A 229,709-nucleotide genomic window follows, 5' to 3' on the forward strand; every position below is an offset into this window, starting at 1 on the left:
GCAGCGATCAGCAACAGGTAGCGCAAGGTGCCGTCCGACAGCTCCGCCGCCGACAACGGCCGCAGTAACCCTTCCTGGTAAAACTCAATCGCAAAGCGCCCGCCTTGCAACGGCTCAACACTCAAGCGCGCCCCTGGGAATGCATCGCTCACCGCCCGCTCCAGCGCTTCACGGTCACCGATCTCGCGAATCGTCTGCAATGCTGCCGCCAGATCCCGACCATCGTGATGCAACACCGGGGTGCGTGTGCCCAGTTGTGGTTGGCGTACCGGTGCATCGACATCGCTGCGAAAGTGATCATAAAAGCGCCAGCCACGAATGCTCTCCCGCAGCAGCAACACCTCAGGCGAGCCACGCAGGCTGCCGACTTGATCGAACAGGCTGTGGTAATTGGGCGTGTGATGCGCCAGTACATCCCAGTTGCGCCCATCGCGGGCACGCACCATCGGTCCGGAACGCTGCACCAGCAGGCTGGCCGGACGGTAGACCGGACCTGCCCAAATGCACTCCTTCTTTACTTCCGGGTCCAGTGCGAACGATGACAGTGACAGCTCCGGCAACCCGAGGGAGATCGCATAGCTGAAATCCTCTGCGGCAAACCCCAGGCGCAGGCGCTTGACGCTTTGGCGTGTAGTGGCCTGGATCGGCACTTCACCGTTGCGCATCCGCCGGCTGAGCGTCTCTGGCCCGGCCCAGAAGGTGGAATCGAGCCCGCCCTCACGGGCCAGCGCATTGATCACGCCACCCTGGGCGGTTTCCGCCAGCAGGCGCAGGGCCCGGTACAAGTTGGACTTGCCGCTGCCGTTGGGTCCGGTGATCAGGTTCAGCCGGTCCAGGGGCACTACCAATTGGTTGATCGAGCGGTAATTGGACACCGCGAGTGTCTTGAGCATGGGCATTCATTCGGCTTGGGAACCATTGGAGTATGGGAGTCTCCATGCAGATAAGGAACCCTGAACTAAGCTCACAGTCGCATGCACACTGGCAAGTCGGCATCACGCAAAAGGAGCCTGCATGGGCGGTCGTATTTCCACCTGTATTTTTGGTCTTGGCCTACTGACGCTGCTGAGCGGCTGTGGCGAGGAAAAGGCTGAACCCAAGGCGCATTCGCGGGTGTTTGTGCAGACCGTGCAGCCGGCGGATTTCGCCGCGGCGGTGACCCTGACGGGCGATATCCAGGCGCGGGTGCAAACCGACTTGTCCTTTCGTGTCGGCGGCAAGATCATCCAGCGCATGGTGGATGTCGGCGATCGCGTGAGCGCCAGGCAAGTCCTGGCCAAGCTCGATCCCAAGGACCTGCAGACCAACGTCGACTCCGCCCAGGCCCAGGTCGTGGCTGAACAGGCACGGGTCAAACAGACCGCCGCCGCCTTCGTGCGCCAGGAAAAGCTCCTGCCCAAAGGCTACACCAGCCGTAGCGAATACGATTCCGCCCAGGCCGCCCTGCGCAGCAGCCAGAGCGCCCTTGCTGCGGCACAGGCCCAACTGGCCAACGCCCGTGAACAACTCGGCTACACCGCGCTGGTCGCCGATGCGCCTGGCGTGATTACCGCGCGCCAGGCCGAAGTCGGCCAGGTGGTGCAGGCCACGGTGCCGATCTTCAGCCTGGCGCGCGATGGCGAGCGCGATGCCGTGTTCAACGTGTATGAATCGCTGCTGGTGGAGCCGGCGCCTGATGCGCCCATCACCATCAGCTTGTTGGACAACCCCAGCATCAAGGCCGTGGGCAAGGTCCGTGAAGTCACCCCGGCCGTGGCCGCCAATACGGGCACCGTGCAGGTGAAAATCGCCCTGCAGGCGCTGCCCAAGGGCATGGAACTGGGCTCGGTGGTGAGCGCCACCGCCAATGGCCCGGCCAAGGCGAGCATCGAACTGCCGTGGGCCGCATTGACCAAAGACCTCAGCGAACCCGCGGTATGGCTGGTCGACGGCGAAGGCAAGGCGCAACTGCATAAGGTCAGCGTGGCGCGTTACCTCACCGGCAAAGTCATCATTGGCGACGGCCTCAAAGGCGGCGAGAAGGTCGTAGTGGCCGGCGGGCAATTGCTGCACCCCGGCATGACCGTCGAGATCGCCCAGCCAGGAGCCCAGCCATGAAGCATCTGACGCTGCTGCTCGGCGCCTGCCTGTTGCTGGTCGCCTGCTCGAAGGAAGAACCGCCACCCGAGCCCGTGCGCCCGGTGCTGTCCATGGAAGTGAAGGCCGAAGACCAGCAAAGCCTCGGTCGTTTCGCCGGTACCATCCAGGCGCGCTATGAAAGCAACCTGGGCTTTCGCGTGCCTGGCCGTATCGCTCGCCGCGCGGTGGACGTGGGCGCCGAGGTGGACAAAGGCGCCTTGCTCGCCGTCCTTGACCCCACCGATCAGCAGAACCAACTGCGTGCGGCCCAAGGCGACCTCGCGCGGGTACAGGCCCAGTTCATCAATGCCCAGGCCAATGCCCGGCGCCAGCAGGAGCTGTTCAACCGTGGCGTTGGCGCCCAGGCCCAGTTGGACGTGGCCCAGACCGACCTGAAGACTACCCAGGCGACCCTCGACCAGGCCCGCGCGTCGGTCGATCAAGCCAAGGACCAGCTCAACTACGCCGAACTGCGCACCGACCACCCTGGCATTGTCACCGCCTGGAACGCCGAAGCCGGCCAGGTCGTCACGGCCGGCCAGCAAGTGGTGACCCTGGCGCGCCCGGACATCAAGGAAGCGGTGATCGACCTGCCCGCCGGCCTGGCCGAGCGCCTGCCGCCGGATGTGGTGTTTTTGGTCGCCGCGCAACTCGACCCGAGCGTGCAGACCACCGCCATCGTGCGCGAGATCGAACCCCAGGCCCAAAGCGCCACGCGCACCCGTCGCGCCCGCCTGAGCCTCACCGAAACACCGCCTGCATTTCGCCTCGGCACGGCGATCAGCGTGACCTTGAGCACCGCCATCGCGCCACGCATCGAGCTGCCTTTGAGCGCCCTGCAGGAGGTCGACGGCAAGACCCGCATCTGGCTGCTCGATACCCAGAACCAGACCGTACAACCGCGCGATATCACCGTGCTCAGCCGTGACGCCGACAGCGCCTTGATCAATGGCGGCGTCACACCCGGCGAGCGCATCGTCACCGCCGGCGTGAACAGCCTGAAACCAGGGCAAAAAGTCAAAATCGACGAGGACAGCCCGCGATGAAAGGGAGCTTCAACTTATCCGACTGGGCGCTCAAGCATCAGTCCTTCGTCTGGTACCTGATGTTCGTCGCGCTATTGATGGGCGTATTTTCCTACATGAACCTGGGGCGCGAGGAAGACCCTTCGTTCACCATCAAGACCATGGTGATCCAGACCCGCTGGCCGGGTGCGACCCAGGAAGAAACCCTCAAGCAGGTCACTGACCGCATCGAGAAAAAACTCGAAGAACTCGACTCCCTCGACTACGTGAAAAGCTACACCCGGCCGGGCGAGTCCACGATATTAGTGTTCCTCAAGGACACCACCAGCGCCAAGGCCATCCCGGAGATCTGGTACCAGGTGCGCAAGAAGATCGACGATATCCGCGGCAGCTTCCCCCAGGGGTTGCAGGGGCCGTCGTTCAACGATGAGTTCGGTGATGTGTTCGGCTCGGTGTATGCGTTTACCGGCGACGGCCTGTCGATGCGCCAGTTGCGCGACTACGTTGAGCAGGTGCGCGCCGAGATCCGTTCGGTGCCGGGGCTGGGCAAGGTCGAGATGATCGGCCAGCAGGACGAAGTGATTTACCTGAATTTCTCCACGCGCAAACTGGCGGCGCTGGGGGTTGACCAGCGCCAGGTGGTGCAAAGCCTGCAATCGCAGAACGCGGTGACGCCGGCCGGGGTGATCGAGGCCGGGCCGGAGCGGATTTCGGTGCGCACCTCCGGGCAGTTCGCCTCGGAAAAGGACCTGGCCAACGTCAACCTGCGGCTCAACGACCGTTTCTATCGCCTGGCGGATATCGCTGAAATCACGCGCGGCTACGTCGACCCGGCGCGGCCGATGTTCCGTTTCAACGGCAAACCGGCGATCGGCTTGGCCATCGCCATGCAGAAGGGCGGCAATATCCAGTCGTTCGGCAAGGCGCTGCACGGACGCATGGACGAGCTGACCGCCGACCTGCCGGTGGGCGTCGGCGTGCACAAAGTCTCCGACCAGGCCGAAGTGGTGGAGGAAGCCGTCGGCGGCTTTACCAGTGCGCTGTTCGAAGCGGTGATCATCGTGCTGGTGGTGAGCTTTATCAGCCTTGGCATGCGCGCGGGGCTGGTGGTGGCGTGCTCGATTCCGCTGGTGCTGGCGCTGGTGTTCGTGTTCATGGAATACAGCGGCATCACCATGCAGCGCGTCTCGTTGGGCGCGTTGATTATCGCGCTCGGCCTGCTGGTGGACGACGCGATGATCACCGTCGAGATGATGATCACGCGCCTGGAAAAAGGCGAAACCAAGGAGCAGGCGGCGACCTACGCCTACACCTCCACGGCATTCCCGATGCTTACCGGTACGTTGGTGACGGTCGCAGGTTTTGTCCCGATTGGCCTCAACGCCAGTTCGGCGGGCGAGTACACCTTCACGCTGTTCGCGGTGATTGCCGTGGCGATGCTGGTGTCGTGGGTGGTGGCGGTGCTGTTTGCGCCGGTGATTGGCGTGCATATCCTCAGCGCCAACGTGAAACCCCACAATGCCGAGCCAGGGCGGATCGGCCGCGCGTTCAACGGCGGCATGCTCTGGGCCATGCGCAACCGCTGGTGGGCAATCGGCATCACCTTGGCGCTGTTCGTCGCCTCGGTGTTTTCCATGCAGTTCGTGCAGAACCAGTTCTTCCCGTCGTCGGACCGCCCGGAAATCCTGGTCGACCTGAATCTGCCGCAAAACGCTTCGATCAACGAAACGCGCAAGGCCGTCGACCGTCTGGAAGCGATCATCAAGGACGACCCGGATATTGCGCGCTGGAGCACTTATATCGGCCAGGGCGCGATCCGTTTCTACCTGCCTCTCGACCAGCAACTGGAAAACCCCTATTACGCGCAGTTGGTGATCGTGAGCAAAGGCCTGGAAGAGCGCGGCGAGTTGATCACACGCCTGCAAAAGCGTTTGCGCGATGACTTCGTGGGCATCGGCAGCTTCGTGCAGCCGCTGGAAATGGGGCCACCGGTGGGCAGGCCGATTCAGTATCGCGTGTCGGGCAAAGACACCGACCAGGTGCGCAAACACGCCATTGAACTGGCGACCCTGCTGGATGAAAACACCCACCTGGGCGAGATCATCTACGACTGGAACGAGCCGGGCAAAGTGCTGCGCATCGACATCGCCCAGGATAAGGCGCGGCAACTGGGGTTGTCCTCGGAAGACGTGGCGCAGCTGCTCAACAGCGTGGTCAGCGGCGCCTCGGTGACTCAGGTGAACGACGATATCTACCTGATCAACGTGGTCGGCCGTGCCGAAGACGCCGAACGCGGCACGCCGGAAACCTTGCAGAACTTGCAGATCGTCACCCCCAACGGCACCTCGATTCCGCTGCTGGCCTTCGCCACCGTGCGCTACGAGTTGGAACAGCCGCTGGTATGGCGCCGCGACCGCAAGCCGACCATCACCATCAAGGCGGCGGTGCGCGATGAGATGCAGCCCACGGACCTGGTAAAGCAACTCAAGCCGGAAATTGACAAGTTCAGCGCCGGCTTGCCGGTGGGCTACAAGGTTGCCACCGGCGGCACCGTGGAAGAAAGCGGCAAGGCCCAGGGCCCGATTGCCAGCGTGGTGCCGTTGATGCTGTTTCTGATGGCGACCTTCCTGATGATCCAGCTGCACAGCGTGCAGAAGATGTTCCTGGTCGCCAGTGTCGCGCCGCTGGGCCTGATCGGCGTGGTGCTGGCGCTGATCCCCACGGGCACGCCCATGGGCTTTGTGGCGATCCTCGGGATCCTGGCGCTGATCGGCATCATCATCCGCAACTCGGTGATCCTGGTGACGCAGATTCACGAATATGAGCTGGCCGGCTATACGCCGTGGGACGCGGTGGTGGAGGCCACCGAGCATCGGCGCCGGCCGATCCTGCTGACGGCGGCGGCGGCGAGCCTGGGCATGATCCCGATTGCGCGGGAAGTGTTCTGGGGGCCGATGGCGTACGCCATGATCGGCGGGATCATCATCGCCACGTTGCTGACGCTGCTGTTTTTGCCGGCGCTGTATGTGGCTTGGTACAAGATCCGCGAGCCGGAACCGGAGCATCAGCAAGAACGCGGTTAAAAAATGTGGGAGCGGGCTTGCTCGCGAATGCGGTGTGTCAGTATCAGATGTCCTGACTGACACACCGCTTTCGCGAGCAAGCCCGCTCCCACATTTGGATCTCTATAGGACTTTTGAACTGTGGGAAGCTTCTGTAAATGACGGGCGTTGCCCCGGCGAACCATTGAGTGTTTTACCCTCCGGCTTCCACCTCTCAATGGTCGCCCACCATGCGCTATCTGCGTCATACCTTGCTGATCTGCTGCTTTTTCATGTCGCCTCTGGCCCTTGCCTACACCGTGCTGGAAAACCCCCTGTGGCGAGTCGAAATCGACCCCGCCACACTGGCGCTACGCGTCACTCCGGCAGGCGAAGCCTCGGTGCAGGCGTCCAGCGGGGTTCCCGTGCACACCGTCAGCAATGTGCAGGGCGATGCCGAGCAAGCCTCCTGGCAATGGGACAACGGCGCCTACAGCCTGAAGGCGCGTCTCCAGCAACGTGACCTGACCCTCACCATCACCGCCCGCGCAGCCAGCGAGCTGGCGCTGCTGAACCAACCCGCCGAAGCCATCGGCCAGGGCTTGATCTGGCCGCTGGCCGAAGGGCATTACGTCCCCGCCGGCAATGCCGTATGGAAAGCGTTTCTGCTGGAACAAGGCGACATCAACACCACCCAGGATCTGAGCCTGCCTTTGTGGGGTGTCGATCACGGCGCGTTTACCCTCACCTGGTTACTGACCAACCCCTACAACAACCGCCTGCGCTGGCAGGCGGACCAGGCCCTGTCCCTGGCCCATGAATTCACCGCGCTCGATCCTGGCGCGCCCATGACCCTGCTGCTGCATCTGGGCGATGCCGACCCGTTGGCCGGTGCCAAGCGCTATCGCCAATGGCGGGTGGAGCAGGGCCTCTATGAACCCTTGGCCGACAAGCTGCGCCAGACCCCCGAGGCGGAGAAACTGCTGGGTGCCAGTCACGTCTACCTGTGGGGCAATGACCTGCTGGCGCCGAAGGATGTGCGGGACTGGCCGCTGTTGCTCAAACGCTTGCGCGGCCATGAAATCCAAAGCCTGTTGGACACGGAGGCCAGCAAGATCCTGGCGCAGCGCTCCCCCTTGAATCGCTATGAGCAGACGATGTTGCTGCGCGGCCTTAACGCGGCGATCAACACCAGGGCTCGACAGAGCTGGCAACGTCAAGAACCGGATATGACCCGGCTCGCGGCGCGCTACGGCGAGTTGCGCAGCGAGTTGGCCGTGGACTTTGCCGGTGCCTTGAGCGATTCCCCGGCGACCTGGGGCAGCCAGACGATCCAATCGTTGCGCGACTCAGGCCTGCCGCGCCTGCTGCTGACCCTGGGCGAGGGCTGGGAAGGCGGCCTCTGGCATCCCGAGGCGATTCGCGCCGGTGTCGAGGCGGGTTACCTGATGGCGCCCTACGACTCCTATGAAACCGCGTTGTCCGCCACGGAAAACCCTGACTGGACCACCGCCCACCTCGGCGCCAAGGCCTACCGCGACTGCGCGATTGTATTGAAGGGCGGCACGCTCAAAACCGGTTTCCAGCAGTCGGGCCACTACACCGACCCACGCTGCGTGCGGCCCTTGCTGGAGGCACGGGTGAAGGCTGTGCAGGCCAAGGCCGGTTTCAACGCCTGGTTCCTCGACGCCTACGCCACCAGCATGGTGTTCGACAGCTACCGCGACGGCGCCCGCATGACCCAGTCGCAGAACGCCGAGGGCAACATCGATGCCTGCCGCTGGCTGAATACCGTGCGCAAGTTGCCCACCGGTTCCGAAGACGGCAACGCCGTCACCGCCCAGGGCATCCTGTTCGCCCATGGCATGCAGACGCCCGTGATCGGCTGGGGTGATCAAGCGATGACCAAGGACAAGCAATCGCCCTACTACGTCGGTAACTGGTACCCACCCGAGCAACCCGCAGTGTTTTTCAAGCCGGTGCCGTTGAAGGAGCCGTTTCGCACGGTGCATGTCGAGCCGAGCATGCGCCTGCCGCTGTATCAGGCGGTGTTTCATGGCTCGGTGATCACTACCCATCATTGGCTGTTCGACAGCCTCAAATTGAGCAATGTGCAGACTGAAAATGAGCTGATGCAGTTGCTCTATAACGTGCCGCCGCTGTATCACTTGAGTGCTGCGACCTTGAAGCAACGACTCCCGTTGATCCAGCGCCAGGACGCCTTTTTCCGCCCGCTTCACCAACGTCTGGCCACGCAGGAAATGACCGGGTTTCGGTGGCTGACAGCGGATCGGTTGGTACAGGAAACCACGTTTGCCGATGGGACACGGTTGGTGGCGAATTTCACTGATCGGGAGAAAGAAGGGTATGCCGGGCGTAGCGTGACAGCGTTGGTGGTGGGTGAGGAGCCCTTGGTGTATCAGGTGCAGCAGCGGAGCCCTTGAGTCCGTCATCGCGGGCAAGCCCGGCTCCCACAGGGGAATGCACTTTCCTGTGGGAGCTGGCTTGCCTGCGATAAGGTCGGCCCAGGCGATGAAGCTTTAAAGCTTGCGCCACACGCTGGCCAACCAAGGCTGCTGCTCCCGAGGCAACCCAGCCGGCCGATAGTAATGCTCCAGCTCCACAAACCACGCCTCCGTCAACAACGCCTGCCACGCCGCGAGGTCGTGATACGAGCCATACCTCGGCCCGTTCCAGCCTTCCTGGTTGTCCCCGCGCGGATTGGAGCTGAACAGCACGCCTCCAGGCTTCAACGCTTCATTGAGCTGCTTGAGCACGCGCGGCAGTTCCTGCCTCGGAATATGAAACAGCACCGCATTGGCAAAGATTCCGTCAAAGCGTTCGGCGGGCAGATCGAGCTTGAGGAAGTCCTGCTGCAACACCTCACAACCACTGTCTTCGCGCGCCATCTGCGCAAACCGCTCCGAACCGTCCAGGCCCACGGCGATATGCCCCATGCGCGTGAATGTCTGTAAATCGCGGCCCGGCCCGCAACCGAAATCCAACACCGTAAACGGCGCCTTGCCCTGGATATGCCGCAGCAGCGCGTCGATGTTCTGGCTCACATCGTGATCGCGAGTGCCTTCACGGAAGTCCTCGGCCACTTTGTTGTAGTGGCCGAGGGTGGTGGATGTGATCTGGTCGAGATCGTCGGGCTTGAGGGGCATGGTGATGAATACCTGGATGCTTCGATGGCCCGACTATACCTCACCTCTTGTTGAGCACCCGCGCCAACCGATCGCCTCCCAACTGAATCACCGCCACCAGCACCACCAGCAGCACGATCACCGTGAGCATGATCTGCGTATCAAAGCGCTGGTAGCCGTAGCGGTAGGCGATGTCGCCCAAGCCGCCCGCGCCAATCGCCCCGGCCATGGCGGACGAATTGATCATGGTCACCAAGGTGATGGTGAATCCGCCGACGATCCCCGGCAGCGCTTCGGGCAACAGCACATGCCAGACGATGTGCCAGCGCCGGCAGCCCATGGCCTGCGCGGCTTCGATCAGGCCGTGGTCGACTTCGCGCAGGCTCACTTCGGCGATGCGCGCAAAAAACGGCGTGGCGGCAATGGTCAGCGGGACCACGGCGGCCCACACGCCATAGGTCGTGCCGACGATCAGCCGGGTAAAGGGGATCAACGCCACCATCAGGATCAGGAACGGAATCGAGCGGAACAGATTGACGAACGCGCCCAGCACCCGGTTCAACGCCGGTGCCTGGTAAATGCCGCCCTTGTCGCTGGTGACCAGGAACACCGCCAGTGGAATTCCCACCAGCAACGCGATCAGCGACGACACGCCGACCATCAGCAAGGTGTCGATGGCGCCCTGCACTAAACGATCAAACCACATAGCCCATTACCTCCGCCTGTTGCGCCCAGTTGCCGGCACGGCTGCGCAGTTCTTCGGCACCGTGGGGCGAGCCACTCACCGCCAGCAGCAGTTGTCCCAGGGCATGGCCCTGGATGCGTTCCACGCCGCCTTGCAGCAAGCGCACGCGGCCGCCGAGCGCACCGAACAGTGCCGCCAGGTCCGGCTCTTCGGTATCGCTGCCGGTAAATTGCAGGCGCAACACCACTGCCGCCTCGGGCAACGACGGTGTGGCCTGCAACCGGCTTTGCAGCTCATCGGGCAGCCCATGTTGCAACGGTGCCAGCAGGGTTTTGCTGACCTCGTGCCGGGGGTTGCCGAACACCTGCCACACCGGGCCTTGTTCGACGATGCGCCCGTGTTCCAGCACCACCACGCGGTCGCAGATTTCGCGGATCACCGCCATCTCATGGGTGATCAGCACGATGGTCAGGCCCAGGCGTTTGTTGATCTCGCGCAGCAGGCCGAGGATCGACTGCGTGGTTTCCGGGTCCAGCGCCGAAGTGGCCTCGTCGCACAGCAGAATCTGTGGGTCGTGCACCAGCGAACGCGCGATACCCACGCGTTGTTTCTGGCCGCCGGAAAGCTGCGCCGGGTAGGCCTTGTGCTTGTCCTGCAGCCCGACCAGTTCCAGCAGTTCACGCACCTTTTGCTCACGCTGCGGCTTGGGCACGCCGGCGACCTTGAGCGGCAACTCAACGTTCTGCCACACGGTCTTGGCCGACATCAGGTTGAAGTGCTGGAAGATCATACCGATGCGCCGTCGTAGCGCCACCAAGTGGTCCTCGTCGTACTCGCCGATGTCCACCTGATCGATCAGCACCCGGCCGCTGCTGGGCTGTTCCAGGCGGTTGATGGTGCGGATCAGCGACGACTTGCCGGCGCCGCTGCGGCCAATGATGCCGAACACTTCGCCGCGCTGGATCGCCAGGTCGATACCTTGCAGGGCGTGCACGCGGCCGTCGTAGGTCTTGCCCAGGTTGATAAAGCGCACATGGGCGCGGTTCAAGTCAGGGTGCAGTTCGGTCTGGTCGGCGTCCCTGGGCGGTGAGCCCACGTCGCGCGATAGGGCATTGGCGGCGCTCATTGTTTAGCTTCCCAGCCGACTTGGTAGAGCTTGCCGAGGGATTTATCCAGCGCGGCGCGCACCACGGGCGAGTGCTGGTAGATATCGACGAACTTGATCACCCGTGGGTCGGTTTTGCTTTTCGGCTGGATCACGAATTGGATCACGTATTCCGGGTGATCGAGGCCGTCGAACAGCAGCGCGGACTCGGCGTCGAAGGTCTTGGACAGGCGGATATACGCCGGGTAGCCCTGCACCAGGTCGGCATCGTCATAGGCGCGCACCAACTGCACGGCCTCCACTTGCAGGATCTTGATCTTCTTCGGGTTGCTGACGATGTCTTCTTCGGTGGCCTTGTAGCCCACGCCCGGCTTGAGCGTGATCAGCCCGGCCTTGGCCAGCAACTGCAGGCCGCGACCGCTGTTGATCGGGTCATTGGCGATTGCCACGCTGGCGCCCTGGGGCAGATCGTCAATGCGCTTGTACCGTTTGGAATACAGGCCGACGTTGTTGATGATGCCTGGCGCGTACGGCACCAGGTCAAAGCCTGCGGCGGCCTTGGCGTTTTCCAGGAACGGGATGTGCTGGAAGTAGTTCACGTCGATATCACCGGCGGCCAGGCTGACGTTGGGCGCGATCCAGTCGGAGAACTCCACCAGCTCGACCTTCAGGCCTTGTTTGCCGGCTTCTTCCACGGCGGCTTCCAAAGGAATGGCGAAGGCGGCGGTGGTGCCGATTTTGAGCGGCGCATCGGCGGCGAATAGCGCCGAGCTGAACAATCCGAAGGCCAGGGCCAGGGCCTTGACTGGGTGGGAGAGCAGTGTTTTTTTCATAAGAGATTTCCAGTCATAAGGTGTCGGTAGGTAGAGCCGGTGTGTTGTTCGGGCAGGCGAGCGGAGCCATGAAAGACTTTTTCGCGCAGCGTTCCCTGTGCATATTCAGTCTTGTAGGAACCCCGTCGCTGCAGCTCCGGCACCACCAGCTCAATGAAATCCACATAACTCTCCGGCGTGACGATCCGCGTCAGATTGAAACCATCCAGCCCCGTTTCGCTGATCCACGCTTCCAGCTCATCGGCCACCTGCTCGGGCGAGCCAACCAGCGTGATGTAGCGCCCGCCCAAAGCGTGTTGCTCAAGCAATTTGCGCCGGGTCCAATCGTTGTTCTGCAGGTTCCTGGTGGCCGACTGGATGGCGTTGCTTTTCACGTACTGGATCGGTTCGTCCAGTTCGTACTGGGCAAAATCGATCGCCGTGGACGCCGAAAAATGTGCCACGCCGGCTTCCGCGCTGGCGTAACTCAGATACTCGGCATGCTTGGCCCAGGCCAGTGCTTCGGTGGCGCCAACGATCACGTTGAGGCCCATGAACACCTTGATGTCATCCGGATTGCGCCCGGCCTCGACCGCACTGGCGCGCACCTTGTCCACTTGCACCTTGGTCGCGGCCTTGTTTTGCCCGCTGATAAACACACATTCGGCGTGGCGTCCGGCAAACAGCAGGCCACGGTCTGAACTGCCGGCCTGGAACAGCACCGGCGTACGCTGCGGCGACGGCTCGCACAGGTGATAACCCTCCACCTGATAGAACTCGCCACGGTGCTCGACCTTGTGCACCTTGCCCGGCTGTGCATAGACCCGCGCCTGCGGATCGTTGAGCACCGCGTCGTCTTCCCAGCTGCCTTCCCAGAGTTTGTAGAGCACCTCCAGGTATTCGTCGGCCTGGTCGTAGCGGCGGTCATGCTCGACCTGTTCGGTGAGGCCCATGGCCTTGGCGGCGCTGTCGAGGTAGCCGGTGACGATGTTCCAACCCACCCGGCCACGGCTAAGATGGTCCAACGTGGACATGCGCCGGGCAAACAGATACGGCGGCTCATAGGTGAGGTTTGCGGTGAGGCCGAAGCCGAGGTGCCGGGTAACGGCGGCCATGGCCGAGACCAGCAGCAACGGGTCGTTGACCGGCAGTTGGATCGATTCTTTGAGCGGCACGTCGATGGAGTGTTGATAGACGTCATACACGCCGACGATATCGGCGATGAATAGCCCATCGAACAGCCCGCGTTCAAGGGTTTGCGCCAAGTCGGTCCAGTACTCCAAAGTCTTGTACTGGGTGGACGTGTCCCGTGGATGGGTCCACAGGCCATGGTTGATATGCCCAATGCAATTCATGTTGAAAGCGTTAAGCAGGATTTTCTTCTTGCCCATCAGATCGTCCCCCGCAGCGGCGGGTTTGCCTCGTTGAGGTAGTAATTGCCCACCGCGTGGTACTTCCAGCGCACCGGGTCATGCAGCGTATGCACGCGGGCGTTGCGCCAGTGGCGGTCCAGGCCATGCTCGGCCAGGGTCGCCTGGCTGCCGGCGAGTTCAAACAGGGTGCTGCTGGCGGCCAGGGAAATCTCGGTGCTCAGGGCGCGCACTTCTGCCACGGCGATTGAGGCGGCGGCGACGGTTTCAGCGTTGCTGTCGGCCTGGGCACGGTCGAGGAAGACGCCGGCGCGCTCAAGCAAGGCTTCGGCGGCGTGCAGGCGGATGCTCAGGTGGCCGAAGCTTTTCAGGGAGAGCGGGTCCTCGGTGGCCTTGTCGCTGCCGGCATCGATCCACGGGCGGGTTCTTGTGCGCACGAAATGCAGCGCATCTTCGAAGGCGGCGCGGGCGATACCGGTGTCGATGGCGGCGTGAAGGATCTGCGCCAGCGGGCCGACGGTGGTCGGGCGTTCGAAGGCGCTCTGGAACGGGATCACGTCCTGCGCGGCGACCCAGACGTTGTCGAATACCACCGAGCCGCTGCCGGTGGTGCGCTGGCCGAAGCCGCTCCAATCATCAATGACCTTCAGGCCTTGGCTGTCGCGCGGGACGAAGGCCAACTGCTGTACGCCGTATTCATCCACCACTGAAGTGGGGATGCGCTGGGCGTAGAGCGCGCCGGTCGAGTAGAACTTGCGGCCATTGATACGCAAGCCGTCACCGTCGCGGGTGAGGGACGTCACGCGGTCATGGGCGGTCTTGGTGCCCAGTTCAGCCAGGGCGTTACCGAAGCGTTGGCCGGCCAGGACTTCGGCGTAGAGGCGCTCTTGCTGCGCCGGGTTGCCGTTCACGCGCAGCATTTCAAGGGCGTAGAAATGGTTCTGCGGAATCTGTCCCAGGGACGCGTCGGCCTGGGCGATCAGCGCGATGACCTTGGCCAGGGTGACGTTGGACACGCCAGCGCCACCGTAGGCCTTCGGCACGCTGATGCCCCACAGGCCGGAGCGCGAGAACGCGTCCAGCTCGGGCAGGGGCAGGCGGCGCTCGCGGTCGCGCTGGGCGCTGTCGCGGCGAAAGTCTTCGGCCAGGTCGCTGGCGACAATCAGGGCTTGTTCGTCGCTGGTGATAACCGCGACGGGGTGAGAAAGGGGCATGCGTGTATCTCCAAAAGCGCTTGGGCGTGTGCAGGTCGGTCAGATCCAGGAATGGCGAGCCGGCAACGTGCCGTTCAAGCGATAGGCGCCCACGGCGTGATATTTCCAGCGCACCGGGTCGTGCAGGGTGTGTACCCGCGCGTTGCGCCAATGCCGGTCGAGGTTGAACTCGGCAAGGGTCGCGCGGCTGCCGGCCAGTTCCAGCAGCTTTTCGCTGGCCAGCAGCGCCACTTCGGTGGTCAACGCCTTGGCCTCGGCCACCGCGATCGATGCGCGGGCCGCGGACTGCGCAGTGATCGGCGCGGCGCTGACCTGGTCCAGCACGTGGCCGGCTTTGCGCAGCAGGGCTTCGGCGGCGTGCAGTTCGATCTTGAGTTTGCCGATGTCGGCGATCACATACAGGTCATCACTGGCCCGCTCGACCTTGGCGTCGATCCAAGGGCGCGAGCGTTCACGCACGAAGGCGATGGTGTCCTCAAGTGCACCGCGCGCAATACCGGCGTCGATAGCCGCCTGGATCAGTTGCGAGACAGCGCCCTGGAGGGTCGGGCTTTCGCCGATGCGCCAGTTGTCGACGACCAGCTCGGCGTCCACCGCCACCTGGTCCAGCAGCACCGTGCCGCTGGCGGTGGTGCGTTGGCCAAAGCCCGACCAATCATCCACGATGCGCAGCCCTTCGGTGCCACGGCGCACGAACGCCATGACTTGCTTGCCGTCGTCGTTCAGTGCCTTGATTGCCACCCAATGGGCAAACAGCGCGCCGGTGGAGTAGAACTTCTGGCCGCTGATGACGTAGCCGTCGCCCTGGGCGGTGATGCGCGCCTTGAGTTCCAGCGTGTTGCGCGTGCCGCGCTCCGGGCCGCCATTGCCGATGCGCCAGCCGTCGAGCACGCTCTGGAACAGTTGCTTTTTCTGACGCTCGGTGGCCGCGCCCTGCAGCAGGTGCAGGATGCCGAAGTGGTTCTGCGGGATCTGCCCGAGGGCCGGGTCTGCCGCGCTGATGATTGCGAACACGTCGGCCAGGGTCACGAAAGACACCTGCGGACCGCCGTACTCGCGGGGGATGGAAATGCTGCCCAGTCCACTGCGGGTGAACTGCTCGATCTGCGCCCACGGCAACTCGCGATCCCTGTCGCGCCTGGCGGCTTGCAGGCGCGCGGCTTGGGCCAGCTCATGGGCAGCGTTAAGCGCCTGCGCATCGTTGCGCAGCACAGCGGCCGGCAACAGCAGGGGGGCTACGTCCTGTTCACGCTGGGGGGGTGTTAGAGCCAAGTTAGACATCAGCGCCGCTCCTTGGCTGCACGTAATGCCCTGGCGTTGTGCACCGGGGTAATCCTGACCATACCGACCTCGCATTCAATGAAATAAAAACAGAAGATTCAAAGATGTCCGGTGGTCCGGTGCATATACCCTAAGCGTGTTAAATATTTAAATAAACTAACTTTTGGGAATATGCATAGAAGGGCTGTCACCCTGGTTCGCACGGTGATCCCGATGGGCGCGGCTGGTAGATCAGTGCAGCCGCCGCCGCGCGGCACTGGGCTTGGGCGGCGATGCGCAAGGTACGGGTGGGCGCCCAGCGGGAATTGTTGCCGACGCGGTCGAGAATGCAGTAGGTCACCTCCAGTCGGCAGTCGTCGCCGGCTTCGATGATCACCGTCGAAGGCACCCACAGGTGCATCGCTCGGCCGACGTTCTGGGCCTGGACCTCCGGCAGATCCAGGCGCACATCGCCCCAGCGCACGGTAATTGCATCGCCGCGGGTCATGTTCAGGTAGGGCTCGATGGTCAGGGGAATACCACGCCGTACCTGGCGGGCGTTAACGCCGTAGCGGCGGATAGTCTCGGGCAGGCTCACGGGAGCAAGATTCTGGTTTTCGTCGCAGTACAGGGGCGAGGGCTCGCCGCCCGGGTAGAGGGTTTTTACCTGTACTCGCGTCACAGCTGAGCGGGCAGGGGCGTGACCGACTTGCATGACTTGGTAATGCACCTGGGTCGAGCCATCCAGCACGAAACTTTCCGGCACGCGCAGGTGGGTAAACGCGCCGACCTTGCACGCGGTTACCCGTCGGGAAGCGGCAAAACAGTTGTTCCAGAACAGCTCGATCAGGTCGCCTTCATCCATGCCGGGATACGGCGCGATGTCGACCTGCAAATGGGTGGCGGCCAGGGCGTTGATGCCATTGCCAATGGCCTGGGGCAGCGTCGGGGCGGTGAGCAGGGGGCGCGTCATAAATAATCTCCTTGATGCAGCCAGCAGCAATCGTTCCGGACCTTTGGGCGCGGGTGCGCGGGGGACCGAAATGAACGATTCAATGAGTAGCCGGGATAGGATCCAATCCTCTGGACGCTAGATAAGAGGGTTGGCCGAGGGGCGTCAATGGAGGCAAAGGGCTAAACGGCGGGTTTGGAGATATTCAGAAGGGTCTGACTGACGCGGGGATTTTCAGGCGCATGCGCAGGGATGTTTTACAGACTGGAGCGAGGACTTCCTGTAGGAACGCGTTTGTGTGGGGGTTTGGTTGCTTGCGCCGCAGTGTTGCCAGCGCAGCATCCATGTCTACACAACTTCCGAAGGCTGACAAATCTCTCTGTAGTGAGCGGGCTTGTCCCGCGCTGGGCTGCGAAGCGGCCCCAAACCAGGCGGCCGGGTTCTATCTGGAACTCGGCGGTGTCTTTATTGGGGCGGCTTCGCCACCCAGCGCGGGACAAGCCCGCTCACTACAAGGATGTGTGGAAGCTCCCACACAGGGCCTCAGTGAGCGAGGAATTTGCTCAGGAACTGCCTTGTGCGTTCTTCCTTGGGGTTGGCGAACAGCGCCTTGGCTTCGCCTTGTTCGACGATCACGCCCTTGTCGAAGAAGATCACCCGGTTGGCAACATCGCGCGCAAAGCTCATTTCGTGAGTGACGATGACCATGGTGCGGTTTTCTTCAGCCAGGCTGCGGATGGTCGCCAGCACTTCACCCACCAGTTCCGGGTCCAGCGCCGAGGTGGGTTCGTCGAACAGGATCACTTCCGGCTCCATGGCCAACGCACGGGCAATCGCCACGCGCTGTTGCTGGCCGCCGGACAGGCGCCGTGGGTAGGCGTCTTCCTTGCCTTCCAGGCCCACCCTGGCGAGCAACTTGCGCCCCAGGGCAACAGCGGCGTCGCGCGGCATCTTCTTGACCACGGTGGGGCCTTCGATGACGTTTTCCAGCGCGGTGCGGTGGGGGAACAGGTTGAAGCTCTGGAACACGAACCCCACGTGCTGTCGCAAGCGCCGTACCAGGTTTTGCTGCTGGTTGGCGGGCTTGCTGGTGTCGATCTCGATATCGCCTACCTTGATGCGGCCGCTGGTGGGCTGTTCGAGGAAATTCAGGCAGCGCAGAAAGGTGGTCTTGCCGGAACCGCTGGGGCCGATGATGGCGATGACTTCGCCCGCCTTGACCTCAAGGTCGATGCCGTTGAGCACCACCTGATCCTTGAATTGCTTGGTCAGTTTTTCAACCACGATCATGCTTCAAGACTCCAGGTCATGCCGGTTGACCCGGTCTTCCAGACGATTTTGCAAATGCGCCAGGATGCTCGCCAGGATCCAGTAGATCAGGGCGGCGGACAGGTACATGGTGAAGATTTCGAAGGTCCGCGCAGACACCAATTGCGCCTGGCGGAACAGTTCGGGCACCTGGATGGTGGCGGCCAGCGCCGTGTCCTTGACCAGCGAGATAAAGCTGTTGCCCAGCGGCGGCAGGGCCGTGCGCATGGCCTGCGGCAGGATGGCCCGGCGCAGGGTTTGCGCACGGGTCATGCCGATGCTGGCTGCCGCTTCCCATTGGCCGCGCTCGATCGAAGCGATGGCGGCGCGCAGGATTTCACAGGCGTAGGCGGCCATGTTCAGCGAAAAGCCGATCATGGCCGCCGGAATCGGATCCAGCTCGATGCCCACCTGCGGCAAGCCGTAATAGATCAGAAACAGCTGTACCAGCAAGGGCGTGCCGCGAAAGAACGACACGTAGACCCTGGCGAGCCAACTCACCAGCTTGAAGCGCGACAAGCGCATCAAGGCCAGGCCGAAGCCCAGCAGCAAGCCGAAAAACATCCCGCCCAGGCTGAGGATCACCGTGTAGTACGCGCCCTTGAGCAGAAAGGGCGCGGAGTCCAGCGCGAGTTGGAAACCTGCTTCCATTATTGAGTGACGTCAGCGTTGAAGTACTTTTCGGACAGCTTCTTCAGGGTGCCGTCGGCGCGCAGTTTGTCCAGGGCCTTGTTCACCGCATCGAGCAGTTCAGGCTCACCTTTGCGCAGGGCGATACCGGATTCCTGGCGGGAGAACGCATCGCCCGCAGCGGCGGTGTCAGGCGCTTTCTTGGCGTATTCCAGCGCGGCCAGACGGTCGATCAGGATGGCGTCGATGCGGCCGATGCGCAGGTCCTGGAACTTGGTCGGGTCGTCGTTGTAAGTCTTGATGATGGCTTTAGGCTGGTTGTCCTTGAGCCACTGTTCGTAGTTGGTGCCAAGGCCCACCCCGACTTTCTTGCCGGCCAGGTCGTTGGCGGTCTTGATGCTCTCGACATTCTTCTTCAGCACCAGCGCTTGAATACCGGAGACGGTGTAAGGCTTGGAGAAATCGTATTTCTTCTTGCGCTCGTCGGAGATGGTCACCTGGTTGACCACGGCGTCCAGGCGCTTGGATTCCAGCGCGGCGAGGATGCCGTCCCATGGCGTGGCTTGCAGCTTGACCTTGACCCCCAGCTCCTTGGCCAGCGCTTCGGACAGCTCCACTTCGAAGCCTGTGAGCTTGCCGCTTTCATCGACGAAACTGAACGGCGGGTAGGTGCCTTCCAGGCCGATCTTGATCTCGCCCGCTTTCTTGATGTTGCCCAATTGCTCGCCGGCGATTGCCTGGCCCACAAGGCCAGCCCCGAGTGCCAGGCCCAAAGTGCCAACCAGCAACGTACGACGCAATACGGAAATAGTCATGAAGAGCCCCTGTGTTTTTATGTTGAGCGAAGCAGGTGACGCGATAGTCGTATCCTGCCTTAAAGCGCGTAGCGCGTCTTCGCCTACGGCGCGACTATAAAGCCGGTTTTTAAGACTTGAAAATAATATAAATCTAATTTCATATTCGTTTTATGAATATCACACGAGTCTAATGTGGGAGCGGGCTTGCTCGCGAAGGCAGTCTGTCAGTGGATAAATAGGCTGACTGACCCACCGCTTTCGCGAGCAAGCCCGCTCCCACATGTTCAATCCGTGTTTATTCAGTTGAACATTGAGTCATAGGCAAACAAAGCCGGGGCACCACCGGTATGCAGGAAAATGATTGGCCCGTCTTCAAACCGGTTACGCCCGATACCGTCCAGCAAGCCGGCCATGGCCTTGCCGGTGTAGACCGGGTCCAGCAGCAGTCCTTCCTGGCTCGCCAATAACTTGACCGCCGACAGGGTGCCGGCGTTCGGTTCGCCGTAGCGCGGGCCGAAATATTCGTCCCACAGGGTCACTTTGAAGGCTTCGGGAATCTGCACACCCAGCAACTCGGCGGTGCGCTCGGCCAGGCCCTGTACTTTCGGGCGCTGGGCTTCGTCGGTGCGGGAGACAGTCACGCCGATCACGGGCAGGTCCGGCAGCGCTTCGCTCAAGGCCAGGGCGAGGCCGCTGTGGGTCCCCGCGCTGCCGGACGCCAGCACCACGGCGGCAAACTCAAGGCCGCTGGCTTCGATCTGCCCCGCCAGTTCCAGCCCGGCGCGTACGTAGCCCAGGGCGCCAAGGGCGTTGGAGCCGCCGATAGGCACAAGGTAGGGCTTCTTGCCGTTGCTGCGCAGGCGATCGGCAAGGGCCTTGAGTTGGTCGTCGGCGTTGTCGAGGTTTTCGACCAATTCCACCTTGGCGTCAAACAGGTCCAGCAGCAGGCGGTTGCCGTTGCCCAGGTAGTTGGGGTCTTCGGTGCCGGTGGGGTTTTCCAGCAGGGCGACGCAGCCCAGGCCGAGTTTGGCGGCCAGTGCGGCGGTCTGGCGCACATGGTTGGACTGCAGGGCGCCGGCGGTCACCAGGGTGTCCGCGCCCTGGGCGATGGCGTCGGCGGCGAGGTATTCGAGTTTGCGCAGCTTGTTGCCGCCCATCGCCAGCGGCGTGGTGTCGTCGCGCTTGACGTAGACGTCCCTGCCCAACCAGGCCGACAGCCGCTCGAGTTTTTCCAGGGCAGTGGCGCCGCCCAGCAGATCCAGGCGGTTAAAACGGTCGAGCTGTTGTTTGATCATGGCTGCGCACGGTTAATGAATACAGGGCGACTATAGGCAGGCACTTTTCATCGGGCAACCGTCAATCGCTTATTCCGGCGGGTTCTTGCGCTCACACCATTGGTTCTTAAGGGCGGCCGGGGTGCATGCCGTAAAGTGATTGGCATTTCATCAGGAGTGAATACCGTGAGTGAACGTTCCAGCCATTGGCAATTGCAGACCATCGTCAGCCAGCTGCGCGGCGCCCGGGACCAGTGGCGAACACGCAATGGCCGCTTGAGTGGCGAGCATGGCGGCCGCGAGTTGCCGTCCCGCGAGGCCGTGGCGCAGATTCTCGAGGCGCTGTGCGGTGCGCTGTTCCCCATGCGCCTGGGGCCGGTGGACTTGCGTGAGGAAAGCGAAGATTTCTACGTGGGCCACACCCTTGACGTCGCCTTGAATGCCTTGCTGGCCCAGGCCCGCCTGGAGCTGCGCTACGCCGCGCGCCAGGGCGCCCAGGATGACAGCGAAGTCGACGCGCTGGCCATCCGGCTGATCCAGGATTTCGCCCTGGCCCTGCCGTCCCTGCGCACGGTGTTGGACACCGACGTACTCGCCGCCTACCACGGCGACCCGGCGGCGCGCAGCGTGGACGAAGTGCTGCTGTGCTACCCGGGCATCCTGGCGGTGATTCACCACCGCCTGGCCCATCACCTGTATCGCGCGGGCTTGCCGCTGCTGGCGCGGATCAGCGCCGAAATCGCTCACTCCGCCACTGGCATCGACATCCACCCCGGCGCGCAGATCGGCCCGAGCTTTTTCATCGACCACGGGACCGGCGTGGTGATCGGCGAAACCGCGATCATCGGCGAGCGCGTGCGCATCTACCAGGCTGTGACGCTGGGCGCCAAGCGGTTCCCGGCGGATGAAGACGGGCAACTGCAAAAGGGCCATCCACGCCATCCGATTGTCGAGGATGATGTGGTGATCTATGCCGGCGCTACGATCCTGGGGCGCATCACCATCGGCAAAGGGTCAACCATCGGCGGTAACGTCTGGCTGACCCGCAGCGTGCCGGCGGGGGCGAATATCACCCAGGCGAACGTGCAGCTTGAGGATGGGGCGCAAAATAGCTAAAGGTGGCGCAGATCCCCCTGTGGGAGCGAGCACGCCCGCTCCCGCATTTTGAATGCATTCCAGATTCATGCCGGATTTGTGCCAGTAATCGCGAACGATTTCCTCTCCTCATCCGTCATACCAATCCTTGAGCTAGTGTAGGAATTGTCTACCACTCAGCCCTGCGATTAGTCCCCAAGCGCCTGTCCATGTTTAAATTGAATGCTCGTTCAAGTTAAACCCGGTGGTTCGCTGCCCGCTCACAACAGGAGGCTTACCTTTGCTGAGTCCGTTATTTACAGCCACATCCCATACTCCCGGGGTGCATCGTTCATGAGTGCATCGTCCACCCCATCCAGCGGCCTGGTGCGCATGAATGCGCCGGTGTTCTACTTTGCCGCCACCTTCATCCTGCTCTTCGGCATCACGGTCATCGCTATCCCGCAACAGGCCGGCGCCTGGCTGCTGGCCGCGCAAAACTGGGCGGCCAATACGGTCGGCTGGTACTACATGCTGGCGATGACGCTGTATCTGGTCTTCGTGGTGGTCACCGCGCTATCGGGCTACGGCAAGATAAAACTCGGTGCCGACCACGACGAGCCCGAATTCAGCTACCTGTCCTGGGCGGGCATGTTGTTCGCTGCGGGCATCAGCATCACGCTGTTCTTCTTCTGCGTGTCTGAGCCGCTGACGCATCTGGTGCAACCGCCCCAGGGCGCCTCGATGAACGCCGATGCCGCGCGCCAGGCCATGCAGATCCTGTTTCTGCACTGGGGCCTGCACGGCTGGGGGGTGTTTGCGTTTGTGGGCATGGCCCTGGCGTACTTCGCCTACCGGCATAACCTGCCGCTGGCGCTGCGTTCGGCTTTGTACCCGCTGATCGGCAAGCGCATCAACGGCCCCATCGGTTACGCGGTGGATGGCTTCGGCATCATTGCCACGGTGTTCGGCCTCGGCGCCGACATGGGCTTTGGCGTACTGCACCTCAATGCCGGTCTGGACTACCTGTTTGGCATTGCCCATACCCAGTGGATCCAGGTCGGCTTGATCACCCTGATGATGGGCGCGGCGATCCTGGTCGCCGTGGCCGGCGTCGACAAAGGCGTGCGGGTGATGTCCGACATCAACATGCTGCTGGCCTGTGCGCTGCTGCTCTTCGTCTTGTTCGCCGGGCCCACCCAGCACTTGCTCAACACCTTGATCCAGAACATCGGCGACTACCTGGGCGCCTTGCCGACCAAGAGTTTCGACGTGTACGCCTACGACAAGCCCAGCGACTGGCTGGGCGGTTGGACGGTGTTCTACTGGGCCTGGTGGATTGCATGGTCGCCGTTCGTGGGCCTGTTCATCGCGCGTATTTCCCGTGGCCGTACCATCCGCGAATTCGTGTTCGGCGTGCTGCTGATCCCGCTGGGTTTCACCCTGGCGTGGATGTCGATCTTCGGCAACAGCGCCATCGACCAGGTGCTCAACCACGGCATGACCGCGCTCGGTCAGTCGGCGATCGATGATCCGTCGATGAGCCTCTACCTGCTGCTGGAAACCTACCCGTGGAGCAAAACCGTGATCGCGGTCACGGTATTTATCAGCTTTGTGTTCTTCGTCACCTCGGCCGACTCCGGCACGGTGGTGCTGTCGACCTTGTCGTCCAAAGGCGGCAACGCCGACGAAGACGGGCCGAAATGGCTGCGGGTGTTCTGGGGCGCGATGACGGCGCTGGTCACCAGCGCCTTGCTGTTCGCCGGCAGTATCGATTCGCTCAAATCGGCGGTGGTGCTGACGTCGTTGCCGTTCTCGATGATTCTGCTGCTGATGATGTGGGGGCTGCACAAGGCTTTCTACCTTGAGTCGCAGAAGCAGATCGCCCAACTGCACTCGCTGGCGCCGATCTCGGCCTCACGCAAGGGGCGCGGCGGTTGGCGTCAGCGCTTGAGCCAGGCGGTGCATTTTCCGTCGCGCGATGAGGTGTATCGCTTCCTTGAGTCGACGGTGCGCCCGGCGATCGAAGAAGTGACGGCGGTGTTCGTCGAGAAGGGCTTGAGCGTGGTCACCCAGCCCGACCCGTCCAACGACAGCGTCAGCCTGGAAATCGGCCACGGCGAAGAGCATCCCTTCATCTACCAGGTGCAGATGCGCGGTTACTTCACGCCGTCGTTCGCACGGGGTGGCATGGGCTCCAAGGAAATCAACAACCGTCGCTACTACCGGGCGGAAGTGCACTTGAGCGAAGGCAGCCAGGACTACGACCTGGTGGGCTACACCAAGGAGCAGATCATCAATGACATCCTCGACCAGTACGAGCGGCATCTGCAATTTCTGCACTTGGTTCGCTGAAGCTTGACGCCCATGCCATTCCACTCCGGCAGCAATTTGCTGTAAAACGCAAAGGGCAGACTTAAGCGATTCAGCTGGTTAAAGGCTGGGGAATAACCTTGTTCCCCGGCTTTATTGCCTACGTCCAAGAGAGGATTCGAATGACTTACATCGCTGCCGAAAACCGCTATGAATCTATCCCGTATCGCCGCGTAGGCCGCAGTGGGCTGGTGCTGCCGGCACTGTCCCTGGGCCTGTGGCACAACTTTGGCGACAGCACCCCGATCGACACCCAGCGCGCGCTGTTGCGCACCGCGTTTGACCTTGGGATCAACCACTTCGACCTGGCCAACAACTACGGGCCGCCCTACGGCAGCGCCGAAATCAATTTTGGCCGTTTGCTGCGCGAAGACTTCAAGCAGTACCGCGACGAACTGATCATCTCCAGCAAGGCCGGTTGGGACATGTGGCCCGGTCCGTATGGCCAGGGCGGCGGCTCGCGCAAATATGTACTGGCGAGCCTCGACCAGAGCCTGCAACGCCTGGGCGTCGACTATGTGGATATCTTCTACTCCCACCGTTTCGACGCCGACACCCCACTGGAAGAAACCGCCAGCGCCCTGGCCACGGCCGTGCAACAGGGCAAGGCCTTGTACATCGGCATCTCGTCCTACTCCGGCGTGAAAACCCGTGAAATGGCGGCGCTGCTCAAAGAGTGGAAAGTGCCGTTGTTGATCCACCAGCCGGCCTACAACCTGCTCAACCGCTGGGTGGAAAAAGACCTGCTCGACACCACTGAAGAACTCGGCGCCGGGGTGATTGCTTTCACACCGCTGGCCCAAGGGCTGCTGACCGACAAATACCTCAATGGCGTGCCGGCTGATGCGCGCGTGAACCGCCCAGGTGGTGGTTCGTTGCAGGCCAAGCACCTGTCCGAAGCCAACATCGCCCACGTGCGTGCCCTGAATGAAATCGCCCAGCGCCGTGGCCAGAGCCTCGCACAGCTCGCCCTGGCGTGGACGCTGCGTGATCCCCGGGTGACCAGCGCGCTGATCGGCGCGAGCCGGCCGGAGCAGATTATCGAGAACGTCGGCGCGTTGAAGAACTTGAGCTTCAGCATGGAAGAACTGGCGGAGATCGATCGGTTTGCGCAGGAAGGCGGGATTAACTTGTGGGAAAAGCCCTCCACCGCCGAATAACCTGACACCCGTTGATTAAATTGTGGGAGCGGCGGTGCGACGATTCGACTTGCTTGCGAAAGCGGAGTGTCAGTCACTGATGTGTTTCTGATACAACGCTTTCGCGAGCAAGCCCGCTCCCACATTGGATTTCCACTGTGCTCTAGAAAGGCACATCCCCCAAAATCGTAGCCCGATGCATCACCCGCCGCTGCGGCCGGTAGTCATCAACTGCGTAATGCTGGGTCACGCGGTTATCCCAGAACGCCACATCATTTTCCTGCCAGCGCCAGCGAATGGTGAACTCCGGGCGCGTCGCGTGGGCGAACAGCAGTTTGAGAATCGCCTCGCTTTCCGCCGGTTCCAGTTCGTTGATCCGAGTGGTGAAGCCATCACTGACAAACAGCGATTTACGCCCGCTTACAGGATGTGTGCGCACCACCGGGTGTGACAGCGGTGGGTTCTTCTTGCGCGCCTCTTCCCAGCGCGCCAGGTCTTCGGTGCTGGTGCCGAAGCGCTCGAGCGGGAAGGATTTGGTGAAGTCATGGGTAGCGGTCAGTCCGTCGAGCAACCGCTTCAACGGCTCGGACAACGCTTCATACGCCGCAATCCCGCTGGCCCACAGCGTATCGCCACCAAACGCCGGCAGCAGCTTGGCACTGAGTACCGCACCGAGCGCCGGGGTGGGCAGGAAGGTCACGTCGGTGTGCCACACGGCGTTGTCACGCACGTCGGTGACGGCCGTATCGAGGATCAGCACTTCGGGCTGTTCCGGCACGTTGGGGTAGATCGGGTGAATGTGCAGGTCGCCGAAGTTCGCAGCAAACCGCGCCTGTTGCCGCGGGTTGATCGGCTGGTCGCGGAAGAACAGCACCGAGTGTTCGAGCAATGCCTGTTCGATGGCGTCGCGCTGTTCGGGGGCCAGCGGCTGGGTGATGTCGATGCCGCTGATCTGGGCGCCCAAGGCAATGCTTAATGGCGTAACGGTCAGGCTGTTCATGCGGTTCTCACTTAATGTGCCTGGCCATGCCATGGCACCAGTTTGCGCTGCAGGGCACGCAGGCCCATTTCCATGGCGAAGGCGATCAGGGCGATGACCAGGATCCCCAGCACCACCACATCGGTGACCAGGAACTGAGCTGCCGACTGCACCATGAAGCCCAGGCCACTGGTGGCCGCAATCAATTCAGCGGCGACCAGGGTGGACCAACCCACGCCCAGCCCGATGCGCACACCGGTAAGGATGTCGGGCAAGGCGCTTGGCAGGATCACATGGCGAATCAGCTGCGCGCGGGTGGCGCCCAGCGACTGCGCCGCGCGCACTTTGGCTGGGTCGACCGTGCGCACGCCGGTTGCGGTGGCGATGGCAATGGGGGCGAAGATTGCCAGGTAAATCAGCAACACCTTGGACAGCTCACCGATGCCGCACCAGATCACGATCAACGGCAGATAGGCCAGCGGCGGGATCGGCCGATAGAACTCGATCAGCGGGTCGAGAATGCCCCGCGCGATACGGTTGGAGCCGATGGCAATGCCCACCGGCACGGCGGTCACTACCGCAAAGCCCAGGCCCAGACCGATACGGCTGAGGCTCGCGCCCAAGTGCTGCCACAAGGTGGAGTCCATGTAACCGCTGGTCGCCAGCAGCCAGCCTTTTTGCAGCACGGCCGCGGGTGGCGGCAGGAACAACGGTTCGATCAGGCCGGTAGCGGTCACGGCCCACCATATCGCCAGCAGTGCAACCAGCGTCAACAGGCTGATCCAGCGTGTGCTCAGCTTGCGACGTAGCGGGATGACCGCATGCGCCACCGGCTGGGTGTCGGTGGCGGGGAGTTCGTAGCTGCTCATGCGGACACCTGACGTTGGGAGAACACTTTGCCCAGTACGTGTTCGCGGGTTTCGATAAAGCGCGGGTCGGACTTGATCGCCCGCGCCGATTCACCGGCGGCGTAGCGTTGACCAAAGTCCAGGCTCAGGCGCTCGACGATCTGGCCGGGGTTGGGTGCCAGCAGGATCAAGTCGGTGGCGAGGAACACGGCTTCTTCAATGTCGTGGGTAATCAGGAACACCGGTTTGGCCGTGCGCCGCCAGACTTGCAGCAGCAGTTCCTGCATCTGCTCGCGAGTGAAAGCGTCGAGGGCGCCGAAGGGCTCATCCATCAGCAATACGCGAGGGTCGGCAGCCAGGGCGCGGGCCAGGCCGATGCGTTGCTTCTGGCCTCCGGAGAGCTGCCAGACGCGGCGGCTGTCGAAACCTGCCAGGTCCACCAGGGCGAGCATTTCACGGGCGCGCGCTTCACGTTGCGCCTTGGGCACGCCGGCCAACGCCAGGCCGAAGCCGACGTTGGCCAGCACATCCTGCCAGGGCAGCAGGGCGTCGTCCTGGAACACCACACCGCGTTCGGCGCTCGGACCCTTTACCGACACGCCGTCGAGGGTAATACGCCCGCCGGAGGGTTCGACAAACCCGGCAATCAAGTTCAGCAGCGACGTCTTGCCACTGCCGGACGGGCCGAGGGCCACCAGCAATTGCCGGGGGCCCAGCTCCAGTGAAATGTCCGACAGTACCGGTGCTGTGGCGCCTGGGTACTGTGCGCTGATGCGCTCCAGCTGTAGCAAGGCCATCGCCATGAACTCCTGATCAGTGGGTTATGAATTGGGCGCTGACGTAAGGGGCGTAGTCCGGCAGCACGGCGTCGACCTTGCCTTGCTCCTTGAGGAACGCAGCGGTGTCGGTCACGGCCTTGGTGGTGGGCGCGCCCAGCAGGGTGACCTGGTCAGCGGCCAGCGGGTAGACGTTGCCTTGCAGCAGCAAGGGGATGTCGCTGGCCTTGGCGCCGGAGAGTTTCACCAGCTTGTCGACGTTGGTTTTGTCGGCAAGCCAGGCTTGTGGGTCTTTGCGGTAGGCGGCGTAGGCATCCAGGGTGACTTTGGCGAAAGCCGTGACGATTTCCGGGTGCTTCTGGGCAAAATCCTTACGCACAATCCACGCATCGAAGGTTGGCGCGCCGAACTTGGCCAGCTCGCCGGAGGTGATCAGCACCTTGCCGTTTTCCTTGGCCACGCCCAGGGCAGGGTCCCACACGTAAGTGGCATCGATATCACCGCGCTTCCAGGCGGCGATGATCGCCGGTGGCGTGAGGTTGAGGATGGTCACTTTGGACGGGTCGATGTTCCAGTGCTTCAGCGCGGCGAGCAGGCTGTAGTGCCCCGTGGACACGAACGGCACAGCGATCTTTTTACCGATCAGGTCCTGGGGACCGTTGATCCCGGACCCATCGCGCGCTACCAGGGCTTCGGCGCCGCCGATCTGGGTGGCGACGAGGAACGTTTCCACCGGCACTTTGCGCGTGATCGCAGCGGTCAACGGGCTGGAACCGAGATAGCCGATCTGCACGTCGCCGGACGCGATGGCCGCAATGATGTCGGCGCCATTATCGAACTTGCGCCAGTCGATTTTGGCGTTGGTGGCTTTTTCATACGCACCGTCGGCCTGGGCGACTTTGGCCGGGTCCACGGTGGTCTGGTAAGCGATGGTCACATCCGCCGCCTGGGCAAACAGGCTGGCACCGGCCAGGGACAATGCGGCCAAAAGGCGCAGAGGGGTCAGCAGTTTCAAGGGAAAGCTCCTCAATCAGGCGGCCGAGGGTCGGCGTGTGAGGAGACTAAATGATCTAAGAATCCGAAAATAAATAACTTTTTCGAATTAGCTTAGTAGGAGAAGTGAGCGCGAGTCTCTGAATGTTCACAGGACAAATGTGGGAGCGGGCTTGCTCGCGAAAGCGGAGTGTCAGCCGATACATCTGGGACTGATCAACCGCTTTCGCGAGCAAGCGCACCGCCGCTCCCACAAGGTTTTGTGTAAGGCTTTTAATTACTGATCGCCAGGATGCTCGCCTGGTACGACCCGACAAACACATCGAAATCGCCCACTTCGTTCTGCTCCAGCTCTGCCTGCTGCGCCAGCGACGAACGCGCCAGTTCTTCAAAGCGTGCCTGCTCTTCGGCCGGCAATGGTTCCTTGCGGAAGTACTCGGCGTGCACCTCACTCTGGTGCAGGGAGAACTGCGCAAAACTCTCTTTACGCTCGGCCATTGCCGCCAGCACCTGGGCCGACGGCGTCAGGGACGGGTCCTGGACCTTGGCCAGTTGAGCATCGAGCGCCAGGCTGTGCTCGGTGATGCCATGGCTCTCATCGAGCAAGGCGGCCAAGGGTGCGATCTTCTCCAACAGCTCGGCAGCCCACTCCTTCATGTCCACGGCTTGGCCGTTGCGCTGCAATTGCAGGCCCGGACGGCGACCTTCCTTGACCACGCTGAGGAAGTTGGAAGTGGCGTTGCCACATTCGTTATTGGCGAACAACGGGCTGTCGTTCAGCGCGCAATACAGCAGGAACGCATCGAGAAAGCGCGATTCCTGAAGGTCGATACCCAGCGGCAGGAACGGATTGATGTCCAGGCAGCGCACTTCGATGTACTGGATGCCACGGGCCATCAGCGCCTGGATCGGCCGCTCGCCGGTGTAGGTCACGCGCTTGGGACGAATGTTGGAGTAGTACTCGTTTTCGATCTGCAGGATGTTGGTGTTGAGCTGTACCCACTCACCGTCCTTGTGCGTGCCGATTTCGACGTACGGCGCGTAGGGCGTTGCTACCGCTTCGCGCAGGCTGTCGGTGTAGCTGACCAGGTCGTTGTAGCACGGCGTGAGGCCGGCCTGGGCGTTGCTCTGGTAACCCAGGTCGCTCATGCGCAGGCTCGTGGCATACGGCAGGTACAGGGTATCGGCGTCGAGCACTTCCAACTGGTGCGAACGACCGCGCAGGAAGCCGGCGTCCAGGGCCGGGGACGCACCGAACAGGTACATCAACAGCCAGCTGTAGCGACGGAAATTGCGGATCAGCGCGATATAGGCGTTGGACTGGTAGTCGCGGTCGGTGCCGACGAACCCTTCAGTCTCCTTGAGCAGCGGCCACAACTGTTCCGGCAGCGAAAAGTTGTAGTGGATGCCGGCGATGCACTGCATGGTCTTGCCGTAACGCAGGGCCAGGCCCTTGCGGTACACGTACTTGAGCTGGCCGATATTGGAGGTGCCGTAGTAGGCAATCGGAATATCTTCCTCGGCCGGCAACGGGCACGGCATCGAGGGGCTCCACAGGTATTCGCTGCCGAGCTTGGTGTAGGCAAAGCGGTGGATCTTGTCCAGGCTGCTCAGGGTATCGGCCGGGTTGGGCAGTGCCGGGGTGATGAACTCCAGCAGCGATTCCGAGTAGTCGGTGGTGATCAATTCGTTGGTCAACGCGGCGCCCAGTGCTTCGGGGTGCGGCGTTTGCGCCAGGCGACCCTCTCTGGTGACACGCAGGCATTCACGCTCGATGCCGTGCAAGCACTGCTCTAGCAGGGAGAGGTGTTCGCGCTTGCCGAGCAGGGCCAGGCGGCGGTTGAGAAGTTCGCTCAAGTTGGATTCCTTCACGCGTCAGTCGCCCCAATATGGGGGTGGGCAGGACGGTCTACAAGGGTGAAGTTAAAACTGGCGTGATCGCCTGGTTTAGAGTCGATGAGACCCGTTCTGAAAATGCCGGCTTCACTCCATGAATTTGGCTACAGCGCAGCGAGAAAATTCCGACGCTACTATCGCAGCGCCGAAATTACCTCAAATCGGGGGTGGGGAGCTATAGGACAGCGAAGGTGCCCTGTGCTTTTGCGACAAGTCTTTCGCCCTGATACACATCCGCCTCGACCACCAATGTGCGTCGACCGGCATGGACCACCCGGCTGGTGCACAGCACGTCGCCGTCTTCCACCGCGCGGATATAGTTGATCTTGCATTCGATGGTCGCGCTCTGCTGGTCGAAACCGTGGGTGCTGGAACACGCCAGCCCCATCGTAATGTCCACCAGGCTGAAAATCGCCCCGCCATGGAGCTTGCCCGCGCGGTTGCGCAGGTGCGGCTCCAGGGTCAGGGCCACCTCGGCAACGCCTTCCTCAAGGCGTTGCAGGCGGCAGCCGAGCAGTTCGCTGAACGCGCTCTGGGTCAAGCCGGCCGGGATTTGCATCAACGCTTCTTCAACTGTTTGGCGTTGGCGAACAGCGAAGCCATGGCGTTATTGCTCGGCGCTGCCGTGGCGGTCTCCTTGCGCGGTGCAGCGTTTTCGGAGCGGTTCTGCGACGAACGAGGTGCGGAGCCAGGACGCGCGCCACGGGCACCGTCGATTTTCTCGCCGGGCGTGTCGCTCATGCGCATCGACAAACCGACGCGTTTGCGCGGGATATCGACTTCCATGACCTTGACCTTGACCACGTCACCGGCTTTCACCGCTTCGCGCGGATCCTTGATGAATTTCTCCGACAGCGCGGAGATATGCACCAAGCCGTCCTGATGCACGCCGATGTCCACGAAGGCACCGAAATTGGTCACGTTGGTCACCACACCTTCCAGGATCATGCCCAGTTGCAGGTCCTTGAGGTCTTCGACGCCGTCCTGGAACTCGGCGGTCTTGAACTCCGGGCGCGGGTCGCGGCCAGGTTTTTCCAGCTCTTGCAGGATGTCGGTGATGGTTGGCACACCGAAGGTTTCATCGGTGTACTTCTTTGGGTCCAGGCGCTTGAGGAACGCGGCGTCACCGATCAGCGAGCGGATATCGCGGTCGGTTTCGGCGGCGATGCGTTGCACCAGCGGGTAGGCTTCCGGGTGCACCGCAGAGGAATCCAGCGGGTTGTCGCCATTCATTACGCGTAGGAAACCAGCAGCCTGTTCAAAGGTTTTTTCACCCAGGCGCGCGACTTTTTTCAGCGCGGCGCGGGTTTTGAAGGCGCCGTTTTCGTCACGGTGAGTCACGATATTCTGCGCCAGCGTGGCGTTGAGGCCCGAAATACGCGCCAGCAGCGCCACGGAAGCGGTGTTCACATCCACGCCCACGGCGTTTACGCAGTCTTCCACCACCGCGTCCAGGCCGCGCGCCAGTTTCAACTGCGACACGTCGTGCTGGTACTGGCCGACACCGATGGATTTAGGGTCGATCTTCACCAGCTCGGCCAGCGGGTCCTGCAGGCGGCGGGCAATGGAGACGGCGCCACGGATCGACACGTCGAGGTCCGGGAACTCCTTGGAGGCCAGCTCCGATGCCGAGTACACCGAAGCGCCGGCCTCGGAAACCATCACCTTGGTCATCTTCATGGCGGGGTATTTCTTGATCAGCTCGGCAGCCAGCTTGTCGGTCTCGCGGCTGGCGGTACCGTTGCCGATGGCGATCAGGTCCACCGAGTGCTTGGCGCACAGGGCGGCCAGGATCGCGAGGGTCTGGTCCCATTTGTTGTGTGGCACGTGCGGATACACCGTGGCGTGGTCGAGCAGCTTGCCGGTGGCGTCGACCACGGCGACCTTGCAGCCGGTGCGCAGGCCCGGGTCGAGGCCCAGGGTTGCGCGCGGGCCGGCCGGCGCGGCCAGCAGCAGGTCGTGCAGGTTATGGGCGAAGACGTTGATCGCCTCGGTTTCGGCGCTGTCGCGCAACTCGCCGAGCAGGTCGGTTTCGAGGTGGGTGTAGAGCTTGACCTTCCAGGTCCAGCGCACGACTTCACCGAGCCACTTGTCTGCGGGACGGTTCTGATTCTGGATGCCGAATTGTTGACCGATCATGCCTTCGCACGGGTGCATGGTGCCCGGCAACTCATCGCCAACCTTCAGCGCAGAACTGAGGATGCCTTCGTTGCGGCCCCGGAAAATGGCGAGTGCACGGTGAGACGGCATGCTCTTGAGCGGTTCGTCGTGTTCGAAGTAATCGCGGAACTTGGCGCCTTCTTCCTCTTTACCGGCGATGACGCGGGCACTGAGGATGGCTTCCTGCTTGAGGTAAGTGCGCAGTTTTTCCAACAGGCTGGCGTCTTCGGCGAAGCGCTCCATGAGGATGTACTTGGCCCCGTCGAGGGCGGCCTTGACGTCGGCGACACCTTTTTCGCTGTCGATGAAACGTGCGGCTTCGGCCTCCGGGTTCAGCGTCGGGTCATTGAACAGGCCGTCGGCCAGTTCGCCCAGGCCGGCTTCCAGGGCGATCTGGCCCTTGGTGCGACGCTTCTGCTTGTACGGCAGGTAGAGGTCTTCGAGGCGGGTCTTGGTATCGGCGAGCTTGATGTCGCGCTCCAGCTGAGGGGTCAGCTTGCCTTGTTCCTCGATGCTGGCGAGGATGCTGATACGCCGTTCGTCGAGTTCTCGCAGGTAGCGCAGGCGCTCTTCCAGGTGACGCAGTTGGATATCGTCGAGGCTGCCGGTCACTTCTTTACGGTAACGGGCGATGAAGGGCACCGTGGAGCCTTCATCCAGTAGAGCGACGGCCGCTTCGACCTGTTGTGGGCGTACGCCGAGTTCCTCGGCGATGCGGCTGTTGATGCTGTCCATAAAACCACCTGAAATTCTGAAAAGCAGCTCGCAGGCCCGGAAAAAAAGGCCTTGGAAGACTGGTTGAGCGGCCCTACCGGCGCCGCTGCCTGGGTCAAGAGGCAGCCTATTGACCCTCGAAATTGAAAAAATCACGACACGTGGGTGAAAAAAGCCGAGGCATTAAACGGTAACGATCTGACGTTGCCCAGCACGACGGCGCCGCATTATAACCAGCGTTCCGCGCTTGGGGGGTGATTGCACCAACGGTTGTGGGACGCGGGTTCGCTGGCAGTAGAGGAAAAATCTGCTAACAATGCACACGGTGCGTATAACGGCAGCTAGGCCATAATGCGCGCCGAGATAAGAGGAGCATCCAATGAGCAGCACTGCACAAACTGCTGAAGGCGAAAAAATTCTCATCGTTGACGACGATCCGGGGCTGAGCAGCCTGCTGGAGCGTTTCTTCAACTCCAAGGGCTACCGTGCCCGTGCGGTGCCGAACACCGAGCAGATGGACCGCCTGCTGGGGCGTGAAGTCTTCAACCTGGTCGTCCTCGACCTGATGTTGCCCGGCGAAGACGGCCTCACCGCCTGCAAGCGCCTGCGCGGCGCAAATAACCAGATCCCAATCATCATGCTGACCGCTAAGGGCGATGAGCTGAGCCGCATCAAGGGCCTTGAACTGGGCGCTGACGACTACCTGGCCAAGCCATTCAACCCTGACGAGCTGATGGCGCGGGTCAAGGCGGTGTTGCGACGCCAGGCCGCACCGGTGCCGGGCGCACCGGGCAGCGAAGACGAAAGCGTCACCTTTGGCGACTACGAACTGTCGCTGGCGACCCGTGAGCTCAAGCGTGGCGATGAAGTGCACATGTTGACCACCGGCGAATTCGCCGTGCTCAAGGCCCTGGTGATGAACGCGCGCCAGCCGCTGACGCGCGACAAGCTGATGAACCTGGCCCGTGGCCGGGAGTGGGACGCCCTGGAGCGCTCCATCGACGTGCAGATCTCCCGTCTGCGCCGGATGATCGAGCCTGATCCGTCCAAGCCACGGTACATCCAGACGGTATGGGGTGTGGGTTATGTGTTCGTGCCGGATGGCAATAAAACCAGTTGACCGGTGATTTGCACGGCGGGCATCCCGGCGTCTGACTCTATAAGGGTCGACGGGATGCCCGGCGTCTGCAATTCTGCGAGCGCCGCTCGTTTCTCAAGGTATCTAGCTGTCCTCATGAAAACCCCGCTGTGGTTCCCGCAAAGTTTCTTCTCCCGCACCCTTTGGCTGGTGCTGATCGTCGTTCTGTTTTCCAAGGCACTCACGCTGGTTTATCTGTTAATGAACGAAGATGTGCTGGTGGATCGACAGTACAGCCACGGTGTTGCCCTGACACTGCGTGCCTACTGGGCCGTTGACGAGGAAAATCGCGAGAAGGTGGCGAAGGCCTCCACCCTGATTCGGGTCGACGGAGCCGGAGTGCCCGAGGGCGAGCAGCACTGGCCCTACAGCGAGATCTACCAGCGCCAGATGCAGGCAGAGCTCGGAGAGGACACCGAAGTCCGCTTGCGCATGCATGTTTCGCCTGCGTTGTGGGTGAGGGCACCGAGCCTGGGCGATGCCTGGATCAAGGTGCCGCTGTATCCCCATCCATTGCGTGGGCAGAAGATCTGGAACGTGCTGGGCTGGTTCCTGGCCATCGGCTTGCTTTCCACCGCTTCCGCCTGGATTTTCGTGCGTCAACTCAACCAGCCGCTCAAACGTCTGGTCTTTGCCGCCCGCCAGTTAGGCCAGGGCCGCAGCGTGCGCCTGCCGGTCAGTGATACACCCAGCGAGATGACCGAGGTGTACGGTGCGTTCAACCAGATGGCGGAGGATGTCGAACAGGCCGGTCGCGAACGCGAGCTGATGCTGGCGGGGGTCTCCCACGACTTGCGCACACCCTTGACGCGACTGCGTCTGTCACTGGAGTTGATGGGCAACCATACCGACCTCACCGATGACATGGTCCGCGACATCGAGGACATGGACGCTATCCTCGACCAGTTCCTGGCGTTCATCCGCGATGGCCGTGATGAAGTGGTGGAAGAGGTCGACCTGACGGACCTGGTGCGTGAAGTGGTGGCACCCTACAACCAGAACGGTGAACAGGTGCGCATGCGCCTGGAGCCGATCCAACCGTTTGCGTTGCGTCGGGTGTCGATGAAGCGCCTGTTGAACAACCTGATTGGTAACGCCCTGCATCACGCGGGGTCCGATGTGGAAGTGGCGGCGTATGTGTCCGGCGACAGTGCCGCGCCCTATGTGGTGCTGAGCGTGATGGACCGGGGCGCGGGTATCGACCCGGACGAGCTGGAAGGCATCTTCAACCCCTTTACCCGCGGCGACCGTGCCCGGGGCGGCAAGGGCACTGGCCTGGGCCTGGCCATCGTGCGGCGGATTGCTTCGATGCATGGCGGCAATGTCGAGCTGCGCAACCGCGAGGAAGGTGGCCTGGAGGCGCGGGTGAGGTTGCCGCTGGGCTTGATGTTGCCTAGAGACGCGGTCTAATCAACAACAGATATCAAATGTGGGAGCGGGCTTGCTCGCGAATACTGAGTGTCAGTCACTAGAAATATCGACTGACCCACCGCTTTCGCGAGCAAGCCCGCTCCCACATTGGTTTTGCAGTGTGCCAAAGCTTGCCGCGTATCAGCCCTTGCCCTTGGTCCGCGTCATATTCGGCCCGCCATTCTTTTCCAGATGCTGAATGATGATCCCCGCGACATCCTTGCCTGTGGTGGTCTCGATCCCTTCCAGACCCGGCGACGAATTCACTTCCATCACCAGCGGCCCATGATTGGAGCGCAGGATATCCACACCCGCCACGGCCAGCCCCATCACCTTGGCCGCCCGCAGCGCGGTCATGCGTTCTTCCGGGGTGATCTTGATCAGGCTGGCGCTGCCGCCGCGGTGCAGGTTGGAGCGGAACTCCCCTGGCTTGGCCTGGCGCTTCATCGCTGCGATCACCTTGTCCCCCACCACGAAGCAGCGGATATCCGCACCGCCGGCTTCCTTGATGTATTCCTGCACCATGATGTTCTGCTTGAGGCCCATGAACGCCTCGATCACGGATTCCGCGGCCGTCGCGGTTTCACACAGCACCACGCCGATGCCCTGGGTGCCTTCCAGCACCTTGATCACCAGCGGCGCGCCGTTGACCATCTCGATCAGGTCGGGGATATCATCGGGGGAGTGGGCGAAGCCGGTCACTGGCAGGCCGATACCCCGACGCGACAGCAACTGCAGCGAGCGCAGCTTGTCCCGTGAGCGGGCAATCGCCACCGACTCATTGAGGGGGAATACCCCCATCATTTCAAACTGGCGCAACACCGCGCAGCCATAAAATGTCACCGAAGCGCCGATGCGCGGGATCACGGCATCAAACCCCTCCAGCGGCTTGCCCCGGTAGTGGATCTGCGGCTTGTGGCTGGCGATGTTCATATAGGCACGCAACGTGTCGATCACCACCATTTCGTGGCCACGTTCAGTGCCGGCCTCAACCAGGCGGCGGGTGGAATACAGACGCGGGTTTCGCGACAGCACAGCAATCTTCATGCAGCACCTGGGGCAGAAATGGTAGAGACCGGGAACACCGGTTTGTCTTGAACGTACTTGATGCCGGGATTGACCACCAATTGGCCATCAATCAACGCCTTGGAGCCCAGCAACAGGCGGTAACGCATGGCCTTGCGGCAGGCGAGGGTGAATTCCACCCGCCATACCCGGTCGCCCAAGGCCAGCGTAGTGCTGATGACATAGCGCACCTGCGCATGGCCGTTGGAGCTCTTGATGGTTTTCATCGTCACCAGGGGCGCTTCGCAGCGGCGGTGGCGCAACTGCACGACGCTGCCCAGGTGCGCGGTGAAGCGCACCCACTTTTCGCCATCGCGCTCAAAGGGCTCGATGTCGGTCGCGTGCAGGCTTGAGGTGCTGGCACCCGTGTCGATCTTTGCGCGCAGGCCTGCGACTCCCAAGTCGGGAAGTGCCACCCACTCACGCAGACCCACGACGGTCAAATGGTCAAATGTCTTCAATATGGTTAACCGGTCAGTTCGCCCAAGCTGTTGGTGTCACGTCGGCCAGGGCTTTGAATGCAGGCTTGGCGAACCAGTAGCCCTGCATCAGAAATATTCCACAGTCGGAGAGGAAGTCGCGCTCGCCGGCACTTTCGATGCCTTCGGCGATGACAGTAACCTCCAACTGCTCACAGATTGTGACAATCCCCCGAACGATGACCTGGCGGACGCGATCCTGATCGACATCGCGTATCAGCGCCATGTCGAGCTTGATCAAGTCAGGCTGGAAATCGGCCAGCAGGTTCAGCCCCGAATAGCCCGCGCCGAAATCGTCGATGGCGGTCTTGAAGCCGAATTCGCGGTATTCACGCAGAATATTCGTTAAATGGCGATGGTTATCTACGTGCTCGCTTTCGAGCGTCTCGAAAATCAGGCGGTCCAGCGGGAAATTGTGCTTGCGTGCAGCCTCCAAGGTGCTGCGGATACACAGTTCCGGACGGTACACGGCATTGGGCATGAAATTGATCGACAGATGGGTTTGCATCCCAAGCGCCACGGCGCCGGCTATCGCCTGGGTCCGGCAGCGTTGGTCGAAGCGGTAGCGATTGCTGTCGCTGACTTGCTGCAATACCGATATTGCGCCTTCGCCGCCGACGCCGCGCACCAAGGCTTCATTGGCAAAGATCGACCGGTCCCGAAGGTCTACGATAGGCTGGTACGCGAAGGCAAAATCGAACCCCAGGGGCTCGCTTTGCTGGCAACCCACGCAACGCTGTTCAGGCGAGGTGAGTGAAACGGGAAAGTCGGTCACAGCGTATCCTCGCGAAAATCAGGGTGCTACCTGGCGTATCTTAGGTGAGCCTTGGGGTTTATGCGTCGAAGGGGTTCAACGGTAAAGTTGCGACATTTTTCAGAGCGAGGAATTCAAGTGGCTCAAAAGCAGCAAGAGGAAGAAAAGGTCCGTCTGGACAAGTGGCTGTGGGCGGCGCGTTTCTATAAAACCCGTGCCCTGGCGAAGGCCGCGATCGAGAGTGGCAAGGTGCATCATCGTGGCGAGCGCTGCAAGCCGGGCAAAGAGCCACGTGTCGGCGATGAGTTTCAGATTCGTATAGGTTTTGACGAAAAGACCATTGTGGTCCAGGCACTTTCCATTGTTCGTCGCGGCGCGCCCGAAGCGCAGGCGCTTTATACGGAGACCGAGGCCAGCGTTGCCAAGCGCGAAAACGCGGCCGCCATGCGCAAGGCGGGCGCCACGGGCATGACCACCGATGGCAAGCCGAGCAAGAAGCAACGCCGCGATTTGTTCAAGTTTCGCGGCAGTGGCACTGATGAATGAGTGCCACCAATCTCCAGCCAAAAGCAGATCAAATGTGGGAACGGGCTTGCTCGCGAAGGCGGTGTATCAGTCAACACATGTGCTGACTGACACACCGCCTTCGCGAGCAAGTCGAATCGTCGCACCGCCGCTCCCACATTGAACCTTCGGCGTTAGGTGCTAATGCGCACGACACTCAATCGCCCAACCACCGGCAACTTCCCCAGCAACCCAAACACCGGCGCCGTCACTCGCAATAATCCCTGCGACACCCTCGCCGCAAACGGCGTGTAATACCCCCACCCCAGCGCCAACAGCGCCAGCAACACACCGCCGATATAATCGTCCTGCCCCCAGTGAGCCCCAGCCACCAGGCGCGGCCTCATGAACAACAGTGCCAGCCCCCAGATCACCAGCACCTGGCCGATGCGCGTGGCGAACACCGACATGAACATACCCCAGATCAGCAATACCGAAGCGTGATCGCCAGGAAAGCTCTGACTCGAACGGTCCTTCAATTCCCAGGTTTTCTCCAGCCCGGGGAAGTAGTCGCTCATCTGGACCGCGCCACTGATCATCATCGACGGGCTACTGTGTTGCCAGCCCATGTGCGCCGCGAGTTTGGAAAACAGCATGCGGATAAACAGCAACAGCAACAGAATGCCGACAAAACCTAACAGCGCCTGGCGCACTTGAACGGCCTGGAATACCCAGTCGCCGCGGGATCAATAGCGTCAGCAGAATTACACCGACCACCGCGTCAAACGGTCGCAAACTGGCCACAGCCCAAACATGCAGCCATGTGGAGTTGCTCGCCAGCGGGTCGTTTAGCAGGTGGAACAGCCACTCGTCGAAAATCACGCAGAGCATCTGGCCCGTGGGCCGCAGCCAAAAACACAGCAGCCCTATAGCGAGTAGATTGCAAAAGGCCCACCCCCCGAGGTTCCACTTGGCTTGGAACAAACCCGGATTGTTCATAAACTGTCTCCACTGCTTTGGAAAACCGCACCAAAAAGGTGCTAAAGCGTTTAATTCTATAAACCTTGTAATCATTTTGTCATCAATTCAGATACCCAGACCTATGACTGATCTACCGGACACCGACTTCACCCAACGCTTCATCTTTGACGAGAACGACGCCCGCGGCGAACTCGTCTCCCTGGAGCGCAGCTACGCCGAAGTCCTCGCCAAGCACGCCTATCCGGAACCGGTCGCGCAACTGCTCGGCGAGTTGATGGCGGCGGCTGCGTTGTTGGTAGGCACGATGAAATTCGACGGTTTGCTGATCCTGCAGGCACGGTCCGAAGGCCCGGTGCCGATGCTGATGATCGAGTGCTCCAGCGAGCGTGAAATCCGTGGCCTGGCCCGTTACGACGCCGAGCGGATCGCACCTGACGCTACTCTGGCCGACCTGATGGCCGACGGTGTGCTGGCAATCACGGTCGACCCGACGGAAGGCCAGCGCTACCAGGGCATCGTCGATCTCGACGGCGAGACCCTGTCGGACTGCTTCACCAACTATTTCGTGATGTCCCAGCAAGTCGGCACCAAGTTCTGGCTCAACGCCGACGGCAAGCGCGCTCGCGGCCTGCTGTTGCAGCAATTGCCAGCCGACCGCATCAAGGACGACGATGAGCGCACCGACAGCTGGCGCAAGCTGACCGCACTGGCCGGTACCCTGACCGCCGAAGAACTGCTGGGCCTGGACAACGAAACTATCCTGCATCGCCTGTACCACGAAGAAGCCGTGCGCCTGTTTGACGAACAGGGCCTGCGCTTCAATTGCAGCTGCTCGCGCGAGCGTTCCGCCAACGCCCTGGTCAGCCTGGGCCTGGAAGATGCGCAGGAATTGGTAGTGGAGCACGGTGGGCATATCGAGATCGACTGCCAGTTCTGCAACCAGCGCTACCTGTTCGATGCGGCCGATGTAGCCCAATTGTTCGCCGGCGCGGGCATCGACACCCCTTCCGACACCCGCCACTAAAACGTTTAAGCACAGGTAAATTACCTGCCGAATGCCGGATTAGAGGCGTTCTGACGGGAGGGCCCTACTCTTTTTGGGCTTTTCTGGCATAATCCGGCCCACTTTTTTCGCGGTAGTAGTGCGCAACTTTCTACTACAAAACGTTTGGAGCAACTCGGCCACAGGCCGACGGGGAACCTCATGACGCAAGCCAATAACGCCGTATACACCGATCTGAGTGTTGACGATCTGGTCAAAGAAGCCCTGCAGCGCGGTGAAGGCGTGCTTGCCGATACTGGCGCGCTGGTCGTAGAAACCGGTCACCGCACCGGCCGTTCGCCGGTCGACCGCTTCATCGTCGAAGAGCCGACTACCCAGGACGCAATCGCCTGGGGCCCGATCAACCGCAAGTTCCCGGCCGACAAGTTCGATGCCCTGTGGAACCGCGTAGAAGCCTTCAACAACGCGCAAGAACACTTCGTTTCCCATGTTCACGTAGGGGCTTCCGAAGACCACTACCTGGCCGTGAAAATGACCACCCAGACCGCCTGGCAGAACCTGTTCGGTCGCTGCCTGTTCATCAACCCGGCCCAGTACAACCCGGCCGGTCGTGAAGAGTGGCAAGTGCTCAACGTGGCCAACTTCGAATGCGTGCCAGAGCGTGACGGTACCAATTCCGACGGTTGCGTGATCCTCAACTTCGCTCAGAAAAAAGTCCTGATCGCCGGTATGCGTTACGCCGGTGAGATGAAGAAAGCCATGTTCTCGGTGCAGAACTTCCTGCTGCCGGCCTCCGACGTACTGCCGATGCACTGCGCCGCCAACATCGGCGAAGCCGGCGACGTGACCCTGTTCTTCGGCCTGTCGGGCACCGGTAAAACCACCCTGTCCGCTGACGAAAGCCGTTACCTGATCGGTGACGACGAACACGGCTGGGGCGAAGGCGTGGTGTTCAACATCGAAGGCGGTTGCTATGCCAAGTGCATCGACCTGTCCGAGAAGAACGAACCGGTCATCTGGAAGGCCATCAAGCACGGCGCCGTGCTGGAGAACGTCGTCATCGACGAGGCCGGGCACGCCGACTACACCAATGTCAGCCTGACCCAGAACAGCCGCGCCGCCTACCCGCTGGAACACGTTGCCAAGCGTTCCGAGAAGAACCTGGGCGGCGAGCCAAACGCGGTGATCTTCCTGACCTGCGACCTGACTGGCGTACTGCCGCCTGTGTCGATCCTCAGCGAAGAACAAGCGGCCTACCACTTCCTGTCCGGCTACACCGCACTGGTGGGCTCGACCGAAATGGGTTCCGGCGGCGGCATCAAGTCGACCTTTTCCACCTGCTTCGGCGCACCGTTTTTCCCACGCCCGGCCGGCGAATACGCTGAGCTGCTGATCAAGCGCATCCGCGGCTTCGGCTCCAAGGTCTACCTGGTCAACACCGGCTGGACCGGCGGCGGCTACGGCGTCGGCAAACGCTTTAACATCCCGACCACCCGCGGCGTGATCGCAGCGATCCAGAGCGGCGCGTTGATCGGTGCTGAAACCGAACACCTCGACACCATCAACCTCGACGTGCCATTGGCTGTGCCGGGTGTTGAGACGGGCCTGTTGAACCCACGTAACACCTGGGCCGACAAGGCTGCCTACGATGAAGCGGCGAAGGCGCTGGCTGGGTTGTTCATCGAGAACTTCAAGAAGTTTGAAGTGAGTGAGGCGATCAAGGCTGCTGGGCCTAAGTTGTAAGGTTCGAACGTTGTAAAAAAGCCGCCTCTTGCAGGCGGCTTTTTTCTGCGCGACGGCTTAATGGGCGACGTGTAAGACCACGGCGCCGATCAGCACCAGCGCGACTCCCAGCACTTGCACCGCCGACAAGCGCTCCTTGAAAAACACAAACCCCAGAATCGCCGCAATCCCACCTGACAGCGTACTGATCACCGTCACCACCGCCACCGACCCTGTCATCGCCCCCCACGAAAACGCCGAAAACCCGCCCAGGTTCATCAAGCTCGCCCCGGTCAACGTCGTGCAGTTTTTCAGCGGCGGGATCTTCAGGCCGTCCTTGATCTTCAACACCATTACCACCAGCACGCACAGGCCCACCAGGTAACCCAACCACAGCATGGTGATCGGCCCCAGCGCCGGCAGGGTGTAGCGCCCTTGCAGCCAGAAGCTGGTGCCATAAAGCAGCGAGGCGAGCATGGCGTAGGCGATGGAAAGGCGTGGGTTATTGTGGGGGGCGCCGTTGTCCTTGTGGAGGCTGGACAGGATCACGCCGATCACGCACAGGGCGATGCAGCCCAGTTGGGTCAAACTGATGTGTTCTCCGCTGGCCCAGGACAGCAATGTGGTGACCACACCATAGGACGTCACCAGCGGCGCGACGATGGCGGCTTTGCCGAGGGCGAAGGCCTTGGACAGGGCGAGGGCGCCGGAGACGGTGAGCAGGGCGGCAGCGATGCCCAGCAGCCATACGCTCAGCGGCGCGTCGAGGGATTTGAACAGGAAGCTGGGAAGAATGACCAACAACAAAGTCATGATCAGGAAGCCGAGCGCCTGTCCGAAATAAACCGCTCGTTTAACGCCCACGGCGCGGGCGTTGAGGCCCACTAGAAAGTCCGTGCCGCCCCAGAGCAGGGCGGCCAGCAGGCCCATTGTTACATCCATGTCAGTCCTTATTGTGTACGCGGCTGGCCAGGTTAGCGCAGCTTCAAAATGTGGGAGCGGGCTTGCTCGCGAAGGCGGAGTGTCAGTCGCCGAAAAGGTTGGCTGATGCACCGCATTCGCGAGCAAGCCCGCTCCCACATTTGGTCTTCCGTGAGTTCGAAATCTGTATTCGCTCAGCTCAGGTTTTCCAGCGTCTGCGTATCCCAGCTGTGCGTCTTGATCGCCAGGTAAAGCATTCCAATGGTCAGCGGCACTTTTTCGCCGCGCCCCTTGGCCCGACGTTTGAGAAACACATCAAATACCGGAGGGTTGAAGTAACGATAAGTGTCGAAGTCGCCCAGGTCGAGCGCGAATTCCTGCTCCAGCGCTTCCATCAGTTGCTTGGCCTCAGCGCCATCGCACCCGAGGTCGAAGTTCAGCGAGGTCTGCAGGCGAAGGGTCTTGTGTTTCGGCAGGCCGATTTCTTCGTGCAGCAGTTGCAGGAGTTGCTGCATGACGGGGTCTTCGGGGAAGTTGGGGGCGAGGTTCATGGTGGGGGCACGCAGGAGTGGGCGAATGGGGGCGTCACGGTATTTCTGCCGAGACGGTTGAGAGAGCGCTATTTTCATTCAGCTACGCGTTACTACTGTAGAGGGTTGAGGGTGTATTTGAAGCAATTTGGGAAGAGGATGTCGCAGCGTTTGGAGATTTCTTACAGTGATCTCCGGCATTTATGGATTGGCAGCGACTCAACAGTAATATCGGTCAAATGTGGGAGCCGGGCTTGCCCGCGATGACGGTGGATCAGGTATGAAGATGTCGCCTGACGCTCCGCTATCGCAGGCAAGCCAGCTCCCACAGGGTTAGCTGTATGTCTGGTTAGTTTGTGTTGGACTGTCGGCCGCCGGTTGCAGCTAAACCTGTTGCGTGGCTTCCAGCAAATCACAGCCGTCCTGAACCAGCAGGTACAAGGCGTTGATGATGTGGGAAATGTCTTTGAGGTCGGCGTGTTCGAAGGTCAGGCAGGAGAAAGTTTCGAGCAAGTCCGTGGCTGCGCGGATGCGTTGATGGGCAGCGGACTGGATGTCTTCGGCTTTGGCTTCAGTGTCGATGACAAGTGGGTGGGTGTCGGTGAAGTTGGTGCGCAGTAGGCGGTAGCGGTCCATCGTTTCAGGTATTTGCATGTGAAGGTACTCGGTTTGCTGTTAGGTAACCGACATCACCGTGGCCAAACGGTGGGTGGCGGACTGTGCGCGGGTTGGCCAGCCGGAAACAGCACTCCGACACGTCCGAAGACGTCCCCCACACAGCCGCCATAGCACTGCGATACGAGACGATAGACGTTCGCGGAACAAATAATGGCACTTATGTGTGCTGTTTTTCGGGTGACCAAACCCGGTCGCTGATTTGGCAGCGACGGAACGAACCTTAGAAGTGAGTTTCTTCTCGGACAATAAACAGATGGTTTAACTGCGATCAGTGCTACCTAATAACCACGTCACATTCCTTATAAAAAATCCGCCAGCGCGCTGAATTCAAGGTATGTTTCACCGCAAAATCTTGTAGGGCGATTCCGCCCAATACTTAAAGGGAGTTGAGCATGGGTTTGCTGCGTATCGCTTCGGCGATGTCATTGTGTGCAGTGGCGTTTTCGGTCCAGGCCGAACAATTGCCGATCGAGGTGCTCAGCGCGGTGGTCAAGGACCAGAAAATCGCCGACGCCGAAGTGCTGTTGCAACGTAACGGCGCACAGAACGTAGTGGGCCGCACCAATGCCCAGGGCCAGGTGACCCTCACCAGCGAAGCCGCGGATGATGCCAGCAGCCTGCTGATCATCAAAAAGCCCGGCTACTCCAACCTGGTGGTGAAGTGCCCGTGCAAAGGCATGACCTACGCCATCAGCCCGGTGATGGAAAACCTCGACGGCCTGCGCGTGGTGCTGAGCTGGGGCAAAACCCCGGCAGACCTCGACTCCCATATGATTTTCCCCGGTAACAACATCTACTTCGATAGTCAAAAGGGCGACGACGCCGAGCTGGACGTGGATGACACCGACAGCTACGGCCCGGAAACCATTACCCTGCAGAAGAAGCACTACGGCGAAAGCTACGTCTACGCCGTGCATGACTACAGCAACAGTGATAATCCAGGTTCGCGCCAACTGTCCAACAGCGAAGCCAAGGTGTTCGTGTACATGGGCCAGTCCCTGGTGCGCACCTACTACGTGCCGAAAAACCGCAGCGGTAACCTGTGGACCGTGTTCCGCATGACAGGCAGTGGCGACTTCCAGGACATCAACACCTTCAACGGCGTGACGGTGGATGCCGCGAATGTGCTCAATGAAGTCAAACCGTTACTGGATGACAGTGTTGCGGTGACGGCTGTCGCGGTCAGCTCTTCGGCCCAAACCGATGCGAAACGTCTGAACGTTCAAGGCGAAGCGGCCTACCAGGCGGGGAACCTTGACCAGGCCATCGACCTGTTCCGCCAGGCCATCGAGCTGGACAATGGCTTCGGCAAGGCCTACGGCAACCTGGGCCTGGCGTATCAGAAGGCAGGCAATACCGCCGAGTCGATCTGGGCCAACCGCAAGGCCATCGCCTTGGCGACCGGCGCGAATGCCGCGACCGTACGGGCCGGCGCCTACTACAACATCGCGCGCATCTACGAAGCGGCCGGGCAGTTCGCCGATGCGTTGCGTCACTACCAGTTGGCCAAGGAGCAGAAGGCCAATCCGGTGTATGACACGGCAATTGAGCGGGTACGGAACCGCTGATAGACAGTGGCAAACGTCCTACCGACAACGCGCCCCAGTGGCGCGTTGTCTGTTTGGTGGATGGCTACCGGCGCGAAGCCGCGTCCAGGTCCATCAAGCCTCGCCCATAGGCTTCGCTGTTAGCATAGATCCCCGTTCGATTAGCCGTGCTGAGCAGGCGTTCACGCACTTGTTGCGGCGTCATTTCGGGAAAGCGACTCTGTAACGCAGCCAGGGCGCCACTGACCAACGCGGCGGCTGGCGAGGTGCCGGCTGTGGGCCCGTAGCTGCCGTCCTTGTTGGTCGTCAACAGCCCCGCCCCACCGTCGCCGCCGGGTACCGCGATGCACCAGCGTGCCGCGAGGCCGCAATAATTGGATTTGAGATTGATGGCGGTACCGTCGTTCTTGAGCGCCATGACGGCTATCCAGCCTTTCTCCAGTTCGGGCACCAACGCCGGAAGGCCAGGTTCGGCAAGGGGTTCACGCTTGACTTCATTGCCAGTGGAAAAGACGAATACGGAACCTTCGGCCACCAGTTTTTTGGCCACCTCCAATGAGTCGCCCATCAAGCGTTCATAAATGGAAACTTCGTTGGTATTGGCTTCAATGGGGTTGGCCCATGAATTGCTGAAGATGCGTGCACCTTTGGCGTATGCAAGGTTCCATGCCTGGGCGATTTCACTGTCGAAGTAAAAGGGCTCCTTATCGTCTCCGAAACGCATGGGAATGAGTTGGGCATTGAAGGCAATGCCGTGGATGCCCTGATCGTTTTTGTTCGCGGCGAGGATACCGGCCATCTGGGTGCCATGACCTTTGATATCAACGGTGCACTGCATTTGTCTCACGAAGTCGTAGCCCGGATCGGCCACACGCCCGTAGAACTCCGGCAGGCTGTGGTTGAGACCCGAGTCGATGAGCGCCACGCTCACGCCCTGGCCCGTGCCTCCCCGTGCGTATACAGAGGAAGCTTTGACGATGGGCAGGGCTTTTTGCGCGAGGTATTCAGGGGTTTCAAACCGGCGTGTGTCTGGTTCGGTAGAGGTAGGGACCGGGGCGGTGGCACAGCCCAGTAATAACCACGGCAATAAGAAAACCATGAGGCGTTGCAGTGAAAACAGCGGGCATCGAGGCATGCACGACTCCTTGTCGGGGTAAGTGATCAAGCGTGCTACTGTCTCCGTTTTTGCGCGGGCATGCTGGTTTTCTCTGTATCAGTTTGTAGCGTTTATCCACGACCTTTTCTTGATCGCTGATCTATGGTTTTCATTCCTTCAGCGGTCAACGGAGTGACAGCCTATGCACGACACCCTCCAGCAGGTCTTTGGTTATCCACAGTTTCGTTTGGGCCAGGAACAAACGGTCAGCGCCGTGCTGGCCGGTCGTTCGGCGGCGGCCATTTTTCCGACCGGGTCGGGTAAGTCCCTGTGTTATCAACTTTCCGCCGTGTTGTTGCCGCACCTGACGCTGGTGGTGTCGCCGCTGTTGGCGTTGATGCAGGACCAGCTTGGCTTTTTGCAGCGTCACGGTATTTGCGCAGGCAGTATCGATTCGGCCCAGAGCCGCGAGGACGCCAATGACGTGATGGCGCGCGCGCGTTCCGGTGAGCTGAAAATCCTGATGATTTCGGTGGAGCGCTTGAAGAACGAGCGCTTTCGAAACTTCCTGCAAAGCGTGCAGATCTCGTTGCTGGTGGTGGACGAGGCGCACTGTATTTCCGAGTGGGGCCACAACTTCCGCCCGGACTACCTGAAGCTGCCGGACTACCAACGCCAGTTCAATATCCCGCAGGCGTTGCTGTTGACGGCTACGGCGACACCGAAGGTAATTGCCGACATGCAGGCGAAGTTCGCCATTGCGCCGGACGATGTGGTCACCACGGGCTTTTACCGGCCCAACCTGAACCTGTTGGTCGAGCCGGTCAGCGGTGTGGACAAGCGCCGACGCCTGGTGCAATGGATGAACGAGCGGGCCAACCAGCCCAGCATCGTCTACGTCACCCTGCAGAAAACCGCCGAGCAGATTGCCGAGCACTTGAACCGCAATGGTATCCAGGCCGAGGCCTATCACGCAGGGCTGCCCCATGACAAACGCGAGGGTATCCAGCAACGTTTCATGAGTGGGCGCTCCAATTGCATCGTGGCCACCATCGCTTTTGGCATGGGCATCGATAAAAGTGACATCCGCAATGTGGTGCACTTCGACCTGCCCAAATCCATCGAAAACTACAGCCAGGAAATCGGTCGTGCGGGACGGGATGGGCAGCCGTCTGACTGTCTGGTGCTGGCCAACCGCGACAGCCTCAATGTGCTGGAAAACTTCGTCTACGGCGATACGCCGGAACAGGAGGGCATCCGTCGGGTGCTGGAAGAGCTGCAGGCCGCGCGGGGCGAAGGCCAGTGGGAGTTTTTGCTCAGGTCTTTGTCGGACCACAGCAATATTCGCGAACTGCCGTTGAAGACGCTGTTGGTGCAGTTGGAGCTCAAGGGCGTGATCGCGCCGCGCTACGCGTTTTACGCTGAGTACCGCTTCAAGTACCTGATCGAACCCGAGGCCTTGCTCGCCCGTTTCTCCGGCGAGCGGCAGCAATTTGTCGCGGCGATCATCCAGGTGTGCAAGCGCGCAAAAACCTGGGCAACGGTGGATTTCGACGCGCTGTATCAGCAGCACAATGCCGAGCGCAACCGAGTGGTAAAAGCGCTGGATTATTTCCAGGAACATGGCCTGATCGAACTGGAAAGCAAGCAAATGACCGAGGTCTACAGCCTGCTGAATACCGACTTCGATGCGCAGGTGCTGAGCACCGAGTTATACACAGGCTTCAAGCAACATGAGGTGACCGAGGTGGCGCGCATTCACGCCATGCTCGATCTGTTCGCCACCGAGCATTGCCTGGGGCATCGCCTTGCGCAGTATTTTGGCGATGAAAACGCCCCCCAGCGTTGCGGACATTGCTCGGTGTGCCATGGGCAAGTGGCGCGCTTGCCGGCGCCGCCGAGCTTGCCGCCGCTTGTGGATAAAAACTTCATGGGGCTGTGCGGTGATTTTATCCACAGGCATCATGAGCATAATGGCGAGCTGCCCGGCGCCGAACGCTTGACGCGGTTTCTGGGCGGTATCAGCGTGCCGTTGTTCACCAAGTTGAAGGCGCGGGGCATTCCCGGTTTCGCTGCGCTGGAAGACTACCCCTACGCCGAGGTGCGCGAGTGGGCCGAGGCCCATTTGAATGATCTGTAAACCCACTTTCACCCGAGGTGCCCATGCCTGATTCAGTGCCACAACGTGCCGATTACCCTCACTTCCAGCCGATCATCACGCGCTGGCACGATAACGACGTGTATGGCCACGTGAACAACGTGACCTACTACAGCTTCTTTGATACGGCGGTGAATACCTACCTGATCGAACAAGGCGGGTTGGATATTCATGACGGTGAAGTGGTGGGGTTTGTGGTGAGTTCGGCGTGCGATTACTTTGCCTCGATCGCGTTTCCCGAGCGCATCGAAATCGGCCTGCGGGTGGGCAAATTGGGCAACAGTTCAGTGCAGTATGAATTGGCGGTGTTCAAGGCCGGCGAGGAAGAGGCCTGCGCGGCGGGACGTTTTGTGCATGTGTTTGTGGATCGAGGGTCGAACCGGCCGGTGGCGATTGCGGGGCAGTTGCGCGAGGCGTTGCAGCGGTTGGCAGTTTGACCCGACACCCACGAACACCTCGGACCGAATGTGGGAGCGGGCTTGCTCGCGAAGGCGGTGGGCCAGTCAGCATATCCAGCGCCTGACACTCCGCTTTCGCGAGCAAGCCCGCTCCCAGAGGGGTTATGCAGTGTTCGTTAAGTCGTAAGCTTACCGGTGACGATAGTGATGCTTGTTCTTGCGATGCCCATAGGCATGCCCGCGCCCACGGTGATCATCGCGGTCATACCGACGGTTATCACGGCCACGATAACGGCGATCATCGTCATCGCTCTTGTTGCCCATGTAGTTGCCCAGCGCGCCACCCGCACCACCGCCGGCGGCTGCGCCGATCAGGCTGCCGGTGTTGCCGCCCATGCTTCGGCCTACCACGTTGCCGCCCGCCGCGCCCAATGCGCCGCCAATGGCGGCTTCGCCACGGCTACGCTTGTCGGCGCCCACCGCACTGCCGCCCGCGCCGCCCAAGGCTGCGCCGATGGCCGAGCCGGTGTTGCCGCCGATCTGCTGGCCGACAACCGAGCCAAGTACCCCGCCCAATGCGCCGCCTACACCGGCTTCGGTGGTGCCACCGGCCATGGCTGCGCCACTGACCAGGCCAAGGGACAACAAGAGAATCGAGGAGAACTTCATTAAGGGAAACCTCAAGGGGATGACGGCGCGATCCTGAGGCTGTGTCGAGATTGTGACAATAGAAATCCGACCAGTAGCACGACTTGTACACAATTCGCTAACTTACTGTTTTGGCTAAGGAACTTAAGTCAATTTCGCCAGTCTTTAGCTACTTCGGAACGGCCGCTTTTATGCAAAAGCGGCCTTTTTTGTGCCCGGATTTCCGTCAGGCTGAACGGGCCATGATCAAGCCATTGTCACTCGCGGCTTCCAGGCGAATCGCCACGAACTTCGACGTCGGCGTATGGCTGCCATCCCCGGTGCTTTCCAGCGGAACCAGCGGGTTCACTTCCGGGTAATAAGCCGCCGCCTGCCCGGCCGGAATATCGAATGCCAGCAAGGTAAAGCCCTTCACCCGGCGCTCACGACCGTCTTCCCACAGCGACACGATGTCGGCCTTTTGCCCCGGCTTGAAGCCCAGGCGAATAATGTCGGCTTCGTTGACGAACAGCACGTCACGCTGGCCCTTGACCCCACGGTAGCGGTCGTCCAGGCCATAAATGGTGGTGTTGTACTGATCGTGGGAGCGCATCGATTGCATGATCAGGTCCGGCACGCGGCCTGTGGCGTGGGTGCGTTCGTGGATCAAGTCCTTGGGCAGGATATTGGGGCGGAAGTTGGCGCGGCCCGACGGCGTATTCCAACGGCGCGCACCTGCGGAGTTGCCCAGGTAGAAGCCGCCCGGATTTTTGATTTTTTCGTTGAAGTCCTTGAAGCCCGGGATGGTATCGGCGATCAGGTCGCGAATGCGCCCGTAGTCGGCCACCAGCCAGTTCCAATCCACCGGTTTGCTGCCCAAGGTCGCGGCGGCGATGCCGGCCAGGATCGCAGGTTCGGATTTCATCAGCTTCGACAGCGGCTGCAATTGGCCGTTGGAGCCGTGGACCATGCTGAACGAGTCTTCCACCGTCACCGCTTGCGGGCCGTCGGCCTGGATATCGATGTCGGTACGGCCCAGGCACGGCAGAATCAGCGCGTCTTTGCCGTGCATCAGGTGGCTGCGGTTGAGCTTGGTGCTGATCTGCACGGTCAGGTCGCAGTTGCGCAGTGCTTCGAAGGTGCGCGTGCTGTCCGGCGTGGCTTGGGCGAAGTTGCCGCCCAAGCCGATAAACACCTTGGAGCGGCCCTCGAGCATGGCGTGAATCGCTTCGACCACGTTGTGGCCGTTGGTGCGCGGTACCTGGAACTGGAAGCGGCGCTCCAGGGAATCAAGGAAGGCCACCGGTGGGCGTTCGTTGATGCCCATGGTGCGGTCGCCCTGCACGTTACTGTGGCCACGCACCGGGCAAAGGCCGGCGCCTGGGCGGCCGATGTTGCCGCGCAGCAGCATCAGGTTGGCGATTTCCTGGATGGTCGGCACCGAGTGACGATGCTGGGTGATGCCCATCGCCCAGCACATGATTACGTTCTTGCCTTTGGCGTACATGCGCGCCGCTTGCTCGATCTCGACCAGGGTCAGGCCGGACTGCGCGACGATTTCATCCCACGAGGTGTCGTCGATCTGGCCCAGGTAGTCGAGGACGTTGACGGTGTGTTCGTTGAGGAAATCGTGGTCGAACACGGCCTCTTTGCCTTCGGCCTGGGCCTGGCGTTCCCACAGCAGCAGGAACTTGGCCATGCCGCGCAGGATGGCCATGTCGCCACCCAATGCCGGACGGAAGTACGCAGTGTTGGTCGGTTTGTCACCGTTGGTGAGCATTTCCAGCGGGTGCTGCGGATGCTGGAAGCGTTCCAGGCCGCGCTCCTTCAGCGGGTTGATGCACACCACCTGGGCGCCACGTTTAACTGCTTCGCGCAGCGGTTCGAGCATGCGCGGGTGGTTGGTGCCGGGGTTCTGGCCCCAGACGAAAATCGCGTCGGCGTGTTCGAAGTCATCAAAGGTCACGGTGCCTTTGCCGACGCCCACGCTTTGCGCCAGGGCGACGCCGCTGGCCTCGTGGCACATGTTCGAGCAGTCCGGGAAATTGTTGGTGCCATAGGCGCGCACGAACAGCTGATACAGGTACGCCGCTTCGTTGCTGGCGCGGCCCGAGGTGTAGAACTCGGCCATGTCCGGGCTGGGCAGGGCATTGAGGTGCTTGCCGATCAGGTCGAAGGCCGCTTCCCAGCTGATGGGCGTGTAGTGGTCGGTTTCGGCGTTGTAGCGCATCGGCTCGGTCAGGCGGCCCTGGTATTCGAGCCAGTAGTCGCTCTGTGCAATCAGGGCGGTGACGCTGTGTTTGGCGAAGAACGCCGCATCCACGCGGCGCTTGGTGGCTTCCCAGTTCACCGCCTTCGCGCCGTTTTCGCAGAACTTGACCATGCCGCTTTCCGGCGAGTCGCCCCAGGCGCAGCCCGGGCAGTCGAAGCCGCCGTTCTGGTTGGTCTTGAGCATCATGCGCAGGTTCTTCAGCGCGTTGTCACTGGTCAGCCAGGCTTGCGCCACGCTGATCAGCGCGCCCCAGCCGCCAGCCGGGCCTTTGTAGGGCTTGTAGCGCGGGGTCGGGGTTTGGTCGGCTTGATGATGATTGCTCACGGCTGGTTCTCCATCGCAGGGCTGTAGACCCGCGGCGCACTTTTCTGCGGCAGGTGGATGAGATTGAGGTTATGCCGGCGTGCCCATTGCAGGGCCAGGCCGGTGGGCGACGACAGGCTGACCAGGGTCTGGATGCCCGCACGCAGGACTTTCTGGATCAATTCGAGGCTGCAACGGCTGGTGACAATCGCCAGGCCGCCTTTGGTCGGAATCTGTTGGCGGATCAATGCGCCGATCAATTTATCCAAGGCGTTGTGCCGACCGATGTCTTCGCGGCCCAGTAATAATTCCCCCTGACCGTTCATAAAGACGGCCGCATGCACGGCGCCGCTGTGCTGGCCCAGGGGTTGGAACGCGCTGATGCGCTGGCGCAGGCCGTCCAGCCACTGCGCCGGAGGCAACGGAGCGCCGGGCAATACCTCAAGGTCTGGCAATGCTTGCTCCACCGCTTCCACGCCGCACAGGCCGCAGCCACTGGTGCCGGCCAGTTGGCGGCGCTGCTGCTTGAGGTTCCAGAATGCACGGCTGGAAATCTGCACGTGTGCGTACTGGGCAGAGCCCGCGCCACTGAGTTGGAGATCATAGATGTCGCTGACGTCGGCAATAATCCCGCTGCCGAGGCTGAAACCGACAATAAAATCTTCAAGGTCCGTCGGCGTCACCAACATCACCGCCTGGCTGATGTCGTTATAGGCAATCGCCAACGCCACTTCTTCCGCCAGGGCTGTGCTGGCGGATTCTGAGTGATCGAGACTGCAATATTGGTAACTCTGGCTGGCGGCAGGCGCAGGCGTTTCAACAGCGGGCGCCGCGCAGGTTGGGCGCTTGGCGTTCATGGGGCAATACCACCGACGGATTGATCAGTGTTTAGACTAGGCGCGACAAAGCGTCGCGTCTAATTGCCAGTACTGATCTACCGATAGATGACGTCGATCAAGGCGTGCTTTGCAATTTCTGGTACAGCGCAAAACAGGCTTCCGCCAGTGCCGAGCGCGGAGCGCTGCGACGCATGATCAGCCCCAGGCGGGCAAGGGTCTGGGCGTTTTCAATCGGCTGCAGGCGCAAGTGCTCGGTGAGCGCATCCAGGCCTCCATCCAGCGGCATCACCGCGCAGCAAAGCCCGCCATGCACGGCTTGTAATAACTGATGGACGGCATCGGTCTGCAGCAGCGGCTGCGGGTTGAGCCCGCGGCTGTGGAAGTTATGGTCGATGGATTGGCGAAAGTGCATGCCGCTGGTGAGCATGCCCAGAGGCAATTCGATCAAAGCTTCCCAGCTCAGCGGCTTGTCACCGAAGCTGAAGAAACGCTGGTCGTAGAGCAGACCCATGCGCGTTTCGCCCAGGGCCAGCGAGTCGAAGCGCTCGCTGTCCAGGCGTTCCAGATAGGACACGCCCAGGTCCAGGCGATTGCTCGCCAGCTGCTCCAGAATCTGCTCGGAACTGAGGGCCGACAGTTCGAAACGCAGGCTGGGGTGCTCTTTATGCAGCTGCTGCATCAGCGCCAAAGGATCGAAACTCGACAGCGGCACCACGCCCAGGCGCAACGTACCTACCAGATTGCCACGACACGCCGCCGCCTCGGCCTGCAGGCCGTCATAGGCCGCCAGCACCGTACGTGCCCACGCCAGTACCCGTTCGCCGGGTGCGGTAAAGCCTTCAAAGCGCTGGCCGCGATTGACCAGCGGCAAATCCAACTCTTCTTCAAGGCTGCGCAAGCGCATGGATAACGTGGGCTGGGTGATATGGCAACGCGCCGCCGCCTGGCCGAAGTGACGGGTTTCGTCGAGGGCGATGAGGAATTTCAGCTGTTTGATGTCCATCTTCGCTCCAGGGCTTATTCCAATGGCGGGGGGATTCTAGCGCGTTTGGGTCTTTGGCCGATCCGGAACCCACGTTGACAAGACTGGTCTAGTCTTGGGCAACTGGAAATCAACTACTAAGGAGAGCGCACCATGAGTCTTTTAAGCTTTGTTAAGGAAGCCGGCGAGAAATTGATCGACCTGCTGACGCCGGGCAATGCGAACGCCAGTGAGCAGTTGAAGGAACACGTGGCCAAAGTGGGTCTGGGTAATCCGAATGTGCAGACCACGGTAGAGGGCGACAAGGTGACCGTGACCGGTGAAGTCGCCACCCAGGAAGAAAAAGAGAAGATCCTGCTGGCGTTGGGCAATATTGCCGGTGTGGCCAGTGTGGATGACCAGATCACTGTAACGGGCCCGGCTGTGGAGGCTGCGACTTTTGTAGTAGTGAAAAAGGGCGATACGCTGAGTGCTATTTCTCTCTCGGTGTACGGTAACGCCAATCTGTATAACAAGATTTTCGAGGCGAACAAGCCGCTGTTGTCCCATCCGGACAAGATCTATCCAGGCCAGACGCTGCGTATTCCCAAGTAATACGAAGGCCTGAATGTGGGAGCGGGCTTGCTCGCGAAAGCGGTGGATAAGTCACCCAATATATTGACTGACACAGTGCTTTCGCGAGCAAGCCCGCTCCCACATTGGGTTAGAGTCCGACAACGAGATCTCGATAATCACCAACCGCTGCGAATTCAGCTGTGTCCTTGGGCCCTTTGCGACTATCCGGCTCTTTCACCGCCAACAAATGCCCCACGCCAAAATCCCGCGCACTGCGCAGGATCGGCAGGGTGTCATCGATAAACAGGCTGCGCGCCGGGTCAAAGCCGATGTCGGCTTGCAGGGCATCCCAGAACTGCGGGCTTTCCTTGGCAAAACCGTAATCGTGGGAGCTGATCAATCGTTCGAAATACGGCGCCAGTTCAATGCGTTCCAGCTTCAATGACAGCGAATCACGATGAGCGTTGGTGATCAGGATCACGCGCTTGCCGGCGCGTTTGATCGCCGCCAGAAACGTATCGGCGTCCGGGCGCAGGGCGATCAGATGGGCGGTCTCCAGTTTGAGTTCGCGCACCGGGATGTCCAGTTCCGTGCTCCAGAAATCCAGGCAATACCATTGCAACTGTCCGGCGTTACGCTCGAACAGCGGTTGCAACTCCAGCTCGGCCATGGCGCGGCTGACCCCGTGCAACTCGGCGTAACGCTGGGGCAGGTGTTCCATCCAGAAATGGTTGTCGTAATGCAGGTCGAGCAGGGTGCCGTCCATGTCCAGCAGGACGGTATCGATGGCGTGCCAGGGCAAAGAGGGCATGGGGTGTTCTCATGTAAGTAAAGATATCCGACACAGACAATCGGAAAAGCCACGGTATAGTAACCCGATCATGCCAAGGAGCCGCTTATGCGCCAGAAACCCACCGTCCTCGCCCGCGAAATAGTCGCCAGTAGCCGTTTGTTCCGCGTGGAGCAAGTGCAACTGCGCTTTTCCAATGGCGTTGAACGGACCTACGAGCGCCTGGTGGGCCGCGGTGCCGGCTACGGCGCGGTGATGATCGTGGCGATGATCGATGCGGACCATGCATTGCTGGTGGAAGAATACTGCGGCGGTACCGACGAATATGAAGTGTCCTTGCCCAAGGGCCTGATCGAACCTGGCGAGGACGTGCTGGCGGCGGCAAACCGCGAACTCAAGGAAGAAGCCGGCTACGGCGCGCGGCAGTTGGAGCACCTCACTGAGCTTTCGCTGTCGCCTGGCTACATGAGCCAGAAAATCCAGGTGGTACTGGCCACCGACCTTTACGAAGAGCGCCTTGAAGGCGATGAGCCTGAGCCGATGCGTGTGGAGCGGGTGAACCTGCGCGAGCTGTCGATGCTCGCGCAAAACGCGCAATTCAGCGAAGGCCGCGCCCTGGCCGCGCTGTACCTGGTACGAGACCTGTTGATCCAGCGAGGAGCGTTTAGCGCATGAGCGTACTGTTTCTGGGCCACCCGTTTATAGCCCCCGTGATCGAACTGGCACGCCAGGCCGGCGAAGCAATATTGCCGTACTGGCGCGCCGACGTGGCCGTGACCTCCAAGGCGGACGATTCGCCGGTGACGGCGGCCGACCTGGCCGCGCATCACCTGATCCTGGCGGGCCTGACCGCGCTGGACCCGAGCATTCCGGTGCTGTCCGAGGAAGACGCCGACATTGACCAGAGCGTGCGCGCCGGCTGGCAACGCTGGTGGCTGGTGGACCCGTTGGACGGCACCAAGGAATTTATCGCCGGCAGTGAAGAATTTACCGTCAATATCGCCCTGATCGAGCAGGGCCGCGTGGTGTTCGGCGTGGTCTCGATGCCCACCAGTGGCCGCTGCTATTTCGGTGGCGCGGGCCTGGGTGCCTGGCGCTCCGATGTGAATGAAGCGCCCAAGCAGATTCAAGTGCGCGAAGCGCCCGCCGCTGGCGAGTCGTTTACCGTGGTGGCCAGTCGTCGGCATACCAGCCCTGAGCAGGAACGTTTGCTCGATGGCCTGAGCGAGGGCCTGGGCGAGCTGAAGCTGGCCAATATCGGCAGCTCCTTGAAGTTCTGCCTGTTGGCCGAGGGCAGTGCGGATTGTTATCCGCGTCTGGCGCCGACGTCACAATGGGACACGGCAGCCGCCCAGGGCGTGCTGGAAGGGGCGGGCGGCGAAGTGCTGGAGTTGAGCGGCGAGCCGTTCAGCTACCCGGCACGGGCGTCGTTGTTGAATCCGTTCTTTTTGGCGCTGCCGGCGAAAGCGGTGTGGCGTGAAAGGTTGCTGAGCCTGGCCAGATCTTAAGGTCACACCTGATCAAATGTGGGAGCGGGCTTGCTCGCGAATGCAGTCTGTCAGTTGATGAAAATATCGACTGATCCATCGCATTCGCGAGCAAGCCCGCTCCCACAGGGTTTTGTAGTTTGGCAGCTAGCGGTGCAGGACGTACTGGCCGGTAAACGTCACCGCTCGTTCCTCACTGTCCTCATTCACAACCCACGTCTCCAGCATCAATCGCGCACGGCCATAGCGTTTGTAGGTCGCCACGAACCGCTTCCACACCTTTTCTTCCGGCGCCTGGCATACCACCGTGGCATCCCGCGTCACTGGCAGCGGATAACTGATCTGCCCCTCCTGAATCACGATATGCCCGTCTTCAATCCCCTCTTCGCGCAACTGCAAATGCAGCCAGCCCCAGCCCGCCAGCACCGCGCCGCAATACAGGCTGCCGCCGAACATGGTGCTCTTGTGGTTGATGTTGGCCTGCAACGGCAGGTGCAACTGCAATTGGCCGTGGTGCCAGCCAAGCACCTTGAGGCCCATTTCCCGGGTGAGGGGGATGTCGTGGTGCAGGATGGATTCCAGGTAGCGGCTGTCGCGGCTCATGGTGGCCTCTTGGCGGGTGGGAGCGGTCATTCGTCGTCACCGCTTTGGTTGGCGAAGTTCAGGCCGTGCTTGCGCAGTTTGTCGTGCAGCGTCTTGCGCGGTACGCCCAAGGCTTCGGCCAGGCTGCGCATGGAACTGTGGGGGCGGGTCAGCTCGGCGGCGATCAGGCTCTTTTCGAACTGCTCGACCTGTTCGCTCAGACCGCCCGGCGTGGACGTCAGCACACCCGCCGACGGATTATCCGGCGTAGCATCCAAGGCCAGTTCCAGGCCCAGGGCGAAGCGTTCGGCGGCGTTCTGCAATTCGCGGACATTGCCCGGCCAGCTGTGGCGCAGCAGCAGCGCGCGCTGGCCCGGTTGCAGTTCATGCAGCGGCAGGCCGTGGCGACTGCTGGCCTCATCGGCGAAGTGCTGGAACAGCATCAATGCATCTTCGCCGCGCTCGCGCAGCGGTGGAATGCGCAACGGTGCGACGTTGAGGCGGTAATACAAGTCGGCGCGGAAGCGGCCCTGGTCGGCGGCCTGGCGCAAGTCTTCCTTGGTCGCGGCGATGATGCGGATATCCAGCGGGATCAACTGATTGCCGCCCAGGCGCTCCACCACGCGCTCCTGCAACAGACGTAACAGCTTGACCTGTACATCCAGGCTCATGCTTTCGATTTCATCCAGGAACAGCGTGCCACCGTTGGCGAACTCGAACTTGCCGATACGGCGTTTCTGCGCGCCGGTAAACGCGCCCGGCTCGTGGCCGAACAGCTCGCTTTCGACCACGGATTCGGCCAACGCCCCGGCGTTGATCGCCACGAAAGGCCCGCTGCGCCGGCTCGACAAATCATGCAGAGCACGGGCGACAACCTCTTTGCCGGCGCCAGTTTCGCCGAGGATCAGCACATCGGCGCGAGTCGCGGCCAGGGCTCCGATCTGTTCGCGCAGGCGCAGCATCTGTGGCGAGTGGCCCACCAGCCGTGTGCTCAATTGCTGGCGGTCGCTGAGTGCCAGGCGCAGGCTGCGGTTGTCCAGCACCAGGCGGCGCAGGGCCAGGGCGCGGCGCACGCTGTCGAGCAGGGCGTCGCTGGCGAACGGTTTTTCCAGGAAGTCATAGGCCCCGGCGCGCATGGCCTGCACCGCCAGTGGCACGTCGCCGTGGCCGGTGATCAGCAGCACCGGCAGGTCCGGGTCCTGGCCGTGCAGTTCGGCCAGCAGCTCCAGGCCGTCCATACCGGGCATGCGGATGTCGCTGACCACCACGCCCGGCCAATCCCGCGACAGGCGCGCGGTCAGGCCGCTGGCTTCGCCCAGGGTGAGGACTTTCAGCCCGGCCAGGTCCAGGGTCTGGCACAGGGCCTGACGCAAGTGCGGATCGTCGTCGATCAACACCACCTGAATCTGGTTATCGATACTCATACACTGCGGTCCTCGGACGGTTGCAGACTGACGCCCGGCGAGCCGGCACGCAATTTCAAGGTTAACAGCGCGCCACCTTCCTTGTGGTTGGCAAACAGCAATTCACCGCCAAACGCGCGCATCAGGGTCTCACAGATCGCCAGCCCCAGCCCCAGGCCCTGGGTGCGGGTCTTGGTGGTGTAGAACGGCTCGCTGGCGCGACCCAGGGCTTCCATGCAAAAGCCCGGGCCGTTATCGCGAATGTACAGGTTGACGCCCTGTTCGGTGGTTTGGGCACTCAGCCAGAGTTTACGCGGCGGGCCTTTTTCGGTAAGCGCGTCGAGGGCGTTGGCCAGCAGGTTGCCGAGTACCTGGCGCAAGCGGGTTTCGCCGGCCTGTACCCACAGGGTCGCCTCGGGCAAGTCGCGGATCAGCTCCACCTCCATTGACCGGCGTCGCTTGGCCAGCAACGCCAGCGCATCGTCCAGCGCCGGTTGCAGGGCCACGCTCTCCGGCGCATGCCGATCACGGCGGGCAAAGGCACGCAGGTGAGCGATGATCGAGGCCATGCGCCCGGTCAGTTCGCTGATCAGCTTGAGGTTGCCCCGGGCATCCGTGGTGCGCTCGTGGTCGAGCAGGATCTCGGCGTTTTCCGCATAGCTGCGAATCGCCGCCAGCGGCTGGTTGAGTTCGTGGCTGATACTCGCCGACATGGTGCCCAGCGCCGACAATTTGCCCGCCTGCACCAGGTCGTCCTGGGCGCGTACCAGTTCCTGCTGGGCGTGTTCGCGCTCCAGCACTTCCTGTTTCAGGCGCCGGTTGAGGCCTTCCAAGTCACTGGTCCGCTCGATCACCCGCGCTTCCAGCTCGCGGCGCGCCTTGGCTTCGAAGGCGATACGGTCAAGGTAATGGCGGCGGCGTTGCATCATCAAGCCCAGCAACAGCATCAACACCAACAGGGTGGCGCCGCCCACGGCCACCACCGTGCGCACCGGGCGGTTGATCAGCGAGCGCGGCGCGAGGATCTCCACATTCCAGCCGGTCTCGGCGATGGCCGTGGATTGGCGCAGCCAGGCGCTGCTGCTCAGGCTCAGGGGTTGCGGGTCGCGGGTCGGGTAGGGCTGGATGGCAATGATGGCGCGGCGTTCTTCGGCGGTCAGCGGCCGGGTGGCGCGGAAGCGCCATTGCGGGCGCGAGGTGAGAATCACCACGCCGTTATGGTCGGTGACCAGCAGTTGTTCCGGGGTGTTGCCCCACAGGCTTTCGGTGTGGTCCAGGTCGACCTTGACCACCAGCACGCCGATGATCGTATCGCCATCGCGCACGGCGGCGGCGAAGAAGTAGCCGCGCTTGGCCGAGGTGGTGCCCAACCCGAAAAACCGCCCCAGGCGCCCGGCCATGGCTTCGCTGAAATAAGGCCGGAACGAGAAATTGCGCCCGACGAAGCTGTCTTGTTTATCCCAATTGGACGCGGCGAGAGTCTTGCCATGGGTGTCCATCAGGTACATCACCTCAACCCCGGCCTGGGCAGCGACGTCCTTGAGCAGCAGGTTGGCGTTGACCAGGTTGGTACTGACCTGAGGCGCATCCAGTGCGGTGCGCAGGGCCGGCAAGTCGCCGAGAATTTGCGGCAACACTTCATAGCGGTGCAGGGTACCGAGCAGGTTGGCGACGTACAGGTCGAGGGTCTGGCGGTTCTGGCCGGCCAGTTCACTGCGGTAATAGCGCTCGGCCAGGTGCTCCAGCGGCCACAGCAGCGGTGCCAGGCACAACGCCAACAGGGCGAGGCTGCGCCAGCGGGGTCTACGTGGGAGGGGTGGAGTCATGGGAATCGGGCGCCTGTGGGTACAGGCGCATTATGCCTAGTGCTGCCCGGCAAGACACTCGCGCAATGCGTCTTGCCACTGCGGTTGGCTGACGTGCCATTGCTGCTGCAGGCGACTGCAATCGAGGCGCGAGTTCAATGGGCGCTTGGCGGGCGTCGGGTAGGCGCTGGAGGGGATCGGCTCCAACTCGGCGCAGGCTTTGCCCTGCTGGCGCAGATGCTCGCCGATGGCCGTGGCAAACCCGAACCACGAGGTTTCGCCTTGGGCGGTCAGGTGATAGACACCCCATGGCCCCGGTTCGCCGGCGCGCCAGCGCTCGATCAACCCACGCGTGCTGTCAGCGATGCTGCCGGCCCAGGTCGGCGCGCCGATCTGGTCGGCGACGATGCGCATCTGCGGCTTCTCCTGCAGCAGACGTTGCATGGTCAGCAGGAAGTTCTTGCCGTGGCTGGCGTAGACCCAACTGGTGCGCAGGATCAAGTACTCGCCGCCCACGGCCGCAATCGCCTGCTCGCCCGCCAGTTTGCTCTGGCCATAGACGCCCAGCGGGTTCGGCGCGTCGGCTTCGGTGTAGGGCGCAGGCTTGCTGCCGTCGAACACGTAGTCGGTGGAGTAGTGAATCAGCGGAGCGCCCAAGGCCTTGGCTTCTTGTGCGAGAACACCGGGGCCAATGGCGTTGATCGCAAACGCCAGGTCCGGCTCGTTTTCGGCTTGATCGACAGCGGTATGGGCGGCGGCGTTGATGATCAGGTCGGGGCGCTGGGCGCGAACGTGCTGGCGGATCTGGTCGGGGTCGGCCAGGTCGAGTCGGTCACGGCCCAGCACGATGAGTTCACCCAGGCCTTGGAGGCGTTGTTGCAGCTCGCGGGAGAGTTGGCCGTGGTGGCCGGTGATGAGGATTTTCAAGTGTGCGGTCATGGAAACAAATCCGCGTCTTTAAGGTTTCTACCTTGTTGGTCCTTGGCGGATAAGGTGGGAGTACCTTTGAGCTGCCAATTGATATCGAGCTCCGGATCGTCCCAGCGGATACAGCGTTCGGCGGCGGGAGTGTAGTAGTCGGTCGTTTTGTAGAGAAACTCGGCATACTCGCTGAGCACTACAAAACCATGGGCGAACCCAGGAGGGATCCACAGCTGGCGACTATTGTCCGCCGACAGCCGCACTCCGGCCCATTTGCCAAATGCCGGTGAGCTGCGACGGATATCGACGGCCACATCCAGCACTTCACCAGCGGTAACACGCACCAGCTTGCCCTGGGCGTGTTCGACTTGATAATGCAGGCCTCTCAACACACCTTGTTGCGAGCGTGAGTGATTGTCCTGCACAAATTCTTGTTGCAGCCCGGTGGCTTTGGCAAAGTCCCGAGCATTGAAACTCTCATAGAAAAAACCGCGCTCATCGCCAAAAACCTTCGGCTCGATGATCAATACACCGGGCAACTCAGTGGCGGATACATTCATATGGATTATCCCCTGCAAGGGCGAACAAGTATTGACCATAGCCGGTTTTGCCAAAGTATTTGGCTCGCTCCAGCAAATGCTCACGGGCAATCCAGCGATTCTGGTAGGCAATTTCCTCGAGGCACGCCACTTTCAGGCCTTGGCGATGTTCGATGGTTTGCACATAAAGCGAGGCTTCCAGCAAGCTATCGTGGGTGCCTGTATCGAGCCAGGCGAAGCCCCGGCCGAACCGCTCCACATGGAGATCGCCGCGCTTGAGGTAGGCATTGTTAACGTCTGTAATCTCCAGCTCGCCTCGGTGCGAAGGTTCGACTGCTTTGGCGATTTCGATCACATCGTTGTCGTAGAAGTAAAGACCGGTCACGGCATACGGTGACTTCGGATTGAGAGGTTTTTCTTCGATGGAGAGGGCTCTGCCATCCTTGTCGAAGTCGATCACGCCAAAACGCTCCGGGTCCTTGACCCAGTAACCGAACACCGTCGCGCCGGACGGGCGTTTCGCAGCTGCACGCAACTGCTCGCCAAAGTACTGACCGTGAAAAATGTTATCACCCAGGATCAGACACACCGGATCCTTGCCGATAAATTCCTCACCAATTATGAACGCTTGGGCCAAGCCATCCGGAGACGGCTGCTCCGCATAGCTGAATCGGACGCCAAACTGGCTCCCATCCCCGAGCAAGTTGCGGTACTGCGGCAAATCCAGCGGGGTGGAAATGACCAGAATGTCCTTGATCCCCGCCAGCATCAGCACCGAAATCGGGTAGTAAATCATCGGCTTGTCATACACCGGCAGCAATTGCTTGGACACGCCCAGGGTAATAGGGTGCAAGCGCGTGCCTGAGCCGCCCGCCAATACGATTCCTTTCATGCAATTAGATCCTTCATGTCGGTGTTGCCCAATCTTTCACCCTGATAACTGCCATCTTGGACCCTGCGGCACCATTCCAGATTATCGAGGTACCACTGCACAGTCTTGCGCAGCCCGGTTTCGAAAGTTTCCTCAGGAACCCAGCCTAGCTCACGTTCAATCTTGCTGGCGTCGATCGCGTAACGCTGATCATGCCCCGGCCGATCCTTAACGAAGGTGATCAGGTCGGTAAATTTTTCGACACTGGACGGACCTTGTGGTGCCAATTCTTCCAGCAAGCTACAGATGCCACGTACGACGTCGATGTTTTTCTGCTCATTGTGGCCGCCGATATTATAGGTTTCGCCGACGACACCTTCGGTTACCACTTTCAGCAACGCGCGGGCATGGTCCTCTACGAACAGCCAGTCACGTACCTGCAAACCATCACCATAGATCGGTAACGGCTTTCCCGCGAGAGCGTTCAGGATCACCAGCGGAATCAGCTTTTCGGGGAAGTGGAACGGCCCGTAGTTGTTTGAGCAGTTGGTCAGCAGCACCGGCAAGCCATAAGTGCGCTGCCATGCACGCACCAAGTGGTCGGAAGCAGCTTTGCTGGCTGAATAGGGTGAGCTTGGCGCGTATGGCGTGGTTTCAGTGAACAGGTCGTCCACGCCATGCAAGTCGCCATACACTTCGTCAGTCGATATGTGATGAAAGCGGAAGGCGCTCTTTGCGGGTTCTGCCAGCTTATGCCAATAAGCCCGGGCTGCTTCCAACAGGCTGTAGGTGCCGACGATGTTGGTCTGGATAAAGTCTGATGGACCGTCAATCGAGCGGTCGACATGAGACTCTGCCGCCAGGTGCATGATCGCTTGAGGCTCGAAGCGCGCCAGTACGGCGCTGACGGTAGCCTGGTCAATGATGTCGGCCTGGACGAACTCATAACGGCTGTTGGACGCGATGCTGGCCAGTGATTCCAGGTTGCCCGCGTAAGTGAGTTTGTCCAGATTGAGCACTTCGTGCTCGGTGTGTTGAATCAGGTGACGGATCAGGGCGGAGCCGATAAAACCGGCGCCACCGGTGATGAGAATGCGCATGTCGGAGGGCCTTTTCCATAGACTGACATCAAGCGAGTGAAGCATAGCTTGAGTTGTGCGACGGGGCGGCGCAAGCGCGGTATACGTAAAGGGTTGCATAACCCCCCAGAACAATGGCGATATACACCCCTAAAAAAACCGAGGCCACCTTCCATGTTGCTCGCCACCCTGATCCATCGCGCCAGTCTACCCTGCCCGCAATTAGGTCCCGATCAGGCGGCTCAGTTGCTTGAGCAGCATTACGGCCTCACTGGCCCCTTGCAATCGTTGGGCAGCCAGCAAGACCTCAATTACAAAGTCGACAATTCGCGCGGCAGCTTTGTCCTGAAAATCTGCCGGGGCGACTACGCGGCTGTCGAATTGCAGGCCCAGCATGCGGCGCTCAATGCCTTGCAGGCCCACGCCGGGGTGCGCGTGCCACGGGTGATCAAGGCCTTGAGCGGTGAGGAGTTGTTGACCCTGACCGTCGGAGGTCAAACCCTGCACGTGCGGCTGCTGGACTATATCGACGGTCAGCCGTTGACCCATTTGCCTCACTTGAGCCGCGAGGTGATCGCAGGGTTTGGCGACCTGTGCGGGCGGATGAGCCAGGCGCTGGCGCGGTTCGAGCATCCGGGGCTTGCGCGCACCCTGCAATGGGACCCGCGCCATGCGCGCGAGCTGATTACCCATCTGCTGGCAAACCTGGAAAACCTGCCCCATCGCGAGGCGCTGGAGCACGCGGCCGAGCAGGTCGACAAGCGTATTCGCCCCCTGGCCGAACGCCTGCCGTGGCAGGCGGTGCACATGGACATCACCGATGACAACGTTGTGTGGCAGCGCGATGCGCAGCGTCACTGGCAAATTCAGGGCGTGATCGATTTTGGCGATCTGGTGCACACCTGGCGCATTGCCGACCTCTCGGTGACCTGCGCCGCGTTGCTGCACCATGCCGAGGGCGATCCGTTTGCCATCTTGCCCGCGATCCGGGCGTGTCACGCGGTGACACCGTTGCAACACGAAGAACTGCTGGCGCTGTGGCCACTGATCGTCGCCCGTGCAGTGGTGCTGGTGTTGAGCAGCGAACAGCAGCAACGCCTGGACCCGGATAACAGCTACCTGCTGAAAAACGCCAAGCATGAGTGGGAAATTTTCCATGTAGCGACGTCAGTGCCGTTCGAGTTGATGGAGGCGGCGATTCTAGGCAGCGTCGGACAAGCGCTGGCAGCAGTGACCGGTCAAGACTTCGCGCCGTTGATGCCGGGGCTGGTGGGCCGTGAGTTCGCGCTGATCGACCTGGGTGTGCTCAGCCCGCATTTCGAGGCCGGTAACTGGGAGCAGCCGGGTATCGACCAGCGTTTGTTGCAGGAGGCCGCTGCGGTGCATGGCCTGGCGGCCAGTCGCTATGGACAGTACCGGTTGTCGCGGACCCAGCCTGACAGCTTCGATGAACCTGAAACTTTCCCGTTGCATGTCGAGCTGCATGTGCCACAAGGCACCAGCATCCAATCTCCGTTTGCGGGCATCGTACGCCCCGGCGTCAATGGCGAGTTGCATGTGCACAGCAGCGATGCCGACGTGCGGTTGTGGGGCGTCAAGGCGCTGCTGCAGCCAGGCGCCGCCGTGCTCAAGCACCAGGTGATCGCTACGGTCGAAGGCCCGCTGACGGTGCAACTGTGCCGAACCGACCTGCCGGCCCCCCTGTTCTGCACGCCTTCCCGAGCCCAGGCATGGCAGGCGCTGTGCCCCTCACCGGCGGCGCTGCTGGGGCTGGCCTGCGATGCCGAACCGGAGCTGGACCCCAAGGTGCTGCTGGCCCGCCGCGACGCCAGTTTCGCGCGTTCGCAAAAGCACTATTACGTCGACCCGCCGCGCATCGAACGTGGCTGGCGCAACCATCTGATCGACATGCAGGGTCGCTCCTACCTGGACATGCTCAACAACGTGGCGGTGCTGGGGCATGGTCACCCGCGCATGGCGTTCGAGGCGGCGAGGCAGTGGTCGCTGCTCAATACCAACTCGCGCTTTCACTACGCCGCGATTGCCGAATTTTCCGAGCGTCTGCTGGCGCTGGCGCCGGAAGGCATGGACCGGGTGTTCCTGGTCAACAGCGGCACCGAAGCCAATGACTTGGCGATCCGCCTGGCCTGGGCCTACAGCGGCGGGCGCGACATGCTCAGTGTGCTGGAGGCCTACCACGGCTGGTCGGTGGCGGCGGATGCGGTGTCCACGTCGATCGCCGACAACCCCCAGGCATTGAGCAGCCGCCCGGACTGGGTGCACCCGGTAACGGCGCCCAATACCTATCGAGGCGAATTCCGTGGGCAGGACAGTGCGCCTGACTACGTACGAAGCGTTGAACACAACCTGGCGAAAATTGCCGCGAGCAAACGCCAGCTGGCAGGCTTCATTTGCGAGCCGGTGTACGGCAACGCCGGTGGGATCTCGTTGCCGCCGGGCTATTTGCAGCAGGTGTATGCGCTTGTGCGCGCCCGGGGCGGCGTGTGCATCGCCGACGAAGTGCAGGTGGGATACGGCCGTATGGGGCATTTCTTCTGGGGCTTCGAAGAGCAGGGCGTGGTGCCCGATATCATCACCATGGCCAAGGGCATGGGCAACGGGCAGCCGCTGGGCGCGGTGATCACCCGACGTGAAATCGCCGAAGCGCTGGAGGCTGAGGGGTATTTCTTCTCATCGTCGGGAGGCAGTCCGGTGAGTTGCCGGATCGGCATGGCGGTGCTGGATGTCATGGAAGAAGAAAAACTGTGGGAAAACGCCCAGGTGGTTGGCGGGCATTTCAAGGCCAGGTTGCAAGCCCTGATCGACCGTCATCCGCTGGTGGGTGCCGTGCATGGTTCCGGTTTTTACCTGGGCCTGGAGTTGGTTCGCAACCGGCAAACCCTGGAGCCGGCCACCGAAGAAACTGCCTTGCTGTGTGATCGCTTGCGGGAGTTGGGGATTTTCATGCAGCCCACGGGTGATTATTTGAACATCCTCAAGATCAAGCCGCCGATGGTCACCTCCAGACGCAGCGTGGATTTCTTCGTCGACATGCTGTCGAAGGTGCTGGATGAACAACTGTAGCTGACCGATTATTATCGGTTATTCACTGTGATATTCGTCGGTTAAGATATTTTTACGCTGTTAAAGCCGATTTTTATCCGTTATAAAGTCGGCCATACCCTCATCGGAGCCTTGATCGCCATGACCACCCTGCACAGCACCCCTCGCGCCGATGGCTTCCACATGCCCGCCGAGTGGGCGCCACAGACTCAAACCTGGATGATCTGGCCCGAGCGCCCCGACAACTGGCGCCTGGGCGGCAAGCCGGCACAGGCTGCCCATGTGGCAGTGGCCAAGGCCATTGCACGTTTCGAACCGGTGACCGTGGCGGTATCCGCCGGACAATACGAAAATGCCCGCGCGCGCCTGGATGTGCCGAACATCCGCGTGGTGGAAATGTCCAGCGACGACGCCTGGGTGCGGGACACCGGCCCGACTTTCGTGATCAACAACAGCGGCGAAGTGCGCGGCGTGAACTGGGACTTCAACGCCTGGGGCGGTTTTGACGGCGGCCTGTATTCGCCGTGGAACCGCGACGCGCAAGTGGGCGGCAAGATCCTCGAAATCGAACGCGCCCAGCGGTATCGCACCGAAGGCTTCGTGCTGGAAGGCGGTTCGATTCACGTCGATGGCGAGGGCACCCTGATCACCACCGAAGAGTGCCTGCTCAACCGCAATCGCAACCCGCATCTGGATCGCGCCGCGATTGAGGCCGTGCTGAGTGCCAACCTGGCGGTGGATAAGATCATCTGGTTGCCGGATGGCCTGTTCAACGATGAGACCGACGGCCATGTGGATAATTTCTGTTGCTACGTGCGCCCTGGCGAAGTCCTGCTGGCCTGGACCGACGACCCACAAGACCCTAACTACGCGCGCTGCCACGCGGCCATGGACGTGCTGCAAAGCAGCACCGACGCCCAGGGCCGCTCGTTCATAGTGCATAAAATGCCGATTCCGGGGCCGCTGTATGCCACCGAAGAGGAGTGCGCCGGTGTCGACCCGGTTGACGGCACTCAGGAACGTAATCCTGCCGCGCGGTTGGCGGGTTCCTACGTCAACTTTCTGATCGTCAACGGCGGCATCATCGCGCCGAGCTTCGACGATCCGCTGGACAGCCAGGCCAAGGCGATCCTGCAGGACCTGTTCCCGCAGCACGAAGTGGTCATGGTGCCAGGCCGCGAACTGTTACTGGGTGGCGGTAACATCCACTGTCTGACCCAACAGCAGCCAGCACCGCACAAAAACTGAGTGCAGTTGTAACAGCGTCGTGACGGTAGCCGGGTGTCACCTGGTTTCACCTGCGGCGATAAGCCAGCAGCCAGCCCGCAGCCCAGCAAGGCCGCGGGCTTTTTTGTGCGCGCAGGCCTATAAAGGCAAGACATTGGCATAGCTCTTGTATCGGTGTTGGCACAGTGGCCCAGGGGTGATGACTGCGCGGTTCTGTCATAAACCTTGAGTAAGTTAGCCGCTCACGCAGTAGGAGAGAGCGCTGAAATGAACGCCGATATCAACCCGATGTACACACGCACGTGCCACCCTTTGCGGGTCAACGGCGACGAGATCCATGCGCTGGCGCTCTGGTTGAAGGAAAACGGCTCGCGACAAATCCGGCGGCAGCCGGACCTGCGCAGCGTGATGACCGAACGTTACCCGGTGGGGTTGTTCAGTGAGGACGAAGTGCACGCGTTGTGCGACCTGTTGAAGAACTAAAAAGAACAACATAGCTATCTACACAACTGTAGTGAGCGGGCTTGCCCCGCGCCGGGGGGCAAGCCCGCTCACTACAGCTATCGCAGGTAGCCGGTTAGAAGCTGTACGTGCCTGTCACCACCAGGCTACGCGGGTCTCCCGGCTGTATCTGCGCCACACTGGTCGCCGAGGCGTAGTAGGTTTTATCCGCGATATTGTTCAACGCCGCGCTGACGTTCCATTCCTGCTGACGGAACCCGGCCAGTGCGTCCCAACGGCCATAGCCCGGCAGCACCACGGTGTTGAGGCTGTCGGCATAACGATCGCCCACCAGGGTCAAACCGGTTTCAGCGTACCAGCCCATCTCCGGTTTCCAGGTGATGAACAGGCTGGCATTGCGCTTGGCTACGTCGCTGACGCGCTTGCCTTCGAAGCCGTTGTTGTCCTTCTCTACCTTGGCATCCTGCAGGCCGACGCCGCCGCGTACATACCAGTTGCCGACGATCTTGCCGGTGGCGGTCAGCTCTATGCCGCGTGAGCGCTGCAGGCCGCTGAGCAGGGTGATGGTGCGGTTCAGCGGGTCGGCGGTGCGGCGGTTATAGAGCTCAAGTTCGTACACCGCCAGGGTGGTGCTCAGGCGGTCGTCGAACCAGTCGCTCTTGACCCCGAATTCTTTCTGTTTGGTCAACTCGGGGCTCAGGTCGTTGACGCTGCCGGCAGCGTTCGGGGTGATGCCGATCAAGCCGCCGCCTGCCGGGGAGAAGGTCTTGCTCCACGATGCATAAAACGAATGATGCTCAAGCGGCGTCCACACCAGGCCCAAGCGCGGGCTGGTGCTGTGGCTTTTGACGGCCTGGCGGGTGTCGAGCAGCTTGTTCGTGGTGTCGACCTCGAAGCGGTCGTAACGCAGGCCGGCGAGCACTTGCCACTGATCATTCAGGCGCAATTGGTCCTGCACATAAAGCGCACGGCTTTCGACTTCGGTGTGGTTATCGCTCGATACACTCATCCGCCCTGTGTGGCTCAGGTGGCGGTTGGGTTGGTTGAGGTCCAGGCTCGGCACGGCCTGGCCGCCGCGGTTGACGGCAGTGGCGGTGTACAGCTTCGGATCGCGGCGCTGGCTGCCCAGTTCAAGGCCGGTGAGCAGACGGTGTTCCAGGCCGAAGGTGCTGAAGCCACCTTCCAGCTCGACATTATTGAAGATATTGAGCGTGTTCAGGTCTTGCTGCCAGCGTTGACGCGTGACGCGGTTGGTGGCCGGGGTGTAGCCGGTGAGGTAGGTGTTGTCGAAGTCGCTGTCCAGCTTGAACACGCCCAGGGTTTGGCGCAGTTGCCAGTTGTCGTTGAGCTCGTAGGCCAGCTTGGAGCGCAGCGACTGGGTTTTGTCGTCGATGTAATCGCGGCTGTCGCCGTAGGTGGTGCTGCGGCTCACATCGGCCGGGCGGCCGTTGACTCCAGGAATGCCACGGTCCGGCTTGCGGTTGTAGCGGCTGTATTCGTATTGCACCAGCCAGTTCAGGTCGGGCGTGAGCTGCCAGCTCATGGACGGTGCGAACAGCTGGCGATTGCCGCTGACGCCATCACGAAAGCTGTTGTTGTCCTGGTTGCCCAGGTTCAAGCGCAGGCTGATGTCATCGCTGGGGTCGGTGCTGAGGTCGGCATACAGGCTGCGCAAATCGTTGCTGCCGCCCTGGGCTTCGATGCTGGACTTGCGACCGGCGGCCGGCAGTTTGCTTACGCGGTTGACGATCCCTCCCTGGCCGCCTCGTCCGTAAAGTACGGCTGCCGGCCCTTTGAGCACTTCAATGCGCTCAATGTTATGCAGGTCGCGAATGTACTGGCTGTCATCGCGAATGCCGTCGAGGTAAAAGTCGTTGCTCGCGTCGAAACCACGGATGCGCAAACTGTCGAAGCGCGTGTCGGCGCCGCTGCTTACGTTCGGAATGCCGCTTAACGCCTGGCCCAGGTCATTGGTGCCGTAGGCGCGCAGGCTTTCGGTCTTCACTGAGTCGATGGCCTGCGGCACATAACGCACGGGTGTAGCGGTGCGGGTGGCCGTGTTGGTTTCCTTGACGCGCGGGTCGTCTTCGTCAGCTTCGGCGCTGATCGACGTTTCGGGCAGCGTCGTGGCGCCATAGGCAAAACCGGCAGACAGCAGAACGCAAAGCCCAAGGTTGATGGGCGTCAGGCGAAGGGCAGGCATGGATAAATGTGTCCGAATTGATAGGGAGGGAAAATGCGCGCGAATAGTAATGCTTTGCATTTGCGTGCGTTATCTATTCCCAAACGTATCCAGACGTAAATATGTTACCGAATGTGTTTTTGGTAATTTTACCTGCGGTTTATTGTCGCTTTCAGAACAGCCATAAGCCGTTCCTTAGAATTATTTCGCCTAAATACAGACGATTCACGAAATTGACACATAGTTCAACGCGCGACTAGGATTGCCCCAACGCCTGTGGCTAACCGCCATGACTCATCCAATAAAAAGAAGGCCCGCGGCCTGTTAAGTCGTCCGCGGGCCTTCTTTTGTCCGGAACCAGTCGACACCAGAAACGACATGGAGCCTGGTGTCACAGCGCGTACTCAACCAGAAATAAGGAATACAAAAAAATGTTGAAGCAACGGATGAGTCTGATCGCTCTGGGGATTTTGAGCGCATCGACAGCCATGGCAAACGACCAGGATCAATCCAAGGGTTTTGTCGAAGACAGCCACCTGAACATCGCCGCACGCAACGCCTATATCAGCCGTGACTACAAGAACGGCCAGCGAGACAAAGCCGAATGGGGCCAGGGCTTCATCGGCAAGCTGGAGTCCGGTTTCACCCAAGGCACCGTCGGTGTGGGTGTGGACGTGATCGGCCAGTACGCTATCCGTCTGGACGGTGGTAAAGGTCGCGCCGGCGCCGGCGGTATCGACTTCTTCAAGCAGGGCAACGGCACGCCTAACAACCCTGGCTCGGCGCCACACGACCTGGCCAAAGGCGGCGCAGCCGTGAAATTGCGCGTGTCCAACACGGTGCTCAAGTACGGCGATCAGTTCCCGGCCGTGCCTGTGTTGCAGTACGACAACTCCCGTCTGTTGTCGGAAACCTACACCGGTACGTCGATCGTCTCCAAAGAGATTGCCGGCCTGCAACTGGACGCGGGTCACTTCACCAAAGAAGCGCGCAAGAGCATGGAAGGCACCGACAGCGGTGGCCTGAAAAGCATCGACTACATCGGCGGCAGCTACAAATTCACCGAGAGCCTGTCGGCAGCCCTGTACGCCTCCGACATGGAAGACGTGCTGAAGAAGCAATACGTCAACGTCAACTACGTGCTGGCCCTGCCCGAGAAGCAGTCGCTGACGTTTGACTTCAACGGCTACAAAACCAAGTTGGATAAGCGCTTCGCCCTGGAAAACCAGAAGGACGAAGACGCCCGTGACAATAAAATCTGGAGCCTGGGCGCCACGTGGGCCGTCGGCCCGCACAGCTTCACCGTCGCTCACCAGCGCAGCACCGGTGACACCGGCTACCTGTACGGCGGCTACCGCAACGCCGGCGGCATTGGCGACGGTGGCAACACCATCCTGCTGGCCAACTCCTACTGGTCCGACTTCAACGGCAAGGACGAGCGTTCGTGGCAGCTTGGCTATGGCATCGATTTCGCCACCTTCGGCGTGCCGGGCCTGACCTACAACGTGGCCTACGTGCGCGGTACCAACATCGACGACGGTACCAACCGCGGCGATGGCACCGAGCGTGAAATCTGGAACCAATTCAAGTACGTGGTGCAGAGCGGCCCGGCCAAAGACCTGAGCCTGCGTGCACGTGCCTCGTGGCTGCGCGTTTCCAGCAATGCTGACCAGTACAACGTCGGCGGTAACGAAATCCGGCTGTTCGCCGACTACCCGATCAATGTTTTCTGATTGATCGCAGGTCGCGTCTGATGCCAGGCGATAAAAAACCCCGACTGGTTCGGGGTTTTTCTTTGGACGTTAACAAGGTGCGTCGTGCACCGGCTTCAGGCCTTGGTCGGCGCAAGCTTCTTGCAGTTTTCCTTGCGCGCCGGGTATTGCTCGCATTTGCGCAGCACGCTTTGCACCTGCTGAGCATTCTGCAATTGCTGGTTGGCCAACAACTTCTCGGTGATGAACAGTTCTTCGGAACCGAGGTTTCGCTCAGCCTTGTCGATCATCGTCAGCGCCGACTGCCCGTCGCCGCGCTTGAGGTGGTAACTGATCATCAGGTCGTAGGTCGAGGGCCCCGCCAGGCTCCAGTCCCTGATCGCTTGCAGCTCCTTCAAGGCTTCGCCGCTCCTGCCCTGGGCCAGGCGTACGGTATAAGCCGTGCGACGGATACCGGGCTGATCCTTGACGGGTGAAGCCAGGGCCTTGCGGATAAACCCATCGGCTTCGGGCACCTTATTTTTTTCCAGGGCATCGTTGGCGAAGTAGGCATCCTTGTAACCCTGTATGGCTTTGGCCACTTGCGGCGTGTTTTTCATCTTCGACCAGCTTTCGGTGCTGATGCGCGCACGGCGTTCCTGGCGATATTCACGCTGCAGGTACTGGCGCAACTCGGTGTCGCGGTCGGTCGCCGACATATGGGAGCGGGTAAAATACTGGGCGGTCGCGGTGAGGCTGGTGGTCAGGCCGTCCTTGACCAGCACATCCAGTTCCTGGGTAAAGCGCTGCAGATTGAACTGTTGCAGCGAGTCCTGCATGGCGTTTTTACGCGCGGTGAGAAAGCCCGTGAGCAACGGTTTTTGTTTGCCCTGGAAGTCGTTGAGGCGCTCAAGGCTATGGGTGGCGGCGCGGGGCGCGTAACCTGCGCGGATCATCAAGTCGGTGCCGAGCAGGTCGGCCTGATCTTCCTGGCTGCGGCCCCACGCGGTGCTCCACACATGATCGGAAAACGTGTTGGCCAGCGCGGTGTACAGCACGGTGTTGCCGATGGTTTTCTGGGTGCCGGCCGGGTCCTTGCTGAACAGCTTCATCGTCCCCGAACTGCGGTCCACACCAGTGTCGGCCGCCATTGTGGCCAATGCGACGGTGGAGGCGACCGTGGTGAACATTTCCTTTTGCTGCTGGAACGCCGCCATCCGGTCATGATGATGCAGCAACACGTGGCTCATTTCGTGACCCAGCATGGCGGCGATTTCGTCTTCGCTGCCGACGTTGTCCAGCATGCCCAGCGGCACGAACAGATTGCCGTAGGGATCCGCCGAGGGGCCGAAGCTGTAGCTGTCGGTGATCTTCACCTGCAAAGTTGGCAGCTCCCCCGGCCAACCTTTGGACAGACGCGTGACGATCCCTTGCAAGTACACCTGCAGCACCGGGATATCCACCAGGTTCTGCTGGCGCGCCTCGGCAGCGGGTACAGCGCGCCCATCGTAGCTCAAGCGCTGCTTGCTCTGGCGTTGCGGGTCAAGCTTGTAATACTGACGCACGTCAGTGTTATCCACGTAGTGACCCTGGACCCGCGATTGGGTCGACGGTCCCACCAGGTTCAGGAACGCCTGGTCGGCGCCCTTCAACGTTGCACAACCACTGAGCAGCGTGCTTGCCAGCACGCTGGCCGCCAACAGAAATCCTTTCACCGCAACGCTCCTTTTATTGATTGCAGCCCGCACCAAAACCAATGGTGGAGTTATTGCGGCTGTCTTTGGCCTGGCTTTTGGTCAGGCCCTGGCAAGGAAGATCCACCACGTTCAGCGGCGGTTCGATGCGCAGGTCCATGGGGTCCAGCCAGACCTTCTGACCGCCCAGTTCCACCTGCACCAGGTCCAGCGCCTTGTTGTACTGCAATACTGGCACCGGTTGCGTAGGCGCTTGTTTTTGCGGCAGTTCGCGTTGTTGCTTACCCTGCTCATCCAGCACCGCCACCGGGTCGGCGAGGAACGCCTTGATACTGTAGGTTTGCGCCCAGGCACTCTGGGTAAAGAGGGCGGCGATCAATACAACCAGACTTCTGTTCATCCTTGGGTTCCTTGAGTCAAACGACAAAGCAGTGCATTCACCGATCACGGTCGAAGAAGGCTTCGACCCGTTCGCTGAACAGCACCAACGACAGCAATACAATGCCCAACACGTTCACCGGCGTAATGTGAGCGAGGCCCAGCAGCACACTGAGCGCCAGCAGCACGGTCATTGCCAGCAGCCACGAAGGGTAAGGCGAAGAAAAAAACCAGATTTCCTGGCGCCGCCAACGGCTCCAAGTGCGATGCCCCGCACGCCTGCGCGCATGCAGCGCCTTGAGTACAGCAATCAACGCGAGCAGCCCGAGCTCCAGAAGATCCAGCCAGTTGAAAGGCAAACCGGGAAAATTGGCGGGCTCATGCTCGTAGTCCATGCCGGCGTTGATCAGATTGTCCAGGGCCATGGCATGCAAATAAACGCCGGGCAATTGACCGTGTACCGCAGACTCGACCAGGTCACCCGTGGCGGTAATATTGGCCCCTACCAATACAAGCCGGTCGCGCAGCAACTCGGCGATCAGGGCTTGATCATCCGGGGCGCTGACCTCCAGATCACTGGCCGTCAACGTCAACGAATACGGGAAGCGCGCCTGTGCCGAGTCGTCGAGTTTCCAGAACACCGCCTGGAACAGCTGCGCGATCCCTTCCAGCAAAAAGTGCCGCGTCGGGGTGTCGTCGCCGACATCGGCGATACGCGCCTGATCCGGCGCCAGCTTCAACCCCCATTGCACCGAAATCGGCTGCCGGTGCACCGCGGCTTCGGCGTCAACCGGGAGTTGTTTACACGCGTGCGTGGTGCAGAACCTGCGATACAGCGCCATGGCCGGCGTCTCCATCGGACCCAGCGGCGTATTCATCGCCAGAGGGTACTGATCGCTCATCCCCTCCCATGCCACCAGTGCCGCGCGGCTGACCTCGACAAAAGGGGCCAGTGTGTTGGCCTGGCCAGCTTCGCCTCGAGCCACGCCGGTATTGGCCAACCACAACGGTATGCCCTGGCGTTGGTAGCGTTCGAACACATTCGCCAGTAACTGACTGCCGCGAGCCGGGTCGCCGAAGGAGTGATCGTGGCTGTAAAGCAAATCCACAAACACAGCTTTGGGCTTGAACGCCAGCAGACGCTTGAACAGTTTGCTTTGCTCGCCATAGGGCATCGGCCATGACGTGGCGTTGCGCATCAGGTATGCATCATCGATCACGATCACGGCCACCTGCTGCTGCCCCGCGTTGGAGTAGTGGCTGGCGAACATACGGTTGAGCCACTGCGCCGACGCCTTGTCGCTGGAACTGGCCAGGCCGAAAGGATCAAGAATCGCCAGCAGCACGATGAGGGCTGCCAGCCAATAGCGGCGGTAGTTAAAAAGCGGGGGGCTCGACAACATCCGTGTCTCGATAAAAGCAAAAGCAGACAGGGTTTTTAACGGAGCGGGGGAGGCATGTCAATTGAATAGTGGCTAAAAGCCACTTTGCTTCGCGAGCCAGCTATTCCAAGGAGCTGCGAGATTAATACGGCGCCAATAAAATGACTGTATTTTGCTGTTATTAACCGTCCGGCGGTATAAAAGACAATACGTTGACAGTTTCTCACGGATCTAACATTATCGGCCGCGTTTTGATGGCTTCAAGCCATTAAACTGACATCATCGACCGCACGGATCCGGGAGTTTTCCAGTCTGTGCAGGGCCTTAATCGTGCCACCGTTAGCGGACTGACCACATGAAACCTCCGCTTGAGTCGTCAGGAAGAAACTGCATGGATGTTAAGCGAGTTTTGGTTACCGGTGGTGCAGGCTTTATCGGCTCGCATCTGGTAGATGCCTTGCTGGCCGAGGGATACAGCATTCGTGTGCTGGACAACCTGTCGACCGGCAAGATGGCCAATTTGCCGATCGGCAACCCGAATCTGGATGTCGTCGTGGGTGATGTCGCCGACAAAGCGGTGGTCGAGCAGGCCATGCTGGGTTGTGACGCGGTGGTCCACCTGGCGGCAGTGGCATCGGTGCAAGCGTCGGTGGATGACCCTGTCGCGACCCATCAAAGCAATTTCGTCGGCACGCTCAATGTTTGCCAAGCCATGCTCAAGGCCGGTGTGAAGCGCGTGGTATTCGCCTCCAGTGCTGCCGTCTACGGCAACAACGGCGAAGGCACGGCCATCGAAGAAGACACCCCCAAGTCGCCCCTGACGCCTTATGCGTGCGACAAGCTGGCCAGTGAGTACTACCTGGACTTCTACCGTCGCGAACACGGCCTGGAGCCGGTGATCTTTCGCTTCTTCAATATCTTTGGCCCCCGCCAGGACCCTTCCTCTCCGTACTCGGGTGTGATCAGCATCTTCAGCCAGCGGGCAATCGCCAAGCAGCCGATCACGGTATTCGGTGACGGTGGGCAGACCCGCGATTTCGTCTACGTGCAGGATCTGGTGCGTATTCTCGTGCAGGCCGTGCAAGCCCCCGAGGCCACCCCAGGTGCGGTCAATGTCGGGTTCAGCCGCGCGACCAGCTTGAACGACCTGATCGGCGAACTGGGCGGCGCCACCGGCACTGCGCTGACGGTGACGCATCAGGCGCAGCGCCAGGGCGATATTCGCCATTCCCGCGCTGACAACACGCGTTTGCTGCAACGCTTTGAACTCTCGACGCCGACATCCGTGGGCCAGGGGCTGGCGCAGCTACTTCGCAGTTTGTAACCCGTCGGTCGCCCGGTTCGACCTTAGCGCCGTCTCAGTTTCAGTCATTTCAAGAGTGCATTATGGAAATCGTTTTTCGCGGGACGCGTGTCCGTGCAATAGCCGAGCGGCTGCTGGCCGCTTTTGCGTTGTTCGTTGGCGGGTCTACGGTGCAGGCCGCGACGTTGCCGCAGCCGGCCAGCGTGGCCTTTTGGTACGCCGACCAACCACCCCTGGCGGAGTTGGCGCAGTTCGACTGGGCGGTGGTCGAGCCGGGTCACATGACGCCTGCCAACGTCAAAACCCTGCGTACGCTGGGCAGCGAACCCTTTGCCTATCTGTCGGTGGGCGAATTTGACGGTAATAAAGCTGAACTCGCCAAAGCCGGCTTGAGCAAAGCGGTGTCCCCGGTGCGTAACGACGCCTGGAACAGCCAGGTCATGGACCTCACCACACAAGCCTGGCGCGAGCACTTGTTCGCACGCGCCAAAGACTTGGAAGCCCAAGGTTATGGCGGCGTGTTTCTCGATACCCTCGACAGTTTCCAGTTGCTGCCTCAAGCCCAGCGTGAGGCGCAGCGCGTAGGCCTGGCCAACTTGCTGCGCGACCTGCACAAGCGCCAGCCAAAATTGAAGCTGTTCTTCAATCGCGGTTTCGAAGTACTGCCCGAGCTGGACGGCGTCGCCGCCGCCGTGGCGGTCGAGTCGATCCACGCGGGTTGGGACGCCTCCGCCAAGCGTTATCGCCCGGTTTCGGAGTCCGATCGCCAGTGGCTTGAAACCCATCTGCAACCGCTGCGTGCCAAAGGCATTCCGCTGGTAGCGATCGATTACTTGCCGCCCGAGCGCCGCGAAGAAGCGCGCAAGCTGGCCAAGCGTCTGCGCGACGAAGGCTTCATCCCTTACATCAGCACGCCTGATCTGAACACCATGGGCATCAGCAGCATCGAAGTCCAGCCACGCCGTATCGCGCTGCTTTTTGACCCGCGCGAAGGCGCGCTGGAAGATGCCGCTGGCCATACCGAACTTGGCGGCTTGCTGGAATACCTGGGCTATCGCGTCGACTATTTCCCGGCTGACAGCAACCTTCCGCGCTACAGCTTCGGCGGCCTGTACGCCGGCGTCGTGACCTGGATGACCAGCGGCCCGCCGCAGGACCCTGCCGCATTCAATCGCTTCATCAATGCGCGCCTGGACGAACAAGTGCCTGTAGCGTTTTTCAGCGGTTTGCCGGTTGAAGACAAGCTGCTGCTCAAACGCCTGGGCCTCAAGCGCGATGCGCCGCCAGCCACGCAAACAGTGACTATTACTCATCAGGACAAGGCCCTTGTGGGCGCATTCGAAGCGCCGGTGGTGCCGCGTTCGCGTGACCTCACCGCTGTGTCGGTCATGCCCAACGGCCCGACTGTCGCGCTGTCGCTGACCGGCGCCGGCGGTGACGTGTTCACCCCGGTGGTCGTAGGCAAGTGGGGCGGCCTGGCGCTCGCCCCTTATCTGCTGGAAAGCAACAACGAACGCAGCCGCTGGATCCTCGATCCCTTCGCGTTCCTGCAGGCCAGCCTGCATCTGCCAAGCCAGCCGCGCCCGGACAGCACCACCGAAAACGGCCGACGCATCGCCACTGTGCACATCGACGGCGACGGTTTCCCTTCCCGCGCTGAAGTGCGCGGCACGCCTTACGCCGGGCGTCACACGCTGGAAGACTACATCAAGCCCAACCCGTTCCTGACCTCGGTATCGATCATCGAAGCCGAGATTTCGCCGCGCGGCGCGTTCCCCTTCCTTGCCCGTGAGCTGGAGCCGATTGCGCGCGAAATATTCGCCAACCCGAAGGTTGAAGTCGCCACGCACACCTTCAGCCACCCGTTTTTCATGCAGCCGGACAAAGCCAAGAAGCGCGAAAACTTCAGCCCGGAATACGGCATGAACATGAAGGTGCCGGGCTACGACAAAATCGATTTTCGCCGCGAAATTTTCGGTTCGCGCGACTACATCAACCAGAACCTGACCACCCCGCAAAAGCCGGTGAAGCTGGTGTTCTGGCCCGGTGATGCGCTGCCTTCGTCCGACACCATCAAGTTGGCCTACGACGCCGGCCTGAAAAACGTCAACGGTGCCGAAACCATCATGACCAAGGCCAATCCGTCGCTGACCGGCCTCAACCCACTGCTGCGCCCAACCCCGGGCGGCTTGCAGTACTACGCGCCGATCATCAACGAGAACCTCTACACCAACCTGTGGAAGGGCCCGTATTACGGTTTCCGCGAGTTGATCGAGACCTTCGAGCTTACCGACAGCCCGCGCCGTCTGCGCGGCGTGCACCTGTATTACCACTTCTATTCCAGCACCAAGCAGGCATCGATCAAGGCCATGCACGAGATCTACGGGTACATGCGCGAGCAGCAGCCGATGTCGTTGTGGATGAGCGACTACCTCGACCGTCTGCATGGCCTGTACCAGGCGAGCCTGGCCCGCACCGCCGATGGCGCCTGGCAGATCCGCGGCATGGACGCGCTGCGTACCGTGCGCCTGGACGCGCAGATGGGCTGGCCGGACCTGCTGCAATCGCAGGGCATCGCCGGTGTACGCGATTTACCGCAAGGGCGCTACGTGGCCCTGAGCAGCGACAAAGCCTTGCTGGTGCTGCGCCCGGATCGAGACCCCAGACCTGCGCTGGAAGAAGCCAATGTGCCTTTGCTGGACTGGCGTTACCTGGATGAGCGGCGCGTGAGTTTTGCCTTTGCCGGTCAGTTCGACCTGACCTTTTCCGTGCGCTCGGCCAGTGCCTGCCGCGTGGAAGTGGATGGACAACGCTTTGCAGGCAAGGCTTCGGCCGGCCTGTGGACTTTTCAATTACCTATGAAGCAGGTGAGTAATGGTCAGCTCCTCTGCAACTAAGAACAGCCGCCTGCTCAATCCCTGGGCATTGGCGGTGGTGGCGGTGGCGGTGGGTGGCCTGTTGTGGGCGACCTTCCAGCGTGAAGAAGTGTTCCAGCCCGATGGTCGCCAGCCTGATGCGGTATCGGCCAACTATGCCGAGCTGCTGCTGACGGCGCACCCGGACGACGATCACTTGCGCCTGCAACTGGTCGACCTGTTGATTCGCCTGGGCGACTACACCAAGGCGCGTCAGCACCTGGAGGCCTGGCCCAAGCCACAGCCTGAAACCCAGGCTTACTACCGCCTGGAACTGGACGCCCTGGTCGCCGACAGCAGCAACGACCTGATCGCGCAACGGGCCCTGGCCGAGCGCCTGGGCAGCTTCGACTACCGCAAGTTGCCGATGCCGCAGTTGCAAAACCTGGCCAAGCGCGCGTTGACGTTGCAGGCGCCTGAGTTCGCAGCCAACGTGTATGAAGAGATCGCCGCGCGCGATCCGGCGCAACGTGCCGAAGCGCTCAAGTCAGCCGCGCAGTGGTACATGGCCAGCGGCCAACCGCAGCATGCCGCGGACATCTACCTGCAACTGCGCCGCGACGCCCAGCTACCGGCCGAGCGCCGTGATTACGCGCTGTTGGCGTTCAACAGCTTGCTGTCGGCGGGCCACGACGAACAGGCCGCACAGGTGCTGGCCGACGAATTGCCCCAGCTCACTAATACACCCGCCGATGTGGCGTGGCTGGAGCAGGGCGTCGACGTGGCTGTGGCGACCAAGCGTTTCGATCTGGCGCAGCGCGTGCTCAAGCAGTGGCGCGAGGTGCAGCCGGACAACCCGAAAATTGCCCTGAAAGAATTCCACGTGCGCCTGGCCATCAACGACCTGGCGGGCGCCTGGGAAACCGGTCAGCAATTGACGGTCGACTATCCGGACGACCCCGTGTTGCTCGAGCAAATGGCGCTCCTGGGCGAATGGCGCGGCGATAACGCAGCGGCAGTCGGTTACTGGATTCGCTTGCTCAAACTCAAGGAAGACCCGAAGACCCGCGAACACGCCTGGCGCCTGGCCAGCCAACTGTTCGATTTCGACCGTTCGATCCCGTTGCTCGCCGAAATCATGCAGCAGCGCGCGCTCACCGATATCGAGCTGGACGCCTTGGTCTACGGCCACGAATCGCGCGGCACGCCCGCCGAGGCCGAAGCCTGGTTGCGCACCTATCTGCGCAAATACCCAGGGCACCGCCTGGCGTGGACACGCTTGCTGCAAAACCTGGACAACACCGGGCAGTTCGCCGCCCGCAGCAAGGTCTACAACGACTACGCCAAACGTTTCACGCTGACCCCGGCCGAGCGGGTGGACTGGGTTGGCACCGAGATGAAGCTGTTTGACGAACAGGCTGCCTGGGACGTGGTGAAAGAGGATGATCCCTCGATCCAGGATGCCGAGTACTGGCATGCCCGCGCCGGCCTGGCCTGGGACCTGGAGCGTGACGAAGACCTGCGTGTGTCGCTGGAACGACTGTTGGCCATCAACGGCAAGCTGGTCAGCGGCGATGAAAGCCAGTTGATTACCCTGTACCGCACCCGCGACCCGGAACGGGCGTTGGCCTTGATGGTCGCCAGCTGGCGCCGCGCCCAAGACCCGCAACGCTTGGTCGAGGCGCTGCAGCTCGCCCAGGAATTGCAGAATTGGGACCTGGTGGCCGACTTGCTGGAAGACGCCAAACAGTACCCGGATGCCTACGAGCAAGCCCAGGTCCTGGCGGTACGTGGCGCACTGGCAATCGAGCAGGGCGACAGCGCCGAAGCCGAGCGTTTGTACTTGCTGGGCCTGTCGCGCTTTCCCGATGACAACCTGTTTCGCGAACGCATGATCTGGATGTATGTCGACCAGGGCAACACCGAGAAACTCAAGCCACTGCTGGCCCAATGGCGCGCCAATGCGCGTGAAGACCGCCTGCTGTGGCTGCCGTTTGCCAGCGCCAGTCAGTTGTTGAACCGCGATACCGAGGCGTTGGCCTGGTACCGCATGTACCTCAAGCTCACCCCGAACGACTGGCTGGTGCAGGCCGCCTACGCCGATGCACTGGACACCGCCGGTTACCAGGACGCCGCGCAACGCCTGCGCCTGAAGCTGCTGCGCAATCCTGAGGCCGACGGCTTGCAGCCTTCGTCGCAGCGTTACGGGATCTGGTTGCGCTTGATGTCCAGCAGCTACTCGCCACGCAAGGCGCAGCAGGAACTGTCGAAGTGGAAGGACGGTTCGCCGTCGATGAAACAGATGTGGTTCGAACGCTTGCTGGCGCGGCTGGATGCGACCAACCAGGAATCGCAGAAAGACCAATGGCTGGAATGGGCGCGTGGCCAAGGCCTCAAGGTCGACCGCTACGAGCAGATCCAGGAAGCCCTGCGCAGCCGTAACAAGGCCCAGGTCGAAACCCTGCTGGCCAGCAGCGACCTGAACCCGGCGCAACGTGCGCAGGCCCTCAGCCGCCTGGGGCGCGACAACGAAGCACTGGAAACCAGCCTGAGTGCATTGGGTGACGACCAGCCGGAATCGGTGCGCGAACAACTGCGCCGCCAGGCCGTGGAAATCCACGAAAGCACCCCGCAAGGCGCGCTGCTGTCGTACCAGAAGCAGGACTTCGGTGGCCTCTCGTTTGATGCGCCGCGCCTGGAAATCGCGCATAACATCGGTGACAAGTGGTACGCCGACCTTGAGGTGGAACACGGTAAATACCAGGGCGATGACGTTATCTCATCGCGAATCGGTGACGAGAGCAACGCCGCCCTGACCCTGGTTCGCGCGGTGGAAAACGGCAGCTGGAAGCTGTTCGCCGACACCAGCCAGCGCAAGGACGACGACCGCAACGGCCTGGGCCTGTCGCGCATGTGGCAGTTGGGCAACAGCCATCAGCTGGAAACCGGTCTGGACTGGCATCGCAAGAGCGACGACAGCGGCTTGATGCGCGCGTTCGGTCAGCAGGACCGGGCCTGGGTCGGCGGGCGTCACGGCCTGACCGCCCGGGACCAGTTGAGCTGGGAAGTGGCGCAGCGTTCGTTCTCGACCCGTGCCGGCGACTCGCTGGGCACCGGGCACGCGTTGAAGATGGAGCTTAACCACACGCTGGAATTCGCCGGGCCCAACTGGACGGTGCGCAGCGGTGTGGATTACCAGAAGAACAGCGTGAAGGATCGGGAACTGGACTATCTGTCGAGCCGCAACGGCGGTGCCATCAAGGTGACGCCGCAGTCGATAGATTCCGATACCGGCCTGCCTGACCCGCTCGATGTGGACCCAGTCACCAGCGACAACCTGCTGCAAAGCCGCTACGGCCAACTCTACGTCGGCACCACCTGGCGTCGCGGCATCCCTGGGGCGCTGGTGCGCACCAAGCCGCAATACACCTGGCTGGTCGACATGACAGCCGGCTGGCAGTGGACAGACCAGACTTTCAACTACGGCATGAACACCGGCATCGGCTTCGAAGTGCTGGGTGACGACGAACTGGCCCTGACCGTCGGTTACCAATCCGCGCCACAAGGCGGGGATGGCAAATCCGGCGGAACACTGGGTATGAGCTACGGCGTGCGTTTCGGGCGCTGATTACAGAATCTCTACGGGAGAAAACCTATGCAAGTAATTCGTAACCTGAGCCTGGCGCTGACAGTACTGTTCGTTGCCGGCTGCTCGAGCTTCACCAGTGAAACCAGCCCGAACCTGCCGCGCACTGCGCAGTGGGGCATCGTGCCGATGGTCAACTATTCCCAGACCCCGCAAGCCGGTGAGCGCAGCGAGCAGATCCTGCTCAGTGTGCTCAGCAGCCACGGCCTGCAACCACGGGTTTACCCGGTCAGCACCCAGGGCGAACAAGCCTTGATGGATGACAATGAGCGTCTGGCCGGTGCCCTCGATTGGGCACGCGAGCAGAAGCTCGATTACGTGGTCGCCGGCAGCGTCGAAGAGTGGCAGTACAAGAACGGCCTGGACGGTGAACCGGCGGTGGGCATCAGCCTGCGCGTGCTGGAAGCCAACAGCGGTCGCGTACTGTGGAGCAAAAGTGGCGCTCGCGCCGGCTGGTCCCGTGAAAGCCTGGCGGGTAACGCTCAAAAGGTGATCGACAACCTTGTTGGCGCCCTTCGGTTCGAGTGATCGCAATGAATTCTCCACACATGGATTACAGCCTGGCGCCTCGCGCCAGCGGCCCGGTGTCTTGGCTGGAAACGTTATTGGTGACGGGCCTGGCAGTCGGCCTCGGCTTCTGGCTGACGCCTGAAGACCCGATGCAGATGCACGCGGGTTTCCCGTGGCCGATCCTGGCGCCGCTGCTGTTGGGTGTGCGGTACGGGTTTGTCCGCGGCCTGCTCAGTGCGGTGGTGCTGGTGGCGGTGCTGTTTGCCCTGCGCAGCAGCGGGCATGAGGGTTACAGCCAGATCGAGCCGTCGTTTATCGTCGGTGTGCTGGTGTGCGGGATGCTGGTCGGTGAGGTGCGTGACCTGTGGGTGCGTCGCCTGGAACGGCTGCAGATGGCCAACGAATACCGTCAGTATCGTCTCGATGAGTTCACCCGCGCCCATCAAATCCTGCGGGTTTCACATGACCTGCTCGAACAGCGCGTGGCCGGCAGCGACCAAAGCCTGCGCAGCTCCTTGCTGGGCCTGCGAGAAAAACTGCGCGGCATGCCGGTCGAAGGCGATGCGCTGAGCGCGCTGGCTGAACCGATTGTGGCGATGCTCGGCCAGTACGGCGCATTGCGCGTGGCCGGGCTGTACCGCGTCGACGACAGCGAAAAACATGTGGTGCCGCAAGCCCTGGCGATGATTGGCGTGATGGGCCCGCTGGACCCTGAAGATGACCTGATCAAGCTCTGCCTTGAGCGCGGCGAACTGGTCAGCGTGCGCCAGGAACTGATTGACTCCGGCAACTCGGCGCAGTTTTCCTCGTTGCAGGCATGCATTCCGCTGATCGACGCCGAAGGCCGTCTGTTGGCGATCCTGGCGGTTCGGCAGATGCCGTTCTTCGCGTTCCAGGATCGCACCTTGAGCCTGCTGTCGCTGCTCGCCGGCCACATCGCCGACCTGCTGCGCCGCGACCCGCACGTGCTGCAACTGGCCGATGCCGACGCGCAGCAGTTCACCCTGCAACTCAAGCGCTCGCTGGTGGATGTCGAACAGCACACCTTACCGGCCGGGCTGTTCGCGTTCGAAATGACGCGCACCAACGACGAGCTGACGCGCCTGATGGAGCGCAGCCAGCGCGGCCTGGACCTGCACTTGCCGGTGCGCAACAGCCGCGACCACCACGTGCTGCTGGTGCTGTTGCCGTTGACCGGCCCGCAAGGCACCGAAGGTTACCTGGCACGCATCAGCCTGTTGTTGCATGAGCATTTCGGCCACGACAGCGACTTTGACAGCCTGGGCGTTCGGGTCATGCCTTTCAACCTGGAGCCTGGCTGTGACCGCAACGGGCTGCGTAACTTCCTTTACAACGAGTGTGGCTTGAATGATCAGCAAGTGGCTGTTTAGCGGAGCCTTGTTGTTAGAGGCGGGCAGTTGGGCCAGTTTGTGGCTCGATGCGCCTCAAGTGCACCAATTGCTGGTCTTCTCCTTCAGCCACGGGTTCGCCTGCCTGATGCTGTGCGCGGCGGTGTGGCTGTTGCTGCCGGCGCGTTACCGCAAGCCGTTGCCGTGGAGCCCGCTGTTCATCTTCAGCCTGGCGTTTTTCGTGCCGGTCATTGGCACCCTGGGCGTGGTGATGGCGATTTTCCCGGCGCTGTACTTGCCGCGCAAACGCGATAAACAGGCCTGGCAGGCCGTGGGCATTCCAGGCTTGCCGTACCGCGCGCAACTGCAACTGCACAAGCCGATCTTCGCCGACGGCGGCCTGCAGGATGTGTTGCGTCACGCGCCGGACCCGGATCAGCGCCTGGCCGCCTTGCTGGCCACGCGGCGCATGCCGGGCAAGGAAGCGGTGCCGATCCTCAAGTTGGCGCTCGCAGACCCCAGCGACGACGTACGCCTGCTCGCCTATTCAATGCTCGATAAGCAGGAAAGCGACATCAACCTGCATATCCAGATGGCCCTCGAGCAACTGGTGAATGTCAGTACGCGCACCGCCGGCCCGGTCCACAGCATGCTCGCGCGCTGGTACTGGGAGCTGGCTTACCTGGGCCTGGCGCAAGGCAGCGTGCTGGACCACGTACTCGATCAAGCCAGCGAGCACGCCGAGCAAGGCCTGGCGGCGGGCGAGGGCGGTGAACTGTTCCTGCTGGCCGGCCGCATCGCACTGGAGCGCGGCGAGAACGAGCGCGCCGAAGAGCTGCTGCGCCTGGCCGAAGAAAACGGCATGGGCTCGGCCCAGGTCTTGCCGTTTCGCGCGGAACTGGCGTTCGAAGCCGGTCGTTATCAAGAAATCCCCGGGTTGCTCGCCAGCCTTCCCGAGAAAACCCGCCAGCGGCCACCGTTCGCTGAGCTGGTGAGGAGCTGGGAATGATTCAGAAGCAAGAGGCACCCATTGCAGACATCTGCCTGCTGCTCGAAGGCACTTGGCCTTACGTGCGCGGCGGCGTGTCGAGCTGGATCCATCAGATGATCCTCGGTTTGCCAGAGCTGACCTTTTCGGTGATGTTCATCGGCGGCCAGCGCTCGGCGTATACCACGCGCCGCTACGACGTGCCGGCCAACGTGCTGCACATCGAAGAGGTGTTCCTGGAGGATGCGACGCATCCCACGAACCTGCGCGGTACACCGCGCGAAGCCAACCCGCAGCAGTTGGCTGACCTCTATCGTTTCCTGCATCATCCCGACCTGCCTGAGCGTGAGCTGGGCGAGAAGCTGCTCGACTGCATCGCCAATGGCGACATGACCCTCGACGATGTACTGCGCAGCCGCGCCAGTTGGGAGACCCTCAGCGAAGGCTATCGCCAGCATTGCGCCGACCCGTCCTTCGTCAATTATTTCTGGACCCTGCGCTCGCTGCAGTCGCCCTTGCTGATGCTGGCCGAGACCTCGCGCAAGATGCCGCGGGCGCGGGTGCTGCATTCGATCTCCACCGGTTACGCCGGGCTCCTGGGCTGCATTCTCAAGCAACGCTGGAACTGCGCCTACCTGCTCAGCGAACACGGTATCTACACCAAGGAACGCAAGATCGACCTCGCGCAGGCCTCGTGGATCGCCGAAAGCTCCGGCCAGGCGCTGAACCGCAGCCTCGACGGCGGCTCGGGTTACATCCGGACCTTGTGGGTGCGCTACTTCGAGCGCATCGGCCAGTTGGCCTACAACAGCGCCGATAACATCATCGCCTTGTATGACGGCAACCGTCAGCGCCAGATCAAGGACGGCGCCGATCCTGCGCGCACGCAGCTGATTGCCAACGGCATCGACCTGACGCAGTGGAACCGCGTTTTCGAAAACCGCGAGCCCGGCATTGCCCCGCGCGTGGGCCTGATTGGGCGTGTGGTGCCGATCAAGGACGTGAAAACCTTCCTGCGGGCCATGCGCGGCGTGATCAGCGCCATGCCTGAGGTCGAAGGCTGGATCGTCGGGCCTGAAGAAGAAGACCCGGAGTACGTCAGCGAATGCCGCAGCCTGATGGCCAGCCTCGGCCTGGAAGGCAAAGTGCATTTCCTCGGCTTCCAGCGCATCCAGGACATCCTGCCGCAGCTCGGCCTGATGGTGCTGACCTCGATCAGCGAGGCGCAACCGCTGGTAATCCTCGAAGCCTGGGCCGCCGGCACGCCGGTGGTCAGCAGCGACGTCGGCTCGTGCCGCGAGCTGATCGAGGGCGGCAGCGCCGAAGACCGTGACCTGGGCATCGCCGGCAAAGTCGTCGCGATTGCCGACCCACAGGCCACCTCCACCGCCATCCTCGAACTGCTGCGCAGCCCGCAACGCTGGCAGGCCGCACAAGCCAGTGGCCTGGCGCGGGTCAACCGTTATTACACCGAAGCCTTGATGCTGCAGCGCTACCGCGACCTGTACCAGGCAGCCATGGAGAACAGCTAAATGGCCGGTATTGGCTTTGAACTGCGCAAGATCCTGTCGCGCGACTCGTACACCGCCACCCTGCATGCCTACGTCTATGCCGGCTTGATCAGCTCCGGGCCGTGGGTGCTGTCGATCATCAGCGTGATGCTGGTGGGTATCATCAGCCTCGGCTTGATGCTGCCCAACTCACTGGTCGGGCAGTTTCTGGTGACGGTGACGTACCTGATGGCCAGCTCGTTGATCCTGACGGGCGGCCTGCAATTGTTCTTCACCCGGTTTGTGTCCGACCAGCTGTTCCAGCGCAACTACGAGCAAATCCTGCCCAACCTGCTGGGCATATTGCTGCTGGTCACCATCGGCGCCGGGGTCCTGGGGATCATCCTGCTCGCGGTGCTGTTCGATCAGCCACTGATCTACCGCGTGCTGGTGCTCTCCAACTTCGTGGTGCTGTGCAACCTCTGGCTGGTGATCATCTTCCTGTCGGGGATGAAAAAATATAACCGCATCCTCCTGGTGATGCTGGTGGGCTACTCGCTGATGGTCGCCAGCGCCTACCTGCTGAGCTTCCTGCAGATGCCCGGCCTGCTGCTGGCGCTGCTGATCGGGCACAGCACGCTGCTGTTCCTGTACCTCTACGACATCCTTCGCGAATACCGCGCCGAAAAGCTCATCGCGTTTGACTTCCTCGACCGTCGCAACGTGTTCCTGAGCCTGCTGGTCACCGGGTTCTTCTACAACTTCGGCATCTGGGTCGACAAAATCCTGTTCTGGTTCAACCCCGCCACCTCCAACAGCGTCATCGGCCCGTTGCGCGCATCGATCCTGTACGACATGCCGATCTTCATCGCCTACCTCGCGATCATCCCCGGCATGGCTGTGTTCCTTGTGCGCATCGAAACCGACTTCGCCGAATGGTATGACCGCCTCTTCCGCGCCATCCGCGACGGCGAAACCCTGCAGCACATCGGCTCGCTGAAAACCGAAATGACCCTGTCCATCCGCCAGGGCCTGCTCGAAATCTGCAAAGTCCAGGGCCTCACCGTGGTGCTGCTGTTCCTCTTCGCACCGCGCCTGCTCGACTGGCTGGGCATCTCCAGCTACTACCTGCCGCTGTTCTATATCGACCTGATCGGCGTGAGCATTCAGGTGGTGTTTATGGCGCTGCTCAACGTGTTTTTCTACCTCGACAAACGCCGGGTTGTGCTGGAGTTGTGTGTGTTGTTTGCCGTGCTCAACGCCGGGCTGACGTTGCTCAGCATGCATTTGGGGCCTAGCTTCTTTGGGTATGGGTTTACCTTGTCGCTGCTGGTGTGCGTATTGCTGGGGCTGGCGCGGTTGTCGACGGCGCTGGAGAATCTGGAGTACGAGACGTTTATGTTGTCGCGTTGATTGCGGGTTTGGGCGTTTGAAAAAGGCACTTGTCGGTTGGCGGCAAGTGCCTTTTTTTTGGCTGTTATTGCTGGGTGTTGCAGGGGGATTCCAACACCTTCACTACATCGTCGATTACGGCTTTGCTCATTTCCTGCAGATAGTGCGAGGCCCAGGCGTAAAGGTCGGTCTGTTTGGTCATCGCCGCGTCTTCTGCGAGGAGCTTGGCGACGTGGAGAAGATCGGACACGTGGTGCAGGGCTTCGTGCAGGGAAACGCCACTGTTGACGCGGAAAAGGGGTTGGTCGGAGTGGAAGGAGAAGGGGGTGACGCCGAGGGTGGTTAGGGTGGACGGGGTTGGAGCGGTCATAGATAAAACTCCCATATTTAGTGAGAGCTACCACATTCGTTATGAGGCGAATGGGCGGCGCTGTGCGCCTGCATCTTGCCGGGTTCTCAGGCCCGATCGCTGAGTTGGCAGCGATGGGGGGAGAGTAGCGTGGTGGGGGGGGCGGGAGCAATCGGGAAAGTTGATGGGTGGGTTTTGCAGGGCCCTGAGCGGCAACGATCACCAATCCTCACGACGCTCCGAATGCTGGTGAAGAATCCGGAAGACCATCACGCGGTCACCCTGCAAGCTATAGGTCGCTCGATACGGATACGTGGTGATAATCAGCTCTCGGCAATCGGGCACTGGAGACGCTCTTCCTGCATTAGGAAAACGCTCCAGCATTTCCAGACAGTTGAGGATGTGGAAGACGGCTGCCTCCCCCAATTCCGCGCCGACTGAACCTTCGTAATGCTCGTAAATTCCATCCAAGTCACTTTCCGCTTTGCTGCTTAACGCGATCTTCGGCACGTTTTACCCACTTAGCCTTTACGGCATCCAAATCAGTGACGTTGCCGGCATCAGCATCTGCAATGCCTTCCTGCACTGCTTTGAAATGCCAGGATTCATCGGCCACGTAGCGGCTCAAAGCCCGCTGCAGGTGGTATTGACGGTCTCGGTCGGTCGCCTGTGCCAGTTGATCCAACTCGCTGGCAAGTTCGGGCTTTACTCGGAAAGACAGAACGGGAGAGGCTGCCATACGTTGCTCCATACATTTTCTGTATACGCTGTGTACACGGTATGCAAACGTTAAGCTTCGGCTGGTTGTCGGTCAATAGCGGTTTGTCGGTCTGGGGAAGGGAAAGGATTTACAGGCGAGCGGCTGGTTGTATTAATCCAGAAACAACAAAGCCCTCACATTTCTGCGAGGGCTTCGTTTTGTATGGTGCGGCACCAGACGAACGGTTTCTTGCTGTGAGGGCAGGGGATTCGCGGGGCTGGAATTCGGTGGATTTTTTGGTGTACCTCAAAGGGGTACTATAAAAAATCAGCTAGTTATGGAATTTAGTGGAGTCAAATTGGAGAGTTATTAATCGTCATCCACGATGAGAGTTATGAATGCATGACGCCGGGCGCTCCCCCTGACTAGTCATAGGCCATAGTCCTTGTGAAGGGAGATATCGCTGACTTACTCCAACCTGCCTATCGGCTTTCGCCTGCAAGTTGGTTTGTCGTAACGGGGCTCGTCGCTTCAAAACATCTCGTTATCTTCTGGGCGAGAGTATATCTGCTCCGTATCTGTGGCGGTCTTTGTACCATGTGGATCAGCGTCTCCTTCCTCGCTCTCTTCATCATCGCTCTCGTACCAACGACTAGTGTCAACAATGAGGCTGCCCTGCACCATTTTGAGTGTTTCCTCGCTGGGGTTTTCAGCAGGGCAAATCATTTTGCAGATGAACGGGAAGGAAATATCGATCTTCGCACCGTCTCCACTGCGCCAGTCAGAGCTGGATCCGTATTGCAATTCGACTCCGACCATGCCTGCAACGTCGAAATGAACGGTGTCATACGTGATTCGGATTATCGTCTCGTCTACGTAAATCTCATCGATGAAATGATGAGTCGCCAGCTCGTCTATGGCCTGGATGGTATCGCGCAGAACCTCCTCCACCGCAGCATCATCAATCGCCTCGTGAAGCCTGTAGACAATGTCGTCATGGCAGCGTTTGATCGCATCGAACAGACCGGCAAAGGAATCGGTTGTCTCTTGCGCTAGTGCTTCTACCTGCTCAACAGGTAAATCAAAGACGTCTTCCTGGATATGCGTGTATCTGCTGAGACCGTCGATTGCGACCTTCAGGCGCTTGTTCATCTCACTGAGATCGAGGCCCAAGGTCTCGTCCACGTACTCTTCGGAAAGACCACCGTGGACGGCGTAGGCAGCCCGTTCTGACCTAGCGATTTTTTCTTCTTCCTTGGTAATGTTCTTATACCAAGGGCACTTCACAACTTCAGCGTCAGGAGCAAGCCGATGCAGGAAATGCCTGCTAAGCTCACGCATCGCATAGGCAAAATTGTTGAATCGAAGCTGGTTACCTGTATCGGACAGGTTTCGCAGTGCGGCCGAATACAGGCTGTGTTCGAAGCTGCTGCCAGCGACAAGATTAACTATCCGTTGATCCATTTTCTGAATAGCTCCTAGCTTCGTAGATGTCTTTAAGCCTTAGAGATGGCTTGCTAAACGGATTATAAACTCGACCGCTTACGGATACGCGGCGTGACGGGTGAGCGCCTTGGATCTGCAAGTGCCTCCTAGGCTTTTTTGCGTTAGTCATTACTCCAACTGTGGATAAAAAAAGCCCCGCGTAAAGCGGGGCTTCTTCTTATCGCTTATGTTTGGTTCTGTCGACCAGAGTATAGGTCTGCCCTTTACCTGGCGTCGGGGGAAGCGGGGATCCCTTAGTGGCAGTTATTTCCGTCTTTGTCGTATCGTTGCGATACTGCCCTGAGACAGGAGTGGTGGTGCCCGGGTGAAGCTCTTTAGTGGATGCCATTATAGCGTTCCTCTGCGATGGTAGAACTGACGCCCTTAAGGGCGCCAGTATGCGGTCAGCGTTTCCGGCGGATCACGATTCGAAACGGCTGGCCATTGGCCCGCCGAATCACCTTTCCAGACTTGGTGCGGATCGTCATCCTGTAGATAACTTCGCATTCATCATCCGGCTGGCCGAACATGTCGAGCTGAGACATGGTCATACCCCTAATGGTGTGTTGGGCTCGAACACGAAACTCGCAACCTTGCATCGGCAATCAAACCGCATTACCATTACAAAGCTTTTCCCAAAAGCTAGCGAGAGACCTCTGGAGCCCTTTCAGATGTCTTTTACCCACCGGCCAAGTTGGCGCTTGGCCGGTATCCTCCTTGAAATTCCCTCTTCACTTATGCTTTCGAATCCAATCGAAGGCGTACCCGTGGGCTGGTCCTTCGTACTGGTTCCTCCAGTCTTGTCGCAAGTCTACCTTTCTATTTTTGCTCGTCAAGAGAAAAGTGTTTATTTGGAGACTTGGCAGTCTTCCAAGTCTTGTTTGGTTCTTTGGTGTGTTGTAGTGTTGTCATGTCAGAAACCTTTTGGAGTCACATCATGGCCGTAAAGCAGCGTAGTCCGTCCTATCCCGGTATCACACTAGAAGCTGCGGTGGCGCGTGCCAAGGCCTTCCATAAGGCTGAGGGCAAGCATGAGGCGCTCGTTACTACCGCGGTAGCGCATTGGAAATATGGCCCCAAAAGCAGCGGTGGGCTGGTCACGGTCTCGTCCCTCAAGGCTTATGGTCTTATGGAAGATAAGGGAAGCGGACCTGATCGAAAGGTTTATCTGACTGCTTTAGGGCTGTCGATCGTTCAGGACGAGCGCATAGTCTCCCCAGAGCGTGATGCCGCCATCAAAACTGCAGCGCTTTCGCCCCAGATTCTCGCGGATTTATGGAATAGGTACGGTCTCGATCGGCCATCGGATGACACCGTGGCTCACTACTTGAGGGTAGAAAGGGAATACACAGCAACGGCCTCGACCGAGATCATCAAGGTCTACGAGGCGGCGATTAGCTTCGCGAAGCTGGACCGCGAGCCGCCAGGGTTAGTGGAGCCTGATAATTTTGATGATGAGTTGTTTGAGCAGGAGGCCGATGCAGAGCCTACCGCTATTAGAGATCATGCCCAGAAGAAGTCATCACCTGCGTTACAAGAGCTGACTCTGAGACCGGCCGTTTCACACGATGGCGAGGAGATCGCCAATGTGCGCGTATCCCGCAGTACTACGATTCGCTTGATCGCCAACGGTCCTTACTCCCGCCAAAGCATCGAGGCCTTGGTGGCACAGCTAAAGCTTGGCCTTGAACTCGGCTCGTATGATGATCTTGAGGAGGGCACAGACAGTTAGGTCGTAGTTCAAGCTCGTAGGTGACGAGTGATGCGCCTTATAGCTATGGCAGCGGAAAAGGGGACGGATTTATTTTCATCAAAAAGAGAGTGTTCTCCCTTACTAGTGCTAGGTTTGAATGCAGTATTCCTAACCCTGCAAAGCTGCAGTATCAGGCCAGCACTCCCTCAAGGAAACCTGTAATGGACCTACACAACGAGTTCGAGAGCAGCAAATTTTTCCATCGTGCCCGCATTGATCGACGTGCCGCTGATGCATTGGTGGGGTTGGCCGCAGGGATTATTGCGGACGGTGTTGTGAATATCGCAGAAGCGGTTTTTCTGAAGCAATGGCTAGAGAGCAATCTCGCGCATCTGAACGATCCGGTGATCAATCTGCTGTATTCGCGGTTGGCGTGCATGCTTCAGGACGAGGCTCTGGATAAGGACGAGTGCCTGGAACTGCTTGATATTCTGCGTGGCTTTTCTGGGATGAGCATTGAAAAACCGAAAGAGGGTGGTGCTGTTGCGGTCGCTCCTACGGACCTCCCCTTCAATCTTCCGGTCCCTGATCTGGTGTGGGATGGCCGGATGTTTGTGTTTACGGGGGTCATGGCCTTTGGGCCTCGCAAGAATTGTCAGGCGTTGGTCGAGGAGCGTGGTGGCTTGATTGGTGGTGGTGTGAGTAAAAAGGTGCATTACTTAGTGGTTGGCAGCGTGGGTAATGAGCAGTGGCGACACAGTACCTATGGAACGAAAATCATGAAGGCGGTGGAGCTACGTGAGGCGGGGGCTTCGATTGCCATTGTGGGTGAGGATCATTGGCAAAGGATGCTGTTTGGTTGAGGTTGCTTTGTTCTTGGTGGTTTAGGAGAGGCGCCCTTGTTGTCTTGACCGGCAGACCGTCGTTGGGTTTGGTGACAGAAGATAGAGTAATTGTAGCGGGTGCCCGCCAGTAGCCTGAAACGCGTAACCGTCTACAAATCAGGCAGTACGCAAACTCATTACGTAGAAACGAAAAAACCGGCACGGGACCGGTTTTTTCACCCCAACGGCCAGAGAACTGAATCGCTGCGTACGGGGCTGAGCAGTTGGCAAATAATGACATAGCTATCATCTTCGTCAACTGTCTATCAGCCGCTAAGCTCTGGTCGCTAACGTCAGCCATCGATAGCTTGGTTTCAGTGGGCAGAGCATTCGTCTGGCGCGCATCTAGGATGCCGCCAGGATTGGTTTTGTCCAATTGGGCGCAGGTAGAGTACGCATCCACTCCGTCGCTGTGATCGTGTGAACCGCCGGAGGAGAATCGCACGTTGGGATCCGCCCTAACTCCCCTCAATCAACGCCCGCTCCTCCAGCCAAATCTCTTGAACAAACTGATCCGTAATCGCATAAATCCCATGCCCGCGGCGCATGATGATGTTCTCTGCGACCAGCGCGATCACCACCGGTTGAATCTCCTCAACCCGCACCTCTCTCCCTACTGATTTCGAATACTCCGCCGCTGCGTCGGTGGAGAAAATTCCGCGAGCATCGCCTTCGGTAGACGCAATTTTGTTGAAAATCGCTTGTGCCAGGCTGCCCATCTGTTCGACTTTTTCAAGTTCAATGCTCGCCGCTGCCGAGCGTAAGGTGCTGGCGATGACGGGGAGGAATAGATCGGGATCGCCTTCCTGCTGAAGGAGTTGGCGCAACGCTTTCAACATTTCCTCGGGTCTGTTTCCCAGGGTATTGAAAGCGTCAATGGCCGCTTCGAGGGAGGGGAGTTTTTCCTTTTTCACCGTCATCGCAAGCCGGTTAAGCAGGAACTTGACGTAGTCACCGTTCAGCAACGGATAGGCTGCCGATGTGGCGCCAGAAAATGCCTGGTTGCGTTTAGCGGTCAGTTCGCTGACTTGCGCCCTGTGAGAGCCGGTTCCAATAAACAAAAAGTGGCCCGGTGTATCTGGACGGGGATTGATGGCATCACGGGCGGCTTTCAGGGCCAGGAGCAATTGGTTGCCATCGTCGGAGGAAATGGCATGTTGCACTTCGTCGATGATCAGTACGAGGTCGGTCTTGGCTTGGTCCACGACTTCGGTCAGCGCTTGCGCCAAGGTCGGGCCGTTGGTGGTGCCAATACTGTCGAGTTTGAAGCCGAACTTGAATCCTGCTGCGCCGACGTCGACGTTGCTGACTCGCTTCAGTACTTCCAGCACCGAGGAGCCCGGTGTCTGGAGGTCTTTCAATGTTTTGTGTATGGCGTTGTGCACGAGCGTCGCCGGGTTGGCCAGCGTGTCGCTCCAGAGGTCGACGTAGATCACCAGTGCACCTGCTGCTTCCAGGGCTGGGATAAGGTCGTTTCTCAGAAATGTTGTTTTACCTGTACGGCGCAGGCCAGACAGAAAAAGGCCTGAGCGCAGACCTTCATCGAGCACGCCTGGATTGAGGAGCTGGTTCGCCATTGTTTCAGCCAATTCAGGGCGCTGAAATATGCTGCTCATGCAATTACCCCTTTTTATGGATACGCCATAATTATTGCCAGTTCATAATTTAGCATAAAGCTTAAAAATTGAATCTCTGACACAGAAGTCGGCAACTGCTCAGGTTTTGCAAGTGCATACAGGTTGCGGGAATCAGCCAGGAGGTTGGAAATATGAATATCCCAGAAACAACAAAGCCCTCGTATTTCTACGAGGGCTTTGTTTTATATGGTGCCGGCACCAGGAGTCGAACCCGGGACCTACTGATTACAAGTCAGTTGCTCTACCAACTGAGCTATACCGGCGTGTTAGGGCGACGATTATAGCGATTGGCAAGCTTCTGTAAACCCCTGAATTCTGACTATTTTTGCAGAAGCCGAGGTTTTTTCGCATTGATCCGTTTTTCCTCGCCACGCGGTAGGATTTACACTCTGTCAGCCCGCCGTCCACACGGCGTGTTCAAGGCATTCTCATCCCGCCACTGCAACCAAAGGAAGCTTCCTATGAAACGGACTCTGTCCCTCTCCCTCATCCTTCTGGTCACCGCCCTCAGCGCGTGTTCCACCCATAAGCCCGCCAACGACCCGGCTCTGGTCGGTATCTGGAAGGGCTTGCGCACGGAGACCGGCAAGTGTCAGTTCCTGTCGTGGACCAATAACCTGAAGCCGGACGGCCGCTTCACCATCACGTTCTTCCGCGATGCGCAGCAGACTCAGGTGATCCAGACTGAGCAGGGCACGTGGGCGGCGGCCAATGGCAAGAATGAATTGCGCACCGATGGTGTGGCGTCGCCGGATATCTACACCTACAAACTGGTGGACCCGGACACGGTGCACTATGTGAGTGTAGCGGCCGATCCGACCAGCGATTGCCAGGGTGATTATGAGTTCACCGAGTACCGCATTCGCGGTTAGGCCGTTTCCGGGGCTGGAATCTGGCGCTCAAGTGCCCGATTTACAGGCTTAAAACGCCATCATTATGGCATTAGGCAAAGTCATTAATTTGACTGTATTCCGCCGGTCTAAAAATGCTGCGGTAACTCCATCAAATTAATGACACTTTGTTTTCGCTGTCACAAAATGCGGACACAGAGACGCCAGAAAACCAAAAGACCTGCGGCAAGCCTTTCCCTTGCCGACCCTTCACGTCTTTACGCTGCGTCGTGTTGGAGTCTGGATCATGAGCCTTACTGACGAACTGCTTGCGTTGTTCGGCAAGCGTGTCACTCGAGATGCCCGTGGGCTGGATGCGCGGCTGCATTTCTTTGGCAGTGTTCCAGTAAATGATGGCGCTGTGTTTCCCCCGCCAAGCGCCAGCACTGATGAGCAATCCCAGCCATTAGAAGGCGCTGTGGTGCGGGCTAAAGTCGTGGCGCTGGTATCGGTCAATGGCGGAGTGGGGCGCAGTTCCCTGGTCACGGCCTTGAGCAGCGGTATGCAGCGCCAAGGAGAGTCGGTGCTGGCCCTGGATCTGGACCCGCAGAACGCTTTGTGTCACCACCTCGGCCTTGACTCGAGTGTGCCCGGCATTGGCCGTGCGAGCTTGCAGAATACGCAGTGGGCGCAGTGTCGGCAGACGGGTTTTGCCGGGGCCCAAGTGATCCCGTTCGGCGATACCGATACCCAGCAGCAGGAAACCCTGCAGGGCTGGCTCAAGCGCGAGCCGGATTGGCTGGCGCAACAATTGGCAGGGCTGCGCCTGGGTGAGCATCAAACGGTGCTCATCGATACACCTGCCGGTAATAACGCCTACTTCCATCAGGCGTTGAACCTGGCCGACGGTGTGCTGGTTATTGCGCGGGCCGATGCCGCGTCACTGGCCACGCTGGATCAACTGGACGGACTGCTGGCGCCCTACCTTGAGCGCGAGCGCGCACCTGCTGTACATTTTGTGATCAATCATTTGGATGAAGGCAATGCCATCCAGTTGGATATGCTCGAAGCGTTCAAGCAGCGCTTGGGAACCGTCCCGCTTGAAGTGCACCATGATATGACCATCAGTGAAGCCCAGGCTCGCGGCGCAGACCCGCTAGATATTTGCGGGATCAGCCTGGTGGTGGACGATATCAACGACTTGAGCCGCGTAGTCAAAGCGTTGGGAAAACGCTGCTGAGGCGCGGTTTAAACGCACACCGCCAAATGCTTATGCACAATCGGTTGGATGAGATGTCACGAAACAACCATTTTGTGGAGCTGTTCTCATCCCGGCGCAACTGCCTGTTTTACGTGCCTTTTATTTTATGAACAAAAAATGACCAGCCTGGCTTTCGGCCTGAAATGCACGTGGCTTCAGGTTCCGTAGAGATTCCATCAACAGAGTTATCCACAGGCTGCGGTGCGACAATTTCGCCCTTTAATCGCGCTCGGCAAGCACCATCAAGTTGCGCGGCGTCAATGCGCAATCGCAGAAGCTGCCTACTTCAACCCTGTAGCCGTTTTCGCCAAGAAACAACGCCCGATCCAGTACCAGCCACACCTCCAGCGGGCGCCGAAACAGCCCACGCACCAATTCCAGATTCCTGACCTCGGCCAGGCGCTGCCAGCCGTATGCTTCCAGCGCTGACCAATCCTGCTCACCTGTGGATAAGCCTTTGAGGTTCGCCAGTTCATGGCAGTAGTCGGCGAAGGGCATGCTAAGCCAACTCGCGTGCAGGGACGGCGTGGGCAGGTACTCGTCGAGGCCGCGCAGTTCGCGTTGCAGTTGGTCGAAGCCGAGGCGCCTGGCCATGGAGATGTCCCGTTGCAGGCGCACCCGCTTGCCGGCGGTGACGGTTTCGCTCAGCGGCAGGCCCAGGTCATCGATCGACAGGTGCAGGTGCGATGCGCGGCCGGCGTTGGACAGGGGTTGGTAAGTGTCGGCGTTGATGCGGTTATAGCAGCACGGTGCCAGTGCCAGTTGCTTGCAGCCCACTGCGCTGGCCAGTTGCAGCAGGCGCACGTGCAGGTCGCCGCAGGCATGCAGCGCTACGGGCGTGTGTTCGGCGGTTATAGCCACGTCGGCCATCACGTCTTGCAGGCGATGGGTGGCGGGCAGGCCGTGGTGTTCGCTCAAGGCTTGGCCTGTGGCGATCAGCGCGGGGTCATATTCCAGGCAGGTCAGCGCTTGGCCGGCTTGCAGCAGACGGCGACCCAGGTGGCCCTTGCCCGCGCACCAGTCCAGCCAATGCGTGGGTGTTTGCGCAAACCGTAGCGCGGCACCGAAGGCTTCGATCTGCTGCCATTTGCGGCCGGGCACATCGACGTTCAGGCGATGGCGCGCGGGTGCCAGCGGTTGCGTCGGCAATTTATCCACAGCGCTGAGTTGTCTGGCTTGGGCGGCAAGTTGTGGAAAAGGAGCGGGTGCCGGCAGGTCATGGGGTTGGTTGTGACTGGTTTCTGCATCGGCCAACGAACGTTGGCGCAGCCAGGCGGCGAGGTCGGGATGTTCGGTTTCCCAGGGTAGATGTCGATGAGTAAAGGGCCGTGGTTTCCACAGCCCCTGATGCTCGGTCAGGAAAGCATCCAGCGCCTGGAAGCGTGCCTCAACGTCCCTGGCATTCATCGACGCGCAGCCAGCGTTCCAGCAGTTTGAAGCCGCGTACCAAAATGTAGGCCATCAACAGGTAGAACAGGCCGGCGGCGAAAAAAATCTCCACCGGCAAGTAAGTGCGCGCGATGATCGTGCGCGCCATGCCGGTCAGTTCCAGCAGGGTGACGGTACTGGCCAGGGCGCTGGCCTTGAGCATCAGGATTACTTCGTTGCTGTACGCCGGCAGGCCGATGCGCGAGGCGCGCGGCAGAATGATGTAGAACAGCGTCTTGGGCTTGGACATGCCCAGGGCACGCGCCGCTTCGATCTCGCCGGGCGGAATGGCCTGGATCGCGCCGCGCAGGATCTCGGCGATGTAGGCGGCGGTGTGCAGGGTCATGGTGGCGGTCGCGCACCAGAACGGATTGCGCAGGTACGGCCACAGGAAGCTCTCGCGTACCGCATCGAATTGCGCCAGCCCGTAATACACCAGGAACAGCTGCACCAGCAGCGGCGTACCACGGAAGAAGAAAATGTAGGCGTAGGGCAAGGCGCTGATGTACCAGCGGCGCGAGGAGCGGGCGATGCCCAGGGGAATCGCCAGCAGCAGACCGGCGATCACTGCGATGGCCACCAGCTCCAGGGTCAACGTCGCGCCCTGGGCCAGCTTGGGCAACCATTTGATGATCACGGCCCAGTTCAAGCCTAGGTCGAAATGCGCCAGCCAGCTGTAGTCGCCGCTCATTGGGTGCTCCTTGCAAAGCCGCGGGCGGCGCGTTTTTCCAGAAAGTGCATGCCGGTCATGGCCAATACCGTGAGGCCCAGATACATGAACGCGGCGACCATGAAGAAGGTGAAGGGCTGCTTGGTCACGGTCACGCCGATTTGCGCGTGGCGCATGATTTCTTCCAGGCCGATCACCGACACCAGCGCGGTGTCCTTCATCAGGATCATGAACAGGTTGCCCAGGCCGGGCAGGGCGATGCGCCACATCTGCGGCATGATCAAGCGGGTAAAAATCCGCACCTTCGACAGCCCCAGCGCCACACCGGCTTCGCGGTGGCCCTTGGGAATTGCGAGGATGGCACCACGAAACACTTCCGTGGCGTAGGCGCCAAAGCACAGGCCCAGGGCGATCACCCCGGCGGCGAAGGCGCTGAGGGAAAGGTCGGGGTAGCCGAAGAACTCACCGAGGGCGCGCATCAGGTTGACCGTGCCGAAGTAAATCAGCAGCACCCACAGCAATTCGGGAATGCCGCGAACAAGGGTCGAGTAAGCACCGCCCAACCATTGCAACGGCTTGTAAGGCGACGTCTTGGCCAAGGCCCCGGCCAGGCCGAGCACCAGCCCCAGGCACAACGCCGTGAGCGCCAGTTTGACGGTCATCAGCGCACCAGCGGCAAGCGCCGGGCCGAATCCGTAGAGATCGAAATTCATGGTGGTTTCATATCGCGGCAGGCAGTGCAAAAAGCCGGCGCGCCCCAGGGAGCGCGCCGGGCATGCCGTTCAGATCATTCGATGCTGAACGGGAAGTACTTGTCGTTGATCTTCTTGTAGGTGCCGTCTGCCTTGATCTCTGCCAGGGCTTTGTTCAGGCGCTCGCGCAGTGGGTCGCCCTTGCGCACGGCGATACCGATCTTGTCGCTTTCTACCACCGGGTCGCCCTTGAACTCGTAGGCCGAACCGTCTTTGCTCTTGAGCCATTCGTACTGCACGTACTTGTCGGCCAGGATGCCGTCGAGGCGACCGGAGGTCAGGTCGAGGTAGGCGTTTTCCTGGGTGTCGTACAGCTTGGCTTCGGTGTCGGGCAGTTTGTCTTCCAGGTAGCTACCGGCCAGGGTCGCACGTTGTGCGCCGATGACTTTGCCCTTCAGGTAATCCGCGTCGGGTTTGAAGTCAGCGGTGGCCTTGGGCGCGATGAACTGCAGCTTGTTGGAGTAGTACGGGTCGGTGAAGTCGACGGCCTGCTTGCGCTCATCGGTGATCGACAGCGAGGAAATCAGGAAGTCGAACTTCTTGGCATTCAGGGCCGGGATGATGCCGTCCCAGTCGGACACGTACACTTCGCACTTCTCGACTTTCATCTTGGCGCACAGGGCGTCGCCGATGTCTTTGTCGAAGCCGACCACGTTGCCGCTGGCGTCTTTGTTGTTGAAGGGCGGGTAGGCCGCTTCAATCCCCATTTTCAAGGTTTCTGCCATGGCCGTGGCGCTGAACGCCATCGAGACGGCCGCGGCCAGAAGGAATTTTTTATAGTTCTGCATGCATGTTGCTCCGTTAGCGGTTGCTGGACATGAATTGTTTGCAGCGCGCCGAAAGCGGGTTTTCAAACACCTGCTGTGGCGATCCTTGCTCTTCGACCAGGCCCTGGTGCAGGAACACCACTTCGCTGGACACCTGACGGGCGAAGCCCATTTCGTGGGTGACCAGCAGCATGGTGCGGCCTTCTTCGGCCAGCGCGCGGATCACATTAAGTACTTCCTGGACCATTTCCGGGTCAAGCGCCGAAGTGGGTTCGTCGAACAGGATGACCTTGGGCTGCATCGCCAGGGTGCGCGCGATGGCCGCCCGTTGTTGCTGGCCGCCGGAGAGCTGCGCAGGGTAGGCGTGGCGCTTGTCGCCGATGCCGACCTTGGCCAGCAGGGCTTCGGCCACTTCGATGGCTTCGGCTTTACTCTGGCCGAGCACGCGGCGCGGGGCCTCGATGATGTTGTCGAGGATGCTCATGTGCGGCCACAGGTTAAAGTTTTGAAACACAAAACCGATTTCGCTGCGCAGGCGGTTGATCTGCTTGCCGTCGGCGGCCATCAGCTCGCCGTTTTTCGCGGCCTTGAGCTTGAGTTCTTCGCCGGCCACCAGGATCTGGCCCTGGTGCGGGTTTTCCAGCAGGTTGATGCAGCGCAAAAAGGTGGACTTGCCGGAACCGGAGGAACCCAGGATCGAGATCACGTCGCCGTCGCGAGCGGTCAGCGAGATACCTTTGAGTACCTCCAGCTCACCGTAGCGTTTGTGCAAGTTGCGGATTTCAAGCGCGGGCGTGGCCTGGGCCATGTGCGGTCCTCATTGTGTTCGTTGCGATCGTCGCTGTTGGTCCGCCTTCCTGGCGAGGCGCCAAGCTAGCATAGCGTCCGGATGGCAGCCAACAGCGCGGCCGGCGGTAAACAGGTGGTGTGCGGCGGGGTGTCGCATCGGCACAGCAGCGTGTCGCGCCATCAACAACCGAACAACCGTTTGAACCTGGAAAACCGCCGGCTTCGCGTAAAAAAGGGCGCGATGGTGCCAGCTTTGGCCGGGTGTTGGAAGGGTTAACCGGGCAAACGGTGCGTATCAGCCCTTTTATGGAGCGTCACGTACTTTTTGTGTGTGTTTATGGTGCGTTGATCCGGCCTAAAAGTGGGGAGCACGGTAACGCTATAGCGGAATGCCATTATTATCAACGAGTTGCGAGGAGTGCCGAAACGTCCTACAGCCCGCATCCATCGCGGCTTTGTAACATTTTGGCGCAAATCTTGCGTAAAAAATAAAGAACGCCCTGTTGGTTTCTTTTCACGAGAAAGCTCCCAAGCCGGGCGAACCGTTTTCGCAAATCCTCGTAAAGGTGTGTCAATGAGTAGTACGCAAAGCTCCAATGACCTCGAACAGGGGCTCAAACCGCGTCACGTCACCATGCTCTCGATTGCCGGCGTTATCGGTGCCGGTTTGTTCGTCGGCTCCGGCCACGCGATTGCTGCCGCTGGCCCGGCCGTGTTGCTGGCGTATGCCGCTGCGGGCACGCTGGTGGTATTGGTGATGCGCATGCTGGCCGAAATGGCGGTGGCATCGCCGGACACCGGTTCGTTCTCCACCTACGCCGACCGTGCGATCGGTCACTGGGCCGGTTTCACCATCGGCTGGTTGTACTGGTGGTTCTGGGTTCTGGTGATCCCGTTGGAAGCCAACGCCGCCGCGACCATCCTGCATGCCTGGTTCCCGGATGTGGCCATCTGGGCCTTTACCCTGATCATCACGTTGCTGCTGACGGCGACCAACCTGTTCAGCGTGAAGAACTACGGCGAGTTCGAGTTCTGGTTCGCGCTGATCAAGGTCGTGGCGATCGTAGGGTTCGTGATCCTCGGCCTGGCCGCGATTTTCGGCTTCCTGCCGACCAGCCAGGTCAGCGGTGTTTCGCACCTGTTCGACACCCAAGGCTTCATGCCGAATGGCATGGGCGCGGTACTGGCTGCGATCCTGACCACCATGTTCTCTTTCATGGGCACCGAGATCGTCACCATCGCCGCCGCCGAATCGAAGAACCCCGGCCAGCAGATCACCAAGGCCACCAACTCGGTGATCTGGCGGATTGGTTTGTTCTACCTGCTGTCGATCTTCATCGTGGTGTCCCTGGTGCCTTGGAACGATCCGACGCTGGCGGCCGTAGGTTCCTACCAGACCGTGCTGGAACGCATGGGCATTCCGAACGCCAAGCTGATCGTCGACCTGGTGGTGTTGGTTGCCGTGACCAGTTGCCTGAACTCGGCGCTGTACACCGCTTCGCGCATGCTGTTCTCCCTGGGCCGTCGCGGTGATGCACCGTCCGTGGCCAAGCGCACCAACAAGAGCGGCACGCCTTACTGGGCGGTGTTGCTGTCTACCGGCGCGGCATTCCTGGCGGTGTTTGCCAACTACGTGGCGCCGGCGGCGGTGTTCGAATTCCTGCTGGCCAGCTCCGGCGCTATCGCGTTGCTCGTGTACCTGGTCATCGCGGTTTCGCAACTGCGCATGCGCCAGAAGCGTGTGGCGGCGGGCGAGAAGATCGTCTTCAAGATGTGGCTGTTCCCCGGCCTGACCTATGCGGTGATGGTGTTCATCGTGGGGACGTTGACGATCATGCTGTTCCAGGAAGCGCACCGGGTCGAGATTATCGCGACTGGGGTACTGAGCTTGCTGGTGGTGCTGGCGGGGTTGTTTGTATCCAGTCGGCGCAAGGCTCAGAGGGTGGGCGCTGCAGTACTGAACTGATGTAATGAAATGCGGTGCTTGATGCGCCGCAGTTCAAATGTGGGAGCGGGCTTGCTCGCGAAGGCGGTGTATCAGTCAGTATGTCTGGCGACTGACACTCCGTATTCGCGAGCAAGCCCGCTCCCACATTTGGTTTCGCGTCAATCTTGAACGCTTGCCAACGCCTGGGACGCCGCCACGTAGTCCGCCTGAAACTCCGGCGATTCAATCCACGCCAGCGCCGCCGCTTCGTCCTCGGTATCCGTGGCCCACTGCCGATACTCAATCAACGCTGCCAGGATAAAGTCGGTAGCTTCCTCTTCGCCTTCCTGCTCCAGCACCAGCGCCAGCAACGGGTGGGCCAGGAACACGGCGCACAGGGCCTGCTGGCTGATCTCGCCTGCGCTGCGCATCTGTACGAACAGCTCGGTCAAATCCACTGACTCAAGGTCAATGCGGCTGTCATCGCCTGCAAACGCATCCGGTTTGGCCGCCACGGCGCGCTGGGTACGGTTCTGCTTGGCCTTGGCCTTTGCCCGGTGGGCGCGTTTTTGCTGCTTGTTCGGCGAAGCCATGGGCTTGAGGTCCTGGGTTCTGGATCTGGGTGGGGTATTGAAGCGCAGGTTGGGGGAAATCCCAAGGGGGGCGAGTGTGTTTCGTAGTGCAGCCTCTGTGGGTTATTACTCGACCATGGGGCGCCAGATCCATAAGATTCTATTTTTGCGACATTCAGAGCCTCGCTCATGACCCGCGACACCCTCGAGCACAACCAGATTCCCATCTACTTCTGCGCCGTCATCCTGGCTGCCGCCTTGGGCCTGCTCGCGCCTTTCTCTGCGCACAACCTCAGCATACTGATCACGCCCGCCATCGCGGTGCTGATGTATGCCATGTTCCTGCAAATTCCGTTTCTGCACTTGCGCCAGGGCTTGAGCAACAAGCGCTTTGTATCAGCATTGCTACTGGCCAATTTCATCCTGGTGCCGTTGCTGGTGTGGGTGTTGACCCGTGGCCTGGCGGAGCGGCCCGCGTTGCTGGTGGGTGCCTTGCTGGTATTGCTGACGCCGTGCATCGACTACGTGGTGGTGTTTACCCATATCGGCAAGGGTGATTCGCGCTTGATGTTGGCGGCGACGCCCGTGCTATTGCTGCTGCAGTTGGCGCTGTTGCCGGTCTATCTGAGCGTTATGCTCGGTGCGCAATCCGAGGTGGTGGTGGCGGCTGGGCCTTTTGTCGAGGCGTTCCTTTTGTTGATCGTGATACCGATGATCCTGGCAATGGTCACGACTGCCATGGCGCGGCGGTCATCGCTCGTCAGTGTTTGGAATGACGCTTGGGCGTGGCTGCCGGTGCCAGCGATGGCGCTGGTGTTGTTCGTGGTAATCGGCTCGCAAATTACTTCGGTGGTACGGGATATCAACTTGCTGCTGCCGGTGATCCCGGTGTACGTCGGCTTTCTCTTGCTGGCGCCGTTGATGGGGGCGCTGGCCTCGCGGTTGTTTGCGCTCCCGGCGGCAGCGGCGCGAGCGGTAACGTTCAGCGCGGCCACTCGCAATTCACTGGTGGTGCTGCCGCTGGCATTGGCGCTGCCTGAGGATGTGCGAGGGTTGGCGGCCACGGCGGTGATCCTGCAAACCCTGGTCGAGTTGGTGGGCGAGTTGATTTACGTTCGGTTGATCCCGCGGTGGATATGGTCCGCAGGTCGCTGAACCCGGGAGTCTTCAGTTCCGTTCAGGCGCCATACAGGAGGGTGGTCGGCACCATAGGCCGGCGTCCCCTACCTGGCAGGCCAACCGATGGATCACCGCAACCGTTTTCGCCTGGAATCCCTAGGGATTTTCCTGTTTGCCCTGTTGCTGTTCACATTGGGAATCTGGAATCAGCAGCCCGAAGGCTTTGACGGGCGCTGGGCGCTGTTCCTGCAAGAAATGTTTCGCCATGGCGCGAGCTTTTTTCCTACCACTTACGGCCAACCCTACGCCGACTACCCAGGCACGGCGACGTTTCTCAGCTATGTATTTGCCCGGCTGTTCGGCGCCCCCAATCACCTGGCGAATGTGCTGCCCACCGCCCTGGCGTCCGCGGGGGTGGTTGCCCTGATCTATCGCTTGCTGGTTTCCGCAAATCGCCAGTGGGCGTTGCTCTCCGTGCTGCTGACCTTGCTCACCACCCAGTTGTTGGAAAAATCCCGCTCGGTGTGCCTGGACCAGATGGTGGCGTTGCTCTGCGTGGGCAGTTTTTACCTGCTGCACAGCGGCGGGCGCTTGAGGCAGCTTGCGGTGTTCCCGTTGTTCGTCCTGGGCTTTGCGATACGTGGGCCATTAGGGTTGATCGAGGTCTGCGGCGTGGTGTGCGTGTATTGGGCACTGGGCAAGCCTGGAGAGCGGGTCAAGCAAGTGTTGACTCACGGCATCATCGGTCTGGTGTTACTGGCGGCCTGCTGGTGGCTGCTGGTGAAACTGGCGCGTATCAGTGGGGGTGACGCATTTGCCGATGAAGTGTTCAAGATGCAGGTGGGCGGGCGCCTCGATGAAACCGGCGAACCGTTCTATTTCTATTTTCAGTTGAGCTTGTACCGCTACTTTCCCGTGGTGCCCTTGGCCCTGGCTACGATGGTTGCGCTACGTCATCGCTGGTCCCAGCGGTTCGAGGGCGATGTGCAATTGGTGGCGCGCCTCGGTGCCTGCGGCTTGATGATTTTGCTCGGGCTGTCGGTGCCGCACTTCAAACGAGCCTATTACATCCTGCCGATGGTGCCGATGTTTGCGGCTGTCGCGGCCTATGGGTTGCTTCAGGCGCAAGGCTGGTTCGCGGGCGTGCGTCGCTGCTACGAAATGCTTGTCGCTGCGCTGCCGGCGTTGTGTGCGGTTGCACTGCTGGTCTGTCGGCACGGTTGGCAGAAGCACGGTTACTGGCCTGACGTTTCGCTGCCGCTGCTGATGGGCGTGCTGCTGGCGCTGCAAATGGCGGCGCTGATCGCCTGGCGTCAGGCGGCGCGGTTGGTATGGCTCAGCCTGATCGCCTTGTTGGCGCAATGGTTACTGCTGGTGACGGTTGTGGAGCCGGCCAAGGATCTGCAATTTGATACCCGACAGTTTGTTGGTCAATTAGAGGCCCTGCGTGCCGCCACGCCCGGGCCGTTGGTGTTTGTCGATCTGGGTCGGGATACCTGGGCGGTGCGCTACATGATGAACCTGGATCACGATGAGCAACCGGTGTTTATCGGGGGCAATGCGCTTGAGCGGTTGAAGACACTGCCACGACCGTCATGGGTGATTGTGGCGAGCAAGCAAGCCGCACTTTTGAAGGGTACGCCGTTGGAGCATCTGACGCCCACGTTCAAAGGGCGATTGAATGACAACCCTTTGTGGGTGTTTCTGCTTGAGTAAATGAGGGGGGATGCCGGGCTTCTCTAACCGAGCAAAGTGTTATCTCGAAAAGCCTGCGCTGCAGCCCTTGCGCAATAAGCCTCAAGGGTTTGGGAGGCGGAGCGATTATCTCGAAATCACCACACGGATAAGTCAAATTTCGGGCAACAAAAAACCCGCACCAGGCGGGTTTCTTGTTTGGTTCAGGCGGCATTCGCACCACCTGAAACTAATTAGTGGTGCCCAGAGACGGAATCGAACCGCCGACACGGGGATTTTCAATCCCCTGCTCTACCGACTGAGCTATCTGGGCAACGGGGCGCATTAAACGGGTTTTTCAGGGGGTCGTCAAGCAAGTTTTCAAAAAATATTTAATTATTACCGTCGCTTACGTGCCGACCCTGGTTTTTGATCAATTATTGAGCAGGCGGCACGTAGCCGTCGGCCTTGGCGTAATCTTCGCCGGAAAAGAACTTGTCCATCTCGCCCTGCAGGTATTTGCGATCTTCGGCATTCATCATGTTCAGGCGTTTCTCGTTGATCAGCAGGGTCTGGTGTTTTTGCCAGTCGCCCCACGCCTTGGCGGAAACATTGTCGTAAATGTCCTGGCCCTTAGCACCCGGAAACGGCGCTTTTTCCAATCCGGACAGTTCTTCTTTGTACTTGCGGCACATTACGGTGCGGGTCATGACGACACTCCTGCATTCAATACGTCGGCCGCGCGCTTGAGCAGTTTCTTGACCGGGGCGGCAAGGCCCAGGCGCGGCGGGGTGGCGAGGTTATACCAGAGCCAGTCGGCCTCGGCCACGTGATGGGCCGATTCCTCGACCTGGACCAGCCAGGGTTCGATGGCCAACTGAAAGTGGCTGAAAGTGTGAATCAGCCCCGGCAGTTCCTGTTGCTTGCCCAGTGCCAGCGCGTGTTGGTGGGCCAAGTGTTCGAGGTCTGTCAGGTCGTCCAGTTCCGGCAAGCTCCACAGGCCGCCCCACAGGCCCGTCGAGGGGCGGCGATAAAGCAGAATCGCGCCTTCGGCATTGGCCAGCAGCGGCATCAGCGTACGCTTCTGTGGGATGGTCTTGCGCGGCTTGGGGATCGGGTAGCGCGTCTCCAGGCCGAGCATGTGGGCTTCGCAGCCTTTTTCCAGCGGGCACAGCAGGCAGCTGGGTTTGCTGCGGGTGCAGAGGGTGGCGCCCATGTCCATCATTGCCTGGGTGTAGGCGTTGACCCGATCGTGCGGCGTGAAGCGTTCCGCGGTGGCCCACAGCTGCTTGGCCACCTTGGGTTCGCCCGGGTAGCCCTCCTGCGCGGTGAAGCGTGCCAGCACGCGCTTGACGTTGCCGTCGAGGATCGGCGCGCGCAGGCCCATGCTCAGGCTGGCGATCGCACCGGCGGTGGACAGGCCTATGCCGGGCAGCTCGGTGAGCTTCTCGACATCCTTGGGAAACTCGCCGCCGTACTCGGCCACGACAATCCTGGCGGTCTTTTGCAGGTTGCGCGCCCGGGTGTAGTAACCCAGGCCGGTCCACAAGTGCAGCACTTCATCTTCCGGCGCGGCTGCCAGGGCTTCGACCGTCGGCAGCGAGGCCATGAACCGGTCGAAGTAATTGAGCACGGTACTCACCTGGGTCTGTTGCAACATGATTTCCGAGACCCACACCCGGTAAGGCGTGATGCCCTGTTGCCAGGGCAGGTCATGGCGGCCGTGGCGGTCGTACCAGGTGAGCACCGCCTCTGAAAATTGCTCGTTTCTCATCGGTTGAACAGGCCTTTGAGTGCGTCTTTGAGCTTCGGATTGACCTTGTCGAGTTTCTCTTCCAGCTTCTCGTTGAGGCGGTTGCCCGCCGCCTTGATCGCGACCTGGCCCAGGCCGTCCTTGTCCAGGCGGCACGCCTTGGCGCCCAGTTCCAGCGGGCCACGGCAGCGCAGCGGCACTTCGATGCCCTGGAAATTGGAGCCTACTTCACAGGCCGGATCCGGCACTTCGCGCTGATCGCCTTCGACGATGATGCCGACGCGATAATCCATGCCCAGTACACGCAAGTCGATGTCGCCGTTGCCGTTGACCGCCAGGCCCGGAATGCGCACTTTCAGATCCGGGTTGTTGGCCACGCCGTTACGGAAGGTCAGGTTGCCTCGGAGTTCCTGGAAGGGGGTGTCCTTGCCCCGTGGCTCGCTGGCCAGGGTCTTGCGGTTGAGCAGGGCGATGCCGGTGCACAGTTGCTGTTCAAGGTTGGCGTTGAGCAGCACACCGTTATTGATCACGAAACTGGCGGTGCCGTTGAGGCTGTCGATCAGGGCTTTCTGGCTATTGCCGCGGCCGGTGAGGTTGCTGTCCAGGGTGACCTGGCCTTTCACCGGAGGGTTCTGCCCCTGGGCTTGCAGGATGCGTTCGACCGGCACTTGCTTGATCCGGCTTTGCAGCGCCAGCAGCGGAATATCCTGGCGCACGTCAAGGCTGCCGTTGGCCTGGAACGTGCCGTTGTAGAGCCCGCCACTCAGGGTTTCGAGCTTGAGCTGGCCGTCGATGCCGGAAGCCTTGAGCGCGGCATTCTGGATCGGCAGTTGGCTCAGGGTCAGTTGGCCGAACGCAAGGTCGGCGTCCACATCCAGCGTGCGCAGGCGGGTCAATGGCAACAGTTTGTCGGTGCTCCAGGCGCCTTTGGTCGGCGTCTCCGGCAGCGGTGTGGTGCCGCCGGCAGCCATGGCCCCGGCTTCGCTGTTCTGCACTTCAGCCTGGCGCGCGGCGGTCGCGCCTTTGGCGGATTCAGACTTGGCCGGCAGATAATTGTCGGCGTTGAAGGTATCGCCCTTGAGCTGAACGCGCAGCGATTGCTTGGCGAAATCGTCGACGGCCACGCGGCCGGTGAAGGTGCTGCCGTCGAGTTTCAGGTTCAGGTCTTCCAGCGCCACGCTGCTCGGTGTGCCCTTGAGACGGCTGACCAGTTCGACCTTGCTCAGGCTGCCCTCGGCCATAGGCGGCAACGGGTGGCCGACACTGTCGAGGAACTTGGCCAGGTCAAACTGGGCGATGGACAGGGCGCCGCTCAGTTGCGGGGTCTTGTCCAGGTCGTTGACCTTCAGTTCGCCCAAGGCACGCAGCTGGTTGGCCGACAGCTTCATGTTGGTCCATTCGGCGATGTTGGCCGCCTGGTCGACCAGCAATTGGCCCTGGGTCGAAAAGCTCACGGTCTTGCCTTGCAGCGGCTCGCCTGTGGCTTCGCCGGTGACTTTGAGGTCTTCAAGCTGGTAGCGCTTGAGCGCACGCTGGATGCGCAGGTTGCCGTTGAGCTCGGTCTTGACCCGCATCACCGGCTGGTTGCTGCCGAAGAACGCGGTGAGTTTCACCGGAATGCTGGCGCCTTCGTGCACCGCGCCGGTGCTGAGCTGGATGCTCTCGGCGCTGAATTGCTTGCCGGTCTGCTCATCGTTGTATTCGATGCGGGCGTTGTTGACCGTCAGGCTGTCGATGTCCAGGCGGATCGGCTGGGTCGGCTTCTCCGGTTTGGCTTCGGGCGCAGGTGTAGACGGCGCAGGGGTGTCAGCGCCGGCCACCGGGGCATTCTTGCCGATGTCTTCCCAGTTGCCATGGCCTTGCTTGTCGCGGTTGAGGCGCAGGTTCAGGCCCTCGACACGCACATCGCTCATCTGCACTTCGCGACGCAGCAGCGGCAGTACGCGCACCGACAGGCCGAGCATCTGCAAGTCAGCAAAAGGTTGAGTCGGGTTGGTCAGGGTTGCCACGCTGGCTTCGTGCAGTTCAAGGCCGAGCCAGGGGAACAGGCTCCAGCCGATATCGCCATTGAGCGTCAGCTCGATGTGGGCCTTGTCGCGGGCAATCTGGCGAATCTCGTCTTTATAGTCGTTGGGATCGAAGAGATGGGTCAGGGCAAAGCCTAGAGCCACAATGATCAGCAACAGCCCGAGGAGTACCAGACCCAGGATTTTGCCGAACGCTTTCATGGGCGAGTCCTTGTATGTCGATTTGAAAATTCAGCCGCAGAGTATAACGCCCGACGGCCTGCGTCAGTTCACCGATCGTTACATTGTATCCGCGGGCAGCGGAACGGGATTCTGGCGCCAGAAAAACAAAAATCGCAAAAAGATGATGTCATTTTGGTTTTTCTGGCACTCACTGATGCTAATCTTCGCCCCGTTCGTTCGCCTTCTGCGACGTATCGTCGCGCGTAAATGGAGCTTCACTCAACAAAAACGGCCACGCTTTGCGTGCAAGGCCGAGGGAGAGAGCGCCTGACGGACACATACTAACAACTGGGGGAAACACCAATGAACACTAGCACTGCGGCAGCTTCAACTGCCGCGAAGCCTGCGTTCCTGTCCAAGGAACGCATTATCGCCAAGCCCGGCTTCAACCGCTGGCTGGTTCCACCGGCCGCCCTGGCGATCCATCTGTGCATCGGCATGGCCTACGGGTTCTCGGTGTTCTGGCTGCCGTTGTCCAAGGCGCTGGGTATCACCAAACCGGTTGCCTGCGCACCGGACATGAGCTTTATCGCCCAAGTCTTCTCGTCCCAATGTGACTGGCCCATCTCCATGCTGGGCTGGATCTACACCCTGTTCTTCATCTTCCTGGGCTGCTCGGCAGCGATCTGGGGCGGCTGGCTGGAACATGCCGGGCCACGCAAGGCCGGCGTTGTATCGGCCCTGTGCTGGTGTGGCGGCCTGCTGATCTCATCGCTGGGTATCTATACCCACCAGATCTGGCTGATGTGGATCGGCTCCGGGGTCATCGGCGGTATCGGCCTGGGCCTGGGTTATATCTCGCCCGTGTCGACCCTGATCAAATGGTTCCCGGACAAGCGCGGCATGGCCACCGGCATGGCGATCATGGGCTTCGGCGGCGGCGCGATGGTAGGTGCACCCCTTGCCGCGGCACTGATGGGCCACTTTGCGTCGCCGACCAGTGTTGGCGTCTGGCAGAGCTTCCTGGTGATGGCCGCGATCTACTTCGTGTTCATGATCGGCGGCGCGCTGTCCTATCGCGTTCCGCCGACCGGCTGGAAACCTGAGGGCTGGACTGCGCCAGCGAAAAAAGCCAGCAATGCGATGATCACCCACCGTCACGTGCATGTGAACGTGGCGTGGAAAACCCCGCAATTCCGCCTGGTGTGGCTGGTGCTGTGCCTGAACGTATCCGCCGGCATCGGCATCCTCGGCATGGCTTCGCCACTGCTGCAGGAAGTGTTCGGCGGCAAGCTGTTGGGCGTGGACGTGCCGTTCGGCCAACTGGACGCGGGGCAATTGGCGTCCATTGCGGCCATTGCGGCAGGTTTCACCGGTCTGTTGAGTTTGTTCAACATCGGTGGCCGGTTCTTCTGGGCGTCGTTTTCCGACTATCTGGGCCGTAAAAACACTTACTTCGTGTTCTTCGCCCTGGGTTTTGCCCTGTACGCACTGATCCCGAACCTGGGCCACCTGGGTAACGTAGCGCTGTTCGTGGCGGCGTTCTGCATCATCCTGTCGATGTACGGCGGCGGGTTTGCGACCGTTCCGGCCTACCTGGCGGATCTGTTCGGTACACAGATGGTCGGCGCGATCCACGGCCGCCTGCTGACGGCCTGGGCTGCCGCAGGCGTATTGGGCCCGGTGCTGGTGAACTACCTGCGTGAGTATCAGCTGAGCATTGGCGTTGAACGCGCTGCGGCCTACGACATCACGTTGTATATCCTCGCCGGTTTGCTGGTGCTGGGTTTCATCTGCAACCTGCTGGTTCGCCCAGTGGCCGACAAGTACTTCATGACCGACGCGGAACTTGCCGCCGAACAGGCGCTGGGCCATGACAAAGGTGCGGATGCCACCACTTCCCTGGAGTGGAAAGCAGCCTCCGGCACCGTGCCGTTGGCGATCGCAGCCTGGCTGGTGGTGGGTATTCCGCTGGCGTGGGGTGTGTGGGTAACCCTGCAGAAGACGGCGGTGCTGTTCCACTAAACACCGCAAGACGCTTGTGGGCCCGCTTCCTGTGGGAGCTGGCTTGCCTGCGATGCGCATAGGCATCTACACAATTTTCAGGGGCTGACAAATCTCCCTGTAGTGAGCGGGCTTGTCCCGCGCTGGGTGGCGAAGCCGCCCCAAACCAGGCGACTCGGTTTTTCTGTAAACCGGTGGTGACTGTCATTAGGGTGGCTTCGCCACCCAGCGCGGGACAAGCCCGCTCACTACAAAAGTGTGTAGATACCTATGCTGCGATGCAGGCACCTCGGTCATTCAGACACACCGAGGTGATGCCATCGCGGGCAAGCCCGGCTCCCATGCCCTGTAAGCTGGCTTTGGCTTGTATGCACATGTCTATCCCCGACACTCCATCAGTCTTATCCCCTCCGATGTTTCTGTTTAGCGCCCGCGCCCCTATAATGGCTGCCTTTTTCGCCCAATGATTTGCGGAGCTGGTGATGGTCGAACGTATGGCGTCCGTCGAGCGCGACACTCTGGAAACCCAGATCAAAGCCTCGATCAACCTGGATGGCACCGGAAAGGCCCGATTCGATATCGGTGTACCTTTTCTTGAGCACATGCTGGACCAGATCGCCCGTCACGGGCTGATCGACCTGGATATCGTCAGCAAGGGCGACCTGCATATCGACGACCACCACACGGTGGAAGACGTAGGCATCACCCTCGGCCAGGCCTTTGCCAAGGCCATCGGCGACAAAAAAGGCATCCGTCGCTACGGCCACGCCTATGTCCCGCTGGACGAAGCGCTGTCGCGCGTAGTCATCGACTTCTCCGGCCGCCCTGGCCTGCAGATGCACGTGCCCTACACCCGCGCTACCGTGGGCGGCTTCGATGTCGACCTGTTCCAGGAATTCTTCCAGGGTTTCGTCAACCACGCCCTGGTCAGCCTGCACATCGACAACCTGCGCGGCACCAACACCCACCACCAGATCGAAACCGTGTTCAAGGCATTCGGCCGCGCGCTGCGCATGGCCGTCGAGCTGGATGACCGCATGGCCGGGCAAATGCCGTCGACCAAGGGCGTTCTGTAATGCAGACGGTCGCGGTTATCGATTACGGCATGGGTAACCTGCACTCGGTGGCCAAGGCCCTCGAGCACGTAGGTGCCGGCAAGGTGCTGATCACCAGCGATGCCAACGTGATTCGCGAAGCCGACCGGGTCGTGTTTCCCGGCGTGGGCGCGATTCGCGATTGCATGGCCGAGATCCGCCGCCTGGGCTTTGACAGCCTGGTGCGCGAAGTCAGCCAGGACCGCCCGTTCCTCGGCATCTGCGTGGGCATGCAAGCCTTGCTCGACAGCAGTGAAGAGAACGACGGCGTTGACTGCATCGGCCTGTTCCCGGGCCAGGTGAAGTTCTTCGGCAAGGACCTGCATGAAGACGGCGCTCACTTGAAGGTCCCGCATATGGGTTGGAACGAAGTGAGCCAGCGCGTGGATCACCCGCTGTGGCACGAAGTGCCGGACATGGCGCGTTTCTATTTTGTGCACAGCTACTACATCGCCGCAGGTTTACCGGAGCAGGTGGTGGGGGGCGGTCACTACGGCGTCGACTTCGCCGCGGCATTGGCCGACGGTTCGCGGTTTGCGGTGCAGTTCCACCCGGAGAAGAGCCATACCCACGGCCTGCAATTGTTGCAGAACTTCGCCGCGTGGGATGGTCGTTGGTAATGGCCAAGAAGCCGAAGCCGCCGATCTTGAACCTCACGCCCGACCAGGAGCGTGAGGCCACCCACAAGATCAAGCTGTTCATGGAAGACCGCTTCGAGCTCAAGTTGGGCTCGTTCGAGGTCGCCGAGATTCTTGAGCTGTTCACCACCGAAGTGGCGCCGCACTATTACAACAGGGCGATTTTCGATACGCAGACGCTCCTCAAAGAAAGGTTCGAAAGCATCGAAAGCGACCTGTGGTCGCTTGAGAAACCCTGATTTCCCAAGCATTGCTGAATATCGAATAAGGTTTGCCAGATGCTGATTATCCCCGCTATCGATCTCAAGGACGGCGCCTGCGTCCGTCTGCGCCAAGGCCGCATGGAAGATTCCACCGTGTTCTCCGACGACCCGGTGAGCATGGCTGCCAAATGGGTGGAAGGGGGCTGCCGTCGTCTGCATCTGGTGGACTTGAACGGCGCCTTCGAAGGCCAGCCGGTCAACGGCGAAGTGGTCACCGCCATCGCCAGGCGCTACCCGAACCTGCCGATCCAGATCGGTGGCGGTATCCGTTCCCTGGAAACCATCGAGCACTACGTCAAAGCGGGTGTGAGCTACGTGATCATCGGCACCAAGGCCGTGAAAGACCCGGCCTTCGTTGCCGAAGCCTGCCGCGCCTTCCCAGGCAAAGTGATCGTCGGCCTGGATGCCAAAGACGGCTTCGTCGCCACCGACGGCTGGGCCGAGATCAGCACCGTGCAAGTGATCGACCTGGCCAAGCAGTTCGAAGCCGACGGCGTGTCCGCCATCGTTTATACCGACATCGCCAAAGACGGCATGATGCAGGGCTGCAACGTACCGTTCACCGCCGCGCTGGCCGCTGCGACGAAGATTCCGGTGATCGCTTCCGGCGGCATTCACAACCTGGGCGACATCAAGTCGCTGCTGGACGCCAAGGCCCCCGGCATCATCGGCGCCATCACCGGCCGCGCGATCTACGAAGGTACCCTGGACGTCGCCGAAGCCCAGGCTTACTGCGATGCCTACAACGGCTGAGGACTGACCATGGCGCTGGCCAAACGCATCATCCCTTGCCTGGACGTCGACAACGGTCGCGTGGTCAAGGGCGTCAAGTTCGAGAACATCCGTGACGCCGGCGACCCGGTGGAAATTGCCCGTCGCTACGATGAGCAAGGTGCCGACGAGATTACCTTTCTCGACATCACCGCCAGCGTCGACGGCCGCGACACCACCTTGCATACCGTCGAACGCATGGCCAGCCAGGTGTTCATCCCGCTGACCGTGGGCGGTGGCGTGCGCACCGTGCAAGACATACGCAACCTGCTCAACGCCGGCGCGGACAAGGTCTCGATCAACACGGCGGCGGTGTTCAATCCGGAGTTCGTCGGCGAAGCCGCGCAGCACTTCGGCTCGCAATGCATCGTGGTCGCCATCGACGCCAAGAAAGTCTCCGGCCCCGGCGAAACCCCGCGCTGGGAGATCTTCACCCACGGCGGTCGCAAGCCGACGGGCCTGGACGCGGTGGAGTGGGCGATGAAGATGGAAGGCCTGGGCGCCGGTGAAATCCTGCTGACCAGCATGGACCAGGACGGCATGAAAAACGGCTTCGACCTGGGCGTAACCCGTGCCATCAGCGATGCGCTGGGCATTCCGGTGATTGCATCCGGCGGTGTCGGCAACCTGCAGCACTTGGCCGACGGCGTGATCGAAGGCCACGCCAGTGCGGTGCTGGCGGCGAGTATTTTTCACTTCGGCGAATACACCGTTCCCGAGGCCAAGGCGTACATGGCGGCGCGCGGTATCGTTGTGCGCTGAAGGGGCTGGACAGCATGGCAAGTGCGCGGCACTCTCTGCGCTTGCCATGGATTCCGGTAACTTTCATGTTCAAGCACCTGCTGCTCGCCCTCGCCAGTACGTCCGTCCTTCTGGCTGGCCCAAGTCACGCCGATGAGCCATCCGGTGGCTCCCTGGTGCTGCTGACCGAGAATTTCCCGCCCTACAACATGGCGAAAAACGGCAAGAACTTCGCCAAGGACGAGAACATCGAAGGCATTGCCGCAGACATCGTGCGCGAAACCTTCAAGCGTGCGGGTATTTCCTACAACCTGACCCTGCGTTTCCCTTGGGAGCGAATCTACAAACTCGCCTTGGAAAAGCCTGGCTACGGTGTGTTCGTGATGGCCCGCCTGCCGGATCGCGAAGCGCTGTTCAAATGGGTCGGCCCCCTGGGCCCGGATGACTGGGTGCTGCTGGCCAAGGCCGACAGCAAGATCCAACTGGCCGACCTTGAGCACGCCCGCCGCTACAGAGTCGGCGCCTACAAAGGCGATGCCATTGCCGAGACCCTGGAGAAACAGGGGCTCAACCCGATCGTTGCGCTGCGCGACCAGGACAACGCGCAAAAGCTGGTGGATGGCCAGATAGACCTGTGGGCCACTGGTGATCCGGCGGGCCGTTACCTGGCCCGCCAGGTCGGGGTGACCCAACTCAAGACTGTGTTGCGCTTTAACAGCGCCCAGCTTTATCTCGCGCTGAACAAAGAAGTGCCGGATGACGTGGTGGCCAGGCTGCAAGCGGCCCTCGATCAGTTACGGAGTGAGGGTGTCGTCGATCAAATCATGGCCCGTTACCTCTAGATCCGGCTGCGCTTGCGGGGTTTCTACCGTTGGAATTGCCTCATCCGGCAGCGGCTCGATGTCGGGTGACTCGCTCATATACACGTGGTCGCCATTGGTGTAGCTGACGGTCGTTGAAACCTGGCTGCCATCCTGACGCAGCAGGCAGTATTCACTGTGCAACAGGTAAGCCGCGACGGCCTTCCTCGGCGGCACATACGTGATGATTTCCAACGGCGAGGAATGGCTCCAGCCTTTCGCGGAGCGTTGGGTATGCGTGAAGTCACGATCCAGCTGCGCCGAAAAACTCAATTCAAACGCCTGTGGATGCGCAGACCACTCTTTGCTCAAGTCGACGCTGGTGTTGAACGCCAACGCCCTGGCATTCCCGCCAAGCTCGCCCTTGGCGGCCGTCCACATGAACGGCTGCGGGGTTGCCCCGGTGTTGTGCCCGAAGCCGCCAAGGCGATGACGGTCCGTGCGTTCGAGTCGATAGGTGGGCGACGACTGAAGCTGTTCGACGGCGTTCAGTTCCGGGTCTTTTACACAAAACCACGGCAGCTCGCAGACTTGCAGCGTGGCGCTGCTTTCATCAGCGGGTGGGCTTTCATACCCGCTGAGCGCGGGAGGTGGCGGCAAGTCGTTCAACTGCGCGGTCAACGCCAGGCGCAGCGAGTAGGTCTCGATACCTGGCTTGGCATAACTGTCATGGCCGAGGAAGGTACCGGGCGCCAGGTAAGCTTCACCGGCGGGCGCATCGGGAGGCGTGACCGACCAGAGGCTTAAATCGTTGGCGCAGCCGCTGCCTTTATCGTTCCAGATCAGCTCGCCCACTTGCGCCGTCACGACCAGGTCTTCTCGCACACAGCGCACGGCATGGCGCGAGGGTTTGTCGTAGCCGACGCCACACACCAGCCCCATCGTGACGTAGCCCTGCGGGGCAAGCGGGCGCCAGATGGAAAAGTTGGCGTGCGCCCCAGTCCCTTCATCGTGCCACACCAGGTGATAGTCAACGGGCGGACGCAGCGCCGTGCCGTGCGCTTTATTCGCGTCGCTCACGACTGCGACGATTTTGCCTTGATTGATATTGCGATAGTGGCCGACGGCAATATCGCCCAAGGCGTAAAACGGGCTCAGTACATCCGACGTTGTGCTCGGCCGCCAGAGGCCCACGGCCTTTTGCGCGTTGGATCCCTTATCGTTCCACAGCGGCAGGAACTCGCTGGTAAAGCTGATGAGCAGGTCGTTGAATTGCAGAGGTTTCATGGAAATCGCTCCAGTTGATTGGAGCATCAACTGTCGAGCAGTGAGCGCGTGGGCGGGCTGTATCTATCTATGCGCAGGAAGGTAGGTGCCGTTTTTGCCGTGACCCGCCATCGCCTGGTTGCTGCGCACACTGATCATCAACCTGATATCGATCCACTCCACGCCCTGTGCCTGGAGTTTGGGCAGCTCGCGCTCCAGGACCGCCAGGGTTTGCGGGTAAGGGTGGCCGATCATCACCACCGAGCCCTGTTTGTGGGCCAGCTTGATTGCGGTTTGCAGTTGGGTGGCGATCGCCGCTTCGGTGCGTTCGTCATCCAGGAATACATCCCGCGAAACATGGGCCAGACCAATCTTCTGTGCCTCTGCCGCCGCGACGGTTTGCGCGCTGGTGCGGCTGTCGACAAAGAATTTGTTGCGTCGTTGCAGCTCGCTCATCAACCAGGCCATGGCTTGTGGTTGCGCGGTCATGCGGCTGCCCATGTGGTTGTTGACGCCGGCTGTGAAGGGCACGGCCTGGAATGCAGCGTCGAGGCGCTTGCCGAGTTCTTCGATGGAAAGCTCGGGGTGCCAGGCGAACGGGCCGGTGGCCGGGTCCATGGGCATGTGCAGGATCACGATCTTGCCGGCCTTGTGCGCCTCGCGGGCAAACTCGGCGGCGTGGGGCGTGTCGGGCATGATAGCCGTTGTCACCGGCCCCGGCAGGGCCAGCACGCGACGATCCCGGGGCAGGTTTTGCCCGAGGTCGTCGATGATCAGGGTCAGGTAGGCTTTGTGCGGCGCTTCGGCCGGCGTCGCGTGGGCGACGCCGGCCAGGCTGCACAGCAAAGCGATGATCAGGGCCGCGCGCATATCAACGGCTGCGCGTGATGCTCAGGCCCTTGAGCAGGCTCAGCGCCTGGGCCAGTTGGTAGTCATCGTCCTGGGGCATCGGCTTGGCTTTTTTGCCGCTGCCCGTCGGTTGGTCGGCGCCGCCGTTGCCATTGCCCAGGTGACCTTGCAGGTCCGCCTCCTTGTAGTACTCGCTGTCGATCTCGTTGGTGATCTTGGCCTTGCGCACCTCGATGTCCGGCACGATGCCCTGGGCCTGGATCGAGCGGCCGTTCGGCGTGTAGTACAAGGCCGTGGTGATCTTCAGCGCACGCTCGTTGTTCAGCGGCAGCACCGTTTGCACCGAGCCTTTGCCGAAGCTGGTGGTGCCCATCAGCACACCGCGTTTCTGGTCTTGCAGGGCGCCGGCAACGATCTCCGAAGCCGAAGCACTGCCGCCGTTGATCAGCACCGCCAGCGGCACGTTCTCGCTCAGGTCGTTGCCGGTGGCCGAGAAGCGCAGCTCGGAGTTGGCGATGCGGCCTTTGGTGTAAACAATCAGGCCCTTGGTGATGAAGTGGTCGACCACTTCCACCGCCGACTGCAGCACGCCGCCTGGGTTGTTACGCAGGTCGAGCACGATGCCGTTGAGCTTCTTGCCGTTGTCCTTGCGCAGCTTGGCCAAGGCCTTGGCCACTTCGTCGCCGGTCTTGACCTGGAACTGGGTGATGCGGATGTAACCGTAGCCTGCCTCCAGCAACTGGCTCTTCACGCTCTTGACCACGATGGTCGCGCGGGTCAGCGTCACGTCGAACGGGTTGCCGCCGTCGCGCACCAGGGTCAGGGTGATCTTCTGGCCGATCTTGCCGCGCATCTTGTCGACGGCTTCGGTCATGGTCTGGCCACGGGTCGGCTGGCCGTTGATCTTGACGATAAAGTCACCAGCCTGGATGCCGGCCTTGGACGCCGGCGTGTCGTCGATCGGCGACACCACCTTGATGTTGCCGTCTTCGGCGCCGACTTCGATGCCCAAGCCACCGAACTCACCGCTGGTGCTTTCCTGCAGCTCGGCGAAATCTTCCGGGCCCAGGTAGGCGGAGTGCGGGTCGAGGTTGCTGAGCATGCCCTTGATGGCATTTTCCAGCAGGGTCTTGTCGTCTACGGGTTCGACATAGGCTGCCTTGATCCGGTCCATGACCTCGGCAAAGGTGCGCAGCTCGTCCAGCGGCAACGGCGCCCTAGTGGTCGCGGCAGAGGTCGCGGCCGTGGCGGCGGGTGCAGCCGGGGCGGCCTGATCGGCGAAAGCCAGGGGCGCGCCGATCACCAGGGCGATCGTCAGGGCCAGCGAAGTGAGGCGGGACAAATGCAGCATGTCGAACGAACTCCTAATGTAGATGCGGCCCTATCCTTGGGAACGGCACCATTGTGCGGGATCGCTCGGGCGACCCTGCTGACGAATAGCGAAGTACAACGCCGGAGTTTCCTGGCCACCACTGTTACCGACAGTGGAGATGGACTCACCGGCTTTTACAACATCACCTGCCGACTTGAGTAATGTCTGATTGTGGCCATAAAGGCTCAAATAGCCATTACCGTGGTCGAGAATTACCAATAAACCGGCGCCGCGCAGCCAATCGGCGAATACCACGCGGCCGCCATGCACGGCGTGAACCGCACTGCCGGCAGAGGCGCTGATCATCACCCCATCCCACTTGGCGCGGGTGTCGTCGCCACGGGTTTCACCGAAGCGTGCCAGCAGTCGACCATCAACCGGCCATGGAAGTTTGCCGCGTGCTAAAGCAAAAGGGCCGCCGAACGACTCACCGGCACTGGAAACCAGCGGGCCAGGAGCTGCATGCGCCGGTTTGCGCGGTGCCGGGGCGTCCGAGGTGGCTGCCAGTTCGGCCTCACGCTGGCGCTTTTTTTCGGCTTCCTGCTGGGCGATCAGCGCTTTTTGCCGCGCTTCCTCCGCCTCGCGTGCCTGGCGCGCCAGGGTTTCCTCGATGGTCTTGAGTACTTTGGCCAGGTCGGCCTGGTCCTGCTCGCGGGCCTGCAGCTTGGCATCGCGGGCCTTTACGTCGTCACTGAGCTTGGCCAGGGCCAGTTGACGCTCCTTGCGCACTTTGTCCAATTCGTTGCGCTGAGTGTCGAGTGCGCTTTTCTGGTCTTGCAACTGCGACTGCTGGTTGGCGATTTCCTGCTCGACGTTGACCAACTGGCGCAGCGTCTCGTTGAAGCTCTTGAGTTGCTCCAGGCGAGCTTTGCTCAGGTAGTCGTAGTAGGTCAGGGTGCGCGCGAATTTCTCGGGGTTCTGCTGGTTGAGCAGCAGCTTGAGGTATTCCTGGCGGCCGTTCTGATAGGCGGCACGCGCCTGGATCGCGATCAAGCGTTGCTGTTCAACGCGTGCGCTCTGGAGTTTTTTTTTCTCAGCGTCGAGTCGCTCCAGTTCCGACTCGCTCTTCTTTAGTTCTTTTTGCAGCTCCTGGACCTGCTTCTCCAGCTTGCCCATTTCGGTTTCCGTGCCGCGCAGATCTTTCTGCACCCCGGACTTTTCTTCCTGGAGCTTGCCCAGCAGCTTCTTCAGCTCGGCAATGTCCTGACGCGTAGCGTCCAACTGTTGTTGGGTTTGTGCACGCTCATCGGCAAACGCCGGTTGGAGCAGGCAGACAAGAGCAAGGGTAATCAAGGCGCGAAGCATAGAGGCGGGCGACACCAGGGAAAGGGACGGTCTAGTATGCCCGCCCCACGCTGCAAAAAAAACGCCCAATTCGGGCTGAGAGGCAAGATAGGTACCGAGTGGCGCTGGTATGGCGAATGGCTATCTTGGAATCGCCGCACAACCCATGTGGGAGCGGGCTTGCTCGCGAATGCGGTGGTTCAGTCAACATCTTCATCGACTGACCCTCCGCATTCGCGAGCAAGCCCGCTCCCACAATGGTTTCGCGGTGAGGCTGAAATCAGACCAGTATCGAAGTCCCGGTCATTTCCTGCGGCTTCTCCAGCCCCATCAACATCAGCATCGTCGGCGCCACATCCGCCAGCACCCCGCCTTCGCGCACCTTGAAATCACGCTTGCCGACGTAAATGAACGGCACCGGTTCGGTGGTATGGGCGGTATGGGCCTGGCCGGTGGACTCGTCGGACATTTGCTCGCAGTTACCGTGGTCGGCAGTGATGAGTGCTTCGCCGCCAACTTTTTCCAAGGCTTCAACGATACGGCCGACGCACAGGTCCAGGCATTCCACGGCCTTGGTCGCGGCTTCCAGGTTGCCGCTGTGGCCCACCATGTCGCCGTTGGCGTAGTTGACCACGATGACGTCGAAGCGCTGGTGCTCGATGGCGTCGACGATCTTGTCGGTGACTTCCGGCGCGCTCATTTCCGGTTGCAAATCGTAGGTGGCGACTTTAGGCGACGGGATCAGGATGCGCTCTTCGCCCGGGAACGGCTCTTCGCGCCCGCCGGAGAAGAAGAAGGTCACATGGGCGTACTTCTCGGTTTCGGCGATGCGCAGTTGGGTCTTGCCGTTTTTCGCCAGGTAGTCGCCCAGCACGTTGTCCAGGCTGCCGGCTGCAAACGCGGCCGGGGCCGGAATGCTGGCGGCGTATTGGGTCAGGCCGACGTACTGCACCTTCGGCTGGCGCGCACGCTCGAATTCCTTGAAGCCGTCTTCCACGAACACACGGCTCAGCTCGCGGGCACGGTCGGCGCGGAAGTTCATGAACACCACGGCGTCGCCGTCTTCAACCTTCACCGGCTCGCCGATGGTGGTGGCTTTGACGAACTCGTCGCTCTCGCCACGGGCGTAGGCGGCTTCCAGGCCCTCCTGGGCGGTAGCGGCGTTGAATTCGGCCTGGCCATCGACGATCAGGTTGTAGGCTTGGGATACGCGGTCCCAGCGATTGTCGCGGTCCATGGCGAAGTAACGCCCGACGATGCTGGCGATGCGGCCCTTGCCCAGGGCGGCGAAGGTGGTATCGAGCAGTTCGATGGACGATTGCGCGCTTTTCGGCGGGGTGTCGCGGCCGTCGAGGAAGGCGTGCAGGTAGATCTTGTCGGCGCCGCGCTTGAACGCCAGTTCGGCCATGGCCACCAGGTGGTCCTGATGGCTGTGCACGCCGCCGTCGGACAACAGGCCCATGAAGTGCACGGCCTTGCCGGCCGCCACTGCTTTATCTACCGCCGCGCAGATGGTCGGGTTCTCGAAGAACTCGCCATCGCGGATCGCTTTGGTCACGCGGGTGAAGTCCTGATAGACCACTCGTCCGGCGCCCAGATTCATGTGGCCGACTTCCGAGTTGCCCATCTGGCCGTCCGGCAAGCCCACGTCCATGCCGGAGCCGGAGATCAGGCCGTTGGGAACGGTGGCGGTCAGGCGGTCCAGCACGGGCTTGCGCGCCGCGTATACCGCGTTGTCGTGGTGGCTTTCACTGTGTCCGAAGCCATCGAGAATTATCAGGACCAAAGGTTTAGGCGTGGTAGTCATAGATCCTCTCGCGGCGGTAATAAAGGAAGACAATTGAAAAGGGAGTGGCAGTTTAAAGCGAAGTTCCGACCACGTCACCGCTTTACGGGGGTTGGCCCCCCCTGGCGGCTGTGTATACTTACCGCCATTTTAACGCCCTGGAACCTCCTTGATGGTTGATCACCTGATTGCATTTGCCACTGCCCACTACCTGCTTGTGGGTGCCTTCGTCATCCTGCTCGCGCTGCTGATCGCTCATGAAATGAGCCGTGGTGGCCGCAGCCTGAGCACGGCGGAGCTGACCGCGCTGGTCAACAAGGATGAAGCCGTTGTCGTCGACATCCGCCCGGCCAAGGATTTTGCCACCGGCCATATCGTCGGTGCCCTGAATATTCCGCAGGACAAGCTGATCGCGCGCCTGGCCGAGCTGGAAAAGCACAAGGCCAAGACCATCATCCTGGTCGACGCCCAGGGCCAGCACGCCGGCACTCACGCCCGCGAGATGCTCAAGACCGGCTTCACCGCCGCCAAGCTGTCCGGTGGTATCAGCAGCTGGCGCGCCGATAACCTGCCTTTGGTGAAGTGATATGAGCCAGGTTGTCGTGTATTCCAGCGATTGGTGCCCTTACTGCATGCGGGCCAAGGCCCTGCTTGAGAAGAAGGGCGTTGCCTTCGAAGAAATCAAGGTCGACGGCAAACCCCAGGTGCGCGCCGAAATGGCCCAGAAAGCCGGCCGCACGTCGGTCCCGCAAATCTGGATCGGCGACAAGCATGTCGGTGGCTGCGATGACCTGTTTGCTTTGGAACGCGCCGGTAAACTCGATGCGCTGCTCGCCTGAAGCCCAACCCTTAAAGACCCCAAGATAGACAAGGATCTGCGATGACTGACCAACAGAATACCGAAGCAGCAGAAGCTCAAGGCCCACAGTTTTCGCTGCAGCGCATCTACGTGCGTGACCTGTCGTTCGAAGCGCCGAAAAGCCCGGCCATCTTTCGCCAGGAATGGACCCCAAGCGTTGCGCTGGACCTGAACACCCGCCAGAAAGCCCTGGAAGGCGACTTCCACGAAGTCGTGCTGACCCTGTCGGTCACCGTCAAGAACGGCGAAGAAGTGGCCTTCATCGCTGAAGTGCAACAGGCCGGTATCTTCCTGATCCAAGGTCTGGACGAAGCGTCCATGAGCCACACCCTGGGCGCGTTCTGCCCGAACATCCTGTTCCCGTATGCCCGCGAGACCCTGGACAGCCTGGTCACCCGTGGCTCGTTCCCGGCACTGATGCTGGCTCCGGTGAACTTCGATGCCCTGTATGCGCAAGAGCTGCAGCGTATGCAAAGTGAAGGTTCGTCGACCGTTCAGTAATCTCGAACCCGACGCAGATCTAAATGTGGGAGCGGGCTTGCTCGCGAATGCGGACTGTCAGTCAACTGATTTGGCGACTGATCCACCGTATTCGCGAGCAAGCCCGCTCCCACATTTGTTATGCGGTGTTATTTAAAACCGAGTTGGCGCCAGCCTTCATAGACGGCAACGGCTACGGTGTTCGATAAGTTCAAACTGCGGCAACCCTCGCGCATCGGCAAACGCAGGCGATGACCGTCGGGCAATGCATCAAGCACCTCGGCCGGCAAGCCGCGACTTTCCGGGCCAAACAGAAACGCGTCGCCCTCGGCAAAGCTGGCATCATGGAACGGCCGCGAACCCTTGGTGGTGAATGCGAACAAGCGTGGGTGCCCCAGGCTTTCCAGGCAGCTGGCCAAATCGGCATGGCGCTTGAGCGTGGCGTACTCGTGGTAGTCCAGCCCGGCGCGGCGCAGGCGCTTGTCGTCCATGTCGAAGCCCAGGGGCTCGATCAAATGCAGGTGGCAGCCACTGTTGGCGCACAGCCTGATAACGTTGCCGGTGTTCGGCGGAATTTCTGGTTGAAAAAGGATGACGTGAAACATGCACGGCTCCGAAGGCAAAGATGCGCTGCATTCTACCCCTGAAGAAGACCCGAGGCCGAAGCTATTGCCGAGGGTCATGGGTTCGTTGGCGATTGTCGGCCTCATGGTCGGCCTGATGATCGGCCGCCTGACCACCCCCGACCCGGTCGAGCTGCAACAGGTCGAAACCGCAGCGGACGGCGTGGTGGTGTGGTTCAACAGCGAGCCCAAGCTGCACGGCGAGCACATCGACGGCACCGTGGCGCTGCTGTTCGACGCGCAAGGCCAGGCTGCCGGTGGGCAACTCAAGGTCAATGAAAAGGACGTGAACTGGCGTGTGCGCAAGACCGACGCGGGCCTGTTGCTGAACCTGGTCGCGGCTCGGCCCTTGCGTGGGGTGTGGAGTGGGGAGGCGGTCGATGACCGCTGGCGGTTGGAGATCCATCTCCAGGAGCAATAAAAGAGGGAGTTCCCGGCCTGCCTGTACCAGGGCTCCCAAAACGGGGTGAAGCCTTAAGGCTTCGGTGTTAAAGAGGGGATTCTCGGCCTGCCTGTACCAAGGTCCCCGAAACTGGGTTGTACTGGGGTTATTGCAGGGTGCGTGCCAGAGTTGTTGGATCGTCCCAAAAGAATCTTGCAGAAAGCACAAAGCCCCGGATTACGGGGCTTTGGTGGTTTTGGCTTTAAGATTTTTCTTGGCGAAGTTCAGGTTGCAGGCTTTGGGCCCGTGCCCAATGCCGGTTCATGGTGCATTGAAGCGGTGCACGGTCCCGGAACCTTATGGAGATCCAAATGTGGGAGCGGGCTTGCTCGCGAAGGCGATACTTCAGTCGATAAATTCATTGACTGACACACCGCATTCGCGAGCAAGCCCGCTCCCACATTGGATCTTCAGTGGGGCTGAGATTCAGCCCTCATCCCCCTCATCATCATCCCCACCATCAACCTTCATCCCCAACTCCTTGATCTTGCGCGTCAGGGTATTGCGCCCCCAACCCAGCAGCACGGCGGCATCGCGGCGGCGCCCGGCGGTGTGCTTGAGGGCGGTTTCGATCATGATCCGCTCAAACGCCGGCACCGCACTGTCCAGCAGGTTCGACTGGCCGCGTGCCAGGGCCTGGTCAGCCCATTGGCGCAGCGCCTGCTCCCAGTTGGTCACCGGTGCCGAGTCCTGCGGCAGGCTCAACAGCTCCGGCGGCAGGTCGCTGATGTGCACTTCGCGCCCGGACGCCATCACGGTAATCCAGCGGCAGGTGTTCTCCAACTGACGCACGTTCCCCGGCCACGGCAGGTTCTTGAGGTATTCCTCGGTCTCACTCTTGAGCAGCTTCGGCTCCACGGCCAGCTCCAGGGCGGCGCGGCTGAGGAAGTGGCGGGCGAGGGTCGGGATATCTTCGCGGCGGTCCGACATACGCGGGATGTGGATGCGGATCACGTTGAGGCGGTGGAACAAGTCCTCACGGAACTTGCCCGCGTGCACCAGGGTTTCCAGGTTCTGGTGGGTCGCCGCGATGATGCGCACATCGACCTTGACCGGCGTATGCCCGCCAACGCGGTAAAACTCACCGTCCGCCAGCACGCGTAGCAGGCGGGTCTGGGTGTCGGCCGGCATGTCGCCGATTTCATCGAGGAACAGCGTGCCGCCGTCGGCCTGCTCAAAGCGGCCGCGGCGCAGGTTGGCCGCGCCGGTGAACGCGCCTTTCTCATGGCCGAACAGCTCGGACTCCATCAGGTCCTTGGGGATGGCCGCCATGTTCAGCGCAATGAACGGCGAAGCCGCCCGAGGGCTGTGACGGTGCAGGGCGTGAGCGACCAATTCTTTACCGGTGCCCGACTCGCCGTTGATCAGCACGGTGATGTTGGAATGGCTCAAACGCCCGATGGCGCGAAACACTTCCTGCATCGCCGGCGCTTCACCGATGATTTCCGGGGTGCGGGTCAGGGCCGGTGGGGCTTGCTGGTTCTGCTGTTCCTGGGCGTGCTGGTTGGCGCGCTTGACCAGCGCCACCGCCTCGTCCACGTCGAACGGCTTGGGCAGGTACTCAAAGGCTCCGCCCTGATAGGACGCGACAGCGCTGTCCAGGTCCGAGTGCGCGGTCATGATGATCACCGGCAGGCGCGGGTGCTGCTCACGGATCCGCGCCAACAGGTCGAGGCCGCTGGCGCCGGGCATGCGGATGTCGGAGATGATCACGTCGGGCTGCTGGCGCGCCAGGCGGCTCATCACCCCGTCGGCGCTGTCGAAGCTCTGGGTGGTCATGCCTTCCTGTTGCAAGGCTTTCTCCAGGACCCAGCGGATAGAACGGTCGTCGTCAACGATCCAGACAGTTTCACTACGGCTCATGTCGAGGGGGCTCCTTGTTCCAATGGCAGGAAGATCGAGAACGTGGTGTGGCCGGGGTGGCTCTCACATTCGATCAGGCCCTGATGCTGGCTGATGATGTTCTGGGTAATGGCCAGGCCCAGCCCGGTACCGTCCGGGCGGCCGCTGACCATGGGAAAGAAAATGGTTTCCTGCAGTTCCGCAGGAATGCCGGGGCCGTTGTCGATGATCTCGACCTTGGTCACCAGGCGGTGGCGCACATGGCCAATGGTGAATTGGCGCAGGGCGCGGGTGCGCAGGCTGATGCGGCCCAGGCGCAGCTCGTTCTGGCTGCTGATGGCCTGCATGGCGTTGCGCACGATATTGAGCACCGCCTGGATCATCTGCTCGCGGTCGATCAATACGTCTGGAATGCTCGGGTCGTAATCGCGCACCAGGGTGATGCAACCCTGGCTTTCAGCCTCGACCAGTTGACAAACACGCTCCAGCACTTCGTGAACGTTGGTCATCGCCAGGGACGGCAACTTGTTGGAGCCGAGCATGCGGTCCACCAGGTTACGCAGGCGGTCGGCCTCTTCGATGATGACGTTGGTGTAGTCCTTGAGGTGCTCTTCCGGCAGCTCGCGGGCCAGCAACTGCGCCGCGCCACGAATGCCGCCCAGCGGGTTCTTGATCTCATGGGCCAGGCCGCGTACCAGCATCTTGCTGGTTTCCTGCTTGGACAGCTGCGCCTCTTCCTTGGTGATGCGCAGCAGGCGGTCGCGGGGGTGCACTTCGAGCAGCAGCAGGGTCGCGCCGTTGCTCAGGATCGGGGTCACGGCGTAATCGACGGTCAACGACTGGCCGGTGAGGGCGGTGAGCATCGCTTCGCGCTTGGTGAACGGATGGGCTTGCTCCACGGCCTGGCGCAAGGAACTCAAGGCCTCGGCCGACTCGGTGAACAATTCGCTGATGAACTGCCCATGGCTGCGCTGGCCGCTGATGGCCAGGAGCATCTCCGCCGCCGGGTTCATGTACTCAAGGCGCAGGTCGTCGTTGAGCAGGATGGTCGCGGTAGTCAGATTGTCGAGTAACAAACGGTGCAGTGCATCGCTGATGGTCATCAGGACCTCTTTTGGAGCAAGGCGCGGGCTTGAGGCACACGCTGATACAAGGAAAATGCAAAAACCAAACCAAGGCTCCGAAAAGAAGCGCAAAGGCGCTGAAATAGGGGTTTTAAGCGCGAAACTGTGGCGTTCTGCCAGCTGATTCGGGAAGAATCGAACCAAAATGGGCTGGTCGGATGGGAAGCGTGCAAGGCCGTGCACCAATATAGTGCTTTTTTGTGAGGTTTGTTCAGGATGCCTCTGAATGCACGCAAACCAAATGTGGGAGCGGGCTTGCTCGCGAAAGCGGTCTGTCAGTGGTTGGTATATTGACTGACACACCGCCTTCGCGAGCAAGCCCGCTCCCACAGTTTTGATTGGGTTTGCAGCTTTAGCCCTTGTAAATGCACAGCTCGGCCGTGGCGCGGATCATCGCCAACTGGCGCAGCGGGTCGTTCAACGGCTCATGCACCGCTTCGGCCAGCCACTTGGGGCATTGCGGGTCGGTGCGCTGCGGGGTGAAATCCGCCAGTTGCTGCAGCAGGCTTTTTTGCAGTTGGTCCAGTTGCGGACGAATCTGCTTCACCAGGTCCGGGCGCGGATCATCAGGCGCCTTGCCCTGGAACTGCCAGTCGGACAGATGGGTGTACTGCACCAGTTTGTTCGCCTCGATCTGCGCCGAAAAAAACTGCTCGGCGGCGGCGGGGTCCAGTTTGTAGCTCGGTGCCTGGGCAACGACACTGGCGATCACCTCCTGCTCGCGCTTCTTGTCCTCTACGGGCTTGTGGCTGTCCCATTTGCTCAGGGCGACCTGGTCGGCAATGGCCAGGCGCTCGGCGATGCTATTGAGCAGCGGTTCAAGGGTGGGTGGCGCGGCTACGGCGCTGACGCTGACGAATAGCAGGGCGAACGCAAGATGACGTTTCAACGGTGATCTCCTTGTGGGAGCGGGCTTGCTCGCGAAAGCGGTGTATCAGGCAATGCATCAACGACTGACAGACCGCTTTCGCGAGCAAGCCCGCTCCCACATTTGATTGGGTTTGCAGGTTTGAGTCTGTGTCAGCTCAAGGCTACCTTAACTTGCGCGGTTGCCTACAGGTGCGCCAGAATCCGCCGGCTTGTACGGCTGGCTTGTCGTCTCTAAGGTTGCTCGGTCGCTGCTCATCAGCGATCAGGTTTAGTAGCCTGAGGGTCAAGTTAAGCGTGTACCGCACCGTTCTTTATGGCGGCTGTGTGCAGGGCATCTTCGGATGCGCCGGTTTTTGCTTAACTTCCCCGGTCTACTAACCTGCGCACAGCTGCCACCTAATCGTTTAGTAGCGAGTCGATGGCGGCCTCATTCGAGGAAGTTAAGACATGTTCAAGCCAACCCCAAATCCACCCCCGTCCGTCTTCACCATCGCCGCCGATATCGACGACGAAGCCCTGATGATCAACAGCTTCGAAACCTTCTCCTCGGTCAGCACCTTGTTGCTGGACCTGTCCGAAGACCTGGACGGCAAGCACCGCGATGTCGCGCTGGCCATTCACCAACTGAGCGCCCTGGGCACGCAGATGGTCAGCCGTATGCTCGACCGCCAAACGGCCACCTGACAATTCCCAGGCAAAAAAAGACCTCCCGAACAGGAGGTCTTTTTGCATCACGCCACGTTAAGCAGCGTTACCGGATCAGCAGCTGTAGTACAGCTCGTATTCCAGTGGGTGTACGAAGGTGCGAACCTTGATTTCTTCTGCGCTCTTGAGCTCGATGTAGGCATCGATAAAGTCGTCGCTGAACACGCCGCCTTTGGTCAGGAACGCACGGCCCTTGTCCAGCTCTTCCAGGGCTTCTTTCAGGCTGCCGCACACTTGTGGGATCTCTTTGGCCTCTTCAGGCGGCAGGTCGTACAAGTTTTTGTCGGCGGCGTCGCCTGGGTGGATCTTGTTCTGGATGCCGTCCAGGCCGGCCATCACCAGGGCCGCGAAGGCCAGGTACGGGTTGGCCGCCGGGTCCGGGAAGCGTGCTTCGATACGGCGAGCGCGCGGGCTGGACACGTAAGGAATACGGATCGAGGCAGAGCGGTTGCGCGCCGAGTAGGCCAGCATCACTGGAGCTTCAAAACCTGGGACCAGACGCTTGTAGGAGTTGGTCGACGGGTTGGTGAAGCCGTTCAGGGCCTTACCGTGCTTGATGATGCCGCCGATGAAGTACAGGGCGGTGTCCGACAGGCCGGCATAACCTTCGCCGGCGAAGGTGTTCTTGCCATCTTTGGCGATGGACAGGTGAACGTGCATACCCGAACCGTTATCGCCGTACAGTGGCTTAGGCATGAAGGTCGCGGTACGGCCGTAGGCAACGGCAGTGTTGTGTACGCAGTACTTCAGGGTTTGTACTTCGTCAGCCTTGGCGACCAGGGTGTTGAACTTCACACCGATTTCGTTCTGGCCGGCAGTCGCCACTTCGTGGTGATGCACTTCGATGACCAGGCCCATGTCTTCCATGGCGTTGCACATGGAGGTACGGATTTCGTGGTCGTGGTCGAACGGTGGAACCGGGAAGTAGCCGCCTTTGATACCTGGACGGTGGCCATGGTTGCCGCCTTCCACGTCCTGGTCGGACATCCAGGAGCCTTGTTCGGAGTAGATCTTGAACATGGAGCCGGAGATGTCGGACTTGAACTTCACTTGATCGAAGATGAAGAATTCCGGCTCCGGGCCTACGAATACGGTGTCGCCGATACCGGTCGACTTCAGGTATTCCTCGGCACGCTTGGCGATCGCACGTGGGTCGCGGTCGTAGCCTTGCATGGTCGACGGCTCGATGACGTCGCACACCAGGATCAGGGTCGGCTCTTCGGTGAACGGGTCCAGCACGGCAGTGCTGTCGTCCGGCATCAGGATCATGTCGGAGGCTTCGATGCCTTTCCAACCGGCAATGGAGGAACCGTCGAACATTTTGCCTTCTTCGAAGAACGCATCATCCAGCGCATCGCGAGCCGGCATGGTCACGTGGTGCTGAGTGCCTTTGGTGTCCGTGAAGCGCAGATCAATCCATTTAACGTCATGATCTTTGATGAGTTGAACCGACTTCGACATAGTGTCCTCCGGGTGGCTTCGGGCTGGGGTAGTGGAGTTAGCCCTTAGAATGTGGGTGATGCCGGCGCGGATAGTCCGCCATGGCAACCTGCCTCACAAGAGAGCAAATTGCATGCCAGTGCGCCAACATGGGTTTTGTGCTCCAAAAGCGACCCTATAAAGGTGCATTGCGACAAAAGCCAGAAAATGGCGCACTGCAATGTGGCGCGGCAACCTCAAAGTGCACTGCTTTAGTGCGCGGTGGTTGCTGTGCATATTAACTGGTTAAACCTTGAGCGATTTCCGCTATAATCCGCGCCCCCCTTTTTCGGCAGGTCCGGCACGCGCTGTTTCCATGAAATTAATCGTTAAAGTCTTCCCCGAAATCACCATCAAGAGCCGACCGGTACGGATGCGTTTCATCCGTCAGTTGGCCAAGAACATCCGTGCCGTGCTCCGCGATCTGGACCCGGCTGTGGTGGTGAATGGCGTGTGGGACAACCTCGAGCTGGAAACCCGCCTGACCGATGCCAAAGCCTTGAAGGACATGACCGAGCGCCTGAGTTGCATGCCGGGCATCGCGCATTTCCTGCAGGTGGATGAGTACGCGCTGGGCGACTTCGATGACATCACCGAAAAATGCAAATTGCACTTCGGCGACAGTCTGGAAGGCAAGATTTTTTCGGTGCGTTGCAAGCGCGCCGGCAAGCACCCGTTCAGCTCCATGGATGTGGAGAAATACGTCGGCAGCAAGCTGCGTCGCGAGTGCGGCGCAGCTGGAATTTCCCTGAAAGCACCGCAAATTGAAGTGCGCATGGAAATTCGCGACCAACGGTTGTTTGTGATCCACAGCCAGCACAACAGCATCGGCGGCTACCCGCTGGGCGCCCTGGAACAGACCCTGGTATTGATGTCCGGCGGTTTCGATTCCACGGTCGCGGCCTACCAGATCATGCGGCGCGGCCTGATGAGCCACTTCTGCTTCTTTAACCTGGGCGGGCGTGCACACGAATTGGGCGTGATGGAAGTGGCGCACTTTATCTGGAAGAAGTACGGCAGCTCCCAACGCGTGTTATTTGTAAGCGTACCGTTCGAAGAAGTGCTGGGCGAAATTCTCGGCAAAGTCGATAACAGTCATATGGGCGTGGTATTGAAGCGTATGATGTTGCGCGCCGCGTCCCGGATCGCCGACCAACTGCAGATTGATGCGCTGGTGACCGGTGAAGCGATCTCCCAGGTGTCCAGCCAGACGCTGCCGAACCTGTCGTTGATCGACTGCGTGACCGAGAAACTGGTGCTGCGCCCACTGATCGCCAGCCATAAACAGGACATTATCGACCTGGCAGAAGAAATCGGCACCGCCGACTTTGCCAAGCACATGCCTGAATATTGCGGGGTCATTTCGGTGAACCCCAAGACCCACGCCAAGCGCAACCGCGTGGAGTACGAAGAACAACAGTTTGATATGGCGGTTCTGGAGCGTGCGCTCAAGAACGCCAAACTGGTCCCGATCGATCGTGTCATCGACGAGCTGGGCCAGGATGTGCAGATCGAAGAAGTCAGCGAAGCCCTGGCCGGCCAGATCATCATCGACATCCGTCACCCGGATGCCGCTGAAGACGAGCCGCTGGACATTCCTGGCATCGACGTACAAACGCTGCCGTTCTATGCATTGAACGCGCGTTTCAAGGAACTGGATGACAGCCGTCAGTACCTGCTGTATTGCGACAAAGGCGTGATGAGTCGCCTGCATGCCCACCATTTGCTCAGTGAGGGGCATGCCAATGTGCGCGTTTATCGACCGAGCTAAGAGCCCGGGGCTGTTTGCCTGTGGCCTGCGTCACCGGCCCCCCGACTCTGCCGTCAAGCTGTAACGGCAAGGCCTGACTCTACTGTAAATCGCTGCCACGACCTGTCAGCACACCGAATCCTCTGATCGAGATACACAAGTGATCGAAAATCTACGTAACATCGCCATCATTGCTCACGTTGACCATGGTAAAACCACCCTGGTAGACAAACTCCTGCGTCAATCCGGCACCCTGGAGCGCAACGAGCTCAACGACGAGCGCGTGATGGACTCCAACGACCAGGAAAAAGAGCGCGGCATTACCATCCTGGCCAAGAACACCGCTATCAACTGGAACGGCTACCACATCAACATCGTGGACACCCCGGGCCACGCCGACTTCGGCGGCGAAGTAGAACGCGTAATGTCGATGGTCGACTCCGTTCTGCTGCTGGTTGACGCTCAAGACGGCCCTATGCCGCAAACCCGTTTCGTGACCAAGAAGGCTTTCGAAGCCGGCCTGCGTCCGATCGTGTGCATCAACAAGGTTGACCGTCCAGGCGCGCGTCCGGACTGGGTTCTGGACCAGATCTTCGACCTGTTCGACAACCTCGGCGCCACTGAAGAGCAGCTTGATTTCCAGGTGATCTACGCCTCGGCCCTGAACGGCATCGCCGGTCTGGAACACACCGCCATGGCGGAAGACATGACCCCGCTGTACCAGGCGATCGTTGACCACGTTCCACCTCCGAAGGTTGACCGTGAAGGCCCGTTCCAGATGCAAATCTCGGCACTGGACTACAACAGCTTCCTGGGTGTTATCGGCGTTGGCCGTATTGCCCGTGGCAGCGTCAAGCCGAACACCCCGGTTGTCGCCATTGGCGCCGACGGCAAGAAGCGCAACGGTCGTATCCTGAAGCTGATGGGTCACCACGGTCTGCACCGCATCGACGTTGAAGAAGCTTTCGCCGGCGACATCGTGTGCGTGAGCGGTATGGATTCGCTGTTCATCTCCGACACCCTGTGCCAGCCGGACACCGTCGAGGCGATGAAGCCTCTGACCGTCGACGAGCCAACCGTTTCCATGACCTTCCAGGTAAACGACTCGCCTTTCTGCGGTAAAGAAGGCAAGTTCGTGACTTCCCGTAACATCAAGGAACGTCTGGACAAAGAGCTGCTGTACAACGTTGCACTGCGCGTTGAAGAAGGCGACTCGGCTGACAAGTTCAAGGTCTCCGGCCGTGGTGAGCTGCACCTCTCGGTACTGATCGAAACCATGCGTCGCGAAGGCTTCGAAATGGGTGTTGGTCGTCCGGAAGTGATCATCCGTCAGGTTGACGGCGTGAAGCAGGAACCGTTTGAAGACGTGACCATCGATACCCCGGAAGAATCCCAGGGCAAGGTCATGGAAGAAATGGGCCTGCGTCGCGGCGACTTGACCAACATGGTGCCGGATGGCAAAGGCCGTGTGCGTCTGGAATACAACATCCCTGCTCGTGGTCTGATCGGTTTCCGTAACCAGTTCCTGACCCTGACCAACGGTGCTGGCATCCTGACCTCGATCTTCGATCGCTACGACACCATGAAATCCGGCGACATGTCCGGCCGTCAGAACGGTGTTCTGGTCTCGGTAGAAACCGGCAAGGCGCTGACCTACTCCCTGGAAACCCTCCAGGCGCGTGGCAAGCTGTTCGTTGAGCACGGTCAAGAGATCTACAACGGTCAGATCGTTGGCTTGAACAGCCGTGACAACGACATGGGCGTCAACCCAACCAAAGGCAAGAAGCTCGACAACATGCGTGCTTCGGGCAAAGACGAAACCATCGCTCTGGTTCCACCAGTGAAGTTCACCCTGGAACAGGCCCTGGAGTTCATCCAGGACGACGAGCTGTGCGAAGTCACGCCTAAGTCGATCCGCCTGCGTAAGAAGATCCTGGACGAAGGCGAGCGTACCCGCGCTGCCAAGAAAGCCAAGAACTGAGTTAACTCAGGCTGAATGAAAAACGCCCCCGGTCGAAAGGCCGGGGGCGTTTTTTTGTGTCTGCAGTTTGTGTGCAGAGCGGGCTCTTGTAGTGAGCGGGCTTGTCCCGCGCTGGGTGGCGAAGCCGCCCCAACCCAGGCACAGAGTTTCTCCAGTTAAAACGAGGTATCAGGTTTTGGGGCGGCTTCGCCACCCAGCGCGGGACAAGCCCGCTCACTACAGGGGATCAGAATTTGTCGAGGGTCTTGAACTTGGTCTCGCGCACCACTTCCTTCGGCTTATACGCACAGTACCCCGGCCGCGGCCCGATTTTCGGGTGATTGCGGCAAGTATCCGGGCGCTTGTCGTAAATGGTGCAGAAGCGCGTCTTGCGATCCAGGTACAAGCAGTCGTTGTTGCTCATGCGCTGCAGGGTAAAAATTTCGGACTTGGAATTGAAGCGCTCGACGATGCCTTCCTTCTGCAAGCGCTTGGCGATGTTCTTCGGCGGGTCGCCGCGCTCGAACTCGTCAACGATGCCAATGCGGATCAGGTCCTTGATCTTCACTTCGACCGGCAGCGTGCAGCAGCTGGACACGCAGCCGCCGCACATGTGGGCGGAATATTTCTGCCAGGTCTCGAGGCGGTCGAGTTCCGCGGCGGCGATCAATTGAGGCTTCATCAGGGTTCCAAAAGGTGGGGCTGTATCCGGGCGCGCGATCATACCGGGATTGGTGATTTTTTGAACAATATTTTCAAGATTTCATCTTTGCCGGAGATCGGGCACGACCCCTGCATCTAATCCTTTCAACAGTGAATGAGTTAAAAAACTGACGAACCAGCGCCTACGCCGTGTGTCAGAGCGTCTAGGCTCTAGCAACTCCTTCTATCTCGCCCGAGGTCGCATTTGATGTCTCAGGAACCACTTGCACGAGAAGCAGAGGTAGCCGCGTTCCGCGATGCCGTCTTGACCAAGCTCACCTATGCGGTGGGCAAGGACCCCGATCATGCCTTCGACCATGACTGGTTCGAAGCCATTGCCCTGGCTGCCCGCGACCAGATGGTCGACCACTGGATGGACCATACCCGGCGCATATACCGCAAAGGCCAGAAACGGGTTTATTACCTTTCCCTGGAATTTCTCATCGGCCGCCTGCTATATGACAGCCTGAGCAATCTGGGCGTGCTCGAGATCGCACGCGACGCGCTGTCCGAGTTGGGCGTGGACCTTGAGCGCATCCGCCTGCTGGAGCCCGACGCGGCGCTTGGCAACGGTGGCCTGGGGCGCTTGGCTGCCTGCTTTATGGAAAGCATGTCGACACTGGGCATTGCCGGCCACGGCTACGGCATTCGCTATGAACATGGCTTGTTCCGCCAGGCAATTGTCGATGGCTGGCAACAGGAGCAGACCGAACGCTGGCTGGATTTCGGCAACCCGTGGGAGTTCGAGCGGGCCGAAGTGATTTACCCGATCGGTTTTGGCGGCAGCGTCGAAACCCTGCCGGACGCTTCCGGCAAGCTGATCCAGGTGTGGACGCCAAGCGAAACGGTACGTGCCGTTGCCTACGACACCCCGGTGGTCGGCTGGCGTGGCGCCAGCGTCAATACCTTGCGCCTGTGGCGCGCACGGGCGGTTGAAGACCTGCATCTGGAACGTTTCAACGCCGGTGATCACCTGGGCGCCGTCGCCGAAGTGGCGCGCGCCGAGAGCATCTCGCGCGTGCTGTACCCGGCTGACAGCACGGAAGCGGGGCAGGAACTGCGCCTGCGCCAGGAATACTTCTTCGTCGCGGCCTCGTTGCAAGACCTGCTGCGCCGCCACAAGAACATGCACGGCTCGGTGCTGAGCCTGGGCGAACACGCGGCGATCCAGCTCAACGACACCCATCCGTCCATCGCGGTGGCCGAGCTGATGCGTCAATTGGTTGACCTGCACGACATCCCGTGGGAAGCCGCCTGGGACGTCACCGTCGAAACGCTTTCCTACACCAACCACACCCTGTTGCCCGAAGCCCTGGAAACCTGGCCGGTCGGGCTGATGGAACGCATGCTGCCGCGGCACATGCAGATCATTTACCTGATCAACGCCCAGCACATCGACTCGCTGCGCGCCAAGGGCGTGCACGATTTCGACGTACTGCGCGCGGTATCGCTGATCGAAGAAGACAACGGCCGTCGCGTGCGCATGGGCAACCTGGCGTTCCTCGGTTCCCACAGCGTCAACGGCGTTTCCGGCCTGCACACCCAACTGATGCGCAGCACGGTGTTCTCCGAACTGCACAAGCTGTACCCGGAGCGCATCAACAACAAAACCAACGGCATCACCTTCCGTCGCTGGTTGTACCAGGCCAACCCCAAGCTCACCTCGATGCTGGTGGAGGCATTGGGCCCGGACATCCTCGACACCATGGAAACCCGCCTGGGCGAGCTGGAAACCTTTGCCGAGAAGCAGACGTTCCGCAAAGCCTTCGCCGATCAGCGCCTGCACAGCAAGCGCGCGCTGGCCGAGATCATCCACGAGCGCCTGGGCATTTCGGTGAACCCGGCGGCGATGTTCGACGTGCAGGTCAAGCGGATCCACGAATACAAGCGCCAGTTGCTCAACTTGCTGCACACCGTGGCGCTGTACCAGGCGATCCGTGCCGAACCCGAGGTCGACTGGGTGCCGCGCGTGAAGATCTTCGCCGGCAAGGCGGCGGCGAGTTATCACCAGGCCAAGCTGATCATCAAGCTGACCAACGACATCGCCCGCACCGTCAACAACGACCCGACCGTGCGCGGCTTGCTCAAGGTGGTGTTCCTGCCCAACTACAACGTCAGCCTGGCGGAAAGCATCATTCCGGCGGCGGACTTGTCGGAGCAGATCTCCACCGCCGGCTTTGAAGCGTCGGGCACCAGCAACATGAAATTCGGCCTCAACGGCGCGCTGACCATCGGCACCATGGACGGCGCCAACGTGGAAATGCACGAGCGTGTCGGCGCCGAGCACATGTTTATCTTCGGCCTCAGCGCACAGCAGGTGGAGGCGCGCAAACACGCCGGCGAGTTCAGTGCCGGGCCGGATATCGCGGCGTCGCATCGCCTCAACGATGTGCTGCAAGCGATCCGTGGCGGGGTGTTCTCGCCGGATGATCCGGGTCGCTATGTGGGGCTGATCGACGGGCTGATCGACTACGACCGGTTCCTGGTGTGTGCCGACTTCGATTCGTACTGGGACGCCCAGGCCAAGGTCGAAGCGCATTGGCATGACTCCAAGGCCTGGTGGCGCTCGGCGGTGCTGAATACGGCGCGGATGGGCTGGTTCAGTTCGGATCGGACGATCCGCGAATACGCTACCGAGATCTGGAAAGCCCTCGACTAAACACCGCAATGCCGCCTGTGGGAGGGGGCTTGCTCGCGAATGCGATATGTCAGTTAACAAATATGTCGACTGGCACACCGCATTCGCGAGCAAGCCCGCTCCCACATTGGTCTCGCGTCGATATACTAGGCCCCGATTTGCCCGCCTCGGGCTGCTCAGGGAATATCGACCATGCAATGGATTTTCATGCTGCTGGGCCTGGTGCTCGGCTGGACGCTCGACGAGTCGTTCAGCGATGCGGGCATCGGTGCGCTGTTGGGACTCGGCATCGGCCAGGCAATCCGCCTGGCCAAGCTGTCGGCCCAGGCGGATCAGCAAGCGCTTGCGTTGGAAACCACCCAGAAGGCCCTGATCGCGCTGGGCGAGCGTCTGCGACAACTGGAAGTGCCTGCGCCGTCGAGCAACTTCGTTGTCGAAGCATCCACCCCTGAACTTACCCCTGAACCCGTACCTGTCGCTGAGGCGCCCGACCTTGTCTGGGAGCTGCCTGCCGCATTGGCGCCCGTCGCGATGGTCGCCGAACCGAGCCAGCCGTTACCGGACGACGTCTGGACACCTGCTCCAACCCCCCGCCCACCGCAAGAACCAGCCATCCCGCGCGGCCCCAACCTGATCGAACGTGCCATCAGCGGCGCGCGCAATTGGCTGTTCGGCGGCAACACGGTGCTGCGCGTCGGTGTGGTGCTGTTGTTCCTCGGCCTGGCCTTCCTGCTGCGCTACGCCACCGAAGGCATGGTGGTGCCGATCGAGGTGCGTTACGCCGGCGTGGCCGCGGCCGCCCTCGGCCTGCTGGGCCTGGGCTGGTGGCTGCGGCTGCGCAACAGCAACTACGGTTTGATGCTGCAAGGCACCGGCATTGCGGTGTTGTACCTGACGGTATTCGCCGCGATGCGCCTGCATCCGCTGATCGACCCGAGCGCGGCCCTGGGCCTGCTGGTGGCGGTCACCGTGTTTTCGGCGATCCTGGCGATTACCCAGGACGCGCTGGGGTTGGCTTGCGCAGCGGCATTGGGCGGTTTTGCCGCGCCGATTCTGACGTCCACCGGCGCCGGCAACCATGTGGCGCTGTTCAGTTATTTCGCCCTGCTCAATACCGGCATCCTCGCCATTGCCTGGTTCAAGGCCTGGCGATTGCTCAACCTGATCGGTTTTGTCGGCACTTTCGGCATCGGCTTCGCCTGGGGCATGCGCTCCTACGCGCCGGAACTGCTGTGGAGCACCGAGCCGTTCCTGATCCTGTTCTTCCTGATGTACCTGGCGATCGGTTTGTTGTTCGCCCGGCGCACGTTGCTGGAAATGGGCGACGCCCCCGAAGGGCGTGATGCGTTGCTGCGCTGGTCGGCGGCCAAGGGCGATTACGTAGACGGCAGCATGCTGTTCGGCCCGCCGCTGGTGGGCTTTGGTTTGCAGTTTGCGCTGGTGCAGCATCTGGAGTTCGCCGCCGCGTTCAGTGCGCTGGGCCTGGGCATTATCTACATGGGCCTGGCGCGGCTGCTGAGCGGCGGGCGTGCCTTGTTGCTGGCGGAAACCTGCCTGGCCCTGGGCGTGATCTTTGCCAGCCTGGCAATTCCCCTGGGCCTCGATGCGCGCTGGACCGCTGCGGCGTGGGCGGTGGAAGGCGCCGGGATCTTCTGGCTCGGCCTGCATCAACAACGGCCACTGGCGCGGGCCTTCGGCTTGTTGCTGCAAGTGGGCTCGGCGCTGGCGTTCCTCAGCGAGCTACGCCTCGGCGAGCACACCTTGCTCGATGGCGCCCCATTGGGTGCGCTGATGCTGGGCGCGGCGTTGCTGTACAGCTTTGATCAGTTGCGCAAGGCGTCCCCTGAACAGGCGACGGCGTCGGAACGCAAAGGCCTGCCGGTATTGGCGAGCCTTGGCTTGAGCTTTTTGTACCTGCTTGCCCCCATGCTGCTCGATACCCAGGGCACGGCGGTCAGTTGGGCGCTCGCGGGCCTGGCGACGCTGTTCGTCGGCCTGCGCATCGGTTCGCGTACGTTCCTGTTCACGGCGTTTGGCGTGCAGTTGCTCGGCGGTGCGTTGTTCCTGCTGCGCCTGCAAGGTGGCGACGGGACGGCCGTGTTCAATGCCGGTTGGAGTGGCTTGCTCACGGCCTCGCTGATCGGCCTGGCCTTGATCGGCGGCATGCTGATGGCGGCGCGCGATGACCAGGTGCGAGGCGATGTGCGCCTGTTGCGCGGCTTGTCGGTGGTGCTGCTTGCGGGCCTCGTCCTGATCAATCTCGCCGTGCTGTTCGTGCTGCCTTGGCAAAGCGCCAGCGGTGTGTGGGCGGCCAGCGGTTTGTTGATCATCTGGCTGAGCCTGTACCTGCAGCAGCGCGTCAGCTTTGTGTTCGGCTTGCTGCTGCAATTGATTGGCGGCGGCTCATTCCTGCTGCCGGTACCGGAGCTGCTTGGGCCGTTGACCGGCGAAGGATTGCGCCCGTTGGCCCACAGTGGTTTCTGGACGCCGATGGTGCTCGGCCTGGCCGCATTGATCGGTGCCTGGCGCTTGCAGCGTGAACCCCATGCATCCGTGTTTGCCGTGTTGAAGCTGCAACGCCTGGCCGACCTGCTGCTGGTGTGGGGCGCGGCCTGGTGGACGATGGCGTTGGCCAGCGAAGTGCTACGGTTTGTTCCCGGCGAACTGCACGGCGCCTTCCTGCTCGGCATCGCCGCCGCCAGCGTGGCGGTCTGGACGCTGTTGGCGGCACGCCTGCGCTGGGCGTCGCTGGGCATGCTTTGCACCATGCTGATGCCGGCGGCAGGCTTGGTGCTGCTGGTTTCGGCGCACACCTATTACCACCCGGCGGCGCAGTACGGCTGGCTGGCGTGGCCGGCCGTGTTCCTGGTGCATTTCGTCTCGCTGCGGCGCTTGGCAACGGTGGTGCCGGGCAGGGTGCTTGGCATCGCCCATGTGCTGGGCTGTTGGCTGCTGATCGGCTTGCTGGCGCTGGAATTGCGCTACGGGCTGCTGCGTTTTTCGGCCGAATACAACGCCTGGCGCTGGTTGGGCTGGGCAATCCTGCCAAGTCTCTACCTGGTACTGGCCGCCGCGCCGCGCAACTGGCCGTGGCCGGTGTCGGCCTATCCGCGCGAATATCGCGTGGTCGCGGCACTGCCATTGGCCGTACTGATGCTCGGTTGGTTCTGGCTGGCGAACAGCTTCAGCGACGGCACGGCCGACCCGTTGCCCTATGTGCCGTTGCTTAACCCGCTGGACCTGGGTCTGTTGTTCGCGCTGCTGGGAGTGTACGTGTGGTCGCGTAGCGTGGCGCCGCAACGCGGGCCGCGGGCCGAGTTGGTTGCCCAAGGCGTGGCGGGGCTTTCACTGTTTGCGTTCTTCACCGCGTTGGTGATGCGCACCGCGCACCATTGGGGCGGGGTTCCGTTTGAGCTGAATGCGTTGCTCGAATCGATGCTGGTGCAAGCCGGCCTGTCGATCATCTGGACCTTGATCGCCCTGGGCCTGATGATCGGCGGCCACCTGCGCCATCGTCGCGAGGTGTGGTTGATCGGCGCGGCGCTGATTGCGGTGGTGGTGGCCAAGTTGTTCTTTGTCGAACTGAGCAATCGTGGCGGCCTGGCGCGGATCGTGTCGTTTATTGGCGTCGGCGGCTTGTTGTTGGTGGTGGGCTATTTCGCGCCGCTGCCGCCCAAACGTGCCGAACCTGTGCTGGAAACTGAAGGAGCAGCCTCTTGATCGGTAAGTTGAGCGTGGCCCTGTTGGGCATGTGTGCGGCGTGGTCGGCGTGGGCCCAGGAACGCCCGGCGGATTTCGCCAGCCAGGTGCCACTGAGCATCAGCGGCAACGGCCCGTGGTATCGCCTGGAACTGCCGTTGGACGTGCAATTGAATGCGCGTCAGGCCGACCTGAGCGATGTGCGTGTCTTCAACGCGGCCGGGGAACCCCAGGCGTATGCGTTGTCGCGCCAGTCGTCCCAGCGCACCGAAAGCCGCAACGTCACCGACGTGAAGTGGTTTCCGCTGTACGCCGCCGACACCCGGCAGGCCTTGCCCGGCGTGGTGATGAAAACCACCCGCGAAGGCACCCTGGTGGAAATCAAGCCGGGCACGGCGGCGAAAGCCGGCAAACAGGTCCTGCGCGGCTGGGTGCTGGACGCCAGCGCGATCAAGGCGCCGTTGCAGCAATTGAGCCTGGACTGGAGCGGCGAGCAAGATGGCTTCCAGCGTTTCAGCATCGAGGCCAGCGATGACCTGCAACACTGGGAGTCCTGGGGGGATGGGCAAGTGGCGCGCTTGTCGTTTGCCGACGAACGGGTTGAACAGCATGACGTGAACCTGCCTGGGCAATCGGCGCGGTACCTGCGCCTCGTCTGGCAAGGCCAGGCGGCGCCGCTGCTGACTTCGGCCAAGCTGGTGAGCGCCACCAGCAGCAGCCTGCCGATGCCGTTGGTGTGGTCCCAGCCCTTGGCGGGCACACGGCTCAAGGCCGGGGAATACAGTTGGCGGTTGCCCACGGGGCTGAGTATCGAGCGGCTGCGCATCGAGTTGAAGCAGCCCAACACCTTGGCGCCGGTGACGTTGGCAGGGCGCCGGGACAGCAAGCAGGCGTGGCAGCCCTTGAGCAATGGGTTGCTGTATCGCCTGACCCAGGATGGCCGGGACGTGGTGCAGGATGAATTGCAGCTGCCGGGCCAGACGGTCAGCGAACTCAAGTTGGCAGTGGATGAGCGCGGCGGTGGCCTGGGCGTTGACGCGCCGGCGTTGCGTTTTGCAGTACGTGCCACGCAGTTGGTGTTCCTGGCCCGGGGCGAACCGCCGTTTACGCTGGCGCTGGGTAATGCGTCGGCCAAGGCGGCGAACCTTGCGCTTTCGACCCTGATCCCGGACTACAGCGCCGAACGCCCCAAGACACTGGGGCAGGCCAGAATAGCCGGTGAAGTCGCGGTGACGGCGCCTGCGGTATCAGTCGCCGCCGATGCCGGGACGAACTGGAAAAAACTCGGCCTCTGGGCCGTATTATTGCTGGGCGTGGCCGCGCTGGGCGCCATGGCCTACAGCTTGCTGCGCAAGCCGCCGGCGGCAGGTTAAATAAAGTCCATGAACTCTATTGGGTTTAAATCCTCTGATAGGAGGAAATACGCCCAGACTCGCGCTAAACTGCGCGGGTTTTCAAGCCCCCCATTGTCCGGAGCCTTACATGTCCCGCGTTACCTTGAGTCGCTATTTGATCGAGCAGACCCGCAGCAACAACACGCCTGCCGATCTGCGCTTCCTTATCGAAGTGGTGGCGCGTGCCTGCAAGGAAATCAGCCACGCCGTGTCCAAAGGCGCACTGGGTGGTGTCCTGGGCAGCATGGGCACTGAAAACGTGCAGGGCGAAGTGCAGAAGAAGCTCGACGTGATCTCCAACGAGATCCTGCTCGAAGCCAACGAATGGGGCGGTCACCTGGCCGGCATGGCGTCCGAAGAAATGGACAATGCCTACCAGATCCCGGGCAAATACCCCAAAGGCGCCTACCTGCTGGTGTTCGACCCGCTGGACGGCTCGTCCAACATCGACATCAACGCCCCGGTCGGCACCATTTTCTCGGTACTGCGTTGCCCGAACGAATACCTGAGCCAGAACGAAGCCCTCAACGAAAAGGCCTTTTTGCAGCCAGGTACCGAGCAGGTCGCTGCCGGCTACGCGATCTACGGCCCGCAGACCATGCTGGTGCTGACCCTGGGCGACGGCGTCAAGGGCTTCACCCTGGACCGTGAAATGGGCAGCTTCGTGTTGACCCACGAAGACATCACCATTCCTGCGTCCACCCAGGAATTCGCGATCAACATGTCCAACCAGCGCCACTGGGAAGAACCCGTCACCCGCTACGTGGGCGAGCTGATGGCCGGCGAAGAAGGCCCGTTGAAGAAAAACTTCAACATGCGCTGGGTCGCCGCGATGGTAGCCGACGTGCACCGCATCCTGACCCGTGGTGGCTTGTTCATGTACCCACGCGACAGCCGCGAGCCGTCCAAGCCGGGCAAGCTGCGCCTGATGTACGAAGCCAACCCGATGTCCTTCCTGGTCGAACAAGCCGGCGGCGCGTCCACCGACGGCCACCAGCGCATCCTCGACATCCAGCCCGAAGGCCTGCACCAGCGTGTGGCAGTGTTCCTGGGTTCCAAGGAAGAAGTTGAGCGTGTGACGGGTTACCACAAGAAGTAAGACTTTGTGGCGAGGGAGCTTGCTCCCGCTCGGGTGCGCAGCGCCCGCAAGCTTTTGGGGCTGCTTCGCAGCCCGGCGGGAGCAAGCTCCCTCGCCACATAAGCGTTCAGACCTGAAGGTTTGAACCACAAGAAGCCCCGAAACGTTTCAGCGTTTCGGGGCTTCTTTATTTTTGCGGGTATAGGCGGTTTGGCTCTGGTCAAGTTCTTTGAATACCTCGTCAAGGTCCTGATAATGCCCCAACTCGATTTCCCGACCGCCTGAAGCAAGTAGTTCCAACATCGCTTTGGTTTCCGGAGCGTAAAGCTCGGATTTGTTTTTTTCACTCATAAGCTTGGGTCCTCATCCAAGTGCGAACATTGCTATTTTTGCAGGACAGCGCAGTCCTTGCGCAGAAAAAATAAATACCACCCCTCGTCGGGAACCAGACACCTCTTTTCCCTTCTAAGCTTCTGGCAGATACCCACGCTGCTTCGTCCCTCCAGGAGTTTTTTCATGTCGTTACGCCGTCTCGCTCTGCTGGCTTTTTGCGTGCTGTTGGCCGCTTGCAGCAAGGTCAATCAAGAAAACTACGAAAAATTGTCGGCTGGCATGGCCAAGGCTGAGGTGGAGTCGTTGTTGGGCAAGCCGACCGATTGTTCCGGTGCACTGGGCATGTCCAGCTGCACCTGGGGCGATAAAAACAGCTTTATCAGCGTTCAATATGCCGGTGACAAGGTTCTGATGTTTTCCGGGCAAGGCCTGAAGTAAACCGGGGCGAGAGCCTGCGGGAGAAGAAGAATGATGCGTTTTGTTTTGTTCCTTTGCGCCAGCCTGTTTTTGGCGGGCTGCGCCAGCCATTCTGGCGATGATCTGCAACCCAAGACCGCGACCAACGTCAACCTCAAGCGTTACCAGGGCACCTGGTATGAGTTGGCGCGATTGCCGATGTACTTCCAGCGCAACTGCGCACAGTCCGAAGCCCGCTACACGCTGTTGCCCGATGGCGACATGTCGGTGTTCAACCGCTGCCTGACGACTGAGTGGCAGTGGGAAGAAGCCAAGGGTACCGCCACGCCGCAAGTGCCGGGTAAGACCGATAAGCTCTGGGTGGAATTCAACAACTGGTTTACCGCGTTGTTGCCGGGCGTCGCCAAGGGCGATTACTGGGTGTTGTATGTGAGCGACGACTACAAGACCGCGCTTGTCGGCAGCCCGAGCCGACGCTACATGTGGATCTTGTCGCGCACGCCGACGGTGAGCGCCGATACTCGCGAAGACCTGTTGAGCAGGGCGCGGCAGCAGGGGTATGACACCACGCGATTGATCTGGCGTACGTCGGACAAGCAGATGGCAAAGACTTCGCAATAACCCTGTATCAACGCGGATTAAAATGTGGGAGCGGGCTTGCTCGCGAATGCGGTGGATCAGTTATACATGCATTTACTGACACACCGCATTCGCGAGCAAGCCCGCTCCCACGGTGTTAACCGAGTAAATCCCTTAATACTTGCGTAAACGCCCGGCTGCTTTCTTCCTCGCCGGCATGCCGCCCATCGCGCACCACCCACTTGCCGTTCACCAGCACATCACGCACCTGGCGATCGCCACCCGCAAACAACCAACGATTGAGAATCCCGTCTTCCGTTGCCGTCGCCAGGTACGGATCGTTGCCGTCCAGCACAATCCAATCCGCACGCTTGCCGACTTCCAATCGGCCGATCGGCTGGCCCAACGCCTGGGCGCCACCGTCCAGCGCGGCATCGAATAGCGTACGGCCAACCATCGGCTGATCATTGCGATACAAGCGATTGCGCCGTTGATCGCGCAGGCGCTGGCCATATTCAAGCCAGCGTAGTTCTTCCACCACACTCAATGACACATGGCTGTCGGACCCGATGCCCATGCGTCCGCCCTGTGCGAGAAAATCCACCGCCGGGAAAATCCCGTCCCCCAAATTGGCCTCGGTGGTCAGGCACAAACCGGCAATCGCGCGGCTCCTGGCCATGCGCGTGACTTCATCGGCATCGGCGTGAGTGGCATGCACCAGGCACCAGCGTTCATCCACGTCGACATTGTCATATAGCCATTGCAGCGGGCGCTTGCCGCTCCAGGCCAGGCAATCGTCGACTTCTTTCTGTTGCTCGGCGATGTGGATATGCACCGGGCAGGCTTTATCGCTGGCGGCCAGCACGTGATTGATCTGTTCGGGCGTGACCGCACGCAACGAGTGAAAGCACAGGCCTAACTGCTGGGCCGGCTGAGCGGCAAGGATCGGCTTCAGGCGCGCCTGCAGGTCCAGGTAATGCTCAGTACTGTTGATGAACCGCCGCTGGCCTTCATTCGGCGCCTGGCCACCGAACCCCGAGTGGGTATAGAGCACCGGCAGCAGCGTCAGGCCGATGCCGCTGCCGGCCGCCGCCTGGCTGATCTGTCGCGACAGCTCGGTGCGATCGGCATACGGCTGGCCGTCGGTATCGTGGTGCACATAGTGGAATTCAGCCACCGAGGTATAGCCGGCCTTGAGCATCTCGATGTACAGCTGACGCGCGATGACCTGCAATTGCTCCGGGCTGATCTGGCCGACCATGCGGTACATCAAGTCGCGCCACGTCCAAAAGCTGTCATTCGGGTTACCGGCCACTTCGGCCAAACCGGCCATGGCACGCTGGAATGCATGGGAATGCAGGTTCGGCATGCCCGCCAACACCGGGCCTCTCAGCCATTCGGCGGCATCAGAGCTGGCATCGGCCTCGACCTTTGTCAGCAGGCCTTCGGCACTGACTTCAAGGCGTACATCATTGGCCCATCCACTAGGCAGCAGCGCGCGTTCGGCGAAAAAAGCGGACATGATCAGAACACTCCGGTCGTGTGTTTATTTGTATATACATATACAGACGTTTGCCTGCTCGGTAAACTCCGGCAATCTATGCATCTTTTTCCCTTGCAAGGATTCCCTGTGCCGACTCCGCCCGCCAAGTCTTCGCTGGCTGCCCACATGGACGAAAGTCCGGCGCCCTTGTATGCCCGCGTCAAACAGATGATCAGCCAGCAGATCCTCAGCGGCAACTGGCCACCCCATTACCGCGTACCGTCCGAGAGCGAGTTGGTCAGCCAGCTGGGTTTCAGCCGCATGACCATCAACCGCGCCCTGCGCGAGCTCACCGCTGAAGGTCTGCTGGTGCGCATGCAGGGCGTCGGCACCTTCGTCGCCGAGCCCAAGAGCCAGTCGGCGTTGTTCGAAGTGCATAACATTGCCGATGAGATCGCTTCGCGCGGTCACCGGCATACCTGCCAGGTCATCCACCTGGGCGAGGAGGCTGCCGGCTCCGAGCGCGCCGTTGCCTTGGAAATGCGCGAAGGCGGGCGGGTGTTTCATTCGTTGATCGTGCACTTCGAAAACGATATCCCCGTGCAAATCGAGGACCGTTTCGTCAACGCCCTGGTCGCCCCGGAATACCTGCAACAGGATTTCACCCAGCAAACGCCGTACGCCTACTTGAACCAGGTTGCACCGCTGACCGAAGGCGAGCACGTGGTCGAAGCCATTCTCGCCGATGCGGCCGAGTGCAAGCTGTTGCAGATCGAGCCCACCGAACCGTGCCTGTTGATCCGCAGGCGTACCTGGTCGGGCCGTCAGCCGGTGACTGCCGCGCGTTTGATCCACCCCGGTTCTCGCCACAGCCTGGAAGGACGGTTCAGTAAATGAGTACGCTAAACATCTGGCGCGCCGCCGACTATGTGCGCATGCCGTGGAAAAACGGCAGCGGCAGCACCGAAGAAATCACCCGCGATGCCGGCGAGGGCCTTGAGGGCTTTGGCTGGCGCCTGTCGATCGCCGACATCGCCGAGTCGGGCGGTTTCTCCACCTTCGCCGGTTACCAGCGCGTCATCACCGTGATCAAAGGCGCGGGCATGGTCCTGACCGTGGATGGCGAAGAGCAGCGCGGCTTGTTACCGCTGCAGCCCTTTGCGTTCAAGGGGGACAGCCAGGTGTCATGCCGCTTGATTACCGGGCCGATCCGCGATTTCAACCTGATCTATTCGCCACAGCGCTACCACGCGCGCTTGCAATGGGTGGATGGCGTGCAGCAGTTTTTCAGCACGGCGCAGACGGTGCTGGTGTTCAGTGTGGCGGATGAGGTGAAGGTGTTGGACCAGACGTTGGGTCATCACGATTGCCTTCAGATTGACGGTAACACCGGCTTGCTCGATATCTCTGTCAGTGGCCGCTGCTGCATCATCGAACTGACCGCACGTGGTTAAAAATGTGGGAGCGGGCTTGCTCGCGAATGCGGTGTATCAGTAGCAGATAAGCTGGCTGACCCACCGCATTCGCGAGCAAACCCGCTCCCACATTGGGTTCTACATCACTCTCACGTCCTGTTTCCAGTGCGCACCATTTTGTTACCGAATGCCCCAGCGTGGCGCAAACCCGCGCTGACGTGACAAGCCTCCCCTCCAGCAAAACTCCTCCGCAAGAAATTTCATCCAGCCTCAAAGCCCTGACTTCCAAGGCTCGCACGCACTTTCCCAAAAAATCCTCTCCGCTCCCCGCAAAAGTTGGCCGCTTGATTGCATATGCTTGTATGTACAAGTAAAGGTGTGTGCGTAAGAGTCGTCTTCGCACCCAAGCATGCGCATCAATCGAGGAGTTTTTGTTGTGACCAAGCCTACTAAATACCGTGACGTCGAGATCCGCGCCGCCCGCGGTAACAAGCTCACCGCCAAAAGCTGGCTGACCGAAGCGCCGCTGCGCATGCTGATGAACAACCTCGACCCGCAAGTGGCCGAGAACCCCAAGGAACTGGTGGTATATGGCGGTATCGGCCGGGCCGCGCGTAACTGGGAATGCTACGACCAGATCGTCGAGAGCCTCACGAACCTGAACGACGACGAAACCCTGCTGGTGCAATCCGGCAAACCGGTCGGCGTATTCAAGACCCACAGCAACGCCCCGCGTGTGCTGATCGCCAACTCCAACCTGGTGCCGCACTGGGCCAGTTGGGAGCACTTCAACGAACTGGATGCCAAGGGCCTGGCCATGTATGGCCAGATGACCGCCGGCAGCTGGATCTACATCGGCAGCCAAGGCATTGTCCAAGGCACTTACGAAACCTTTGTCGAAGCCGGTCGCCAGCATTACGACAGCAACCTCAAAGGCCGTTGGGTGTTGACCGCGGGTTTGGGCGGCATGGGCGGCGCACAACCGTTGGCCGCCACCCTGGCCGGCGCGTGCTCGCTGAACATCGAGTGCCAGCAGGTCAGCATCGATTTCCGTTTGAACAGCCGCTATGTCGACGAGCAAGCCACCGACCTCGACGACGCCCTGGCGCGCATCGCCAAGTACACCGAGGAAGGCAAGGCCATCTCCATCGCTCTGCTGGGTAACGCGGCTGAAATCCTGCCGGAGCTGGTCAAGCGCGGTGTGCGCCCGGACATGGTCACCGACCAGACCAGCGCCCACGACCCACTTAACGGCTACCTGCCGGCCGGTTGGACCTGGGACGAGTACCGCGCCCGAGCGAAGACCGAACCGGCGGCCGTGATCAAGGCCGCCAAGCAATCGATGGCGGTGCACGTCCAAGCCATGCTGGACTTCCAGAAGCAAGGCATCCCGACCTTCGACTACGGCAACAACATCCGCCAGATGGCCCAGGAAGAGGGCGTGCAGAACGCCTTCGACTTCCCTGGCTTCGTACCGGCCTACATCCGCCCGTTGTTCTGCCGTGGCATCGGCCCGTTCCGTTGGGCGGCGCTGTCCGGCGACCCGCAAGACATCTACAAGACCGACGCCAAGGTTAAAGAGCTGATCCCGGACGACGCCCACCTGCACAACTGGCTGGACATGGCCCGCGAGCGCATCAGCTTCCAGGGCTTGCCGGCGCGGATCTGCTGGGTCGGCCTGGGCCAGCGCGCCAAGCTGGGCCTGGCCTTCAACGAAATGGTACGCAGCGGCGAATTGTCGGCGCCGGTAGTGATCGGCCGTGACCACCTCGACTCCGGCTCGGTCGCCAGCCCCAACCGCGAAACCGAAGCCATGCAGGACGGCTCCGACGCCGTGTCCGACTGGCCGCTGCTCAACGCCTTGCTCAACACCGCCAGCGGCGCGACCTGGGTCTCGCTGCACCACGGCGGCGGCGTGGGCATGGGCTTTTCCCAGCATTCGGGCATGGTCATTGTTTGTGATGGTACCGATGAAGCAGCCGAGCGGATTGCCCGCGTGCTGCACAACGACCCGGCCACCGGCGTGATGCGCCACGCGGATGCTGGTTACCAGATTGCGATCGATTGCGCCAAAGAGCAGGGCCTCAATCTCCCGATGATCAAATAACTAAATGTGGGAGCGGGCTTGCTCGCGAATGCGGTGTATCAGTCACCGGAATCGTTAGCTGACCCACCGCTTTCGCGAGCAAGCCCGCTCCCACATTTGATCTGCAGTGAACCAGAAAACAATCCACCAGAGGTTGAATACATATGGCTGCAAACGACACCACCCCGTTGATCGAAAGGCGTTCGATCGACTACATCCCGGAAGCGGAAAGACACGGTCGTCTCTTGAGCCAGTTCACCCTGTGGATGGGCGCCAACCTGCAGATCACCGCGATTGTCACCGGGGCCCTGGCCGTGGTGCTGGGCGGTGATGTGTTCTGGTCGTTGATCGGTCTGTTGATCGGCCAACTGATTGGTGGCGGGGTCATGGCGTTGCACGCGGCGCAAGGGCCCAAGCTTGGCCTGCCGCAGATGATCTCCAGCCGCGTGCAGTTTGGTGTGTATGGCGCGGCCATCCCGATCGTGCTGGTGTGCTTGATGTATCTCGGTTTCACCGCCACCGGCACGGTGCTGTCCGGCCAGGCGCTGGGCCAGCTGTTCGGGGTCAGCGACAGTGTCGGTATCCTGATCTTCGCCAGCGTCATCGTGCTGGTCACGGTGCTCGGTTACCGGGTGATCCATTTCATTGGTCGTGTCGCCAGCATCATCGGCGTGATTGCCTTTGTTTATCTGTTCAGCCGTCTGATCAGCCAGACCGACGTTGGCGCACTCCTGCAAATCCGTCACTTCAGTTGGAGCAGCTTTCTGCTGGCGGTGTCGCTCGCGGCCTCCTGGCAAATCGCCTTCGGCCCTTATGTGGCGGACTATTCACGCTACTTGCCGAGTAATACGTCCTCGGTCAAAACCTTTCTGGCTGCCGGCGCGGGCTCGGTCATTGGCGCCCAGGTGGCGATGGTGCTCGGCGTGTTTGCCGCGGCCATGTCCAACGGCCAATTCGCCGGTCATGAAGTGGCCTACATCGTCGGCCTGAGTGGCACGGGGGCAACCGCTGCGCTGCTGTATTTCAGCATTGCGTTCGGCAAGGTCACCATCTCGACGCTGAACTCCTACGGCAGCTTCATGTGCATCGCGACCATCATCAGCGGCTTTCGCGGACGGTTGGAGGTCACACGGTTGCAGCGCCTGGTGTTCGTGCTGGCCATCGTCGGTACGGCGACCCTGATCGCGTTGCTCGGCCAGCACTCGTTCCTCGGTGCGTTCAAGTCGTTCATTCTGTTCCTGCTGGCGTTCTTCACGCCCTGGAGCGCGATCAACCTGGTGGACTACTACTGCATTACCCGCGAGCGCTATGACGTGCCGGCGCTGGCCGACCCGAACGGTCGCTATGGCCGCTGGAACCTGCTGGGTATCGGCGTGTACGTCTTCGGTGTGCTGGTGCAGTTGCCGTTCATCTCCACCAAGTTCTACACCGGCCCCTTGGTGGCCGCGCTGGGTGACGTGGATATCTCCTGGATCATCGGCCTGGTGCTTCCCGCCGCCGTGTATTACCTGTGCGCGAAAAAATGGCACAGCGCTGTACCCGATCACCTGATCCTGCCGCCAGAGCAGGGCGCTACACCCACTAAGGCCGAGCTGGTCGTACAAGCCTGATGGGACGTGGACAGGGCAGGATGCCTACTGACTGCCGTAATCCATTTCAAGATTGGGAGCGTCACAACAATGAAAACGACTAAGACCCTGTTGGCCACACTGTTCGCTACGGGCTTGCTGGCCTCTGCGGGCGCCCAGGCGGCCGGTTGGTGCGAATCGGGCAAGCCGGTGAAATTTGCGGGCTTGAACTGGGAAAGCGGCATGTTGCTCACCGACATCCTGCAGACCGTGCTGGAAAAAGGCTACGACTGCAAAACCGACAGCCTGCCGGGTAATTCCATCACCATGGAGAACGCCCTGAGCAGCAACGACATCCAGGTGTTTGCCGAAGAATGGGTCGGCCGCAGTGAAGTCTGGAACAAGGCCGAGAAGGCCGGCAAGGTCGTCGGCGTCGGCGCCCCGATTGTTGGCGCGATCGAAGGCTGGTACGTACCGCGCTATGTGATCGAAGGCGACGCCAAGCGCAAGCTCGCGCCTAAGGCACCTGACCTGAAAAACATCGCCGACCTGGCCAAGTACGCCTCGGTGTTCAAGGACCAGGAAGAGCCGTCCAAGGGCCGCTTCTATAACTGCCCGGCCGGCTGGACCTGCGAGCTGGACAACAGCGAAATGCTCAAAAGCTACGGCCTGGAAAGCACTTACACCAACTTCCGCCCAGGCACCGGCCCGGCGCTGGATGCGGCAGTGCTATCGAGCTACAAGCGTGGCGAGCCGATCCTGTTCTACTACTGGTCGCCCACGCCATTGATGGGCCAGGTCGACCTGGTCAAGCTGGAAGAAAAACCCGGCGTGGATAAAACCGTGAGCATCAAGGTCGGCCTGTCCAAGACCTTCCACGAGCAGGCCCCGGAACTGGTGGCCGTGCTGGAAAAAGTCAACCTGCCGATCGACCTGCTCAACCAGAACCTGGGGCGCATGGCCAAGGAGCGCATCGAATCGCCGAAACTGGCGAAGATCTTCCTCAAGGAACATCCTGAAGTCTGGCACGCCTGGGTCAGTGAAGACGCCGCCAGGAAAATCGACGCGGCCTTGTAGGTAGAGTGCGTCCGGCTACCCTCAGGGGTGGCCGGGCGACTGGCCGCACCCCACTGGATCGAGAGCACGCTATGTTCCCTGAGAGTTTTACGTTTTCCATCGCCGACTGGGTCAACGGTTGGGTGGACTCGCTGGTCACCAACTACGGTGATGTGTTCCGGCATATCTCCGACACCCTGCTATGGGCCATCGTCAACCTGGAAGGCCTGCTGCGCGCAGCGCCCTGGTGGCTGATGCTCGCCATCGTCGGCGCCGTGGCCTGGCACGCCACGCGCAAGGTGGTGACCACGGCGGTGATCGTCGGTCTGCTGTTCCTGGTCGGCGCGGTCGGCCTGTGGGACAAGCTGATGCAGACCCTGGCCTTGATGCTGGTCGCCACGGTGATCTCGGTGCTGATCGGCATTCCGCTGGGCATCCTGTCGGCGCGCAGCAACCGCCTGCGTTCGGTGCTGATGCCGCTGCTCGACATCATGCAGACCATGCCCAGCTTCGTGTACCTGATCCCGGTGCTGATGCTGTTCGGCCTGGGCAAGGTCCCGGCGATTTTCGCCACGGTGATCTACGCCGCGCCGCCGCTGATTCGTCTCACCGACCTGGGCATTCGCCAAGTCGACGGCGAAGTCATGGAAGCTATAAACGCCTTCGGTGCCAACCGCTGGCAGCAACTGTTCGGTGTGCAACTGCCGCTGGCGCTGCCGAGCATCATGGCCGGCATCAACCAGACCACCATGATGGCGTTGTCGATGGTGGTAATCGCCTCGATGATCGGCGCCCGTGGCCTGGGTGAAGACGTACTTGTCGGCATCCAGACCCTCAACGTCGGGCGCGGCCTTGAAGCCGGCCTGGCAATTGTGATTCTCGCTGTGGTCATCGACCGCATTACCCAGGCCTATGGTCGTCCACGGCACGAGGCGAACAAATGACTACTGTCAGCAAAATCGAAGTCAAGAACGTCTTCAAGATCTTCGGCAATCGCGCCAGGGATGCGCTGGCCCTGATTGGTCAGGGCAAGACCAAGGACCAGGTGCTGGCCGAGACCGGTTGCGTGGTCGGCGTCAACGACCTGTCGCTGAGCATCGCCACCGGAGAGATCTTCGTGATCATGGGCTTGTCGGGCTCCGGCAAGTCGACCCTGGTGCGCCACTTCAACCGGCTGATCGACCCCACCAGCGGCGCGATCCTGGTGGACGGCGAAGATATCCTGCAATTGGACATGGAAGCCCTGCGCCAATTTCGTCGGCACAAGATCAGCATGGTGTTCCAGAGCTTCGGCCTGCTGCCCCACAAGAGCGTGCTCGACAACGTCGCCTACGGCCTCAAGGTGCGCGGCGAAACCAAGCAGGTGTGCGCCGAGCGCGCATTGCACTGGGTCGAAACCGTGGGCCTCAAGGGCTACGAAAACAAGTACCCGCACCAGCTATCCGGCGGCATGCGCCAGCGCGTCGGCCTGGCCCGCGCGTTGGCGGCGGATACCGACATCATCCTGATGGACGAGGCCTTCAGCGCCCTCGACCCGTTGATTCGCGCCGAGATGCAGGACCAGTTGCTGGAGCTGCAAAAGACCCTGCACAAGACCATCGTGTTCATCACCCACGACCTCGACGAGGCGGTGCGCATCGGTAACCGCATTGCGATCCTCAAGGACGGCAAGCTGATCCAGGTCGGCACCCCGCGCGAGATCCTGCATTCACCGGCGGATGAGTATGTGGATCGGTTTGTCCAGCGGCGGGCGGCGGTGGTCTGACCCGGTTTTTGTGGTGAACCGGCTGGCGCCATCGCGGGCAAGCCCGGCTCCCACAGTTGAACTGTGTGAACCCGATCAAATGTGGAGCTGGCTAGCCTGCGAAGAGGCCGGTAAGGCTGCACAAGAACTGAAGAAGGTACGAAGATGCCCCAGGCAACAACAATCATCATCGCCGACACCCCGCTACGCTGGCAGGACGTGGTCGCCGTCGCCCGCCACGGTGCATTGCTCGAACTCTCGGGCCAGGCTTGGGCGCGTATCGACAATGCCCAGGCCATCGTGCAACGCATCGTCACCAGCGGCGAGCGCGCCTATGGCGTGAACACCGGCCTGGGCGCCCTGTGCAATGTGTCGCTGCAAGGCGAGCAACTCAGCCAACTGTCGCGCAATACCCTGCTCAGCCATGCCTGCGGCGTCGGGCCGGTGCTCAGTGATGAGCAGACCCGCGCGATCATCTGCGCCGCCATCATCAACTACAGCCACGGCAAATCCGGGCTGCATCCGCAGGTGGTGCACGCGCTGCTGGCGCTGCTCAACCATGGCATCACGCCACAGGTGCCGTCCCAGGGTTCCGTGGGTTACCTGACCCATATGGCCCACGTTGGCGTGGCACTGCTCGGCGTCGGCAATGTCAGCTATCGCGGCCAGGTGGTGACAGCGCAAGCGGCATTGGCCGCCGAAGGTTTGCAGCCGGTGGTCCTGGGCGCCAAGGACGGCCTGTGCCTGGTCAACGGCACGCCGTGCATGACCGGCCTGAGCTGCCTGGCCCTGGCTGACGCGCATCACCTGCTGCAATGGGCCGACGTGATCGGCGCCATGAGTTTCGAAGCCCAGCGCGGCCAGATCGATGCCTTCGATGCGGAGATCATCGCGCTCAAGCCGCACCCTGGCATGCAACAAGTGGGCGCCAATTTGCGCGCCTTGCTCGATGGCAGCGAAGTGATCGCCAGCAGCAAAGGCATCCGCACCCAGGACGCCCTGAGCCTGCGCTCGATCCCGCAGATCCACGGCGCGGCCCGCGATCAGGTTGAACACGCGACCCGCCAGATCGAGACCGAACTCAACAGTGCCACCGACAACCCGTTGCTACTCGGCACGCCGGAGCATTACCGCGTCGTGTCCCAGGCCAACCCCCACGGGCAGTCCGTGGCGCTGGCGGCCGACCTGCTGGCGATCGCCATGGCCGAAATCGGCTCGGTGGCCGAACGGCGCCTTGACCGCCTGATCAACCCGCACGTCAGCGGCTTGCCGGCGTTCCTGGTCAGCAACCCTGGGGTCAATTCCGGGATGATGATCGTGCAGTACGTCGCCGCTTCGCTGTGCGCGCAGAACCGCCAGTTGGCGCAACCGGCGGTGCTCGACAACTTCGTCACCTCGGGCCTGCAGGAAGACCACCTGAGCATGGGCACCAATGCTGCGCTCAAGCTGCACCAACTGCTGGCCAACGTTACGCAGATCCTCGCTATCGAGTACTTGCTGGCGGCCCAGGCGTTCGAGTTCCTCAAGGACCAGCGCTTCGGCGCCGGCACCGACCGCGCCTGGCGCTTGCTGCGTGAAGGGGTCCCCGCTTACGAACAGGACCGCTGGCTGGCGCCGGATATTGCCAGCGCCGCCGACGTGATCAAAAACACTGCACTGCCGGATGTGCACTGAACGCTGATTTATTCAAAAGAAGTATTCACAAGAACAATTCACAAGGAGAACGAATGTGACTGCGCTAAACCTGACTCCAGGCCAACTGAGCCTCGCCCAACTGCGTGCCATCTACCAGCAGCCGGTAACCCTCAGCCTGGATGACAGCGCCACGGCGCAGATCGACGCCAGTGTGGCCTGCGTGGAGCAGATTCTCGCCGAGAACCGCACCGCCTACGGCATCAACACCGGTTTCGGCCTGCTGGCCTCGACCCGCATCGCCAGCGCCGACCTGGAAAACCTCCAGCGTTCCCTGGTGCTGTCCCATGCCGCCGGCGTCGGTGAGCCGATCAGCGACGCGCTGGTGCGCCTGGTCATGGTGCTCAAGGTCAACAGCCTGAGCCGTGGCTTCTCCGGGATTCGCCGCCAGGTGATCGACGCGCTGATCGCACTGATCAACGCCGAGGTCTACCCGCACATTCCGTTGAAAGGGTCGGTCGGTGCATCCGGCGACCTGGCGCCGTTGGCGCACATGTCCCTGGTGCTGCTGGGCGAAGGCAAGGCGCGCTACAAAGGTGAGTGGCTGGAGGCGCCCGAAGCGCTGAAAGTCGCCGGCCTCACGCCGCTGACCCTCGCCGCCAAGGAAGGCCTGGCGCTGCTCAACGGCACCCAGGTGTCGACTGCCTATGCCTTGCGTGGCCTGTTTGAAGGCGAAGATTTGTTCGCCGGCGCTTTGGTGTGCGGCGGCCTCACCGTCGAAGCCGTGTTGGGTTCGCGCTCGCCATTCGATGCGCGTATCCATGCCGCGCGCGGCCAGCGCGGGCAGATCGATTCCGCGGCGGCCTATCGCGAGCTGCTGGGCGAAAGCAGCCAGGTTTCCCAATCGCATCAGAACTGCGACAAGGTGCAGGACCCTTACTCCCTGCGCTGCCAGCCCCAAGTCATGGGCGCCTGCCTGACCCAGTTCCGCCAGGCTGCCGAGGTGCTGGTGGTGGAAGCCAACGCCGTGTCGGACAACCCACTGGTATTCGCGGCCGAAGGTGATGTGATCTCCGGCGGCAACTTCCACGCCGAACCGGTGGCCATGGCCGCCGATAACATGGCGTTGGCGATCGCTGAGATCGGCTCGCTGAGCGAGCGGCGTATCTCGCTGATGATGGACAAGCACATGTCGCAACTGCCGCCGTTCCTGGTCGGCAATGGCGGGGTCAACTCCGGTTTCATGATCGCTCAGGTGACGGCCGCCGCGCTCGCCAGCGAGAACAAGGCGCTGGCCCACCCCCATAGTGTCGACAGCCTGCCGACGTCGGCCAACCAGGAAGACCACGTGTCCATGGCCCCGGCGGCCGGCAAGCGCTTGTGGGAAATGGCCGAGAACACCCGTGGCGTTCTGGCGGTTGAATGGCTGGCAGCCTGCCAGGGCCTGGACCTGCGCGACGGCCTGAAAACCTCGCCTGTGCTTGAACAGGCACGCGGCATCCTGCGCGACAAAGTGGCGTTCTACGACAAGGACCGTTTCTTCGCCCCGGACATCATCGCCGCCAGCGAACTGCTCGCCAGCCGCTGTCTGAATGAGCTGGTGCCGGCCAAGTTGCTGCCAAGCCTGTAACCCCTGTGGGAGCTGCCTGCGATAGCTATCTGTCAGTTGATACATGTGTGACTGATACACCGCCATCGCAGGCAAGCCAGCTCCCACATTTGATCTTCTGCGGATTCAATTTTTCTCGGGATAAAAATAACTAGGGAAGAGAAATGCACCAGCAAGAAAAGGGTTTGAAACGCGGCCTGAGCGCCCGACATATTCGCTTCATGGCCCTCGGTTCCGCGATCGGCACCGGGCTGTTCTACGGCTCCGCCTCCGCCATCCAGATGGCCGGCCCCGCCGTGCTGCTGGCCTACCTGATCGGCGGCGCAGCGGTGTTCATGGTGATGCGCGCCCTCGGCGAGATGGCCGTGCACAACCCGGTAGCGGGTTCCTTTGGCCAGTACGCCAGCACCTACCTGGGGCCCATGGCCGGTTTTATCCTCGGTTGGACCTACGCCTTTGAAATGATCATCGTCTGCCTGGCCGATGTCACCGCCTTCGGCATCTACATGGGCTTCTGGTTTCCCGAGGTCGCCCGCTGGGTCTGGGTGCTCGGCATCGTGTTTTTGATCGGCGGCCTGAACCTGTGCAACGTCAAGGTGTTTGGCGAGATGGAGTTCTGGCTGTCGCTGCTCAAGGTCGGCGCGATTGTGGCGATGATCCTCGGTGGCTTCGGCATCATGCTGTTCGGCATTCATTCGGCGGGGGAAACCCAAGCCAGCGGCCTCAGCAACCTGTGGGCCCACGGCGGCTTCATGCCCAACGGCATCGGCGGCCTGATCGCTTCGTTCGCGGTGGTGATGTTCGCGTTTGGCGGCATCGAAATCATCGGCATCACCGCCGGCGAAGCCAAGGACCCGCAGCGTGTGATCCCCAAGGCGATCAATGCGGTGCCGCTGCGTATCCTTTTGTTCTATGTGCTGACCCTGTTTGTGCTCATGGCCATTTATCCGTGGCCGCAGATCGGCAACCAGGGCAGCCCGTTTGTGCAAATCTTCAGCAACCTGGGCATAGGTTCGGCGGCGACCATCCTCAATATCGTGGTGATCTCGGCGGCGGTCTCGGCCATCAACAGCGACATCTTCGGCGCTGGCCGCATGATGTACGGCCTGGCCCAGCAAGGGCAGGCACCCAAGGGCTTTGCACAGTTGTCCAGACACGGCGTGCCGTGGATGACCGTGCTGGTGATGGGCGCGGCGTTGCTGGGCGGCGTGGTGCTCAACTACCTGATCCCGGAAAACGTATTCCTGCTGATCGCCTCGATTGCCACCTTCGCCACCGTGTGGGTGTGGCTGATGATCCTGTTCACCCAGGTTGCCATGCGCCGCTCCATGACCAGGGAACAGGTGGCCGAGCTGAAATTCCCGGTGCCGTTCTGGCCCTATGCGCCTGCGGCCGCCATCGTATTCATGCTGTTCGTATTTGGCGTGCTGGGTTACTTCCCGGATACCCAGGCCGCCTTGCTGGTCGGTGCCGTGTGGATCGTGCTGCTGGTCGTTGCTTACCTGTTGTGGGTCAAACCCGCTGCCGGGCAAGCGGCCAAGGTTCATTACGATTCGGCTTTGTCTCATCGATAATTTTGGGAGGTGTTGATGAACACCCTTTGGCAACACTGCCACGTCGCAACCATGGCCCACGGCAACTACTCGATTATCGAGGACGCCGCCATGGTGACCGCCGGTTCGCTCATCGAGTGGATCGGCCCCCGCAGCCAGCTACCCACGGCGGATTACGCCCAGGTGCATGACCTGCAAGGCGCGTGGGTCACGCCCGGGCTGATCGACTGCCACACGCACACGGTGTTTGGCGGTAACCGCAGCGGCGAATTCGAGCAACGTCTGCAAGGCGTGAGCTACGCCGAAATCGCGGCCAAGGGCGGCGGTATCGCCAGCACCGTGCGTGCAACCCGTGCCGCGACTGAAGATGAGCTGTTCGTCAGTGCTGAAAAACGCTTGCGCAGTCTGTTGCGCGACGGTGTTACTACCGTGGAGATCAAGTCCGGCTACGGCCTGGACCTGGTCAATGAGCGCAAGATGCTGCGGGTGGCGCGGCGTCTCGGCGAAACGCTGCCGGTCAGCGTGCGTGCCACGTGCCTGGCGGCCCACGCGTTGCCGCCGGAGTACAAGGACCGCGCCGACGACTACATCGAGCACATTTGCGCCGAGATGCTGCCCGCATTGGCAGCAGAAGGGCTGGTGGACGCGGTGGATGCCTTCTGCGAATACCTGGCGTTTTCCACCGAGCAGGTGGAGCGCGTGTTCAAAGTGGCCCGGCAACTGGGCCTGCCGGTGAAGCTGCACGCCGAGCAACTTTCGTCGTTGCACGGCTCCAGCCTGGCCGCGCGGTACCACGCGTTGTCGGCGGATCACCTGGAATTCATGACCGAGGAAGACGCCATCGCCATGGCCGCCGCCGGCACCGTCGCGGTATTGCTGCCGGGCGCGTTCTACTTCCTGCGTGAAACTCAAGTGCCGCCGATGGAGGCCCTGCGCAAGCACGGGGTGAAGATCGCCATCGCCAGCGACCTCAACCCTGGCACCTCGCCGGCCTTGTCGGTGCGCCTGATGCTCAACATGGCCTGCACCCTGTTCCGCATGACCCCGGAAGAAGCCCTGGCCGGCGCCACGCAACATGCGGCCACCGCGCTGGGCATGGGCGACACCCATGGCTCCCTGGAAGCCGGCAAGGTCGCCGATTTCGTGGCCTGGCAGATTGATCGCCCCGCCGACCTGGCTTACTGGCTGGGTGGCGAGCTGGATAAACGCGTCGTGCGCCACGGCGTCGACGTCACTGTTTAAACTGCCTTGTGAATAAGGAGACTGTTGTGGATAAGGTCCTGAACTTCAAACAAGGCCGCGTGCCGCTGCTGATCAGCATGCCCCACGCCGGCCTGCGCCTCACGCCTGCGGTCGAGGCCGGGCTGATCGCCGAGGCGCAAAGCCTGCCGGACACCGACTGGCACATCCCCACGCTGTATGACTTTGCCCAAGGGCTGGGCGCCAGCACCCTGGCGGCGGAGTACTCGCGGTTCGTCATCGACCTGAACCGGCCGTCCGATAACAAGCCGCTCTACGCGGGGGCCACCACCGGCCTGTATCCGGAGACGCTGTTCGACGGCGTGCCGTTGTTTCGCGAGGGGCAGACCCCGAGCGAGACCGAACGCGCCAGTTACCTGCAGAAGATCTGGGGCCCCTATCACCGCACGCTGCAGGAAGAACTCGCCCGCCTCAAGGCCGAGTTCGGTTATGCGTTGCTGTTCGATGCGCACTCGATCCGCTCGGTGATCCCGCACCTGTTCGACGGCAAGCTGCCGGACTTCAACCTCGGTACCTTTAATGGCGCGGCGTGTGATCCTGAACTGGCCAGCCAGTTGGAAGCTATCTGCGCCGCGCATTCGCAGTACACCCATGTGTTGAACGGGCGCTTCAAGGGCGGCCACATCACTCGGCACTATGGTGATCCGGCGCAGGACATCCACGCGGTGCAGCTGGAGTTGTGCCAGAGCATTTACATGGAAGAGGTTGAGCCATTTCGCTATCGCCCGGATCTGGCCGAGCCGACGCGCGTGGTGTTGAAGCAGTTGGTGGAAGGGTTGCTGGCCTGGGGCCGGAAGCACTACCGGTAGTCTTTGGTGCTGCTGCAATAGCTTTCGCGAGCAAGCCCGCTCCCACATTGACGCGTTCAACCATGAGAATGCGGTCAAATGTGGGAGCGGGCTTGCTCGCGAAGACGGCCTCACAGTCGCCGCAGTGCAACTGCCGGTCGCCACAGGTCGTGTTGCCCAAGGCCTCACTGGGTAAGGTTGTGAACTGAAAACCGCCGAGTGAGCCGCCACCCATGAGAAAACTGTTGTTGACCCTCACCGGCGCCGCATTGTTCAGTGCGCAAGCCATGGCAGCCGAACCGGCCTCTTGCAAGAACATCCGCATGGGGGTGGTCAGCTGGACTGACGTAGTCGCCACTTCCGGCATGGCCGACGTGCTGCTCAATGGCCTGGGTTACAACAGCAAACAGACCAGCGCCGTGCAGCAAATCATCTTTGCCGGCATCCGCGACAAGCGCCTGGATATCTTCCTCGGCTACTGGAAACCGGCGATGGACAACAACATCGCGCCGTTCCTGGCGGCCAAGCAGGTCAAGGTATTAGCCGCCCCGAGCCTCGCCGACGCCCAGGCCACCCTGGCCGTACCCCAGTACGTGGCCGATGCGGGCCTGAAGACCTTCGCCGACATTGCCCGTTTCAAGGACAAATTGGGCGGCAAGCTCTATGGCATCGAGCCCGGCAGCGGCGCCAACACCGATATCCAGAACATGATCGACACCAACCGCTTCGGCCTTGGCGGCTTCAAACTGGTTGCCTCGGGTGAAGCAGGGATGCTGGCCGCTGTGCAGCGAGCGGTGAACCGCAAGGAATTCGTGGTGTTCGTTGGCTGGACCCCGCACCCGATGAATATCAACATGAACATGGCCTACCTCACCGGCAGCGAAGGCGTGTTCGGCCCCGACGAAGGCCGGGCCACCGTCTCCACCGTCACCGCGCCGGACTTTGCCGAGCGCTGCCCCAATGCCAACCGCTTGCTGGAAAACCTCACCTTCACCGCCGCCCAGGAAAGCCAACTGATGGTACCGATCATGGAGCGTGAATCGCCCCAGGACGTGGCCAAGCAATGGCTGCGCGATCATCCTGAGGATTTGCAGCGCTGGCTCAAAGGCGTAACGGCGTTCAACGGCGAGGACGGCATGGCCGCCGTACAGGCCAGCCTCGAACTCTGAGTCGAACACTCCAGCCAGAACAACACCGGACACCTGTGGGAGCCGGGCTTGCCCGCGATGGCGGTGGGCCAATCACCGGACATGTCGGCTGAAAGGTCGCTATCGCAGGCAAGCCAGCTCCCACATTGAATCCCGGCGCTCAGGAGATTCGTGCATGTACCCGATTTCTGCGCAACTTGCGGCCTTCGTCGCCCAAACCGAGTCTTTCACCAGTGACGACGCCTCGCCGGCCGCCCTGCGCCAGAACTACAACCGCATGTGCCAGGCCTTCACCCCGCCCATGCCTGAGACTTTGCGCGTATCTGACTTTTCACTTGCCGGCGTGGATGTGCGTAGTTATCTCCCCGACGGCCCCGCCCCGACGGCGGGCTGGCCATGCCTTCTCTATATACACGGCGGCGGCTGGGTCGTTGGCGGCCTGGACTCCCACGACTTCATCTGCTTCGAGCTGGCCGCTGCGTTGCACATACTGGTCATCGCCGTCGATTACCGGCTGGCTCCCGAACACCCGTTCCCGGCCGCCTATCAGGATTGTCGCGCCGTATGGCAGGCCATCCACGCCGGGCATGGGCCACATGCCATCAACCTGCAGCGCCTGTTGGTGGCGGGCGACAGCGCGGGCGGCAATCTGGCGGCGGCGTTGTGCCTGGGCTTGCGCGACGACGGGCAACCGCAGCCTCGGGCCCAGGTTTTGATTTACCCCGCGTTGGGCGGCTCCTGCGACTTGCCGTCGCGGCGTGACTGCAGGGACGCGCCATTGCTCAGCAGCGCTGACAGCGACGCTTACCTGGCGCTGTACCTGTCGGGTAGCGACAAACCGTCGCCCTACTCCTTGCCCCTGCTGGCCGAAAATTTCTGCGGCTTGCCCAAGGCCTTCATCGCCGTGGCCCAGTTCGACCCGTTGCGCGACGACGGCATGCTCTACGCCGAACGCTTGCAGATGGCCGGCGTTGCCACCGTGCTTCACCCCGGCGAAGGTCTGATCCACGGCTGCCTGCGGGCGAGGCACCAGGTGCCCGAGGTGGACCGGCTCTACGATGACCTGTTGAATTACCTGAGGAACGAAGGGCTGATACAGGTCTAAGCGCTCAAGAACATGCTCATTGCACAATTCGGGTTTATAGTGCCAAACGGCAAAATAAAAGACGTCCCCCCAGGGATGAACCCGACCCCCTACGGAGCGCGCAATGCAGACTTGGTACCCGCAGATCAAACCCTACGCCCGGCATGATCTGGCAGTCGATGACACCCACACGCTGTACGTCGATGAAAGTGGCTCCCCCGAAGGCTTGCCCGTCGTATTCATCCATGGTGGTCCTGGCTCCGGTTGTGATGCCCAGAGCCGCTGCTATTTCGACCCGAACCTGTACCACATCGTCACGTTCGACCAGCGTGGCTGCGGACGCTCCACCCCCCGCGCCAGCCTGGAAAACAACACCACCTGGGACCTGGTCGCCGACCTTGAGCGCATCCGCGAGCACTTGGGCATCGAGAAATGGGTGCTGTTCGGCGGTTCCTGGGGCTCGACCCTGGCCCTGGCCTACGCGCAAACCCACCCGGAGCGCGTGCACGGCCTGATCGTGCGCGGTATTTTCCTGGCGCGCCCGCAGGATATCGAATGGTTCTACCAGTCCGGCGCGAGCCGCCTGTTCCCGGATTACTGGCAGGACTACATCGCGCCGATCCCTGTCGAGGAGCGCCACGACATGATCGCGGCCTACCACAAGCGCCTCACCGGCAACGACCAGATCGCCCAGATGCACGCGGCCAAGGCCTGGTCGGGCTGGGAAGGGCGCATGCTCGGCCTGTGCCCGAGCCCGCAGCACGTGGAGCGGTTTTCCGAGCCGCAGCGCGCCCTGTCCATCGCGCGGATCGAGTGCCACTACTTCACCAACAACTCTTTCCTGGAGCCCAATCAGCTGATCCGCGACATGCACAAGATCGCCCATCTGCCTGGCGTCATCATTCATGGGCGCTACGATATGATCTGCCCGCTGGACAACGCCTGGGAGTTGCACCAGGCCTGGCCCAACAGCGAGCTGCAGGTGATTCGCGAAGCCGGCCATGCGGCGTCCGAACCCGGCATCACCGATGCCCTGGTGCGTGCGACCAGCGAAATGGCGCGGCGCTTGCTCGACCTGCCGCCAGAAGAAGCATGAAGGGCCTGTTGCAACGGGTGCGAAGCGCCCGGGTCGAGGTAGCGGGCGAAATCGTCGGGGCGGTCGACCAGGGACTGCTGGTGCTGGTGGCCGTCGAACCTTCAGATACGCCCGAGAGTGCCGACAAACTGTTGCACAAGCTGCTGAATTACCGGGTTTTCAGCGACGACGAAGGCAAGATGAACCTGTCGTTGAAGGACATTGACGGCGGTTTGTTGCTGGTCTCGCAGTTCACGCTGGCGGCGGACACCAAAAGCGGGCTGCGGCCGAGCTTCTCCACAGCGGCCCCGCCGGCCCTGGGAGCGGCGCTTTTTGATCACTTGCTGTTACAAGCGCAACAATTGCATGGCAAGGTGGCGTCGGGGCGTTTTGGCGCCGATATGCAGGTGCATTTGGTCAATGACGGGCCTGTCACCTTCCTCCTACAGACGTGAATGTATTGAAAACGACTTTAAATGCCTAAAAACGCAGGGTTTCGCTACAAATACTTCGTTATCCCTGATGCGTTGTTTCGCGGGCTACTAGATAATCGCGCGCTACGGTGATCAGCGTTGTTTGGTCCAATTTTGACTTAGGTAGAGACTTGTCCGACGACCGATGGGGAATCATTTTGCCCCGCAAGAGTCGGAACAATGCTCGCCAACCTGGCATATAGATAGCTGGCCGTTGGTTTTTTGATCTGTTTTCGGCGAGGGTTGCTCGTGATTGTTAGTCCCTGTAATGCACCAAAATTGTCTGCCAAACGGTTACGAAACGCACTGGTGACGGGCTCTGCCCTGTTTTGCCTGTTCGGCGCGGGTCAACTGTGGGCATTCAGTCTGGATGATGTGTCGGCCAAGGCGAAAGAGCTGGCCGGGCAGAAATACGAAGCTCCGCGCAGCAATCTGCCGAACGAATTCCGCGAAATGAAATTCGCGGACTACCAGAAGATTCGTTTCCGCAACGAAAAAGCCGAGTGGGCCGATCAGAACACGCCGTTCAAGCTGTCCTTCTATCACCAGGGTATGCATTTCGATACGCCGGTGAAAATCAACGAAGTGACCGCCGACAGCGTCCAGGAAATCAAATACGACCCGTCGCGTTTCGATTTCGGCGACGTGAAGTTTGATCCAAAAGCCACCGAACAGCTGGGTTATGCCGGTTTCCGTGTGCTGTACCCGATCAACAAGGGCGACAAGCAAGACGAAATCATGACCATGCTCGGCGCCAGCTATTTCCGCGTCGTGGGCAAAGACCAGGTCTATGGCCTGTCCGCCCGTGGCATGGCGATCGATACCGCGCTGCCGTCCGGTGAAGAATTCCCGCGGTTCACCGAGTTCTGGATCGAACGTCCAAAGCCGGGTGACAAGCACCTGGTGATCTTCGCCCTGTTGGACTCGCCGCGCGCTACCGGTGCTTATCGCCTGATCCTGCGCCCGGGCACCGACACGGTCGTCGACGTGAAATCCCAGATGTTCCTGCGCGACAAGGTCAGCAAGCTGGGCGTTGCCCCGCTGACCAGCATGTTCCTGTTCGGCGCCAACCAGCCGTCCAAGGTCCTCAACTACCGTCGCGAACTGCACGACTCCAGCGGCTTGTCGATCCATGCCGGTAACGGTGAGTGGATCTGGCGCCCACTGAACAACCCTAAACACCTGTCGGTCAGCAATTTCAGCGTCGAAAACCCGCGCGGTTTCGGCCTGCTGCAGCGTGGCCGCAACTTCAGCCACTACGAAGATCTGGACGACAACTACGACAAGCGCCCAAGCGCCTGGATCGAGCCCGAAGGCGATTGGGGCAAGGGTTCTGTCGATCTCGTCGAGATCCCGACCGCCGATGAAACCAACGACAACATCGTTGCCTTCTGGAGCCCGGAAAAACTGCCGGAAGTCGGCCAGCCACTCGACGTAGCCTATCGCCTGCACTGGACCCTGGATGACGCAGCGTTCCATTCGCCGGACAGTGCCTGGGTCAAGCAGACCCTGCGCTCCACCGGTGACGTCAAGCAGTCCAACCTGATCCGTCAACCGGATGGCAGCGTCGCGTACCTGGTGGACTTCGAAGGCCCGTCCCTGAAAAAACTGCTGCCGGACGCTCCGGTGCGCAGCCAGGTGAGTGTCGGTGACAATGCTGAACTCGTTGAAAACAGCGTGCGTTACAACGAACACACCAAAGGCTGGCGCCTGACCCTGCGCATGAAGATCAAGGACGCAGGCAAGCCGACCGAGATGCGTGCGGCGCTGGTGCAGGATATTCCTCAGCCTGAGCCTGAAAGCGCCTCGACCCATGTGCTCAAGGCCGACAAAGTCCTGGCCAAGCAGCACGAGAAACAGGCCAAGAAAGACGCCAAGGACAAGGAAGCCAAGCAGCCAGAAGCTGTCCCAGCCACGCCGGAGCCGATCAAGACCGAACAAGTCCTGACCGAGACCTGGAGCTATCAGTTGCCTGCCGATGAGTAATTCCCAAGTAACGCCCGAGACTCTGTCCGAGTATCTGGCGCATCTTCCGATGACCGCTGAGCAGCGCGCCGAACTGGCGGGCTGCTCATCCTTCAGCGAATTGCACGAGCGCTTGTCGTCGAAGGCATTCGACGCACCTGCCGATGCCGCCCAGGCCTCGGTGGGTCGGCGCTTGACCCTCAACACCGCCGAAGAGCTGCAAGACGCCGAAATGCTGGCGCTCGACGCCAGTGGCCGTGTGTGCCTGAAGGCCACGCCGCCGATTCGGCGTACCCGCGTGGTACCGGAGCCGTGGCGCACCAATATCCTGGTGCGCGGCTGGCGCCGTATTACCGGGCGCAGCAACCCGCCGAAACCGCCGAAGGACGAACGGGTATTGCCGGCCGCGCGCTGGCGCACCGTCGGTTCGATCCGCCGCTACATCCTGCTGGTGCTGATGCTTGGCCAGACCATCGTGGCTGGCTGGTACATGAAAGGCATCATGCCGTACCAGGGCTGGTCGCTGGTCGACTTCGACGAGATCCGCAACCAGACCCTGCTGCAAACCGCGACCCAGGTACTGCCCTACGCCCTGCAAACCAGCATCCTGATCATGTTCGGGATCTTGTTCTGCTGGGTGTCGGCGGGTTTCTGGACCGCGTTGATGGGCTTCCTGGAGTTGCTCACCGGTCATGATAAATACCGGATTTCCGGTAAAAGTGCCGGCGACGAACCGATTCCGAAAGACGCCCGCACCGCGCTGGTGATGCCGATCTGCAACGAAGACGTGCCCCGGGTATTCGCCGGTCTGCGCGCCACGTTCGAATCGGTGGCCGCCACCGGTGACCTGGATCGCTTCGACTTCTTCGTGCTCAGCGACAGTAATGACGCCGATATCTGCATCGCCGAGCAGCAAGCCTGGCTCGACGTGTGCCGTGAAGCCGGTGGTTTCGGCAAGATCTTCTATCGCCGTCGTCGCCGTCGCGTAAAGCGCAAGAGCGGCAACCTCGACGACTTCTGCCGTCGCTGGGGCGGTGACTACAAATACATGGTCGTGCTCGACGCCGACAGCGTCATGAGCGGCGAGTGCCTGACCAGCCTGGTGCGCCTGATGGAAGCCACGCCGGACGCCGGGATTATCCAGACCGCGCCACGTGCGTCGGGCATGGACACCCTGTATGCGCGCATGCAGCAGTTCGCCACGCGCGTATACGGCCCGCTGTTCACCGCCGGCCTGCACTTCTGGCAGTTGGGTGAATCCCACTACTGGGGTCACAACGCGATCATCCGCATGAAGCCGTTTATCGAGCACTGCGCCCTGGCGCCGTTGCCGGGTAAAGGCGCGTTTGCCGGCTCCATCCTGTCCCACGACTTCGTTGAAGCAGCGCTGATGCGCCGTGCCGGCTGGGGCGTATGGATTGCCTATGACCTGCCGGGCAGCTACGAAGAGTTGCCGCCGAACCTGCTGGACGAACTCAAGCGTGACCGTCGCTGGTGCCACGGCAACCTGATGAACTTCCGCCTGTTCCTGGTCAAGGGCATGCACCCGGTGCACCGCGCGGTGTTCCTGACCGGCGTGATGTCCTACCTGTCGGCGCCGTTGTGGTTCCTGTTCCTGGTGCTGTCCACGGCCTTGCTGGCGGTGAACACGCTGATGGAACCGCAGTACTTCATGGCCCCGCGCCAGTTGTACCCGCTGTGGCCGCAATGGCATCCGGACAAGGCGGTGGCGCTGTTCTCCACCACCATCGTGCTGCTGTTCCTGCCTAAACTGCTGAGCATCATCCTGATCTGGGCCAAGGGCGCGAAAGAGTTCGGCGGCAAGTTCAAGGTGACGATGTCGATGCTGCTGGAGATGCTGTTCTCCATGCTGCTGGCACCGGTGCGGATGATTTTCCACACCCGCTTCGTGCTCGCGGCGTTCCTTGGCTGGGCCGCCACCTGGAACTCGCCCAAGCGTGACGACGACTCGACCACCTGGGGCGAAGCGTTCAAGCGTCACGGCACCCAGACCCTGCTTGGCTTCGTGTGGGCGCTGCTGGTGGTGTGGTTGAACCCGAGCTTCCTGTGGTGGCTGGTGCCAATCGTCGGTTCGCTGATGCTGTCGATCCCGGTATCGGTGATTTCCAGCCGCGTGAACCTGGGCCTGAAGTCGCGCGACGCGAGCCTGTTCCTCATCCCTGAGGAATACAACCCGCCGCAGGCGTTGCTGTCCACCGACAAGTACACCCACGAAAACCGTTGGCACGCGCTGCACGACGGCTTTGTGCGCTCGGTGGTCGACCCGCAGCAGAACGCCCTGGCCTGTGCCCTGGCGACTTCGCGTCACGGTAAAGCCGAGCCGATCGAGTACCTGCGTGCCGAGCGCGTGCGTCATGCGTTGAAAGTCGGCCCTGCCGGCCTCAACAACGCAGAGCGCGTGGCCTTGCTCAGCGATCCGGTCGCCCTGGCCCGTCTGCATGAGCAGGTCTGGAGCGAAGGTCACCCCGAGTGGCTTGCCGCCTGGCGCGACTCGATCAAGGCTGACCCGCACGCGCCGTTGCTGCCGCTGCAACCGCAATTGGCCCTGGCCCAACCGGCCTGATTCAGACACCCCCGAGGGCTCACCTCGGGGGTGTTTGACGCCGCGGTCCTACAGCGTCCCCTGCGCTTTCCGCGCCGCCCTAACCCCTTGTTATTTCGAAACAAAAGACCCGCGCCCGAGGTGTATTGCCGTGCCTGCCGCTGAGTTAGCATCGCCCCGAATTTGACTTGGCCACGGGGATATTCATGAGCAAGGGCTTTTGTTCGGCGCTGCTGATAAGCGCTGTCGCATTGATTCACATGGGCCTCGCGCAGGCGGGCGCGATTGACGACGCCGTTCGGCGTGGCGTGCTGAAAGTCGGCACCACGCCCACCTACGTTCCTTTCGAAATGACGGATAAACAGGGGCACATCGTCGGCTTCGAAATCGACCTGCTCAAGGTCATGAGCCAAGCGCTCGGGGTGGAGCTGGAGTTGGTCGTGGTGCCTTACACCGAGTTGGTGGCGGGGTTGCTGGCAAAAAAATTCGACCTGATCGGCAGCGGCATGACCGTCACCCAGGAGCGCAACCTCAAGCTGAACTTCAGCGATTCGTTCATCGTGGTCGGCCAGTCGGTGCTGTTGCACCCGCGCCTTGCGGGCAAGGTCAGCAGTGTCGAAGACCTGGACGACGCCAGCTACCGGATCGCAACCACCGAAGGCACCACCGGTGAGTCAGCCGCGCAACGGTTCCTGGGCGCGGCCCGGCTCAGCACCTTTGCAACGCCGGAGGAGGGCGTGCGCCAAGTGGTGCTGGGCCAGGCCGATGCCTTCATTCATGACGCGCCCTATAACCTGATCGCCTTGAGCCGCCCGGAAAACGGCGCGCTGCTGACGCTCGAGCAACCCTTCACCTTTGAGCCGCTGGCCTTCGGCTTGAAGAAAGGCGATTTCGACAGCCTCAACTGGATCAACCATTTTCTCAATCAGGTCGCCCAGGACGGGACCTACGATCACCTTCACGACAAGTGGTTCAGGGACACCGCCTGGATGAAAGAAATCGATTGAAAGTCATAACTGCTTACACATCAATCCGTTGCGGCCGCCCTTGGCGCGCGCGTCTACGCCTGCGTTCTGCCGCACCTTTGTGGGGCTTTTCCGGCATACGCTGATAACAAATAGCCGTGAAACCTTTGTGGCACGAGACGAGTGGGTTAGGATCGCACCCCGAAATGGTGCAGCCCTTTTTGCGCGCCGACCTTACAAGAATCGTTCAGGGGACTTGATGATGAAAAAGTATCTTTCGATGCTGCTGCTTGGCGTCACCGCGCTGGTCGCAGCCAACGCGGCCCAGGCCGGTGCGATCGATGATGCGGTCAAGCGCGGCACGCTCAAGGTCGGCATGGACCCGACCTACATGCCGTTCGAAATGACCGACAAGCGCGGTGAAATCATCGGTTTTGAAGTGGACATCCTCAAGGCCATGGCCAAGTCCATGGGCGTCAAGCTGGAGCTGGTGTCCACCGGCTACGACGGCATCATCCCGGCCTTCCTGACGGGCAAGTTCGACATGATCGGCAGCGGCATGACCCTGACCCAGGAGCGCAACCTGCGCCTGAACTTCAGCGAACCCTTCATCGTGGTCGGCCAGACCCTGCTGATTCGCAAGGAGCTGGAAGGCACCATCAAGTCCTATAAAGACCTGAACGACGAGAAATACCGCCTCACCTCCAAGCTCGGCACCACCGGTGAGATGGTCGCCAAGAAGCTGATCTCCAAGGCCAAGTACCACGGCTACGACAACGAGCAGGAAGGCGTGCTGGACGTGGTCAACGGCAAGGCCGATGCCTTTGTGTATGACGCGCCGTACAACGTGGTGGCCGAGAAGAAAGTCGGCAACGGCAAGCTGGTGTTTCTGGAAGAACCGTTCACCTTCGAGCCGCTGGCGTTCGGCCTGAAGAAAGGCGACTACGACAGCGTCAACTTCATCAACAACTTCCTGCACCAGATCAAGAACGACGGCACCTACGATCGCATCCATGACAAGTGGTTCAAGAGCGCCGAGTGGCTCAAGGACATGGAATAAGTTTGGCGAGAGACCGAGTCGCGCCCTTCGCGAGCTTCGCGAGCAAGCCCGCTCCCACATTTTGACCGCATTCTCATGTTGGAACTGGGTCAAATGTGGGAGCGGGCTTGCTCGCGAAGACGGCATGACAGGCGATACAAATCCTGGAACTTGAAATGAAACAGAAAAAAGCCCAATGGCCCTGGCACCTGCTGACCGTGGTCGTGCTGGTCGGCCTGGCGGGCGCCTTGTACTACGCCACGTCGCTGATGTCCTACGAATGGCGCTGGAACCGCGTCCCGCAGTATTTCGCCTATCAGGCTGAAGAGGCCCAGCGGGCGGCGGATATCTCGACCGTGATCGAGCTGGTGCGCAAAGGTGACGTGGCCGAAGTCACCCTGCGCAACGACGCGGGCGCCGAGCAAAAGGTGACGGTCGCCGACAACAGCCTGCAAGTGGCGCGCGGCGATGACGTGGCCGAAGGCGATGTGATCGGCGTCAACCGCCACTGGGCGCTGGGCCCGCTGATGTGGGGCTTGTGGACCACGCTGTGGCTGTCGGTGGTGTCCGGCATCCTTGGCCTGGCGATCGGCTTGGCGACCGGCCTGTGCCGTTTGTCGAGCAACCCGACCCTGCGCGATCTGTCGACGATCTACGTCGAACTGGTAAGGGGCACGCCGTTATTGGTGCAGATTTTCATTTTCTATTTCTTCATCGGCACGGTGCTCAACCTGTCCCGGGAGTTCGCCGGGATCGCCGCGCTGTCGCTGTTCACCGGCGCGTATGTGGCGGAGATTGTGCGCGCTGGGGTGCAATCCATCACCCGTGGCCAGGACGAGGCCGCCCGATCCCTGGGCTTGAGCGCCAGCCAGTCGATGCGCCATGTGGTGCTGCCGCAGGCGTTCAAGCGCGTGCTGCCGCCGCTGGCCGGGCAATTCATCAGCCTGGTGAAAGACACCTCGCTGGTCTCGGTGATTGCGATCACCGAACTGCTCAAAAGCGGCCGCGAAGTGATCACCACTTCGTTTTCGCCGTTTGAGATCCTATTCTGTGTGGCAGGCCTGTACCTGCTGATCAACCTGCCGCTGTCGAAAATGGCCAGCCGGCTTGAGCGGAGGCTCGCGCAAAGTGATTGAAGTCCGCGATCTGGTAAAAGTCTTCGATACCCGTGGCCATGTGGTCCGCGCGGTTGACCACGTCAGCACCAGGGTGGCGAAGGGCGAAGTGCTGGTCGTGATCGGCCCGTCCGGCTCCGGCAAATCTACGTTCCTGCGTTGCCTCAATGGGCTGGAGGAATTCGACTCAGGGTCGGTGAGCATCGACGGTCTGCAACTGGCTGACCCGAAGACCGACGTCAACGCTTATCGCCGTGAAGTCGGCATGGTGTTCCAGCATTTCAACCTGTTCCCCCACATGACCGTGCTGGAAAACCTGTGCCTGGCGCAAAAGGTCGTGCGCAAACGCGGCAAGCAAGAGCGCGAAGCCAAGGCCCTGGCGCTGCTGGAGAAGGTCGGCATTGCACAGAAGGCCAATGAATTTCCATCGCGTCTGTCCGGCGGCCAGCAGCAGCGTGTCGCGATTGCCCGCGCATTGGCAGTGGAGCCCAAGGTGATGCTGTTTGACGAGCCCACCTCGGCGCTGGACCCGGAAATGGTCGGCGAAGTGCTGGATGTGATGAAGGCCCTGGCCCTGGAAGGCATGACCATGGTCTGCGTCACCCACGAGATGGGCTTTGCCCGTGAAGTGGCCGACCGTGTGCTGTTCTTCGACCATGGCAAATTGCTGGAAGACGCGGCGCCGGCCGCGTTCTTCGCGGCACCCAAAGACCCGCGGGCCCAGGCCTTCCTGCGTCAGGTCCTATAACCTGAACTTGCCGACCAGGGCCTGCAGATCCAGGCTCAACTTCGTCAACTGAACGCTGGCGGCCGCGGTTTCCTCACTGGCGGTCGCGGTCATTTGCGACACGTCCCGCACCTTCATGACGCTGCGATTGATTTCCTCGGCCACGGCACATTGCTGCTCGGCGGCCGCGGCAATCTGCGGGTTCATTTCCTGGATGATCGAGACCCTGAGGATAATCGCCGCCAATGCATCGCCGACATCGCGGCTCAGGTCGACGCTGTAGTCGGTCAAGGCGCGGCTGCCGTCCATGATATCCGCCACCTGCCGGGTGCCGGTGTGCAGCCCGCTGATCAGTCCCTCGATTTCTTCCGCCGACTCCTGAGTGCGCTGGGCAAGGCTGCGTACTTCATCGGCGACCACGGCAAACCCTTCGCCTGCGGCTCCTGCACGCGCGGCTTCAATGGCGGCGTTAAGGGCCAGCAGGTTGGTCTGTTGCGACACCGACTTGATCACGTCCAGCACGCCGCCGATTTTCTGGCTCTCGCGTTGCAAGGCAATCATCGCCTGGCTGGCGCGCGCCATTTCATGGGCCAGATGGCCAATTTGTTCCACGGCTTGCCCCACGACCTGGTCGCCGGCGGTGGCCTGCTGATCGGCCTCATTGGCCGCCTTTGAGGCTTCTTCGGCATGTCGTGCGACCTCCTGGGCGGTGGCGAGCATTTCGTTCATCGCGGTCGCCACCTGGTCGGTTTCATCCTTCTGGTTGCTGATGCCCGCGCGGGTCTGCTCGGTGACGCTCGACAGCTGTGTGGCGGCGCTGGCGATCTGCCGGGCGCTGTCACCGATGCCGCTGATCAGCCTGCGCAGGTTGCGGGTCATGTCGCCGATGGTTTGCTGCAATTGGCCTAGCTCGTCTTTGCGCTCAACCTGTATGTCGTGGCTGAGATCGCCCTGCGCGATACGGTTGGCCCAGGCCAGCACTTGGCGCAGCGGCATCGCGATCTGCCGGGCGATCCACCAGGCCGCCAGGGTGCCGAGCAACAGGGCTGCGGCTGTGACGCTGATAAGCAGGGTCCGGGTCTGGTGGGCTTCCCTGTCGCGCTTGAGGGTCTGGCCCTGGCTCACGGTTTCGCTGTGTTCAAGCAGTTGGTTGAGTTGCTGTTCAAACCGGTTCTGCGCGGTTTCGGTGTTGAGTTGAGCTTCCTTGAGCGTTATCAACTGCGCGCGATAGTTCGCCAGGTCGGTTTTTAGCAAGGTTGAGTCGGCGGGCAGGCTGGTCACGGCGGCCTGAGCGACGTCCAGGGCGTCGAGGGCATTGCCGACCGCTTCGGCATAGGCTTGCAACGAATCGGCGCCCCAGGCAGGGCTTTGGGCCTTATCCTCGGCTTGCTCCATGGCTTGGCGCAGGTTTTCGATGGCATCCAGCGCCTTCTGGTCTTGCTGATCAGGCAATTCGCTGGCCAGTTGTGCGAGGGTGTCACTGGCCTGCAGTGCGGTTGCATGGAGTGGCGGGCGAATGCTGTCGCGCTGTTCGATCAACGGCGGCAACTCGACGAGCGCCGCTTTGAAATCATCGACAAGGCGTTCCGCCGCTTGAATGCGCTGCAGGTCGCCTGGGTCTTTCAGGTGGGTGGCTAGATAACCCAGATGCTGGTCGATGGTTTCGATCTGCCGGGTCATCTTGCCCAGGCTGGCGGCGTCGGTGAGGGTGCGGTAAACGATGCGGTCGGCGCGCATAGCCTCCGCGACCGCCGTCAATTGGCCCAGGGCCGACAGGTTGCTTGAGCGAAAAATTACCTGGTTCAAGGCCTGCCAGCCGGTCACGGCAATGACCAGACTGAGGATCAGCACCTGACCGAAGCCCAGGGTGAGTTTGATGCGGACGCTGGCATTGGCCAGCAAGCGGGTCAGCCGAGGAAACATGGGGAACCTCCAGATCTGAAAAAGCGTGTCGACTAACGCTAAATCGATTCGGAGGGATGGCGGGCTGATAACTACGTAGGAATTTTCACAAGTTGCGGCGGCCGAGAGTGGCCGCCGCGTAGGAATGTTCAGATGCGGAAGCGCCCGACCAGGGTCTGCAGGTAGATGCCCAGGCGCGCCAGCTCCGCGCTGGAGGCGGCGGTTTCTTCACTGGCCGCCGAGGTTTGCTCCGACACATCGCGCACGTTCAGCACGCTGCGGTTGATCTCTTCGGCCACCGCGCTTTGCTGTTCGGCGGCGGTGGCGATCTGCGAGTTCATCGCCTGGATGGTCGAGACCGTGCGGGTGATGTTCGCCAGGGCGCTGCCGGCACGGCGGGTCAGCTCGACGCTGCTGTCGGTCAGGCCACGGCTGTTGTCCATGATGGTTGCGACCTGCTGGGTGCCGTTTTGCAGGCCGACGATCAGCTCTGCGATTTCCTCGGTGGACTTCTGTGTACGCTGGGCCAGGCTGCGCACTTCATCGGCCACCACGGCGAAGCCACGCCCGGCTTCACCGGCACGCGCGGCTTCAATGGCGGCATTGAGGGCCAGCAGGTTGGTTTGCTGGGCCACCGACTTGATCACGTCGAGCACGCTGCCGATCTTGTCGCTTTCGCGCTTGAGGTCGCCCATGGCAACTGTGGAGTTGCCCACTTCGGTGGCCAGGCGTTCGATCTGGGCGATGGCTTCGCCGACCACCTTGTCGCCCTCCCGAGCCTGCTGGTCGGCAGCCACGGCGGCTTCGGAGGCCTCCTCGGCGTTGCGCGCCACTTCCTGCACGGTGGCGGCCATTTCGTTCATGGCGGTGGCGACCTGGTCGGTCTCGATCTTCTGGTTGTTGACCCCGGCGCTGGTCTGCTCGGTGACGGCGGACAATTGCTCGGCGGCGCTGGCGATCTGAGTGACGCCTTCGCTGATACCGCCGATCAGCTCACGCAGGCCGACCGTCATGTTTTGCATGGCGCGTTGCAACTGGCCCAGTTCGTCCTGGCGCTCGGAGATCAGGTTGTGGCTCAGGTCGCCCGAGGCGACGCGCTCGGCCACGTTGAGCGTCTGCGCCAGCGGGACGATGATCTGCCGGGTGATGACCCAGGCGGCAACCAGGCCGAAAATCAGCGCCAGTACCGCAGCCAGCAACAACAGTTGCCTGGCGTTCGCAGCATCCGAATCACGCACCATGGTTTGCGAAAGGGTCAGCTTGTTACTGCGGTCCAGCAGCAGGTCGCCTTGGGCGCTCATGATTTTCAGCGCGGCGGCGTTGGCCACCTGAGAGTCGCGGTATTGGCTGACCGCCGCGCGATAGGCTTGCAGCGACACGCTGGCCTGTTGCAGGTTGGTCGAATATTGTTCAGGGAGTTGGCCGTTCAGAGCGGTGATTTTTTTCAGGGCGTTATCGATGGCGTCCAGCGCGGGTTGTTCGGCCTCGACCTTGCCGCTGTAGGTATAGCCGCGCACCTGGAACCGGGCTTGCTGGATCAGTTTGCTCAACTCGACGACGCTGTTGAACTGGCTGACGCTGTCGCCCTGCAGCAGGGCTTTTTCGACTTCACCGACCTTTTGCACCGCGTTGTCGGCGGTATCGCCCAATTTGCTGCGAGCGTTTTCTCGATTGGCCCCGGCCTGGACCATGGCGTCGAACGCGCGCTTGTACTGGTCGATTGCGGCCAACTGGTCATCGATCAAGGCAATATCGGCGGGCTGCTCAATCAGCGTGCGCGCTGTCTTCAGGCCGCTGTCCAGCTTGCCGATGTACTCATTGACCGCCGCCGGGCCTTGCTCGCCACGGCGCATTTCGAAGTCCAGGCGCACGATGCGCAAGTCCTTGCTCAGGTCGTTGAGGCTGGCGATATAACCCAGCTTGTCCCCGCGGCTGATCACGCCGGAGAGTCCGGTCCAGCCGGTGAAGGTGATCATCAGCGTGAGCAGCAACACCAGGCCAAAGCCTACGCCCAGCTTGGTTTTGACGCTGACATTCCCCAGCTTTTCGGCTAACCAACGATACATGCTGCAAACTCCCCTGGAACAAGGCTTGGACTTATTCAAAGCTTGTCGGCAGCAGCGCGGAATTCTGTAGCGACATACTTCCCCTGTGGGAGCTGGCTTGCCTGCGAGAGTCTACACATCCCTGTAGTGAGCGGGCTTGCCCCGCGCTGGGTGGCGAAGCCGCCCTCAAAAAGACACCGCCGAGTGCCAGAGAAAACCAAGTCGCCTGGTTTGGGGCGGCTTCGCCACCCAGCGCGGGCGGTGCGACGATTCGACAAGCCCGCTCACTACGGGGGATGGGCGTTTTTCAGATTGGGTTAGAACAGCCGGGCGAGCAGGGCGGTGACGGCGGTTTCGACCCGCAGGATGCGCGCGCCGAGTTGTACCGGTTGCAGGCCGGCCTTGGCCAGCAGGTCCACTTCGTAGGGAATCCAACCGCCTTCCGGGCCAATCGCCAGGGTGACCGGCTCGTCCAGCCCGCGTGGGCAGGCCGGGTAATCGCCCGGATGACCGATGAGCCCCAGGGTGCCTTCGGTCAGCGCCGGCAGGCGGTCTTCGACGAACGGTTTGAAGCGCTTTTCGATGACGATCTCGGGCAGCACCGTATCCCGCGCCTGTTCCAGGCCCAGGATCAATTGCTCGCGAATCGCCGCGGGCTCCAGGAACGGGGTTTGCCAGAAGCTCTTTTCGACGCGATAGCTGTTCACCAGCACCACCTTGGGCACGCCCATGGCGGCCACCGTCTGCAACACCCGGCGCAGCATTTTCGGACGCGGCAGGGCCAGCAGCAGGGTCAGCGGCAGTTTGGCCGGCGCTGGCTGGTCGAAGCCTACTTGCAGTTCGGCTTCGCCGGCCTCCAGGCGCAGCAGTTGGGCATTGCCCATCAGCCCGCCGATACGACCGACGCGCAGGCTGTCACCCACGGCCGCGCGGTGTACTTCCTGCATATGCACCAGGCGCCGATCACGCAGCACCACGCGGTCGGCCGCGATAAAGTCGGCCTCCTCAAGCAGCAGCAGGTTCACGGCTGGGTCGCTGGCGGCTGGTCGTCGTCGGCGGGTTGGTCATCCGGGTGTTCACCACGCTTGCTGATCAGGCTGCTGAACAGGATGCCGATTTCGAACAGCATCCACATCGGTACGGCCAGCAGGGTCTGGGAGAAGATGTCCGGCGGCGTGAGGATCATGCCGACCACGAAGCAGCCGATGATCACGTACGGGCGGATCTTCTTCAGGTACGCCACGTTGACCACGCCGATCCACACCAGCAGCACCACGGCCACCGGGATTTCAAAGGCCACGCCAAAGGCGAAGAACAGCGTCATCACGAAGTCGAGGTAGCTGGTGATGTCGGTCATCATTTCCACGCCGGCCGGGGTGGCGGCGGCGAAGAACTTGAAGATCAGCGGGAACACCAGGAAGTACGCGAACGCCATGCCTGTGTAGAACAGCAGAATGCTCGACACCAGCAATGGCACCGCGATGCGCTTTTCATGCTTGTACAGGCCCGGCGCGATAAAGCCCCAGATCTGGTGCAGGATCACCGGGATCGCCAGGAACAGCGAGACCATCATGGTCAGCTTCAGCGGTGTGAGGAACGGTGATGACACATCGGTGGCGATCATCGTCGCACCCGCCGGCAGGTACTGGCGCAGCGGCGTCGAGACGAAGGTGTAGATCTGCTGGGTAAAGGCGAACAACCCGGCAAAGATGATGAAGATGGCCGCTACGCAACGCAGCAGGCGGGTACGCAACTCGGTGAGGTGCGAGACCAGCGGCATATGCTGGTCGTTTTCCGGTTTATCAGCGCTCATGGGGCTCGCGGCGGCAATGTAGGGTCATGGGGCGCGGGCGACGCAACGGGCGTCGGCGCAGGCTCGGTCGGTGCGGGTGCGGCGGGCTTCGTGTCGGCGGGCGCAGGGGCGATACTTTGCTCGGCCACGGGCTCGACCGGTTTGGCGGGCTCCTGCATGGGCGACAGAATCTTCCGTGCTTCCTGCTCCAACGACAAAATGTGTTCGTTGTGCAGTTGCCGACGAATTTCGTCGGCGCCGATTTCCCGTTCAACTTCCTGTTTGATTGCATTGAAACTGCGTTTCAGGCGCCCGATCCACAGGCCGGCCGTGCGCGCGGCACCGGGCAGGCGTTCCGGCCCCAATACCAGCAAGGCCACGAGGCCGACGAGCAGCAGTTCAGAGAAGCTGATACCAAACATTAGTCAGTGCTCACGAGTCTTTGCGGGTCGGCTCTTCGACTTTCTCAGCCTGCACGTCGAAGGTACGACGCTCGGTGATCGGCTGGGCGGCCTGCGGGTGCACCGGCTGTGCGGGCGGCACTGGGCTGGCGGCCGGGTCAGCCGGCTTTTCGTCGTCATTCATGGCTTTGCGAAAGCCCTTGATCGACTCGCCGACATCGGTGCCCAGGTTCTTGAGTTTCTTGGTGCCGAACACCAATACCACCACTACCAGAATGACGATCCAGTGTTTCCAGTCAAAAATGCCCATGCTGCAAATCCTCTAGTCTTAGTTATTCAAGCGGGCGGGCGCGAAGCCTTCTCGGCATGCCCGGACAAGCCGAAGCGACGGTCCAGTTCATCGAGCACGGCCTGCGGATGCTGCCCCAGTTGGGCGAGCATGACCAGGCTGTGGAACCACAGGTCGGCGGTTTCGTAGATCACATCGCTGCAGTCGCCGCTGATTTGCGCGTCCTTGGCGGCGATGATGGTCTCGACGGATTCTTCGCCGAGTTTTTCCAGGATCTTGTTCAAGCCCTTGTGGTACAGGCTGGCGACGTAGGAGCTGTCGGCGTCCGCGCCTTTGCGGTCTTCCAGCACCTGGGCCACGCGGTTCAGGGTATCGCTCATGTCAGTGTCCTGCCGAATAGATGGCGTGCGGGTCTTTGAGCACCGGCTCCACGATCTTCCACTCGCCGTTCTCGAACACGCGATAGAAGCAGCTGTGACGGCCGGTGTGGCAAGCGATGCCGCCGATCTGTTCGACCATCAGGATCACCACATCGGCGTCGCAGTCCAGGCGCATCTCGTGCAGGGTCTGCACATGCCCGGACTCTTCGCCCTTGCGCCACAGTTTGCCACGCGAACGTGACCAGTAAATGGCGCGCTGCTCAGTGGCGGTGAGGCTCAGGGCCTCGCGGTTCATCCAGGCCATCATCAGTACGCGCCCGGTCTTGTAGTCCTGGGCAATGGCCGGCACCAGGCCGTCACTGTCCCACTTGATCTCGTCCAGCCAGTCTTTCATGTTCGGCTCCGGCAATTTGCGACAGTGTATAACCGGATTGGCTATCGACGCACGATCAGATAAACACCCACGGCAACCATGGCGCCCGCCGGCCAGTGGCCCAGTTGGTTCAACGGGCCGCCGATGGCCAGCGTCACCCCGCCCACCAGGTGCGCGGCGCCCAGCAGGCGCAGGACCCAGTCGTCCTTGCGTTTGCGCCACGGTGGCTCGGGGTCCTTGGCATGGGGCTGGGACATGCGTTCCAGCAAGTCGCGGGTCATGTTGGCCAGGTGCGGCAGCTGTTCCATCTGGCTGTGCAGGTTGCCCAGCATGGTTTTCGGGCTCATCCGTTCACGCATCCAACGTTCCAGGAACGGTTGGGCGGTGCTCCAGAGGTCGAGGTCCGGGTACAACTGGCGGCCCAGACCCTCGATGTTCAGCAGGGTTTTCTGCAACAGCACCAACTGCGGCTGCACTTCCATGTTGAAGCGCCGTGCGGTCTGGAACAGGCGCATCAGCACCTGGCCGAAGGAAATATCCTTTAACGGTTTTTCAAAGATCGGCTCGCACACCGTGCGGATCGCCGCTTCGAACTCGTTGAGCTTGGTCTCTGCCGGCACCCAGCCCGAATCGATGTGCAACTGCGCCACGCGGCGATAGTCACGCTTGAAGAAGGCGAACAGGTTGCGCGCCAGGTAGTCCTGGTCTTCCGGGGTCAGGCTGCCGACGATGCCGCAGTCGATCGCAATGTACTGCGGGCTCCACGGGTTGACGGTGCTGACGAAGATGTTGCCCGGGTGCATGTCGGCGTGGAAGAAACTGTCACGGAACACCTGGGTGAAGAAGATCTCCACGCCACGCTCGGCAAGCATCTTCATGTCGGTGCGTTGGTCGGCCAGGGTCGCGAGGTCAGTGACCTGCACCCCGTAGATGCGCTCCATCACCAGCACTTTGGGGCGGCACCAGTCCCAATACACTTGCGGCACGTACAGCAGTTGCGAGCCTTCGAAGTTACGCTTGAGCTGGCTGGCATTGGCGGCTTCGCGCAGCAGGTCGAGTTCGTCGTAGATGGTTTTTTCGTAGTCGGCGACCACGTCCACCGGGTGCAGCAGGCGCGCATCGGCCGAGAAGCGCTCGGCGGCGCGGGCCAGGATGAACAACCATGCCAGGTCCTGGCCGATGATCGGCTTGAGGCCTGGGCGAATCACCTTCACCACCACTTCTTCGCCGGTCTTGAGCTGCGCCGCGTGCACCTGTGCGACCGAGGCCGAGGCCAGCGGCTCGACGTCGAAACGGCTGAATACGTCGCTGATCTTCTTGCCCAACTGCGCTTCGATGAGGTTCATCGATTGCTGGGAATCGAAAGGCGGCACGCGATCCTGCAGCAGCATCAGCTCATCGGCGATGTCTTCGGGCAACAGGTCGCGGCGGGTCGAGAGGATCTGCCCGAACTTGATGAAGATCGGCCCCAGATCCTGCAAGGCCAGGCGCAGGCGCGCACCACGGCTGAGCTCGAGCTTTTTGCGCGGCAGCCAGCGCCACGGCAGCACATAACGTACCGCCAGCAGGAACCACGGCAGGGGCAGGGCGAACAGCAAGTCATCGAGGCGGTAGCGGATTACGACGCGCTGGATACGAAACAAACGGCGGACGGCGAGCAGCTTCATGCGTTATCGCTTGGATCAAGGGAACGGCTCAGGCGCTCGATGCGTGCCTCGAGGCGTTCCAGGTCGATTTTGGCCTTGTCGAGTTCACGAAAGCGCGCTTGCGCTTCCCGTTCTCCGACCAGGGTGCGCGATTCTTCGCTCAGGTATTCGGCGAGGTTCTGGCTGAGGCTGGCGAACCCTTGCTGGTACCAGCGCGATCGACTGCGCAAGTGCCCGCTTAGCAACTGGGTGGCCACCGGGCCGATCCAGCGCGACAGCTCGTATTCCCAATCCAGTTCCAGGTCTTGCAGCACCGCGGCCAGGTCCATCAGCACCGCGCTGTCGCCCTCCAGCTCCACTTCGGCGCTGTGCAGGATGGCGGTTTTGTTGCGGCTCAAGGCCAGGTGCATCAGGCTCGAGGCCGGCGCGCGCAGGGTGCAGTCGGCGTCGGCGGCCCATTGGGTGGCCAGCGTCAGGCCTTCATCGCTGGGCAGGATAAACAGCTGCAACGCGGGGCTGCGGCAGTCGACGGCAATGATTTTGCCGTTGAGGTGCGCCAGCCGCGCCAGGGCGGTGCTGTCCAGGCGCAGCACACGGTTGAGGCCGTGTTCCGCGCTTGCGAGAAGGCCTTTGAGCAACATCAGGGTTTGATGCCGCGATGCAGGGCGACGATACCCGAGGTCATGTTGTGGTAGGTCACGCGGTCGAAACCGGCCTCTACCATCATCGACTTGAGGGTTTCCTGGTCGGGGTGCATGCGGATCGATTCGGCCAGGTAGCGATAGCTTTCGGCATCATTGGTGATCAGCTTGCCCATCAACGGCATGAAGGCGAACGAGTAGGTGTCGTAGACCTTGGACATCAGCGCGTTGGTCGGCTTGGAGAACTCCAGCACCAACAGCCGCCCGCCCGGCTTGAGCACACGCAGCATCGAGCGGATCGCGTCTTCCTTGTGGGTGACGTTGCGCAGGCCGAAGGCGATGGTTACGCAGTCGAAATGGTTGTCGGGGAACGGCAGTTTTTCCGCATCGGCCTGCACGAATTCGATATTGCCGGCCACGCCTTTATCCAGCAGGCGGTCGCGGCCGACCTTGAGCATCGAACCGTTGATGTCCGCTAATACCACCTGGCCGGTCGGGCCTACGAGCTTGGAGAATTTGGCCGCCAGATCGCCGGTGCCGCCGGCGATGTCCAGCACGCGGTTACCGGTGCGCACGCCGGACAGCTCGATAGTGAAGCGCTTCCACAGGCGGTGCATGCCGCCCGACAGCACGTCGTTCATCAGGTCGTACTTGGCGGCTACGGAGTGGAACACCTCAGCGACTTTTTCCGCTTTTTGGCTTTCCGGTACGTTCTTGAAGCCGAAGTGAGTGGTGGGTTCGGCATCGCTGCCTTTGCGCTGATCAGTCATATCGCTGTCACCAGAAGAGAATGCGGCACATGATAATCCCCAAGGCCTGCTTTGTCTTGGCAAGGCTGCAGGTAAGATAGGTCATCTCAGAGACCTTTTGCCGCACGGAAGGTTTTACCACTGGCTATAAAGAGGAGTCATGGCAATGGCCCGTATTACCGTTGAGCGCGCACATAACCTGGGTAAAGAAGCCGCACGGGCAAAGGCCGAACAGTTGGCAGGCAAACTTCAGGAACGTTATGGCCTGGAGCCGTCGTGGTCCGGTGATACGTTGAACCTCAGGCGTTCGGGGGTTAAGGGCACTGTAGTAGTCGCCGAAGATTCGTTGCGCATCGATGTGGAACTGGGCCTGTTGATGTCGGCCATGAGCGGCACCATCAAATCCGAAATCGAGAAAGCCCTGGACAAGGCGTTGGCTTGATCAACCTGTTGTTAGGGTGCCGATTCTAATTATTCCTCCTACTTTGTGCCCAAGCCCGCAACCCGTGTGGGCCGTTCCTCCCCCCTATCCTGTGTGAGGCGAACCATGGCCAACGTTATCCTGAAGAAAAAAATCGACGCCCGGACCACTGCCCCAAGCGACGTCAAGTCCTACGCCCGCAGGATCTGGCTGGCGGGACTGGGTGCCTACGCCAAGGTTGGAAGTGAGGGCGCAGAGTACTTCAAGGAACTGGTTAAAACCGGTCAACATATTGAAAATAAAGGCAAAAAAGTTGCAGTTGAACAACTTGAGGCTGCCAACAGTCAGATGGACCAAGTAAAGAGTAATGTCTCAACCCTCAAAGGTCTGGTAGAAGTTCAGCTGGATAAAGTTGAAAAAGCTTTTGATACTCGTGTTGCAAGTGCCTTGAATCGAATCGGCATTGCGTCTAGACATGACGTTGAGACACTCTCTGCTAAGCTCGAAGAGCTGACGACATTGCTAGAACGTGTCGCGCGTAAACACTAAGGAGACATCCGGATGGCTGTTAAAAAGACTACTCAGAAAGAAGGCAGCTCGTGGGTCGGGGAAGTTGAAAAATATTCCCGCAAGATCTGGCTTGCTGGTTTAGGCGTGTACTCGAAGGTTAGCAGTGACGGTGGCAAATACTTCGAGACTCTGGTCAAGGACGGCGAAAAGGCCGAGAAGTTGACCAAAACCACAGTGGGTAAAAAAGTTGATGCGGCCAAGGCAACTGCCGGTTCCGCCAAGTCGAGCATTTCCGACACGTGGGGCAAGTTGGAAGAAACCTTCGACAAGCGCCTCAACAGTGCGATTTCGCGACTGGGCGTGCCGAGCAAGGCAGAGCTGAAGACGCTGCACAGCAAGGTAGATACCCTGACCAAGCAAATCGAAAAACTGACCGGCGCGAAAGTGGCTCCCGTAAAAGCGGCCGCTGCCAAACCTGCAGCCAAGCCGGTGGCTAAAACCGCAGCGGCCAAACCCGTCGCGAAAACCGCGGCCAAGCCTGCGGTAAAAGCCGCCGCTAAACCGGCCGCGAAGCCTGCGCCCAAGGTACCGGCCAAAGCTGTCGCAAAACCTGCTGCGAAAACCGCAGCTGCCAAGCCGGCCGCGAAGCCTGCGGCAAAACCGGTTGCCGCTAAAGCGGCTGCCAAACCTGCTGCCAAGGCCGCCGCGAAACCCGCCGCCAAGCCGGCCGCGAAAACCGCGGCTGCTAAACCTGCCGCCAAACCGGCAGCAGCCAAGCCAGCGGCAAAACCAGCCGTCGCTAAGAAGCCAGCGGTAGCGAAAAAAACCGCGTCCAAGCCCGCTGTTGCGGCCAAGCCTGCGGCGACCACTGCCTCCACCGCCAACTCGGTGTCCGCACCGACCCCTGCGGTAAACCCGACTGCGACGCCGGCCACCCCGACGCCATCCAGTCAGTCCTGATTTTTTCCGGGACACAAAAACGTCCGGCCTCTAAAGGGTCGGACGTTTTTTTTGCCCACGCCCCAGGCGCGTTGCTCAGTTATAGGTGATCGACACGGTAACGGCGCTGGCCAGGCTGCCTTTGGTGATCGCTTCGCCGGTTTTGTAGTAGGCCGCGAGTAGTGGTAACAGCGCTTTGCTGTTGCTGGTTGCCACCGTACGGCTGCGTTGATCAGGCGTGCCGTTGGCAGGGATCGTCGAGTTAGTGGTTGTGCGATGGGCCAGCCAAAGGCCAATGCCGCCCGACGTGCCGGTGTTGGAAAACAATGCCGCGTTGCCCGACGACGCCGTACCGGTGAACAGGAACGTAACGTTGCGGATGTCTGATTCGCAGTCGGCCGAGATATCGAAGTTGACCGCTCCTGCGTAAGCGGACGAATCCAGGTCGGAAATCTTGATCGCCGGCAAGTTGATGGTGCGGCTCACATCACCGGCCGCCAGGTTGCAGGTGCCGGCATCGACTTGTCCGGTAAAGCGCAAGGTGCCCGTGGTGGCGGCATGTACGCAGCTGGCGGCGATACAGCCGGTAATCGCCAATACTGTCGAAAGAACTTTGGGCTTCATAAGGGTCCTGTGGGATTTCAGTTATAGGTAATCGACACCGTGGCCGTGCTGGCGAAGGTGCCTTGGCCGACCGTGCCGGTCTTGAAATACGCCGCGCCGAGCGGCAGTACCGCACGGTTGTTGGAGACCGTGACGGTGCGCGAGCTGTCGGTGCCGCCTGGCGTAATGGTGCTGTTATTGCTGCGCGCATACAGCCACAGGGCCAGGCCGCCCGCGCTGCCGGTGTTGGCGAAGCGCGAGGCATCGCCGGATGCTGCGGTGCCGGAAAAACTGAAGGTCACGTTTGAGGCGTTGCTGCAATTGGCCGACAGATCGAACGGCGTGGCGCCGGCGCTGGTGGCCGTACGGAAGTCGCCCACCCGCACGGTGGGCAGCGCAACCGTGCGGTTGACGTCGCCGGCCGCCAGGTCGCAGGTAGCGGTGGGTTTGACAAAGCGCGTGGAGGTGACCAGCGTCAGGGAGAAATAGCCCTGGTTGGTTGCCCACCTCTCGTATAGCCAGTTGCTCGCATGCAATGTCGCGCTCTGCACAGGCGCGACTTTGTAAAAAATCACCTCTGCGCTCACGTTGCTGTAATGCGTACTGCCGGCAGGCATCACCTGGCTTGTACTCGCCAGCGAATGCGGATAAATCATTCCGTTGGCGTTTCTGACCATTACGTCCACCGCCACGCCTGGAACGTAGGTGCGATGGGCCGAAATACCCGCGCCGGGAACTTCGACCAACTCGTTCCAATGCCCGGAAAATTGTCTCAAGGTCGCCGTGGGGCACGTGATGGTAAAGCCCGGTGCAACTCCGTCGAAGGCCTTGCGCAGAATGATGCTGCCGACGGGCAGGCTGTCGGGCACTTCGATGACGGCCGGAAGCGAGAGGCTGTGCGTGGACATCGGATAGCGGTCGCACGCCGCTTGAGCCGTGATCGAGAGGCCACAGGCCAGGAGTGCCAATAAGAGTTGCGTGGAATATTTCATGTTCAGCTTCGCAAAAATGGATAGAGCGCCCTGTTGTCGGGGCGGACGTGTTTTTGCGCACCTCCTGTGCCGGCTCCTGCGCTTGCGCGAGCCCGATTCAATCGTAGGTAATCGACAAGGTCGCGGCACTGACCAAGGTGCCCCGGCCAACGGCTGCGTTATTTTTATGATAGGCCGCAGACGCATCCAGCACCGCTTTGCTGGCCGATGTGGCAACCGTACGGCTGCGTTCAAGCTCGGTGCCATTGGCCGGAATCGTGGTGCCTGTGGCGCCGGCCTTGAGCCAGATACCCAGGCCGGTTGCGCTGCCGGTATTGCTGAACAGCATCCCGTTGCCGCTGTCCGCCGTACCGGTGAACAGGAAGGTGACGTTGCGAATGTCCGACTCGCATTCGGCGGTGACCTGGAAGGACGTTTCCCCGACGGACACCGCGTTGTCGAAATCCGCCACCTTGACTGTCGGCAAGGTGATGGTGCGGCTCACGTCGCCAGCGGCCAGGTTGCAGGTGCCGCTGTCGACCTGGCCGGCAAACCCCAGCGAGCCGGTTGTGGCGGCGTTGATCGGGCTGGCGACGATAACGGCGCTAATTGCCAGAGCGAGGTGTAACGTTTGAGTCTTCATCTAAGGGTCCTTGTGGCGTTGCAATTAAAGGTATTTGTCACGCGGGCCCGCGTCGGGGCGGTCCTGCGCAACCAGGCTGGTGTTGGCCGCGCACGTACCGGCATCCAAGTGACGCAGGCGATCATGGCTTTCCACGCCAGGCGCGGGGTTAAGCTGGTAGCGCAACTGGCACGTGCTGGCGGCATTGGCGCCCCACTTGACGATCAACAGGTTTTCGTCGCGAGGCACCCGCACAAAAGCTTTGCCGCTCTGACCGACCATGCCAACGATGGCGCCGCTTGCATCCATCACTTCGGCGCCGAACGGCAGCGGGCTGCCGTCTTCGCGCAAAGCCGTGATCAACATGGCCTGGCCGCTGACGCTCTCGAACTCCAGCATCACCACCGAGCCTGCACGGGGCGCGACGTTTTGCGCAGCGGTTTTGAGTTCCACGTCCACGGACAGATCCTTGGGGTCCAGCTCGACCATGTTCTTGCGGTACGGCGTCAGGTGCGGCACCACGGCGTAGCCGTTCTTGCCCACCTGCGAACTGTGGTTGCCATTGACCCGCGCGCCGGCTGCGCCTGCGGCCTGCACGATGCCGATGGTGTCGCCCAGCTCCGGTGCCAGCGTCAGGCCGCCGGCGTGTGCGACGATGCCGCCGGTCAAGCCCAGCGACAGCGAACGGTAATCGGAGCTGCGGCCAACGCCGGCTGAGAGCACGCCCTGGCTGGTCTGGTATTTGATGTCGGCGCTGGCCGCGTTGCCGCTGCCTGAAGTGCGCGTGGCGCTCAGGCCGTAGCTGACCTCGTTGAGCTCGCCGAGGCTGCCGCCCAGGCTGGCGCGTTCACCGCTGCTGCGGTCGCCGCGATACACCGAGGTGGAGAGGGTCGGTTTGCGCGACCCGCTGCCCAGCGGCAGGCTCAAGGTAAAGTCGATCTGTTTGTCCACCCGGTCACTCAGCAGGTCGCGGGTGCGCTGGGCGCTGACGGTGTAGTGCAGTCCTTTCCAGGTATTGCTGTAGCCGGTGGAGAACGTCAGGTTGCGGCTCTGGCGGTTCCAGTATTGCTGCGAGGAACCGGTCAGGTAGAAGGAGCCCGTGCCCACGCTCTGGTTGAGACTGACGTCCATGCGGTCGCGCAGGCGCGAGACGCTGTCGACGTTGAGCCCGTCCATGGCCAGGCCACGCACGCGCGCCGCATCGCGCACGTTGAGGAAGCCTTCGGTGGAGTAGCGGTAGGCGCCCAGCGCGAAATGCGTGCCGGTTTCGGTGAAGTTTTTGCTGTAGCGCAGTTGCACGCTTTGGCCATTGCGCGAAGCGTGGCCGGGCACCCGGGCGTCGGAGTTGGTCACGTCCAGCGACAGGGCGCCCAGCGGCGTGTTGAACGCCGCGCCGATGAGCTGGGAGAAGTAATCCTCGCCGACCACCGTGCCGGTATAGCCGGTCAACAGGTTGCTCAAGCCGCGCTGGTACGTGGCCTGCGCCAGGGTTGGCGCGTGCCGCACGCCAATTTCATCCAGTTGGCCGACACTCAGCGAATAGCGGCGCGCGTCCGGGCGCAGCAAGTTGGCGTTGGCGGCAAAGGGCACGATGAACTCGCGTACGCGCCCATCGGCTTCGGTGACGGTGACGTTGAGGTCGCCGCCGAATCCGGTGGGGTACAGGTCGTCAAGCATGAACGGGCCGGGCGCGACGCTGACTTCATCGAGCAGGATGCCGCGCTGGCGTACGCTGACCCGCGCGTTGGTTTCGGCGACGCCGCGCACCACCGGGGCAAACCCGGTCATGGAGTCGGGCAGCATGCGGTCATCGCTGAACACGCTGATGCCATTGATGCGCACGCTGTCGAACAATTCGCCGGGGGTGTAGATCTCGCCGAGCATCAGTTGCGATTGCAGGCCGGTCAACTCGCGTTGCAGGTAGGTGGCGCTGCTCTGGTAGCCGGAAGAACCGTCGGACTGGCTGAAGCTGCCGTTGTGCCGAAAATGCCAGTCGCCGAGGTTCAGACCGGTGTTCAAGCCCAGGTAGGTGGAGTTGAGCGAGCGCCCCGCGGTCTTGGTGGCAAAGGTGTTGAAGTTGTAGCGCGCAAAACCGGCGTTGATGCCGCTGTCCCATTGTTGCGGGCTCACGTAGCCACGCGCCTGGCGCGCCAGGTACAGCTGCGGTATCTGCAATCGCAGCTTGTTGTCGGTCGGGTCGAAGCTGACGCTGGCGCCTGGAATGAAGGCGCCGATATCGCCGCACACCGGGAATGCCGGCGCGGCTGCCTGCCCTGTCGCGCCATGGTGTTCGGCGACAGCGTCCAGGTCCACGCCGAAGGCGAGCAAGGTGTCGCGCCCCAGGCACAACTGCGCGGAGTTCTGCCCTTCAACGGCGTTGAAGATCAGGTTTTCACGGCCGAACCATTGGCCATTGAGGTACACGTCGGCGCGGTAGCTGCCGGGCAACACGACGTTGCCCTGGTTGAATTTGGTGATGTCGACCTGCAAGCCCGCCTTGCCCTGGGGGAAGAAGGCCGGGTTGAAAGCCACATACTCGACGCCGTGTGTGAGCATCGCATGCGTGCTGCCGAGCAGTACCAGGCTGCGGGCGGTCAGCTTGAGTCGATGGCGTGACAAGGGCCAGTTGATTGCGCTGGCAGGCGTGTTCGAACGCATGGTTACCGTTTCCAAAAGAGGTGCTGCCCAAAAGTCGGCATGGCGAGTCCCTGCCCCGGTCGAGGGGGCAATCGCAGGACGTGTTTCAGGGCCGGCGGCGGTGATGTCGCCGGGCCGGTGCCTAAGGCTGGGAGGTCATCGTGGAATATCCGCCGTGTGGGAAACCCGCACGCCATAGTCATCGAGGGTCTGGAACTCGACGGTCATGGCGCTGGCCGGTGCCGACTTCAACCCTGGCAGGACGAAGCGGCTGCGACCACCGGGGACCACCATATTGCTGTCACCCGATGCGCTGGTTTCGCGCGGATGGCGTTGGCCGCCGGTGACCAGTTCAATCGTGTCGAAGCTCACGTGGTAGGGCGTCGGGTTGAAGACTTCCAGCGCTTGGCCCTGCTCGGTCGCAAGGTATTTCCACTGCAGTTTGGCGGGGGCTTCTTCGACGTCGTAGGGCAGTGTTGCCGGGCGGTAGAACAGCTTGATCCGCGAGCGGAACGCCAATTGCAGTTGGTTGTTCTGCTCGCTGTTCAGCGCCTGGGAAGGCACTTCCAGCAGATTGAACCAGAACAGGCTTTCGCGCTCCGCCGGCAGCGGTTCGCCGGTGTGGGCCAGGCGAATGATCTGTTGCTGCTCCGGTTCCATGCGGAAAATCGGCGGCGTGGCCACAAACGGTATCCCGGACTCATCCGGGGTAGAGTGTTCGTTGCCGTCGTCCAGCCATACCTGGAGCAATGTCGGTTTCTGGTTTTTGCTATCGAGCCGTACCGTCACTTCCTTGTCTTTTTGCAGATAAACGATACGAGTGCTGCCGATGACCACGCTGGCCTGTACCGCCGTGGCGGCGAGCAGGGCAACGAGTACCAGCGTGGCCTTCGGAAGAAGGCGAGAGACCAATGACGCGTTCATGCAGTGGGTTATCCGTCGTACTTAAAAGGTTGGGCTGGCGGAATACCGCACGCGGGCGCCGAAATCGCTGACGGCGGTGAACTCGACCTGCGCCGCCCCCTTGGGCTGGGCCTTGAGCCCTGGCAGGGCAAACAGCTTGGTATCGCCGTGGGGCATCAACAGGCTATCGGTGGCCGTCTGGTTGGCCGCTTTGCTGTAGCGTCGGCCATCGCTGGCCAGGTCGATGCTGGCGAGCGAGACGTGATAGGGCGTAGGGTTGGTGGCTTGCAAGGCATACCCCTGGCCATGGGGCACCAGCTTCCATTGCACCTGTGCGGGCGCGCGTTCGGCCGGCAACGGTAGCGCCTGCGGCCTGAGGAACACCCGCAGGCGGGTACGGAACGACAGCTGGATCTGGTTTTTCTGCGCCGCATCCTGCGTGCTTGGCGGTACTTCCAATACGTTCAGCCAGTACAGGCTCTCGCGGTCCGTGGGCACGGGTTCGCCGGTGTAGCGCAAGCGCACCGCCTGTTGCTGGTTGGGCTCGATACGAAAGATCGGTGGCGACAGCGTAAACGGGGTTCGCGCCGTCGCCGGTGTCGATTGCCGGTCGCCGGCATCCAGCCAGACCTGCACCAGCGCCGGGCGATCGCCTTTGTTTTCCAGGCGCACGATCAACTCCTGTTGTTCGACGGGGTAGACCACACGTGTGCCATGGACGATGACGCTTGCATGGGCGAGCGGCGTCAGCAGTGACATGAATACAAGCGCACAGGCGACAAGCGCGAGGCGGGCCATGCGTTTCATCGTTCGGGTTCTCTTCTCAGGCATGGGATCGAAAATGCGGCTTTCGGGCGAACTGGAATCGCTTCAGTGTGGGGAGCGGGCTTGCCCGCGAATGCGGTGGGTCGGTCATGAGGGGTGACGGATACAGCGCTATCGCGAGCAAGCCCGCTCCTACAATGGGATCGAAGCGTTCAGGCCTTACTCGGCGTACTCGACCAAAAAGCCCACGCGCGTGTTGACCGTACCTTCGGTGGCGGCACCGGTGGCATACATCTGCGCGGCCATCGGGATGATTGCCTGGTTGTCGGCGATCACCACGCCTTCGGATTTCTCGGTGTAGACGTTGAGCGGGCTGCCGTCACGGTTGGTGACTTCGACCTGTACGTTCTTGGCAGTGGTGGTGTCGGACGGATCATCATGACCATCAATGTTCAAGCGGCCGGTTGCCACGTCGATGGCCGGGCTGGTGGGATCGAACGCCACCATGGCGGTGCGTCCGTTGGTGCAGCTGCCCTGGCCCGGGCCGCCAACGCGAATGCTGAAGCCGGTGAGGTTGGCGCGTTGACCGGCAGCCGCCAGGCGCGAGCCGGAGACCCCGCCCAGGTTCACATCCTTGACCGCGGCTCCGGTGCCAGGCGCCGCGCCTTCGACGGTGCAGGTCACATCGGTGACCAGGCCGCTGAAGTTGATAACGCCATCGTTGGCATGGGCCGATTGAGAAGCTGCCGCGGCCAGGGCAATCGCGGCGGCAACGGTGGAGAGAGTGTTGGCTTTCATAAGTATTTCCAGACCTTAGTAATATATATGCCTCGTCAACATCATCGAGATCGAGTCGCCCTCGAAAGACGGGAAACATAATGTGTTCCGCAAATGGAAAGTTGCCCATAGAGGAGTCGCGAGTTTTATCTCGAAAATATTCGAAATTCCAAAAGGTCAATACAAGATTTTTCAAAGTTGAATGCGTAAGAGTTTTCTGAAGGGAATGCCTGAAAGAGTAAGTTTCGTTGTAGTCCCGCATTGAAACCTGTGGGCGTGTGAGCTATACGGTGTTTTAAAAAAATCCAAGTATTTGTATTGCGCTATTAACTTTGCGGGTTTTTTTTGATGCCTAGTTCAATGTTCAAGACCGTCACGGTGATGTTGCTGGATAACCATGCGATGGTTCGGCAAGGGATCGAACTGGGCTTGGGCAAGGAGGCCGATCTGCACCTGGTTGGCTCCTTCGGCACGGGCAGGGAGCTACTCGATGCGCTTGCCCTGCGGACGGCGGACGTGGTGGTGATGGACTTCGCCCTGGGCCCCGACGACATCGACGGGCTCAATCTCATCCGCACCCTGGCCAGGCGTTTCAGCCGCTGCAAGCCGGTGGTCGTGTCGTCGCATTACACCCCGGCCACGGTTTCCCTGGCCTTGAAGGCCGGCAGTTGGGGGGTAGTGGGCAAAATCCAGAACCTGGCCGAATTGATAACAGCCATCCGCACCGTCGCCGAGGGCCGGATCTACCTGCAACCCTGTATGGTGCCGGCCTTGCAGGTGGGGCGTTCATTGGTGGGCGCGGTGAATGTGAGACCCGGCGTGGAGGGCTCAGCGCCGTTTCGCCTGAGCGACTGTCTTACGCCCAAGGAACAGGAAGTGTTGCGCTGCTTTATGGATGGAATGACCGTCAACTCCATCGCTGCAAAGTTTTCGCGCAGCGCGAGTACGATCAGTACGCAAAAACAATCGGCTTATCGAAAGTTGGGTATCAAGAATGACAGTGAACTATTCAAGGTGAGGCGACAATTCGGCGACGCGTAACTACGAAGTTTCTGTAAGAGTTATGCCCACTGTTTGTAGCTTAATTGGAATCTTCCAAGTAACGCAGCGCCAATCGCTCGGTGGCCTGCCGTATCGGCAATAACAAATGGGGCGCCACCAGCATCATGATTTGATACACCACCACGCGGACCTCGCCTTCACGATCCAGAACCCGCTGATAGTCCAGGGAAAACAGCAGGGTCAGGGTGATCTGCTCCACCAGTTGCCCAAGCGCCTGGGTGTCGCTGACCAATTGCCCGGCCGTCTTGAGTCGGGCAAGCAATGACGCGAGGGTGCGTTTGAGCGACGTGAGCAGGTTGCGAATGCCCTTGGCCAGCTTCGGCAGGCGCCCTGCGAGGTTCGACAGGTCCTGGAACAGGAAGCGGTAGTGGGCCATACGCTCGACGATCAGGTGCAGGAACAGCCAGTAATCCTCGGGCTTCAATTGCGCATCTGCCGGTGGGTCGAGCAGCGGTGTCAGTTCAGCTTGAAAACGTTCGAACAGACCGAGTACCAGCGGTTCCTTGCCATGAAAATGGTAGTAGAGGTTGCCGGGGCTGATCCCCATTTCATTGGCCACCTCCATGGTCGAGACATTGGGTTCGCCCTTCTGGTTGAACAATTGCAAGGCACATTCAAGGATACGGTCGCGGGTCTTCATCCAGGCTTCTTAAGGGGAGGGTTGAACTCAACGCACGCGCACATAGGTGCCTGGCGCCGCTTCCATCGGTGGGTAATTCTGGTTGCCCAGGGCGGTGAGGGTTTCTCGTTGTACGCCCGAGCGCTGTTGTATCCACGTCATCCACTGCGGCCACCAACTGCCTTCGACGTGGTTGGCGTCGTAGTACCAGGCGCGCGGGTCGCTGCTCAGCTTTGGGTTCTCGACGTAGTTGGCCTTGGGGTTGCCAGGCGGGTTCAGGATGCTTTGGATATGCCCGCTGTTGGACAGCACGAAGCGCCGCTCGCCGCCCAGCAACTGGGTGGAGCGGTACACCGCGTCCCACGGCGTGATGTGGTCGTTGATGCCGGCCACGCTGAAGCTGTCCACGGTGACCTTCTGCAGATCGATGGGGGTGCCGCACACTTCCAGTCCACCGGGGTGGCTGAGCGGGTTGTGCTTGAAGAAGTCCAGCAGGTCGCCGTGCAGCGCGGCGGGCAAGCGCGTGTTGTCGTTGTTCCAGTACAGGATGTCGAAGGCCGGCGGCTCCTTGCCCAGCAGGTAGTTGTTGATCCAGTAGTTCCAGATCAGGTCGTTGGGGCGCATCCAGGCGAACACTTTGGCCATGTCGCGGCCGTCCAGCACGCCTTGCTGATAGGAACGGCGCTTGGCGGCCTCCAGGGTCTGCTCGTCGGCGAACAGTGTGGCGGGGCTGTCGATCTGGCTGTCCAGCAGGCTCACCAGGTAGCTCGCGCTGGAGATGCGGCGCAGTTGGCGCTTGGCCTGCAGGTGGCCTTGCAGCGCCGCGATGGTCAGGCCACCGGCGCAGGCGCCCATCAGGTTGACCTCGCGGGCTTTGGTGATCGCCCGGCATGCGTTGAGCGCCTCTTCCAACGCGGCGACGTAGGTGGAGAGGCCCCATTCGCGATGGCGCACATCCGGGTTGCGCCAGCTGACCATGAACGTCTGCAGGCCGTTTTTTAACGCGTACTGCACAAAGCTGTTGGCCGGGCTCAGGTCGAAAATGTAGTACTTGTTGATTTGCGGCGGCACGATCAGCAGCGGCTTGGCGTACTGTTTTTCGCTCATGGGCTTGTACTGGATCAGCTCCAGCAGCTCATTGCGAAAGACCACCGAGCCGGGAGTGGTGGCGACCGTCTTGCCCACCTCGAACGCATGCTTGCTCACCTGGCGCGGCAGGCCATTGTTGTGCAGCAAGTCTTCGAACAGGTGGCTTGCACCGCGCACCACGCTGTGCCCGCCGGAGTTGAGCAGTTCCTTGATGGCCAGCGGGTTGAGCAGGGTGTTGGAAGGCGAGACCGCATCATTGAACAGCGCAAAGGCGAAGTGCGCACGGGCTCGGTCATCGGCGCCCAGGGCGCTGTCATCGATCCAGTGGCGCGTCTGCTTCTGCCAGCTCAGGTAGGCCTGCAAGCTGCGCCGGTACAGAGGGTTGAGTGTCCAGGTGGGGTCGATGAAGCGGCTGTCATTGGGGTTGGGTTCGTGCACGGTTTCACCGAGCAGCACGCGGCCCAGTTGACCGCTCAACGCCAGGGCATGACGAGCCGTATGCAGCGGGTTGCGCAAGCCATGGGCAGCAACACTGCGCAGGGTCGACAGCAGGTCGCGGCCGCGCAGCCCGGTGATCGCACTTTGCGCATTGATGAACGCAGCAGGGGTGGGTGCCGGGTCCGTCACGGGTCTTTCTCGCATGAGCCAACACTCCTTCGTCAAGCCATCAAACAGGCACGCCAATCCAGAACCATAGTCGGTTCCTGGCAAGTTGCGCGGCGGTGTGGTCCTTACACCGCCGGTCGCGGATGAATCACCGCGCGCATGCGCTCCTCTTGCAGGAATTTCATGATGATCGGCGCCACGGCCTCGGCCCGAGTGATCAGGAACAGGTGGCCATCATCGATGATGTGCAGTTGGGCATTGGGGATGCGCCAGGCCAGCATGCGCATGTTGATCAGCGGGATCAGCGGGTCGTCGTCGCCCGCCAGCACCAGGGTGGGCTGGCGGATCTTGTGCAGCCAGTGGATGCTGGTCCAGCCCAGCCCCGCGAACAGTTGCCAGTAGTAGCCCAGCTTGCCGGCCGAGCGCACTTTGCTTGCGTGTTCGGCGGCCAGTTTTGCATCGCGGCGGAACGAGCCGCCATAGATCATCGGCGCGATGCGCACCACGTGGGACGGCTGGATGTAACGGCGTGGGCTGGCCATCAGCCATAGCACTTTGGGTTTGCCCGGCACCATTACCGCACCCGCCGCCGTGGCCGCCAGGATCAATTTTTTGCAACGCTCCGGGTAGTCGTAGGCAAATTGCTGCGCCAGCGCCCCGCCCCAGGACACGCCCACCGCGTTCACCTGGCCGTAGTCGAGGTAATCGAGCATGCGCGCGGTGAGCTTGGCCAGGCCGGGAAAACGGTAGGGCCGGTTGGGCGTCGACGAACCGCCCACGCCGGGCACATCGAAGGCGATCACTTCCAGGTCCGGGTCCAACGCCTGGACGAACGGAAACACCAGCTCAAGGTTGGCGCCGATGCCATTGAAGATCAGCAGCGGCGTCAAGTGAGGCTTGCCCGGGCGCACCGCCGTGCGGATGGCCTGGCCATCCAGGTCGATGGTACGAAAGATGAACGGTTGCGGCATGCTCAAGCCCTGTGAAGTGGCGCAATTTATCTGTAGGAACCCGGTCAATGTGGGAGCTGGCAAGCCAGCTCCCACATTGACTGCATTTCAGTCATTCATCCGATTAGCGCTCATGCACATAGGTACCCGGCGCAGCCTCGCCAGCGGCGTAGGTTTTATTACCCAAACTCACCGGCGCTTTTTTCAACTTGCCCGCCCGCTCCGCCTGCCACGCTTGCCAATGCAGCCACCACGAATCGGTGTGCTTGGTGGCATTTTCCTGCCATTCCAACGGTTTCGCCGTCAGGCTGTCGCTGGTCTGGTACCGCGCCTTGGGGTTGCCCGGCGGGTTGAGGATGCTCTGGATGTGACCGCTGCTGGACAATACGAATTCAACCTTGCCGCCGAACAGCTGCGCCGATTTGTAGCAGGACTGCCACGGCGTGATGTGATCGTTGGTGCCGGCCAGGGAGTAAATATCGGCGGTGATTTGCTTGAGGTCGATCGGCGTACCACACACTTCCAGGGCGTTGGCGCGTACCAGCGGGTTGTTCTTGAACAGTTCGATCAGATCGCCGTGAAACGCCGCCGGCAGGCGCGTGGTGTCGTTGTTCCAGAACAGGATGTCGAATACGGGCGGCTCGTTGCCCAGCAGATAGTTATTGACCCAATAGTTCCAGATCAGGTCATTGGGGCGCATCCAGGCGAACACCTTGGCCATGTCGCGGCCTTCCAGCACGCCGGCCTGGTAGGAATGGCGCTTGGCGGCTTCCAGGGTCTGCTCGTCGACGAACAGCGCCACCTGGGTGTCCAGCGTGGTGTCCAGCACACTCACCAGCAGCGTCAGGGCATTGACCTTCTTCTCCCCCAGCGCCGCATAGTGACCGAGCAGCGCGGTGCAGGTGATGCCACCGGAGCAGGCGCCGAGCATGTTGATGTCCTTGCTGCCGGTAATCGCCGTGACCACATCCACCGCTTCCTTGAGCGCCTCGATATAGGTCGACAGCCCCCACTCGCGCTGGGCCTTGGTCGGGTTGCGCCAACTGACGATGAAGGTTTGCTGGTTATTACGCAGGCAGAAGCGCGCCAGGCTCTTTTCCGGGCTCAGGTCGAATACATAGAATTTGTTGATCTGCGGCGGCACCACCAACAGCGGTCGCTCGTGCACCTGTTCGGTAATCGGCTTGTACTGGATCAGCTCCAGCACGTCGTTGCGAAACACCACCGCGCCTTCGGTGGTGCCCAGGCTCTTGCCCACTTCAAAGGCGCCCATGTTGACCTGGCTCGGCATGCCGCCGTTGTGCACCATGTCCTTGGCCAAGTGGGACAGGCCATCGAGCAGGCTTTTGCCGCCGGTTTCAAAGAAGCGCTTGACCGCCGCCGGGTTGGCCGCGCTGTTGGTGGGGGCCATGGCTTCGGTCATCAGGTTGATCACGAAATGGCCGCGGCTGATGTCCTGTTCGGACAGGTTGCTGTCGCCGATCCAGTCGTGCAGTTCCTTGCGCCACGCCAGGTAGGTCTGCAAATAACGTTTATAGAGCGGGTTCTGGCTCCAGGCAGGGTCATGGAAGCGACGGTCGTCGCTTTCGGGTACCAACTGCGACTTGCCGAACATCACATTCTTGAGTTCCACGCCAAAATGCGCGACGTGCTTGACGCTGTGCAACGGTTGCTTGATGGCTTGGGTCAGCACCATCTTCGCCGAGGCGAGCAAGTCCTTTTTGCGTAACGCGATGATCGGGTTGAGCCCCAGGGTGTTTTCCGAGGCCTGGCGTTTCAAGTCATCGTTATTCTTGTTACTCATCTACGACGCTCCATTGTCCGAAAGACGAGTACCGGCGGTGGCGATGCATCCAGATTGCGATCCACAACACACGCCAGGTACTGCGACTCGGGTGACCGTTGATACCGCATCGTCAAATGCACGGAACTTGCCAGCTCCATTGGTTACCCGAGTTTAATTTTTTTCGCAAGCGGACCAATCGTTGGTCACGCGACAGGGCATTCAAGCAGATGAAATTAGAAAATGCCCTCTAAAGAGCAAGACGCCTGGGCTAGAGCATCAGCCGCACGACGGATTCACTCGGATCGCGGGTTTTGCCGGCCGCTTTGAGTTCAGCGAGGTAGTCGGCCCACAGCGCGTCCTGACGCACGGCCAACTGGTAGAGGTAATCCCAGGTGAACAGCCCGCTGTCATGCCCGTCGTCGAAGGTCAGTTTCAGTGCGTACTGGCCGGCCGGTTCGATCTTGGTCAACCGGACGTTGAGCTTGCCGAATTGCAGGATGGGTTTGCCGTGGCCCTGGACCTCGGCGGAAGGCGAGTGCACCCGCAGGAATTCGGCGGGCAATTGGTAGGTTTCATCGGGGGCGTAGGTAAGGCCGAGGGTGTTTGAGGTTTTGTGCAGGTTTACAGCAGTGGGGAATTTCGACATTGGAGAGCCGCTCGAAGATAGTCCTGAAGGAACCGGCTTTAAACTGTGGGAGCCGGGCTTGCCCGCGATACAGGCGCCTCGGTGTTTCTCTGACACCGAGGCGATTCTATCGCAGGCAAGCCAGCTCCCACACAAGCCCGCTCCCACAGTAAAGCAAAGCGGTCCTGAGTGAGGCTTACAGGATATAACGCGACAGATCTTCGTTCTGCGCCAATTCGCCCAGGTGGCTGTTGACGTACTCGGCGTCGATCTTGATCGCTTCGCCATTCTGCGCACCGGCCATGTCGCCGGCGCTGAAGGACACTTCCTCAAGCAAACGCTCAAGCAAGGTGTGCAGGCGACGCGCACCGATGTTCTCGGTCTTCTCGTTGACCTGCCAGGCGATTTCCGCCAGGCGCTTGATGCCATCGGCCTGGAACTCGATCCCCAGCCCTTCGGTTTTCAGCAGCTCACGGTATTGCTCGGTGAGCGAAGCGTGCGGTTCGCTGAGAATGCGTTCGAAGTCACCCGGGGTCAGCGCCTTGAGTTCCACGCGGATCGGCAGGCGGCCTTGCAGCTCGGGCACCAGGTCGCTTGGCTTGCTCAGGTGGAAGGCGCCGGAGGCAATAAACAGGATGTGGTCGGTCTTGACCATGCCCAGCTTGGTGTTCACGGTGCAGCCTTCGATCAGCGGCAGCAGGTCGCGCTGCACACCTTCGCGGGATACATCGACGCCGCCGGAATTGCCGCGCTTGGCCACTTTGTCGATTTCATCGATAAACACGATCCCGTGCTGCTCGACCGCTTCGAGGGCCTTGGCCTTGAGCTCTTCCTCGTTGACCAGGCGTCCGGCTTCTTCGTCGCGCACCAGTTTGAGTGCATCCTTGACCTTGAGCTTGCGGCTTTTCTTCTTGCCCTTGCCCATGTTGGCGAACAGGTTCTGCAACTGGCTGGTCATTTCTTCCATGCCAGGCGGCGCGGAGATGTCGATACCGGAGACTTCGGCGACTTCGATCTCGATTTCCTTGTCATCCAGCTGGCCTTCACGCAGGCGCTTGCGGAACAGCTGGCGGGTGTTGGAATCCGAAGCCGGTGCGGCGTCTTCGTTGAAACCCATGCGTGCCGGTGGCAGCAGGGCATCAAGGATGCGCTCTTCGGCGGCATCTTCGGCGCGGTGGCTGACCTTGGTCACTTCCTGTTCGCGCAGCATTTTCAGGGCGGCGTCGGCCAGGTCGCGGATGATCGACTCGACGTCGCGGCCCACGTAGCCCACTTCGGTGAACTTGGTGGCTTCAACCTTGATGAAAGGCGCATTGGCCAGTTTGGCCAGGCGCCGGGCGATCTCGGTTTTACCCACGCCCGTCGGACCGATCATCAGAATGTTCTTGGGCGTTACTTCAACGCGCAGTTCTTCGGGCAGCTGCATCCGGCGCCAGCGGTTACGCAGCGCGATGGCGACGGCGCGCTTGGCATCGTCCTGGCCGATGATATGGCGGTTGAGTTCATGGACGATTTCACGGGGAGTCATGGACATAGTGTTTGGCGGCCTCAAGCGGAATAAGCCTACGGCTTACTCGGCGAGGTCCTGCTCCTCAATGGTCTGGTTGTGGTTGGTGAACACGCAGATATCACCGGCGATGCCCAGGGCGGTCTCGACGATTTCGCGGGCCGACAGGTCGGTTTTCTTCAACAGTGCGCTGGCTGCCGCTTGGGCGTAGCCACCGCCGGAACCCATGGCAATCAGGCCATGTTCAGGCTCAACCACATCGCCGTTGCCGGTGATGATCAGGGACGCGTCTTTGTTGGCGACGGCCAACATGGCTTCCAGGCGGCTGAGGGAGCGGTCGGTGCGCCATTCTTTGGCGAGTTCGACGGCGGCGCGCACCAAATGGCCCTGATGTTTCTCAAGCTGGCCTTCGAAACGCTCGAACAGGGTGAAGGCGTCGGCGGTGGCGCCGGCAAAGCCCGCGAGAACCTGGCCGTGGTACAGGCGACGCACTTTTTTGGCGTTGCCTTTCATCACGGTGTTGCCCAGGGAAACCTGGCCGTCGCCGCCCATGACAACTTTGCCGTGGCGACGTACTGAAACGATGGTGGTCAAGGGGAGAGTCTCCACGCAGCGGGGCGAAAATGCCCTGATGGAAACTGATATGGGGGTGGTGGGGGGGATTTCAACCGCAGGGCGTTGGGGCGGACGAGTGGCGTTTATATGTCGGACACGATCTTCAGATCGATGAAAATCAAATGTGGGAGCGGGCTTGCTCGCGAAAGCGGTGGGTCAGTCGCCGGAAATAGTGACTGATCTACCGCATTCGCGAGCAAGCCCGCTCCCACATTTTGGACCGTTGCGTTTTTAGTATCAGCGGCTCTGGCGCTGTTGTAACAACAGGTTGCTAAAGCCCGCGCCGGCCAGTTGTTTCTGCGCCACGGTCAACTGTTCACGGTTGCTGAATGGCCCCACCAGCACGCGATACCAGGTCGCGTCCTTCACCGTGCCCGACTCCACCGTCACCGTCTGGCCCAGCAGAATGATCTGCGCGCGCACGCGATCGGCATCCGCCTGTTTCGGGAACGAGCCCGCTTGCAGGAAGAACTTGGTGACCGGCGCGGCCTTGGTCTCGGCAACCGGCGGTGCCGGCGGCGGCGTGATCCCGGCCAGCGCGGCCTGGGCACGCGCCGTGTCGATTTTCGCCGCTTCCGCCGGGGTGACCGGGGTGGTCGGCACTTGCGGCGTCGGCAGGGTTTTCTCCGGCACGGCGTCGGGCGGCACGATCACTTCCGATTCCGGCAGCAGCGTGTAGAAGTCGTACTTGGGCTTCACGGGTGCGGTCGGGCTCGGCGCAGTCTTGTTGGCTTCGGCTATTTTCGTGGCCTTCTGCTGCTCCTGTTTGACGCGTTTGACGTCGTCGCCCTGGCCTGGGTCCAGTTTCATCAGGAACACGATAAACGCGCCGACGGTGAGGCCGATCGCCATCCACAGCCAGCCGGGGATCGGCTTCTTCGCCGGGGCCTGGTAGCGGCTGGCGCCGCGCTTGGGTGCAGGTTTTTTCTTGGCGGCCAACTTACATACGCTCCAGGGTTTCCAGGCCCAACAGTTCCAGGCCTTGCTTGAGGGTGCGTCCAGCCAGCGCGGCGAGGCGCAGGCGGCTTTGCTTCTGGGCTTCGTCGTCGGCGGTCAGGATCGGGCAGTTCTCGTAGAAACTGGAGAACAGCCCCGCGACTTCGTACAGGTAAGTGCACAGAATGTGCGGCGTGCCTTTCTCGCCGACGCTGTTCAGTACTTCGCCGAATTGCGCCAGTTTGGCGGCCAATTCCTGTTCGTGTGGCGCTTCCAGCACGATCCGGCCTTCGACTTCGCTGAAATTCTTGCCCAGCTTGCGGAACACACCGGCCACACGGGTGTAGGCGTACAGCAGGTACGGCGCGGTGTTGCCTTCGAAATTGAGCATCAGCTCGAAGTTGAAGCTGTAGTCACTGGTGCGGTGCTTGGACAGGTCGGCGTATTTCACCGCGCCAATGCCCACCACGCGGGCGATGTTGCGCAGGTCGGCCTCGGCCAGTTCCGGGTTTTTTTCCTTGACCAGATTGTAGGCACGTTCCTGGGCTTCGGTCAGCAGGTCGATCAGCTTCACGGTGCCGCCGTCGCGGGTCTTGAACGGACGGCCATCGGCGCCGTTCATGGTGCCGAAGCCCATGTGCTCCATGTGCATCGGGTGGGTGACGAAGCCCGCCTTGCGCGCCACCGCGAACACTTGCTGGAAGTGCAGGGCCTGGCGCTGGTCGACGAAGTACAGGGCGCGGTCGGCCTTGAGCGTGCCACTGCGGTAGCGTATGGCGGCCAGGTCGGTGGTGGCGTAGAGGTAGCCGCCATCAGCCTTGACGATAATCACCGGCAGCGGCTCGCCTTCGGCATTCTTGAATTCGTCGAGGAACACGCACTGCGCGCCGTTACTCTCGACCAGCATGCCGGCGGCCTTCAGGTCGTTGACCACGTTGACCAGGTCATCGTTGTAGGCGCTTTCGCCCATCACGTCGGCCATGGTCAGCTTGACGTTGAGCAGCTCGTAGATCTTCTGGCAGTGCGACAGCGAGATGTCCTTGAACTTGGTCCACAGCGCCAGGCATTCGGCATCACCGGCTTGCAGCTTGACCACCAGCCCGCGGGCGCGGTCGGCGAATTCCGCGGATTCGTCAAAGCGCTTCTTGGCCGCGCGGTAGAAGTTTTCCAGGTCCGACAGTTCGTCGCTGGTGATCGGGTTTTCCTGGAGATAGGCCATCAGCATGCCGAACTGGGTGCCCCAGTCGCCGACATGGTTCTGACGGATGACTTCATCACCCAGGAACTCCAGGACCCGGGCCACGCCATCGCCGATGATGGTCGAGCGCAGGTGGCCGACATGCATCTCCTTGGCCAAGTTAGGGGCCGACAGGTCGACCACGGTGCGCTGGGCCGGGCCGGCTTTGCGCGCGCCCACGTGAGCGTCGGCCAGGGCCGCGTCGAGCCGAGTGGCCAGGGCCTGGGTGTTCTGGAAGAAATTGATGAAGCCAGGGCCGGCGATTTCGGCCTTGGTGACGCTCTCGTCGGCAGGCAGCGCGGCAATGATCTTCTCCGCCAGGTCACGCGGCTTCATGCCGGCGGGCTTGGACAGCATCATCGCAATGTTGCTGGCGAAGTCGCCGTGGGTCTTGTCACGGGTGTTCTCCACCTGGATCGCCGGCGACAGGCCTTCAGGCAACACACCTTCGTTGACGAGTTGGGTGATGGCTTGTTGGATCAGCTGGCGAATGGTGTCTTTCATGGTGTTCTCTTTCGACCGCAAGCGGCGGCGCGCGATGCGCAGGTGGAAAAACTGGGCATTATCCGTGGCGAGGGCGGGCTTGCCAACTGTCCAGACGGGTTGGCGGACCTGCGGGCCCCATCGCGGGCAAGCCCGCTCCCACATTTAACGGTGTTCACATTTCAAATGTGGGAGCTGGCTTGCCTGCGATAGGTCCATCTATCAATACAAATCCACCGGGTCCACATCCAGCGACCATCGCACCTGACGGCCGCCGGGCATTTGCTCCAGGGCAAGTAACCAGCTGCTTAATAGCCGATGCAGCGGCGCGCGGGAGGTGGCTTGCAAGAGTAACTGCGCACGATAACGCCCGGCGCGGCGTTCCATAGGCGCGGGCACCGGGCCGAGCAGTTCGATGCCGGTCAGACCCAGTTCGCCGAGCAAACGTTCGGCGGCGCTGCACGCTTCATCCAGGAAACCTTCGGCCTGGCCCGGTTTATGGGCTTCGGCGCGCAGCAGCGCCAAGTGGGAAAAAGGCGGCAGGCCGGCGGCGCGGCGTTCGCTCAGTGCCTGCTCGGCGAAGGCAAAGTAGCCTTGTTCTGTGAGCTGGATCAGCAGCGGGTGGTCGGCCAGGTGCGTCTGGATAATTACTCTGCCTGGCTCTTCGGCACGCCCCGCGCGGCCGGCAACCTGCACGATCAACTGCGCCATGCGTTCGCTGGCGCGGAAGTCCCCGGAGAACAGCCCGCCGTCGGCATCCAGGATCGACACCAGGGTTACCCGTGGAAAGTGATGCCCTTTGGCAAGCATCTGCGTGCCGATCAAGATGCACGGCTGGCCTTTCTGGATGGTGGCGAACAACTGGTTCATCGCGTCCTTGCGCGAGGTGCTATCGCGGTCGACCCGTAGCACCGGGAAGTCCGGGAACAGAATGCCCAGGCGCTCTTCGGCCCGCTCGGTCCCTGCGCCGACCGGGCGCAGGTCGACCTTGCCGCACTGCGGGCAGTGCCGTGGTACGCGTTCCACATGGCCGCAGTGGTGGCAGCGCAGCTCGCCGTGGCGCTGATGCACGGTCATGCGCGCATCGCAGCGCTCGCACTCGGACATCCAGCCGCAGTCGTGGCACAGCAGGGTCGGCGCAAAGCCCCGGCGGTTGAGGAACACCAGGACCTGTTGGCCGGCGGCCAGGGTTTGGCCTATGGCTTGCTGCATCGGGCCGGAAATACCGCTGTCCAGCGGCCGGCTTTTTACGTCCAGGCGCAGGAAGCGTGGCTGTTTGGCGCCGCCGGCGCGCTCGTTGAGGCGCAGCAGGCCGTAGCGGCCGGTGTAGGCGTTGTGCAAGCTCTCAAGGGACGGTGTGGCCGAGCCCAGCACTATCGGAATGTCTTCCTGGCGTGCGCGCACCAGCGCCAGGTCGCGGGCGTGGTAGCGCAGGCCTTCTTGCTGTTTGTAGGACCCGTCGTGCTCCTCGTCGATGATGATCAGCCCGGGGTTTTTCATCGGCGTGAACAGCGCCGAGCGGGTGCCGATAATAATGTCGGCTTCGCCATCGCGCGCCGCCAGCCAGGATTCCAGGCGTTCGCGGTCGTTGACCGCCGAGTGCACCAAAGCGATGCGCGCGTTGAAGCGTTGTTCGAAACGCGCCAGGGTTTGCGGGCCCAGGTTGATCTCGGGGATCAGCACCAGTGCCTGTTTGCCGGCCTGCAGGGTTTCGCGGATCAACTGCAAATAGACTTCGGTCTTGCCGCTGCCGGTGACGCCGGCCAGCAGGAAAGCGTGGAAACTGTCGAAACCGGCGCGAATCGCTTCATACGCGGCGCGTTGTTCGGGGTTCAGCGGCAATTCCGGCTGGGCCAGCCAATGTTCGTGGCGCGGGTCGGGGGCGTGCTTGCGGATTTCCACCTGCACCAGGCCTTTGGCCAGCAGCAGGTCAAGGCTGTCCTTGCTCAGCATCAGCTTGCTCAAGAGCTGATGCGCCACGCCGTGCGGGTGCTGGGCCAGGGTCGCCAGGGCTTCACGCTGGCGCGGCGCACGGGCGATGCGTGGGTCGTCGAGGCGCGCGCCGGGCACCGTCGACCAGAAGCGTTCCTGGCGCGCCTCGGCCAGCTCGCCCTGGCGCAACAGCACCGGCAGCGCCCAGTTCAAGGTGTCGCCCAGGCTGTGCTGATAATACTGCGCGGTCCACAGGCACAGCTTGAACAGTGCGGGCGGCAGCGGCGGGGTGGCATCGAGCATAGCCAGGGCGGGCTTGAGTTTGTCTGCGGGCACTTCGCTATGGTCGGCGACTTCCACCAGGATGCCGATCATTTCCCGGCGCCCGAACGGCACGCGCACGCGCATGCCTGGCTGCAACTGCGCGCGCAGCACGCCGGCCGGGGCCCGGTAATCGAACAGGCGGCGCAGGGGCGAGGGCAGGGCTAGGCGCAAAATGGCGTCGGGCACACGAAGTCTCATCTATAAAGGCAGGCGGTGTTGCAGGGGCGCGAGCCTAGCAGACCGGCGGTGGAGGTGTCCTGTGTCTGGAACCGTATCTTCAGCACACTGCAGTTCCCCTGTGGGAGCGGGCTTGCTCGCGAATGCGGTGGATCAGCCGCTACTTCCTGCGACTGACACACTGCATTCGCGAGCAAGCCCGCTCCCACAAGGGGGGTGTGGTAGTCGGGATTTTCTGATGAAAGGATGTCTTGGGCCATCCCCGCCGCTTGCGCGTTTAAAAAGGTCTGGTAGAATCCGCGGCCTAATTACGTGCGGTATTCGACAATAGTGTCGAGTGGCGGCACGCTAGCCCGAGGAAGTGCCATGAAAGCCGATATCCATCCAGCGTACGAAGTCATCGATGTAACTTGCAGCTGCGGCAACAAGTTCCAGACCCGTTCGAACCTGTGCAAGCCACTGGGTACTGACGTATGCAACGAGTGCCACCCGTTCTACACCGGTAAGCAGAAAACTCTGGACACCGGCGGCCGTGTACAGCGCTTCGCAGATCGCTTTGGTGCTTTCGGCAAGAAGCCTGCTACTCCAGCAGAGTAAGGCTCAAAAGCCTCATGGGCTTTTGCCAGCTGTTGAAAAAGGCGTCCCTTGCGGGCGCCTTTTTTGTGCCTGGGATTTGGCTGACGACCGCCTACGCCGAGGTATTTTGCCCAGCGCCGGCGTCTGTGACCCGCGTCGAGGTTCAGCGCGTGGTGGATGGCGACACGCTGCGCCTCAAGGATGGCCGCAGTGTACGGATGATCGGCCTCAACGCCCCGGAGACCGGCAAGCGAGGCCGTCCTGACGAGCCCTACGCCATCGCTGCCCGCCAGCGTTTGCAAGCGTTGGTGGAGGCCAGTGACGGTCGCGTCGGCCTGGTGCCGGGGCGCGAGAGCAAGGACCGCTACGGCCGCACGCTGGCCCACCTCTACGCTGCCAACGGTGAGAACCTTGAAGCGCAGCTGCTGGCCGAAGGCCTGGGCTATCAAGTGGGCGTTGCGCCCAATGTCGATCTCGTCGCCTGCCAGCGGGCCGCTGAAAACAGCGCCCGGCAGGCGCGGTTGGGCCTCTGGCGGCAATCTCCGGTGTTGGGCGTGGCGCAACTCAAGCAGCCCGGCTTCGCCCTGGTCAGCGGCCGTGTGAGCAAGATCGAACGCAATCGAGGTGGGGTCTGGATCCAATTGCAGGGCTCACTGGTATTACGCATTTCACCCGAACTCACCCGCCACTTCGACTCCGCACTGCTCAATGGTCTGCCCGGCAAGACGATCGAGGCGCGCGGCTGGGTGCAGGATCGTGCCCGGCATGGCAGCCGGAAAACCGATCAGGCGCGCTGGTTGCTCCCATTGACCGACCCCAGCATGCTCAAATCGACTTTTTGATAAAAAAATTGTAGACATTTTTTTATTTTATTGTGAGCAGTTGAGCCCTTGTATCCCGTGGCCTTAGACCAAAGTACGGCGCTTTGGGGTCTTGACACCCGTGACTGCCCAGTCTTGTGGGGACTTTGCGACACGCGTATCCTCGGCGGTCCGTCGACCAACAGTAAAAGCGGAATGCCGATATGTCTGATTTGAAAACTGCCGCTCTCGAATATCATGCCCATCCTCGTCCAGGAAAGCTGAGTGTGGAGCTCACCAAGGCCACTGCCACCGCCCGCGACCTGTCGCTGGCCTACAGCCCTGGTGTTGCCGAGCCCGTACGTGAAATCGCCCGCGACCCCGAACTGGCGTACAAGTACACCGGCAAAGGCAACCTGGTTGCAGTGATTTCCGATGGCACCGCGATTCTGGGCCTGGGTAACCTCGGCCCATTGGCTTCCAAGCCGGTCATGGAAGGTAAAGGCGTGCTGTTCAAGCGCTTCGCCGGCATCGACGTTTTCGACATCGAAGTCGACTCCGAAAGCCCGCAGGCCTTCATCGACACGGTCAAACGCATTTCCATCACCTTCGGTGGCATCAACCTGGAAGACATCAAGGCACCTGAGTGCTTCGAGATCGAAAAGGCCCTGATCGAACAGTGCGACATTCCGGTATTCCACGATGACCAGCACGGCACCGCGATCGTTACCGCGGCCGGCATGATCAACGCCCTGGAAATCGCCGGCAAGACCCTGGCTGACGCCAAGATCGTCTGCCTGGGCGCCGGTGCCGCGGCTATCTCCTGCATGAAGCTGATCGTGAGCATGGGCGCCAAGCTGGAAAATATCTACATGGTCGACAGCAAGGGCGTCATCCAGTCCGAGCGTACCGACCTGAACCAGTACAAGGCGATGTTTGCCCACCCTTCGTCCAAGCGCACCCTGGCTGATGCCCTTGACGGTGCAGACGTATTCGTCGGCCTGTCCGGCCCGAACCTGCTGAGCGCCGAAGGCCTCAAGTCCATGGCGGCCAACCCGATCGTCTTCGCCTGCTCCAACCCGGACCCGGAGATCTCGCCGGAACTGGCGCACGCCACGCGCAACGACGTGATCATGGCCACTGGCCGTTCGGACTACCCGAACCAGGTCAACAACGTATTGGGCTTCCCGTTCATCTTCCGTGGCGCTCTGGACGTTCGCGCCAAGCGCATCAACGAAGAGATGAAAGTCGCTGCCGCCAACGCCCTGCGTGAACTGGCCAAGCTGCCGGTGCCTCAGGACGTGTGCGATGCCTACGGTGGCGTCAAGCTGGAGTTTGGTCGTGAGTACATCATTCCCAAGCCAATGGATAAGCGCCTGATCACCCTGATCTCCGATGCCGTGGCCAAAGCCGCCATCGAGACGGGCGTGGCGACCCTGCCGTATCCGAAGAACTACCCGCTGCAAAGCGTGGATGATGTGTTCAACGGCTAAGCCTGCGTAGCGCACCAACAAAAAGCCCCGGCTCTCGCGAGTCGGGGCTTTTTGTTGGCTGGCGATTAACTTGACCCTCGTGGAGATCCAAATGTGGGAGCGGGCTTGCTCGCGAACGCGGTGTGTCAGTCAATACATCTGTTTGCTGATACACCGAATTCGCGAGCAAGCCCGCTCCCACATGGGGTCTGTGTGGGCCCGAGATTGCGTCAGAACAGGTCGATCGGCGCCGCCTCATCCGCCGGCAGCGGGCTGCCCGGCGCAACCCCATTGCCCAACTCGTTGACCGACGGCGGCGTGTCTTCGCTCTTGAACAGCTCGAAGTACGCATTCGGCGTGCTGGGCGATGCCGCGCGGCCACTGATCGGGTCGATGCGCAGGCTGAGGATACCTTCCGGCTCCGGTTGAGTGTGCAACGGCTTGTCCTTCAAGGCAGCGCCCATGTAGCTCATCCAGATCGGCAGTGCGACGGTGCCGCCGAACTCGCGGCGGCCCAGGCTTTCCGGCTGGTCGTAGCCGGTCCATACGGTCGTCACATAGTCGGCGTTGTAACCGGAGAACCAGGCATCCTTGGATTCGTTAGTGGTACCTGTCTTGCCGGCGATATCCGCGCGGCCAAGGGCCAGGGCGCGGCGGCCGGTGCCCTTCTTGATCACGTCTTCCAGGATGCTGTTGAGGATGTAGGTGGTACGGCCATCCACGATGCGCTCGGCCACGGCGGGTGCCTGTGGTTCGGTAGCGGCGGCGTTGGCGGCCGGCGCAGCGCCCGGGGTTGGCTCGATGGTGATACCGCCATTGCTCGGTGCCGCCAGGCCATCGGTTGCCGCCACGCCGTTGACCACGTCGCCCGGCACACGTGGCGGGTTGGCGGTGAACAGAGTGTCGCCGTTGCGGCTTTCAATCTTGTCGATCAGGTACGGCGCGATCTTGTAGCCGCCGTTGGCAAAGGTGCTCCAGCCGGTGGCGATTTCCATCGGCGTGAGGGTCGCGGTGCCCAGCGCCAGGGACAGGTTGGGCGGCAGGTCCGACTTGGCAAAGCCAAAACGCGTCATGTAATCGATGGTCTTGCCCACGCCCATCGCCTGCAGCAGGCGGATCGACACCAGGTTGCGCGACTTGTACAGCGCCTCGCGGATGCGGATCGGGCCGAGGAAGGTGTTGGTGTCGTTCTTCGGACGCCAGACCTTGTCCAGGTACTCGTCGACAAACACGATCGGTGCATCGTTGACCAGGCTGGCGGCGGTGTAGCCGTTATCCAGCGCGGCGCTGTAGATGAACGGCTTGAAGCTCGAGCCGGGCTGGCGCTTGGCCTGGATGGCACGGTTGTAGTTGCTTTGCTCGAACGCGAAACCGCCGACCAGCGCGCGGATTGCACCGTTCTGCGGGTCCAGGGACACCAGCGCGCCCTGGGCCAGCGGTACCTGGCTGAACTTGAGGCTGTCATCCTTCTGGCGTTGCACGCGGATCAAGTCACCCACCTGCGCCACGTCCGCTGGCTGCTTGGGCATCGGGCCCATGCTGTTGGTGTTCAGGAAGGGGCGTGCCCATTTCATGCTGTCCCACGCCACATGGGCTTCGCCGGTGCGGGTCAGCACCTGCAGGCCGTCTTTCTTTACCTGGGTGACGATGGCCGGCTCCAGGCCGCTGATCGTGCGTTGCTTGCCCAGCTCGGTGGTCCAGGCGCTCAGGGTCTTGCCCGGCAGGCGCGATTCAGGGCCGCGGTAGCCGTGGCGCTGGTCATAGGTGATCAGGCCGGAATGCACCGCTTCGTTGGCGATGTCCTGCAGGTCGCTGGGCACGGTGGTGGTGACACGAAAGCCCTCGGTGTAGGCCTCGCTGCCGTAGCGGCCGACCATCTCGGCGCGCGCCATTTCAGCGATGTAGGGGGCGTTCACTTCCGGCGTCGGCACGTGGTAGCTGGCGTTCAGCGGTTCGGCAACGGCGCTTTCGTAAGCGGCCTGGTCGATCTTGCCCAGCTTGTACATGCGCCCCAGGATCCAGTCGCGGCGTTCTTTACTGCGTGCCGGGTTGGCCAGCGGGTTGAAGCGTGAAGGGGCCTTGGGCAGGCCGGCGATCATGGCCATTTGCGCCAGGCTGGCGTCACGAATGGACTTGCCGTAGTAGACCTGTGACGCCGCTTCGATCCCGTAGGCACGGTTGCCCAGGTAGATCTTGTTGACGTACAGCTCGAGGATTTCATCCTTGGTCAGTTGGCGCTCGATCTGCAGAGCCAGGAGGATTTCGGTGGCCTTGCGTGAAAAACTGCGCTCGCTGGTGAGGAAAAAGTTCTTCGCCACCTGCATGGTGATGGTGCTGCCGCCGGACTGAATGTGTCCGCTTTTTACCAACTGCGTGGCCGCCCGCACCAGGCTGCTGGGATCGACGCCATAGTGGTTGGCAAAATTATCGTCTTCGGCCGAGAGCAGGGCACTGATGAAATTGGGTGGAATGTCGGCAAAACGGATCGGTGTGCGGCGCATTTCGCCGAACTCCGCGATCAGTTTTTCATCGCTGCTGTAGACCCGCAAAGGAATCTGCAACTGGATACTTCTAAGGGCCTCTACGGAGGGCAAACCCGGACTAAGGTAGAGGTAGGCCCCGCTGAACACGAGCAGCAGCCCGCAAACGATGGCGACAATGGAGTACCCGAAAAACTTCAGCAGACGAATCAAGGCTTTTGGATTTCCAGAGAAAAGAATGGGTTAGGCGTCGGGGCGTGCATGACAAACGATGGATCGACCCGAGCTGCAGATGAAAAGCAGGAAAAAACGCTGGGCATTAAAGCATTTTTCGACTTCGGGCGTCATGGGCGCCTGCTCAACAAGTCGACCGAATGCATGGCCCACAGCGGTAATCAGGCGGTATGACAGGCAAAATTTTAGGGAGTTTTATGGGAAAGGGATTTTTCACCCGAAAAGTCGACACCCTGCTGGGCGTCGACATCAATGACACCACAATCCGGATGGTCGAGCTCGGCTGTTCAGGCGGCGACTACACCATTGAGGGTTACGTCACCCAGGCGCTGCCCAGCCACGCGGTGGTCGACGGCACATTCCTCGACCTCGAAGGCGTAGGGCGTGCGTTGCGCGGTGCCTTGGCGCGGTTTTCGACATCGGTCCGTGGCGCTGCCGCTGCAGTGGCCGGGCCGTCGGTGATCACGCGGATGATCGAGATGGAGGCGGGGCTGACTGACGATGAGATGACCTGGAGGATCCAGATGGAGGCAGACCAATATATTCCTTATCCGCTTGATGACGTGGCCATCGACTTTCAAGTGCGCGGGCCGACGGCACTCGACCCGGGCCGTGTCGAGGTACTGCTCGCCGCGTGCCTGAAAGAACATGTGGAGGCCCGCGAGGCGGTTCTGGCCCTGGCCGGGCTGGTGCCGAAGGTGGTCGATGTCGAAGCGTTTGCATTGGCGCGCGCTTGCAGTCAGGATTTCGCCAGCTTCACGCCGAGCCATCGAGTCGATGGTGCACAATGGGCCGTGGATGCCCAAGGGATGGGAATTGCTTGCGGGTTGGCCCTGAGGAGTTTCGCTTGAAGACACGAATCAACCTATTGCCTTGGCGCCAGGCGCTGGCAGAGCGGCGGCGCAAGTATCTACTGGCGTGTTTGCTCGCATTCGTCAGCGCGGCGCTCGCGGCTGTGTGGCTGGCAGACCAGGTGATCGACAAGGCCATCGACCGGCAGGTGACCCGCAATGACCATCTGGGCAAGGATGTCAGCGGCCTTGACGCGCGCATCAGGACCATCGACGACTTGCAGGAGCAAAGCCAGCAATTGGCGCAACGCATGAAAGTCGTGCAAGACCTGCACGATGCCCGCTCGTCCGGTGCGCAACTGTTGGATCAATTGGCGCGCGCGGTCCCCGACGGCGTCCACCTGCATGAAGTGGTCGCGAAGGGCGATACGGTGAGTATCAGTGGCAGCGCTGAATCCAGCCAGGATATCGCCCAGTTGATGCGCCGCCTGGAAGCCACGCAAGGTCCCCATTCCACGCGGTTGCAACACGTGCAAGCGGAGGGCGCGCGCGGCAACAATGAGTTCCAATTGATGGTGCGTCAGGGAGAGTCTTCCGAGGTTCAGCCATGAGCCTGTTGCCAAGGCTCAATTTTTCCGCGCTCACTCACAACGCTGCAAAATGGCCACTGCCCGGCAAAGCCCTGTTGGGCTGTGCGCTGGCTGGCCTGGTAGGGGTGGCGGGTGAGCTTGTATACCTGGGCCCGTCGCGGCAGCGCTTGCACCAGGTCGAGGCGCAGGAAGTGGCCCTGCAGCAGCAAATCGCCCGCAAGACAGCCCTGGCGGCCAGCCTTGACGCGCGCAGCCGCCAGCTTGAGCTTATGCAGGCAAAGGCCGACGAGCTGTTACAGGCGTTGTCGGGCGAGCCCGAAATGCCTGGCTTGCTGGAAGACATCGCGCGCCTGGCACTGGCCAATGGTTTGCTGGTCGAGAGCGTCACCCCGTTGGATGAACAACCCTTGGCGTTCTTCTACGAGCAGCCTGTGCGGGTTGGGGTCACAGGGGTCTATCACGACCTGGCGATGTTCCTGAGCAGCCTTGGCGGCCTGTCGCGAATCGCTACGGTGCATGATGTTGCCCTGCGGCGTGATGGCAAGCTGCAGCGCCTTGATCTGCTGGCCAAGACCTACTGGCATGCGCAGGGTGGCCGGCGGGGCGGACAGGTTGCGCAAGGGCAGCCTTTTGTCTACGACTCATCCGGGCTGCGTGATCCTTTTCAACTGCTTGCGGTTCAGGTCGACCACTTGCCGGGTCGCCCTGCCCGTGCGCCGGATCTCACTCGGCCGCGTGGAATCCTGGAAGGGCTTGCGCTGGATCAGTTCGAAATGGTCGGCACGCTGTCCCGCGGGCTGCAGGCGTTCGCCCTGCTGCGTGCCTCCTCCAAGGTGCATCGCCTGGCAATTGGCGATTACCTGGGGCCGGACCATGGCCGCATCACCGCCATCCATGAGCGCGCCATAGAACTGGTGGAGCTGTTTCCCGATGGCCAGGGAGCGTGGCTGGAGCGTCCGCGCACACTGCTGTTAAACGTCAACTCATAACGGAATCAAACAATGAAAAGGACTTTTTCGTCCTTCGGTGTGGCGCTATGGATAGCGTTCACGGCACCGATGGCTGTTGCTGTGCCCAATCGTATGGATCTGATCCAGTTGCCGCCCCCCGGCAACGCCGCGTCAAATGCCTACACGGGCGATAGGCTCAACCTCAACTTCCAAAGCATCGAGTTGCGCTCCGCGTTGCAGCAAATTGCCGATGTGGCGGGCCTCAACCTTGTTGCGAGCGACGATGTGCAGGGCTCGATCACCTTGCGCCTCAAGGATGTGCCCTGGGACCAGGCGCTGGACCTTGTGCTGCAGGCCAAGGGCCTGGATAAGCGCCTTAAGGCTGGCGTATTGCTGGTAGCCCCTGCCGAGGAGCTGGCCGCGCGCGAGCTGCTCACGCTGGAGTCGCGCAAGCAAATGGCCGAACTGGCGCCGCTGCGTCGGGAGCTGCTGCAAGTCAACTACGCCAAGGCGGCGGACCTGGCCAAATTGTTCCAGTCGGTCACGGGCCTTGAAGGCGTTACCGATGAACGTGGCTCGGTGGCAGTCGATGATCGCACCAACAACATCATTGCCTACCAGACCGGGGAGCGGCTGGAGGAGCTGCGTCGCATCGTGGCACAGCTGGATATTCCGGTGCGCCAGGTAATGATCGAGGCGCGGATCGTCGAGGCCAATGTCGATTACGACAAAAGCTTGGGCGCACGCTGGGGAGGGCGGCTCAATCGCGGCAACTGGGGCGCGGGCGGCATCGCGAAACCTCAGCCTGAAGGCGCCGAGCCGCCGCCAAACCCACCCAGTTCGCCCTTTGTGGACCTTGGCTCGCTCACCGGTACCTCGGGCCTGGGTATCGCCTTTATCACCGACAACCTGCTGCTGGACCTGGAACTCACCGCCATGGAGAAAACCGGCAACGGTGAAATCGTCTCGCAGCCCAAGGTGGTCACTTCCGACAAGGAAACCGCACGCATCCTCAAGGGCACCGAGATCCCCTACCAGGAATCCAGCTCCAGTGGCGCTACCTCGGTGTCGTTCAAGGAGGCCTCGCTGTCCCTGGAGGTCACCCCGCAAATCACGCCTGACGACCGCGTGATCATGGAGGTCAAGGTGACCAAGGATGAGCCTGACTACCTGAACAAGCTCAACGATGTGCCGCCGATCAAGAAGAACGAGGTCAACGCCAAGGTATTGGTCAAGGACGGCGAGACTATCGTCATCGGCGGGGTTTTCTCCAATACCCAAAGCAAAGTGGTAGATAAAGTGCCATTTTTAGGCGATGTGCCGTATCTTGGCCGCCTTTTCCGGCGCGATGTGCTGGCGGAGAAAAAATCCGAGCTGCTGGTATTCCTGACTCCGCGTATTATGAATAACCAGGCGATTGCTGTGAGTCGTTGATTCTGTGCGAAATTTGATTCTTGTAGGACCGATGGGGGCTGGAAAAAGCACCATCGGCCGTTTGCTGGCCAAAGAGCTGCGCCTGCCATTCAAAGATTCCGACAAGGAAATTGAATTGCGCACGGGTGCCAATATCCCATGGATCTTCGATAAGGAAGGCGAACTGGGCTTTCGTGACCGCGAGCAGGCGATGATCGCCGAACTGTGCGGCTACGACGGCGTGGTATTGGCCACGGGCGGCGGCGCAGTGATGCGTGACGAGAACCGCCGCGCGCTGCATGCCGGTGGTCGCGTGGTCTACCTGCATGCGTCGGTCGAGCAGCAGGTAGGCCGCACCGCCCGCGATCGCAATCGCCCGTTGCTGCGCACGGCCAACCCGGAAAAAACCTTGCGGGATCTGCTTGCGCTGCGTGATCCGCTGTACCGGGAAATCGCCGATCTGGTGGTGGAAACCGATGAGCGGCCACCTCGGATGGTGGTTCTCGACATTCTGGAGCGCCTGCAACGGCTGCAACCCCGTTAAAGCCAGGCCCGAAATGCGCTATTCTCGGCGGCGCGCTATCACCCTGTGGGGTGTGGCGTAGAGCCATCAGGCAGCGTCGGAACTCGACGTTACCGGTCGTCAATACATCTCTAACGCGGGGACACATGCAGACACTTAAGGTCGATCTAGGCGAGCGCAGCTACCCGATCCATATTGGCGAAGGTCTGCTGGACCAGCCCGAGTTGCTTGCCCCGCATATTGCCGGTCGGCAAGTGGCGATCATCTCCAACGAAACGGTCGCGCCGCTGTATCTGGAGCGTCTGAGCCGCAGCCTGGCGGCCTACTCGGTGATCTCGGTGATCCTGCCGGACGGCGAAGCCCACAAGAACTGGCAGACCCTGCAACTGATCTTTGATGGCCTGCTCACCGCACGCCACGACCGCCGCACCACCGTGATCGCCCTGGGCGGCGGTGTGATCGGCGACATGGCCGGCTTCGCAGCCGCCTGCTACCAGCGCGGCGTGGACTTTATCCAGGTGCCGACGACCTTGCTGTCCCAGGTTGATTCGTCGGTGGGCGGCAAGACCGGTATCAACCACCCGCTGGGCAAGAACATGGTCGGTGCGTTCTACCAGCCTCAAGCCGTGCTGATCGACACCGCGACCCTCAACACCTTGCCCCCGCGCGAGTTGTCGGCGGGCCTGGCGGAAGTCATCAAGTACGGGCTGATCTGCGACGAGCCGTTCCTGGCCTGGCTCGAAGAACATGTGGACGCGCTGCGCAACCTTGACCAGGTGGCACTCACCGAAGCGATTTCGCGCTCCTGCGCCGCCAAGGCGCTGGTGGTGAATGCCGACGAACGGGAGTCCGGCGTGCGGGCTACGTTGAACCTGGGTCACACCTTCGGCCATGCGATCGAAACCCATATGGGCTATGGTGTGTGGTTGCATGGGGAGGCCGTAGCGGCTGGCACGGTGATGGCATTGGAGATGTCGCAACGCCTGGGCTGGATCAGTGCCCAGGAGCGAGATCGCGGCATCCGCCTGTTCCAGCGGGCCGGGTTGCCGGTCATCCCGCCGGAGGAGATGACCGAGGTGGACTTCCTCGAACATATGGCGATAGACAAGAAAGTGATCGACGGTCGACTGCGACTGGTGCTGCTGCGCCACATGGGCGAAGCGGTGGTAACCGACGATTATCCGAAAGAGATTCTACAGGCCACGCTGGGAGCGGATTACCGCGCCCTGGCCCAGCTTAAAGGTTAACAAGACCCCAATGACTAGTTTGCATGCCGACGAGGCGTTCCTCGGCCATTACCAGTTAAGCCACGACCCCTTCGCTCCACGGGTGCCTGGTTTCAAATTTTTCCCGGCCCAGCGCAAGCCAGTGCTCGGCCAGTTGCACCATCTCGCGCGCTACAGCCAGTTGCTGCTGGTCGTGACCGGGCCGTTGGGCAGCGGCAAGACCCTGCTGCGCCAGGCGCTGGTGGCCAGTACCAACAAGCAGTCGGTGCAGAGCGTGGTGGTCTCGGCCCGTGGCGCCGGTGATGCAGCTGGCGTGTTGCGCCAGGTTGCACAGGCGCTGGACGTCGCCACCGCCGAGCCGAATGCAATCCTCAAGCAGGTTGTACAACTGGGCCTGACCGGCCAGGAAGTCTACCTGCTGGTGGATGACGCCGAGCAGCTCGACGAGTCCGCCCTCGAAGCGCTGCTGGCGCTGGCGGCAGGCACTCCGGAAGGCCGTCCGCATGTATTCCTGTTTGGTGAGTCGTCGTTGATCGCCGAGCTGGAGCAAATCAGCGGTGACCAGGAGTTGTTCCACGTCATCGAGCTGCAGCCGTACGAAGAGGAAGAAACCCGCGAATACCTGGCTCAACGCCTGGAAGGCGCAGGGGCGGGTATCGAACTTTTCTCCGCTCAACAGATCTCTGATATTCACGAAAGCGCAGGCGGCTGGCCTGGCACCATCAATCAGGTTGCCCGCGATGCACTGATCGAAGCCATGATTGCCAGCCGCACCGCGGTCAAGCGTCCAAAGATGGGGTTCACCATGCCTAAGAAACACGTATTGGCCATTTCCGCCGTTGTCGTGGTGGCCGTCGCCGCTGCCTGGTTGATCCCTGGCCGCAGCAAGGCACCGACGACCGCCGGCGCGCCAACCGAACAGGCGCAGTTGCCACTGGGTAAGCCCACGCCAAACGTCGAATTCGCCAACTCCGGCCAGCCGACCAACCTGCCGATGGTCGGCCAGCCGGTCATGCGTGGCCCACTCGCCGAAGAAGCCGGTGGTATCTCCGAAGGCGACGACGGCGTGCCGGTGGAAGGCTCCAGCGCCACACCGCCGACCGTGACCACCACCGCGCCGCCGGCGGGCGTGCCGGCCGGACAACCGGCTGCCAAGCCGACCCCTGCGCCGACAGTCGCCACCGCCAAGCCTGCGCCAGTGACCAAGCCGGTCGCGCCTGCCCCTGCTGCCAAGCCGGCCCCGGCCGCCAAGCCTGCTGAAAAACCGGCCGCCACCGTGGCCAAAGCCGGCGCCGCCGGCGGCAGCTGGTACGCCAGCCAGCCAACCGGCAACTTCGTGGTGCAGATCCTTGGCACCAGCTCCGAAGCCAATGCCCAGGCGTTCGTGAAAGAGCAGGGCGGCGAGTACCGCTACTTCAAGAAAGTGCTCAACGGCAAGCCTCTCTACGTGATCACCTACGGCAACTTCGCAAGCCGTGCTGCAGCCGATTCCGCCATCAAGGCCTTGCCAGCGAAGGTTCAGGCTGGTAAACCTTGGCCTCGCACTGTTGCCAGCGTTCAACAAGAACTCGCAACTGCTCGCTGAAGATCCGGCGGCCTTACCCAGGCCGCCCTCCCGGCACCTCAAAAATACAAACCGCAAGTGCGTGCAGCTTCCTGGAAGCCGCGCGCCTTGCGGTGTCTGCGTCATAGTTGCTTTTGAGTCGTAGCGGTCAGAATTAAAAAAGTTTTGACTAGCACAGCATATCGCTTTAAACCTTTCATAAATGCGACATAGATTTGCGACATTTCGTCGCTAAATTTGTGAGCGTCTGTGTCGGTGTGTACAATGACCTCCCTTTTGCCCCCGCTAAGCCGGCGTACGTTCGGCGTGGAAGGTAACCGGTTGAATTGAAAAGAAATTTGCCTCGATATAAGAGGCAGCCTGGTGAGAAAGTGTCTATGAAAGCAGGTCTGTACCAACCCGATGAATTCAAGGATAACTGTGGTTTCGGCCTGATAGCCCACATGCAGGGCGAGCCCAGTCATACCCTTTTGCAAACGGCCATCGAGGCCCTGACCTGCATGACCCACCGCGGTGGGATCAACGCCGACGGCAAGACCGGCGACGGTTGCGGCTTGCTGATTCAAAAGCCCGACCAGTTCCTGCGCGCCGTCGCCAAAGAGCATTTTGCGGTTGACCTGCCCAAGCAGTACGCCGTGGGCATGGTGTTTTTCAACCAGGACCCGGTCAAGGCCGAGGCCGCTCGCGAGCACATGAACCGCGAAATCCTGGCCGCCGGCCTGCAACTCGTCGGCTGGCGCAAGGTGCCGATCGACACCAGCGTGCTCGGCCGTCTGGCCCTGGAGCGCCTGCCGCAGATCGAACAGGTGTTCATCGCAGGCGACGGCCTGAGCGACCAGGACATGGCGATCAAGCTGTTCACCTCCCGTCGTCGTTCGTCGGTGTCCAATGCCGCCGACACCGAACACTACATCTGCAGCTTTTCCCACAAGACCATCATTTATAAAGGCCTGATGATGCCGGCGGACCTCACCGCCTTCTATCCGGACCTGAGCGATGAGCGCCTGCAAACCGCAATCTGCGTGTTCCACCAGCGCTTTTCCACCAACACCTTGCCGAAATGGCCGCTGGCCCAGCCATTCCGCTTCCTCGCCCACAACGGCGAGATCAACACCATTACCGGCAACCGCAACTGGGCTGTGGCCCGTCGCACCAAGTTCGCCAACGATCTGATGGACCTCGAAGAGCTCGGCCCGCTGGTCAACCGCGTCGGCTCCGACTCTTCGAGCATGGACAACATGCTCGAACTGATGGTCACCGGCGGCATCGACCTGTTCCGTGGCGTGCGCATGATCATTCCGCCTGCGTGGCAGAACGTCGAGACCATGGACCCGGACCTGCGTGCATTCTACGAGTACAACTCGATGCACATGGAACCCTGGGACGGCCCGGCCGGCGTGGTCATGACCGACGGCCGCTACGCGGTGTGCCTGCTCGACCGTAACGGTCTGCGCCCGGCGCGTTGGGTGACCACCACCAACGGTTTCATCACCCTGGCGTCGGAAATCGGTGTGTGGAACTACCAGCCTGAAGACGTCATCGCCAAAGGCCGCGTGGGCCCTGGGCAGATTCTCGCCGTGGACACCGAAACCGGGCAGATCCTCGACACCGACGCCATCGACAACCGCCTGAAGTCGCGTCACCCGTACAAGCAATGGCTGCGCAAGAACGCCCTGCGCATCCAGGCGACCATGGAAGACAACGACCACGGTTCGGCTTTCTACGACGTCGACCAGCTCAAGCAGTACATGAAGATGTACCAGGTCACGTTCGAAGAGCGCGACCAGGTGCTGCGTCCACTCGGCGAGCAAGGCTACGAGGCGGTCGGTTCCATGGGCGATGACACGCCCATGGCCGTGCTGTCCCAGCGCGTGCGCACGCCCTACGACTACTTCCGCCAGCAGTTCGCCCAGGTGACCAACCCGCCGATCGACCCGCTGCGCGAAGCCATCGTGATGTCGTTGGAAGTGTGCCTCGGTGCCGAGCGCAACATCTTCCAGGAATCGCCTGAGCACGCTTCTCGCGTGATCCTCAGCTCGCCGGTCATTTCCCCGGCCAAGTGGCGTTCGTTGATGACCCTGGAGCGTCCAGGTTTCGACCGCCAGATCATCGACCTGAACTACGACGAGAGCCTCGGCCTTGAAGCCGCTGTGCGCAACGTTGCCGACCAGGCCGAAGAAGCCGTGCGCGCCGGTCGTACCCAGATCGTGCTGACCGACCGCCACATTGCCCCCGGCAAGCTGCCGATCCATGCCTCGCTGGCGACCGGCGCGGTGCACCACCGCCTCACCGAAAAAGGCCTGCGTTGCGACTCCAACATCCTCGTGGAAACCGCCACGGCCCGCGACCCGCATCACTTCGCGGTGCTGATCGGTTTCGGCGCCTCGGCGGTCTATCCGTTCCTGGCCTACGAAGTGCTGGGTGACCTGATCCGTACCGGTGAAGTCCTGGGCGACCTCTACGAAGTGTTCAAAAACTACCGCAAGGGCATCACCAAGGGCTTGCTCAAGATCCTGTCGAAGATGGGCATCTCCACCGTTACGTCGTATCGCGGCGCTCAATTGTTCGAAGCCATCGGCCTGTCCGAAGAAGTTTGCGATTTGAGCTTTCGTGGCGTGCCAAGCCGCATCAAGGGCGCGCGTTTCGTCGACATCGAAGCCGAGCAGAAAGCCCTGGCGGCCGAAGCCTGGAGCGCGCGCAAGCCGATCCAGCAAGGCGGCCTGCTCAAGTTCGTGCACGGTGGCGAATACCACGCCTACAACCCGGACGTGGTCAGCACCCTGCAAGCCGCCGTGCAGCAGGGCGACTACGCCAAGTTCAAGCTCTACACCGCGCTGGTGGATAACCGCCCGGTGTCGATGATCCGCGACCTGTTCAAGGTGAAAACCCTGGACACACCGTTGGCGATCAGCGAAATCGAGCCGCTGGAGTCGATCCTCAAGCGCTTCGACTCTGCCGGTATCTCCCTGGGCGCCTTGTCGCCCGAGGCTCACGAAGCCCTGGCCGAAGCCATGAACCGCCTGGGTGCGCGTTCCAATTCCGGCGAAGGCGGCGAAGACCCGGCGCGCTACGGCACTATCAAGAGCTCGAAAATCAAGCAGGTTGCGACGGGCCGTTTCGGTGTGACGCCGGAATACCTGGTCAACGCCGAAGTGCTGCAGATCAAGGTAGCCCAGGGCGCCAAGCCCGGCGAAGGCGGCCAGCTACCAGGCGGCAAGGTCAACGGCCTGATCGCCAAGCTGCGTTATGCAGTGCCGGGCGTGACCTTGATTTCACCGCCGCCGCACCACGACATCTATTCGATCGAAGACTTGTCGCAGCTGATTTTCGATCTCAAACAAGTCAACCCGCAGGCCTTGGTCTCGGTGAAACTGGTGGCGGAAGCCGGCGTGGGCACCATCGCCGCCGGTGTGGCCAAGGCCTATGCCGACCTGATCACCATTTCCGGCTACGACGGCGGTACCGGTGCCTCGCCGCTGACCTCGATCAAGTACGCCGGCGCGCCGTGGGAACTGGGCCTGGCCGAAACTCACCAGACCCTGCGCGGCAACGACCTGCGCGGCAAGGTCCGCGTGCAGACCGACGGCGGCCTGAAAACCGGCCTCGACGTGATCAAGGCCGCGATCCTCGGCGCCGAAAGCTTCGGCTTCGGCACCGCGCCGATGATCGCCCTCGGCTGCAAATACCTGCGCATCTGCCACCTGAACAACTGCGCCACCGGCGTCGCCACCCAGAACGAAAAGCTGCGCAAGGATCACTACATCGGCACCGTCGACATGGTGGTGAATTTCTTCACCTACGTCGCCGAAGAGACCCGTGAGTGGCTGGCCAAGTTGGGTGTGCGTTCATTGGAAGAGCTGATCGGGCGCACTGATCTGCTGGAAATCCTCGACGGCCAGACCGCCAAGCAACAGCATCTGGACCTGACGCCACTGTTGGGCAGCGATCACATCCCGGCTGACAAGCCGCAGTTCTGCCAGGTGGACCGCAACCCGCCGTTCGACAAAGGCTTGCTGGCCGAGAAGATGGTGGACATGGCCGGTTCGTCGATCAACGACGCCAGCGGTGGCGAGTTTGCTCTGGATATCTGCAACTGCGACCGTTCCATCGGCGCCCGCGTCTCCGGCGAAATCGCGCGCAAGCACGGCAACCAGGGCATGGCGAAAGCGCCGATCACCTTCCGCTTCAAGGGCACTGCGGGCCAAAGCTTCGGTGTGTGGAACGCTGGTGGTCTGCACATGTATCTGGAAGGCGACGCCAATGACTACGTAGGCAAGGGCATGACCGGCGGCAAGCTGGTGATCGTTCCGCCTGCCGGCAGCGTCTACAAATCCCAGGAAAGCGCCATCATCGGCAACACCTGCCTGTACGGCGCCACCGGCGGCAAGCTGTTCGCTGCCGGCACTGCCGGTGAGCGTTTCGCCGTGCGTAACTCCGGTGCCCACACCGTGGTGGAAGGCACTGGCGATCACTGCTGCGAGTACATGACCGGTGGATTTGTCGCGGTACTGGGCAAGACCGGTTACAACTTCGGTTCGGGCATGACCGGCGGTTTCGCCTACGTGCTCGACCAGGACAACACCTTCGTCGACAAGGTCAACCACGAGTTGGTCGAGATCCAGCGGATCAGCGGCGAAGCCATGGAATCCTACCGCAACCACTTGCAGCATGTGCTGGACGAGTACGTCGAGGAAACCGGCAGCGAATGGGGGCGTAACCTCGCCGAGAACCTGGATGATTACCTGCGTCGTTTCTGGCTGGTCAAGCCCAAGGCGGCCAACCTGAAATCGTTGCTTTCCAGCATCCGTGCCAACCCGCAGTGATATGCGCCTGAAGAGTTTGATGAGGTTTTAACATGGCTGAACGTCTGAATAACGACTTCCAGTTCATCGATGTCGGGCGCAAAGATCCGAAGAAGAAACTGTTGCGTCAACGCAAGAAAGAGTTCGTGGAAATCTACGAACCCTTCAAACCCCAGCACTCGGCCGACCAGGCCCACCGCTGCCTGGGGTGCGGTAACCCGTATTGCGAATGGAAGTGCCCGGTGCACAACTTCATTCCCAACTGGCTCAAGCTGGTGGCCGAGGGCAACATCCTCGCCGCCGCCGAGCTGTCGCACCAGACCAACACCCTGCCGGAAGTCTGCGGCCGGGTGTGTCCGCAGGATCGCCTGTGCGAGGGTGCGTGCACCCTTAACGACGGCTTCGGCGCGGTAACCATCGGTTCGGTGGAGAAGTACATCACCGACACCGCGTTCGCCATGGGCTGGCGTCCGGACATGTCCAAGGTCAAGCCGACCGGCAAGCGCGTCGCCATCATCGGTGCGGGCCCTGCCGGCCTGGGCTGTGCCGACGTACTGGTGCGCGGCGGCGTGACCCCGGTGGTGTTCGACAAGAACCCGGAAATCGGTGGCCTGCTGACCTTCGGCATTCCTGAGTTCAAGCTGGAAAAAACCGTACTGAGCAACCGTCGCGAAGTGTTTACCGGCATGGGTATCGAGTTCCGCCTCAATACCGAAATCGGCAAAGACATCACCATGGAACAACTGCTCGCCGAATACGACGCTGTGTTCATGGGCATGGGTACCTACACGTATATGAAGGGCGGCTTTGCCGGTGAGGACCTTCCGGGTGTGTACGACGCTTTGGACTTCCTGATTGCCAACGTCAACCGCAACCTGGGCTTTGAAAAGTCGCCGGAAGATTTCGTCGACATGAAAGGCAAGAAAGTCGTGGTGCTCGGCGGTGGCGACACCGCGATGGACTGCAACCGCACGTCGATCCGCCAGGGCGCCAAGTCGGTGACCTGTGCGTACCGTCGTGACGAAGCCAACATGCCCGGCTCGCGCAAAGAGGTGAAGAACGCCAAGGAAGAAGGCGTGAAATTCCTCTACAACCGCCAGCCGATCGCCATTGTCGGTGAAGACCGTGTCGAAGGCGTGAAGGTGGTCGAGACCCGTCTCGGCGAACCGGACGCCCGTGGCCGTCGCAGCCCCGAGCCGATCCCGGGCTCCGAAGAGATCATTCCGGCCGACGCCGTGGTGATCGCCTTCGGTTTCCGCCCAAGCCCGGCGCCGTGGTTCGAGCAGTTCCAGATCCAGACCGACAGCCAGGGCCGCGTCGTCGCCCCGGAACAAGGCCAGTACAAGCACCAGACCAGCAACCCGAAGATCTTCGCCGGTGGCGATATGGTGCGCGGTTCGGATCTGGTGGTAACGGCGATCTTCGAAGGCCGCAACGCCGCTGAAGGGATCCTGGATTACCTGCAAGTCTGACCCTGATCTCGAATTAAAATGGGATCAAAAAATGTGGGAGCGGGCTTGCTCGCGAAGGCGGCAGATCAGTCAAAGAAGCACTGACTGACACAC

At 61.2% G+C, this 229,709-nt stretch carries 197 protein-coding genes, 2 tRNA genes and 1 pseudogene (1 of these 200 only partly in view); 97 read left to right on the forward strand and 103 right to left on the reverse strand.

Features of this window, described 5'->3' with window-relative positions; genetic code table 11:
• Positions 1–893 carry the 5' portion of an AAA family ATPase gene (locus tag H0Z09_RS03200; protein WP_076951554.1) on the reverse strand. The gene continues 268 nt to the left of window position 1, outside the view, so 893 of the gene's 1,161 nt are visible here — the first part of the coding sequence; it begins with the start codon at positions 891–893; its stop codon lies beyond the left edge, outside the window.
• Positions 894–1,014: 121 nt separating this feature from the next.
• Between H0Z09_RS03200 and H0Z09_RS03205 the strand changes: the two genes are divergently transcribed.
• The 4 genes from H0Z09_RS03205 to H0Z09_RS03220 all read left to right on the forward strand — a co-directional run bounded on the left by H0Z09_RS03205 (position 1,015) and on the right by H0Z09_RS03220 (position 8,628).
• On the forward strand, positions 1,015–2,097 hold the full coding sequence (locus H0Z09_RS03205) for an efflux RND transporter periplasmic adaptor subunit (RefSeq protein ID WP_186687231.1): 1,083 nt from the start codon (positions 1,015–1,017) through the stop codon (positions 2,095–2,097).
• Positions 2,094–3,164, forward strand: coding sequence for an efflux RND transporter periplasmic adaptor subunit (locus tag H0Z09_RS03210; RefSeq protein ID WP_186687234.1), 1,071 nt, complete (start codon positions 2,094–2,096; stop codon positions 3,162–3,164). The genes H0Z09_RS03205 and H0Z09_RS03210 overlap by 4 nt, the downstream gene beginning before the upstream one ends.
• On the forward strand, positions 3,161–6,226 hold the full coding sequence (locus tag H0Z09_RS03215) for an efflux RND transporter permease subunit (protein ID WP_186687237.1): 3,066 nt from the start codon (positions 3,161–3,163) through the stop codon (positions 6,224–6,226). The genes H0Z09_RS03210 and H0Z09_RS03215 overlap by 4 nt, the downstream gene beginning before the upstream one ends.
• Positions 6,227–6,435: 209 nt before the next feature.
• Positions 6,436–8,628 (forward strand): glycoside hydrolase, encoded by a 2,193-nt coding sequence (locus H0Z09_RS03220; RefSeq protein ID WP_186687240.1) that lies wholly within the window; start codon positions 6,436–6,438, stop codon positions 8,626–8,628.
• 96 nt (positions 8,629–8,724) lie between these two features.
• Here H0Z09_RS03220 and H0Z09_RS03225 read toward each other — a convergent pair whose 3' ends face one another.
• The 12 genes from H0Z09_RS03225 to H0Z09_RS03280 form a co-directional block, all read right to left on the reverse strand.
• Positions 8,725–9,351 carry a class I SAM-dependent methyltransferase gene (locus H0Z09_RS03225; RefSeq protein ID WP_186687243.1) on the reverse strand — a complete coding sequence of 209 codons (627 nt, stop codon included), beginning with the start codon at positions 9,349–9,351 and terminating at the stop codon, positions 8,725–8,727.
• A gap of 40 nt (positions 9,352–9,391) precedes the next feature.
• Positions 9,392–10,036 carry a methionine ABC transporter permease gene (locus H0Z09_RS03230; protein WP_076951560.1) on the reverse strand — a complete coding sequence of 215 codons (645 nt, stop codon included), beginning with the start codon at positions 10,034–10,036 and terminating at the stop codon, positions 9,392–9,394.
• Positions 10,026–11,141, reverse strand: coding sequence for an ATP-binding cassette domain-containing protein (locus tag H0Z09_RS03235; RefSeq protein ID WP_186687256.1), 1,116 nt, complete (start codon positions 11,139–11,141; stop codon positions 10,026–10,028). Before H0Z09_RS03235 ends, H0Z09_RS03230 begins: the two co-directional genes overlap by 11 nt.
• Positions 11,138–11,953, reverse strand: a complete 816-nt coding sequence (locus H0Z09_RS03240; protein ID WP_186687259.1) for a MetQ/NlpA family ABC transporter substrate-binding protein — start codon at positions 11,951–11,953, stop codon at positions 11,138–11,140. Before H0Z09_RS03240 ends, H0Z09_RS03235 begins: the two co-directional genes overlap by 4 nt.
• Positions 11,950–13,323 (reverse strand): LLM class flavin-dependent oxidoreductase, encoded by a 1,374-nt coding sequence (locus H0Z09_RS03245; RefSeq protein WP_186687262.1) that lies wholly within the window; start codon positions 13,321–13,323, stop codon positions 11,950–11,952. The genes H0Z09_RS03240 and H0Z09_RS03245 overlap by 4 nt, the downstream gene beginning before the upstream one ends.
• Positions 13,323–14,516: an SfnB family sulfur acquisition oxidoreductase gene (locus H0Z09_RS03250; protein ID WP_186687266.1), complete on the reverse strand. Its 1,194-nt coding sequence runs from the start codon at positions 14,514–14,516 to the stop codon at positions 13,323–13,325. The genes H0Z09_RS03245 and H0Z09_RS03250 overlap by 1 nt, the downstream gene beginning before the upstream one ends.
• A gap of 39 nt (positions 14,517–14,555) precedes the next feature.
• Positions 14,556–15,797: an SfnB family sulfur acquisition oxidoreductase gene (locus H0Z09_RS03255; protein WP_186687275.1), complete on the reverse strand. Its 1,242-nt coding sequence runs from the start codon at positions 15,795–15,797 to the stop codon at positions 14,556–14,558.
• Between the two features lie 187 nt (positions 15,798–15,984).
• Complete coding sequence (locus H0Z09_RS03260) at positions 15,985–16,749, reverse strand: hypothetical protein (RefSeq protein WP_186687278.1); 765 nt, start codon at positions 16,747–16,749, stop codon at positions 15,985–15,987.
• A gap of 522 nt (positions 16,750–17,271) precedes the next feature.
• Entirely contained in the window at positions 17,272–18,018 is a 747-nt protein-coding gene (gene tcyN, locus H0Z09_RS03265; protein WP_076951567.1) for an L-cystine ABC transporter ATP-binding protein TcyN, read from the reverse strand.
• A gap of 3 nt (positions 18,019–18,021) precedes the next feature.
• Positions 18,022–18,687 carry a cystine ABC transporter permease gene (tcyL, locus tag H0Z09_RS03270; RefSeq protein WP_186687281.1) on the reverse strand — a complete coding sequence of 222 codons (666 nt, stop codon included), beginning with the start codon at positions 18,685–18,687 and terminating at the stop codon, positions 18,022–18,024.
• Complete coding sequence (gene tcyJ, locus H0Z09_RS03275; RefSeq protein ID WP_186687284.1) at positions 18,687–19,481, reverse strand: cystine ABC transporter substrate-binding protein; 795 nt, start codon at positions 19,479–19,481, stop codon at positions 18,687–18,689. Before tcyJ ends, tcyL begins: the two co-directional genes overlap by 1 nt.
• A 281-nt stretch (positions 19,482–19,762) precedes the next feature.
• Complete coding sequence (locus H0Z09_RS03280; protein ID WP_186687286.1) at positions 19,763–20,758, reverse strand: D-cysteine desulfhydrase; 996 nt, start codon at positions 20,756–20,758, stop codon at positions 19,763–19,765.
• A 165-nt stretch (positions 20,759–20,923) separates the two neighbouring features.
• Here H0Z09_RS03280 and epsC point away from each other — a divergent pair, with 165 nt between their 5' ends.
• From epsC to mgrA, 3 genes are all read left to right on the forward strand, one after another.
• Positions 20,924–21,853 carry a serine O-acetyltransferase EpsC gene (gene epsC, locus H0Z09_RS03285; RefSeq protein WP_186687289.1) on the forward strand — a complete coding sequence of 310 codons (930 nt, stop codon included), beginning with the start codon at positions 20,924–20,926 and terminating at the stop codon, positions 21,851–21,853.
• A gap of 351 nt (positions 21,854–22,204) precedes the next feature.
• Positions 22,205–24,166, forward strand: a complete 1,962-nt coding sequence (gene betT, locus H0Z09_RS03290) for a choline transporter BetT (protein ID WP_186687926.1) — start codon at positions 22,205–22,207, stop codon at positions 24,164–24,166.
• A gap of 140 nt (positions 24,167–24,306) precedes the next feature.
• Positions 24,307–25,344, forward strand: coding sequence for an L-glyceraldehyde 3-phosphate reductase (mgrA, locus tag H0Z09_RS03295; protein ID WP_076951578.1), 1,038 nt, complete (start codon positions 24,307–24,309; stop codon positions 25,342–25,344).
• Positions 25,345–25,486: 142 nt separating this feature from the next.
• On the opposite strand, the gene tauD is transcribed toward mgrA, so the two are convergent.
• The 7 genes from tauD to H0Z09_RS03330 form a co-directional block, all read right to left on the reverse strand.
• Entirely contained in the window at positions 25,487–26,323 is an 837-nt protein-coding gene (tauD, locus tag H0Z09_RS03300) for a taurine dioxygenase (protein ID WP_186687306.1), read from the reverse strand.
• An 11-nt stretch (positions 26,324–26,334) separates the two neighbouring features.
• Positions 26,335–27,171, reverse strand: coding sequence for a taurine ABC transporter permease TauC (gene tauC, locus H0Z09_RS03305; RefSeq protein WP_186687308.1), 837 nt, complete (start codon positions 27,169–27,171; stop codon positions 26,335–26,337).
• On the reverse strand, positions 27,168–27,947 hold the full coding sequence (gene tauB, locus H0Z09_RS03310) for a taurine ABC transporter ATP-binding subunit (protein WP_186687310.1): 780 nt from the start codon (positions 27,945–27,947) through the stop codon (positions 27,168–27,170). The genes tauC and tauB overlap by 4 nt, the downstream gene beginning before the upstream one ends.
• Before the next feature lie 16 nt (positions 27,948–27,963).
• Positions 27,964–28,941 carry a taurine ABC transporter substrate-binding protein gene (gene tauA / locus H0Z09_RS03315; RefSeq protein ID WP_186687312.1) on the reverse strand — a complete coding sequence of 326 codons (978 nt, stop codon included), beginning with the start codon at positions 28,939–28,941 and terminating at the stop codon, positions 27,964–27,966.
• Positions 28,942–29,192: 251 nt separating this feature from the next.
• Complete coding sequence (gene gshA / locus H0Z09_RS03320) at positions 29,193–30,776, reverse strand: glutamate--cysteine ligase (protein ID WP_186687315.1); 1,584 nt, start codon at positions 30,774–30,776, stop codon at positions 29,193–29,195.
• A gap of 214 nt (positions 30,777–30,990) precedes the next feature.
• Positions 30,991–31,374, reverse strand: a complete 384-nt coding sequence (locus tag H0Z09_RS03325; RefSeq protein WP_076951585.1) for a PaaI family thioesterase — start codon at positions 31,372–31,374, stop codon at positions 30,991–30,993.
• Positions 31,374–33,710, reverse strand: a complete 2,337-nt coding sequence (locus tag H0Z09_RS03330; protein ID WP_186687316.1) for a Tex family protein — start codon at positions 33,708–33,710, stop codon at positions 31,374–31,376. Before H0Z09_RS03330 ends, H0Z09_RS03325 begins: the two co-directional genes overlap by 1 nt.
• Positions 33,711–34,068: 358 nt before the next feature.
• On the opposite strand from H0Z09_RS03330, the gene ompR reads away from it, so the two are divergent.
• Entirely contained in the window at positions 34,069–34,809 is a 741-nt protein-coding gene (ompR, locus tag H0Z09_RS03335; protein ID WP_010214095.1) for a two-component system response regulator OmpR, read from the forward strand.
• Positions 34,810–34,923: 114 nt separating this feature from the next.
• Complete coding sequence (locus H0Z09_RS03340) at positions 34,924–36,237, forward strand: ATP-binding protein (protein ID WP_076951587.1); 1,314 nt, start codon at positions 34,924–34,926, stop codon at positions 36,235–36,237.
• Between the two features lie 141 nt (positions 36,238–36,378).
• On the opposite strand, the gene rimK is transcribed toward H0Z09_RS03340, so the two are convergent.
• From rimK to H0Z09_RS03355, 3 genes are read right to left on the reverse strand one after another with little or no spacing between them, the layout of a single operon-like run.
• Positions 36,379–37,284, reverse strand: coding sequence for a 30S ribosomal protein S6--L-glutamate ligase (gene rimK, locus H0Z09_RS03345; RefSeq protein WP_003171022.1), 906 nt, complete (start codon positions 37,282–37,284; stop codon positions 36,379–36,381).
• On the reverse strand, positions 37,281–37,745 hold the full coding sequence (locus tag H0Z09_RS03350) for an ATP-dependent zinc protease (RefSeq protein WP_174555605.1): 465 nt from the start codon (positions 37,743–37,745) through the stop codon (positions 37,281–37,283). The genes rimK and H0Z09_RS03350 overlap by 4 nt, the downstream gene beginning before the upstream one ends.
• 31 nt (positions 37,746–37,776) lie before the next feature.
• On the reverse strand, positions 37,777–38,556 hold the full coding sequence (locus H0Z09_RS03355) for an EAL domain-containing protein (RefSeq protein ID WP_186687318.1): 780 nt from the start codon (positions 38,554–38,556) through the stop codon (positions 37,777–37,779).
• Positions 38,557–38,673: 117 nt separating this feature from the next.
• Between H0Z09_RS03355 and H0Z09_RS03360 the strand changes: the two genes are divergently transcribed.
• Entirely contained in the window at positions 38,674–39,081 is a 408-nt protein-coding gene (locus H0Z09_RS03360) for a S4 domain-containing protein (RefSeq protein WP_186687327.1), read from the forward strand.
• A gap of 152 nt (positions 39,082–39,233) precedes the next feature.
• Here the strand turns inward: H0Z09_RS03360 and H0Z09_RS03365 are convergent.
• Positions 39,234–40,038: pseudogene (locus H0Z09_RS03365) on the reverse strand (phosphatase PAP2 family protein).
• A gap of 103 nt (positions 40,039–40,141) precedes the next feature.
• Between H0Z09_RS03365 and hslO the strand changes: the two are divergent.
• Both hslO and H0Z09_RS03375 read left to right on the forward strand, forming a co-directional pair.
• Positions 40,142–41,044: an Hsp33 family molecular chaperone HslO gene (gene hslO, locus H0Z09_RS03370; protein ID WP_076951591.1), complete on the forward strand. Its 903-nt coding sequence runs from the start codon at positions 40,142–40,144 to the stop codon at positions 41,042–41,044.
• Positions 41,045–41,224: 180 nt separating this feature from the next.
• Complete coding sequence (locus H0Z09_RS03375; protein ID WP_186687330.1) at positions 41,225–42,766, forward strand: phosphoenolpyruvate carboxykinase; 1,542 nt, start codon at positions 41,225–41,227, stop codon at positions 42,764–42,766.
• Positions 42,767–42,823: 57 nt separating this feature from the next.
• On the opposite strand, the gene H0Z09_RS03380 is transcribed toward H0Z09_RS03375, so the two are convergent.
• The 3 genes from H0Z09_RS03380 to H0Z09_RS03390 all read right to left on the reverse strand — a co-directional run bounded on the left by H0Z09_RS03380 (position 42,824) and on the right by H0Z09_RS03390 (position 44,850).
• On the reverse strand, positions 42,824–43,687 hold the full coding sequence (locus tag H0Z09_RS03380; RefSeq protein WP_238340194.1) for a DMT family transporter: 864 nt from the start codon (positions 43,685–43,687) through the stop codon (positions 42,824–42,826).
• Positions 43,688–43,860: 173 nt separating this feature from the next.
• The gene (locus H0Z09_RS03385) at positions 43,861–44,217 is read right to left on the reverse strand and encodes a DUF1493 family protein (protein ID WP_186687334.1); all 357 of its coding nucleotides are present in this window, start codon (positions 44,215–44,217) and stop codon (positions 43,861–43,863) included.
• Between the two features lie 363 nt (positions 44,218–44,580).
• Positions 44,581–44,850: a hypothetical protein gene (locus H0Z09_RS03390; RefSeq protein WP_186687337.1), complete on the reverse strand. Its 270-nt coding sequence runs from the start codon at positions 44,848–44,850 to the stop codon at positions 44,581–44,583.
• Positions 44,851–45,266: 416 nt separating this feature from the next.
• On the opposite strand from H0Z09_RS03390, the gene H0Z09_RS03395 reads away from it, so the two are divergent.
• Positions 45,267–46,442 carry a tetratricopeptide repeat protein gene (locus tag H0Z09_RS03395; RefSeq protein ID WP_186687348.1) on the forward strand — a complete coding sequence of 392 codons (1,176 nt, stop codon included), beginning with the start codon at positions 45,267–45,269 and terminating at the stop codon, positions 46,440–46,442.
• Between the two features lie 64 nt (positions 46,443–46,506).
• On the opposite strand, the gene H0Z09_RS03400 is transcribed toward H0Z09_RS03395, so the two are convergent.
• Positions 46,507–47,556 (reverse strand): S8 family peptidase, encoded by a 1,050-nt coding sequence (locus H0Z09_RS03400; protein WP_186687349.1) that lies wholly within the window; start codon positions 47,554–47,556, stop codon positions 46,507–46,509.
• Between the two features lie 163 nt (positions 47,557–47,719).
• Between H0Z09_RS03400 and H0Z09_RS03405 the strand changes: the two genes are divergently transcribed.
• Together H0Z09_RS03405 and H0Z09_RS03410 are read left to right on the forward strand one after the other, a co-directional pair.
• Positions 47,720–49,657: a RecQ family ATP-dependent DNA helicase gene (locus H0Z09_RS03405; protein ID WP_186687352.1), complete on the forward strand. Its 1,938-nt coding sequence runs from the start codon at positions 47,720–47,722 to the stop codon at positions 49,655–49,657.
• A gap of 23 nt (positions 49,658–49,680) precedes the next feature.
• Complete coding sequence (locus tag H0Z09_RS03410) at positions 49,681–50,112, forward strand: thioesterase family protein (protein WP_186687355.1); 432 nt, start codon at positions 49,681–49,683, stop codon at positions 50,110–50,112.
• 150 nt (positions 50,113–50,262) lie between these two features.
• On the opposite strand, the gene H0Z09_RS03415 is transcribed toward H0Z09_RS03410, so the two are convergent.
• The 4 genes from H0Z09_RS03415 to H0Z09_RS03430 form a co-directional block, all read right to left on the reverse strand.
• A complete protein-coding gene (locus tag H0Z09_RS03415; RefSeq protein WP_012721700.1) occupies positions 50,263–50,742 on the reverse strand; it encodes a YMGG-like glycine zipper-containing protein in 480 nt (159 codons plus the stop codon).
• Between the two features lie 205 nt (positions 50,743–50,947).
• Positions 50,948–53,296 (reverse strand): FdhF/YdeP family oxidoreductase, encoded by a 2,349-nt coding sequence (locus H0Z09_RS03420; protein WP_186687374.1) that lies wholly within the window; start codon positions 53,294–53,296, stop codon positions 50,948–50,950.
• Positions 53,293–54,132, reverse strand: coding sequence for a formate dehydrogenase accessory sulfurtransferase FdhD (fdhD, locus tag H0Z09_RS03425; RefSeq protein WP_076951602.1), 840 nt, complete (start codon positions 54,130–54,132; stop codon positions 53,293–53,295). The genes H0Z09_RS03420 and fdhD overlap by 4 nt, the downstream gene beginning before the upstream one ends.
• Positions 54,133–54,229: 97 nt before the next feature.
• On the reverse strand, positions 54,230–55,117 hold the full coding sequence (locus H0Z09_RS03430; protein WP_186687377.1) for a LysR family transcriptional regulator: 888 nt from the start codon (positions 55,115–55,117) through the stop codon (positions 54,230–54,232).
• 132 nt (positions 55,118–55,249) lie between these two features.
• Here H0Z09_RS03430 and lysM point away from each other — a divergent pair, with 132 nt between their 5' ends.
• The gene (gene lysM, locus H0Z09_RS03435; RefSeq protein WP_169378981.1) at positions 55,250–55,690 is read left to right on the forward strand and encodes a peptidoglycan-binding protein LysM; all 441 of its coding nucleotides are present in this window, start codon (positions 55,250–55,252) and stop codon (positions 55,688–55,690) included.
• Between the two features lie 109 nt (positions 55,691–55,799).
• Here lysM and yrfG read toward each other — a convergent pair whose 3' ends face one another.
• Entirely contained in the window at positions 55,800–56,462 is a 663-nt protein-coding gene (gene yrfG, locus H0Z09_RS03440; RefSeq protein WP_186687380.1) for a GMP/IMP nucleotidase, read from the reverse strand.
• An 87-nt stretch (positions 56,463–56,549) separates the two neighbouring features.
• On the opposite strand from yrfG, the gene nudE reads away from it, so the two are divergent.
• Complete coding sequence (nudE, locus tag H0Z09_RS03445; protein WP_076951606.1) at positions 56,550–57,116, forward strand: ADP compounds hydrolase NudE; 567 nt, start codon at positions 56,550–56,552, stop codon at positions 57,114–57,116.
• Complete coding sequence (gene cysQ, locus H0Z09_RS03450) at positions 57,113–57,949, forward strand: 3'(2'),5'-bisphosphate nucleotidase CysQ (protein WP_186687383.1); 837 nt, start codon at positions 57,113–57,115, stop codon at positions 57,947–57,949. Before nudE ends, cysQ begins: the two co-directional genes overlap by 4 nt.
• Before the next feature lie 126 nt (positions 57,950–58,075).
• Here cysQ and H0Z09_RS03455 read toward each other — a convergent pair whose 3' ends face one another.
• The 7 genes from H0Z09_RS03455 to rfbB are packed head-to-tail and all read right to left on the reverse strand — an operon-like array spanning position 58,076 to position 65,149.
• Entirely contained in the window at positions 58,076–58,531 is a 456-nt protein-coding gene (locus tag H0Z09_RS03455) for a YiiD C-terminal domain-containing protein (protein ID WP_186687930.1), read from the reverse strand.
• Positions 58,532–58,557: 26 nt separating this feature from the next.
• Entirely contained in the window at positions 58,558–59,934 is a 1,377-nt protein-coding gene (locus H0Z09_RS03460; protein ID WP_186687386.1) for a sigma-54 dependent transcriptional regulator, read from the reverse strand.
• On the reverse strand, positions 59,931–61,739 hold the full coding sequence (locus H0Z09_RS03465; RefSeq protein ID WP_186687389.1) for an ATP-binding protein: 1,809 nt from the start codon (positions 61,737–61,739) through the stop codon (positions 59,931–59,933). The genes H0Z09_RS03460 and H0Z09_RS03465 overlap by 4 nt, the downstream gene beginning before the upstream one ends.
• A gap of 36 nt (positions 61,740–61,775) precedes the next feature.
• On the reverse strand, positions 61,776–62,657 hold the full coding sequence (rfbD, locus tag H0Z09_RS03470) for a dTDP-4-dehydrorhamnose reductase (RefSeq protein WP_186687391.1): 882 nt from the start codon (positions 62,655–62,657) through the stop codon (positions 61,776–61,778).
• Positions 62,654–63,199 (reverse strand): dTDP-4-dehydrorhamnose 3,5-epimerase, encoded by a 546-nt coding sequence (rfbC, locus tag H0Z09_RS03475; protein WP_186687394.1) that lies wholly within the window; start codon positions 63,197–63,199, stop codon positions 62,654–62,656. Before rfbC ends, rfbD begins: the two co-directional genes overlap by 4 nt.
• A complete protein-coding gene (gene rfbA, locus H0Z09_RS03480; protein WP_186687397.1) occupies positions 63,180–64,070 on the reverse strand; it encodes a glucose-1-phosphate thymidylyltransferase RfbA in 891 nt (296 codons plus the stop codon). The genes rfbC and rfbA overlap by 20 nt, the downstream gene beginning before the upstream one ends.
• The gene (rfbB, locus tag H0Z09_RS03485) at positions 64,067–65,149 is read right to left on the reverse strand and encodes a dTDP-glucose 4,6-dehydratase (RefSeq protein WP_186687400.1); all 1,083 of its coding nucleotides are present in this window, start codon (positions 65,147–65,149) and stop codon (positions 64,067–64,069) included. The genes rfbA and rfbB overlap by 4 nt, the downstream gene beginning before the upstream one ends.
• 153 nt (positions 65,150–65,302) lie before the next feature.
• On the opposite strand from rfbB, the gene H0Z09_RS03490 reads away from it, so the two are divergent.
• The 3 genes from H0Z09_RS03490 to H0Z09_RS03500 all read left to right on the forward strand — a co-directional run bounded on the left by H0Z09_RS03490 (position 65,303) and on the right by H0Z09_RS03500 (position 69,901).
• Positions 65,303–68,212 carry an aminotransferase gene (locus H0Z09_RS03490; RefSeq protein ID WP_186687402.1) on the forward strand — a complete coding sequence of 970 codons (2,910 nt, stop codon included), beginning with the start codon at positions 65,303–65,305 and terminating at the stop codon, positions 68,210–68,212.
• Between the two features lie 120 nt (positions 68,213–68,332).
• Positions 68,333–69,439 carry an agmatine deiminase gene (gene aguA, locus H0Z09_RS03495; RefSeq protein ID WP_186687405.1) on the forward strand — a complete coding sequence of 369 codons (1,107 nt, stop codon included), beginning with the start codon at positions 68,333–68,335 and terminating at the stop codon, positions 69,437–69,439.
• 246 nt (positions 69,440–69,685) lie between these two features.
• Positions 69,686–69,901 carry a hypothetical protein gene (locus H0Z09_RS03500; RefSeq protein WP_076951617.1) on the forward strand — a complete coding sequence of 72 codons (216 nt, stop codon included), beginning with the start codon at positions 69,686–69,688 and terminating at the stop codon, positions 69,899–69,901.
• Positions 69,902–69,995: 94 nt separating this feature from the next.
• Here H0Z09_RS03500 and H0Z09_RS03505 read toward each other — a convergent pair whose 3' ends face one another.
• Positions 69,996–72,083, reverse strand: a complete 2,088-nt coding sequence (locus tag H0Z09_RS03505) for a TonB-dependent siderophore receptor (RefSeq protein ID WP_186687408.1) — start codon at positions 72,081–72,083, stop codon at positions 69,996–69,998.
• 410 nt (positions 72,084–72,493) lie between these two features.
• Between H0Z09_RS03505 and H0Z09_RS03510 the strand changes: the two genes are divergently transcribed.
• Positions 72,494–73,795 carry an OprD family porin gene (locus H0Z09_RS03510; RefSeq protein WP_076951619.1) on the forward strand — a complete coding sequence of 434 codons (1,302 nt, stop codon included), beginning with the start codon at positions 72,494–72,496 and terminating at the stop codon, positions 73,793–73,795.
• Between the two features lie 95 nt (positions 73,796–73,890).
• Here the strand turns inward: H0Z09_RS03510 and H0Z09_RS03515 are convergent, their stop codons facing one another.
• From H0Z09_RS03515 to H0Z09_RS03525, 3 genes are read right to left on the reverse strand one after another with little or no spacing between them, the layout of a single operon-like run.
• On the reverse strand, positions 73,891–75,468 hold the full coding sequence (locus H0Z09_RS03515) for a M48 family metalloprotease (RefSeq protein WP_186687426.1): 1,578 nt from the start codon (positions 75,466–75,468) through the stop codon (positions 73,891–73,893).
• Between the two features lie 13 nt (positions 75,469–75,481).
• Positions 75,482–75,847, reverse strand: coding sequence for a hypothetical protein (locus H0Z09_RS03520; protein WP_186687427.1), 366 nt, complete (start codon positions 75,845–75,847; stop codon positions 75,482–75,484).
• 37 nt (positions 75,848–75,884) lie between these two features.
• Positions 75,885–77,228, reverse strand: a complete 1,344-nt coding sequence (locus H0Z09_RS03525) for a CHASE2 domain-containing protein (protein WP_186687428.1) — start codon at positions 77,226–77,228, stop codon at positions 75,885–75,887.
• Positions 77,229–77,598: 370 nt separating this feature from the next.
• Between H0Z09_RS03525 and H0Z09_RS03530 the strand changes: the two genes are divergently transcribed.
• From H0Z09_RS03530 to pelG, 8 genes are all read left to right on the forward strand, one after another.
• A complete protein-coding gene (locus H0Z09_RS03530) occupies positions 77,599–78,531 on the forward strand; it encodes an NAD-dependent epimerase/dehydratase family protein (protein WP_186687429.1) in 933 nt (310 codons plus the stop codon).
• A gap of 62 nt (positions 78,532–78,593) precedes the next feature.
• A complete protein-coding gene (locus H0Z09_RS03535) occupies positions 78,594–81,407 on the forward strand; it encodes a bifunctional glycoside hydrolase 114/ polysaccharide deacetylase family protein (RefSeq protein ID WP_186687430.1) in 2,814 nt (937 codons plus the stop codon).
• A complete protein-coding gene (locus H0Z09_RS03540; RefSeq protein WP_186687432.1) occupies positions 81,385–84,993 on the forward strand; it encodes a tetratricopeptide repeat protein in 3,609 nt (1,202 codons plus the stop codon). The genes H0Z09_RS03535 and H0Z09_RS03540 overlap by 23 nt, the downstream gene beginning before the upstream one ends.
• Before the next feature lie 27 nt (positions 84,994–85,020).
• Positions 85,021–85,539 (forward strand): penicillin-binding protein activator LpoB, encoded by a 519-nt coding sequence (locus tag H0Z09_RS03545; RefSeq protein ID WP_186687434.1) that lies wholly within the window; start codon positions 85,021–85,023, stop codon positions 85,537–85,539.
• Positions 85,540–85,544: 5 nt separating this feature from the next.
• Positions 85,545–86,912, forward strand: a complete 1,368-nt coding sequence (locus H0Z09_RS03550; RefSeq protein WP_238340195.1) for a PelD GGDEF domain-containing protein — start codon at positions 85,545–85,547, stop codon at positions 86,910–86,912.
• Positions 86,890–87,879 carry a HEAT repeat domain-containing protein gene (locus H0Z09_RS03555; protein ID WP_186687435.1) on the forward strand — a complete coding sequence of 330 codons (990 nt, stop codon included), beginning with the start codon at positions 86,890–86,892 and terminating at the stop codon, positions 87,877–87,879. The genes H0Z09_RS03550 and H0Z09_RS03555 overlap by 23 nt, the downstream gene beginning before the upstream one ends.
• Positions 87,876–89,390 (forward strand): GT4 family glycosyltransferase PelF, encoded by a 1,515-nt coding sequence (gene pelF / locus H0Z09_RS03560; RefSeq protein WP_186687437.1) that lies wholly within the window; start codon positions 87,876–87,878, stop codon positions 89,388–89,390. The genes H0Z09_RS03555 and pelF overlap by 4 nt, the downstream gene beginning before the upstream one ends.
• The gene (gene pelG / locus H0Z09_RS03565; protein WP_186687439.1) at positions 89,391–90,761 is read left to right on the forward strand and encodes an exopolysaccharide Pel transporter PelG; all 1,371 of its coding nucleotides are present in this window, start codon (positions 89,391–89,393) and stop codon (positions 90,759–90,761) included.
• 64 nt (positions 90,762–90,825) lie between these two features.
• Here pelG and H0Z09_RS03570 read toward each other — a convergent pair whose 3' ends face one another.
• From H0Z09_RS03570 to H0Z09_RS03590, 5 genes are all read right to left on the reverse strand, one after another.
• Positions 90,826–91,110 (reverse strand): DUF3077 domain-containing protein, encoded by a 285-nt coding sequence (locus H0Z09_RS03570; protein WP_186687441.1) that lies wholly within the window; start codon positions 91,108–91,110, stop codon positions 90,826–90,828.
• A gap of 198 nt (positions 91,111–91,308) precedes the next feature.
• Positions 91,309–91,599, reverse strand: a complete 291-nt coding sequence (locus tag H0Z09_RS03575; RefSeq protein WP_186687443.1) for a type II toxin-antitoxin system RelE/ParE family toxin — start codon at positions 91,597–91,599, stop codon at positions 91,309–91,311.
• Positions 91,562–91,828 carry a ribbon-helix-helix protein, CopG family gene (locus tag H0Z09_RS03580; RefSeq protein WP_078822908.1) on the reverse strand — a complete coding sequence of 89 codons (267 nt, stop codon included), beginning with the start codon at positions 91,826–91,828 and terminating at the stop codon, positions 91,562–91,564. The genes H0Z09_RS03575 and H0Z09_RS03580 overlap by 38 nt, the downstream gene beginning before the upstream one ends.
• Positions 91,829–92,320: 492 nt before the next feature.
• On the reverse strand, positions 92,321–93,253 hold the full coding sequence (locus tag H0Z09_RS03585) for a hypothetical protein (protein ID WP_186687445.1): 933 nt from the start codon (positions 93,251–93,253) through the stop codon (positions 92,321–92,323).
• Between the two features lie 425 nt (positions 93,254–93,678).
• The gene (locus H0Z09_RS03590) at positions 93,679–93,819 is read right to left on the reverse strand and encodes a hypothetical protein (RefSeq protein ID WP_186687448.1); all 141 of its coding nucleotides are present in this window, start codon (positions 93,817–93,819) and stop codon (positions 93,679–93,681) included.
• A gap of 392 nt (positions 93,820–94,211) precedes the next feature.
• Between H0Z09_RS03590 and H0Z09_RS03595 the strand changes: the two genes are divergently transcribed.
• Positions 94,212–95,006 carry a hypothetical protein gene (locus H0Z09_RS03595; protein WP_186687451.1) on the forward strand — a complete coding sequence of 265 codons (795 nt, stop codon included), beginning with the start codon at positions 94,212–94,214 and terminating at the stop codon, positions 95,004–95,006.
• A gap of 182 nt (positions 95,007–95,188) precedes the next feature.
• Entirely contained in the window at positions 95,189–95,830 is a 642-nt protein-coding gene (locus tag H0Z09_RS03600) for a BRCT domain-containing protein (protein ID WP_186687454.1), read from the forward strand.
• 479 nt (positions 95,831–96,309) lie between these two features.
• On the opposite strand, the gene H0Z09_RS03605 is transcribed toward H0Z09_RS03600, so the two are convergent.
• On the reverse strand, positions 96,310–97,467 hold the full coding sequence (locus tag H0Z09_RS03605) for an AAA family ATPase (protein WP_186687457.1): 1,158 nt from the start codon (positions 97,465–97,467) through the stop codon (positions 96,310–96,312).
• Between the two features lie 208 nt (positions 97,468–97,675).
• A tRNA-Thr gene (locus H0Z09_RS03610) sits at positions 97,676–97,751 on the reverse strand.
• A gap of 198 nt (positions 97,752–97,949) precedes the next feature.
• Between H0Z09_RS03610 and H0Z09_RS03615 the strand changes: the two genes are divergently transcribed.
• On the forward strand, positions 97,950–98,360 hold the full coding sequence (locus H0Z09_RS03615; protein ID WP_186687460.1) for a hypothetical protein: 411 nt from the start codon (positions 97,950–97,952) through the stop codon (positions 98,358–98,360).
• A gap of 265 nt (positions 98,361–98,625) precedes the next feature.
• Complete coding sequence (bcsQ, locus tag H0Z09_RS03620; protein ID WP_186687463.1) at positions 98,626–99,558, forward strand: cellulose biosynthesis protein BcsQ; 933 nt, start codon at positions 98,626–98,628, stop codon at positions 99,556–99,558.
• 240 nt (positions 99,559–99,798) lie between these two features.
• Here bcsQ and H0Z09_RS03625 read toward each other — a convergent pair whose 3' ends face one another.
• From H0Z09_RS03625 to H0Z09_RS03645, 5 genes are all read right to left on the reverse strand, one after another.
• Entirely contained in the window at positions 99,799–100,986 is a 1,188-nt protein-coding gene (locus tag H0Z09_RS03625; RefSeq protein ID WP_186687466.1) for a methyltransferase, read from the reverse strand.
• Positions 100,967–101,656, reverse strand: a complete 690-nt coding sequence (locus tag H0Z09_RS03630; RefSeq protein WP_186687934.1) for an ABC transporter permease — start codon at positions 101,654–101,656, stop codon at positions 100,967–100,969. Before H0Z09_RS03630 ends, H0Z09_RS03625 begins: the two co-directional genes overlap by 20 nt.
• 38 nt (positions 101,657–101,694) lie before the next feature.
• Positions 101,695–102,390, reverse strand: a complete 696-nt coding sequence (locus tag H0Z09_RS03635) for an ABC transporter permease (RefSeq protein ID WP_076951635.1) — start codon at positions 102,388–102,390, stop codon at positions 101,695–101,697.
• A gap of 74 nt (positions 102,391–102,464) precedes the next feature.
• Positions 102,465–103,217, reverse strand: coding sequence for an ABC transporter substrate-binding protein (locus H0Z09_RS03640; protein WP_076951636.1), 753 nt, complete (start codon positions 103,215–103,217; stop codon positions 102,465–102,467).
• A 13-nt stretch (positions 103,218–103,230) separates the two neighbouring features.
• Positions 103,231–104,004 carry an ABC transporter ATP-binding protein gene (locus tag H0Z09_RS03645; protein WP_076951637.1) on the reverse strand — a complete coding sequence of 258 codons (774 nt, stop codon included), beginning with the start codon at positions 104,002–104,004 and terminating at the stop codon, positions 103,231–103,233.
• A gap of 555 nt (positions 104,005–104,559) precedes the next feature.
• Here H0Z09_RS03645 and gabP point away from each other — a divergent pair.
• Positions 104,560–105,951 carry a GABA permease gene (gabP, locus tag H0Z09_RS03650; RefSeq protein WP_186687469.1) on the forward strand — a complete coding sequence of 464 codons (1,392 nt, stop codon included), beginning with the start codon at positions 104,560–104,562 and terminating at the stop codon, positions 105,949–105,951.
• Positions 105,952–106,091: 140 nt separating this feature from the next.
• On the opposite strand, the gene H0Z09_RS03655 is transcribed toward gabP, so the two are convergent.
• Positions 106,092–106,505, reverse strand: a complete 414-nt coding sequence (locus tag H0Z09_RS03655) for a hypothetical protein (RefSeq protein ID WP_076951639.1) — start codon at positions 106,503–106,505, stop codon at positions 106,092–106,094.
• Positions 106,506–106,673: 168 nt separating this feature from the next.
• Between H0Z09_RS03655 and H0Z09_RS03660 the strand changes: the two genes are divergently transcribed.
• Together H0Z09_RS03660 and H0Z09_RS03665 are read left to right on the forward strand one after the other, a co-directional pair.
• Positions 106,674–107,639, forward strand: a complete 966-nt coding sequence (locus tag H0Z09_RS03660; RefSeq protein WP_186687471.1) for an arsenic resistance protein — start codon at positions 106,674–106,676, stop codon at positions 107,637–107,639.
• An 87-nt stretch (positions 107,640–107,726) separates the two neighbouring features.
• Positions 107,727–109,319 carry a glycosyltransferase family 39 protein gene (locus H0Z09_RS03665; protein ID WP_186687473.1) on the forward strand — a complete coding sequence of 531 codons (1,593 nt, stop codon included), beginning with the start codon at positions 107,727–107,729 and terminating at the stop codon, positions 109,317–109,319.
• A 216-nt stretch (positions 109,320–109,535) separates the two neighbouring features.
• On the opposite strand, the gene H0Z09_RS03670 is transcribed toward H0Z09_RS03665, so the two are convergent.
• From H0Z09_RS03670 to H0Z09_RS03685, 4 genes are all read right to left on the reverse strand, one after another.
• Positions 109,536–109,611, reverse strand: a tRNA-Phe gene (locus H0Z09_RS03670).
• Positions 109,612–109,714: 103 nt separating this feature from the next.
• A complete protein-coding gene (locus H0Z09_RS03675; protein WP_076951645.1) occupies positions 109,715–109,987 on the reverse strand; it encodes an oxidative damage protection protein in 273 nt (90 codons plus the stop codon).
• Entirely contained in the window at positions 109,984–111,051 is a 1,068-nt protein-coding gene (gene mutY, locus H0Z09_RS03680; protein WP_186687475.1) for an A/G-specific adenine glycosylase, read from the reverse strand. Before mutY ends, H0Z09_RS03675 begins: the two co-directional genes overlap by 4 nt.
• Positions 111,048–113,258 (reverse strand): AsmA family protein, encoded by a 2,211-nt coding sequence (locus tag H0Z09_RS03685; RefSeq protein ID WP_186687477.1) that lies wholly within the window; start codon positions 113,256–113,258, stop codon positions 111,048–111,050. The genes mutY and H0Z09_RS03685 overlap by 4 nt, the downstream gene beginning before the upstream one ends.
• Here H0Z09_RS03685 and H0Z09_RS03690 point away from each other — a divergent pair.
• The 8 genes from H0Z09_RS03690 (at position 113,257) to H0Z09_RS03725 (ending at position 119,572) form a co-directional block, all read left to right on the forward strand.
• Positions 113,257–113,550, forward strand: a complete 294-nt coding sequence (locus H0Z09_RS03690) for a hypothetical protein (protein WP_076951648.1) — start codon at positions 113,257–113,259, stop codon at positions 113,548–113,550. The two genes, H0Z09_RS03685 and H0Z09_RS03690, sit on opposite strands and share 2 nt — an antisense overlap.
• Before the next feature lie 32 nt (positions 113,551–113,582).
• Positions 113,583–115,244, forward strand: coding sequence for an OFA family MFS transporter (locus H0Z09_RS03695; protein ID WP_186687479.1), 1,662 nt, complete (start codon positions 113,583–113,585; stop codon positions 115,242–115,244).
• 461 nt (positions 115,245–115,705) lie between these two features.
• Complete coding sequence (gene hisB / locus H0Z09_RS03700) at positions 115,706–116,299, forward strand: imidazoleglycerol-phosphate dehydratase HisB (RefSeq protein WP_003237513.1); 594 nt, start codon at positions 115,706–115,708, stop codon at positions 116,297–116,299.
• A complete protein-coding gene (hisH, locus tag H0Z09_RS03705; RefSeq protein ID WP_186687481.1) occupies positions 116,299–116,937 on the forward strand; it encodes an imidazole glycerol phosphate synthase subunit HisH in 639 nt (212 codons plus the stop codon). Before hisB ends, hisH begins: the two co-directional genes overlap by 1 nt.
• Positions 116,937–117,194, forward strand: coding sequence for a DUF2164 domain-containing protein (locus H0Z09_RS03710; RefSeq protein ID WP_186687483.1), 258 nt, complete (start codon positions 116,937–116,939; stop codon positions 117,192–117,194). The genes hisH and H0Z09_RS03710 overlap by 1 nt, the downstream gene beginning before the upstream one ends.
• 39 nt (positions 117,195–117,233) lie before the next feature.
• On the forward strand, positions 117,234–117,971 hold the full coding sequence (gene hisA, locus H0Z09_RS03715) for a 1-(5-phosphoribosyl)-5-[(5-phosphoribosylamino)methylideneamino]imidazole-4-carboxamide isomerase (RefSeq protein ID WP_065885760.1): 738 nt from the start codon (positions 117,234–117,236) through the stop codon (positions 117,969–117,971).
• 9 nt (positions 117,972–117,980) lie between these two features.
• Positions 117,981–118,751 carry an imidazole glycerol phosphate synthase subunit HisF gene (gene hisF / locus H0Z09_RS03720; protein ID WP_003171107.1) on the forward strand — a complete coding sequence of 257 codons (771 nt, stop codon included), beginning with the start codon at positions 117,981–117,983 and terminating at the stop codon, positions 118,749–118,751.
• A gap of 65 nt (positions 118,752–118,816) precedes the next feature.
• A complete protein-coding gene (locus H0Z09_RS03725; protein WP_186687486.1) occupies positions 118,817–119,572 on the forward strand; it encodes an ABC transporter substrate-binding protein in 756 nt (251 codons plus the stop codon).
• Here the strand turns inward: H0Z09_RS03725 and H0Z09_RS03730 are convergent.
• The 5 genes from H0Z09_RS03730 to gpmI all read right to left on the reverse strand — a co-directional run bounded on the left by H0Z09_RS03730 (position 119,525) and on the right by gpmI (position 126,108).
• Complete coding sequence (locus H0Z09_RS03730; protein ID WP_186687489.1) at positions 119,525–120,817, reverse strand: Vps62-related protein; 1,293 nt, start codon at positions 120,815–120,817, stop codon at positions 119,525–119,527. The genes H0Z09_RS03725 and H0Z09_RS03730 overlap by 48 nt on opposite strands.
• A 63-nt stretch (positions 120,818–120,880) precedes the next feature.
• On the reverse strand, positions 120,881–121,666 hold the full coding sequence (locus tag H0Z09_RS03735) for a divergent polysaccharide deacetylase family protein (RefSeq protein WP_186687492.1): 786 nt from the start codon (positions 121,664–121,666) through the stop codon (positions 120,881–120,883).
• Between the two features lies 1 nt (position 121,667).
• Entirely contained in the window at positions 121,668–122,996 is a 1,329-nt protein-coding gene (locus H0Z09_RS03740; RefSeq protein WP_186687495.1) for a S41 family peptidase, read from the reverse strand.
• 30 nt (positions 122,997–123,026) lie between these two features.
• On the reverse strand, positions 123,027–124,322 hold the full coding sequence (locus H0Z09_RS03745; RefSeq protein WP_186687497.1) for a murein hydrolase activator EnvC: 1,296 nt from the start codon (positions 124,320–124,322) through the stop codon (positions 123,027–123,029).
• A gap of 259 nt (positions 124,323–124,581) precedes the next feature.
• Complete coding sequence (gpmI, locus tag H0Z09_RS03750; RefSeq protein ID WP_186687499.1) at positions 124,582–126,108, reverse strand: 2,3-bisphosphoglycerate-independent phosphoglycerate mutase; 1,527 nt, start codon at positions 126,106–126,108, stop codon at positions 124,582–124,584.
• 151 nt (positions 126,109–126,259) lie between these two features.
• On the opposite strand from gpmI, the gene H0Z09_RS03755 reads away from it, so the two are divergent.
• Genes H0Z09_RS03755 through secB form a run of 3 tightly spaced genes read left to right on the forward strand, consistent with a single transcriptional unit; the run spans position 126,260 to position 127,447 of the window.
• A complete protein-coding gene (locus H0Z09_RS03755; protein ID WP_076951659.1) occupies positions 126,260–126,673 on the forward strand; it encodes a rhodanese-like domain-containing protein in 414 nt (137 codons plus the stop codon).
• A gap of 1 nt (position 126,674) precedes the next feature.
• The gene (grxC, locus tag H0Z09_RS03760; RefSeq protein WP_076951660.1) at positions 126,675–126,926 is read left to right on the forward strand and encodes a glutaredoxin 3; all 252 of its coding nucleotides are present in this window, start codon (positions 126,675–126,677) and stop codon (positions 126,924–126,926) included.
• Between the two features lie 41 nt (positions 126,927–126,967).
• On the forward strand, positions 126,968–127,447 hold the full coding sequence (gene secB / locus H0Z09_RS03765; RefSeq protein ID WP_003237490.1) for a protein-export chaperone SecB: 480 nt from the start codon (positions 126,968–126,970) through the stop codon (positions 127,445–127,447).
• 128 nt (positions 127,448–127,575) lie between these two features.
• Here secB and H0Z09_RS03770 read toward each other — a convergent pair whose 3' ends face one another.
• Entirely contained in the window at positions 127,576–128,031 is a 456-nt protein-coding gene (locus H0Z09_RS03770) for a tRNA (cytidine(34)-2'-O)-methyltransferase (RefSeq protein WP_003171120.1), read from the reverse strand.
• Here H0Z09_RS03770 and H0Z09_RS03775 point away from each other — a divergent pair.
• Positions 128,030–128,470, forward strand: a complete 441-nt coding sequence (locus tag H0Z09_RS03775; protein WP_186687501.1) for a hypothetical protein — start codon at positions 128,030–128,032, stop codon at positions 128,468–128,470. The genes H0Z09_RS03770 and H0Z09_RS03775 overlap by 2 nt on opposite strands.
• A 447-nt stretch (positions 128,471–128,917) precedes the next feature.
• Here H0Z09_RS03775 and ntrC read toward each other — a convergent pair whose 3' ends face one another.
• The 3 genes from ntrC to H0Z09_RS03790 all read right to left on the reverse strand — a co-directional run bounded on the left by ntrC (position 128,918) and on the right by H0Z09_RS03790 (position 132,346).
• Positions 128,918–130,354 carry a nitrogen regulation protein NR(I) gene (gene ntrC, locus H0Z09_RS03780; protein ID WP_186687503.1) on the reverse strand — a complete coding sequence of 479 codons (1,437 nt, stop codon included), beginning with the start codon at positions 130,352–130,354 and terminating at the stop codon, positions 128,918–128,920.
• Positions 130,351–131,436 (reverse strand): nitrogen regulation protein NR(II), encoded by a 1,086-nt coding sequence (gene glnL, locus H0Z09_RS03785; protein ID WP_186687505.1) that lies wholly within the window; start codon positions 131,434–131,436, stop codon positions 130,351–130,353. Before glnL ends, ntrC begins: the two co-directional genes overlap by 4 nt.
• A gap of 373 nt (positions 131,437–131,809) precedes the next feature.
• Positions 131,810–132,346, reverse strand: coding sequence for a chorismate mutase (locus H0Z09_RS03790; RefSeq protein WP_186687507.1), 537 nt, complete (start codon positions 132,344–132,346; stop codon positions 131,810–131,812).
• 428 nt (positions 132,347–132,774) lie between these two features.
• On the opposite strand from H0Z09_RS03790, the gene H0Z09_RS03795 reads away from it, so the two are divergent.
• Positions 132,775–133,011, forward strand: coding sequence for a DUF6124 family protein (locus H0Z09_RS03795; RefSeq protein ID WP_186687509.1), 237 nt, complete (start codon positions 132,775–132,777; stop codon positions 133,009–133,011).
• Between the two features lie 75 nt (positions 133,012–133,086).
• Here the strand turns inward: H0Z09_RS03795 and glnA are convergent, their stop codons facing one another.
• Entirely contained in the window at positions 133,087–134,493 is a 1,407-nt protein-coding gene (glnA, locus tag H0Z09_RS03800; RefSeq protein WP_012721762.1) for a type I glutamate--ammonia ligase, read from the reverse strand.
• Positions 134,494–134,827: 334 nt separating this feature from the next.
• Here glnA and thiI point away from each other — a divergent pair, with 334 nt between their 5' ends.
• Both thiI and typA read left to right on the forward strand, forming a co-directional pair.
• Positions 134,828–136,282, forward strand: a complete 1,455-nt coding sequence (thiI, locus tag H0Z09_RS03805; protein WP_186687512.1) for a tRNA uracil 4-sulfurtransferase ThiI — start codon at positions 134,828–134,830, stop codon at positions 136,280–136,282.
• A 139-nt stretch (positions 136,283–136,421) separates the two neighbouring features.
• Entirely contained in the window at positions 136,422–138,242 is a 1,821-nt protein-coding gene (gene typA / locus H0Z09_RS03810) for a translational GTPase TypA (protein ID WP_064450260.1), read from the forward strand.
• Between the two features lie 226 nt (positions 138,243–138,468).
• Here the strand turns inward: typA and H0Z09_RS03815 are convergent, their stop codons facing one another.
• Positions 138,469–138,903, reverse strand: coding sequence for a YkgJ family cysteine cluster protein (locus H0Z09_RS03815; RefSeq protein WP_017529542.1), 435 nt, complete (start codon positions 138,901–138,903; stop codon positions 138,469–138,471).
• A 228-nt stretch (positions 138,904–139,131) separates the two neighbouring features.
• Here H0Z09_RS03815 and H0Z09_RS03820 point away from each other — a divergent pair, with 228 nt between their 5' ends.
• From H0Z09_RS03820 to H0Z09_RS03835, 4 genes are all read left to right on the forward strand, one after another.
• The gene (locus H0Z09_RS03820) at positions 139,132–141,582 is read left to right on the forward strand and encodes a glycogen/starch/alpha-glucan phosphorylase (protein ID WP_169375869.1); all 2,451 of its coding nucleotides are present in this window, start codon (positions 139,132–139,134) and stop codon (positions 141,580–141,582) included.
• A gap of 171 nt (positions 141,583–141,753) precedes the next feature.
• Positions 141,754–145,281 carry a DUF2339 domain-containing protein gene (locus H0Z09_RS03825; protein ID WP_186687514.1) on the forward strand — a complete coding sequence of 1,176 codons (3,528 nt, stop codon included), beginning with the start codon at positions 141,754–141,756 and terminating at the stop codon, positions 145,279–145,281.
• Entirely contained in the window at positions 145,281–146,633 is a 1,353-nt protein-coding gene (locus tag H0Z09_RS03830; protein ID WP_346656777.1) for a DUF3999 domain-containing protein, read from the forward strand. The genes H0Z09_RS03825 and H0Z09_RS03830 overlap by 1 nt, the downstream gene beginning before the upstream one ends.
• A 109-nt stretch (positions 146,634–146,742) precedes the next feature.
• Positions 146,743–147,753, forward strand: a complete 1,011-nt coding sequence (locus tag H0Z09_RS03835) for a class 1 fructose-bisphosphatase (RefSeq protein WP_053253909.1) — start codon at positions 146,743–146,745, stop codon at positions 147,751–147,753.
• Between the two features lie 147 nt (positions 147,754–147,900).
• On the opposite strand, the gene H0Z09_RS03840 is transcribed toward H0Z09_RS03835, so the two are convergent.
• The gene (locus tag H0Z09_RS03840; protein ID WP_076951670.1) at positions 147,901–148,083 is read right to left on the reverse strand and encodes a hypothetical protein; all 183 of its coding nucleotides are present in this window, start codon (positions 148,081–148,083) and stop codon (positions 147,901–147,903) included.
• 165 nt (positions 148,084–148,248) lie between these two features.
• Between H0Z09_RS03840 and H0Z09_RS03845 the strand changes: the two genes are divergently transcribed.
• The gene (locus H0Z09_RS03845; RefSeq protein WP_076951672.1) at positions 148,249–148,503 is read left to right on the forward strand and encodes a hypothetical protein; all 255 of its coding nucleotides are present in this window, start codon (positions 148,249–148,251) and stop codon (positions 148,501–148,503) included.
• Positions 148,504–148,533: 30 nt separating this feature from the next.
• A complete protein-coding gene (locus H0Z09_RS03850; RefSeq protein WP_186687516.1) occupies positions 148,534–149,103 on the forward strand; it encodes a lipocalin family protein in 570 nt (189 codons plus the stop codon).
• Between the two features lie 115 nt (positions 149,104–149,218).
• Here the strand turns inward: H0Z09_RS03850 and H0Z09_RS03855 are convergent, their stop codons facing one another.
• Positions 149,219–150,583, reverse strand: coding sequence for a formimidoylglutamate deiminase (locus tag H0Z09_RS03855; RefSeq protein WP_186687518.1), 1,365 nt, complete (start codon positions 150,581–150,583; stop codon positions 149,219–149,221).
• A gap of 78 nt (positions 150,584–150,661) precedes the next feature.
• Here H0Z09_RS03855 and hutC point away from each other — a divergent pair, with 78 nt between their 5' ends.
• The 22 genes from hutC (at position 150,662) to H0Z09_RS03965 (ending at position 177,430) form a co-directional block, all read left to right on the forward strand.
• Complete coding sequence (hutC, locus tag H0Z09_RS03860) at positions 150,662–151,441, forward strand: histidine utilization repressor (RefSeq protein WP_186687520.1); 780 nt, start codon at positions 150,662–150,664, stop codon at positions 151,439–151,441.
• Positions 151,438–151,998 carry a HutD family protein gene (locus H0Z09_RS03865; protein WP_186687522.1) on the forward strand — a complete coding sequence of 187 codons (561 nt, stop codon included), beginning with the start codon at positions 151,438–151,440 and terminating at the stop codon, positions 151,996–151,998. The genes hutC and H0Z09_RS03865 overlap by 4 nt, the downstream gene beginning before the upstream one ends.
• Positions 151,999–152,395: 397 nt before the next feature.
• The gene (gene hutU, locus H0Z09_RS03870; protein WP_186687524.1) at positions 152,396–154,066 is read left to right on the forward strand and encodes a urocanate hydratase; all 1,671 of its coding nucleotides are present in this window, start codon (positions 152,396–152,398) and stop codon (positions 154,064–154,066) included.
• 143 nt (positions 154,067–154,209) lie between these two features.
• Positions 154,210–155,655: a cytosine permease gene (locus tag H0Z09_RS03875; RefSeq protein WP_186687526.1), complete on the forward strand. Its 1,446-nt coding sequence runs from the start codon at positions 154,210–154,212 to the stop codon at positions 155,653–155,655.
• A 69-nt stretch (positions 155,656–155,724) separates the two neighbouring features.
• Positions 155,725–156,690: an ABC transporter substrate-binding protein gene (locus tag H0Z09_RS03880; RefSeq protein ID WP_186687529.1), complete on the forward strand. Its 966-nt coding sequence runs from the start codon at positions 155,725–155,727 to the stop codon at positions 156,688–156,690.
• Between the two features lie 71 nt (positions 156,691–156,761).
• Positions 156,762–157,613: a proline/glycine betaine ABC transporter permease gene (locus H0Z09_RS03885; RefSeq protein ID WP_076951684.1), complete on the forward strand. Its 852-nt coding sequence runs from the start codon at positions 156,762–156,764 to the stop codon at positions 157,611–157,613.
• Positions 157,610–158,434 carry a glycine betaine/L-proline ABC transporter ATP-binding protein gene (locus H0Z09_RS03890; RefSeq protein WP_186687532.1) on the forward strand — a complete coding sequence of 275 codons (825 nt, stop codon included), beginning with the start codon at positions 157,610–157,612 and terminating at the stop codon, positions 158,432–158,434. The genes H0Z09_RS03885 and H0Z09_RS03890 overlap by 4 nt, the downstream gene beginning before the upstream one ends.
• A 144-nt stretch (positions 158,435–158,578) precedes the next feature.
• Positions 158,579–160,087, forward strand: coding sequence for a histidine ammonia-lyase (hutH, locus tag H0Z09_RS03895; protein WP_186687534.1), 1,509 nt, complete (start codon positions 158,579–158,581; stop codon positions 160,085–160,087).
• A 55-nt stretch (positions 160,088–160,142) separates the two neighbouring features.
• Positions 160,143–161,675, forward strand: a complete 1,533-nt coding sequence (gene hutH, locus H0Z09_RS03900; protein WP_186687536.1) for a histidine ammonia-lyase — start codon at positions 160,143–160,145, stop codon at positions 161,673–161,675.
• A gap of 143 nt (positions 161,676–161,818) precedes the next feature.
• A complete protein-coding gene (locus H0Z09_RS03905) occupies positions 161,819–163,228 on the forward strand; it encodes an amino acid permease (RefSeq protein ID WP_186687538.1) in 1,410 nt (469 codons plus the stop codon).
• A gap of 15 nt (positions 163,229–163,243) precedes the next feature.
• On the forward strand, positions 163,244–164,449 hold the full coding sequence (gene hutI / locus H0Z09_RS03910) for an imidazolonepropionase (protein WP_186687541.1): 1,206 nt from the start codon (positions 163,244–163,246) through the stop codon (positions 164,447–164,449).
• Positions 164,450–164,475: 26 nt separating this feature from the next.
• Entirely contained in the window at positions 164,476–165,276 is an 801-nt protein-coding gene (gene hutG, locus H0Z09_RS03915) for an N-formylglutamate deformylase (RefSeq protein WP_186687544.1), read from the forward strand.
• Between the two features lie 212 nt (positions 165,277–165,488).
• A complete protein-coding gene (gene choX / locus H0Z09_RS03920) occupies positions 165,489–166,424 on the forward strand; it encodes a choline ABC transporter substrate-binding protein (RefSeq protein WP_186687555.1) in 936 nt (311 codons plus the stop codon).
• A gap of 154 nt (positions 166,425–166,578) precedes the next feature.
• Positions 166,579–167,508: an alpha/beta hydrolase gene (locus H0Z09_RS03925; RefSeq protein ID WP_186687557.1), complete on the forward strand. Its 930-nt coding sequence runs from the start codon at positions 166,579–166,581 to the stop codon at positions 167,506–167,508.
• Between the two features lie 103 nt (positions 167,509–167,611).
• A complete protein-coding gene (pip, locus tag H0Z09_RS03930; RefSeq protein WP_186687559.1) occupies positions 167,612–168,583 on the forward strand; it encodes a prolyl aminopeptidase in 972 nt (323 codons plus the stop codon).
• Positions 168,580–169,017: a D-aminoacyl-tRNA deacylase gene (gene dtd, locus H0Z09_RS03935; RefSeq protein ID WP_186687561.1), complete on the forward strand. Its 438-nt coding sequence runs from the start codon at positions 168,580–168,582 to the stop codon at positions 169,015–169,017. The genes pip and dtd overlap by 4 nt, the downstream gene beginning before the upstream one ends.
• A gap of 267 nt (positions 169,018–169,284) precedes the next feature.
• Positions 169,285–171,021: a glucan biosynthesis protein G gene (locus tag H0Z09_RS03940; RefSeq protein WP_346656776.1), complete on the forward strand. Its 1,737-nt coding sequence runs from the start codon at positions 169,285–169,287 to the stop codon at positions 171,019–171,021.
• A complete protein-coding gene (gene mdoH, locus H0Z09_RS03945) occupies positions 171,014–173,584 on the forward strand; it encodes a glucans biosynthesis glucosyltransferase MdoH (protein ID WP_186687568.1) in 2,571 nt (856 codons plus the stop codon). Before H0Z09_RS03940 ends, mdoH begins: the two co-directional genes overlap by 8 nt.
• Before the next feature lie 185 nt (positions 173,585–173,769).
• Positions 173,770–174,570, forward strand: a complete 801-nt coding sequence (locus tag H0Z09_RS03950) for a transporter substrate-binding domain-containing protein (protein WP_186687571.1) — start codon at positions 173,770–173,772, stop codon at positions 174,568–174,570.
• Between the two features lie 220 nt (positions 174,571–174,790).
• Entirely contained in the window at positions 174,791–175,588 is a 798-nt protein-coding gene (locus tag H0Z09_RS03955) for a transporter substrate-binding domain-containing protein (RefSeq protein WP_186687574.1), read from the forward strand.
• 155 nt (positions 175,589–175,743) lie between these two features.
• A complete protein-coding gene (locus H0Z09_RS03960) occupies positions 175,744–176,703 on the forward strand; it encodes an amino acid ABC transporter permease (protein WP_186687577.1) in 960 nt (319 codons plus the stop codon).
• Entirely contained in the window at positions 176,696–177,430 is a 735-nt protein-coding gene (locus tag H0Z09_RS03965) for an ATP-binding cassette domain-containing protein (protein WP_186687580.1), read from the forward strand. The genes H0Z09_RS03960 and H0Z09_RS03965 overlap by 8 nt, the downstream gene beginning before the upstream one ends.
• Here H0Z09_RS03965 and H0Z09_RS03970 read toward each other — a convergent pair.
• The 11 genes from H0Z09_RS03970 to ubiE all read right to left on the reverse strand — a co-directional run bounded on the left by H0Z09_RS03970 (position 177,425) and on the right by ubiE (position 187,648).
• On the reverse strand, positions 177,425–179,332 hold the full coding sequence (locus tag H0Z09_RS03970; RefSeq protein ID WP_186687587.1) for a methyl-accepting chemotaxis protein: 1,908 nt from the start codon (positions 179,330–179,332) through the stop codon (positions 177,425–177,427). The two genes, H0Z09_RS03965 and H0Z09_RS03970, sit on opposite strands and share 6 nt — an antisense overlap.
• Positions 179,333–179,460: 128 nt before the next feature.
• The gene (locus tag H0Z09_RS03975) at positions 179,461–181,377 is read right to left on the reverse strand and encodes a methyl-accepting chemotaxis protein (RefSeq protein WP_186687597.1); all 1,917 of its coding nucleotides are present in this window, start codon (positions 181,375–181,377) and stop codon (positions 179,461–179,463) included.
• Positions 181,378–181,673: 296 nt separating this feature from the next.
• On the reverse strand, positions 181,674–182,381 hold the full coding sequence (locus H0Z09_RS03980) for a 16S rRNA (uracil(1498)-N(3))-methyltransferase (protein ID WP_186687599.1): 708 nt from the start codon (positions 182,379–182,381) through the stop codon (positions 181,674–181,676).
• Positions 182,378–183,169 (reverse strand): twin-arginine translocase subunit TatC, encoded by a 792-nt coding sequence (tatC, locus tag H0Z09_RS03985; protein ID WP_078731197.1) that lies wholly within the window; start codon positions 183,167–183,169, stop codon positions 182,378–182,380. Before tatC ends, H0Z09_RS03980 begins: the two co-directional genes overlap by 4 nt.
• Positions 183,166–183,570: a Sec-independent protein translocase protein TatB gene (gene tatB / locus H0Z09_RS03990; protein WP_186687601.1), complete on the reverse strand. Its 405-nt coding sequence runs from the start codon at positions 183,568–183,570 to the stop codon at positions 183,166–183,168. Before tatB ends, tatC begins: the two co-directional genes overlap by 4 nt.
• A gap of 10 nt (positions 183,571–183,580) precedes the next feature.
• The gene (locus H0Z09_RS03995; protein ID WP_135289162.1) at positions 183,581–183,859 is read right to left on the reverse strand and encodes a twin-arginine translocase TatA/TatE family subunit; all 279 of its coding nucleotides are present in this window, start codon (positions 183,857–183,859) and stop codon (positions 183,581–183,583) included.
• A 26-nt stretch (positions 183,860–183,885) separates the two neighbouring features.
• On the reverse strand, positions 183,886–184,218 hold the full coding sequence (locus H0Z09_RS04000) for a phosphoribosyl-ATP diphosphatase (protein ID WP_076951716.1): 333 nt from the start codon (positions 184,216–184,218) through the stop codon (positions 183,886–183,888).
• Position 184,219: 1 nt separating this feature from the next.
• On the reverse strand, positions 184,220–184,612 hold the full coding sequence (hisI, locus tag H0Z09_RS04005) for a phosphoribosyl-AMP cyclohydrolase (protein ID WP_076951718.1): 393 nt from the start codon (positions 184,610–184,612) through the stop codon (positions 184,220–184,222).
• 41 nt (positions 184,613–184,653) lie between these two features.
• Entirely contained in the window at positions 184,654–186,258 is a 1,605-nt protein-coding gene (ubiB, locus tag H0Z09_RS04010; protein WP_186687603.1) for a ubiquinone biosynthesis regulatory protein kinase UbiB, read from the reverse strand.
• Positions 186,255–186,878, reverse strand: a complete 624-nt coding sequence (locus tag H0Z09_RS04015) for an SCP2 sterol-binding domain-containing protein (RefSeq protein ID WP_186687605.1) — start codon at positions 186,876–186,878, stop codon at positions 186,255–186,257. The genes ubiB and H0Z09_RS04015 overlap by 4 nt, the downstream gene beginning before the upstream one ends.
• Positions 186,878–187,648, reverse strand: coding sequence for a bifunctional demethylmenaquinone methyltransferase/2-methoxy-6-polyprenyl-1,4-benzoquinol methylase UbiE (ubiE, locus tag H0Z09_RS04020; RefSeq protein ID WP_003171186.1), 771 nt, complete (start codon positions 187,646–187,648; stop codon positions 186,878–186,880). Before ubiE ends, H0Z09_RS04015 begins: the two co-directional genes overlap by 1 nt.
• 145 nt (positions 187,649–187,793) lie before the next feature.
• Here ubiE and H0Z09_RS04025 point away from each other — a divergent pair, with 145 nt between their 5' ends.
• The 3 genes from H0Z09_RS04025 to H0Z09_RS04035 all read left to right on the forward strand — a co-directional run bounded on the left by H0Z09_RS04025 (position 187,794) and on the right by H0Z09_RS04035 (position 189,518).
• Positions 187,794–188,069, forward strand: coding sequence for a polyhydroxyalkanoic acid system family protein (locus H0Z09_RS04025; protein WP_186687607.1), 276 nt, complete (start codon positions 187,794–187,796; stop codon positions 188,067–188,069).
• A gap of 105 nt (positions 188,070–188,174) precedes the next feature.
• A complete protein-coding gene (locus H0Z09_RS04030; RefSeq protein ID WP_186687610.1) occupies positions 188,175–188,597 on the forward strand; it encodes a phasin family protein in 423 nt (140 codons plus the stop codon).
• A 12-nt stretch (positions 188,598–188,609) separates the two neighbouring features.
• Complete coding sequence (locus tag H0Z09_RS04035; protein WP_186687614.1) at positions 188,610–189,518, forward strand: phasin family protein; 909 nt, start codon at positions 188,610–188,612, stop codon at positions 189,516–189,518.
• A gap of 75 nt (positions 189,519–189,593) precedes the next feature.
• Here the strand turns inward: H0Z09_RS04035 and H0Z09_RS04040 are convergent, their stop codons facing one another.
• The 7 genes from H0Z09_RS04040 to H0Z09_RS04070 all read right to left on the reverse strand — a co-directional run bounded on the left by H0Z09_RS04040 (position 189,594) and on the right by H0Z09_RS04070 (position 196,796).
• Entirely contained in the window at positions 189,594–190,121 is a 528-nt protein-coding gene (locus H0Z09_RS04040; protein ID WP_186687617.1) for a fimbrial protein, read from the reverse strand.
• Between the two features lie 17 nt (positions 190,122–190,138).
• Positions 190,139–191,092, reverse strand: a complete 954-nt coding sequence (locus H0Z09_RS04045; protein WP_186687620.1) for a fimbrial protein — start codon at positions 191,090–191,092, stop codon at positions 190,139–190,141.
• Between the two features lie 97 nt (positions 191,093–191,189).
• Positions 191,190–191,714, reverse strand: a complete 525-nt coding sequence (locus H0Z09_RS04050; protein WP_186687623.1) for a fimbrial protein — start codon at positions 191,712–191,714, stop codon at positions 191,190–191,192.
• Between the two features lie 24 nt (positions 191,715–191,738).
• A complete protein-coding gene (locus tag H0Z09_RS04055; protein ID WP_186687626.1) occupies positions 191,739–194,351 on the reverse strand; it encodes a fimbria/pilus outer membrane usher protein in 2,613 nt (870 codons plus the stop codon).
• 135 nt (positions 194,352–194,486) lie between these two features.
• Positions 194,487–195,254: a fimbria/pilus periplasmic chaperone gene (locus tag H0Z09_RS04060; protein WP_186687629.1), complete on the reverse strand. Its 768-nt coding sequence runs from the start codon at positions 195,252–195,254 to the stop codon at positions 194,487–194,489.
• Positions 195,255–195,275: 21 nt separating this feature from the next.
• Entirely contained in the window at positions 195,276–196,040 is a 765-nt protein-coding gene (locus H0Z09_RS04065; protein WP_076951734.1) for a fimbria/pilus periplasmic chaperone, read from the reverse strand.
• Positions 196,041–196,217: 177 nt separating this feature from the next.
• Positions 196,218–196,796: a fimbrial protein gene (locus H0Z09_RS04070; protein ID WP_186687632.1), complete on the reverse strand. Its 579-nt coding sequence runs from the start codon at positions 196,794–196,796 to the stop codon at positions 196,218–196,220.
• Between the two features lie 360 nt (positions 196,797–197,156).
• Between H0Z09_RS04070 and H0Z09_RS04075 the strand changes: the two genes are divergently transcribed.
• Positions 197,157–197,816, forward strand: a complete 660-nt coding sequence (locus H0Z09_RS04075) for a response regulator transcription factor (protein ID WP_186687938.1) — start codon at positions 197,157–197,159, stop codon at positions 197,814–197,816.
• Positions 197,817–197,856: 40 nt separating this feature from the next.
• Here the strand turns inward: H0Z09_RS04075 and H0Z09_RS04080 are convergent, their stop codons facing one another.
• From H0Z09_RS04080 to H0Z09_RS04125, 10 genes are all read right to left on the reverse strand, one after another.
• A complete protein-coding gene (locus H0Z09_RS04080) occupies positions 197,857–198,477 on the reverse strand; it encodes a TetR/AcrR family transcriptional regulator (protein WP_186687634.1) in 621 nt (206 codons plus the stop codon).
• 27 nt (positions 198,478–198,504) lie between these two features.
• On the reverse strand, positions 198,505–200,187 hold the full coding sequence (gene phaC, locus H0Z09_RS04085; protein WP_186687636.1) for a class II poly(R)-hydroxyalkanoic acid synthase: 1,683 nt from the start codon (positions 200,185–200,187) through the stop codon (positions 198,505–198,507).
• A gap of 89 nt (positions 200,188–200,276) precedes the next feature.
• Positions 200,277–201,122, reverse strand: coding sequence for a poly(3-hydroxyalkanoate) depolymerase (phaZ, locus tag H0Z09_RS04090; protein WP_186687638.1), 846 nt, complete (start codon positions 201,120–201,122; stop codon positions 200,277–200,279).
• A gap of 103 nt (positions 201,123–201,225) precedes the next feature.
• Positions 201,226–202,905 (reverse strand): class II poly(R)-hydroxyalkanoic acid synthase, encoded by a 1,680-nt coding sequence (gene phaC, locus H0Z09_RS04095; protein WP_186687642.1) that lies wholly within the window; start codon positions 202,903–202,905, stop codon positions 201,226–201,228.
• 250 nt (positions 202,906–203,155) lie between these two features.
• A complete protein-coding gene (locus H0Z09_RS04100) occupies positions 203,156–203,533 on the reverse strand; it encodes a DUF971 domain-containing protein (RefSeq protein ID WP_076951740.1) in 378 nt (125 codons plus the stop codon).
• 175 nt (positions 203,534–203,708) lie between these two features.
• Positions 203,709–205,046 (reverse strand): ATP-dependent protease ATPase subunit HslU, encoded by a 1,338-nt coding sequence (gene hslU, locus H0Z09_RS04105; protein ID WP_076951741.1) that lies wholly within the window; start codon positions 205,044–205,046, stop codon positions 203,709–203,711.
• A gap of 36 nt (positions 205,047–205,082) precedes the next feature.
• Positions 205,083–205,613 carry an ATP-dependent protease subunit HslV gene (gene hslV, locus H0Z09_RS04110; protein ID WP_003171209.1) on the reverse strand — a complete coding sequence of 177 codons (531 nt, stop codon included), beginning with the start codon at positions 205,611–205,613 and terminating at the stop codon, positions 205,083–205,085.
• Between the two features lie 258 nt (positions 205,614–205,871).
• Positions 205,872–206,573 (reverse strand): SPOR domain-containing protein, encoded by a 702-nt coding sequence (locus H0Z09_RS04115; protein ID WP_169375910.1) that lies wholly within the window; start codon positions 206,571–206,573, stop codon positions 205,872–205,874.
• A 1-nt stretch (position 206,574) separates the two neighbouring features.
• Complete coding sequence (argS, locus tag H0Z09_RS04120; RefSeq protein ID WP_186687644.1) at positions 206,575–208,311, reverse strand: arginine--tRNA ligase; 1,737 nt, start codon at positions 208,309–208,311, stop codon at positions 206,575–206,577.
• A gap of 201 nt (positions 208,312–208,512) precedes the next feature.
• Positions 208,513–210,732, reverse strand: coding sequence for a primosomal protein N' (locus H0Z09_RS04125; protein WP_186687646.1), 2,220 nt, complete (start codon positions 210,730–210,732; stop codon positions 208,513–208,515).
• A gap of 357 nt (positions 210,733–211,089) precedes the next feature.
• On the opposite strand from H0Z09_RS04125, the gene rpmE reads away from it, so the two are divergent.
• The 3 genes from rpmE to H0Z09_RS04140 all read left to right on the forward strand — a co-directional run bounded on the left by rpmE (position 211,090) and on the right by H0Z09_RS04140 (position 213,592).
• A complete protein-coding gene (gene rpmE, locus H0Z09_RS04130) occupies positions 211,090–211,320 on the forward strand; it encodes a 50S ribosomal protein L31 (RefSeq protein WP_033897755.1) in 231 nt (76 codons plus the stop codon).
• Between the two features lie 14 nt (positions 211,321–211,334).
• Positions 211,335–212,141 carry a thermonuclease family protein gene (locus tag H0Z09_RS04135; RefSeq protein WP_186687648.1) on the forward strand — a complete coding sequence of 269 codons (807 nt, stop codon included), beginning with the start codon at positions 211,335–211,337 and terminating at the stop codon, positions 212,139–212,141.
• Positions 212,142–212,323: 182 nt separating this feature from the next.
• Positions 212,324–213,592: a malic enzyme-like NAD(P)-binding protein gene (locus H0Z09_RS04140; RefSeq protein ID WP_186687650.1), complete on the forward strand. Its 1,269-nt coding sequence runs from the start codon at positions 212,324–212,326 to the stop codon at positions 213,590–213,592.
• Positions 213,593–213,801: 209 nt separating this feature from the next.
• On the opposite strand, the gene H0Z09_RS04145 is transcribed toward H0Z09_RS04140, so the two are convergent.
• A complete protein-coding gene (locus H0Z09_RS04145) occupies positions 213,802–216,264 on the reverse strand; it encodes a penicillin-binding protein 1A (protein WP_186687652.1) in 2,463 nt (820 codons plus the stop codon).
• Between the two features lie 48 nt (positions 216,265–216,312).
• On the opposite strand from H0Z09_RS04145, the gene H0Z09_RS04150 reads away from it, so the two are divergent.
• The 10 genes from H0Z09_RS04150 to H0Z09_RS04195 all read left to right on the forward strand — a co-directional run bounded on the left by H0Z09_RS04150 (position 216,313) and on the right by H0Z09_RS04195 (position 229,616).
• Positions 216,313–216,459: a hypothetical protein gene (locus tag H0Z09_RS04150; protein ID WP_186687654.1), complete on the forward strand. Its 147-nt coding sequence runs from the start codon at positions 216,313–216,315 to the stop codon at positions 216,457–216,459.
• Between the two features lie 23 nt (positions 216,460–216,482).
• On the forward strand, positions 216,483–217,136 hold the full coding sequence (gene pilM, locus H0Z09_RS04155) for a type IV pilus assembly protein PilM (RefSeq protein ID WP_186687656.1): 654 nt from the start codon (positions 216,483–216,485) through the stop codon (positions 217,134–217,136).
• On the forward strand, positions 217,133–217,687 hold the full coding sequence (locus tag H0Z09_RS04160; RefSeq protein WP_186687659.1) for a PilN domain-containing protein: 555 nt from the start codon (positions 217,133–217,135) through the stop codon (positions 217,685–217,687). The genes pilM and H0Z09_RS04160 overlap by 4 nt, the downstream gene beginning before the upstream one ends.
• Entirely contained in the window at positions 217,684–218,655 is a 972-nt protein-coding gene (locus H0Z09_RS04165) for a pilus assembly protein PilP (RefSeq protein ID WP_186687662.1), read from the forward strand. Before H0Z09_RS04160 ends, H0Z09_RS04165 begins: the two co-directional genes overlap by 4 nt.
• 69 nt (positions 218,656–218,724) lie before the next feature.
• Positions 218,725–220,050: a type IV pilus secretin PilQ family protein gene (locus tag H0Z09_RS04170; RefSeq protein WP_186687940.1), complete on the forward strand. Its 1,326-nt coding sequence runs from the start codon at positions 218,725–218,727 to the stop codon at positions 220,048–220,050.
• A gap of 4 nt (positions 220,051–220,054) precedes the next feature.
• On the forward strand, positions 220,055–220,573 hold the full coding sequence (gene aroK / locus H0Z09_RS04175; protein WP_186687665.1) for a shikimate kinase AroK: 519 nt from the start codon (positions 220,055–220,057) through the stop codon (positions 220,571–220,573).
• A 125-nt stretch (positions 220,574–220,698) separates the two neighbouring features.
• The gene (gene aroB, locus H0Z09_RS04180; RefSeq protein WP_186687668.1) at positions 220,699–221,799 is read left to right on the forward strand and encodes a 3-dehydroquinate synthase; all 1,101 of its coding nucleotides are present in this window, start codon (positions 220,699–220,701) and stop codon (positions 221,797–221,799) included.
• Between the two features lie 10 nt (positions 221,800–221,809).
• Positions 221,810–223,363, forward strand: a complete 1,554-nt coding sequence (locus H0Z09_RS04185) for an AAA family ATPase (RefSeq protein WP_186687671.1) — start codon at positions 221,810–221,812, stop codon at positions 223,361–223,363.
• 356 nt (positions 223,364–223,719) lie between these two features.
• A complete protein-coding gene (gene gltB / locus H0Z09_RS04190; RefSeq protein WP_186687674.1) occupies positions 223,720–228,165 on the forward strand; it encodes a glutamate synthase large subunit in 4,446 nt (1,481 codons plus the stop codon).
• A 32-nt stretch (positions 228,166–228,197) separates the two neighbouring features.
• On the forward strand, positions 228,198–229,616 hold the full coding sequence (locus tag H0Z09_RS04195) for an FAD-dependent oxidoreductase (RefSeq protein WP_057724416.1): 1,419 nt from the start codon (positions 228,198–228,200) through the stop codon (positions 229,614–229,616).
• Positions 229,617–229,709 lie beyond the last annotated feature (93 nt).

This window comes from Pseudomonas sp. SWRI18 (assembly GCF_014268345.1).
Classification (GTDB): domain Bacteria; phylum Pseudomonadota; class Gammaproteobacteria; order Pseudomonadales; family Pseudomonadaceae; genus Aquipseudomonas; species Aquipseudomonas cedrina.

Bases quoted from the DNA above. Each gene is read 5' to 3' on its own strand.
- tatC (WP_078731197.1), bottom strand. From the start codon at position 183,169: ATGAGCGCTGATAAACCGGAAAACGACCAGCATATGCCGCTGGTCTCG.
- H0Z09_RS03455 (WP_186687930.1), bottom strand. From the start codon at position 58,531: ATGAGCCGCGACAGCCGCTACCTGGAATCCATCCTGCACCACGACATC.
- H0Z09_RS03550 (WP_238340195.1), top strand. From the start codon at position 85,545: ATGAATTCTCCACACATGGATTACAGCCTGGCGCCTCGCGCCAGCGGC.
- H0Z09_RS03845 (WP_076951672.1), top strand. From the start codon at position 148,249: ATGTCGTTACGCCGTCTCGCTCTGCTGGCTTTTTGCGTGCTGTTGGCC.
- H0Z09_RS03595 (WP_186687451.1), top strand. From the start codon at position 94,212: ATGGCCGTAAAGCAGCGTAGTCCGTCCTATCCCGGTATCACACTAGAA.
- pilM (WP_186687656.1), top strand. From the start codon at position 216,483: ATGGGAAAGGGATTTTTCACCCGAAAAGTCGACACCCTGCTGGGCGTC.
- H0Z09_RS03210 (WP_186687234.1), top strand. From the start codon at position 2,094: ATGAAGCATCTGACGCTGCTGCTCGGCGCCTGCCTGTTGCTGGTCGCC.
- H0Z09_RS03820 (WP_169375869.1), top strand. From the start codon at position 139,132: ATGTCTCAGGAACCACTTGCACGAGAAGCAGAGGTAGCCGCGTTCCGC.
- H0Z09_RS03555 (WP_186687435.1), top strand. From the start codon at position 86,890: ATGATCAGCAAGTGGCTGTTTAGCGGAGCCTTGTTGTTAGAGGCGGGC.
- tcyL (WP_186687281.1), bottom strand. From the start codon at position 18,687: ATGGAAGCAGGTTTCCAACTCGCGCTGGACTCCGCGCCCTTTCTGCTC.
- H0Z09_RS03255 (WP_186687275.1), bottom strand. From the start codon at position 15,797: ATGTCTAACTTGGCTCTAACACCCCCCCAGCGTGAACAGGACGTAGCC.
- H0Z09_RS03410 (WP_186687355.1), top strand. From the start codon at position 49,681: ATGCCTGATTCAGTGCCACAACGTGCCGATTACCCTCACTTCCAGCCG.
- H0Z09_RS04080 (WP_186687634.1), bottom strand. From the start codon at position 198,477: ATGAAGACCCGCGACCGTATCCTTGAATGTGCCTTGCAATTGTTCAAC.
- hslO (WP_076951591.1), top strand. From the start codon at position 40,142: ATGACTGATCTACCGGACACCGACTTCACCCAACGCTTCATCTTTGAC.
- H0Z09_RS03220 (WP_186687240.1), top strand. From the start codon at position 6,436: ATGCGCTATCTGCGTCATACCTTGCTGATCTGCTGCTTTTTCATGTCG.
- H0Z09_RS04170 (WP_186687940.1), top strand. From the start codon at position 218,725: ATGGCTGTTGCTGTGCCCAATCGTATGGATCTGATCCAGTTGCCGCCC.
- H0Z09_RS03970 (WP_186687587.1), bottom strand. From the start codon at position 179,332: ATGTTTCCTCGGCTGACCCGCTTGCTGGCCAATGCCAGCGTCCGCATC.
- gabP (WP_186687469.1), top strand. From the start codon at position 104,560: ATGAGTAGTACGCAAAGCTCCAATGACCTCGAACAGGGGCTCAAACCG.
- hisA (WP_065885760.1), top strand. From the start codon at position 117,234: ATGCTGATTATCCCCGCTATCGATCTCAAGGACGGCGCCTGCGTCCGT.
- mutY (WP_186687475.1), bottom strand. From the start codon at position 111,051: ATGAGAAACGAGCAATTTTCAGAGGCGGTGCTCACCTGGTACGACCGC.
- dtd (WP_186687561.1), top strand. From the start codon at position 168,580: ATGAAGGGCCTGTTGCAACGGGTGCGAAGCGCCCGGGTCGAGGTAGCG.
- hutI (WP_186687541.1), top strand. From the start codon at position 163,244: ATGAACACCCTTTGGCAACACTGCCACGTCGCAACCATGGCCCACGGC.
- cysQ (WP_186687383.1), top strand. From the start codon at position 57,113: ATGAGCGTACTGTTTCTGGGCCACCCGTTTATAGCCCCCGTGATCGAA.
- H0Z09_RS03835 (WP_053253909.1), top strand. From the start codon at position 146,743: ATGTCCCGCGTTACCTTGAGTCGCTATTTGATCGAGCAGACCCGCAGC.
- H0Z09_RS03500 (WP_076951617.1), top strand. From the start codon at position 69,686: ATGAACGCCGATATCAACCCGATGTACACACGCACGTGCCACCCTTTG.
- H0Z09_RS04035 (WP_186687614.1), top strand. From the start codon at position 188,610: ATGGCTGTTAAAAAGACTACTCAGAAAGAAGGCAGCTCGTGGGTCGGG.
- H0Z09_RS03660 (WP_186687471.1), top strand. From the start codon at position 106,674: ATGACCCGCGACACCCTCGAGCACAACCAGATTCCCATCTACTTCTGC.
- H0Z09_RS03975 (WP_186687597.1), bottom strand. From the start codon at position 181,377: ATGTATCGTTGGTTAGCCGAAAAGCTGGGGAATGTCAGCGTCAAAACC.
- H0Z09_RS03850 (WP_186687516.1), top strand. From the start codon at position 148,534: ATGATGCGTTTTGTTTTGTTCCTTTGCGCCAGCCTGTTTTTGGCGGGC.
- nudE (WP_076951606.1), top strand. From the start codon at position 56,550: ATGCGCCAGAAACCCACCGTCCTCGCCCGCGAAATAGTCGCCAGTAGC.
- H0Z09_RS03585 (WP_186687445.1), bottom strand. From the start codon at position 93,253: ATGGATCAACGGATAGTTAATCTTGTCGCTGGCAGCAGCTTCGAACAC.
- H0Z09_RS04025 (WP_186687607.1), top strand. From the start codon at position 187,794: ATGGCCCGTATTACCGTTGAGCGCGCACATAACCTGGGTAAAGAAGCC.
- mdoH (WP_186687568.1), top strand. From the start codon at position 171,014: ATGAGTAATTCCCAAGTAACGCCCGAGACTCTGTCCGAGTATCTGGCG.
- glnL (WP_186687505.1), bottom strand. From the start codon at position 131,436: ATGACCATCAGCGATGCACTGCACCGTTTGTTACTCGACAATCTGACT.
- tauB (WP_186687310.1), bottom strand. From the start codon at position 27,947: ATGGCCTTGCTACAGCTGGAGCGCATCAGCGCACAGTACCCAGGCGCC.
- hisI (WP_076951718.1), bottom strand. From the start codon at position 184,612: ATGAAAGACTGGCTGGACGAGATCAAGTGGGACAGTGACGGCCTGGTG.
- H0Z09_RS03260 (WP_186687278.1), bottom strand. From the start codon at position 16,749: ATGACGCGCCCCCTGCTCACCGCCCCGACGCTGCCCCAGGCCATTGGC.
- H0Z09_RS03510 (WP_076951619.1), top strand. From the start codon at position 72,494: ATGTTGAAGCAACGGATGAGTCTGATCGCTCTGGGGATTTTGAGCGCA.
- H0Z09_RS03710 (WP_186687483.1), top strand. From the start codon at position 116,937: ATGGCCAAGAAGCCGAAGCCGCCGATCTTGAACCTCACGCCCGACCAG.
- H0Z09_RS03430 (WP_186687377.1), bottom strand. From the start codon at position 55,117: ATGGACATCAAACAGCTGAAATTCCTCATCGCCCTCGACGAAACCCGT.
- H0Z09_RS03815 (WP_017529542.1), bottom strand. From the start codon at position 138,903: ATGAAGCCTCAATTGATCGCCGCCGCGGAACTCGACCGCCTCGAGACC.
- H0Z09_RS03530 (WP_186687429.1), top strand. From the start codon at position 77,599: ATGGATGTTAAGCGAGTTTTGGTTACCGGTGGTGCAGGCTTTATCGGC.
- pelG (WP_186687439.1), top strand. From the start codon at position 89,391: ATGGCCGGTATTGGCTTTGAACTGCGCAAGATCCTGTCGCGCGACTCG.
- H0Z09_RS04150 (WP_186687654.1), top strand. From the start codon at position 216,313: ATGACAAACGATGGATCGACCCGAGCTGCAGATGAAAAGCAGGAAAAA.
- H0Z09_RS03825 (WP_186687514.1), top strand. From the start codon at position 141,754: ATGCAATGGATTTTCATGCTGCTGGGCCTGGTGCTCGGCTGGACGCTC.
- H0Z09_RS03600 (WP_186687454.1), top strand. From the start codon at position 95,189: ATGGACCTACACAACGAGTTCGAGAGCAGCAAATTTTTCCATCGTGCC.
- tauD (WP_186687306.1), bottom strand. From the start codon at position 26,323: ATGAACAGCCTGACCGTTACGCCATTAAGCATTGCCTTGGGCGCCCAG.
- H0Z09_RS03375 (WP_186687330.1), top strand. From the start codon at position 41,225: ATGACGCAAGCCAATAACGCCGTATACACCGATCTGAGTGTTGACGAT.
- rfbC (WP_186687394.1), bottom strand. From the start codon at position 63,199: ATGAATGTATCCGCCACTGAGTTGCCCGGTGTATTGATCATCGAGCCG.
- H0Z09_RS03665 (WP_186687473.1), top strand. From the start codon at position 107,727: ATGGATCACCGCAACCGTTTTCGCCTGGAATCCCTAGGGATTTTCCTG.
- H0Z09_RS03890 (WP_186687532.1), top strand. From the start codon at position 157,610: ATGACTACTGTCAGCAAAATCGAAGTCAAGAACGTCTTCAAGATCTTC.
- H0Z09_RS04055 (WP_186687626.1), bottom strand. From the start codon at position 194,351: ATGCGTTCGAACACGCCTGCCAGCGCAATCAACTGGCCCTTGTCACGC.
- H0Z09_RS03625 (WP_186687466.1), bottom strand. From the start codon at position 100,986: ATGAATGCCAGGGACGTTGAGGCACGCTTCCAGGCGCTGGATGCTTTC.
- H0Z09_RS03590 (WP_186687448.1), bottom strand. From the start codon at position 93,819: ATGTCTCAGCTCGACATGTTCGGCCAGCCGGATGATGAATGCGAAGTT.
- H0Z09_RS03695 (WP_186687479.1), top strand. From the start codon at position 113,583: ATGAACACTAGCACTGCGGCAGCTTCAACTGCCGCGAAGCCTGCGTTC.
- lysM (WP_169378981.1), top strand. From the start codon at position 55,250: ATGAGTCTTTTAAGCTTTGTTAAGGAAGCCGGCGAGAAATTGATCGAC.
- argS (WP_186687644.1), bottom strand. From the start codon at position 208,311: ATGAAAGACACCATTCGCCAGCTGATCCAACAAGCCATCACCCAACTC.
- H0Z09_RS03415 (WP_012721700.1), bottom strand. From the start codon at position 50,742: ATGAAGTTCTCCTCGATTCTCTTGTTGTCCCTTGGCCTGGTCAGTGGC.
- betT (WP_186687926.1), top strand. From the start codon at position 22,205: ATGAATGCGCCGGTGTTCTACTTTGCCGCCACCTTCATCCTGCTCTTC.
- H0Z09_RS03540 (WP_186687432.1), top strand. From the start codon at position 81,385: ATGGTCAGCTCCTCTGCAACTAAGAACAGCCGCCTGCTCAATCCCTGG.
- H0Z09_RS03690 (WP_076951648.1), top strand. From the start codon at position 113,257: ATGGGCGAGTCCTTGTATGTCGATTTGAAAATTCAGCCGCAGAGTATA.
- phaC (WP_186687642.1), bottom strand. From the start codon at position 202,905: ATGAGTAACAAGAATAACGATGACTTGAAACGCCAGGCCTCGGAAAAC.
- glnA (WP_012721762.1), bottom strand. From the start codon at position 134,493: ATGTCGAAGTCGGTTCAACTCATCAAAGATCATGACGTTAAATGGATT.
- H0Z09_RS03645 (WP_076951637.1), bottom strand. From the start codon at position 104,004: ATGGCCCAGGCCACGCCCGCGCTTGAAATCCGCAACTTGCACAAACGC.
- H0Z09_RS03250 (WP_186687266.1), bottom strand. From the start codon at position 14,516: ATGCCCCTTTCTCACCCCGTCGCGGTTATCACCAGCGACGAACAAGCC.
- H0Z09_RS04065 (WP_076951734.1), bottom strand. From the start codon at position 196,040: ATGAAACGCATGGCCCGCCTCGCGCTTGTCGCCTGTGCGCTTGTATTC.
- phaC (WP_186687636.1), bottom strand. From the start codon at position 200,187: ATGCGAGAAAGACCCGTGACGGACCCGGCACCCACCCCTGCTGCGTTC.
- H0Z09_RS03395 (WP_186687348.1), top strand. From the start codon at position 45,267: ATGGGTTTGCTGCGTATCGCTTCGGCGATGTCATTGTGTGCAGTGGCG.
- H0Z09_RS03520 (WP_186687427.1), bottom strand. From the start codon at position 75,847: ATGAACAGAAGTCTGGTTGTATTGATCGCCGCCCTCTTTACCCAGAGT.
- mgrA (WP_076951578.1), top strand. From the start codon at position 24,307: ATGACTTACATCGCTGCCGAAAACCGCTATGAATCTATCCCGTATCGC.
- thiI (WP_186687512.1), top strand. From the start codon at position 134,828: ATGAAATTAATCGTTAAAGTCTTCCCCGAAATCACCATCAAGAGCCGA.
- H0Z09_RS03635 (WP_076951635.1), bottom strand. From the start codon at position 102,390: ATGAATTTCGATCTCTACGGATTCGGCCCGGCGCTTGCCGCTGGTGCG.
- H0Z09_RS03325 (WP_076951585.1), bottom strand. From the start codon at position 31,374: ATGCAAATCCCGGCCGGCTTGACCCAGAGCGCGTTCAGCGAACTGCTC.
- yrfG (WP_186687380.1), bottom strand. From the start codon at position 56,462: ATGCCCTCTTTGCCCTGGCACGCCATCGATACCGTCCTGCTGGACATG.
- tcyJ (WP_186687284.1), bottom strand. From the start codon at position 19,481: ATGACTATTTCCGTATTGCGTCGTACGTTGCTGGTTGGCACTTTGGGC.
- H0Z09_RS03580 (WP_078822908.1), bottom strand. From the start codon at position 91,828: ATGGCAGCCTCTCCCGTTCTGTCTTTCCGAGTAAAGCCCGAACTTGCC.
- H0Z09_RS04040 (WP_186687617.1), bottom strand. From the start codon at position 190,121: ATGAAGCCCAAAGTTCTTTCGACAGTATTGGCGATTACCGGCTGTATC.
- H0Z09_RS03875 (WP_186687526.1), top strand. From the start codon at position 154,210: ATGGCTGCAAACGACACCACCCCGTTGATCGAAAGGCGTTCGATCGAC.
- secB (WP_003237490.1), top strand. From the start codon at position 126,968: ATGACTGACCAACAGAATACCGAAGCAGCAGAAGCTCAAGGCCCACAG.
- H0Z09_RS03460 (WP_186687386.1), bottom strand. From the start codon at position 59,934: ATGAGTATCGATAACCAGATTCAGGTGGTGTTGATCGACGACGATCCG.
- H0Z09_RS03905 (WP_186687538.1), top strand. From the start codon at position 161,819: ATGCACCAGCAAGAAAAGGGTTTGAAACGCGGCCTGAGCGCCCGACAT.
- H0Z09_RS04030 (WP_186687610.1), top strand. From the start codon at position 188,175: ATGGCCAACGTTATCCTGAAGAAAAAAATCGACGCCCGGACCACTGCC.
- tauC (WP_186687308.1), bottom strand. From the start codon at position 27,171: ATGAGCAGCTACGAACTCCCCGCCACCGACACCCAGCCGGTGGCGCAT.
- ntrC (WP_186687503.1), bottom strand. From the start codon at position 130,354: ATGAGCCGTAGTGAAACTGTCTGGATCGTTGACGACGACCGTTCTATC.
- phaZ (WP_186687638.1), bottom strand. From the start codon at position 201,122: ATGCCGCAACCGTTCATCTTTCGTACCATCGACCTGGATGGCCAGGCC.
- gpmI (WP_186687499.1), bottom strand. From the start codon at position 126,108: ATGACTACCACGCCTAAACCTTTGGTCCTGATAATTCTCGATGGCTTC.
- H0Z09_RS03405 (WP_186687352.1), top strand. From the start codon at position 47,720: ATGCACGACACCCTCCAGCAGGTCTTTGGTTATCCACAGTTTCGTTTG.
- H0Z09_RS03545 (WP_186687434.1), top strand. From the start codon at position 85,021: ATGCAAGTAATTCGTAACCTGAGCCTGGCGCTGACAGTACTGTTCGTT.
- H0Z09_RS04070 (WP_186687632.1), bottom strand. From the start codon at position 196,796: ATGAAAGCCAACACTCTCTCCACCGTTGCCGCCGCGATTGCCCTGGCC.
- H0Z09_RS03465 (WP_186687389.1), bottom strand. From the start codon at position 61,739: ATGACTCCACCCCTCCCACGTAGACCCCGCTGGCGCAGCCTCGCCCTG.
- bcsQ (WP_186687463.1), top strand. From the start codon at position 98,626: ATGAGCCTTACTGACGAACTGCTTGCGTTGTTCGGCAAGCGTGTCACT.
- H0Z09_RS03385 (WP_186687334.1), bottom strand. From the start codon at position 44,217: ATGAACCTCGCCCCCAACTTCCCCGAAGACCCCGTCATGCAGCAACTC.
- H0Z09_RS03535 (WP_186687430.1), top strand. From the start codon at position 78,594: ATGGAAATCGTTTTTCGCGGGACGCGTGTCCGTGCAATAGCCGAGCGG.
- rfbA (WP_186687397.1), bottom strand. From the start codon at position 64,070: ATGAAAGGAATCGTATTGGCGGGCGGCTCAGGCACGCGCTTGCACCCT.
- hisF (WP_003171107.1), top strand. From the start codon at position 117,981: ATGGCGCTGGCCAAACGCATCATCCCTTGCCTGGACGTCGACAACGGT.
- grxC (WP_076951660.1), top strand. From the start codon at position 126,675: ATGAGCCAGGTTGTCGTGTATTCCAGCGATTGGTGCCCTTACTGCATG.
- tatB (WP_186687601.1), bottom strand. From the start codon at position 183,570: ATGTTTGGTATCAGCTTCTCTGAACTGCTGCTCGTCGGCCTCGTGGCC.
- H0Z09_RS03490 (WP_186687402.1), top strand. From the start codon at position 65,303: ATGTTGCTCGCCACCCTGATCCATCGCGCCAGTCTACCCTGCCCGCAA.
- fdhD (WP_076951602.1), bottom strand. From the start codon at position 54,132: ATGAACGCCAAGCGCCCAACCTGCGCGGCGCCCGCTGTTGAAACGCCT.
- H0Z09_RS04195 (WP_057724416.1), top strand. From the start codon at position 228,198: ATGGCTGAACGTCTGAATAACGACTTCCAGTTCATCGATGTCGGGCGC.
- rfbD (WP_186687391.1), bottom strand. From the start codon at position 62,657: ATGACCGCACACTTGAAAATCCTCATCACCGGCCACCACGGCCAACTC.
- H0Z09_RS03725 (WP_186687486.1), top strand. From the start codon at position 118,817: ATGTTCAAGCACCTGCTGCTCGCCCTCGCCAGTACGTCCGTCCTTCTG.
- rfbB (WP_186687400.1), bottom strand. From the start codon at position 65,149: ATGCGCATTCTCATCACCGGTGGCGCCGGTTTTATCGGCTCCGCCCTG.
- hutH (WP_186687534.1), top strand. From the start codon at position 158,579: ATGCCCCAGGCAACAACAATCATCATCGCCGACACCCCGCTACGCTGG.
- H0Z09_RS03735 (WP_186687492.1), bottom strand. From the start codon at position 121,666: ATGCGCGCGGCCCTGATCATCGCTTTGCTGTGCAGCCTGGCCGGCGTC.
- H0Z09_RS04140 (WP_186687650.1), top strand. From the start codon at position 212,324: ATGTCTGATTTGAAAACTGCCGCTCTCGAATATCATGCCCATCCTCGT.
- H0Z09_RS03880 (WP_186687529.1), top strand. From the start codon at position 155,725: ATGAAAACGACTAAGACCCTGTTGGCCACACTGTTCGCTACGGGCTTG.
- H0Z09_RS03505 (WP_186687408.1), bottom strand. From the start codon at position 72,083: ATGCCTGCCCTTCGCCTGACGCCCATCAACCTTGGGCTTTGCGTTCTG.
- H0Z09_RS03885 (WP_076951684.1), top strand. From the start codon at position 156,762: ATGTTCCCTGAGAGTTTTACGTTTTCCATCGCCGACTGGGTCAACGGT.
- H0Z09_RS03400 (WP_186687349.1), bottom strand. From the start codon at position 47,556: ATGCCTCGATGCCCGCTGTTTTCACTGCAACGCCTCATGGTTTTCTTA.
- ubiE (WP_003171186.1), bottom strand. From the start codon at position 187,648: ATGACTGATCAGCGCAAAGGCAGCGATGCCGAACCCACCACTCACTTC.
- H0Z09_RS03865 (WP_186687522.1), top strand. From the start codon at position 151,438: ATGAGTACGCTAAACATCTGGCGCGCCGCCGACTATGTGCGCATGCCG.
- pelF (WP_186687437.1), top strand. From the start codon at position 87,876: ATGATTCAGAAGCAAGAGGCACCCATTGCAGACATCTGCCTGCTGCTC.
- H0Z09_RS03205 (WP_186687231.1), top strand. From the start codon at position 1,015: ATGGGCGGTCGTATTTCCACCTGTATTTTTGGTCTTGGCCTACTGACG.
- H0Z09_RS04060 (WP_186687629.1), bottom strand. From the start codon at position 195,254: ATGAACGCGTCATTGGTCTCTCGCCTTCTTCCGAAGGCCACGCTGGTA.
- H0Z09_RS04075 (WP_186687938.1), top strand. From the start codon at position 197,157: ATGTTGCTGGATAACCATGCGATGGTTCGGCAAGGGATCGAACTGGGC.
- H0Z09_RS03745 (WP_186687497.1), bottom strand. From the start codon at position 124,322: ATGCTTCGCGCCTTGATTACCCTTGCTCTTGTCTGCCTGCTCCAACCG.
- H0Z09_RS03640 (WP_076951636.1), bottom strand. From the start codon at position 103,217: ATGCAGAACTATAAAAAATTCCTTCTGGCCGCGGCCGTCTCGATGGCG.
- aguA (WP_186687405.1), top strand. From the start codon at position 68,333: ATGACCACCCTGCACAGCACCCCTCGCGCCGATGGCTTCCACATGCCC.
- H0Z09_RS03755 (WP_076951659.1), top strand. From the start codon at position 126,260: ATGGTTGATCACCTGATTGCATTTGCCACTGCCCACTACCTGCTTGTG.
- H0Z09_RS03280 (WP_186687286.1), bottom strand. From the start codon at position 20,758: ATGATCAAACAACAGCTCGACCGTTTTAACCGCCTGGATCTGCTGGGC.
- H0Z09_RS03675 (WP_076951645.1), bottom strand. From the start codon at position 109,987: ATGACCCGCACCGTAATGTGCCGCAAGTACAAAGAAGAACTGTCCGGA.
- H0Z09_RS03230 (WP_076951560.1), bottom strand. From the start codon at position 10,036: ATGTGGTTTGATCGTTTAGTGCAGGGCGCCATCGACACCTTGCTGATG.
- H0Z09_RS03525 (WP_186687428.1), bottom strand. From the start codon at position 77,228: ATGTTGTCGAGCCCCCCGCTTTTTAACTACCGCCGCTATTGGCTGGCA.
- H0Z09_RS03245 (WP_186687262.1), bottom strand. From the start codon at position 13,323: ATGGGCAAGAAGAAAATCCTGCTTAACGCTTTCAACATGAATTGCATT.
- H0Z09_RS04165 (WP_186687662.1), top strand. From the start codon at position 217,684: ATGAGCCTGTTGCCAAGGCTCAATTTTTCCGCGCTCACTCACAACGCT.
- H0Z09_RS03655 (WP_076951639.1), bottom strand. From the start codon at position 106,505: ATGGCTTCGCCGAACAAGCAGCAAAAACGCGCCCACCGGGCAAAGGCC.
- hisB (WP_003237513.1), top strand. From the start codon at position 115,706: ATGGTCGAACGTATGGCGTCCGTCGAGCGCGACACTCTGGAAACCCAG.
- gltB (WP_186687674.1), top strand. From the start codon at position 223,720: ATGAAAGCAGGTCTGTACCAACCCGATGAATTCAAGGATAACTGTGGT.
- ubiB (WP_186687603.1), bottom strand. From the start codon at position 186,258: ATGAAGCTGCTCGCCGTCCGCCGTTTGTTTCGTATCCAGCGCGTCGTA.
- H0Z09_RS03950 (WP_186687571.1), top strand. From the start codon at position 173,770: ATGAGCAAGGGCTTTTGTTCGGCGCTGCTGATAAGCGCTGTCGCATTG.
- choX (WP_186687555.1), top strand. From the start codon at position 165,489: ATGAGAAAACTGTTGTTGACCCTCACCGGCGCCGCATTGTTCAGTGCG.
- H0Z09_RS03795 (WP_186687509.1), top strand. From the start codon at position 132,775: ATGTTCAAGCCAACCCCAAATCCACCCCCGTCCGTCTTCACCATCGCC.
- H0Z09_RS04135 (WP_186687648.1), top strand. From the start codon at position 211,335: ATGGGCTTTTGCCAGCTGTTGAAAAAGGCGTCCCTTGCGGGCGCCTTT.
- H0Z09_RS03960 (WP_186687577.1), top strand. From the start codon at position 175,744: ATGAAACAGAAAAAAGCCCAATGGCCCTGGCACCTGCTGACCGTGGTC.
- H0Z09_RS04100 (WP_076951740.1), bottom strand. From the start codon at position 203,533: ATGTCGAAATTCCCCACTGCTGTAAACCTGCACAAAACCTCAAACACC.
- pip (WP_186687559.1), top strand. From the start codon at position 167,612: ATGCAGACTTGGTACCCGCAGATCAAACCCTACGCCCGGCATGATCTG.
- ompR (WP_010214095.1), top strand. From the start codon at position 34,069: ATGAGCAGCACTGCACAAACTGCTGAAGGCGAAAAAATTCTCATCGTT.
- H0Z09_RS03340 (WP_076951587.1), top strand. From the start codon at position 34,924: ATGAAAACCCCGCTGTGGTTCCCGCAAAGTTTCTTCTCCCGCACCCTT.
- H0Z09_RS03215 (WP_186687237.1), top strand. From the start codon at position 3,161: ATGAAAGGGAGCTTCAACTTATCCGACTGGGCGCTCAAGCATCAGTCC.
- hisH (WP_186687481.1), top strand. From the start codon at position 116,299: ATGCAGACGGTCGCGGTTATCGATTACGGCATGGGTAACCTGCACTCG.
- H0Z09_RS03605 (WP_186687457.1), bottom strand. From the start codon at position 97,467: ATGAGCAGCATATTTCAGCGCCCTGAATTGGCTGAAACAATGGCGAAC.
- rimK (WP_003171022.1), bottom strand. From the start codon at position 37,284: ATGAAGATTGCTGTGCTGTCGCGAAACCCGCGTCTGTATTCCACCCGC.
- H0Z09_RS03235 (WP_186687256.1), bottom strand. From the start codon at position 11,141: ATGAGCGCCGCCAATGCCCTATCGCGCGACGTGGGCTCACCGCCCAGG.
- H0Z09_RS03380 (WP_238340194.1), bottom strand. From the start codon at position 43,687: ATGGATGTAACAATGGGCCTGCTGGCCGCCCTGCTCTGGGGCGGCACG.
- H0Z09_RS03240 (WP_186687259.1), bottom strand. From the start codon at position 11,953: ATGAAAAAAACACTGCTCTCCCACCCAGTCAAGGCCCTGGCCCTGGCC.
- hslU (WP_076951741.1), bottom strand. From the start codon at position 205,046: ATGTCCATGACTCCCCGTGAAATCGTCCATGAACTCAACCGCCATATC.
- H0Z09_RS03855 (WP_186687518.1), bottom strand. From the start codon at position 150,583: ATGTCCGCTTTTTTCGCCGAACGCGCGCTGCTGCCTAGTGGATGGGCC.
- H0Z09_RS03925 (WP_186687557.1), top strand. From the start codon at position 166,579: ATGTACCCGATTTCTGCGCAACTTGCGGCCTTCGTCGCCCAAACCGAG.
- H0Z09_RS03840 (WP_076951670.1), bottom strand. From the start codon at position 148,083: ATGAGTGAAAAAAACAAATCCGAGCTTTACGCTCCGGAAACCAAAGCG.
- H0Z09_RS03775 (WP_186687501.1), top strand. From the start codon at position 128,030: ATGCACGGCTCCGAAGGCAAAGATGCGCTGCATTCTACCCCTGAAGAA.
- H0Z09_RS03740 (WP_186687495.1), bottom strand. From the start codon at position 122,996: ATGCTGCATTTGTCCCGCCTCACTTCGCTGGCCCTGACGATCGCCCTG.
- H0Z09_RS03955 (WP_186687574.1), top strand. From the start codon at position 174,791: ATGAAAAAGTATCTTTCGATGCTGCTGCTTGGCGTCACCGCGCTGGTC.
- H0Z09_RS04050 (WP_186687623.1), bottom strand. From the start codon at position 191,714: ATGAAGACTCAAACGTTACACCTCGCTCTGGCAATTAGCGCCGTTATC.
- H0Z09_RS03330 (WP_186687316.1), bottom strand. From the start codon at position 33,710: ATGGACAGCATCAACAGCCGCATCGCCGAGGAACTCGGCGTACGCCCA.
- H0Z09_RS03615 (WP_186687460.1), top strand. From the start codon at position 97,950: ATGAAACGGACTCTGTCCCTCTCCCTCATCCTTCTGGTCACCGCCCTC.
- rpmE (WP_033897755.1), top strand. From the start codon at position 211,090: ATGAAAGCCGATATCCATCCAGCGTACGAAGTCATCGATGTAACTTGC.
- tcyN (WP_076951567.1), bottom strand. From the start codon at position 18,018: ATGATCGTGGTTGAAAAACTGACCAAGCAATTCAAGGATCAGGTGGTG.
- hutC (WP_186687520.1), top strand. From the start codon at position 150,662: ATGCATCTTTTTCCCTTGCAAGGATTCCCTGTGCCGACTCCGCCCGCC.
- H0Z09_RS03390 (WP_186687337.1), bottom strand. From the start codon at position 44,850: ATGCAAATACCTGAAACGATGGACCGCTACCGCCTACTGCGCACCAAC.
- H0Z09_RS04015 (WP_186687605.1), bottom strand. From the start codon at position 186,878: ATGTTGCTCAAAGGCCTTCTCGCAAGCGCGGAACACGGCCTCAACCGT.
- H0Z09_RS04185 (WP_186687671.1), top strand. From the start codon at position 221,810: ATGACTAGTTTGCATGCCGACGAGGCGTTCCTCGGCCATTACCAGTTA.
- H0Z09_RS03225 (WP_186687243.1), bottom strand. From the start codon at position 9,351: ATGCCCCTCAAGCCCGACGATCTCGACCAGATCACATCCACCACCCTC.
- H0Z09_RS03995 (WP_135289162.1), bottom strand. From the start codon at position 183,859: ATGGGCATTTTTGACTGGAAACACTGGATCGTCATTCTGGTAGTGGTG.
- H0Z09_RS04045 (WP_186687620.1), bottom strand. From the start codon at position 191,092: ATGAAATATTCCACGCAACTCTTATTGGCACTCCTGGCCTGTGGCCTC.
- H0Z09_RS03570 (WP_186687441.1), bottom strand. From the start codon at position 91,110: ATGACCGCTCCAACCCCGTCCACCCTAACCACCCTCGGCGTCACCCCC.
- H0Z09_RS03770 (WP_003171120.1), bottom strand. From the start codon at position 128,031: ATGTTTCACGTCATCCTTTTTCAACCAGAAATTCCGCCGAACACCGGC.
- H0Z09_RS03730 (WP_186687489.1), bottom strand. From the start codon at position 120,817: ATGAAACCTCTGCAATTCAACGACCTGCTCATCAGCTTTACCAGCGAG.
- H0Z09_RS04000 (WP_076951716.1), bottom strand. From the start codon at position 184,218: ATGAGCGATACCCTGAACCGCGTGGCCCAGGTGCTGGAAGACCGCAAA.
- H0Z09_RS03685 (WP_186687477.1), bottom strand. From the start codon at position 113,258: ATGAAAGCGTTCGGCAAAATCCTGGGTCTGGTACTCCTCGGGCTGTTG.
- aroB (WP_186687668.1), top strand. From the start codon at position 220,699: ATGCAGACACTTAAGGTCGATCTAGGCGAGCGCAGCTACCCGATCCAT.